Source organism: Agrobacterium sp. ICMP 6402 (assembly GCF_009498615.1).
GTDB classification, from domain to species: Bacteria; Pseudomonadota; Alphaproteobacteria; order Rhizobiales; family Rhizobiaceae; genus Agrobacterium; species Agrobacterium burrii.
This window is the reverse complement of record NZ_QSNV01000011.1, coordinates 1-190,482: the sequence shown is the minus strand read 5'-3', so window position 1 is coordinate 190,482 and position 190,482 is coordinate 1. Positions and strand designations below refer to the sequence as shown.

At 60.0% G+C, this 190,482-nt stretch carries 157 protein-coding genes and 1 riboswitch; of the genes, 79 read left to right on the top strand and 78 right to left on the bottom strand.

Features of this window, described 5'->3' with window-relative positions:
* Positions 1-393: 393 nt before the first annotated feature.
* The 5 genes from bcsN (at position 394) to DXT96_RS23260 (ending at position 9,568) form a co-directional block, all read left to right on the top strand.
* On the top strand, positions 394-1,389 hold the full coding sequence (bcsN, locus tag DXT96_RS23280) for a cellulose biosynthesis protein BcsN (RefSeq protein ID WP_371418980.1): 996 nt from the start codon (positions 394-396) through the stop codon (positions 1,387-1,389).
* Between the two features lie 97 nt (positions 1,390-1,486).
* A complete protein-coding gene (gene bcsA, locus DXT96_RS23275) occupies positions 1,487-3,676 on the top strand; it encodes a UDP-forming cellulose synthase catalytic subunit (RefSeq protein ID WP_153516664.1) in 2,190 nt (729 codons plus the stop codon).
* Positions 3,673-6,177: a cellulose biosynthesis cyclic di-GMP-binding regulatory protein BcsB gene (locus tag DXT96_RS23270; protein ID WP_153516663.1), complete on the top strand. Its 2,505-nt coding sequence runs from the start codon at positions 3,673-3,675 to the stop codon at positions 6,175-6,177. Before bcsA ends, DXT96_RS23270 begins: the two co-directional genes overlap by 4 nt.
* Positions 6,174-7,229 (top strand): glycosyl hydrolase family 8, encoded by a 1,056-nt coding sequence (locus DXT96_RS23265; protein ID WP_153516662.1) that lies wholly within the window; start codon positions 6,174-6,176, stop codon positions 7,227-7,229. The genes DXT96_RS23270 and DXT96_RS23265 overlap by 4 nt, the downstream gene beginning before the upstream one ends.
* Positions 7,220-9,568: a cellulose synthase gene (locus DXT96_RS23260; protein ID WP_194287720.1), complete on the top strand. Its 2,349-nt coding sequence runs from the start codon at positions 7,220-7,222 to the stop codon at positions 9,566-9,568. Before DXT96_RS23265 ends, DXT96_RS23260 begins: the two co-directional genes overlap by 10 nt.
* Before the next feature lie 27 nt (positions 9,569-9,595).
* Here the strand turns inward: DXT96_RS23260 and DXT96_RS23255 are convergent, their stop codons facing one another.
* Together DXT96_RS23255 and DXT96_RS23250 are read right to left on the bottom strand one after the other, a co-directional pair.
* Complete coding sequence (locus DXT96_RS23255; RefSeq protein ID WP_153516661.1) at positions 9,596-10,750, bottom strand: amidohydrolase; 1,155 nt, start codon at positions 10,748-10,750, stop codon at positions 9,596-9,598.
* Positions 10,751-10,807: 57 nt separating this feature from the next.
* Positions 10,808-12,454 carry a GNAT family N-acetyltransferase gene (locus tag DXT96_RS23250; RefSeq protein WP_153516660.1) on the bottom strand — a complete coding sequence of 549 codons (1,647 nt, stop codon included), beginning with the start codon at positions 12,452-12,454 and terminating at the stop codon, positions 10,808-10,810.
* A gap of 234 nt (positions 12,455-12,688) precedes the next feature.
* Here DXT96_RS23250 and DXT96_RS23245 point away from each other — a divergent pair, with 234 nt between their 5' ends.
* Both DXT96_RS23245 and DXT96_RS23240 read left to right on the top strand, forming a co-directional pair.
* Positions 12,689-13,423, top strand: a complete 735-nt coding sequence (locus tag DXT96_RS23245) for an SDR family NAD(P)-dependent oxidoreductase (RefSeq protein WP_194287719.1) — start codon at positions 12,689-12,691, stop codon at positions 13,421-13,423.
* A gap of 38 nt (positions 13,424-13,461) precedes the next feature.
* The gene (locus DXT96_RS23240; RefSeq protein WP_153516659.1) at positions 13,462-14,814 is read left to right on the top strand and encodes an aspartate aminotransferase family protein; all 1,353 of its coding nucleotides are present in this window, start codon (positions 13,462-13,464) and stop codon (positions 14,812-14,814) included.
* Between the two features lie 45 nt (positions 14,815-14,859).
* Here DXT96_RS23240 and DXT96_RS23235 read toward each other — a convergent pair whose 3' ends face one another.
* Together DXT96_RS23235 and DXT96_RS23230 are read right to left on the bottom strand one after the other, a co-directional pair.
* Positions 14,860-15,297 carry an EamA family transporter gene (locus DXT96_RS23235; RefSeq protein ID WP_153516658.1) on the bottom strand — a complete coding sequence of 146 codons (438 nt, stop codon included), beginning with the start codon at positions 15,295-15,297 and terminating at the stop codon, positions 14,860-14,862.
* Positions 15,298-15,479: 182 nt separating this feature from the next.
* Positions 15,480-16,829, bottom strand: coding sequence for a dicarboxylate/amino acid:cation symporter (locus DXT96_RS23230; protein WP_149899163.1), 1,350 nt, complete (start codon positions 16,827-16,829; stop codon positions 15,480-15,482).
* A 236-nt stretch (positions 16,830-17,065) separates the two neighbouring features.
* Here DXT96_RS23230 and DXT96_RS23225 point away from each other — a divergent pair, with 236 nt between their 5' ends.
* Positions 17,066-18,907 (top strand): sensor histidine kinase, encoded by a 1,842-nt coding sequence (locus tag DXT96_RS23225; protein ID WP_153516657.1) that lies wholly within the window; start codon positions 17,066-17,068, stop codon positions 18,905-18,907.
* A gap of 1 nt (position 18,908) precedes the next feature.
* A complete protein-coding gene (locus DXT96_RS23220; RefSeq protein ID WP_153516656.1) occupies positions 18,909-20,264 on the top strand; it encodes a sigma-54 dependent transcriptional regulator in 1,356 nt (451 codons plus the stop codon).
* Positions 20,265-20,467: 203 nt separating this feature from the next.
* Here the strand turns inward: DXT96_RS23220 and DXT96_RS23215 are convergent, their stop codons facing one another.
* The 3 genes from DXT96_RS23215 to alr all read right to left on the bottom strand — a co-directional run bounded on the left by DXT96_RS23215 (position 20,468) and on the right by alr (position 23,582).
* Positions 20,468-20,971: a BA14K family protein gene (locus tag DXT96_RS23215; RefSeq protein WP_153516655.1), complete on the bottom strand. Its 504-nt coding sequence runs from the start codon at positions 20,969-20,971 to the stop codon at positions 20,468-20,470.
* Positions 20,972-21,151: 180 nt separating this feature from the next.
* Positions 21,152-22,408 carry a D-amino acid dehydrogenase gene (locus DXT96_RS23210; protein ID WP_153516654.1) on the bottom strand — a complete coding sequence of 419 codons (1,257 nt, stop codon included), beginning with the start codon at positions 22,406-22,408 and terminating at the stop codon, positions 21,152-21,154.
* A gap of 7 nt (positions 22,409-22,415) precedes the next feature.
* Positions 22,416-23,582, bottom strand: coding sequence for an alanine racemase (gene alr / locus DXT96_RS23205; RefSeq protein WP_153516653.1), 1,167 nt, complete (start codon positions 23,580-23,582; stop codon positions 22,416-22,418).
* 127 nt (positions 23,583-23,709) lie between these two features.
* Here alr and DXT96_RS23200 point away from each other — a divergent pair, with 127 nt between their 5' ends.
* Entirely contained in the window at positions 23,710-24,168 is a 459-nt protein-coding gene (locus DXT96_RS23200; protein WP_003500727.1) for an Lrp/AsnC family transcriptional regulator, read from the top strand.
* Positions 24,169-24,356: 188 nt separating this feature from the next.
* Here DXT96_RS23200 and thiD read toward each other — a convergent pair whose 3' ends face one another.
* The 11 genes from thiD to DXT96_RS23145 all read right to left on the bottom strand — a co-directional run bounded on the left by thiD (position 24,357) and on the right by DXT96_RS23145 (position 35,891).
* Positions 24,357-25,154 carry a bifunctional hydroxymethylpyrimidine kinase/phosphomethylpyrimidine kinase gene (gene thiD, locus DXT96_RS23195; protein ID WP_153516652.1) on the bottom strand — a complete coding sequence of 266 codons (798 nt, stop codon included), beginning with the start codon at positions 25,152-25,154 and terminating at the stop codon, positions 24,357-24,359.
* A complete protein-coding gene (thiE, locus tag DXT96_RS23190) occupies positions 25,151-25,813 on the bottom strand; it encodes a thiamine phosphate synthase (protein ID WP_153516651.1) in 663 nt (220 codons plus the stop codon). The genes thiD and thiE overlap by 4 nt, the downstream gene beginning before the upstream one ends.
* Positions 25,800-26,540: a hydroxyethylthiazole kinase gene (locus DXT96_RS23185; RefSeq protein WP_153516650.1), complete on the bottom strand. Its 741-nt coding sequence runs from the start codon at positions 26,538-26,540 to the stop codon at positions 25,800-25,802. Before DXT96_RS23185 ends, thiE begins: the two co-directional genes overlap by 14 nt.
* Positions 26,537-27,487, bottom strand: coding sequence for an ABC transporter substrate-binding protein (locus tag DXT96_RS23180; RefSeq protein WP_194287718.1), 951 nt, complete (start codon positions 27,485-27,487; stop codon positions 26,537-26,539). The genes DXT96_RS23185 and DXT96_RS23180 overlap by 4 nt, the downstream gene beginning before the upstream one ends.
* Entirely contained in the window at positions 27,484-28,269 is a 786-nt protein-coding gene (locus DXT96_RS23175) for an ABC transporter permease (RefSeq protein ID WP_153516649.1), read from the bottom strand. Before DXT96_RS23175 ends, DXT96_RS23180 begins: the two co-directional genes overlap by 4 nt.
* A gap of 128 nt (positions 28,270-28,397) precedes the next feature.
* Positions 28,398-28,500, bottom strand: a riboswitch (TPP riboswitch).
* Between the two features lie 36 nt (positions 28,501-28,536).
* The gene (locus tag DXT96_RS23170) at positions 28,537-30,528 is read right to left on the bottom strand and encodes an alpha-glucosidase (protein WP_153516648.1); all 1,992 of its coding nucleotides are present in this window, start codon (positions 30,526-30,528) and stop codon (positions 28,537-28,539) included.
* A gap of 12 nt (positions 30,529-30,540) precedes the next feature.
* Positions 30,541-31,395, bottom strand: a complete 855-nt coding sequence (locus DXT96_RS23165; protein WP_035220846.1) for a carbohydrate ABC transporter permease — start codon at positions 31,393-31,395, stop codon at positions 30,541-30,543.
* Between the two features lie 4 nt (positions 31,396-31,399).
* Entirely contained in the window at positions 31,400-32,311 is a 912-nt protein-coding gene (locus tag DXT96_RS23160) for a carbohydrate ABC transporter permease (RefSeq protein ID WP_174374876.1), read from the bottom strand.
* Positions 32,312-32,486: 175 nt separating this feature from the next.
* Complete coding sequence (locus DXT96_RS23155; RefSeq protein ID WP_153516647.1) at positions 32,487-33,722, bottom strand: ABC transporter substrate-binding protein; 1,236 nt, start codon at positions 33,720-33,722, stop codon at positions 32,487-32,489.
* Between the two features lie 52 nt (positions 33,723-33,774).
* A complete protein-coding gene (locus DXT96_RS23150; protein ID WP_149899149.1) occupies positions 33,775-34,851 on the bottom strand; it encodes an ABC transporter ATP-binding protein in 1,077 nt (358 codons plus the stop codon).
* 335 nt (positions 34,852-35,186) lie between these two features.
* Positions 35,187-35,891 (bottom strand): GntR family transcriptional regulator, encoded by a 705-nt coding sequence (locus DXT96_RS23145; protein ID WP_153516646.1) that lies wholly within the window; start codon positions 35,889-35,891, stop codon positions 35,187-35,189.
* A gap of 100 nt (positions 35,892-35,991) precedes the next feature.
* Between DXT96_RS23145 and DXT96_RS23140 the strand changes: the two genes are divergently transcribed.
* From DXT96_RS23140 to DXT96_RS23120, 5 genes are all read left to right on the top strand, one after another.
* A complete protein-coding gene (locus DXT96_RS23140; RefSeq protein ID WP_153516645.1) occupies positions 35,992-37,149 on the top strand; it encodes an LLM class flavin-dependent oxidoreductase in 1,158 nt (385 codons plus the stop codon).
* The gene (locus DXT96_RS23135) at positions 37,149-38,042 is read left to right on the top strand and encodes an aldo/keto reductase family oxidoreductase (RefSeq protein WP_153516644.1); all 894 of its coding nucleotides are present in this window, start codon (positions 37,149-37,151) and stop codon (positions 38,040-38,042) included. The genes DXT96_RS23140 and DXT96_RS23135 overlap by 1 nt, the downstream gene beginning before the upstream one ends.
* Before the next feature lie 5 nt (positions 38,043-38,047).
* Complete coding sequence (locus DXT96_RS23130) at positions 38,048-38,572, top strand: flavin reductase family protein (protein WP_149899712.1); 525 nt, start codon at positions 38,048-38,050, stop codon at positions 38,570-38,572.
* 242 nt (positions 38,573-38,814) lie between these two features.
* Positions 38,815-42,762 (top strand): autotransporter domain-containing protein, encoded by a 3,948-nt coding sequence (locus DXT96_RS23125; protein WP_153516642.1) that lies wholly within the window; start codon positions 38,815-38,817, stop codon positions 42,760-42,762.
* Complete coding sequence (locus tag DXT96_RS23120) at positions 42,762-43,337, top strand: invasion associated locus B family protein (RefSeq protein ID WP_153516641.1); 576 nt, start codon at positions 42,762-42,764, stop codon at positions 43,335-43,337. Before DXT96_RS23125 ends, DXT96_RS23120 begins: the two co-directional genes overlap by 1 nt.
* A 98-nt stretch (positions 43,338-43,435) precedes the next feature.
* On the opposite strand, the gene DXT96_RS23115 is transcribed toward DXT96_RS23120, so the two are convergent.
* The 8 genes from DXT96_RS23115 to DXT96_RS23080 form a co-directional block, all read right to left on the bottom strand.
* The gene (locus DXT96_RS23115) at positions 43,436-46,576 is read right to left on the bottom strand and encodes an efflux RND transporter permease subunit (protein WP_153516640.1); all 3,141 of its coding nucleotides are present in this window, start codon (positions 46,574-46,576) and stop codon (positions 43,436-43,438) included.
* Positions 46,573-47,859 (bottom strand): efflux RND transporter periplasmic adaptor subunit, encoded by a 1,287-nt coding sequence (locus DXT96_RS23110; protein WP_153516639.1) that lies wholly within the window; start codon positions 47,857-47,859, stop codon positions 46,573-46,575. The genes DXT96_RS23115 and DXT96_RS23110 overlap by 4 nt, the downstream gene beginning before the upstream one ends.
* A 406-nt stretch (positions 47,860-48,265) precedes the next feature.
* Complete coding sequence (locus DXT96_RS23105) at positions 48,266-49,462, bottom strand: polysaccharide biosynthesis/export family protein (RefSeq protein ID WP_153516638.1); 1,197 nt, start codon at positions 49,460-49,462, stop codon at positions 48,266-48,268.
* Positions 49,463-49,846: 384 nt separating this feature from the next.
* A complete protein-coding gene (locus DXT96_RS23100; protein ID WP_153516637.1) occupies positions 49,847-50,896 on the bottom strand; it encodes an acyltransferase family protein in 1,050 nt (349 codons plus the stop codon).
* Between the two features lie 148 nt (positions 50,897-51,044).
* A complete protein-coding gene (locus DXT96_RS23095) occupies positions 51,045-52,007 on the bottom strand; it encodes a rhizobiocin (RefSeq protein ID WP_153516636.1) in 963 nt (320 codons plus the stop codon).
* Between the two features lie 191 nt (positions 52,008-52,198).
* Positions 52,199-53,512 carry an HlyD family type I secretion periplasmic adaptor subunit gene (locus DXT96_RS23090; RefSeq protein ID WP_153516635.1) on the bottom strand — a complete coding sequence of 438 codons (1,314 nt, stop codon included), beginning with the start codon at positions 53,510-53,512 and terminating at the stop codon, positions 52,199-52,201.
* Complete coding sequence (locus DXT96_RS23085) at positions 53,505-55,241, bottom strand: type I secretion system permease/ATPase (protein WP_153516634.1); 1,737 nt, start codon at positions 55,239-55,241, stop codon at positions 53,505-53,507. Before DXT96_RS23085 ends, DXT96_RS23090 begins: the two co-directional genes overlap by 8 nt.
* A 310-nt stretch (positions 55,242-55,551) precedes the next feature.
* Positions 55,552-56,676, bottom strand: a complete 1,125-nt coding sequence (locus DXT96_RS23080) for a glycosyltransferase family 4 protein (RefSeq protein ID WP_149899137.1) — start codon at positions 56,674-56,676, stop codon at positions 55,552-55,554.
* A 438-nt stretch (positions 56,677-57,114) separates the two neighbouring features.
* On the opposite strand from DXT96_RS23080, the gene DXT96_RS23075 reads away from it, so the two are divergent.
* The 5 genes from DXT96_RS23075 (at position 57,115) to DXT96_RS23055 (ending at position 62,364) form a co-directional block, all read left to right on the top strand.
* The gene (locus tag DXT96_RS23075) at positions 57,115-58,641 is read left to right on the top strand and encodes an ABC transporter substrate-binding protein (RefSeq protein WP_153516633.1); all 1,527 of its coding nucleotides are present in this window, start codon (positions 57,115-57,117) and stop codon (positions 58,639-58,641) included.
* Between the two features lie 105 nt (positions 58,642-58,746).
* Positions 58,747-59,688, top strand: a complete 942-nt coding sequence (locus DXT96_RS23070) for an ABC transporter permease (RefSeq protein WP_174009818.1) — start codon at positions 58,747-58,749, stop codon at positions 59,686-59,688.
* Positions 59,688-60,563 carry an ABC transporter permease gene (locus tag DXT96_RS23065; protein ID WP_149899135.1) on the top strand — a complete coding sequence of 292 codons (876 nt, stop codon included), beginning with the start codon at positions 59,688-59,690 and terminating at the stop codon, positions 60,561-60,563. Before DXT96_RS23070 ends, DXT96_RS23065 begins: the two co-directional genes overlap by 1 nt.
* 1 nt (position 60,564) lies before the next feature.
* Positions 60,565-61,788: an amidohydrolase/deacetylase family metallohydrolase gene (locus tag DXT96_RS23060; protein ID WP_153516632.1), complete on the top strand. Its 1,224-nt coding sequence runs from the start codon at positions 60,565-60,567 to the stop codon at positions 61,786-61,788.
* Between the two features lie 81 nt (positions 61,789-61,869).
* Entirely contained in the window at positions 61,870-62,364 is a 495-nt protein-coding gene (locus tag DXT96_RS23055; protein ID WP_020011822.1) for a RidA family protein, read from the top strand.
* A gap of 6 nt (positions 62,365-62,370) precedes the next feature.
* On the opposite strand, the gene DXT96_RS23050 is transcribed toward DXT96_RS23055, so the two are convergent.
* Positions 62,371-63,207 (bottom strand): IclR family transcriptional regulator, encoded by an 837-nt coding sequence (locus DXT96_RS23050; protein ID WP_194287717.1) that lies wholly within the window; start codon positions 63,205-63,207, stop codon positions 62,371-62,373.
* Positions 63,208-63,296: 89 nt separating this feature from the next.
* Between DXT96_RS23050 and DXT96_RS23045 the strand changes: the two genes are divergently transcribed.
* Both DXT96_RS23045 and DXT96_RS23040 read left to right on the top strand, forming a co-directional pair.
* Positions 63,297-64,493, top strand: a complete 1,197-nt coding sequence (locus DXT96_RS23045) for an aminotransferase class V-fold PLP-dependent enzyme (RefSeq protein WP_153516630.1) — start codon at positions 63,297-63,299, stop codon at positions 64,491-64,493.
* Between the two features lie 208 nt (positions 64,494-64,701).
* Positions 64,702-66,537: an ABC transporter ATP-binding protein gene (locus DXT96_RS23040; RefSeq protein ID WP_153516629.1), complete on the top strand. Its 1,836-nt coding sequence runs from the start codon at positions 64,702-64,704 to the stop codon at positions 66,535-66,537.
* Here the strand turns inward: DXT96_RS23040 and DXT96_RS23035 are convergent.
* Both DXT96_RS23035 and DXT96_RS23030 read right to left on the bottom strand, forming a co-directional pair.
* Complete coding sequence (locus DXT96_RS23035; protein WP_153516628.1) at positions 66,534-67,163, bottom strand: glutathione S-transferase family protein; 630 nt, start codon at positions 67,161-67,163, stop codon at positions 66,534-66,536. The two genes, DXT96_RS23040 and DXT96_RS23035, sit on opposite strands and share 4 nt — an antisense overlap.
* Position 67,164: 1 nt before the next feature.
* Complete coding sequence (locus tag DXT96_RS23030; protein ID WP_371418979.1) at positions 67,165-67,530, bottom strand: ArsR/SmtB family transcription factor; 366 nt, start codon at positions 67,528-67,530, stop codon at positions 67,165-67,167.
* Positions 67,531-67,740: 210 nt separating this feature from the next.
* Here DXT96_RS23030 and DXT96_RS23025 point away from each other — a divergent pair, with 210 nt between their 5' ends.
* Genes DXT96_RS23025 through DXT96_RS23010 form a run of 4 tightly spaced genes read left to right on the top strand, consistent with a single transcriptional unit; the run spans position 67,741 to position 72,607 of the window.
* The gene (locus tag DXT96_RS23025; protein ID WP_153516626.1) at positions 67,741-68,607 is read left to right on the top strand and encodes an ABC transporter substrate-binding protein; all 867 of its coding nucleotides are present in this window, start codon (positions 67,741-67,743) and stop codon (positions 68,605-68,607) included.
* The gene (locus DXT96_RS23020) at positions 68,604-69,731 is read left to right on the top strand and encodes an LLM class flavin-dependent oxidoreductase (protein WP_153516625.1); all 1,128 of its coding nucleotides are present in this window, start codon (positions 68,604-68,606) and stop codon (positions 69,729-69,731) included. Before DXT96_RS23025 ends, DXT96_RS23020 begins: the two co-directional genes overlap by 4 nt.
* A gap of 28 nt (positions 69,732-69,759) precedes the next feature.
* Positions 69,760-71,592 (top strand): TRAP transporter large permease subunit, encoded by a 1,833-nt coding sequence (locus tag DXT96_RS23015; protein ID WP_153516624.1) that lies wholly within the window; start codon positions 69,760-69,762, stop codon positions 71,590-71,592.
* Positions 71,593-71,608: 16 nt separating this feature from the next.
* Entirely contained in the window at positions 71,609-72,607 is a 999-nt protein-coding gene (locus DXT96_RS23010) for a TRAP transporter substrate-binding protein (protein ID WP_153516623.1), read from the top strand.
* Between the two features lie 69 nt (positions 72,608-72,676).
* On the opposite strand, the gene aztD is transcribed toward DXT96_RS23010, so the two are convergent.
* Together aztD and DXT96_RS23000 are read right to left on the bottom strand one after the other, a co-directional pair.
* Positions 72,677-73,927: a zinc metallochaperone AztD gene (aztD, locus tag DXT96_RS23005; protein WP_153516622.1), complete on the bottom strand. Its 1,251-nt coding sequence runs from the start codon at positions 73,925-73,927 to the stop codon at positions 72,677-72,679.
* 287 nt (positions 73,928-74,214) lie between these two features.
* On the bottom strand, positions 74,215-75,726 hold the full coding sequence (locus DXT96_RS23000) for an aldehyde dehydrogenase (NADP(+)) (protein ID WP_153516621.1): 1,512 nt from the start codon (positions 75,724-75,726) through the stop codon (positions 74,215-74,217).
* Between the two features lie 246 nt (positions 75,727-75,972).
* Here DXT96_RS23000 and DXT96_RS22995 point away from each other — a divergent pair, with 246 nt between their 5' ends.
* Positions 75,973-76,323 carry an antibiotic resistance protein VanZ gene (locus DXT96_RS22995; RefSeq protein WP_236776658.1) on the top strand — a complete coding sequence of 117 codons (351 nt, stop codon included), beginning with the start codon at positions 75,973-75,975 and terminating at the stop codon, positions 76,321-76,323.
* A 28-nt stretch (positions 76,324-76,351) separates the two neighbouring features.
* Here the strand turns inward: DXT96_RS22995 and uxuA are convergent, their stop codons facing one another.
* From uxuA to DXT96_RS22965, 6 genes are all read right to left on the bottom strand, one after another.
* A complete protein-coding gene (uxuA, locus tag DXT96_RS22990; RefSeq protein ID WP_153516620.1) occupies positions 76,352-77,560 on the bottom strand; it encodes a mannonate dehydratase in 1,209 nt (402 codons plus the stop codon).
* A gap of 16 nt (positions 77,561-77,576) precedes the next feature.
* The gene (locus DXT96_RS22985; protein WP_153516619.1) at positions 77,577-78,623 is read right to left on the bottom strand and encodes an L-idonate 5-dehydrogenase; all 1,047 of its coding nucleotides are present in this window, start codon (positions 78,621-78,623) and stop codon (positions 77,577-77,579) included.
* 70 nt (positions 78,624-78,693) lie between these two features.
* The gene (locus DXT96_RS22980; protein ID WP_149899119.1) at positions 78,694-80,100 is read right to left on the bottom strand and encodes a TRAP transporter large permease; all 1,407 of its coding nucleotides are present in this window, start codon (positions 80,098-80,100) and stop codon (positions 78,694-78,696) included.
* Positions 80,101-80,103: 3 nt separating this feature from the next.
* On the bottom strand, positions 80,104-80,679 hold the full coding sequence (locus DXT96_RS22975) for a TRAP transporter small permease (protein WP_153516618.1): 576 nt from the start codon (positions 80,677-80,679) through the stop codon (positions 80,104-80,106).
* A 74-nt stretch (positions 80,680-80,753) separates the two neighbouring features.
* Positions 80,754-81,728 (bottom strand): sialic acid TRAP transporter substrate-binding protein SiaP, encoded by a 975-nt coding sequence (locus DXT96_RS22970; protein ID WP_149899117.1) that lies wholly within the window; start codon positions 81,726-81,728, stop codon positions 80,754-80,756.
* 61 nt (positions 81,729-81,789) lie between these two features.
* Positions 81,790-82,506: a FadR/GntR family transcriptional regulator gene (locus tag DXT96_RS22965; RefSeq protein WP_149899116.1), complete on the bottom strand. Its 717-nt coding sequence runs from the start codon at positions 82,504-82,506 to the stop codon at positions 81,790-81,792.
* A 206-nt stretch (positions 82,507-82,712) separates the two neighbouring features.
* Between DXT96_RS22965 and DXT96_RS22960 the strand changes: the two genes are divergently transcribed.
* Together DXT96_RS22960 and DXT96_RS22955 are read left to right on the top strand one after the other, a co-directional pair.
* Positions 82,713-83,585 (top strand): bifunctional helix-turn-helix domain-containing protein/methylated-DNA--[protein]-cysteine S-methyltransferase, encoded by an 873-nt coding sequence (locus DXT96_RS22960; RefSeq protein ID WP_153516617.1) that lies wholly within the window; start codon positions 82,713-82,715, stop codon positions 83,583-83,585.
* 2 nt (positions 83,586-83,587) lie between these two features.
* Positions 83,588-83,773: a transcriptional regulator gene (locus tag DXT96_RS22955; RefSeq protein WP_194287716.1), complete on the top strand. Its 186-nt coding sequence runs from the start codon at positions 83,588-83,590 to the stop codon at positions 83,771-83,773.
* 92 nt (positions 83,774-83,865) lie between these two features.
* Here the strand turns inward: DXT96_RS22955 and DXT96_RS22950 are convergent, their stop codons facing one another.
* Positions 83,866-84,852 (bottom strand): sugar-binding transcriptional regulator, encoded by a 987-nt coding sequence (locus DXT96_RS22950; protein ID WP_309574329.1) that lies wholly within the window; start codon positions 84,850-84,852, stop codon positions 83,866-83,868.
* A 207-nt stretch (positions 84,853-85,059) separates the two neighbouring features.
* On the opposite strand from DXT96_RS22950, the gene tal reads away from it, so the two are divergent.
* On the top strand, positions 85,060-86,025 hold the full coding sequence (gene tal / locus DXT96_RS22945; RefSeq protein WP_149899111.1) for a transaldolase: 966 nt from the start codon (positions 85,060-85,062) through the stop codon (positions 86,023-86,025).
* A 106-nt stretch (positions 86,026-86,131) separates the two neighbouring features.
* Here tal and DXT96_RS22940 read toward each other — a convergent pair whose 3' ends face one another.
* Positions 86,132-86,905 (bottom strand): IclR family transcriptional regulator, encoded by a 774-nt coding sequence (locus DXT96_RS22940; RefSeq protein ID WP_153516616.1) that lies wholly within the window; start codon positions 86,903-86,905, stop codon positions 86,132-86,134.
* A gap of 155 nt (positions 86,906-87,060) precedes the next feature.
* On the opposite strand from DXT96_RS22940, the gene DXT96_RS22935 reads away from it, so the two are divergent.
* The gene (locus DXT96_RS22935) at positions 87,061-87,792 is read left to right on the top strand and encodes an SDR family oxidoreductase (protein ID WP_153516615.1); all 732 of its coding nucleotides are present in this window, start codon (positions 87,061-87,063) and stop codon (positions 87,790-87,792) included.
* Positions 87,793-87,850: 58 nt separating this feature from the next.
* Here the strand turns inward: DXT96_RS22935 and DXT96_RS22930 are convergent, their stop codons facing one another.
* From DXT96_RS22930 to DXT96_RS22910, 5 genes are all read right to left on the bottom strand, one after another.
* Positions 87,851-88,024 (bottom strand): DUF1328 domain-containing protein, encoded by a 174-nt coding sequence (locus tag DXT96_RS22930; RefSeq protein ID WP_003499086.1) that lies wholly within the window; start codon positions 88,022-88,024, stop codon positions 87,851-87,853.
* Between the two features lie 109 nt (positions 88,025-88,133).
* A complete protein-coding gene (locus DXT96_RS22925) occupies positions 88,134-88,988 on the bottom strand; it encodes a metal ABC transporter permease (protein ID WP_153516614.1) in 855 nt (284 codons plus the stop codon).
* Positions 88,985-89,848 carry a metal ABC transporter permease gene (locus DXT96_RS22920; RefSeq protein WP_153516613.1) on the bottom strand — a complete coding sequence of 288 codons (864 nt, stop codon included), beginning with the start codon at positions 89,846-89,848 and terminating at the stop codon, positions 88,985-88,987. The genes DXT96_RS22925 and DXT96_RS22920 overlap by 4 nt, the downstream gene beginning before the upstream one ends.
* Positions 89,829-90,728 carry a manganese/iron ABC transporter ATP-binding protein gene (locus tag DXT96_RS22915; protein ID WP_272872210.1) on the bottom strand — a complete coding sequence of 300 codons (900 nt, stop codon included), beginning with the start codon at positions 90,726-90,728 and terminating at the stop codon, positions 89,829-89,831. Before DXT96_RS22915 ends, DXT96_RS22920 begins: the two co-directional genes overlap by 20 nt.
* Positions 90,725-91,615 (bottom strand): metal ABC transporter substrate-binding protein, encoded by an 891-nt coding sequence (locus tag DXT96_RS22910; protein WP_188356011.1) that lies wholly within the window; start codon positions 91,613-91,615, stop codon positions 90,725-90,727. Before DXT96_RS22910 ends, DXT96_RS22915 begins: the two co-directional genes overlap by 4 nt.
* Before the next feature lie 287 nt (positions 91,616-91,902).
* On the opposite strand from DXT96_RS22910, the gene DXT96_RS22905 reads away from it, so the two are divergent.
* Positions 91,903-92,844 (top strand): hypothetical protein, encoded by a 942-nt coding sequence (locus tag DXT96_RS22905; protein ID WP_153516611.1) that lies wholly within the window; start codon positions 91,903-91,905, stop codon positions 92,842-92,844.
* A gap of 55 nt (positions 92,845-92,899) precedes the next feature.
* Here the strand turns inward: DXT96_RS22905 and DXT96_RS22900 are convergent, their stop codons facing one another.
* The 6 genes from DXT96_RS22900 to DXT96_RS22875 form a co-directional block, all read right to left on the bottom strand.
* Positions 92,900-94,636 (bottom strand): patatin-like phospholipase family protein, encoded by a 1,737-nt coding sequence (locus DXT96_RS22900; RefSeq protein WP_153516610.1) that lies wholly within the window; start codon positions 94,634-94,636, stop codon positions 92,900-92,902.
* Between the two features lie 363 nt (positions 94,637-94,999).
* Positions 95,000-96,499, bottom strand: a complete 1,500-nt coding sequence (gene lysS / locus DXT96_RS22895; protein ID WP_153516609.1) for a lysine--tRNA ligase — start codon at positions 96,497-96,499, stop codon at positions 95,000-95,002.
* A gap of 213 nt (positions 96,500-96,712) precedes the next feature.
* Positions 96,713-98,170 carry a glutamate--tRNA ligase gene (gltX, locus tag DXT96_RS22890; protein WP_153516608.1) on the bottom strand — a complete coding sequence of 486 codons (1,458 nt, stop codon included), beginning with the start codon at positions 98,168-98,170 and terminating at the stop codon, positions 96,713-96,715.
* Positions 98,171-98,379: 209 nt separating this feature from the next.
* Entirely contained in the window at positions 98,380-100,152 is a 1,773-nt protein-coding gene (locus DXT96_RS22885; protein WP_153516607.1) for an SLC13 family permease, read from the bottom strand.
* 165 nt (positions 100,153-100,317) lie between these two features.
* The gene (locus DXT96_RS22880; protein ID WP_153516606.1) at positions 100,318-101,085 is read right to left on the bottom strand and encodes a TerC family protein; all 768 of its coding nucleotides are present in this window, start codon (positions 101,083-101,085) and stop codon (positions 100,318-100,320) included.
* A gap of 181 nt (positions 101,086-101,266) precedes the next feature.
* Positions 101,267-101,953: a TetR/AcrR family transcriptional regulator gene (locus tag DXT96_RS22875; RefSeq protein WP_153516605.1), complete on the bottom strand. Its 687-nt coding sequence runs from the start codon at positions 101,951-101,953 to the stop codon at positions 101,267-101,269.
* Positions 101,954-102,111: 158 nt separating this feature from the next.
* On the opposite strand from DXT96_RS22875, the gene DXT96_RS22870 reads away from it, so the two are divergent.
* The 8 genes from DXT96_RS22870 (at position 102,112) to DXT96_RS22835 (ending at position 112,502) form a co-directional block, all read left to right on the top strand.
* Entirely contained in the window at positions 102,112-103,314 is a 1,203-nt protein-coding gene (locus DXT96_RS22870) for an HlyD family secretion protein (RefSeq protein ID WP_194287715.1), read from the top strand.
* A 21-nt stretch (positions 103,315-103,335) separates the two neighbouring features.
* Entirely contained in the window at positions 103,336-104,919 is a 1,584-nt protein-coding gene (locus DXT96_RS22865; RefSeq protein ID WP_149899097.1) for a DHA2 family efflux MFS transporter permease subunit, read from the top strand.
* Positions 104,920-105,273: 354 nt separating this feature from the next.
* The gene (locus DXT96_RS22860; protein WP_153516603.1) at positions 105,274-106,296 is read left to right on the top strand and encodes a LacI family DNA-binding transcriptional regulator; all 1,023 of its coding nucleotides are present in this window, start codon (positions 105,274-105,276) and stop codon (positions 106,294-106,296) included.
* A gap of 105 nt (positions 106,297-106,401) precedes the next feature.
* Complete coding sequence (xylB, locus tag DXT96_RS22855; protein ID WP_153516671.1) at positions 106,402-107,856, top strand: xylulokinase; 1,455 nt, start codon at positions 106,402-106,404, stop codon at positions 107,854-107,856.
* Between the two features lie 238 nt (positions 107,857-108,094).
* Positions 108,095-109,405 (top strand): xylose isomerase, encoded by a 1,311-nt coding sequence (gene xylA, locus DXT96_RS22850; RefSeq protein WP_153516602.1) that lies wholly within the window; start codon positions 108,095-108,097, stop codon positions 109,403-109,405.
* 373 nt (positions 109,406-109,778) lie between these two features.
* Positions 109,779-110,477, top strand: coding sequence for an OmpW family protein (locus tag DXT96_RS22845; RefSeq protein ID WP_149899094.1), 699 nt, complete (start codon positions 109,779-109,781; stop codon positions 110,475-110,477).
* A 210-nt stretch (positions 110,478-110,687) separates the two neighbouring features.
* Positions 110,688-111,131 carry a glyoxalase superfamily protein gene (locus DXT96_RS22840; protein ID WP_153516601.1) on the top strand — a complete coding sequence of 148 codons (444 nt, stop codon included), beginning with the start codon at positions 110,688-110,690 and terminating at the stop codon, positions 111,129-111,131.
* 264 nt (positions 111,132-111,395) lie between these two features.
* Positions 111,396-112,502: an acyltransferase gene (locus tag DXT96_RS22835; protein WP_153516600.1), complete on the top strand. Its 1,107-nt coding sequence runs from the start codon at positions 111,396-111,398 to the stop codon at positions 112,500-112,502.
* A gap of 59 nt (positions 112,503-112,561) precedes the next feature.
* On the opposite strand, the gene DXT96_RS22830 is transcribed toward DXT96_RS22835, so the two are convergent.
* From DXT96_RS22830 to ugpB, 4 genes are all read right to left on the bottom strand, one after another.
* Positions 112,562-113,623 carry a sn-glycerol-3-phosphate import ATP-binding protein UgpC gene (locus tag DXT96_RS22830; protein ID WP_153516599.1) on the bottom strand — a complete coding sequence of 354 codons (1,062 nt, stop codon included), beginning with the start codon at positions 113,621-113,623 and terminating at the stop codon, positions 112,562-112,564.
* Positions 113,623-114,471, bottom strand: coding sequence for a sn-glycerol-3-phosphate ABC transporter permease UgpE (gene ugpE, locus DXT96_RS22825; protein WP_149899091.1), 849 nt, complete (start codon positions 114,469-114,471; stop codon positions 113,623-113,625). The genes DXT96_RS22830 and ugpE overlap by 1 nt, the downstream gene beginning before the upstream one ends.
* Before the next feature lie 10 nt (positions 114,472-114,481).
* Complete coding sequence (ugpA, locus tag DXT96_RS22820; protein WP_371418976.1) at positions 114,482-115,363, bottom strand: sn-glycerol-3-phosphate ABC transporter permease UgpA; 882 nt, start codon at positions 115,361-115,363, stop codon at positions 114,482-114,484.
* Between the two features lie 69 nt (positions 115,364-115,432).
* On the bottom strand, positions 115,433-116,743 hold the full coding sequence (gene ugpB / locus DXT96_RS22815; RefSeq protein WP_371418981.1) for a sn-glycerol-3-phosphate ABC transporter substrate-binding protein UgpB: 1,311 nt from the start codon (positions 116,741-116,743) through the stop codon (positions 115,433-115,435).
* A 361-nt stretch (positions 116,744-117,104) separates the two neighbouring features.
* On the opposite strand from ugpB, the gene DXT96_RS22810 reads away from it, so the two are divergent.
* From DXT96_RS22810 to DXT96_RS22800, 3 genes are all read left to right on the top strand, one after another.
* The gene (locus tag DXT96_RS22810; RefSeq protein WP_153516597.1) at positions 117,105-118,211 is read left to right on the top strand and encodes a GTP-binding protein; all 1,107 of its coding nucleotides are present in this window, start codon (positions 117,105-117,107) and stop codon (positions 118,209-118,211) included.
* A complete protein-coding gene (locus DXT96_RS22805; protein WP_153516596.1) occupies positions 118,208-118,477 on the top strand; it encodes a hypothetical protein in 270 nt (89 codons plus the stop codon). The genes DXT96_RS22810 and DXT96_RS22805 overlap by 4 nt, the downstream gene beginning before the upstream one ends.
* Before the next feature lie 98 nt (positions 118,478-118,575).
* Entirely contained in the window at positions 118,576-119,013 is a 438-nt protein-coding gene (locus DXT96_RS22800; protein ID WP_153516669.1) for a YqaA family protein, read from the top strand.
* 62 nt (positions 119,014-119,075) lie between these two features.
* On the opposite strand, the gene DXT96_RS22795 is transcribed toward DXT96_RS22800, so the two are convergent.
* The 5 genes from DXT96_RS22795 to ytfQ form a co-directional block, all read right to left on the bottom strand.
* Positions 119,076-119,810, bottom strand: coding sequence for a FadR/GntR family transcriptional regulator (locus tag DXT96_RS22795; protein WP_149899087.1), 735 nt, complete (start codon positions 119,808-119,810; stop codon positions 119,076-119,078).
* Positions 119,811-119,828: 18 nt separating this feature from the next.
* Positions 119,829-120,809 carry a galactofuranose ABC transporter, permease protein YjfF gene (yjfF, locus tag DXT96_RS22790; protein ID WP_153516595.1) on the bottom strand — a complete coding sequence of 327 codons (981 nt, stop codon included), beginning with the start codon at positions 120,807-120,809 and terminating at the stop codon, positions 119,829-119,831.
* Positions 120,806-121,849, bottom strand: a complete 1,044-nt coding sequence (locus tag DXT96_RS22785) for an ABC transporter permease (protein ID WP_174374879.1) — start codon at positions 121,847-121,849, stop codon at positions 120,806-120,808. Before DXT96_RS22785 ends, yjfF begins: the two co-directional genes overlap by 4 nt.
* Entirely contained in the window at positions 121,849-123,375 is a 1,527-nt protein-coding gene (locus DXT96_RS22780) for a sugar ABC transporter ATP-binding protein (protein ID WP_153516593.1), read from the bottom strand. Before DXT96_RS22780 ends, DXT96_RS22785 begins: the two co-directional genes overlap by 1 nt.
* A gap of 293 nt (positions 123,376-123,668) precedes the next feature.
* Positions 123,669-124,628 carry a galactofuranose ABC transporter, galactofuranose-binding protein YtfQ gene (gene ytfQ / locus DXT96_RS22775; protein ID WP_149899083.1) on the bottom strand — a complete coding sequence of 320 codons (960 nt, stop codon included), beginning with the start codon at positions 124,626-124,628 and terminating at the stop codon, positions 123,669-123,671.
* Positions 124,629-125,149: 521 nt separating this feature from the next.
* On the opposite strand from ytfQ, the gene DXT96_RS22770 reads away from it, so the two are divergent.
* Positions 125,150-126,961, top strand: coding sequence for an IlvD/Edd family dehydratase (locus tag DXT96_RS22770; protein WP_149899082.1), 1,812 nt, complete (start codon positions 125,150-125,152; stop codon positions 126,959-126,961).
* Between the two features lie 115 nt (positions 126,962-127,076).
* Here DXT96_RS22770 and DXT96_RS22765 read toward each other — a convergent pair whose 3' ends face one another.
* The 10 genes from DXT96_RS22765 to DXT96_RS22720 all read right to left on the bottom strand — a co-directional run bounded on the left by DXT96_RS22765 (position 127,077) and on the right by DXT96_RS22720 (position 134,805).
* Complete coding sequence (locus DXT96_RS22765; protein ID WP_369809581.1) at positions 127,077-127,286, bottom strand: hypothetical protein; 210 nt, start codon at positions 127,284-127,286, stop codon at positions 127,077-127,079.
* Positions 127,287-127,342: 56 nt separating this feature from the next.
* The gene (locus DXT96_RS22760) at positions 127,343-127,747 is read right to left on the bottom strand and encodes a VOC family protein (RefSeq protein WP_153516591.1); all 405 of its coding nucleotides are present in this window, start codon (positions 127,745-127,747) and stop codon (positions 127,343-127,345) included.
* Positions 127,748-127,761: 14 nt separating this feature from the next.
* Positions 127,762-128,208, bottom strand: coding sequence for a helix-turn-helix domain-containing protein (locus tag DXT96_RS22755; protein WP_246670633.1), 447 nt, complete (start codon positions 128,206-128,208; stop codon positions 127,762-127,764).
* Positions 128,209-128,314: 106 nt separating this feature from the next.
* Entirely contained in the window at positions 128,315-128,503 is a 189-nt protein-coding gene (locus DXT96_RS26985) for a hypothetical protein (RefSeq protein WP_174374839.1), read from the bottom strand.
* Between the two features lie 164 nt (positions 128,504-128,667).
* A complete protein-coding gene (locus tag DXT96_RS22745) occupies positions 128,668-129,786 on the bottom strand; it encodes an alanine--glyoxylate aminotransferase family protein (protein ID WP_153516588.1) in 1,119 nt (372 codons plus the stop codon).
* A 3-nt stretch (positions 129,787-129,789) separates the two neighbouring features.
* A complete protein-coding gene (locus tag DXT96_RS22740; RefSeq protein WP_153516587.1) occupies positions 129,790-130,575 on the bottom strand; it encodes an ABC transporter ATP-binding protein in 786 nt (261 codons plus the stop codon).
* Positions 130,572-131,375 (bottom strand): ABC transporter ATP-binding protein, encoded by an 804-nt coding sequence (locus tag DXT96_RS22735; RefSeq protein ID WP_153516586.1) that lies wholly within the window; start codon positions 131,373-131,375, stop codon positions 130,572-130,574. Before DXT96_RS22735 ends, DXT96_RS22740 begins: the two co-directional genes overlap by 4 nt.
* Positions 131,372-132,202, bottom strand: a complete 831-nt coding sequence (locus DXT96_RS22730; RefSeq protein WP_153516585.1) for an ABC transporter permease — start codon at positions 132,200-132,202, stop codon at positions 131,372-131,374. Before DXT96_RS22730 ends, DXT96_RS22735 begins: the two co-directional genes overlap by 4 nt.
* A complete protein-coding gene (locus DXT96_RS22725) occupies positions 132,199-133,188 on the bottom strand; it encodes an ABC transporter permease (protein WP_371418975.1) in 990 nt (329 codons plus the stop codon). Before DXT96_RS22725 ends, DXT96_RS22730 begins: the two co-directional genes overlap by 4 nt.
* 9 nt (positions 133,189-133,197) lie before the next feature.
* Entirely contained in the window at positions 133,198-134,805 is a 1,608-nt protein-coding gene (locus tag DXT96_RS22720; protein WP_153516584.1) for an ABC transporter substrate-binding protein, read from the bottom strand.
* On the opposite strand from DXT96_RS22720, the gene DXT96_RS22715 reads away from it, so the two are divergent.
* The 3 genes from DXT96_RS22715 to DXT96_RS22705 all read left to right on the top strand — a co-directional run bounded on the left by DXT96_RS22715 (position 134,804) and on the right by DXT96_RS22705 (position 139,123).
* On the top strand, positions 134,804-135,049 hold the full coding sequence (locus tag DXT96_RS22715) for a hypothetical protein (RefSeq protein ID WP_153516583.1): 246 nt from the start codon (positions 134,804-134,806) through the stop codon (positions 135,047-135,049). The two genes, DXT96_RS22720 and DXT96_RS22715, sit on opposite strands and share 2 nt — an antisense overlap.
* A 131-nt stretch (positions 135,050-135,180) precedes the next feature.
* Positions 135,181-137,955: a DNA translocase FtsK gene (locus tag DXT96_RS22710; RefSeq protein WP_153516582.1), complete on the top strand. Its 2,775-nt coding sequence runs from the start codon at positions 135,181-135,183 to the stop codon at positions 137,953-137,955.
* Positions 137,956-138,046: 91 nt separating this feature from the next.
* The gene (locus DXT96_RS22705; protein ID WP_153516581.1) at positions 138,047-139,123 is read left to right on the top strand and encodes an Ldh family oxidoreductase; all 1,077 of its coding nucleotides are present in this window, start codon (positions 138,047-138,049) and stop codon (positions 139,121-139,123) included.
* 18 nt (positions 139,124-139,141) lie between these two features.
* Here the strand turns inward: DXT96_RS22705 and DXT96_RS22700 are convergent, their stop codons facing one another.
* Positions 139,142-141,136 carry a bifunctional diguanylate cyclase/phosphodiesterase gene (locus DXT96_RS22700; RefSeq protein WP_153516580.1) on the bottom strand — a complete coding sequence of 665 codons (1,995 nt, stop codon included), beginning with the start codon at positions 141,134-141,136 and terminating at the stop codon, positions 139,142-139,144.
* Positions 141,137-141,452: 316 nt separating this feature from the next.
* Here DXT96_RS22700 and DXT96_RS22695 point away from each other — a divergent pair, with 316 nt between their 5' ends.
* The 9 genes from DXT96_RS22695 to DXT96_RS22655 all read left to right on the top strand — a co-directional run bounded on the left by DXT96_RS22695 (position 141,453) and on the right by DXT96_RS22655 (position 154,704).
* Positions 141,453-142,499: a class I SAM-dependent methyltransferase gene (locus DXT96_RS22695; RefSeq protein ID WP_371418974.1), complete on the top strand. Its 1,047-nt coding sequence runs from the start codon at positions 141,453-141,455 to the stop codon at positions 142,497-142,499.
* Between the two features lie 283 nt (positions 142,500-142,782).
* Positions 142,783-143,607 (top strand): bifunctional allantoicase/(S)-ureidoglycine aminohydrolase, encoded by an 825-nt coding sequence (locus DXT96_RS22690; protein ID WP_153516579.1) that lies wholly within the window; start codon positions 142,783-142,785, stop codon positions 143,605-143,607.
* A 168-nt stretch (positions 143,608-143,775) separates the two neighbouring features.
* Complete coding sequence (locus DXT96_RS22685) at positions 143,776-145,278, top strand: sensor domain-containing diguanylate cyclase (RefSeq protein WP_153516578.1); 1,503 nt, start codon at positions 143,776-143,778, stop codon at positions 145,276-145,278.
* A gap of 554 nt (positions 145,279-145,832) precedes the next feature.
* The gene (locus DXT96_RS22680; protein WP_153516577.1) at positions 145,833-147,035 is read left to right on the top strand and encodes an efflux RND transporter periplasmic adaptor subunit; all 1,203 of its coding nucleotides are present in this window, start codon (positions 145,833-145,835) and stop codon (positions 147,033-147,035) included.
* 11 nt (positions 147,036-147,046) lie between these two features.
* Positions 147,047-150,181 carry an efflux RND transporter permease subunit gene (locus DXT96_RS22675; RefSeq protein ID WP_149899066.1) on the top strand — a complete coding sequence of 1,045 codons (3,135 nt, stop codon included), beginning with the start codon at positions 147,047-147,049 and terminating at the stop codon, positions 150,179-150,181.
* 102 nt (positions 150,182-150,283) lie between these two features.
* Complete coding sequence (locus DXT96_RS22670) at positions 150,284-150,907, top strand: TetR family transcriptional regulator (RefSeq protein ID WP_149899065.1); 624 nt, start codon at positions 150,284-150,286, stop codon at positions 150,905-150,907.
* A gap of 194 nt (positions 150,908-151,101) precedes the next feature.
* Positions 151,102-152,625 (top strand): sugar ABC transporter ATP-binding protein, encoded by a 1,524-nt coding sequence (locus tag DXT96_RS22665; protein ID WP_153516576.1) that lies wholly within the window; start codon positions 151,102-151,104, stop codon positions 152,623-152,625.
* Positions 152,626-152,677: 52 nt separating this feature from the next.
* Positions 152,678-153,679: an ABC transporter permease gene (locus DXT96_RS22660; protein WP_153516575.1), complete on the top strand. Its 1,002-nt coding sequence runs from the start codon at positions 152,678-152,680 to the stop codon at positions 153,677-153,679.
* Between the two features lie 71 nt (positions 153,680-153,750).
* Positions 153,751-154,704, top strand: coding sequence for a substrate-binding domain-containing protein (locus tag DXT96_RS22655; RefSeq protein ID WP_153516574.1), 954 nt, complete (start codon positions 153,751-153,753; stop codon positions 154,702-154,704).
* Positions 154,705-154,760: 56 nt separating this feature from the next.
* Here the strand turns inward: DXT96_RS22655 and DXT96_RS22650 are convergent, their stop codons facing one another.
* Positions 154,761-155,654 carry a LysR family transcriptional regulator gene (locus tag DXT96_RS22650; RefSeq protein WP_149899061.1) on the bottom strand — a complete coding sequence of 298 codons (894 nt, stop codon included), beginning with the start codon at positions 155,652-155,654 and terminating at the stop codon, positions 154,761-154,763.
* A 538-nt stretch (positions 155,655-156,192) separates the two neighbouring features.
* Here DXT96_RS22650 and odc2 point away from each other — a divergent pair.
* The 10 genes from odc2 to DXT96_RS22600 all read left to right on the top strand — a co-directional run bounded on the left by odc2 (position 156,193) and on the right by DXT96_RS22600 (position 168,635).
* On the top strand, positions 156,193-157,326 hold the full coding sequence (gene odc2 / locus DXT96_RS22645; protein WP_149899060.1) for an ornithine/lysine decarboxylase: 1,134 nt from the start codon (positions 156,193-156,195) through the stop codon (positions 157,324-157,326).
* A gap of 192 nt (positions 157,327-157,518) precedes the next feature.
* Positions 157,519-158,088 carry a GNAT family N-acetyltransferase gene (locus DXT96_RS22640; protein ID WP_149899059.1) on the top strand — a complete coding sequence of 190 codons (570 nt, stop codon included), beginning with the start codon at positions 157,519-157,521 and terminating at the stop codon, positions 158,086-158,088.
* 452 nt (positions 158,089-158,540) lie between these two features.
* Positions 158,541-158,942 (top strand): MarR family winged helix-turn-helix transcriptional regulator, encoded by a 402-nt coding sequence (locus tag DXT96_RS22635; protein ID WP_153516573.1) that lies wholly within the window; start codon positions 158,541-158,543, stop codon positions 158,940-158,942.
* Positions 158,943-159,032: 90 nt separating this feature from the next.
* Positions 159,033-160,328, top strand: a complete 1,296-nt coding sequence (locus DXT96_RS22630; protein WP_153516572.1) for an MFS transporter — start codon at positions 159,033-159,035, stop codon at positions 160,326-160,328.
* A gap of 562 nt (positions 160,329-160,890) precedes the next feature.
* Positions 160,891-162,270, top strand: coding sequence for a GH1 family beta-glucosidase (locus DXT96_RS22625; RefSeq protein ID WP_153516571.1), 1,380 nt, complete (start codon positions 160,891-160,893; stop codon positions 162,268-162,270).
* A 411-nt stretch (positions 162,271-162,681) separates the two neighbouring features.
* Positions 162,682-163,311 carry an NAD(P)H-dependent oxidoreductase gene (locus tag DXT96_RS22620; RefSeq protein ID WP_153516570.1) on the top strand — a complete coding sequence of 210 codons (630 nt, stop codon included), beginning with the start codon at positions 162,682-162,684 and terminating at the stop codon, positions 163,309-163,311.
* A gap of 370 nt (positions 163,312-163,681) precedes the next feature.
* Positions 163,682-164,722, top strand: coding sequence for a methionine ABC transporter ATP-binding protein (locus DXT96_RS22615; RefSeq protein ID WP_153516666.1), 1,041 nt, complete (start codon positions 163,682-163,684; stop codon positions 164,720-164,722).
* The gene (locus DXT96_RS22610) at positions 164,712-165,380 is read left to right on the top strand and encodes a methionine ABC transporter permease (RefSeq protein WP_149899054.1); all 669 of its coding nucleotides are present in this window, start codon (positions 164,712-164,714) and stop codon (positions 165,378-165,380) included. Before DXT96_RS22615 ends, DXT96_RS22610 begins: the two co-directional genes overlap by 11 nt.
* A 33-nt stretch (positions 165,381-165,413) precedes the next feature.
* Complete coding sequence (locus DXT96_RS22605) at positions 165,414-166,193, top strand: MetQ/NlpA family ABC transporter substrate-binding protein (RefSeq protein ID WP_149899053.1); 780 nt, start codon at positions 165,414-165,416, stop codon at positions 166,191-166,193.
* A 198-nt stretch (positions 166,194-166,391) separates the two neighbouring features.
* Positions 166,392-168,635 carry a bifunctional diguanylate cyclase/phosphodiesterase gene (locus DXT96_RS22600; RefSeq protein ID WP_194287713.1) on the top strand — a complete coding sequence of 748 codons (2,244 nt, stop codon included), beginning with the start codon at positions 166,392-166,394 and terminating at the stop codon, positions 168,633-168,635.
* A gap of 7 nt (positions 168,636-168,642) precedes the next feature.
* On the opposite strand, the gene DXT96_RS22595 is transcribed toward DXT96_RS22600, so the two are convergent.
* The 3 genes from DXT96_RS22595 to DXT96_RS22585 all read right to left on the bottom strand — a co-directional run bounded on the left by DXT96_RS22595 (position 168,643) and on the right by DXT96_RS22585 (position 170,641).
* Entirely contained in the window at positions 168,643-168,891 is a 249-nt protein-coding gene (locus tag DXT96_RS22595) for a hypothetical protein (RefSeq protein WP_153516568.1), read from the bottom strand.
* Positions 168,892-169,008: 117 nt separating this feature from the next.
* Positions 169,009-170,280, bottom strand: a complete 1,272-nt coding sequence (locus DXT96_RS22590; RefSeq protein ID WP_153516567.1) for a glycerate kinase — start codon at positions 170,278-170,280, stop codon at positions 169,009-169,011.
* A gap of 4 nt (positions 170,281-170,284) precedes the next feature.
* Positions 170,285-170,641: a DUF1304 domain-containing protein gene (locus DXT96_RS22585; RefSeq protein WP_153516566.1), complete on the bottom strand. Its 357-nt coding sequence runs from the start codon at positions 170,639-170,641 to the stop codon at positions 170,285-170,287.
* A 230-nt stretch (positions 170,642-170,871) separates the two neighbouring features.
* On the opposite strand from DXT96_RS22585, the gene DXT96_RS22580 reads away from it, so the two are divergent.
* The 3 genes from DXT96_RS22580 to DXT96_RS22570 are packed head-to-tail and all read left to right on the top strand — an operon-like array spanning position 170,872 to position 176,340.
* Positions 170,872-171,636 carry an ImuA family protein gene (locus tag DXT96_RS22580; protein WP_153516565.1) on the top strand — a complete coding sequence of 255 codons (765 nt, stop codon included), beginning with the start codon at positions 170,872-170,874 and terminating at the stop codon, positions 171,634-171,636.
* Positions 171,551-173,068: a DNA polymerase Y family protein gene (locus DXT96_RS22575; protein ID WP_194287712.1), complete on the top strand. Its 1,518-nt coding sequence runs from the start codon at positions 171,551-171,553 to the stop codon at positions 173,066-173,068. The genes DXT96_RS22580 and DXT96_RS22575 overlap by 86 nt, the downstream gene beginning before the upstream one ends.
* Positions 173,065-176,340 (top strand): error-prone DNA polymerase, encoded by a 3,276-nt coding sequence (locus tag DXT96_RS22570; RefSeq protein WP_153516564.1) that lies wholly within the window; start codon positions 173,065-173,067, stop codon positions 176,338-176,340. Before DXT96_RS22575 ends, DXT96_RS22570 begins: the two co-directional genes overlap by 4 nt.
* Here DXT96_RS22570 and DXT96_RS22565 read toward each other — a convergent pair.
* Both DXT96_RS22565 and DXT96_RS22560 read right to left on the bottom strand, forming a co-directional pair.
* Positions 176,334-176,993 (bottom strand): bifunctional 2-polyprenyl-6-hydroxyphenol methylase/3-demethylubiquinol 3-O-methyltransferase UbiG, encoded by a 660-nt coding sequence (locus DXT96_RS22565; protein ID WP_153516563.1) that lies wholly within the window; start codon positions 176,991-176,993, stop codon positions 176,334-176,336. The two genes, DXT96_RS22570 and DXT96_RS22565, sit on opposite strands and share 7 nt — an antisense overlap.
* 83 nt (positions 176,994-177,076) lie before the next feature.
* The gene (locus DXT96_RS22560; protein WP_149899045.1) at positions 177,077-178,015 is read right to left on the bottom strand and encodes an AraC family transcriptional regulator; all 939 of its coding nucleotides are present in this window, start codon (positions 178,013-178,015) and stop codon (positions 177,077-177,079) included.
* Positions 178,016-178,197: 182 nt separating this feature from the next.
* Between DXT96_RS22560 and DXT96_RS22555 the strand changes: the two genes are divergently transcribed.
* A complete protein-coding gene (locus DXT96_RS22555; RefSeq protein WP_153516562.1) occupies positions 178,198-179,415 on the top strand; it encodes an MFS transporter in 1,218 nt (405 codons plus the stop codon).
* A gap of 84 nt (positions 179,416-179,499) precedes the next feature.
* Here DXT96_RS22555 and zigA read toward each other — a convergent pair whose 3' ends face one another.
* Positions 179,500-180,702, bottom strand: a complete 1,203-nt coding sequence (zigA, locus tag DXT96_RS22550) for a zinc metallochaperone GTPase ZigA (protein ID WP_149899043.1) — start codon at positions 180,700-180,702, stop codon at positions 179,500-179,502.
* 299 nt (positions 180,703-181,001) lie between these two features.
* Here zigA and aztA point away from each other — a divergent pair, with 299 nt between their 5' ends.
* From aztA to DXT96_RS22505, 9 genes are all read left to right on the top strand, one after another.
* Positions 181,002-181,841, top strand: a complete 840-nt coding sequence (gene aztA / locus DXT96_RS22545) for a zinc ABC transporter ATP-binding protein AztA (protein ID WP_153516561.1) — start codon at positions 181,002-181,004, stop codon at positions 181,839-181,841.
* Positions 181,834-182,700 (top strand): zinc ABC transporter permease AztB, encoded by an 867-nt coding sequence (aztB, locus tag DXT96_RS22540; protein ID WP_153516560.1) that lies wholly within the window; start codon positions 181,834-181,836, stop codon positions 182,698-182,700. The genes aztA and aztB overlap by 8 nt, the downstream gene beginning before the upstream one ends.
* 29 nt (positions 182,701-182,729) lie before the next feature.
* On the top strand, positions 182,730-183,725 hold the full coding sequence (gene aztC, locus DXT96_RS22535; protein ID WP_153516559.1) for a zinc ABC transporter substrate-binding protein AztC: 996 nt from the start codon (positions 182,730-182,732) through the stop codon (positions 183,723-183,725).
* A 330-nt stretch (positions 183,726-184,055) separates the two neighbouring features.
* Positions 184,056-184,748, top strand: a complete 693-nt coding sequence (locus DXT96_RS22530; RefSeq protein ID WP_046800886.1) for a FadR/GntR family transcriptional regulator — start codon at positions 184,056-184,058, stop codon at positions 184,746-184,748.
* The gene (locus DXT96_RS22525; protein ID WP_153516558.1) at positions 184,745-185,917 is read left to right on the top strand and encodes a PLP-dependent transferase; all 1,173 of its coding nucleotides are present in this window, start codon (positions 184,745-184,747) and stop codon (positions 185,915-185,917) included. The genes DXT96_RS22530 and DXT96_RS22525 overlap by 4 nt, the downstream gene beginning before the upstream one ends.
* Before the next feature lie 38 nt (positions 185,918-185,955).
* The gene (locus DXT96_RS22520; RefSeq protein ID WP_149899038.1) at positions 185,956-187,215 is read left to right on the top strand and encodes a sugar ABC transporter substrate-binding protein; all 1,260 of its coding nucleotides are present in this window, start codon (positions 185,956-185,958) and stop codon (positions 187,213-187,215) included.
* Between the two features lie 148 nt (positions 187,216-187,363).
* Positions 187,364-188,308, top strand: a complete 945-nt coding sequence (locus DXT96_RS22515; protein WP_153516557.1) for a carbohydrate ABC transporter permease — start codon at positions 187,364-187,366, stop codon at positions 188,306-188,308.
* A gap of 3 nt (positions 188,309-188,311) precedes the next feature.
* The gene (locus DXT96_RS22510) at positions 188,312-189,142 is read left to right on the top strand and encodes a carbohydrate ABC transporter permease (RefSeq protein WP_003510396.1); all 831 of its coding nucleotides are present in this window, start codon (positions 188,312-188,314) and stop codon (positions 189,140-189,142) included.
* A 4-nt stretch (positions 189,143-189,146) separates the two neighbouring features.
* On the top strand, positions 189,147-190,223 hold the full coding sequence (locus tag DXT96_RS22505; protein ID WP_153516556.1) for an ABC transporter ATP-binding protein: 1,077 nt from the start codon (positions 189,147-189,149) through the stop codon (positions 190,221-190,223).
* Positions 190,224-190,232: 9 nt separating this feature from the next.
* Here DXT96_RS22505 and DXT96_RS22500 read toward each other — a convergent pair.
* On the bottom strand, positions 190,233-190,482 hold a 250-nt coding region (locus DXT96_RS22500; RefSeq protein ID WP_153516555.1), incomplete at its 5' end, for a TOBE domain-containing protein.

Genomic DNA, 190,482 nt, shown 5'->3' with positions numbered 1-190,482 from the left:
CGTAATGTTCCGACCTCTTCGGCAAGCGCCTGAGCGGCACTCGGAAATTGCACTGTCATACGTCAACTCTCTGTTTTTACAGGTTAATAAAAAATAGATCAATAAAATACGTGATTATAGAAGCAAGTAGACCATGGGACATATTGCGCTGCAACCGTAAAATCATCGACCTCACGGTGAGCCAACCCGTGCCAATGCGATTGGTTCCACCGTCTTGTATGGCAAATAACGCGTCCAAGGTGATTCGGAATCCATAAAGTGTCAGAAATTACAACGAAAATTTGAGATTGCTTATTCGTAGTCCTCACGTATTTCGTAGCAATGGTCTCGTCACTAGTGATTCGGCCTCTTTTTAATCTGGGCGGCGTTGGGGCAATAGAGGGGCACAAGGCAGTGAAATTTTCTGCCTATACTTCATTGCTGTTCTCGATTGCGGTTCTTTCGGGCTGCAATACTCCCGCGGGCGTTCGTTCGTTCGGGGGCGCGCAGATGTTGTCTCCGTCGCAGGCGCTGGTTTTCCCGCCACCCGGTGGTCCGGAAGTCGTCACCGTGGTCAATCACACCTATTCCAATGCGGTGGCGCAGCAGATCATATTGCGCTCCGAGGCCGCGACACCCGGACAGAATTATATCAAGGCAGAGTTTTTCGGCCCGCAGCAGGCCGGCGATACCGATCGTGATGCTCTTGGTTTCAGCGGTTTTAGGGCAGCCTCCGTCGCGCGGGAAATCCGCACGGAGTTTCCGGGTCAAAACATCGCCATGTCGGCAAATTACCTGCAGAACGGCTATGGCGCGTTTTCTTATGCCGCCGGCAGCGGCCGGGGCGACGATACCTGCCTTTATGGCTGGCAGGATATACGCTCGCCGGAAAGCATGCGGCAGGATTTCCGCAATCTCGGCCGCATCAAGGTGCGGCTGCGCCTTTGCCAATCCGGCGCGAGTGTCGAGCGGCTTCTGGCGGTCATGTATAATTACACGATCACCGGCACCTATGCCTCGGAAAGCTGGAACCCTTACGGCACGCCGCAGGGGGTGAACGCAAATCTCGGCCGCCCGGGTAATCCGGTCTATCCCCTGAAGACAAACGAGGTGCCGATGCGGCCCGGCGGCGAAGTGACCGGGAGCGTGCCGACAACGCCGCCGGTCCGTCGCGCTGTCGCCGTCGCACCGGCTCAGCCGGAACCGCAGCCGCTGCCTCCGGTCGCGACGGTCAGCATTCCGTCGCCCGCGTCAGTCGGATCACCCGTCCAGTCCGCAAGGCCGACGATGGCAGGCAGGCGGGCCGGAAACACACCGGTGGAGGGCGGTCAGCCGCCATCGCAGGTTCCGCAGGTCGCCATTCCGTCGCCTGCATGCCTGTCCGGTTCGGGAGGGGTTCAGGGATGCTGATGATCTGTGGAGCCGCAGCGAAAGAAGATGTCGAGGCGCAGGTCGCCCATATTCCGGGCGTTAATGCCGGGTGGGGAAGAGAACGGAAAGTTGTCGGATGAACAAGGCCATCACAGTTATTGTCTGGTTGCTTGTGTCGCTTTGCGTTCTGGCCATCGTCACGATGCCCGTCAGCCTGCAGACGCATCTGGTCGCCACCGCGATCTCGCTCGTTCTTCTGGCGACCATCAAAGGATTTAGCGGGCAGGGGGCCTGGCGTCTGGTGGCCCTGGGTTTCGGCACGGCCATCGTTCTGCGTTACGTCTACTGGCGCACCACCAGCACGCTGCCGCCCGTCAACCAGCTCGAAAACTTCATTCCCGGCTTTCTGCTTTATCTGGCGGAAATGTACAGCGTCGTCATGCTGGGCCTCAGTCTCGTCATCGTCTCCATGCCGCTGCCGTCGCGCAAGACGCGGCCCGGCTCGCCGGACTATCGGCCGACTGTCGACGTCTTCGTGCCGAGTTATAATGAAGATGCGGAGCTTCTGGCCAACACGCTGGCGGCAGCCAAGAACATGGATTATCCGGCCGACCGGTTCACGGTCTGGTTGCTGGATGATGGCGGCTCGGTGCAGAAGCGTAATGCCAGCAACATCGTCGAGGCGCAGGCGGCGCAGCGCCGCCACGAGGAGCTGAAGAAGCTTTGCGAGGATCTCGACGTGCGTTACCTGACGCGCGAGCGCAACGTCCACGCCAAGGCCGGCAATCTCAATAACGGTCTTGCCCATTCGACCGGCGAACTCGTCACGGTGTTTGACGCCGACCATGCGCCTGCCCGCGATTTCCTCCTGGAGACGGTTGGTTATTTCGAGGAAGACCCCCGGCTCTTTCTGGTGCAGACGCCGCATTTCTTCGTCAATCCCGATCCCATCGAGCGGAACCTGCGCACCTTCGAGACGATGCCGAGCGAAAACGAGATGTTTTACGGCATCATCCAGCGCGGTCTCGACAAGTGGAATGGGGCATTTTTCTGCGGTTCCGCCGCCGTGCTGCGGCGCGAGGCGCTGCAGGATTCCGATGGCTTCAGCGGCGTCAGCATCACCGAGGATTGCGAAACGGCGCTGGCGCTGCATTCGCGCGGCTGGAACAGCATTTATGTCGACAAGCCGCTGATCGCCGGTCTGCAGCCGGCCACCTTCGCGAGCTTCATTGGCCAGCGCAGCCGCTGGGCGCAGGGCATGATGCAAATCCTGATCTTTCGCCAGCCATTGTTCAAGCGCGGCCTCTCCTTCACGCAGCGCCTTTGTTACATGTCGTCGACGCTGTTCTGGCTTTTCCCGTTCCCGCGCACGATCTTCCTGTTCGCGCCGTTGTTCTACCTGTTCTTCGATCTTCAGATTTTCGTGGCCTCGGGCGGGGAGTTTCTCGCCTATACGGCCGCTTATATGCTCGTGAACCTGATGATGCAGAACTATCTCTATGGCAGCTTCCGCTGGCCGTGGATTTCCGAACTTTACGAATATGTGCAGACGGTTCACTTGCTGCCCGCCGTCGTTTCGGTGATCTTCAATCCCGGCAAACCGACCTTCAAGGTGACGGCGAAAGACGAATCCATTGCCGAGGCGCGGCTTTCCGAGATCAGCCGTCCGTTCTTCGTCATCTTCGCGCTTTTGCTGGTGGCAATGGCTTTTGCCATCTGGCGCATCTATAGCGAGCCGTACAAGGCCGATGTGACGCTCGTCGTCGGCGGCTGGAACCTGCTTAACCTCATCTTCGCAGGCTGCGCACTCGGTGTCGTCTCCGAGCGCGGCGACAAGTCGGCATCGCGGCGCATCACCGTCAAGCGGCGCTGCGAGGTGAAGCTCGAAGGCAGCGATGAATGGCTGCCGGCCTCCATCGATAACGTCTCGGTGCATGGCCTGCTGATCAATCTGTTCGATGGCGCAACCGCTGTTGCCAAGGACACGACGGCGATCGTCAGGGTCAAGCCGCATAGCGAAGGCGTGCCGGACACCATGCCCGTCAACGTGGTCCGGACGGTTCGCGGCGAAGGGTTGGTTTCCATCGGCTGCACCTTCTCGCCGCAGCGCGCCATTGATCACCGCCTGATTGCCGACCTGATCTTCGCCAATTCCGAACAATGGAGCGAGTTCCAGCGCGTGCGCCGCAAGAACCCCGGACTCATCCGCGGCACGGCGATCTTTCTGGCCATATCGCTGTTTCAGACGCAGCGCGGGCTCTTTTATCTGGCCAAGGCGCTGCGACCTGCCGCCAAAAGCGTCAAACCTGCCGGAGCTGTAAAATGACCGGCGGCAGAAAGATCAGGGGTTCGCTTATAGCATTGATGTGGAGCGCCGCCGCAACCGGTGCGATGGCGCAGTCCTCACCCTTCGATATGTCGCCGGAAAGGCCCGCGCAGACTGCGCCTGCGCCGGTGCCGCCGCCCGTTGTCGTTCCTCCCGCTGCGCCCAGCCAGCCGTCGCCGGTCCAGCCTCCGGCGATACCACCGGCGCAGCCGCCCTTTGTGGTTCAGCCGGCGCCAGTGCCGCAACCGCCGCAGCGGACCGCCGTTCCGCCTGCATCGGTTCCGCCCGTTCCCGTTCCTCCGCGTCAGGAGGGAGCAAGACCAGCCACGGCGCAGGCCCCCTTATCAGCTGCTGATAGCCGCCGACGTTATATATTGCCCTATGAGAAGCTCAGCCTTTCCGGCGAGATGGCCCGGCGGCAATGGGGTATCTATCTGACGCCCGAACAGGCCAATGCTGCCGTTTCGTTTAATATCGGTTATCAGAACGCCATTGTGGTCGCGCCTGAAAGCTCGAATTTTCAGGTCAGCCTGAACAATATTCCACTGGATGTGGCGCGCATTGAAGCGCCTGACGGTGAGGGCAATGTCTCCCTGAAAATCCCGCCCGGCGTGTTGCAGGTCGGCTCAAACGTCGTGACGCTCGGCGTGCAGCAGCGGCACAGGACGGATTGCACGATCCAGTCCACCTACGATCTGTGGACTGACATCAACCCGGCGAATACCTACATCGGCTTCAACGCCGATGTTGCCGGTGCTTTCGCCAATATAGACGACATTCAGGCGACTGGACCGGACGGCAAGGCCGCGACTTCGATTGAGATCGTCGCGCCGTCGCTCGGTAATCCGGCATTTGCGGATTCACTCCTGCGCCTTTCGCAGGCGCTGGCGCTCAGAACCCAGATGCCCAACCAGACGATCCGCTTCGTGACGGCCCCTTCCTCCGAGCGCAAGCCCGGAACACTGACGGTTCTGGCAGGTACCGCCCGTGAGATTGCGGGTATAGCCGGAACGTTGCCGCCGGAAGCATCGGCGGGCGCCTTTGCCGGTTTTGGCAGCGTCGCGCCAGGCGGCTTCTCGCCGCTTTTTGTCAGCGGCCCCACTCCGCAGGCGGTGCAGGCGGCCATAGAGACGCTGTTTTCGTCAATATCGCGCGCGCCCGGCGCCCAGAGAACGGCTTTTTCGACCCGCAGCTGGCATGCGCCGGATGTTCCGCTCATCACCTCGGACCGCCGTATCGCGCTTTCCGAACTCGGTCTCGAAAGCAGCGAATTTAGCGGACGCCGTTTCCGCAACGAGTTTTATATCGGCATGCCCGCCGATTTTTATGCCTCGGCCTATGGCGAGGCATCGCTGCTGCTCGACGCGGCTTATTCCTCGCAGGTCTTGCCTGGCAGCCATATCGACATTTACGTCAATGACGAGATCGCTTCGACGGTGCCGATCTCCAACAATGGCGGCGGTATTTTCCGGCATCTGCCCATCAACGTCACGATGCGCCATCTGAAGCCGGGACCGAACAAGATAACGATCGAGGCGGTGTTGATGACGGCGCAGGATCAGGCCTGCGCGCCGGGTGCGCCGGCCAGCACGACCCCGCGTTTTGCCCTGTTTGACACTACCGAAATCCATATTCCGGATTATGCCCGGATCGGTCGCAAGCCGGATCTCGCAGCGATGGCCGGCGCTGGCCAGCCCTACAGGGCTGCCGGAAGCCCGGTCGCGCTCTCGCTGGACCGGTTTGATACCGACACCATGTCGGCGGCGGCAACCCTCGTCAGCCGGCTTGCGAGTGTTGCCGGACATCCGATAAATGTCGAAACCGTCGCCTCGCCGCTGGTGATCGGTGATCGGGATGCGCTGTTTGTGGGAACGATTTCGCAATTCCCGCAGGCGCTGATCAGCCAGTTCAATCTCGTTCCCTCCAGCCAGATATCCTGGAAAGTCGGAACCGGTGTTCAGCCGCCCGCGCAGAGCAGCGAAACCTTGTTCAACGACTGGCGGGAGAGGGTCGATGGCGGCGTCTGGGAGGGGCAGGTCTCGTCCTTCGAGGATTGGATGAAGCGGAATTTCGACCTGAGTTCGGAGACGCTACGCTTCCTGCCGGCGGCCGAGCAACCGTATGCCCCGCCCGCCAATGTCTCCTTCATGCTGGCGCAGGGGCTTAGCCCTTCCGGCGAAGGCGTCTGGACGCTTGCCACCGCGCCGACGTCGGCCGAACTTCTCGACGGTATGTCGGCGATAACGCGCGAGAACCGCTGGGGCGACGTCACCGGACGGGTTGCCGCTTACGATGCGACTGCGGAAAAGGTCGAAACAGTCGAGGTGGAGCGGCCGTATTTTTATGTCACCGGAGCGTTTTCGCTCTCCAACTGGAGACTGATCGCTGCCAACTGGCTGTCCTCCAATGTGCTTTCCTATTCGCTGGCATTCATCGGTTTCGTGTCGCTTCTGGGTTTCGCCACCTTCGTGATGCTGCGGCTGATGGGACGACATCGATGACGGGCGGGATTTCGAAACTTGCCCGCATTATCTGCCTGTCCGTGATGGCATTGATCGCCGGCATCTCCGCCGGCCACGCCGCATCGGTGTCACCGGAAGCGTGGTCTGCGTATAAAAACGCCTTTCTCGATCCCGGCGGGCGCATCATCGATACCGGCAACGGCAATATCAGCCACAGCGAAGGGCAGGGTTACGGCATGTGGCTTGCCGTGCTCTCCGACAACCTTGCCGATTTCGAACTGATCTGGAGCTTCACCCGCACGGAGCTGCTGGTGCGCGACGACGGGCTTTCCGCCTGGAAATGGGATCCGCGCACCCGGCCGCACGTCACTGACATCAATAACGCGACCGATGGCGATATCCTGATCGCCTATGCGCTGGCGCTCGCCGCCGGCCAGTGGAACCGGCAGGATTATGCCGAAGCGTCCGCAGCCATCGCAAACGCCATCCTCAAAAAAACAGTGGTGCAGCGTGGTGGTAGAACGCTGCTTTTGCCGGCTGGCAGCGGGTTTGGTGAAAATGACAGGGCCGATGGCCCGGTGGTCAATCCATCCTATCTGATTTTCGAAGCCTTTCCGGTGCTCGACCTGGTTGCGCCATCACCGCTCTGGAAGGCGCTTGCCGATGATGGCGTGGCGCAGGTCGGCGCATTCACCTTCGGCGACAGAAAATTGCCGGCCGACTGGGTATCGGTGAAAACGAAGCCGCAGCCGGCGGCGGGTTTTCCTCCGGAATTCGGTTATAATGCGGTGCGCATACCGCTTTACCTCTCAAGGGCGAAAATGGGAGTACCGGAACTGCTGGCGCGGCTGAAAGACGGCATGGCGCTGGAAAGCGGTGCGGCCGGAACCTTCGATCTGAAGAGCGGAGCGGTCAAGGACGTCCTGTCGGACCCCGGCTACCGCATCATTCCGGCGCTGGCGGCCTGCGTTGCCGGCGGTCCGGCCATTCCCGCCGAACTTAAAAGCTTCCAGCCAACACTTTATTATCCTTCCACATTGCATCTTCTGGCATTGTCGTTTCTGGCGAGGAATAACGGGGAATGCCGATGAACAAGCCACTGTCGACCTCGGCTCTCATCCTGCTTCTGATTGCGCTTGCCGCCTTCCACTGGCGCGACAGCATTCTTGGACGAGTGTCTGATGTGCACACCTCGGCGGTGGGCGACAACCGCGCGGTGCCGCGTATGTCTCCGACAGCGGCCAATCCGGCGCAGATCAACGCCTTCGTCAAAAATCGCGAGATGGCGCAGGTGACGCCGCCTGTCACGGTGCCGGCCGCAACGCCGCCGGTAACGGTGCCGGCGATGGACCGCCCGCCGCAGGCCGGCTGGCAATCACCACAGCCGCAAATGGCGCAGGCTCCCACTCCCCGCGCGGCTGAGCCGGCTGCGGCCAATATGCCCGAGGTCGATCTCAGCGCGCTGCGTTATTTCGCTGCGAGGGGCGATACCCAGCGCCTTCAGGCCGAGATTGCCCGGCTACGCACGCTTTATCCGAACTGGACGCCACCGGCCGATCCGCTCGCCATTCCAGAAAATGGCGATCCCAAACTCGATGCCATGTGGCAGCTTTATACTGATGGCCGCTACGCCGAAGTGCGAAAGGCGATTGCCGACCGCCAGCAGGCGGAACCCGGCTGGCAGCCGCCAGACAATCTGACCGGCATGCTTTCCCTTGCCGAGGCCCGCCAGCGGCTCGTCAATGCGTCTGATCTCAAGCAATATGCGACGGTGGTTGATGCGGCGGCAAACAATCCCGGCCTGCTGACCTGCAGCGAAGTCGATGTTTTGTGGCGGGTGGCGGATGCCTTCGCCAATACCGACCGCATGGGGCGGGCGCGGGACGCCTATCTCTACATTCTCAACAATTGCACGATGCCAAGCGACAGGCTTGCCACGGTGCAGAAGGCATCGGCGCTTTTGCCGGCGGAGATGATGAGTGAGCTGCTGGCCAAGGAAAAGCCCAGCGCTGATGGCCAGCTGGAATTCGAACCGGTCAAGAACGATCTCGCCCGCCAGTTCGTGGCGAAGGCGGGGGAGAAGGAGGGCATTTCCGTCCCTTCCGCTTACCTGATGCGGCTTGAAAGACTTGCCGAGACCGACAAGCTGGCCAGCGACGCCCTGCTGCTCGGCTGGTACAATATTCGCCAGAAGAACATGGCGGAGGCGGAAAAATGGTTCCGCAAGGCGCGGGAAGAAGAAGACAGCGCTTCTGCTTCTCAAGGCTTGGCGCTGGCCTTGATCGACCGCAACGAGCCGCGTGAAGCCGAAGACGTCATGCATAAATGGCGCACCTCCTCCGATGACGCGCTCGCCACCTATCTTGCCGCAACTGCCAATCTTCTGGCGCTTGAACCGCCTGTCGTGCTGCCGCCGGATGTGCTGCAACGCATCGCTGCCGAAACGGTGGCGCGCAAGGATGCGGCGACGGCGCAGCAATTCGGCTGGTATTCGCTCGCTTTCCGGCAGACGCCGCTTGCCTTGCAATGGTTCAGTACCGCGCTTGGCTGGAAACCGGATGACGAACCTTCGGCCTATGGCGTGGCGCTCAGCTATCATGACCTGCGCAATCTGGCCGGTCTGCGTGGCATCCAGCAGCAATGGGCAAGCCGCTCGCAGCGCATTGCCGATGTGGGAACCGCACGCATGGTGGATCAGTCCGGGCAACCGCTGGCGCCGGTAACCGCACCGCCTGTTGCCGCAGCCTCTCCGACGACAGCACCGGCACCCTATGCGCCGCAGGCGGAGACAGCGGTGGTGTACAGTCAACCAACCGTTCAGCAATCGGCTCCGGAGCCTTCGCGCAAGCAGGCACGCCGCCCGACGCAAGCGCAACGGGAAGCCAGCGCCGCATCGCGCCCCCGTTCCTGCGCAGCCTATCCCGATCCGCAGCGACTGCCGCCGCAGCAGGCGCTCGATCTTGGCTGGTGCCTGATGGAGACCAACCGGCCGGCGGAGGCCCTGAAAGCCTTCGAATCCGCCATTGAAGGTGGCCAGTCGATGGTAAAAAGCGATGCGGCCTATGGCCAGAGCCTTGCCTATCTGCGCATGGGGCTGACGGACCATGCGGCCGTTTCGGCGACGAAATCGGGCATGGATCGCCCGCGCGCGACCGAGTTGCAGGTCTCGATCCTGGCGGACAGGGCGGTTTCCGCCTTCCAGTCGAAACGCTATGCGGAAACGCTGCTGCTGCTCGATCAGCGTTCACGGCTTGCTGATGAGCGTGCCGATCTGATGGTGCTGCGCGGTTATTCCTATCTTGCCATGCGCCGTTACGGTGACGCCGCGCAGATTTTCGAAAGCCTGACGTCGATCGGCAATAAGGACGGCATCCGCGGACTGGCCGCGGTGCGCGCCGCCCGGCCGAGCAACGGTCCGCAAGGGGGCTAAGTTACGGCGGCCAGAGAATGGCCGCTTCTATCCCGCATCCGTCAAGTTGCGGATGATGCGCATGAAGATGCCAGCGCCGATGCCGATCAACGCGTCCGGAAAATCATAGTCGGGATTGTGCAGGTTGGGGTAGTCCTTGCCCGCGCCCAAAAAGAACATGGCCGATGACGAGACGGCACGGAAGCGGCCGAAATCTTCGGAAGCGCGCATGGGCAGCCCTTCCGAATTGTGGGAAATTTTCTCCTCATCCAGCGCCCGCAGGATGTGATCGACTGCGTCAGGCGCATTTTCGCAATGCAGGAAGATATCGTCGTAAGTGATATCGAGCGCCAGTTTCTGTTCGTCCGCCAGCTTTTTCGCGAGCGCTTCCGCAGCCGTGCAGAGCTTTTCCATCCGGTCGTCGGTGAGCGTGCGGAGCGTCGCCCAGACTTCCGCGTCGGCCGGGGAAATGCCGAAGGCCGCTTCGCCCATCACCGCATGGGTGATCGTCACCATCGAAAAATCGGGTTCTGGCGGAAAGCCGGAGCCAAGATCGGTCAAGGCCGGCATCAACTGCGATATCGCCCGCATCGGCGAAACGCCGTGTTCCGGCGAAGAAGCATGCGCCGTCTTGCCGGAAAGGCGAATCTTGATACCGCGTGAGGCGCAATTGACCGGGCCTTCCACCACGCTGACATGGCCGAATGGCAGGCCGGGAAGATTGTGGAGGGAAAAAGAGTAATCCGGCTTTATCTCGCCAAAGCGCGGATCGGCGATGACGGCCGCAGCCCCTGCGCCGGTTTCTTCCGCCGGCTGGTAAAGGAGGATGACGCTGCCGGTTTGCGGTCGGTTGCGGGAAAGGCCAAGCGCCAGCGCCGTCAGAATGGTCGAGTGGCCGTCATGGCCGCAAAGATGGCCCTTGCCGTCGGAGCCGGAGCGGTGTTCGGCCTCGCTTTTTTCGTGAATGGGCAGGGCATCGAGTTCGGACCGGATCAGGATCGCCGGGCCGCTTTTGCCGCTGTCATAGACCGCTGCGACGCCATGGCCACCCAGATCGGCAAGAAGCTTGTCAGGTTTTGCCTGTTCGAGGAAAACGCGGATGCGTCGGGCTGTTTCCTTTTCTTCGCCGGAGATTTCCGGATGGCGGTGCAGATCATGGCGAAGCTCGACGAGGTCTAGCATGTCCTTATTGGTCAGAAACATAAAAATCCCTGCAGGTTGCGGCCGGTTTTTCCTGCCGCAACTTACAGATCATTGCCTTCAATGCAAAACCTTTGGCGGGTGCCAGCGTTTGCCCGTTGTCTTGGTTTTGGTGGCAAGCGTGATGACATCGGCAGGCAAAGCGACCTTTGGTTTGGCCAGTTCCAGCCGTGCAAGGGCCGCGCGCGCTTTCTCGGCATATTCCAGATGCGCGGCGTCGTCCGAATGATAGTGCTGCAGCCTGTCGAGAATTTCGGCGCCTTCCACCGCCCTTTCGGCGGCGATGAGGGCGACGGCGCATTTATAAAGCGCCTCGCGGTGGAAAGGCGCGCGATTGGTCACCTGTCGGAAAGCCTCTGATGCCTCGTGATAATGTTGTTGCGCCAGCCGCGCCTCGCCGATGCGCATCCACAGCAGAACCGGGTCCTGACCGCTGGCGAGAAGTGCCAGAAAGGCGATTTCCGCCTCCCGGAACTCACCCCGGTCGAAAGACAGGTTGGCGAGACCAAATTGCGCGCCGGAATGGTCGGGTGCTGCCGCCAGCACCTGGGCAAAGGCAATGTTGGCGGCGGGTTTCTTGCCGGTCTTGTAAAATTTGAGGCCCTGTTCATAGACAAAACGGATACTGCGTGGATGCAGCGTGCCGCCGAGATTTTCGCCCGAGCGGGTGCGGAACAGCGTGCAACTGAGCTTCTGCTCTTCCGGTCCGAAGAAATATTTATAGGGCTCGTTGCCGCGCAGGAAGTCATAGGTTTTGAAACCCTGCTCGATGGCCCTGCGGATGCAGTGCCCGTGCAGCACGAGGCCGGGCGAAGGGGTCTTCCAGTTTTCGTCGCGGCCGGTGATGTAGAACAGCACAGACTTTTTCTGCCGGTCGATGATGTTGGCGAGCGCGCCGAGCGGCTGGTCGCCGAACCACAGGACAGGCACTTCCAGATCGCCTCGGATATAGACATCCATCAGCATCTGCCGTGTTGCGCCGATCAGCAGTTCCGTGCGTTCCTTGCCCTTGTGTGGCGCCCAGCGGATGCGCCAGAAGTCGAACAGGATATCCATGTCCCGTTTGATCGTTTCTTTCGTTGCGAAGGTGATGCGATATTCATCGCCGCCCTCCACTTTTCGCAGGAAGCGCCTGAGCTTCTGGCGGGTCTGGCTGCTCATATGGCTGTCGAGATAGCCGTCGAAAGTGTCGGGCAGGGCGACCACCGGGCAGATGCAATTGTTGATGTTATAGGGGTTGGTCGGCATGTTGTCGCGAAACATGACGAGCGGACCCTGCAGCGCACGGACCATCGCACTGTGCCGTTCCGGCGGGCCGGAGAGGTAGTCGAGTTTCAGTTCGGTCCAGTTCTGCTGGCGAATGTAGGAACAGAAACCGGCGACGGCGTGATTTTCATAGTCCGGCAGGGTGATGAAGCCGGTGTAATCCGCCGCTGCATTGCCGGCCATGACGATGCTGTCGTGGAAGCGGCCGGTTTTCTTGTCCGGCTCGGTGACGAGGCGCAGCGGGAAAAACGCCACATAGGGCGAGCCTTCCGGGCGTTCACGCAGGGCCAGAATGAACCAGCGCTTGCGGCGTGGCATATAATCCCTGAGCCAGCCCCAGGAGAGGAAATGCCGTGCATGGGGATCGGCCATGAACACCGCGTCCCAGTTTTGCCGGATCGCCTCGAAACCGGCGTCGGTGTCGATGATGTCGATACGCATTTTTGCCCCCTCCCAATACAGATCACAAATTCGGGAGACTTCATTTTATGGGCAAACGGCCGGCTTCAAATATTCCCTTCGGGTGAAAGGCGCCCATCAAATGGGATTAACCCGTGGCGGTTTTCCCGCCGGTGCGCCGCGACAAAAAAGCCCTTGTCCACCGGTTGTAACTCTCTAACATGCGGGCTGAATGTTCGATCGGCTCAACGGTCCGCATGGCACGGGAGTTCTCATATGGCAGTTCCTTTTATGCTTCTGACCGGCGCCAGCCGTGGAATAGGACATGCCACCGTCAAGCTGTTTCAGGAGAAGGGCTGGAGGATCCTCACCGTATCGCGGCAACCATTCTCGGAGGAGTGCCGCTGGCCATCGGCGCGGGAGAGCCATATCCAGGCAGATCTCGAGGACTTATCCGGCATTGAAGATCTGGCGGCCGAGGTGCGTTCCCGCCTCCCAGAAGGAAAACTTGCGGCTCTCGTCAACAATGCCGGGATTTCACCGAAGGGCGAAGGCGGCAGCCGACTTGGTGTGGCGGATACCACGGCAGACATCTGGACGCGGGTGCTCAACGTCAACCTCGTTTCCACGGCATTGCTCGCCCGCGCGCTTTTGCCGGAACTGGAGGCTGCGAAAGGCTCCATCGTCAATGTCACCTCGATTGTCGGCTCGCGGGTGCATCCTTTTGCCGGCGTGGCCTATGCCACCTCGAAGGCAGCGCTTGCGGCGCTGACGCGGGAACTGGCGCATGAATTCGGCCCGCGCGGCGTGCGCGCCAATGCCATTGCCCCGGGCGAAATCAACACCGCCATCCTCTCTCCCGGAACGGCGGAGCTGGTTGAAGCCCAGGTGCCGCTCGGCCGGCTGGGCACCACGGCGGAGGTGGCGCAGACCATCTATTTCCTCTGCTCGGACCAGTCGCGCTACATCAACGGCGCGGAAATTCACATCAATGGCGGCCAGCACGTCTGACGCCTCAGCCCAATCCAACCGAAACGGAGCCCTTACCGATGACCATCCTGCCGAATTCCGTCGAGGCACGCGACATCGCCTATCAGATGCACCCGAATGTCAACCTGCGCAAATTCGAAAAGACCGGCGGTCTGGTGATCGAAAGCGGTGAGGGCATCTATGTCACCGACAGCAGCGGCAAGCGTTATATCGAGGCGATGGCGGGGCTGTGGTCGGTGGCGCTTGGTTTTGGCGAACAGCGGTTGGTGGATGCTGCAACGAAGCAGATGCAGAAGCTGCCCTATTACCACACCTTCTCCTACAAGACGCATGGCCCATCCGTTGATCTCGCCGAATTGCTGATCGAGCTTTCGCCGGTGTCGATGTCGAAGGTGCACTTCACCTCGTCCGGTTCCGAGGCGAATGATCTTGCCGCCAAGATGGTGTGGTATCGCTCCAATGCGCTCGGCAACAAGGACAAGAAAAAGATCATCGGCCGCATCAAGGGTTACCATGGCGTGACCATCGCATCAGCCTCGATCACCGGCCTGCCGCGCAACCATGAAAGCTTCGACCTGCCGCTGGACCGTATGCTGCATACCGCTTGCCCCTCCTATGTGCATTTCGGCAAGGATGGGGAAAGCGAGGCGGATTTCACCGCGCGTATCCTGAAGGAGCTGGAGGACCTGATCCTTCGCGAAGGCCCCGAAACCGTCGCCGCCTTCTGGGGCGAGCCGGTGATGGGCGCCGGCGGGGTTCTCCTGCCGCCGGAAGGATATTGGGAAGGCGTGCAGGCGATCCTGAAGAAATACGACATTCTGCTTGTCGTGGATGAGGTGATCTGCGGTTTTGGCCGCACCGGCAAGATGTTTGCCTGCGAGACCTATGGCATCAAGCCGGATGTGCTGGTCGTTTCCAAGCAGATTTCATCGTCCTACATGCCGCTTTCAGCGATCATCATGAATGACAGTTTCTACCAGCCGATTGCCGATGAGTCCGACCGGATCGGCTCCTTCGGCCATGGCTACACCGCCTCCGGTCACCCGGTCGCGACGGCGGTGGGGCTGGAAAACCTGAAGATCATTCAGGAGCGTGATCTGGTCGGCAATGTCGCCCGGCTGGAGGGCAAATTTCTCGATCATCTGAAGGCGCTTGCCGATCACCCGCTCATTCATTCCTCGCGCGGCGTCGGTCTTCTTGGCGCGCTGGAAGTGAAGCCATGGGAAGGCCTGAAGGCTGGCGATACGACGCTCGCCATTGCCGCCGCTATCGAGGAAGAGGGTGTCATCACCCGGCCGATCGGCGAATCCATCTGCTTCTGCCCGCCGCTGATCATCACGGCCGAGCAGCTGGATGAGCTGTTTGCCGGCGTGAAACGTGGCCTCGACAAGGTCGCGGCCGCTCGCGGTTGAAGGTTTTATAGTTAGTGTCGGCCGGTTTATCCGGCCGGCCTCATCTTATCCCCTGTAGGCCACAAATACGGCGCCGCAGGCGATCAGCACCACGCCGAGCCAATTGGGCAACGACAGCCTTTCCCCCAGAAACAGCACCGCAAAGACGGCGACGAAGACGACGCTGAGCTTGTCGATGGGGGCGACGCGGGCGGCATCACCGATTTTCAGCGCCCGGAAATAACATATCCACGATGCGCCGGTCGCCAGACCCGAAAGCACGAGGAACAGCCAGGTGCGCCCCGAGACGGTGGAGGGCTGCTGCCAGTTGCCGGTGACATAAACCATCAGGCCCGCGGCGGCGAGAATGACGATGGTGCGGATGAAGGTGGCAAAATCGGAATTGACGTTTTCGATGCCGACTTTCGCAAAAATCGCGGTCAATGCCGCGAAAGCCGCCGATAGCAGCGCCCAGAATTGCCAGGCCAGAAACAGGTTCTTCATGTGGGGCCTACTCCGTTCTTCGCATTCGCTCTGTCTGGCTTTACAGCATCGGCTTTGCGATAAGAACCGTTTTCGCAGATGTGCTTGAACGAAGAAAGCCGGCGCATCGAGCGAATGCGCCGGCCTTCATGTGAGAGCCTGTCCGGACGGAGCCGGGACAGGCCGGACCTTGGGAGGTCGTATTATTCGGCGGGCTGAACCGATGCGGGCAGTGCCGTGTCCACATCGGCGATGCCGGAGATTTCTTCCTGGCCGCTCAGCACGCGGGCAAGCTGTTCCTCATCCAGTTCGCCTTCCCAGCGGGCGACGACGATGGTGGCGACCGCGTTGCCGACGAAGTTGGTGAGCGCGCGGCATTCCGACATGAAACGGTCGATACCGAGGATCAGCGCCATGCCGGCAACAGGAACCGAAGGCACGACCGAGAGCGTGGCTGCGAGCGTGATGAAGCCTGCGCCGGTGATGCCGGCCGCACCCTTGGACGACAGCATCGCCACCAGCAGCAGCAGGATCTGTTCACCGAAGGACAGGTGGATGCCCGTCGCCTGCGCGATGAAGAGAGCCGCCAGCGTCATGTAGATGTTGGTGCCGTCAAGGTTGAAGGAATAGCCGGTCGGGATGACGAGGCCGACGACGGAGCGCTTGCAGCCTGCCTTTTCCATCTTGCTCATCAGGCCCGGCAGCGCTGCTTCCGAAGACGAGGTGCCGAGAACGAGCAGCAGTTCTTCCTTGATATAGCGGATAAGCGCCACGATGGAGAAGCCGTTATAGCGGCAGACGGCGCCCAGAACCACGAACACGAACAACGCCGACGTGATGTAGAAAGTGCCGATCAGCATGGCGAGGTTGGTGACGGACGATATGCCGTATTTGCCGATGGTGAACGCCATGGCACCGAAAGCGCCGATCGGTGCGGCCTTCATCAGGATCGCGACCAGCTTGAAGATCGGATACATCATGGCATGCATGAAATCGGTGACGGGCTTGCCCTTTTCGCCGACGATGCCGAGCGCGATGCCGAACAGCACGGAGAAGAACAGCACCTGCAGAATGTCACCGCTGGCAAATGCACCGACGATGGTGGTCGGGATGATGTTCATCAGGAAGCCGGTGATGGTCTGCTCATGGGCCTTGTCGGCGTAGGTCGCGACGGCCTTGGCATCCAGCGTGGAAGGATCGATGTTCATGCCGGCGCCCGGCTGTATGGTATTGGCGACGATGAGGCCGACAACGAGCGCGAGGGTGGAGAACACCAGGAAGTAGATCATGGCCTTGCCGGCCACGCGTCCAACCTTCTTCATGTCGTTCATGCCGGCGATGCCGGTTGCGACGGTGAGGAAGATGACGGGAGCGATGATCATCTTGACGAGGCGGATGAAGCCATCGCCGAGCGGCTTCAGCTGCTCACCGAAGGTCGGGTAAAAATGGCCAAGCGCGATACCGGCGATGATGGCGACCAGAACCTGGAAATACAGGTGTTTGTAAAATGGCTGCTTGGCGTGGCCTGCGGCCACGGCTGTGCTATCGATCATGTTTTTTCCTCCTCGGCCTCACCCTGCCTTTATTGGCCTCCCGGGATCGCCGTGACGTTGACGGCTTCGCGCCGATTGAGGAGTCATGTGCAATACGCATGCCAGACTTGCTTATTTGGTGTAACTGACTGATTTAAAAAGTACTTTTTATTGACGCTTTGCCGGCTCACAGGCATTTGTGTGGAATTCCGGACAAATTCTCTTGCGATCTGTGTGTAAATCCGCACAATTAACGCATGCCCTATCAGGATCAGGCACCTCATTCTCAGGCGAAACGTCGCGCGCAATGGCTGGCGCTGGCCGGCCTGTGGCTGCTCGTCAGTCTCGGTGCCCTGCTGGTGGCCGATGAATTCGCCCGTCATCAGGCACTGCGAACGGCCGGTTTCGAGGCTTCCACCGATGCCGAACTGAAGATTGCGTTGCTGAATGTCGCGCTGGAGCGGCCGCGCGCCATTCCGCTGGTTCTGTCAGGCGATCCCGATCTTGCCACCGCGCTGGATGGCGGCGACGCCGTTGCCGTCGACCGGCTGAACCGCAAGCTGGAGGGGCTGATCGAAGGCACGCAGTCGTCGGTCATCTATGTGACCGGGCCGACCGGTCTGACCATCGCCTCCAGCAACTGGCGACAGGACGACAGCTTCGTCGGCTCCAACTACGCGTTCCGCGAATATTTTCAGGCGGCGATGAAGACCGGCATGTCCGAACATTATGCGCTCGGCAATGTCAGCCGCCGGCCGGGTCTTTACATTTCCCGCCGCATCGATGCCGCGGACGGAAGGCCGCTCGGCGTTGTCATCGCCAAGGTGGAATTTAATCGTCTGGAATCGGACTGGAACATTGGCGGCAAGCCGGTTTATGTGGTCGACAGAAACGGCGTCGTGCTGATGACGAGCGTGCCGGAATGGCGCTTCAAGACCATTGCACCGATTGACGAGGCGCGGCGAAAGGTCATTTCCGAAAGCCTGCAATTCGGCAATGAGACGCTGGCGATACTGCCGTTCCGGCCGGCCCGCTCATCAGGCGATGATGTTCCGCTCATCCATGTCGATGAGCCGGGGCGGGAGCGCGGCGATTATCTGCGGCTGGAAACGCCGGTGCCGACGACCACATGGACCCTGCATTACCTGCAACCCGTAGCACCGGCGCTGAACACCGCGATCCGCGAGGGCAGGGTGGTGGCGCTGGCGACGCTGATGCCGCTGATGGGTCTTTCGGCCCTGTGGCTGTGGCGTCGGCACAAGACGCTCAAGGAAAAGGAAGAGGAGCAGCGCGCCCGCGCTGAGCTGGAAACAAAGGTGCAGGAGCGGACCCGCGACCTGACGAAGACCCGCGACCATCTGCAGGCGGAAATCGCCCTGCATGAAAAGACGACGGGCGAGTTGCGCAATGTGCAGCATGAACTGGTGCAGGCCAACCGCCTTTCGATTCTCGGCCAGGTGGCGGCGGGTGTGGCGCATGAAATCAACCAGCCGGTGGCGACGATCCGCGCCTTTGCCGACAATGCCCGCACCCTGCTGAAACGCGACCGCCTGCCGGAGGCCGCCGAAAATCTCGAAAACATCGCCGCGCTGACCGAACGCATCGGCACCATTACCGGCGACCTGAAGATTTTGGCTCGCAAGGGCCGCACCGCCGCCGAGCCGGTGAGCCTCAAACTGGTCATCGAAGGCGCGGTCATGCTGTTGCGCAGCCGTTTTTCCGGGCAGATGGACGCGCTGGATATCGCATTACCGGATCAGGATTTGAAGGTGCTGGGCAGCCGCATCCGGCTGGAGCAGATCCTCATCAACCTTCTGCAAAACGCGCTGGAAGCCACGGAAGAGATTGGCGCTGCCCGCGTGGAAGTCCGTGTGCGCGAAGAGGGCGACATGGTCGTGCTTTCGGTCAGCGACAATGGCGGGGGCATTCCCGAGGCCATCCGCGCCCAGCTGTTTTCGCCCTTCAACACCTCAAAGGAAAGCGGCCTCGGTCTCGGCCTCGTCATCTCCAACGATATTGCTTCCGATTATGGCGGGCGTATCGCGGTAACGAGCAGCGGGGCGGGCACGGCTTTTTCCGTATATCTGAAGCGAGCATGACATGACGGTGGATGGAACCATATTCCTGGTGGACGATGATTCACAGCTGCGCAAGGCGATGGTGCAGACGCTGGAACTCGACGGATTGTCGGTCACCTCCTTTTCCCGCGCCGAGCAGGCGCTTGCGGCGCTGAACGAGGATTTTGACGGCATCATCATCACGGATGTGCGCATGCCGGGCATGACGGGGCTGGAATTCTTCGACCATGTCCGCAAGATCGATGCCGATCTGCCGGTTATCCTCATCACCGGCCATGGCGATGTGCCGATGGCGGTCGATGCGCTTCACAACGGAGCCTATGATTTCATCGCCAAGCCCTTTCCGGCCGAGCGTATGGTGGAAAGTGCGCGCCGGGCGCTGGAAAAACGCCGTCTCGTACTGGAAAACCGTGCACTTCGCCGCGCTGCCGGGCAGGCGGAAGACGATCTGCCGCTGATCGGACAGACGCCTGCCATGGAGCGGCTGCGCACCACGCTCAGGCACATTGCCGATACGGATGTGGATGTGCTGGTGGCGGGAGAGACGGGCAGCGGCAAGGAAGTGGTGGCGACAGCGCTGCACCGCTGGAGCAAGAAGCGCTCGCGGGGCAATTTCGTGGCGCTGAATTGCGGTGCGCTGCCGGAAACGGTGATCGAAAGCGAGCTTTTCGGCCATGAGCCGGGCGCTTTTACCGGCGCGCAGAAGAAACGTGTCGGCCGCATCGAACATTCGAGCGGCGGCACGCTGTTTCTGGACGAGATCGAAAGCATGCCGCTTGCCGTGCAGGTGAAGATGCTGCGCGTGCTGGAAATGCGCGAGGTCTCGCCGCTGGGTTCAAACGAGGAGCGGCCGGTCGATATCCGCGTGGTGGCGGCGGCCAAGGTCGATCTCGGCGATCCCGCCGAGCGCGGCACCTTTCGCGAGGATCTTTATTACCGGCTGAATGTGGTGACGCTGTCGATACCGCCGCTGCGGGAACGCAAGGCGGATATTCCGCTGCTGTTTTCCCACTTCGTCACCAAGGCTGCCAACCGCTTCAACATGGCCGTGCCGCAGATCAGCGCCGGCATTTCCCGTCGGCTTCAGGAGCATGACTGGCCAGGCAATGTGCGCGAGCTCGGACATTTTGCTGAAAGGGTGGTTCTGGGGCTGGAAACGGACGCGGCTGCCCTACCTGTCGTGCAGGCTGCCATTCCCGCATCCGGCACCTTGCCCGAACGCATGGATGCGATCGAGGCGCGGATCATTCGCGAAACGCTGGAGCAGTCGAATGGTGATGTGGCGGAGACAATCGCCACGCTCGGCATTGCCCGCAAGACGTTTTACGACAAGCTGCAACGCCACGGTATCAACCGGGCGGATTATGTGAAGAACTGAGGGGGCGTGAAAGAGCCGCAACGCTTTTGACGGCTTTCCCACACTCGGTGTCATCCTCGCCCTTGAGGCGAGGATCCATCGGCGCTCGAAAGTGTGGATCCTCGCCTCAAGGGCGAGGATGACGGAGGAGGCATTGGCGCGCATCGCCAGTATGACGCGCTCAGCTACTCTGCTATCGCTCCTGCTGGAAGCCGCTGCCGCGATTAGCCCGCAACGCAGAAATGACGCTGGCCGTCATAATCCGTGTAGGTGCCGGTGCGGGTGTTGAAGCTGCGGTAACGCTGCGAGCAATAGTCGTACCAGGCGTTGGTCCACGGCTCGATGGTGCGATAGGTAGCGCGCTGACCATAGACCGGGCGGCTGTCATAAACCGGCTGCGGGCGATAGACCGGTGCAGGACGATAGACGGGAGCCGGGCGGTAGACCGGCTGTGGACGGTATTCCTGGTATTCCGGCTCGTCATAGACATAGTTCGGTTCGTAACGGCGCGGCGGGTCGATATAGACGCGCTCATCGTCAACAGGCGCCGGGCGGGAAAGGGCGGAGCCGACGGCGACACCGGCAGCAAGGCCGAGTACGCCACCCAGAATGGCGGCATCACGGCGGTCACGGCGGCCCCAGTCGTCGGCAGACGCGGTGTTGAAAGGAACGATGGTCGCGGCGGCAACGGCGACGGCCAGAACGGTTTTAGCTGCAAAGGACGACATGGTCTTTTTCCATCCAGAACGGCAGGGGCGCTGCCAGTTGCAAATTCGATGGTTAAAGAAATATAGCGCTGCTGCTGAACGGGCGCTGAATGAATTGTGGCGTGTTGACGGCCGAAATTCGAGCGGGCCGGCCCGATTTTCGCAAGCCGCGCCGCCGGGTGGCGGCGCGGCTTGCGTTGATCATGCGGCGTAACGGCTGATCGCCAGATCGTGCGTGTCGATCTGCGGCTTGGTCCCGCTGATGAGATCGGCAAGCACGCGGGCGGAACCGCAGGACATGGTCCAGCCGAGCGTGCCGTGGCCGGTGTTGAGGTAAAGATTGCTGTAGCGGGTAGCGCCGATGACCGGCGTGCCGTCAGGCGTCATCGGGCGCAGGCCGCACCAGAATTTCGCCTGGCTCTGGTCCCCCGCGCCGCCGAACAGGTCTTCCACCGAATGGGTCAGCGTTCCCTGTCGTGCGGCCGGCAAATCCTTGCTGAAACCGGCGATCTCCGCCATACCGCCGACGCGGATACGCGAGCCCAGCCGGGTGATCGCCACCTTGTAGGCCTCGTCCATCACCGTGGAAACGGGCGCGCGCTCCTCATTCACCACCGGAACTGTGATGGAATAACCCTTGACCGGGTAAACCGGCAGATTAAGTCCGAGCTGGCGCACGAATTGCGGAGAGTAGCTGCCAAGTGCAGCCACGAAAATATCGGCCTCCACCAGCCCTTTGGTGGTTTCCACGGCCTTGATGCGACCGGCCTCGACGATGGGACGCATGATGCCGGTATCGTAAATGAAGGTAACACCGGCTTCTTCCGCCATGCGGGCAAGCTCGGTGGTGAACATGAAGCAGTCGCCGGTCTCGTCGCCGGGCAGACGCAGGCCGCCGACGATTTTTTCTTTGGCCGGTGCGAGACCGGGTTCGATGGCAGCGCAGCCGTCGCGGTCGAGAATTTCGAAGGGCACACCGCCCGCCGTCAGCACGTCGACATCCTTGCCGATGCCATCGAACTGCTTCTGGGTGCGGAAGACCTCCAGTGTGCCCTGCATGCGCTGGTCATATTGAATGCCGGTTTCGTCGCGCAGCGCCATCAGGCAATCGCGGCTATATTCGGCGATGCGAACCATGCGGCTTTTGTTGATGGCGTAACGCGCCGAGGTGCAGTTGCGCAGCATCTGGCTCATCCAGCGCCACGCCGCCGGATCGGCCGTCGGGCGGATGATCAGCGGCGCATGTTTCATGAACAGCCATTTCATCGCCTTCATTGGAATGCCGGGTGCTGCCCATGGCGAGGAGTAACCGGGCGAAACCTCACCGGCATTGGCAAAGCTGGTTTCGAGCGCTGCGGCCGGCTGGCGGTCGATCACCGTCACCTTGTGTCCGGCTTTGGCCAGATACCAGGCGGAGGTCACGCCGACAACGCCGGCTCCGAGGATAGTGACGTTCATGATCGTCTCACTTGTGATTGACTGATGTTGAGGCGGTTGCCGGGGTTTCTCCCGGCTGAATATAGCTGCGGCGGTAACGGCGTCCGAGGCCGGTCAGGATTTCATAGGCGATCGTGCCCGCATCCTCGGCAATGTCTTCCAAAGTCTGGTCAGGCCCGATCATCTGCACGAGACTGCCCTGCGTCAACGTTCCCTCGGGCAGGGCGGATATGTCGAGAATGATGCTGTCCATCGAAACGCGGCCCGCAATCGGCAGGCGAATTCCATTATACCACGCCGCCCCGCGATTGCTGAGCGAGCGTGGCAGACCATCGGCATAACCCGCGGCGATTGTCGCAAGACGTGTGGGGCCTGCGGCTTCGAAAGAGCCGCCATAACCGACCAGCGAGCCTGTCGGCACGGTGCGGGTCTGGACGACGGCGAGATCGAGACGCACGACCGGTTTCATCGGGTTGGGCCGGGCAACGGAGGGCGCGCCGCCATAAAGCGCGATGCCGGGGCGCAGCAGGTGGTTATGGTAGTCATTGCCGAGAAAGATGCCGCCGGAATTGGAAAAGCAGACGGGCGCATCGGGGAAAGCGTTGGCGGCCTTTCGCATCACCGCAAGCTGGGCGGCATTGGAGAGGTGTTCCGGCTCGTCGGCGCAGGCGAGGTGGCTCATCACGAAGGCGATGTCGAGACCTTCGAGCAATTGCGGCTGAGAGGCGATGATTTCAAGCTCCGCCGGGGAAAGGCCAAGGCGGCACATGCCGCTATCGATCTGCACCGCCGCCGGTAGCGTCTTGCCCAGATGGCGCGCATGGGCCGACCACTGCGCGATCTGCTCCAGCGAGTTCAGAACCGGGGTGATGGCCATGGCGGCGCAGGAGATCTCGTTACCGGGCTGAAGGCCGTTCAGCACGAAAATCCGCGCCTGTGCCGACAGACGAAGCCGAAGCGCCAGCGCCTCATCGATATGGGCGACGAAGAAGTTGCGACAGCCTGCGTCGAACAGGGTTTGCGAGACGATATCCGCGCCGAGGCCATAAGCGTCTGCCTTGACGACCGCTGCCGTCTGCGAAGCCGGCGCCATGGCCGCAAGCGTCAGGTAATTGTCGCGCAATGCGCCGAGATCGATGCTCAGATGGCCGCTTGCACCACCGGCTGCCTGCTGGCGGCTGATCTGCATGTCCATGGTCGTTCACCCTCATTTTTATCCCATGAGAGTATTGCAACGATTATCGAATTTCTTGGCGATTGTTCGAAGAAAATGCAATAGAATTGAAAATGACGCAATTTTCTTTGTCTGATTGGAATTTTCTATGTCGTCACTCGATGCGACCGACCGCCACATCATCCGCCTGCTTCGGCTCAATGCCCGTATCAGCAATGCAAAACTGGCAGCGGAAGTCGGGCTTTCGGCTTCGGCCTGCCTGCGCCGGGTCGATATTCTCGAACGGGAAGGCATTATCCGCGGATATACGGCGCTGACCAGCGGTCTCGCCGGCGGGGAAGTGATCTCGGTCATCGTGCAGATCACGCTCGACCGCCAGACCGAGGATTTTCTCAACCGGTTCGAAAATGCCGTGCGGCGGTATCCGGAAATCCGCGAGTGTTACCTGATGACGGGCGGATCGGATTATTTCCTGCGCTGTGAGGCGGAAAGTGCGGGAGATTTCGAGCGGATTCACAAGGAGATTCTGTCGAAGCTGCCGGGGGTTTCGCGGATTCATTCGAGTTTTGCGATCAGGAATGTGTTGGCGACGCCGAAGGCTCGGTGAGGGTGGGCGTTGAGTGTGCCACCACCCCCCTCTGTCCTGCCGGACATCTCCCCCTCAAGGGGGGAGATCGACAAGCTGCGGACACCCTGCCTATGGAACGAGCGAGTGCGGCATCTGATCTCCCCCCTTGAGGGGGAGATGCCCGGCAGGGCAGAGGGGGGTAAGCCACACGCTCCACCCTCGCGTTGCTATCCCCACCACCGATAAAAATGATGCACCGGCCCCCGCCCATTCCCAACGGCAAGCCCGCGCCCAGCCTCAAGCGCCCCATTCAGATACTCCTTCGAGAGCCCAACCGCCTCCCGCAGCTCACACCCCTTGGCAAGATGGGCCGTAATCGCCGCCGCCAATGTACAGCCGGTGCCGTGGTCGTTCTTAGTGTCCACCCGCGGTGCGGCAAGCGCCAGCATGGTGCCATCAGCAAACAGATAATCCGTGCTCTCAGGCCCATTGCCATGTCCACCCTTGATGAGCACGGCTTTTGCGCCGGCCTTGAGGATTGCCTCGGCCTGACGGGTGATTTCCTTGTCGGTGGTGGCGATCGGCATGCCAGTCAGCAGCGCCGCTTCGGGCAGGTTCGGCGTGACGATGGCGGCGAGTGGCAAAAGCTCCCGCCGCAAGGTCTCGATGGCGTCCTCATGCAGCAGCCGGTCGCCTGATGTCGCCACCATGACCGGGTCGAGAACCACCGGCTGTGGCTGCCGACGAAGCCGCTCCGCGATGGCGGCGATGGTTTCGATGCGCGAGACCATGCCGATCTTCACCGCATTGACGGCAAGATCGGAAAAAACCGCATCCATCTGTGCGACGATGGTGGCCACGGAAATATCCTCAACCGCGGTGACACCTCTGGTGTTCTGGGCGGTGATGGCGGTGATGACGCTGGCGGCATAGGCGCCGAGTGCCGAAAAGGTCTTGATGTCGGCCTGAATGCCCGCGCCGCCGCCGCTGTCGGAGCCGGCAATGGTCAATGCAATTGATGTCATGGTTGTCTCGCTTTCAGCGCCGCGTCAATTGCGGAGCGGAAGTCCCTGGTTGCGCTGGCAATATCGCCTGCCCGGAAGATGGCGGAAATGACTGCGACGCCATCCGCGCCGGCCTCGATGACAGAAGGCACGCGGGCAAGGTCGATACCGGCGATGGCGCCAACAGGCATATCCGGCCGCCATTCGCGCAGCAGGGCGCGAAGCGTCGCAAAACCATCGATACCGACGGGTTTGTCTGGGTTCACCTTGGAAACCGTTTCGAACACGCCGCCAATGCAAGCGTAATCGGCAGGCTTGGAGGCCGCCCGTTCGGCATCGGCGCGGTTCTTGACGGTGAGACCGATGATCGCCTTTTCGCCGAGAATGCGCCTGGCGGTCTTCGCATCCATGTCATCGGCACCGAGATGCACGCCATCAGCGCCGGAGGCGAGCGCCACATCCACACGGTCGTTGATAACAAGCGGCACACCGGTGCCGGCGATGGCCTCGTGAATGGCGCGGGCGTCGTCGATCATTTCGCGCGTCGAACCATGCTTGTCGCGATATTGCAGAATGGTCGCACCGTTGAGTGCGGCCGCCAAAGCAAGCTCGGGTAAGGGTGCGACATCGGCAAGACTGGCATCGACCAATGCGTTGAGACGGTAATCAACCTTGTTCATGCTCTATCCTCGCGTGATTGATGATGTCTTCGTCCGAGATTTCGGAAAGCGCATCCAGAAACACCGGTTCGAAGGTGCCGGGGCCTTTGGCCTGTTTCGCAGCCAATTCGGCGGAAACGCCTGTGACGGCAAGGGCTGCGGCTGCCGCCGTCAGGGCATCTTTCTCCACGGCCATGAACGCGGCGATGATGCCACCCGAGAGACAACCGGTGCCGGTGACCTTCGCCATCCATGGATGACCGTTGACGATCCTGACGCCACGGGTCGTGTCGCGGAGATGATCGACCGGTCCGGTTTCGATCCGCACCGCATCAGGCACATCGCCGATCAGGCTCATCTCGGCGCGGTTACCGCGCACGATGGTCGGGGAGAGGGCGATGAGTTCGCGGGCAAATTCCAGCCGGGATGGCGAATAGTCGCAATGTACGGGATCGACGATCCACGGCTTGCCGGATGCATTGGCGATCTCGATTGCCAGCCGGATGACCTTGCGCCGCTCGGCATCCAGCGTGCCAAGATTGACGGTCAATGCGTCCGCCTTGGTGACAAAGCTCTCTATTTCTTCCAGAGAAGTGGTCATCGAGGGAATGCCGCCGATGACGGTGATGCCGTCGGCGGTGAATTTCTGCACCACGGTGTTCATCAGGCAATGCACGCGCGGGCGGGTTTTGCGCACCCGCTCCAGAATGTCGGCGGCTTTCGCCGCTGTCGGAAAAGTGCCGGTCATGGCTGCTGCAGCTCCACGGCGATATCGTCTGCCTTCGGTGCCTGCTTGATCAGCTGCATCTCCTGCATGAACGCACCGAAACGATCATAGCGGGTGCGATCAAGTGCGGCGGGGCGCTTGGCGAAGCGTGGCAGCGTGTCGAAGAAGGCCTGTTTGTTCAGCGCATCGTCAAGGTTCGGATAGGCCTTGATGAAAAGCTGCCAGGATTCCTGCGGGTGGTTGGTGATGAAGATCGCGGCCTGCTCGACGGCGGAGAGGAAACGCGGCAGGCGGCTGTCTTTCGTAAGATCGCGATGGGTGACGAAGATCAGCTCGTCATAGGCCGGCACACCATGCTCCTCCGGGAAGAACGAGCGGCCTTCATGGCCTTCGAGCTTCATCTGCGTCAGTTCGAAATTGCGAAAACCGCCGAGTGTTGCATCCACCTTGCCGGCAATCAGCGATGGCGAGAGCGAGAAGTTGACGTTGATGAGTTCGACATCATCCTTCGTCAGCCCGTCCTTTTCCAGCATGCGCTTCAGCATCGCATCTTCAAAACCGGAAACGGAAAAACCGACCTTCTTGCCCTTCAGGTCCTTCAGGCTTTTGATCGGCCCATCCGCGAGAACCGTGACGGTGTTGAGCGGGGTTTCGACCAGCGTGCCGAAACGCACCAGCGGCAAGCCGGCATCGTGATCGAGATAGAGGTTCGGCTGGTAATGCACGCCGATATCGGCCTGTTTTACCGAGACGAGACGCGGCACGGCGGAGGGGTCCGCGGGCGGAACCAGTTCAACCTCAAGCCCCGCATCGGCAAACAGGCCACGTTCTTTCGCGATCACCATCGGCGCGTGATCCGGGTTCACGAACCATTCCAGTAACACGGTCAGCTTGTCGGCCGCCTGAGATTGCATGGGTGCAAGCACGCTTGCTGCCGCGACGAGGAGTGAAAGAAGAGTTCGTTTCATGGTGCCGAAAGTCTCCGTAAATATCTGAAAGGAATGGCGTGTTCTGTTTCTCTGGCCCAGGGGGCCAGATTGGCGGTCGCCCGGTCGACGATGAGCCGCAGCAACACCGCCATGACGGCGAGAATGGCCATGGCGGCAAACATGGTGTCGGTCTGCATGCGGGCATTGGACTGGATCATGACGAAACCCAGCCCGGCTGAAGCACCCACCCATTCGCCGATGACGGCGCCAAGCGGGGCGAGTGGCGCGGCCACCCTCAGCCCGGAAATGAGCGATGGCAACGCCAGCGGCACGCGCAGCCGGGTGAGGGTCTGCCAGTGGCTTGCCTCCGTCAGCGAGGCGGCGTCGAGAATGGCGCGATCCGTGCGATTGAGGCCATCGGTGAAAGAGGAGGCGACCGGGAAGAAGATGATGATCGCGGTCATCACCACTTTCGAGGCCATGCCGAAACCGAACCAGAGCACGAGAATGGGGGCGAGCACGAAGACCGGGAAGGCCTGCAATACAAGAACCATGGGCCAGACGAGGCGGCCAAGACGCGGGATGGCGGCGATCGTGAAGGCGACGAGGATGCCGGCGGCGATGCCTGCCGCTAGCCCGAGCGCCATTTCGCCGGATGTCACCATGGCCTGGCCGAACAGGAAGCCGGGCTGACGCCAGAAGGCGGCGGCGACATCGGCGGGCGACGGCACGATGTAGCGCGGCGGCGCAAACAGCCATGTGCCCGCCTGCCACAGAAGCAGCAGAAGGCCGATACCGTTCAATGCATGGGTGGCACGCATGAGCCGGACCTCAGGCGCAAACGCACCATGTGCGAAGGACAGAAGGTTTCAGCATCATCATTCGGTCTCCAGATGTGACAATCACGGAGATCATGGCCAAGCGGAGAAGAGAAAGGGCAGCGCCTGAAGGGTGCGACAGTTTCCGTTCCTACGCCGGCATGACCCGGATCAGGTTCAAGGGTCCGGCTCATCGCCATCTCAGCACCGTTCGGTGCTCCCCTCGGAATGCGTCGGAAACTGTCGCTTTTTTAGCTGGCTGTCAACGGCTCAGATGCTGCGAAGCTGTTCAAACAGGGCGATATGGCTGCTATCGGCACGATAGAAAACCGCGGGCTGGCCGAGCGGCGCTTCGATGGTGACTTCGCGTCCGCCGGGATGGCGCGCGCCGCTCCACAGATGCACCCATTCGCCATTGCCCGGAAGATAGAGTGTGCGCTGCGTTTCGCCCGCTTTCCAGACCGGCGCAACCAGCATGTCGGCTCCATAGAGATAGCTGTCCTGAATGGCGTAGGTCTGCCGGTCGTCCTCATAATGCAGGAAAAGCGGACGTTGCACCGGCAGGCCAGTCTCAGCCGCCTCTGCGGAAAGCGATTTCAGATAGGGGGCGAGCGCGACATAGATCGCCGTCATGCGGGCGAAATGGGCAAGAACCGTGTCGTCCTGATCGATCTGGAGATTATCGCGCGGGCGATTGCCCTCATGGGTGCGCATCACAGGCGTGAAGGCGGCCATTTCCGTCCAGCGCATGATGAGTTCCGCCGTCCTGACATTGCCGAACAGGCTGGTGTAACCGCCGATATCGGAATGGTGGTAGGCGTTACCCATGAGGCCGGAGGACAGCGCGCCGCAGATGACGGTGACGAGGCCGTCATGGCGGGAGAAATCCACCGACTGGTCGCCGCCCCAGATCAGCGGGCAATGGGCTTGCACGCCGGTGAAGCCTGCGCGCATGAAGAACAGTGCTTCACCCGTCTTGCCCCGGCTTTCGACGGCTTTCGCGTTAACCTCGGCCCAGAGGGTGGGCCAGGCATTGTGCATCAGCTTGGCATCGACACCGTTGGAAAGGTTGATATCGATCGGCAGATATTCGCCAAAATCGGCCATCCAGCCGGAAAGGCCGAAATCCAGCATGTTTTTGCCGATGATCTGTTCGGCAAACCAGTCGGCCGCGGCCGGATTGGTGAAATCCACCACGCCGCAGTCGAATTCGCCGAAATCCACCAGCGCCGTCTTGCCATCTGCGCCGGTGGCGAAATAACCGGCGTCTTCGGCCACGGGGAAAAGCGGGCCGTCAACGCAGAGATAGGGGTTCACGTAACCAAGAAAGCGGATGTCCTGATCGGCAAGCTCGGCAATTTTCTGGCGCAGATGCGGATAGCGCGTGTCATTGGCCTGCCAGTCCCAGAACAGCCGCGCACCAAAGGAGGTCTGGCGAAGTCCGACCCAGTCCTCGCACCAGAGGCCGGAAACCTTCGTTCCGGCGGCACGAATTTTCTCCAGCCGGGCAAAGGAGTTGACGCCGTCCTTTAACCCGATGATCGCGCCGTTATAGACCCATTCCGGCAGCTCCGGCTGGCGTCCGAACCGCAGCGAGAGGGCGGAGACGATATCGGTGAAGGTATCGCCGGCGAAGAATTCGATACGCTCGGGGATCGCCCAGATTTCGATTTCGTGGAAATCGCCGTTGCGAAAATCGAACACCGAATAGGCGCTGGTTTCCACATGCAGGGCGTATTTGCGCGACGAGAGGTAAGTCGGCTGCGGGTAGTTTGTGTTGTAATAATCGCCGCCCGCCTTGCCGCTGACATCGGCCTTGAAGGTAAGCTCCGAGGTCTTGTCGCGGCCGACGCCGGGTTCAGAAGTCCAGAGCGGGAAACGCCGTCCGCGCATGTCGAAATAGGACATCTGCTCGCCGCCGCCCCAGACGTGCTCGTCCGTTTCCGCGACGACGCGCAGCCACAGGCGGTTGATGGTTTCATCCAGCGCCGCCAGTCTGATAGCGTTGCCGTCCAGCGTCAGGCGAAGGCGCGGTGCCTGTCCGGGTGCGGAGGAAAGCGTGACGCTGTCGCCGTCGATCTCGGCATGGCGCAGGGCAGTTCGCTCGATGACATAGTCCTCGATGTCGAAATTGCCGCGATACATATCCATTCGTTCGCGGCCAGAACCCGCGAAGAAGGCGGGGTTGTCAGGCGAATGGGCAAGGATGGTGCGGCCGTCGATTTCGAGCGTGAAGCCGTCTTTGGTCTTTTCGAAATGCATGACTGTACCTGTTTAGCCCTTGAGACCGCCGGCGGTGAGGCCGGAGACAACCCGTTCCTGAAAAATGACGATCAGGATCGCGACCGGCACGATGCCAACCACCAGCGCCGCCGAAATGACTGGCCAGGGGAAAGCGAATTCACCCTGATAAAGCTGGATGCCGACGGGCAGGGTGCGAAGGGCCGGATTGGAATTGAAGGAAAGCGCCAGCAGGAACTCATCCCACGCATTGACGAAGGCGAGAATGCCGGCGGTAAAAACGCCCGGTGCGCAGAGCGGCACCACCACCTTGAACAGCGCCCCGATGCGGGTGCAGCCATCGATCATGGCGGCATTTTCGAGATCGCGCGGGATGCTTTCGAAGAAGGAGACCAGCATCAGGGTGCAGACCGGCAGCGACAGCACGGTGTAGGGCAGGATCAGCGCCGTCCAGCTGTTGAGCAGGTTGAGCGCCCGCATGATCTCGAACAGCGGCACCAGCAGCGTCACCAGCGGAAAGGTGGAAACGGCGATGATGAGCGAGAGGATCAGCGCCCGGTATTTGAGATTGAGCCGCGCCAGCGCATAAGCCGCCAGCACCGAAATCAGAATGGTGAGCGCGGTCGAAAGCAGCGCCACCATGAAGCTGTTGAACAGGAACAGGTGCAGCGGCTGGTCGGAAAAGGCCTGCATGTAGTTTGCAAGCGTCGGTGCATGCGGAAACCAGGTGATCGGCTTGGCCGTCAGTTCCGCTTCGGTCTTCAGCGAGGTGAAGAGGATCCAGATCGCCGGAAACAGACCGTTGACCAGAAGGATGGAGGCCGCGATGAAGCGCAGCGGCTTGCCGGAGAAGAACGAGGACAGACCGGAATTTGCAACGGTGCTCATGGGATCAGTCCTTCGTCCTGATGATGCGGAGATAAACGGCGGTAACGCACATGGAGAGCGCAAACATCATGACCGCTAAGGCCGAACCGTAACCGAGATCGAGGAAGGAAACGGTGTTCTGGTGAATGTACATGGCAAGCGTCGTGGTGGATGTGCCGGGGCCGCCGCCGGTCATCATGTAAGGAATATCAAAGGTCTGCAGCGCCGTGATCGTGCGGAAGATGAGGGCGACGACGATCGAGGGCTTGAGAAGCGGCAGGGTGATCTCGAAGAACTGCCGGATTTTGCCGGCGCCATCCACATCCGCCGCCTCGTAGAGCGAGCGCGGAATGGTCTGCAGGCCGGCAAGGATCATCAGCGCCATGAAGGAGGAGGTCTTCCAGATGATCGTCAGGCAGATGGCCGCAAAGGCCCAGTTGGGAGAATTGAACCAGATGATGCCTTCGAAACCCAGACGGTTGAGCACATCATTGACCACGCCATATTCATAATGGAAGAACCACGCAAAGATCAGGCCGGCAAAGGACAGCGGCAGCGCCCAGGGAATGAGCAGCGATAGGCGCATCGGCCATTGCATGGAAAAGGGCAGGTTGGCGAGGAGCGCGAGGCCGAGGCCCATAAACAGCGCGCCGGGCACGGTAATCAGCGTTATCAGAACCGTGTTCCAGGTCGTTTCCCAGAAGATCGGATCGTCGAACATCGCCGTATAGTTTTCAAAGCCGATGAATTCCGCCGGCAGGCCCGATGTCAGCGACAGGCTGAAGAAACTGGTATAGACGAGCCGCGCCACCGGATAGACGATGATGAGTGACAGAAGAATGGCGGCAGGCGCCAGCAAAAGCACGGCAAGCGAGCGGTCGCCGAGATCGAGCCACCGCGTCCAGCGCGGCAGCTTCTGTTCGTCCACCCGAACCATGGTTCTTTCCGGCATTGTCACACCTGCCACTCCCGCAACTGGATTCACGTCATCGTCTCCCGATCGGACCGGTTCATATCCGGCCCGTTTATCGCGCCGCCCGGGCGCGTTTATTCTTATTCAGTCGAAGCAGCCGGAAAGGGCATGAAACCACGCCGCTTTCCGGCCTTGAAGCTTAGCGCAGAACGCGCCGCAGACGGCTTTCCATCTGCTTTGCGCCGTCTTCCGGCGTCATGACGCCGGCAAGTACGCCGTTGACGGTGGTGCGGATCGTCTCGCTGACCTCGTTGTAACGCGGCGTCACGGGACGGGCCTTGGCGGTTTCAACCACGGGCAGCGCATCGGCGAACCACGGGATTGCCTTGGTCACGTCGGCATCCTTGTAAAGCGCGGCATAGGTCGGCAGCAGCGTGGCGTTGATGGCCATGAACTTCGACACATCCTGACCGGAGAGATATTCCACCAGCTTCTTGGCTTCATCCTGCTGCTTGGAATAGGCGGAAACGCCGAATTCCCAGCCACCGAGGCAGGTTGTCTGCTCGCCGCCCTTGACGGCCGGTAGGCGGGCGACGCCGACCTTGTCGTTCACCTGCGATTCCTTGCCCTGAAAATGGGTCCAGGCGTAGGACCAGTTGACGGCGAAGAGAACCTTGCCGGCCTGGAATTCCTTGCGGGTGTCGTCGGTCGCCACTTCGGAGATGTTCTTCTTGGAAATGCCCTCGTCAACGAAGCTCTTCCAGAGCTTCAGCGAATCCACGGCCGCCTGATTGTCGAAGTTCAGCTTGCCGTTTTCGACCAGCGACTTGCCTTCGCTCCAATAGGGCAAGAGGAAGGTGCAGACCGCGCCTTCGATCGCCTTGCCCTGGAAGGACAGGCCCTGAAGATCAGGGTTCTTTTCACCCTCCATCACCTTCCTGGACGCTTCCTTCAGCTCGTCCCAGGTGGTCGGCGGCTTGATGCCGTATTTGTCCAGCAGATCCTTGCGGTAATAAAGGAACATGGAATCGGCGAAGGCGGGCAGCGCCACGACCTTGCCGTTCACGGTGTTCGCTTCAGCATAGGTGGGCAGATAGCCCGACAAATCCTTGCCGGAGAAATCGCTGGTCCAGCCGGCGGTGGCGAATTGCGCCGGACGGATGACGTCGAGCATCAGCACGTCGAGGCTGGAATCCTTGGCCGACATCACGGTGTTGAGATATTGCGCCTGCATTTCCGAGGTGTTGCCGCCGGTCTCGATGACGACTTTCACGCCGGGCGTCTTCGCCTCATATTGATCGAGCGCCTTGCGCCAGACATCCGGCTGATGCTGGCTGGAAACGAAGATTTTCAGTTCGGCATCGGCAAAGGCCTGTCCCGAAAAGGTGAGCATGGTTGCGCAGAGCGCTGCCCCGGTTATGGCTTTGAATTTCATGTGTTCCTCCCGTTATTAAACCCGTTGGCCGCAGCGTTTCCACGCCCGGCAATCAGTGGATAGAGCGCTCCGTCGCGGCGTCGAAAAGATGGACTTTGGACGGATCGAGCCCGATTCTCAGCTCCTCGTTCGGCGCCGGGCGAAGCTGCGGCGGCATTCTGGCGGTCAGCGCCGCATCGCCGAGGCTGAAATGCACCAGCGTATCGGAGCCCAGCGGTTCCACCACCTGCACCTTGACCGCAAGCTGGCTGTCGAAGCCCTCGGCCGGGCCGAAATGTTCCGGGCGAATGCCGACAATGACTTCGCGCCCTTCGAGGCCCGTTTCGCGGGCAGGCCGGATGGTCGCCATCGGCAGGGAATTGCCGTCGGAAAATGTCAGCCGGTCGCCGTTTACCCTGGCGCGGGCGAAATTCATGGCGGGAGCACCGACGAAACCGCCGACGAAGACGCTTTCCGGACGGTTATAGACCTCGTCCGGCGTGCCGACCTGCTCGATATCGCCACCACGCAGGATGACGATGCGGTCAGCCAGCGTCATGGCCTCCACCTGATCATGAGTGACGTAGATGATTGTCGTGCCGAGCTGCTGGTGTAGGCGCTTGATTTCCGTGCGCACCTGTCCGCGGAGTTTAGCGTCGAGGTTGGACAGCGGCTCGTCGAACAGAAACACCTGTGGACGGCGCACGATGGCGCGGCCCATGGCCACACGCTGGCGCTGGCCGCCGGAAAGCTGGCCGGGCCGGCGGTCGAGCAGATGCTCGATGCCGAGCATCTTTGCCGCCTCATCGATGCTGGCATTGGCCTGCGACGCGCTCACGCCGCGTACTTTGAGGCTGAAACCCATGTTTTCACGCACGGTCTTGTGCGGATAAAGCGCATAGTCCTGAAACACCATGGCGATGTCGCGTTCGCGCGGCGGCAGCCGGTTGACGACGCGGTCGCCGATCATGACCTCACCGCCGGTAATGCTTTCCAGACCCGCGACCATGCGCAGCGTCGTGGATTTGCCGCAGCCGGAAGGGCCGACGAAAACCACGAATTCGCCATCGTTGATTTCAAGGTCGATGCCCTTGACGATGCGCAGGGCACCGTAACTCTTATCCAGCTTGCGCAGGCTGACTGAAGCCATATTTTCCTCCTCACAACCGACGCGTCCAAAATCCCGATGGACGCAAAAGCCGGTATCAACCTTCAAGTTCCACGTATCGCTCTGTCGAAAATCTGTCCCGATTATCCGGCGATAACGTGGGATGGCGAAACGCCTGTCTCCCTAATTCCGTGATATTACCTTTCACAAAAAGGAAATCAATAGTGTATCAATTTTATTTCTGACAGAAATCAAAAACTATTAAGTTGTTGATTTAAAGAAATATAGTGGCGAAAGTTGCCGCAAGGCAGGTCGCCGCTTCCTTGCCTCCCGTCAAATTCTTATCCTCATGTGGATCACGCGAATATGCGGTGATCTCAACGTATGCGAGAAACATAGCGGGCGACCGTATGGTCGAACCATGTCCATGAGACTTCGGCCACCGCGCCATCCTGCGCCTGGCTGAGACGCAGCACGCGCGGCACCGGCGCGCCCGGCTTCTGACCGAAGGCCTCGGGTGCCCATTCGGGCACATCGCCCAGATCGATGCGGTCTTCCGCCTTCGATATCCAGAGATTGAGGCGGGTGCGGTAATAGAGATAGAGAGATTCCGACATGTTCTCGATGGAGATCGTGTCGACATAAGATCCATCCAGCCAGATCTCCTCGATGGCAGCCGGTTTGCCGGCAATGCGCCGGAGGCGGCGGATGCGATGTCCTTCCATCGATGTGCCGAAAGCGGGCAGGGCGGCGGGTTTGGCAAGCCGCGCCACATCCAGAACCTCCGCCGTCGGCAGGCCGCCACCCTCGATCATCTCAAGGCGGAAAAAGGCGTAAACGCTTTGCGGATCGCTGACGGCGCGAATGTAATTGCCCGATCCCTGCACGCGCTCCAGCAGGCCACGCTCCTGCAATTCGGCGAGTGACTTGCGAAGTGTGCCGACGGCAATGCCGAGATCGGCCGCCATGTCGCGCTCCGGCGCCAGCTTTTCGCCGTCGATCAACCGGCCCGCCGCCACCTCGCGCACCAGCATTTCGGCGATCTGCAGATACATGGGCAGGCTGCCGCCAGTGTGTTTCATGATGCCGTTTCCTCCCCGAAACAAAAATTGATACATCATTGATTTACATATTTCTTGATGTTATGCAAGAAAAACAAGAGCGGCCCTGAGGAGGAATTGCATGACCGTCGTACCCGTTACATCCGCTGATCTCGATGCTGCCGAGGTCTCCTGGTTTTCCGCTTTGTGTTCCGATGATTACGCCTATCTGGGCGTGCCTGACGGTAGCCTGCGTTCCAGCTTTGAACATTGCTCGGATATCGTCAAAAAGGCCGAAGAACTCGGTTTTCGCAACATCCTCTGCCCTTCGTCCTATCAGGTCGGGCAGGATACGCTGAGCTTTGTCGCCGGCTGCGCGCCGATCAGCGACCGCATCAATTTCCTTGCCGCCATTCGCTGCGGCGAGATGCAGCCGATCATGCTGGCGCGCACGGTGGCGACGCTCGACCACATGCTGAAAGGCCGCCTGACGCTCAACGTCATCAGTTCCGATTTTCCGGGTGAAGTGGCCGACAGCGCCTTCCGTTACAAGCGCAGCCATGAGGTCGTAGAAATCCTGCGGCAGGCCTGGACGCGCGACACTATCGATCACGATGGTGAAATCTACCAGTTCAAGGGCGTCTCGACCGAACCGGCACGTCCCTACCAGCAGAATGGTGGGCCGCTGCTTTATTTCGGCGGTTATTCGCCGGATGCGCTCGAACTCTGTGGCGCGCAGTGTGACGTCTATCTGATGTGGCCTGAGACGAAGGACCAGCTGGCAGACCGCATGCGCGCCGCCCATGAGCGCGCCGCAGCCCACGGCCGCACTCTGGATTACGGTCTGCGTGTCCATATGGTGGTGCGCGATACCGAGCAGGAAGCCCGCGAATATGCCGAGCATCTTGTCTCGAAGCTCGATGACGAATACGGCCAGTTGATCCGCAACCGCGCCCATGACAGCGGCTCGCTCGGCGTGTCGCATCAGGCGCGCGCCCGCGAACTGGCCGACAAATTCGGTTATGTCGAACCCAATCTGTGGACAGGCATCGGCAGGGCGCGCTCCGGTTGTGGTGCGGCACTTGTCGGTTCGACGGATCAGGTTCTGTCGACGCTGGAAGAATACCAGAAGATGGGCATTCGCGCCTTCATCCTTTCCGGTTATCCGCATATTGATGAGGCGGAACACTTCGGCACCAAGGTTCTGCCGCAGATGAAAACCTGCTCCCTGCCGCATGCCTACGGCCGGGTACCTTCTGAAACGCCTGCCACGCCGCTCGGCAACGGGGAACGCCACTGATGGAACGCATCGCTCTTTCTGAAACATTGCAACTCAGCCGCATCGTTTATGGCATGTGGCGCATCGGTGACGATAAGGACACTTCGCCCGCCCATGTGCAGGCCAAGATCGAAGCCTGCCTGGCGCAGGGCATCACCACCATGGATCAGGCCGATATTTACGGCGGATACACGGCGGAAGCCATTCTGGGTAACGGCCTCAAGGCTGCTCCGGGACTGCGCGACAAAATAGAGATCGTTACCAAATGCGGCATCGTCGCGCCGGCCGGACGTCACTCCGCCGCCCGCGTCAAGCATTACGATACGACGGCTGGCCATATCAATGCCTCGGTCGAGGCATCGCTGCGCGACATGGGAACCGATTATGTCGATCTCCTGCTCATTCATCGCCCTGATCCGCTTGTTGATGCGGAGGAAACCGGCAAGGCGCTCGACGCACTGGTGGCGTCGGGCAAGGTGAAGGCCGTTGGTGTCTCCAACTTCCGGCCATGGGATTTCTCGCTGCTGCAATCGGCCATGAAAAACCGGCTGGTCACGAACCAGATCGAAATGAGCCTGCTTGCCACGGATAGCTTCACCAATGGTGATCTCGCCTTCCTGCAGGAAAAGCGCGTTTCGCCGATGGCCTGGTCGCCGCTCGGTGGCGGCTCGCTGTTTTCCGGCGCTCATGGCGCAACAATGGCGGCGCTGCAGCGCATCGGCAAGGAGCAGGGCGTCGATGCCACCGCCGTTGCCATCGCCTGGCTTTTGCGCCACCCGGCAAAGATCGTGCCGGTGCTCGGCACCAACAATATCGAGCGCATCAAAACGGCGGCTGACGCGTTGAGCGTCACGATCGACCGCCAGACATGGTTTGAGCTTTATACACTCGCAATCGGAAACGAGGTGCCGTGATGACAGTGGCAATGGCAGAGGCGATCAAAATGCCCAATGAGCATGTATTTGTTCCCGGCGGCGAAAACAGTCGCAGCTTTCGCAATGCGCTTGGCGCTTTCACGACAGGGGTTACGGTGGTGACGGCAACGACGCCAGACGGACCTATCGGCATGACGGTCAACAGCTTCGCGTCGGTATCGCTCGATCCGCCGCTGGTGCTGTGGTCGCCGGCCAAGAACTCGTCGCGTTATCCGGCCTTCAGTGGCGCCACCCATTTCGCCATTCATGTGCTGAGTGCCGATCAGGATGTGCTGAGCGCCCGTTTTACCCGCAACGGTCGCGCCTTCGATGATCTGGACTGGGAAATGAACGATGAGGGTGTGCCGGTCATTCCCGGAACGCTCGCCCGGTTTGAATGCCGGCAGGCCGCGGCGCACGATGCGGGCGACCACACCATCATCGTCGGCGAGGTTTTGCGCGCCGCCCATCGTGATGGTGACCCCCTGTGCTTTTCAGGCGGAGCCTTTGGCCGGTTCTCCCGGCAGTAGTAGAAGCTGCCCGGGTTCCCCTTCGGCCCCCTGCAAAAATCCTATTATTCAAACAATCTTTTTATTTGTTTCGCGGAGCGCGCCCGTCGCGCTCCGTTTTTATATTTGCGCAGGCGTCCAGAGCATTTTTTTATGCTCTTTATACTACCAATTATCCTTCGGAGTGAGCTAATTGATTTGTCTGGAAGAGTGATTCGCCGGATCAGGGCAGAGCGGCGCAATGCGCCGGTAAGGGAGCTTGGATGTCCGGTTGGTTCTGTGGTGTTTCTGAAGGGAAAGATCCGCAGAAAACCCGCTTGAGGGTGGCGTCCCTATCCCGGCATTTTCTGCGCGGCTCAACGGGCCTTTTCGCCGTGATGTTTTCCGCCGCACTCTCGCCATCTGCTCTGGCGGACACGATCGTCTGGGTTGGATCATCCACGGATGACTGGTTTTTAGCCTCCAGTTGGTACGGCTATACGCGTGTTCCCGGCGCAAACGACACCGCCAGCTTCAATTCCGAGGGACCGACGATTGCAGCCGGAACACATGCCAACGTCTCTGGCCTGGCTATCGGGCTAGACACTGATGCCTCGCTTTCGGTCAATGGCGGTCTGTCGACAACTTACAGCGAAATTGGCGCCAATGCTGGTATTGCCGGAAAATTGAATTTTTCCGGAGGAAACTGGTCGAATGGCGGCAATATATTCGTGGCCAGAAACGGCGTTGGAGACCTTGATGTCAGTGGAAGTTCGATCACTTCTCTTGGACATATCTATATAGGCGAGGATGGGCTCGGATACGGTACGGTTAAACTGGACAATTCATCCAGCCTTGAAAATTCCGATACGGTTTTCGTGGGCTATGGCGGTTTCGGTTCGCTGGAGGTGCTGGGCGCAAGTGAGCTTAAAACCGGTCGATTGGTTGTCGCCGGCGGGGTTGGTTCTATGGGGACCGTGACCGTCGAGGGTGCCGGCAGCACACTGACAAGTTCCGGCGATATGGTCATCGGCGGCGATGGTTCAGGCTCTTTCGTCATCGCTGGCGGCGGCGTGGTGATCAGCCAGGGCAACATGGTTATCGGCGACTTGGCGTCATCGGGTGGAAGTGCGCTCAAAATAGATGGCGCTGGCTCCATGTTGGAAACTCAGGGCACGCTGATTGTCGGCAATGAAGGTGCGGTGACCATGTCTGTTGGTACAGCCGCGACGGTAACCAGCGGTGCCGTCACGATTGGCCGCAATTCGGCTGGCGTGGTCAATGTGACCGGTGGCGGCACGAATTGGACCACAGGCGACCTGCGGATCGGCGGCGATGCGCTGGCGGCGGTTGGAACACCCGGTTACGGCATGCTGAATGTCGATACGGGCGGCAGGGTTGAAAGCGTGTCTGCACGTCTCGGCAACGTCGCGGGTGCGACGGGCAGCACGATCGTGGATGGCAGCGGCTCCGTATGGACGGTCGGTAGCGGTAGTCTCGGCGTGGGCGTGGATGGTGCTGGCTCATTGGTGGTGACCGGCAGCGGCGTCGTTGAAACGGCGGACACGGTTCTCGGCGTAAATGCCGATGGCGTCGGCTCTCTCCGGGTCTCCGGTTCCGGAAGTGCCCTGCGCAATTCCGCAAACCTCTATGTCGGTAATGCCGGCAAGGGCTCGCTGCAGATCGATGCAGGCGGTGCAGTCACCAGCGGTGCCGGATATGTCGCAACGCTCGGCGGTTCGCGATCTTCCGTGACCATCGCCGGTGGTGGGTCAAGCTGGACGGTGGCCAGGGCCCTTGTCGTCGGATATCAGAATGGCGCCGTTGGAGAGGTCTCGGTCGACACCGGCGCCGGCATTCAGGCGGGGCAGGTAACGCTGGGCGAGCTTGCCGGCTCCTCCGGGATATTGATGATCGAAGGGACCGGTTCGAATGTCACGGCTGAGGTCGACAATAATCTTGCTGATTCCGGCTCCATGAATATCGGCCGCTCCGGCACCGGCCAGGTGACGGTACTCAATGGCGCTTCCCTAAATGCCAATCAGCTTTCTCTCGGCACGGAGGCCGGTTCGGACGGTGCATTGCGGATCGTCGGGGTGGGGTCGCACGCGGAGATCGGCAACACCCTGGTTATCGGGAGAAGCGGCGGCGGCACGGTGGAGGTGACGGGTGGTGGTTCTGTTGCCGCAACGACCATCGTGATCGCATCGGCTGCGGGTTCCACCGGTGTCTTGAACATTGGCGCCGCTGCCGGGCAGACGGCGCATTCGGCAGGCGAGGTGGAGGCGGAGGCGATTGCTTTCGGTGCCGGCAATGGCAGCATCGTCCTGAACCACTCGGAAAACGATTACGAACTTTCCGCGGATATCTCCGGTGCTGGCCGGATCGATGCCGAAAACGGTGTGACGACGCTTGGCGGCAACAACAGCTATTCCGGCGGGACGACAATTTCGGCCGGTACGCTGAAGGGAACCGCCACCAGTTTTGGTTCGGGCGAGATCGCCAATAATGCGGCGCTGGTGGTGGATGGGGCCGGCAGGCTTTCCAATGTCATCAGCGGTTCCGGTTCGTTTGAAAAGACTGGTAGCGGTAATCTGATCCTGACCGGAAACAGCACCCATAGCGGAACCACCGAAGTTTCCTCCGGCAAGCTCAGCGTCAATGGCTCGCTTGCAAGCGTGATTTCAGTCGCCAACGGCGCGGCGCTTGGCGGCTCCGGCACCATAGGCGGCGTAACGGTTCAGTCCGGCGGCACACTTGCGCCCGGCAATTCCATTGGCACATTGACGTCCACCGGCAACGCGACATTTGCCAGCGGCTCCGCCTATGCGGTCGAAATCGACAGCTACGGCAATTCCGACAGGCTTGCTGTCACCGGCACTGTCACCATAGCCAATAATGTCAATCTCATCGTCACACCCGTGACGGACAGTCTGACCTTTGCTTTCGGTGCGAAATACGTGCTTCTGACGGCAACGGGGGGGGTGAGCGGGGCATTTGCCGATGTGGTTGGAAATCTTGATTATCTGAAGACCGCTGTCACGAAGAGTGGCGACAACAATACGGTCTACCTTCTGCTGAAACGCGAATCTTTCGGGCCGGGATCTTTTGCCGCCTCGACCTCGACGGGCAATGCGCGTTCCGCTGCCAACGCGGTCGAGGCGTTGGGGGAAGGATCGGCACTTTACGATGCGGCTTATTATCTTCAGCAGGCAGAGACCCAGACAGCGTTTTCACAGCTTGCCGGCGAACTGCATCCCTCGCTTGCCATGGCGTTGATAAACCGCAGTCAACTGACCCGTGATGTTATTCTCAGCCGGCTGCGCAGCGCCTTCAAGGGTATCGATGCGCGCTCGATCCTGCCTGCCGTCGGCGGGATGGGCGCACCGGACCCGATGAATATCGATGAAGGCTCCCTCACTTTATGGTCCAATGGTTTCGGGTCGCGCGGACACATCGATGGCGATGGCAGCGGCTCGTCGGTCAATATGAAAGGCGGCGGCGTCTTTTTTGGTCTCGATGGTGATTGGGGTGACGGCTGGCGCGCCGGTGTTGCTGCCGGCTATGGTCGTGATGTCATCAGCCAGAAGTCCCTGTCGGCAGCGGATGTGGACAGTTATTATCTGGCCGCCTATGGCGGAGGCATAATCGGCCCGGCCTCGCTGCGTTTTGGAGCAGTCCATGCTTTTCAGGATGTCGTAACCCGCCGGACGGTATCTTTTTCGACATTGCATGAAAATCTGACTGCCGGCTATGACGCCTCCACCACGCAAGTCTTTGCCGAGGCCGCCTGGCGTTTCGATTTTGATCTGACACAGTTCGAACCCTATGCCAATATCAGCTATGTGAATACGAAGACGGATGCTTTCGGCGAGAAGGGCGGTATCGCCACCGTTTCTTCCGGCTCTGCCAACCATGATCAGCTCTATTCAACGCTTGGTGCGCGTTTCAGCCGTGACATTGCATTTGAGAGCCTGGCTGGGCAGGCGATGTTCGATATCGGCTGGCGTCATGCCTACGGCGATCCGGTAGTGGGGAGCACCTTGTTCTACACGGGCGGCAGTGGTTTTTCCGTCGCAAGTGCGGCGATGGCGCAGGATGTGGCGCTGCTCAATCTGGGACTGAGCTACGATATCAACCCTTCCGCCACCTTGACATTCCGTTATGGCGCGGTTTTCGGGGCGGGCGTCTTGGATCAATCCGCATCAGCCGAACTGGGAGTCCGTTTCTGATGAGGCGCGGTCAAAACATGCTGTGGAACGCGACCCTTGCTGTTTCTCTCTTCGTCGGTGTGGCGACAAACGCGCTTGCGCAGGAGGCAGCCAAGATTGCTGCGCCCTTGCACGAGGTTTATGGAAGCTGGCAGCTCGCCTGCGCGGCGTCCGCGAAAAAGGACGAGGCCGATCCGAACGTCTCAGTAGTGGCGGAAAAGCCGGTCTGCGCCATAGCACAGGTGCAGCTTGAGGAGAAAACCCGCAAGCTTGTCGTCTCGGTCGAATTCCGGATTGATGATCCCAAAATGCCGGACAGGCTCTCCGGCACCTTCGTCATGCCTTTCGGCCTTGCTGTCACAAAGCTATTTTCAGTGAAATCCGGAAATGTTCGGCTGCAGGAAGTGCAGGTCAGCACTTGCCTGCCCGTCGGCTGCATCGTGTCCTTCACACCCTTTGTCGAGCTTGTCTCTGCGCTTGAGGCGGGAAAGACGTTGACGATCGAAGCCCCCGATCTGCAGGGCCGCACGGTGTCGTTCCAGTTGCAGGCGGCGGGTTTTTCTGAGGCGCTGAAGCGCCTCGGAAACCTGCGTTAGAGCGTTTCCAGTAAAAGCGGAAACGCTTTTACGTCCGGACAACGCGTAAAATCAAAAAGATAGATCGTTATGGCGATTCGAAGAAAAGCCAAAACGATCTAGGCCGCGACGGAATCGGGCTGATCTTCGCCCTCCGGCTTTTGCGGCTCGGTGTGCTTCCCGGCTGATTTTTTGCGGGAAAACAGACCGGCGAGGAAATTGCCGAACCGGTCCATTTCCACGAAGATAACAGGGGTGATAAACAGGGTCAGCAATTGCGAGACGATAAGACCGCCGACCACCGCGACGCCGAGCGGCTGGCGCAGTTCCGAACTGGCACCTGAGCCAAGCGCGATTGGGAGCGCGCCCAAGAGCGCGCAAAAGGTCGTCATCATGATCGGCCGGAACCGGCGAACGCAGGCTTCGTGGATGGCGGTGACGGCCGGTTCGGCCTTTTCGCGCATCAACTCCACCGCCACGTCGATCATCATGATCGCGTTTTTCTTGACGATGCCGATCAGCATCAACAGGCCGATAAGCGCGATGATCGAAAAATCCATGCCCATCACCTTCAACGCCACCAGCGCTCCGAAGGCGGCCGCTGGCAGGCCGGAAAGAATGGTCAGCGGGTGAATGAAGCTCTCATAGAGAACGCCGAGAACCACATAGATGGTCAGCACCGCCGCCAGAATGAGGATGCCGGTATTGCCCTGGCTCTGCTGGAAGATTGCCGCCGTGCCGCCATAGCTGGTGAAAACATCCTGCGGCAGGCCGATTGTGCTCTTGAGCTGATCGATCCGGCTCGTGGCATCGGAAAGCGCCACCCCATCCGGCAGGTTGAAGGAAATCGTCGTGGAGACGAGCTGGCCCGTCTGGTTGATGGTGACCGGCGCTTGGGTCCGGGTGAGGCTGGCGAAATTGGACAGCGGAACCAGAACGCCAGACTTGGCCGAGAGAATGTTGATATCGCTCAGAAAATCATCATTCCACTGTTTGGAGCTGTCAAATTCCACGATCACGTCATAGCTGTCGCCGGTGGACTGGATTTGCGCGGCCGTATAACCGCCGAAGGACATTTCCAGCGTCTTGCGCAATTGGTCATTGGTGATGCCGAAGGCGGCCGCCTTTTCCGGATCAACGGAGATCGTTGCCGCGATGGCGCCGTTCTGGGCATCGGAGGTGACGGCGGTGAATGTATGGTCGCGGCGCATCGCCTCCATCAGTTTGTTCGACCATTCATTCGTGGTGTCGGCATTCAGGCCCTGAACGACGAGCTGGTACTGGCTGGCGGAGCTGCGCCCGCCAAAACGCAGGCTCTGCTGCGGATTGATATAGGTGCGGATGCCGGCCACTTTCGATGTGGCCTGCCCGAGTTCCGCCAGTACCTGGCTGAGCGGCGCGCGTTCTTCCTTGGACTTCAGTTCAACGAACATCGAGCCGTTGTTCAGCGGATTGCGGGAATTGCCGCCGACAATGGAGGTGACATGCACAACGGCCGGGTTCTTGCGAATCTGATCGGCAACCTGGGCCTGAAGGTCGCGCATCGCAGTATAGGAAATATCCTCGCGCGCCTGTGTCGACACGGAAAGACGGCCAATATCCTCCTGCGGGAAGAAGCTGGAGGGCAGTGTCTCGAACAGATAGAGCGAGGCGGCAATCGAAGCCAGAAATGAGGCCAGAACCACACGGCGGTGGGAAAGGCACCAGCCGACTGCACGGCCATACCCACGCAGCGTGCGCTCGAAACCGGCATCGAACCACCGGACGATGGCTGGCGGTCTGGACGAATTGCCGGAAAGGCGCGAGGCGAGCATCGGCGTCACCGTCAGCGACACCAGCGCCGAGGCCATGATCGCGAGCGTGACGACCATGCCGAATTCGTTGAAGAGCCTGCCGATCACCCCACCCATCAACAGGATGGGAATAAACACGGCAACCAGCGAGATGGACATGGACAGGATGGTATTGCTGACTTCCGCCGCCCCCTGAAGGGCCGCTTCCCGCATCGTCAGCCCCTTTTCATGCAGGCGTAATATGTTTTCCAGCATGACGATGGCGTCGTCCACCACAAGCCCCACGGACAATGTCAGCCCCAGCAGTGAGATATTGTCGATGCTGTAACCCAGCACATACATCGCGCCGAAGGCGGTGATCAGCGATAGAGGTACGGCAAGCCCTGGAATGATGGTCGCCGTCAGGTGGCCGGTGAAAAGATAGATGACCGCGACCACCAGCCCGATGGTGAGGAAAAGCGTGAACTGGACATCGGAGATCGCGTCCGTAATGGCCGTCGAGGCATCATTCATGACGTTGATGTTCACCGAGGGCGGCAATTGCTGGCGAAGTGCCGGCAGCTTGGCCTTGATGGCATCGACCACATCGACGGTATTGGCGTCCGGCTGTCGCTGTACGGCAAGGATGATCGCCTGTTCGCCGTCAAACCAACTGCCGGCATTGGTGTTGTCGATGCTGTCGGTGACGTTGGCGATATCGCCGAGATGAATGGCTGCGCCGTTATTCGTCGCCACGACCAGGGTACGGAAGGCCGCGGCATCCGTGCGCTGGGTATCGGCCTCGATTGTCAGGCGCTGGTTATCGTTCTGCAATGCGCCAACGGGCACCTGATTATTCGCCTGCGCTATCGCATTGGTAACGGTATCGACGCCGAGCCCGCGCGCCTGAAGCTGCGCCGGATCGAGGCCGATGCGCACGGCATAGGTTTGCGCACCATAGACACTGACCTGGGCGACGCCGGAAATGGTGGAAAGCAGCGGCGAGATGATATCTTCCGCGATCTCATCCACCTTGCTGGTCGGCAGTTCCTTGCTGTTGATGGCCAGCAACAGCACCGGTGCATCGGCCGGGTTGGTCTTACGGTAGCTCGGCGTCGTCGTCATGTTGCTTGGCAATTGCCGCTGCGCGCGCGAAATCGCGGCCTGAACATCGGCAGCCGCCGCATCGATATCGCGGTTGAGGTCGAATTGCAGCACGATCGAGCTGTTGCCCAACGTATTGGTGGCGCTGATCTCGCTGACGCCCGGAATGGTCTCGAACTGCTTGACCAACGGGGTGGTGACCGATGTAGCCATGGTCTGCGGCGAAGCGCCTGATAGCGACGACGAGACGCTGATCGTCGGAAAGTCGACCTTCGGCAGTGCGGCGACGGGCAGCAGGCGGAAACCGGCAAGCCCGGCCAGCACGAGGCCTATGGCGAGAAGAGTGGTTGCGACGGGCCGGTTGATGCAGAAATTCGAGATCATGGGGTGCCAGCCTTTTCCTGCGGAACATTGGCGGCCAGATTGCCGTCTGCGCCACCCTTGTCGGAAAACTGCTCGACAACCTGCTGGCCATCGGCGAGTTCCGACTGGCCTTCGATGATCACGTGTTCTCCACCGGACAGGCCGCTGGCGATGGCGGTGAGATCGCCGTTCGAACGAGCGACTTCGACCGCCGTCATATGAACACGGTGGTTCTCATCGACGGTATAGACGAAACTTCCCTTCGGCCCCGGTCGAACCGCGACCGTCGGCACGACGATCATCTCCTCATCCGAGACGAAGTGGGCTGTGACGTTGACGGACTGGCCGGGCCATAAAAGGCCGCGGTCGTTCTTGAATTCCGCTTTCACCAGCACGGTACCGGAGGTCTGGTCCACCGTATTGTCGTAAAAGCGCAGCACGCCCTGCATGGCTTCGCCGCCGGTTGCCGCCGGGTCCACATCCACAGTTGCGCCCTTCTCGAGGCCTTCGCGCAATTGCGGCAGGTAACGTTGGGACAGGCGGAAACTGACGTCGATAGGATCATATTTCGTGATCGTCACGATATTGACGCCGGCGCTGAGATAAGCGCCGGGGCTGACGCTGATATCGCCCAGCCGACCGTCAAAGGGCGCACGGATCTCCATATTCTCGAGCGCCACCTGGTCGGCGGCCAGTGCAGCGCGGTCAGCGCCGATCTTGGCGCTGGCCGAATCCCGCGCCGCCTTGGCCAGATCCAGCACCTGCTGGGCTTCGGCATTCTGCTTGACCAGATTGGCGGCGCGCTGGAAAGCGGCCTCGGCCTGATCCAGCGTCGCCTGATCGGCGGCAATATTGGCCTTGTCCTTGTCGACGGCGGCGCGGGCAATGCGGTCATCCATTTTCAGGATCAGATCGCCGGCCTTGATATGCTGGCCGTCCTTTGCCGCGATTTCGGTGACGAGACCGGCCTGAAGCGGGGCGATATTGGTAATATCGGCCGCAACCGCCCAACCTGTCGCCATGGCATCCATCGGCAGCGTCGCCTTGTCGACGGCGATGGTGCTAACGGTCGGCGGTCCGCCATTGCGCCGCCCGCCGCCCTGTCTTTGGCCCTGTTGTGGGGCGGGCTGGCCGTTTTGTGCGTGCTGTGCCCTGGTGTCAGTCGTGGCAGGTTCCGCCTGTTGCGAGACGCTGGCGAATTGCTTGAGATAGGGAATTTGATCGAGCGGCAGGCGATCCCTAAAATACCACGCGCCGATGGCTGCGATGGCAAGAACGCTGAGAGCGGTCCAGAAACGTTTCATCTGACGGTTCCGCATAATGAGAGCGAATACATGTTTCCCGAACATGTGCGGCAAGCCTTGGGAGCAGCTTGCCCCCAGAAGATACCCATTGCGCTGCGAAATCACCTTAAACTTTTGTAATGGCGGCGACAATGTCTGCGGCAGTGTTGCCTTGCGGACCAGGGGATGCAGCGGCTTTCGGCCTATGCCGATCACTGAGCTTACCGCACGACAGCCGCCGGCCGCGCTTCGGGCTGCGCCGCAAAGATCGGCTTCTGTTTCCGCCGGGCGCTACGAGTTGATGGAAAAGCGGGCTGTCGCCGATAGGCATCTTGGCGGGCATGCCATGCCCCCTGTTGGTTTCAGCCAAAGAAAAAGCCGCCTCGTTTCCGGGGCGGCTTTGGCGTTAGCGCGGCGATGCCATGGGTCAGAAGGCCCGGATGGCGTTGCGCGTCGCAAGTACATCCTCGGCCACATTGCCCGTCGTCGCGGGAACGGAGCCGACGAGATCGAGGAACTTGTAAAGTTCGGTTGCCTGCGAATTCGTGACGTAGATGATGTCGCGATCCTGCATCGGGAATTTCGTGCTGGCGAAGAAGGTGGACGGATCGCGCAGATTGGCGCGGAAGATGACAGGAACGTCCTGCCCTGCGAATTTGGACGTATTGATGCCGAGTTTGACGAGAAGCTCGCGCTTGACGGTACGATAGACATAGACTTGGGCCGGGTCGGCGCGCGAATCGAGCAATCCGCCCGCCTTGCCAAGCGCATCCGAAAGCTTGAGATCGGCGTCCTCGAACTCGAAACGACCGTTGAGGCCGGAGGCGCCGAAGGCCAGATAGGTACGGCGCTCCCGCTCCACCATGATCGTGTCGCCCGGAACCACATAGATGTTCTCGGTCGGCGTGCTGACGAGGTGATTATAATTGACGCGCGCAGTCTTGCCGCGGCGGATCAGCGTCACATAGGATTCGATATTCGGGGCGCTGAGGCCCTTGGCATAGGAGATCACGTCAAGAACGCGATCGCCAGCTTCCGACAACTGGACCTTCGTCGGCTCCTTGACGTCGCCAAGCACGGAGGCCTGCGCCGAACGGCTGGAAATCTTGGTGATGAGAACCTGCGGTTCGATAGCGCGGTTGGCAAGCCGCTCCTCGATTTCGCTCTGCACATCCTCGACATTGCGGCCGGTCGCGCGGATCTTGCCGGCATAGGGCACGCTGATATTGCCTTCCCGATCCACCGTCTGGTTTGGCAGGCTGATAAAGTTACCTGGGCGGCTGCCCGCATCGCTCGGAATAAACAGACCACCCGCCTGGCTTTCGAAGATCGCCACCTGCACCACGTCGCCGACACCCATCGGCAGCGCAGGCACACCGCCCTTGCCACCGCCGAAGCTGCCGAGCAGGGTGGTCGTCGTGGTGTCGCCGACATAATTCAGAACGGAACTGTTTATATCGATCAGCGCGTAGTCAACGCCCGCGGTTTTTTGTTTGTCCCTGGAACCGAATTTGACCGAAGCGTTGGATTCGATTGACGCCGCATCAGGCCCGGATGCCGCTGTGACCGTACAGCCCGCGAGTGCTGCGGAGGCAAGCAGAATCGAAACATTCAATAAACGCATTTGGTCCTCAAAATGAATTTCGTCCGAAAAGTAAAACAGTCCGGACATCGTATAATTTTTAAAAAATAGACACGTCGTAAACAGAGCCGGTAAAGAAACCTCAACCGGTATTACATTCCTTAAGCAGAATCGTATTTAGAAACTGCTTCTGCCCGCATCAGGCATATGCCCAATTCCAAGCGATGCTTCAAGTTTATTCACCGATCATCTGTGCCAGAAAGCTGCAATCGCGCACATTCGTGGTTCAGAGGAGCGTTGATGTCTTTGCTTTTAATATTCAGTCAGAGCCATAATCTCTTCGATTGCTGCATTGCGCTAGTGCAGTTTTGTCACGCTTGCGAAGTTTCTTTATGTCTTGATGTCACGAATTGGTAATTATTTGTTTTACGAATGTTTTTTCAGCTTTTTACGGATGCGTCCGAAAGACGGTGTGATGTCGTTTGATCTTCTATGGGCCGAGGCGGGCAATGCCAGCCACTCATGGATGCCAAGGCGGATGGTGGCCAATTGAACGATTGCCGGCAGCGCAACGCCGATGATTGTCGTGATTGCCAGAAGGCTTGCCATATCTGTCACCTGAAACAGTTTGACTGCGACAGCCCGGCCAAAGCCGATGGCGATGATGTGCATGACATAAATGCCGACGGACAGTCTTCCAAGCGTTTCAAATAAGGACGATATCGCGTTTTCGGTCCTCGCGAGAATTTGCGACAGTGCGATCACCAGAAAGATGCCGAGAACGGCGGAGATAAAAGGGAGCCTCTCGGGAATCTCGGCTTGCCATGACAAATAGGCTGAAATGGCAAAGGCGACGAGAAGTGCGAGAAATGAGCGCGCATCGTATTGTCTCTGCTGAAAACCATATTGTTTTGCGACGATGCCGAGTGTGAAATACAGGAAGCCGTAGGCGATATCCCACAGGACGGAATGGCCGAGTGAATAAAGCAGTGTGAAAACAACGAGTGCGAATGCCAGCCGGATAAGCGCGGACACCTGCTTTAACGCAAAGGATGCGAGCTGGCAGAAAAACAGCGCATAGAGAAACCAGAAGGGACTGATCGGATTCCACAGGATTTCGAGAATTCTGGTAAAATCAATGACCGTATTCGTGAGGCCGAGACGACCCATGGCGACCATGAGGCCGCCGTGCACGAGTGACCAGAACAGATAGGGATAAGCGATATTTTTTCCCAGCTTGCCGAGGAAATCCCTGGGGTCTGTTGTTTTGCCGGATGAGAAAAAAAGCCCCGAAACGAAGAAAAAAAACGGCATGTGAAAAGTATAGATCGTGTAATCGACAAATCCCAGAAGGCTGAATTGCGGTGGTGTGCCGGAAGCGCTTAATCCCCTTTCCGCGTGACCGAAGACCACGAGGATCATGCACAGGCCTTTGGCGACATCATAACTATTGTCGCGTGACTTTTTCTGTTCCATGCCGGTGCTCTAAAAAGTTTTTGATAAAATTTAAAAGTTCAAAAGAGAATGAAAAATTCAGGACGAAAAAAATCGTGGTCCGGATATACGGTCCGGACCACGATCATTTTAGGCAATGGCGCTGCTAATGCAATTCTCTTTGAGAGAATTATGCGGTGAACCAGTCGCTGCCGGTAAGGTGAACACCAGAAACGATGATCTTCTCACCCTTGTACGCGCCGTCCACATTGTAGTCGAGGACGGTGTCGTCACCGTAGTTCGACAACGTCCAGTTCGAGATTGTCGTGCCAACCAGCTTGAGCTTGTCCATGCTGGCGTTGAAACCAGTGATGGAGTCGGTGACAAGGCTCTTGGCCATGTCGCCGAGATTGAACACGAAAGTATCTGCACCGCCGCTGGCGATGATGTGATCGATGCCCTTGCCGCCAGTTACCAGCGACGAAGCAAGCTTGACGCCGCTCAGGTCGATAGAGTCGTTGCCGTCGCCAGCGTTGATCGTGACTGTGGTTGCGCTACCGTCGGTGATGCCCTTGCCGCCGTTTACGACATTGGTACCGGCAGCAACGCCGCCTGCGCCCGCGACAGACAGATCATTAAGTGCAGAGCCCGCCTTGATGGTGATGGTGTCGTTGCCGGCACCGGTATCGATGTTGAAGGCGTTTACCCAGGATTTGTCGTTCGAAAGAAGAGAGACAGTCACCGTGTCGTTACCCGAGCCGGTAGAGATATTACCACGCTTGGCATTGAGAACTTCAACGTTGGAAGCGGTGGTGCCGCCAAGATGAACGTCAACCTGCACGAAATCCTTGAACGAAAGGTTTTCTGCGGAGTCGGACTTCGCGAGAACGTTTTTCACCGAGTTCCATGCCGACGTCACGTCGAAATTGAAGCTGTTGGTGCTGGCGTCGTATCCGACATCGACCTTGCCGCCCGCACCGCTGCCGGGAACCGACACGGCGCCGACATCAACGACGCCGGAATTGAGCGAGGAGCCGTTCTTGGTCTGCGTCGTCGATTCCGTGAGGAGCTTGTAAGCTTCCTGATCAACGAGATTGGTGAGCGACGAAACCGTCGAAGCGCCGCCATTACCGAAAGTGACAGTTAATGCCATGTTACTCTCCCATAAATTTTTGAGACTGAAATGAATTGAAATTTAATCTAAGCTTAGCAATGCGTACGATATTTAATCCATAAAAAATAATAAAACAAGAGACTAATTTACGCTTATTTTTAAGTATATTGAGTGTCGATCCGCATATTTTATGAATGTTTTCATTTGGATAATTTGCGGGCTAAAGACGCTCATTCCTGTATGAAGGTTTTATTAATCCTGTCCTGAAACGGTTTCACAAAATAGGATAGAACGCTTCTCTCGCTCGTCTGTATGAAAACTTCCGCCGGCATTCCAGGGTATAGTTTTCCGCCCGGAAGATGCTGCATCCCGATTTTATCCGGTTTGATTCGCAGAGTATAAAAGGATGCCCCGGTGCGGGAATCCATCTGCAGATCAGGAGCGACGACGGCGACTTCGGCAACGACATCGGGCGTCGTGCTTTGATTGAAAGCGGTGAACCGGATGGTGACCGGCTGGCCGACGTAAATCTGGTCAATGTCTCGCGGAAGTATGTCGGCTTCGATTGCAAGGTCGTCCTTCTCCGGCACCACCAGCATCAGCACTTCACCCGGCTGAATAACGCCGTTTATATTGTGCACTGAAAGCTGATAGACGCGCCCGGCAATCGGTGAACGAATATCAAGGCGATCCAGCTGATCGCGGGTTGCGGCAAGCCGTTCTTCGTATTCGGCGACCGTTGCCTCGACCGATGTCAGGTCTTTGGTCACTTCGGACTTGCGGTCTTCATCTAGCTGAAGCAGCTGCAGGTCCATTTCACTCATCTTGCCCACCGTCTGGGCGCGGGCCGCCATATATTGGCCCTGCTGGCCTTCGAGGTTGGAAAGCTGTCGCTTCAAAAGATTGAGCCGCTGAAGCGTGACTAGTCCCTTGCTGTAAAGCTCCTGCGTCTTGGAAACATCTTCCTTGACGATGGTAAGCTCGTTTTCGGTTGCCGCAACCTGAACGCCCATGCCTCGCGCCTCATCAAGAAGTTGATCCTTGCGCGTTGCCAGCTGTTTTTTCATGCCGGTCAGCGCACTGAGGCGGCTTTTGAAAAGCCCCTGTTCGCTGTCGATGAATGTCCTGGCGGCCTTCGGATTGGTCAATTCCACCAGATCTTCCGGCACGGTGAAAGACGCGGCCTCGGTAATTTCGGCGCGCAGGCGGGCGCGGCGCGAATAAAGTTGCGCAAGCGTGTTCTCAACGATGGATAAATTGGCCTGAACGATCGTGTCGCTCAGCCGCAGCAAAATCTGCCCTGCATCGACCCTGTCGCCTTCGGCGACCTCGATCTCACTGACGATGCCGCCGGAAAGGTGCTGGATTTTCTTGGAGTTGCCTTCGACGACGACCCGTCCCGTGGCGACGACTGCGCCGGCAAGCTTTGCCATGGCCGCCCAGCCACCCAATCCGACGAGCAGGCCGATGGCGAGAACCATCACTGCCGCGGAATGCTTTACGAGAGACGCATTGGTGACACCGGCTTTTTCCTGCTCAACCATTTTCGCCCACCCGGTTTTCGATCCTGCGCGTTTCTTCCTCTGCGGCCGGCACCTGATGCAGGTTTTGTCGCAGGATTTGCGCCAGCACTTCTTCCTTCGTGCCAAAGCGCAGCATCCGGCCGCCGCTCATGACCATCACGAGATTGACGCTTTCGATGGCGCTGGGACGATGGGCGATGACGACAGCGATGCCACCCCGCGCCCTGATGTCGCCGATTGCATTGCGCAGCGCCATCTCGCCTTCGCTGTCCAGATTGGAGTTAGGCTCATCGAGAAGCACAAAAAACGGCTCGCCGAAAAGCGCGCGCGCAAGGCCGATGCGCTGCTTCTGCCCGCCCGACAAGGCCTCGCCGCGATCGCCGATATAGGTGTCGTAACCGCTGGGCAGGCTCAGGATCAGGTCATGAACTTGAGCGGCCTTGGCCGCGGCAACGATTGCTTCCGCTGTCGCATCACGGTCAAATCGCGCGATATTCTGCGCCACGGTTCCCGCCATCAGCTCCACCTGCTGGGGCATGTAACCGATGGATTTGCCGAGAACCTCAAAATCCCATTGGTTCAACGCTGCGCCATCGAAGCGCACGGAACCGCGGTCATAGGGCCAGATCCCCGTCATCAGGCGCGCCAGCGTTGATTTTCCAGAGGCGCTTGGGCCAATGATGCCAAGCCCATCGCCAGCATTCAGCGTAAAGGAAATATCGGCAACCGTGTCGCGCGCGGCACTCGGCGGCCCACCCGTCACGCGGTCGACGGCAACGGTATATTGCGGCCGCGGCAGAGAAAGCGGTGGCTGTGGCTCCGGCACCAGTTCAAGAAATTCGTTGATGCGTTTCCAGCCCTGTCGCGCCGTCATGAAACTGCGCCAGTTGGCTATTGCATGTTCGACCGGGCCGAGCGCCTTTGCGGAGAGAATTGAACCTGCGATGATGCTGCCCGTGGAGGCATTGCCCTCGATGACCAGCACGGCGCCGATTGCCATGACGCCGGATTGCAGCAGCAGGCGGAATGTGCGCGATATCGCGCCAAGCATGCCCGCCGTATCGGAGGTCGAGAGGGTGACGGCACGATATTGGGAATGCAGATCGCTCCACATCGAGGTCACCGCGCCCATCATCCCCATGGTTCTAATGGATTCAATATTACGCTGACTGTTGCCCACGAGCGTGTTTCTCTGTCCACGTGCGGCATAAGCCTGTTTGGTCGCTTTTTCGGTGAGCCAATTGGTCAAAAGCGTCAAAACGACAAGAATGACGGCGCCGCCAAGCACGGCAAAGCCGATCCACGGATGCAGGGCAAAACAGATCAGCAGATAGATGGGGAGCCAGGGAATGTCGAAAAATGCGCCCGGCCCCGGACCGGACAGAAACTGACGTATCTGGTCGAGATCGCCGACGATCTGCAATCCGTCGATCTTTGCAGAGGCAAGGAGAGGAGCACCGATCGATGCCCTGAAAAGCTTCTGATTGAGCGCGTCGTCGATATTGTCGGCGATACGGGCCAATATCCGGCTGCGCAAAACATCAAAGCCCATCAGAAAGGCATAAAGGATGATGAGGAGAACGACCAGCGCCACAAGCGAAGGGATGCTCTTGCTGGGCAAAATGCGGTCGTAAACCTCCAGCATGAAAAGCGAGCCGGAAAGATTAAGGATGTTCATCAGCGCACTGGCGAGGCCGACAGCGAAAAAAGCACGCTTATTTTTTGTTAAAAAAGAATTAAATATAAACATATCAACACCTAAAACTGCACGAAAATCGCACAATAAATAAGATTAGGCAATGCTATTTGAGAATGAAATGTAGGAATTGATTAACACGTCTTATGGGTAGTGCCATTGGCGGCAATCTCTAGTAATAAAGCCGGCTAATAATTCAGGTTGGCCTTTGTGTATTCATCCTCAATATTTTAATGCAGGCGAGATCACTGATACGGATCTGCCTCGGCGTAGTCGTTAATGCGTGCCGCTGGCCGAATACTTTGCATTGTCGATCCGCAGGGCTTACGGACAGGTTTTCAGCCGCGCAACGGGTCGTTGACGCTCAGGCTCGTTCCGCCAGAGCAAAGTTCACGGTATCGGCAAATTCCCGCAGGAAACGTTCGCGTGAGAAGCGGGCGGCATTGTTGATGCAGGCATTCTTGTCGAAGCGCTCGGAATTATCGACGAATTCCTGCACGGCCGCACAGATTGCTTCCGGGGTCTGCTCGCCGAAATAGAGGCCCGTCGGCTGGTTTGAAGCGCCGAGCGGTATGACGGTCTCAAGCACTCCGCCTTTGCCATAGGCTATGACCGGCGTTCCGAGCGCCTGCGATTCGACCGGCACAATGCCGAAATCATCTTCTGCCGCAAAAACGAAGGCCCTGGCTTCCGCCATGTATTTGTGAAGCTCCTCATTGCCGACGAAGCCGAGGATTTCAACGTTGGGCGTGGCGATGTCGCGAATACGTTTCATGTCGGGTCCGTCGCCGATGACGACGAGGCGTTTCTCGGGCATCTTCGCAAAGGCTTCGACGATCAGGTGCACCTTTTTGTAGGGCACCAGCCGCGACGCGGTGACGAAATAGTCGCCTTTCCGGTCGGAGGGGGAGAGGTGTGTGGTATCGACCGGCGGATAGATCACGGTGGAATCGCGTCCGTAACACTTGCGCACACGGCTGCGGATGAATTTGGAGTTGACCGTCATCAGGTCGACGCCATTGGCGGTGCGGATGTCCCACATGCGGATATAGTGGAGAATAGCGCGCGCGATCCAGGAGGTGAAGCCGCGATTGAGCTTGGTTTCCTTGAGATACTGGTGCTGGAGATCCCAGGCATAGCGGATGGGGCTGTGGATGTAGGAGACATGGAACTGGTTGGGACCGGTGATGACGCCCTTGGCGACGGCGTAGCTTGAGGAAATCACCAGATCGTAACCGCTGAGATCGAATTGCTCGATGGCGAGCGGCATCAGCGGCAGATAGGAACGGTATTTCTTTCGGGCGAAGGGCAGTTTCTGGATGAAAGAGGTGTTGACCGGACGCCCGCCGAGAAAACCCCGGTCGCGCTCGCTCATGAAATCGACAAGGCAATAAAGATCCGCGTGAGGATAGATTTCGAGAAGGTTGTGAAGCACCTTTTCAGCCCCACCTCTGTCGGTGAGCCAGTCATGGACGATTGCCGTCTTCATAATTTCCTCAATAATTTCAACGTAATAAAAATTTATAATCCGCCCTGGGAAAACTTGGCGGTGTAGAATGTCCGGCGTGTCTCCAGTCCTTAAAAAAAGCGGCTACCGGAGACGGAATGATATAAAAATAATAGGGATGCTAAGCGATTCAGGTCGAAATCTGGTCTTGTTACGATCTCTAATAGCAGTTTGTTCGCAGATGCGAAATATCCCGGCCTCTTAATTCTCCTCCTCCGTCTCCCGGAAGGGGTGGCCGCCATTCCCTAAAGCTCAGTTTTAACGCCCGACAGAGATTTCCTGCCGGTTCATTGATCCATGAATCCCGAGATCTCGCCCTGAGGTCATTGACAAGGCGTCTTATCGAGATATTCTGTTATAAAGATGCATATAACATAATAATGGAACATCGAGTTGGAACAAAAAGCTGGGAGCTTGACCATGAGACGTAAAATTGCATTTCTTGCCACCGCCGCGCTGTTGCTGGCGCCGGGTGTGATGATGGCCGCGGAGAAGGGTGGCGTCATCAATGTCGCGACGATCGGCGAGCCGCCGACACTCGACCCCATGGCCTCGACCGCCGATCTGGTCGGCATCGTCACGCAGCATATTTTTGAAACGCTTTACACCTTCGACAAGGGCTGGAAGGTGACGCCGCTTCTGGCTGAAAGCCTGCCCGAAATCAGCGCGGATGGCAAAACCTACACGATCAAGCTGCGCAAGGACATCAAGTTCCATGACGGCAGCGACATGACCTCGGAAGATGTCGTCGCCTCGCTCGGCCGCTGGATGAAAATCGCCTCGCGTGGCAAGCAGGCCGCCGGTTTCATCGGCAATATCTCCGCGCCTGATGCCGGAACGGTGACGATCACTCTCAAGCAGCCCTATGCGCCGCTGACCTCGCTGCTGGCTTTCAACAATTCGGCAGCCATCATTCTGCCGGCTGAAAAGCAGGCGGAGCCGATGGTCGAATTTGTCGGCACCGGCCCCTATATGCTGAAGGAACGCAAGGCGGACCAATATATCCAGCTCGTGCGTTTTGATGGTTACAAATCCCGTGATGGCGAGAGCGACGGTTACGGCGGTGCACGCCATCAATATCTCGATGAAATCCGCTTCGTTCCGGTGCCTGATCCGAATACCCGCGTCGAAGCTGCTGTTTCCGGACAATATGACTATGTCGATTCCATTCCGGTGGAGTCCTTCGACAAGGTGAAGTCTTCGTCAGCCTCTCAGCCGATGATGCTGAAGCCTTTCGGTTTCCCGGTCTTCGTGTTCAATACCAAGGAGGGGCTTGCTTCCAAGCTCGAGGTTCGCAAGGCCGTGACCGAAGCGCTGAACATGGAAGACATGCTGGCGGCCGCTTTCGGCAGCACGGATTTCTACGCGCTTGACGGCGCCTATTACCCCGACAATTTCTCATGGCACACGGAAGAGGGTGTCGAGGGCAATTATAATGTCGGCAACCCGGAAGCCGCTGCCGAAAAGCTGAAGGCGGCCGGTTATAATGGTGAGCCGCTGCGCATCCTCACCAGTCGCCAATACGAGTTCCATTACAAGATGGCACAGGTGGCGGCGGAATATCTGAAACTTGCCGGCTTCAAGGTGGATATGCAGGTGGTGGACTGGGCGACGCTGACGCAGCGCCGCGCCGATCCGAAGCTCTGGGACATCTATATCAGCCACAGCCCCTTCCTGCCGGAACCGGCGCTGATGGGAGCGCTGTCCACCAGCTCGCCTGGCTGGTGGGATACGCCGGCACGCAAGGCGGCAGTTGACGCCTTCACCTCGGAAGCCGATCCGGAAAAGCGCCTCGCGCTTTGGGCCAATGTGCAAAAGACGATCTATGCCGAGCTGCCGCTCATCAAGATCGGCGACTTCAACGCAGCAGCAGCCAGGTCCAACAAGCTGGAAGGTGTCGATCCGGCTCCGTGGCCCTATTTCTGGAATGCCTCGGTCACGAAGTAAGACCGCTTGGTTGCCGGGTGCCGGTATTGCCGGCACCCATCGCAGTTTCGCTTCAACTGTCGCGCAGGCGTGGTCCGCCACGTCTGTCACCGGGAGCCTCTATTCGTGATACGGTATATTTTCCAAAGACTTGCAGGAATGATCGTGGTGATGTTCCTCGTCGTCACCATCGTTTTCGTCATCCTGCGCGTCACCCCCGGCGATCCGGCCGCCGTGATGCTCGGGCCGGATGCCACGGCGCAGGATATTGCGGAGCTGCGCACACGGCTCGGTCTCGATCAGTCGCTCGGGGTGCAATATGTCTATTATATCGGCCAATTGCTGAAGGGCGATCTCGGCCAGTCGATCTTTCTCAACATGCCTGTTGGCTCAGCCCTGCTGGACCGCGCGGAACCGACCTTCTTCCTCACGATCTTTTCGCTGTTGATCGCCAGCGTCATCGCGCTTCCCATCGGCATCTACGCCGCTTACCGGCGCGGTTCCTTTGTGGATCAGGCCGCGACCACCATTGCGATGCTGGCGGCGAGCATTCCGAGCTTCTGGCTCGGCCTCATCCTCATGCAGGTTTTTGCGGTGCGGCTGGATATGTTCCCGGTGTCGGGTTACGGCGGGCCGGGCGCGAGCTTCCTTGAGCGCATGTATCACCTGACCTTGCCGGCCATTGCGCTCGGCCTCGTTTCCTCAGCCCTTATTCTCCGCTTCACCCGCGCCTCGATGCTGGACGTTCTCGGCGACGATTATGTCCGCACCGCCAGAGCCAAGGGCGTCAAGGAACGCCGGGTGGTGATGAAACATGCGCTGAAGAATGCGCTCATCCCCATTCTCACAGTGCTTGGTCTGACCGCCGCCGTGCTGATTTCAGGAGCGGTCGTCACGGAAACCGTCTTCGGCCTGCCGGGCGTCGGCAATCTCGTCGTGTCGGCCGTGCTCCGGCGTGATTATCCGGTCATTCAGGGCGCGCTTCTCATCATCGCCGGGCTTTACGTGCTCATCAATTTTGCAATCGACATGCTTTACCTGCTGGTCGATCCGAGGGTTCGTTACTGATGGCCGATATCGTTTCCACCACCCCGCCGGCGCGCAACCCGACCATCCTGTTTATTCGGCGTCTGCTGAAGCGCAAGACGGTCGCCGCCGGTCTCATCGTGCTTCTCATCTTCGTGCTGCTTGCGGTTTTCGCGCCGATGATCGCGCCCTATTCGCCGTCGAAGCTGTCGATCGTCAACCGCCTGAAACCGCCGAGCGAACTCTACTGGTTCGGCACCGATGAATTTGGCCGCGATGTCTTTTCCCGCACCATCTATGCCGGAAGACTGTCGCTTCTGGTTGGCGCGGCCGTTGTTTTCCTCTCGTCGGTCATCGGCATCACGCTCGGGCTGCTTGCCGGTTTCTTCCAGAAACTGGATACGCCGATTGCGCGGTTGATCGACGCGATGATGGCGTTTCCGGATATTCTTCTGGCGATTGCGCTGGTCGCCGCACTCGGTCCGTCGCTGACGACGGTCATCATCGCGCTTGCCGTGGTTTATTCGCCGCGCCTTGCCCGCATCGTGCGTGCCTCGACGCTGGTAATCCGTGAGTTGCCCTATGTGGAGGCGGCCAAAGCGCTCGGCATCTCCACCTTCCACATCATGACGCGGCATGTGCTGCGCAATCTGGTTTCGCCGATCCTCGTGCAATGCACCTTCCTTTTTGCCAGCGCCATGCTGGCCGAGGCTGGTCTTTCGTTTCTGGGGCTCGGTGTCAGCCCCGAAATTCCCACCTGGGGAACCATGATCTCCGCCGGCCGCCAATATATCGGCCAGGCTGACTGGATGACCTATTTCCCCGGCTTTGCCATCATTCTTTCCGTGCTGTCGCTGCAAATGGTCGGCGACGGGCTGCGGGACATGCTCGATCCAAGACTGCGAAGGGATTTGTAATATGACGTCCGGCGAACAGGCGAAAGCGCCTCTTCAAGCTCCCATTCTTCTCACCAATGTCAAACCCGTCGGTTTCGGCAAAGGTGCGCCACAGGCCTCGACTGATATTCTGATCGGCGGCGACGGCAAGATCGCTGCGGTAGGCTCTGCCCTGCAGGCGCCTGCGGATGCGCAACGCATTGATGCCAAGGGCGCCTTCATCTCGCCCGGCTGGGTGGATCTGCATGTGCATATCTGGCATGGCGGCACCGATATCTCCATTCGCCCTTCCGAATGCGGGGCCGAACGCGGCGTGACGACGCTGGTGGATGCCGGTTCGGCGGGTGAGGCGAATTTCCACGGTTTCCGCGAATATATCATCGAGCCTTCAAGGGAACGCATCAAGGCCTTCCTCAATCTCGGTTCCATCGGCCTTGTGGCCTGCAACCGCGTGCCGGAACTGCGCGACATCAAGGATATCGACCTTGATCGTATCCTCGAATGTTACGCCGAAAACAGCGAGCATATTGTCGGCCTGAAGGTGCGGGCGAGCCATGTCATCACCGGTTCCTGGGGTGTGACACCGGTCAAGCTTGGCAAGAAGATCGCCAAGATCCTCAAAGTGCCGATGATGGTGCATGTGGGCGAACCGCCTGCACTTTATGACGAGGTGCTGGAAATCCTCGGCCCCGGTGATGTCGTGACCCATTGCTTCAACGGCAAGTCGGGTTCCAGCATCTTGGAAGACCAAGACCTGTTCAACCTTGCCGAACGCTGTGCCGGTGAAGGCATCCGGCTGGATATCGGCCATGGCGGCGCCTCCTTCTCCTTCAAGGTGGCGGAGGCGGCGATTGCACGCGGCCTGTTGCCCTTCTCGATTTCGACGGACCTGCACGGCCACTCGATGAATTTTCCGGTCTGGGACCTGGCGACGACCATGTCGAAGCTGCTGTCTGTCGACATGCCCTTCGAAAATGTGGTCGAGGCGGTCACCCGCAATCCGGCCTCCGTCATCCGGCTCGATATGGAAAACCGTCTCGATGTTGGCCAGCGCGCCGATTTCACCATTTTCGATCTGGTGAATGCCGATCTGGAGGCGACCGATTCCAATGGCGATGTGGCGCGTCTGGCGCGTCTGTTCGAGCCGCGTTACGCGGTCATCGGCACGGAAGCGATTGCCGCCAGCCGTTATATTCCAAGGGCGCGCAAGCTGGTGCGCCACAGCCATGGTTATTCCTGGCGCTGAACCCGAATGGAATGGCGGGGCATGCCCTCCGCCTTCCGCAGACACGACGGGATACCCGTCCCGGCATTATGAGGAATTCGCGTGAAACAGTCTTCGCTTGATGCAGAAGGGCACCTTTCGCCCTATGACCGGCTCGCTGCGCTCGGCATCTCCCTGCCGCCGCCGCCGCCGCCAATTGCCAATTTCGTCACCCACGTGGTGGAAGGCAACATGCTTTATCTCTCGGGCCAGGGGCCGCGGGAGGAAAACGGCCATCTTTATGCCGGCAAGGTCGGCGCGGAAATCGGGCTGGAAGAGGCTTATAATCATGCGCGCCTCACCGGCATCAATCTGCTTGCCGTCATGCATGAGGCGCTGGGCGATCTGTCGCGGGTGAAAAAAGTGGTCAAGCTGCTTGGCATGGTCAATGCCGTCAGCGATTTCCGCGATCATCCGAGCGTTATCAATGGCTGCTCCGATCTCTTCATCGATGTATTCGGCGATGCGGGACAACATGCCCGCTCCGCCGTCGGTTTCGGCTCATTGCCCGGCAACATCACCGTTGAGATCGAAGCCATCGTCGCGCTCAAAGGGTGAGGCCGTTTAATGGTTGCGCCAGCCCATCAGCTTTTCGATCCGTTCTGCCGAGACCCTGACCTGTTCGGTGTAATGGTTTTCGTCCGCCAGCACCTTCTGTTCCGGCAGCACGATGGAAATCGTCGCAACGCATTCGCCCCTGTTGTCGCAGATCGGCGAGGCGATGCAGGCGACGGCGTAATCGGATTCGGCGACCTGTATCGACAGCCGGTCATGGAAGGCGGCGCCTGCCGATTGCGACAGGGTCTCCGGGTTGATTTCCGCACGACCCGTGGGCGAGGTGCGGGCGCAGCGCTTGAACAGTTCGACACGCTCCGCCTCCGGCAGATGGCCGACGAGCAGGCGGCCGGAGGCCGTCCAGTTCAGGGGAACACGGGTGCCGACGCGCGACGCGACCTGAAAATGGCTTGGACCATCGGCCATGGCCAGAACAAGCATATGGTCGCCATCGCGGCCGCAAAGCTGCACGGTCTCGCCCGCATGGCGGCACAGATCATGCATTTCGTGGGTGGCGACGCCCATGAAATCCAGCGAGCGGGCATAGGCGAGGCCATAATGGTAAAGTCGTGCGCCGAGCCAGATGTTGCCATCGGCATTGCGTGCCAGCATGTTCTTTTCGACGAGATCGTCGATGATCACATAGACGGTGGAAAGCGGCGCCTTGATCGCCTTGGCGATGGCGTAAGCGCCGGCCGGCGATCCGGTTTCGTAAAGGTAATCAATAACCTGAAGCGCACGGTCGATGCCGCTGACGCGCGAGCGCTTGGCGGCCTTCGCATCCGGATTCTCCTCCGTGGGAGACACGGCGGTTGAAGATATCTCGTCCAGTCTCTGGGCGTCCAATTTTTGGCTCCTCATGAATTTCGAGAAGCTATTACATTATTATGGCATATATGTCGATGCCCATCGCATCGCAAAGACAGGAGAAAGATATGACCGAGGATATCAGAAGCAGGATCGGCCTTCGCCCGGTCATCAACGTCTCGGGCACCATGACCTCGCTCGGCGCGTCGATTGTCGTTCCCGAGGCCGTGCAGGCCATGGCGGCTATCCTGCCGCAATTCGTCGAGATCAATGATCTGCAACGCAAGGCGAGCGCGATCATTGCAAGGCTGACAGGCGGCGAGGCCGGTTTCGTCACGGCGTCCTGCTCCTCCGGCATCAGCCTTGCTGTGGCGGGCGCGATTACCGGCAATAATCTGCTGGCCATCGAAAAGCTGCCCGATGTCGCGCCTGAGAAGAACGAAGTGCTGGTGCAGATGGGGCATGTGGTGAGCTACGGCGCGCCGGTGGATCAGGCAGTTCGGCTTGCCGGCGGCAAGGTGGTGCTGGTGGGGCAGGCGACATCGACCCACCGCTTCCACATGGAAAAAGCCATCACCGAAAAGACGGCGGCGGCGGTCTATGTCGTCTCGCATCATGTCGTGAATTACGGCCTGCTGCACCTTTCCGAATTCGTCGAGATTGCCCATGCCAGGGGCGTGCCTGTCATCGTCGATGCGGCTTCCGAATATGATCTGGAGCTGTTTCTGGCCACGGGCGCGGATGTGGTGATCTATTCCGGTCACAAGTTCTTGGGCGGCCCCACATCAGGCATCGTCGCCGGAAGTAAGGAACTGGTGCGTCATGCCTTCCTGCAAAATATGGGCATTGGCCGCGGCATGAAGGTCGGCAAGGAAAGCATCTATGGCGTCATGGCGGCGCTGGAAGCCTGGGAAAAGCGCGACCATGCCGGCATCCGCGAGCGCGAAACCGGCTATCTCAACCTCTGGAAAAAGACGCTGGACGGACGCCCCGGCGTGACGGCGCTGATCGAGCCCGACCCGACCAACAACCCGCTCGACCGGCTGCGCGTCATCATCAACGCCGAAGAAGCCCATATCACCGCATGGGACCTGACGACGGCGCTGGCCAGAGGCAATCCGCCGATCATTGCCCGCGATCATGAGGTGGAACACCGTTATTTCTATCTCGACCCCTGCAACCTGCATCCCGGCCAGGAAACCGTCGTGGCTTCCCGTCTGGCGGAAGAATTGGACAAGGCGCGCGCTTCCAACGAGGTGATTGCCACACCGTTCGAAGACCGCAGCCGCCACCGTTTCGATGGCATGCTGCGCTGGCCTGACTAATAACGACTGCACGAGCGGGTGCCGCGAGTTTCTTCTCCCCGAGGGGGAGAAGTCCGCGGCAGCGGGATGAGGGGGCACCCTCACCGGATTTCGGAAACGGTGCCCCCTCATCCGACCCTTCGGGCCACCTTCTCCCCCTCGGGGAGAAGAAACTCGCGGCAACTGCCCGCCCAAGCATTGCAACCAGAATAAAGAAAAGGGAACGATCATGACCATGCCGCAGGCAGCACCGCTTGGTGCCGAAGATGCCGTGCTTTCCGTCCGCAATCTTACCACGTCCTTTCACGTGGATGGCGGCTGGAAACCGGTGGTGCGTGATATTTCCTTTGATGTCGGGCCGGGCGAGACGGTCGCGATCGTCGGCGAAAGCGGGTCGGGCAAAAGCGTCACATCGCTTTCCATCATGCGGCTGCTGGATCGGGAAAGCAGCAGGGTGCAGGGTGAAATCCTGCTCGGAGGCCGTAACCTGCTCTCGCTTTCCGAAGACGCCATGCGGCGGGTGCGGGGCAATGAGGTCGCGATGATCTTTCAGGAGCCGATGACCAGCCTCAACCCGCTATTCACCATCGGTGACCAGATTTCCGAGGCTCTGCTGTGCCACCAGCCGATGTCAAAAGCCGATGCGCGGGCCGAGACGATCCGCCTGCTGGAAAAGGTCCGCATCCCCTCGGCCGCCTCACGTTTCGATGAATATCCGCACCGCTTTTCCGGCGGCATGCGCCAGCGCGTGATGATCGCCATGGCGCTTGCTTCCCGGCCAAAGCTCCTGATCGCCGACGAGCCGACGACGGCGCTCGATGTGACCATTCAGGGCCAGATCCTCGATCTCATCAAGACGCTTCAGGAAGAGGAGGGCACCTCCGTCCTGTTCATCACCCATGACATGGGCGTGGTGGCGGAAATTGCTGACCGTACAGTCGTCATGTATCGCGGAGAGCAGGTGGAAGTCGGCGCGACGGCGGATATCTTCCATCGCGGCAAACATCCCTATACCCGCGCGCTTTTATCCGCCGTCCCCGTTCTCGGTTCCATGACTGGTGAGGAAAGACCGCTCCGGTTTCCCATCGTCAACACCACCACGGGAGAAACGCAGGAACCGGCGCGTCCGGCCGATACCGTCGATCCCGCCGCACAACCGGTGCTGAAGGTGGAGGGGCTGACCAAGCGCTTCGACATTCACTCCGGCCTGCTGGGACGGCTCAGCGGCCGCGTTCATGCGGTGGAGAATGTGTCCTTCGATCTAAGGGCTGGTGAAACATTGTCGCTGGTCGGCGAAAGCGGCTGCGGCAAGTCCACCACCGGTCGCGCCATCATGCGGCTGATCGAGCCGGATGCCGGTTCGGTGGTGGTCAACGGCGAGAATATTCTTGCCCTCGACAAATCAGGCATGCGTGAAATGCGCAAGACGGTGCAGATGATCTTTCAGGACCCCTTCGCCTCGCTCAACCCGCGCATGACGGTGGGTGCGGCGATTGCCGAACCTTTTCTGGAGCATCGCATGGGCAGCGCCCGCGAAGCGAAGGATGTGGTGGCCGACATGCTGGAAAAGGTCGGCCTCTCGCCGGATATGGCGGCGCGTTACCCGCACGAGTTTTCCGGCGGCCAGCGCCAGCGCATCTGCATCGCCCGCGCGCTGGCGCTGCAACCGAAAGTGATTGTCGCCGATGAAAGCGTCTCGGCGCTTGATGTATCGATCAAGGCGCAGGTCATCAACCTGATGCTGGATCTGCAGCAAAGCCTCGATCTCGCCTTCCTGTTCATCAGCCATGACATGGCGGTGGTGGAGCGCGTCAGCCACCGGGTGGCGGTGATGTATCTGGGCGAGATCGTCGAAATCGGCCCGCGTGCTGATGTCTTCGACAATCCGCAGCATGACTATACCCGCAAGCTGATGGCCGCCGTGCCGGTGCCGGACCCGGACCGCCGCAACACGAGGCGCGGTGCGGCGAATGACGAGCTGAAAAGCCCCATCCGCGCCGTCGATTACGTCGTGAAGCCGCGTGAATATCGCGAGGTTTCTCCCGGCCATCTCGTCGCCTGTTAAAGGCCCGGTACGTCCGAGGTTGCAAAGGGGACGCGATAACCGCGCTTAAAACTTTCCCGCTGTCCAAGCTGGCGATACCACCGCTGTACCGCCGGAAAATCATCGAGATTGATTTTGTGGCGCGCGAAACGCGAGACCCATGGCCAGATGGCGATATCGGCGATGGAAAAATCGCTGGCCACATATTCCCGCCCCGTTAAACGGTCGTTCAATGTCCGATAGAGGCGCTCCACATCAGCGGCAAAACGCGTTTCGGCAAAGGGGGCCTCTCCGGCATGGTAAGTCAGGAAATAATGGGCATAACCGAGTGTCGGACCGAAATTGGCGGCCTGCCACATCAGCCATTCGGTGACTGTCAGTCGCTCAGCGGGAGAGGTGGGCAGAAGCCGGTCGGCCTTTTCGGCGAGATAGAGGAGGATTGCATTCGATTCCGTCAGGACGGTGCCGTTGTCATTGTCGATGATTGCCGGAATTTTCGAGCCGGGATTGATACGGATATAATCGGCTGCGAATTGCTCGCCCTTTTCGATGTCGATGGCGTGGCTGCGATACGACAGGCCGAGTTCTTCCAGCGCAACCGAGATTTTGAGGCCGTTCGGCGTGATCCAGGTGTAAAGGTCGATCATGTCAGTCGAACATCGCCTCATCCAGCGGCAAGGCGCGACGGCCTTTCTTGCCCGTCACATCGGAAAGGTCCTTGTAAAGACCACGCAGGGTCAGAACCAGCTGGATAATGCGCGGATCGGTGACACGATAGATCACCGCCTTGCCCTCCCGCGAACCTTCGATCACACCGGCGTCGCGCAGTTCGGCAAGCTGCTGCGAAAGTGTCGGCTGTTGAATGCCGAGTTCGTATTCAAGGGCTGAAACGGAGGCCTCCGTTTCCATGAGATAACAGACGATGGCCAGACGGTTGGCGTTGGCGACAAGCTTCAAAAGCTCGCTCGCTTCCACCACGCTGCGGCAGATGAGATTGGAAACCGGTTTCGTCACAACTACTGGTCCATGTTTCAGACTATAAAAAAGTAAATTGTATGGCGATAAATTTCAATGGCTTGATGCGGTCGTTTTTAGTCGGCTGCAGAATTTTTAAAATCTACAGGATTAGTAGATTTCTCTTTCGCTTTCCGACCGAGGATCGCCAAAACGTTCCTCGAAAACACTCTATAAAAAAGTAGATTGATTGCGAAATGAGGTGTCGACATGAAAATCGGGGTCCATCCCAACAATCTGCATTTACGGCTCGCCCGACTCTGGCCCGGCGCTTTTGAGGCATTCGAGCCGGAATTCGTGACCTATCGCGAAGGGCGCGATACGGCGGCTCTCCTCGAAAAGGGCGACATCCATTTCGGTGGCACCGGCTCGACGCCGCCCATTGAAGCGGATGCGCGCGGGCTTTCGGCGGTCTATATCGCCGCTTCCGCGCCGAGGCCCGCCAATGGCGCAATCCTCATGCGGCGCGACAGTCCGATCCGTTCAGCCGCTGATCTCCAGGGAAAGCGCATATCGCTGATCGATGGATCGTTTCACACCTATCTTCTGGCCCGCAGCCTGGAAGGGGCGGGACTTGGCCTTGCGGACGTGACGCGGATTGAAAGCGGTGATAGTGACAGCCTGCTTGACCTCGTGGAAGGCCGTGTCGATGCCTGGGTGACGATGTCGCCACGGCTGGAAAAGGCTCTGACCCATGAGGAGATCAGCCTTCTGGTCCGCTGCGGTTCAACCATTCCCAACCGCTCGCTGTTCTGGACGCTGGCGCGTCACAATATAGCGCAGGAGACACGACAGGCGATTGCGGCCGAACTGGACCGCGTCGGCCGCGCCGTCATGGCGGATATCGACAGGGCCGCAGCCCTTCTCGCCGCCGAACCGGGCAGCGAGGGTGATGCGGCATCCTGGGGGAAGGTGCTGCGCTCACGCGATCTTTCCGTGGTGCCCGCCGCTGAAAATATCCTTGCCGAACAGCAGGAGGAGGCCGATACGCTTTACAGGCACGGCCATTTCTCTTTACCGGTTCAGACCGGGCAAAGCCCGGCCCCGCAATCAGCCAGCGTCGGAGGCGACAGATGAATGTTTTCTGGTACATGTGCGCACCCGATGGCGCTTATCCCTGGCAGCCGGAAGGCTCCCGCAAGGTTGATCTCGGTTATTACAAGCAGCTGGCGCTGGCTTACGATCAGCTGGGTTATACCGGCGCGCTGTTTGCCACCGGCGCGCATGACGTCTGGGTTCTGGCGGGCGCACTGCTCTCCCATACCGAGCGGCTTAAACTGCTGGTCGCCATCCATCCGGGCCTGATCGCGCCGACGTTGCTTGCCAAGATGGCGGCGACGCTTCAGGAATTTTCTCGCGGCCGCCTGCTGATCAATGTCGTTTCGGGCGATGCGAAGATGCTCGGCGCTTACGGCATGACCATGCCGCATGACGAGCGTTACGATATGGCGGATGAATATCTGCAAATCTGGCACCGGCTTTTCGCCGGCGAGACGGTGGATTTCATGGGGCGGCATTTCCAGACCGAGGGTGCGAAGCTCGCGCTGCCGGTGGGGCAGGGCATAGAGCCGCCGCCCTTGTGGTTCGGCGGTTCGTCGGAGAAGGCCATCGACGTTGCCGCCAAACATGTCGAGACCTATCTCTCGTGGGGTGAAACGCCCGATCAGATCGGCGCGAAGGTCGATCTCGTCAAGGCGCGGGCGGAACAGCTTGGCCGCGAACTGGAATATGGCATTCGGCTCTATGTCATCGTGCGTGATACCGATGAAGAGGCATGGGCAGCGGCGGCCGACCTTTACGGGCGCATGGATGAGCGCGCGATTGCCGCCAACCAGCGTTTCGTCGGCAAGACCGATTCCGTCGGCCAGCAGCGCATGACGGCGATGCATGGCGGGCAGAAACCGGAAAACCTGCGCGATCTGGAAATCGCGCCCAACCTATGGGCCGGCATCGGGCTTGTCCGTCCGGGCCCGGGAACCGCGATTGTCGGTTCGCCGGATACTGTCATCCGCACGCTGGAGGCCTATAAGAAGGCGGGCGTGAACACCTTTATCCTTTCCGGCATGCCATTGCTGGAGGAAGCCTTCCGCTTTGGCGAAAAGGTCCTGCCACGTCTCGATGTATCGCGGGAAGTGTCAGCGGCGAAACAATTCACCTGGTCGACCCTGTTCGACCGTGACCTCTCGGCCAAGGCCTCCTGAGCATGGTGCGGGAGTGGAGAAGAACAACATGACGGCAAGTCCGGCAACAACAATCGCGCAACGGCGCTTCGGTCCAAAACATGCGGCCGAGCGGGCGCTTGCCGTTCTGGACAAGGCGTTGGGCGCGGTTGCCGCCGCCATCCTTGCGACGCTTCTTGTGGTGGTGCTGGTCAATGTCACCCTGCGATACCTGTTCCATACCGGTTTCATCGGCGCGGAAGATCTGGGCATCTGGCTCAATGTGGCGATGATCGCGGTCGGCGCGCCGCTCAGCCTCAAGAGCGCTCTGGCCATGCGGCTGGATGTATTCGTGCGCTTCCTGCCGGAACGCTTTCATGCCGCAACCGAAGTTCTGGCTGATGCCTTTTCCTTTGTCGCAGCCCTCATCCTCGCTTTCGGCGGAGTGGAAATTGCGGCCATGCTGGGCGGCACGTCGCCAACGCTCGGTCTGCCGGAATGGGTGCGCTTCGGTTTTCTCGGTGCAGGCGGCGCGCTGATCTTTGTTTATCTTGCGCTTCAACGGGTTGGTGAAGGCAAGGCGCTTGCCGTTCTGCTCTCCGTCGCCATCGCGGTCGTTTCTTATGTCGGCCTGCCGGAACTGTTTATCGATACGACCCTGCCGCCAAGCCTGTTTCTGGCATTCACGGCGGCCGTGGGGCTGGTTCTGGCCGCACCGCTTGCCCATGCCTTCCTTGCCGCCGCCTATGTGGCGATCGCCTTCGGCAGCACCTTGCCGGAGCCGGCCATCGTGTCCTCGACGGTGACGGGCATGTCGAAATTCCTGCTGCTTGCCATTCCCTTCTTCCTGCTGGCCGGCAGCCTGCTGACGGAATCGGGCGTCGCCAACCAGCTCGTCCGTTTTGCCGCCTCCATGGTCGGCCACCGGAGGGCGGGGCTGGCGCAGACGACGCTGTTGACCAGCGTGCTGTTTTCCGGCGCATCCGGCTCCTCGGTCGCCAACGCCGCCTTCGGTGCTTCCACCTTCCAGCCGGAACTGGTGAAGCACGGTTATCCGCCGGCGCAGGCGGGCGCGATCATTGCCGCCACCTCGGTGCTGGACAATGTCATCCCGCCTTCCATCGCCTTTCTCATCCTCGCAACGGCCACCAATCTGTCGGTGGGCTCGTTGCTGGTCGGCGGCTTCTTCGCCGGCGGGCTGATGGCAATCTGCCTTGCGGTGGCGATCCATCTCAGCGTGCGCAGTGTCGATACCTTGCCGCGCGCGACAGGCAGCGAACGCTGGCGCTCGGCCGTGGCCGCCATACCCGCCTTCGGGCTTGGCGTCATCGTAGTAGTCGGCATCCGCATCGGCGTCGTCACCACCACGGAGGCTGCGGCCCTTGCCGCTCTCTACACGCTGTTTCTCGGCTTCGGTTACCGGCTGGGCGCGGGCCGCATTTTCGCGACTTTCCGCCAGTCGGCGGGTGAAGCGGCGGCCATCGGTCTCCTGATCGGCACGGCTGGCCCCTTCGCCTTCCTGCTGGCAGTGGACAATGTCTCCGGCCTCGTCACCGACTTTGTCACGCTTCTGGGCGGCAGCAAGATCGCGGTGCTTCTGCTCTCCAATCTCATCCTGCTCGCGGTCGGGCTGGTGCTGGATATTGGTGCTGCCATCCTGCTGTTCGGGCCGATCCTGTTGCCCGCTGCCGTGGCGGCCGGCATCGATCCCATCCATTTCGGCGTCATTCTTGTGGTCAACCTGATGATCCATGGCCTGACACCGCCGCTCGGCATGCTGATCTTCGTGGTCAGCGGCGTCACCCGCATTCCGGCGACAGCACTTTTCCGGGCCGTCGTTCCCTATCTCGTCTCGCTTCTCGTTTCCCTCGCCATTTTGTGCGCCTGGGCCATTTTCTTCTAAATTTGGGGTTTCAATCATGATTATTATCGATCGCCGCAATCTCCTCAAACTCTCCGCCATCGGCGCCGCAACGCTCGCCGCCCCCGCCTTTGTGCGCACGGCAAATGCCAGAACCCGCAGCCTCACCGTTGCCTCGCTGTTTGCCGATGACAAGCCCGAGACGAAAATCTGGGTGAAGATCAGCGAACTGGTGGAGGCGAAGCTGCCCGGCCGTTTCCGTTTCAACATCGTCAAGAGCGGTGCGCTGGGCGGTGAAAAGGAAGTGGCGGAAAATATCCGGCTGGGCTCGGTGCAGGCGAGCCTTTCGACAGTCTCCTCGCTTTCGGGCTGGGTGCCGGAACTGCAAATCCTCGATCTGCCTTTCCTGTTCCGCGATGCCGACCATGTGCGCAAGGTGGTGACGGGCGAGACTGGCACTGATCTGAAGACCAAGCTCGCCGCCCAGCAATTCATCGCCGCCGATTTCATCAACTACGGCGCGCGCCATCTTCTGACCAAGGAACCGGTAACCCGGCCGGAGCAGCTGGAAGGCAAGAAAATCCGCGTCATCCAGAGCCCGCTGCACACCAAACTGTGGAGCGCCTTCGGCACCACGCCGGTCGGCATCCCGATCACCGAGACCTATAATGCGCTGGCAACCGGCGTGGCTGATGCCATGGATCTCACCAAGTCCGCCTATGCCGGCTTCAAGCTTTACGAGGTCGTGCCGTATCTGACGGAAACCGGCCACATCTGGGCTTCAGGCGTGGTCTATTACGGTGCGACCTTCTGGAACCAGCTGGATGACGAAGAGAAGAAGGTTCTCCTGGAAGCATCGAGCGAAGGCGCGCAATATTTCAACCAGCTGATCGTCGAGGACGAAGTGAAGTCCGTCGAGCTTGCGCTTTCCAAGGGCGGCAAGGTGCTGCAGCCGGAAGCGCTGGACGAATGGCGCAAGGGCGCGCAGGGCGTCTGGCAGGATTTCGCCGGCATTGTCGGCGGCATCGAGAAGATACAGGCTGTGCAGTCGGCCTGATAATACGGGCCTTCAAAATCAGGAAACCCCGTGTGCTCTTCGGGCGCACGGGGTTTCTTTTGTTCGGTATCAGTGCGAAGCGCCGGAGCCGCCAACGGCAACGATGGAGTAGGGCTGGCCTTCCACCGCAAGCGTGCGGGTTTCCTTCAGGCTTTCCGCATCCACCACGCGCACCAGCGAATGGCGCGGATCGGAAATTGCGATCTGACCGTCGGCAACGGCGAGACGCGGACGCGGATCGCGCCAATGGCCATCCTTGCTGTAGGGTTCGGTGACCTTCGCCTTGCGGGTGATGGCGCCTTCCAGCACGTCAAGCACATGCAGGTCGCCATCTTCCGTCAGGATATAGGCATTGCGCGGATTGGCGGGGTCGAGGATGAAATCGACGCGCCGGGTCGGCAACTCCACCAGACGGAAGGCGTCCTTGCTGTCAGGATCGATCAGGACGACCTTGTCCTCACCGTAGTTTCCAAGGAAAAACTGCATGGATTTGCCGCCGAGCAGCGTGCCGGTATAGGCTTTCGGGAAATCTTCCGGATAGGCCAGCATTTCGAGCTTCGGACCATCCGTGCCGCCCGGCCGGGCAACGAGAATGCCTTCCTTGCAGCCAAAGGCCGCAAGCCGTGCGGATGTCGCCTCACCGTGCAGATCGGTGCATGTCGCCTGTTCACCAACCTGCTTGCCTTCCCTGTCAAGAACGCGCAGCCCGATGCGGGGCGGCAGCGTGTCGGGTTTGGTTTCGATCTGCGTGTTGGGTACGGACACCAGAACGTAACGGCCCATGGTCACCGCCACGCCATGATGTGGGGCGGTCGTATCGACGGTGCGGACCTTTGCCTTGCCGTCCAGCAGGGTGGCCTCATCGATGATCTCAGCCTTGCCGCCACGGTCGTAGAAGAGGATCGCATGGTCATCGTGGGGCACGACGTGGAACGGCCGTTTGCCTTCGAAGGTAACGGGCAGCAGCGCCGTATCTTCCACATCCAGATCGCGATGCTCGCCGTGGTCGGAAAAGACGATGCCGGTCTTGATCACATGCACGATATCCGAATCTGACTGTGTGGCGAAAACAGTCTTGCCGGAGGCGCTGGCGGTCAGTGCCGCATAGCCCTTGAGGTCGTAGTGTCCGAGTTCCTTGCCGGTTTCGAAATTGATGGCGCGCACCACCGGCTGGGTGTGATCGGCGATGAAGAGACGCCATTCCTTGACGCTGTCGCCGCTTTCTTCCGCCTGCGCCACGCCAGAGGCCAGCGGCAGGGTGAGGGCAAGGCACGTGGCAAGCGCGCTCATGCCAAGGTGCTGTTGAAGGGAAAATCTCATGGTGTTCCTTCCAGACGTTATCATCCCTGTGCGGATACGAACCGGTGTCGGCTCTGAAGGATGACTGTAATGTTATTACGTTACGAGATTGCGTATTAGCATTACGTGCGGGGTCGATGTCAACCGATGCGGACGTCTTGGTGCGGAAAAATCTGGATGGAGACAGTGAGGCGAGAAAAAGGGAGGCGGGAGGAGGCAAGTGACGCTTCAGCGTCAGGCCGTATTTCCCGAAGGGCTGTAAAGCCGGAAAAAAAGCAGGCGCATCGCTGCGCCTGCCTCCATCAGTTTTAGCGGATATCCGCAGGCAGAACGTCCGAAGGGATGTTCTGGTAGGAAACCGGACGCGTGAAGCGGCGGATCGACATGGTGCCAACCGAGGTTGCGCCGAAGTTCGTCGAAGCCGGGTAAGGGCCGCCGTGAACCATGGCTTCGGACACTTCCACGCCGGTCGGGAAACCGTTGGCGAGAACGCGGCCTGCCTTGCGCTCCAGGATCGGCAGCAGCTTGCGGCCGAGTTCGGCGTCGCCACCGTCAAGATGCAGGGTTGCGGTCAGCTGGCCTTCGAAGCTCTTTGCGACTTCCAGCATTTCTTCCGGGCTATCGACCGTGACGATCAGGCCGAGCGGTCCGAAAACCTCTTCGGCAAGCGCGTGGTTGGCAACCCAGTCCTTGCCCGAAACGCGGAACAGGTAGGGCGTTGCATTGCGCAGATCGCAGGTGGTGGTCAGCACGTCACGCACGCCGTTGCCGGCGGCGATACGATCGCGGCCGTCACGATAGGCAGCGGCAATGCCGTCGGTCAGCATGACCTGCGGGCCGACTTCGGAAAGAGCTGCACGTGCGGTTTCGGCAACCGCATCCGCCTGCGAGGCGAGAACGACGGCGATGCCGGGATTGGTGCAGAACTGGCCGGCACCCATGGTCAGCGAACCGGCCCAGCCCTTGGCGATGGCTTCACCGCGAGCGGAAACAGCTTCCGGCAGCAGGAACATCGGGTTCACGGAACCGAGTTCGCCGAAGAAGGGGATCGGCTCGGGGCGCTGGGCGCAGAGATCGAACAACGCGCGGCCGCCGGCGAGCGAGCCGGTAAAGCCGACCGCCTTGATGCGCGGATGCTGCACGAGCGCGGAACCGACATCGCGGCGGCCGCCCTGGATCAGCGAGAAGACGCCGGGATGCAGATTGTGCTTCTTGACGGCGGCCAAAACGGCTTCGGCAACGATTTCACCGGTGCCGGGATGGGCGGAATGGCCCTTGACGACAACCGGGCAGCCGGCAGCCAGAGCGGCGGCGGTGTCACCGCCGGCCGTGGAGAAGGCGAGCGGGAAGTTCGACGCGCCAAAGACGGCGACAGGGCCAATCGGGCGCTGCATCAGGCGGATATCCGGGCGCGGCAGCGGCTGGCGATCCGGCAGCGCTTCGTCGTGGCGGCGGTCGAGATAATCACCCTTGCGGATATGCGAGGCGAACAGGCGGAGCTGGCCAACGGTGCGGCCACGTTCGCCCTGCAGGCGTCCTGCGGGCAGGCCGGTCTCGGACGAGCCGATTTCGGTGATGGCGTCGGCGCGTGCTTCAATCTCATCGGCGATGGTGTCGAGGAATGCGGCGCGCTCTTCGCGGGTGGTGTAGCCATAGCTCCAGAAGGCTTCTTCAGCGGCTTCCGCAGCCTTGTTCACCAGATCGACCGTGCCGACCGAAAAATCGAAAGCCTCGCCATGTGCAGGCTCGCTGCGGAATTTTGCATCCGTTGCGACCCATTCTCCTGCAACCAGATGTTTGCCGTGCGGCTTGAAACTCATTGTGCTCATCCCTGAAAATCTGATCCTGTGTGGAAAATCCACCCGATACCGTGACATGGGACCGAAAGGCGATAGCGTCAACGCCATCAGCCGCGATCCTCGCCCGGTCGCCTTCTGCATTAGCCCGTGTGGGGCCGCAACGAAAGGCGGTTTCGCAACTATTTGATCAAAAAGTGTGATTAATTGGGCGAGACGTGAAAAAGACCCGCTTCCGTTTACGCGCACGGCGTTTTATATGACGTCATGATGACAAATAGACTTCCGAAATACATCGCCTGGTCGGTTCTTCTGCTGATCGTGATCGTTACAATCTGCCCGATCGGCTTTCGGCCTCACACGCTGACGACGGTGGGGATAGACCGTGCCGCCGCCTTCGCTTTCTGCTCGGCGGCTTTCGTGTTTGCCTATCCGCGCCACTGGCTCGCCGTCATCGTTGCGGGTGTCACAGCAGCTTTTGGTATCGAAGCGCTGCAGTTTCTGTCGCCCACACGTCATCCGCATCTGATGGATGCTGCCGTGAAAGCCGCCGGCGCCATAGCCGGCGGGCTTTTCACCATTACCTGTCTGCTGTTCAGGGGACGACTGACCGCCGGCTGACTGGGAAGCCTGCGGTCAATTATCTTGCTCAGCCTTTCCCGTTCGCCAGCCCGAAACGGCCATGCGACAGGGTGCGCTCGATACCGCGCAGCTCCGCCAGCCCTTTCAACCGGCCTATGGCGGGATAACCGGGCTGCGCCCCGCGCGTCAGGTCGTCGAGGATTTCCTGCCCGTGATCGGGCCGCATCGGGATGGTGTGATCTTCACGGCCTTCGGCGCGACGACGGGTTTCCTCCGACAGAAGTGCGGCGATGACGGCGACCATGTCGGTGCCGCCCTCCAGATGTTCATCCTCGAAGAAGGAGCAGGGCACGGTATCGGTGTCACGCGTCACATTGCGCAGATGCACGAAATGGATGCGATCGGCAAAACGGCTGGCGATGAAGGGCAGGTCGTTATCCGCCCGCGCCCCGAGAGAGCCGGTGCAGAGCGTAACGCCATTGGCGCGGCTATCGACCTTTGAGAGCATATGGGCGTAGTCGGCTTCCGTTGAGAGAATGCGCGGCAGGCCGAGCAGGGGCCATGGCGGATCATCGCCGTGAGCGCAGATATTGATGCCGACCTCTTCGGCAACCGGCGTCACCTCCGAGAGAAAGTCGATCAGGTTCTGTTGCAGCCTTTCACGGTTGATACCGTGATAGGAGCGCAGTTTTTCGAGAAGCTGGGCGAGCGTATAACCATCCGCCGAGCCGGGCAGGCCCGCGCCGATATTGCGACCGAGGGCTGCGATTTTCGTGTCGGGCATGTCGGCGAAGCGTTTTGCCGCTTCCTCTACCAGCCACTCCGGATAATCGGCCTTCGCGTCGGGGCGCTTCAGAATATGAATGTCGAAGGCTGCGAAATCGGGAAGATCGAAACGCATCGCCTTTGCGCCGTGTCTGGTTTCCCAGCGCAGGTCGGTGCGGGTCCAGTCCAGCACGGGCATGAAGTTGTAGCAGACGGTGCGGATGCCGGAGGCGGAGAGGCGGCGAAGCGTTTCCTGCCAGTTGGCGATGTGGTTTTTCCAGTCGCCGGTCTGCGTCTTGATCTCTTCGGAAACCGGCACGCTTTCTACCACGTCCCAATAAAGCCCGCCGGTCTTGATCGCCTCATGCCGCTTGGCGATCTCGTCCACCGGCCAGACATCGCCGGTGGCGATATGATGCAGCGCGCTGACGATGCCTTCCGCGCCCGCCTGAGCCGCATCCTGAACCGTGACCTTGTCGACCGGGCCGAACCAGCGCCATGTATGTCTCATCTTTAATCCTCAAATATCAGTCTGCGGAAAATGTCAGTTGCACCTTGCAGGCGGCGGAGCGGTCTCCGGCCTGTTCGAATGCGACTTTCGCGTCTTCCAGCGGGAAGCTGTGGGAAATGATCGGTCGCACATCGATCGCGCGCGAGGAGATCAGGCCGGCGGCGATGGTGAACTCCTCATGGAAACGCTGCGAGCCGCGCCAGAGGATTTCCTTGCCCACCAGCGCATTGAGCGGAATGGTGATATCGCCGGTGACGCCCACCTGCACGATGGTGCCGCGGGGGCGCACGCAGGCAAAGGCCGTGCGAAGCGCGGGGCCGGCAGCGGAGCAATCGAAAATAACGTCGAAATAACCCTTGTTTTCCTGATAGGGCAAAAGCGCTTCTGCGTCCTTCGCGACATTGATGGTGCGGTCCGCACCCATGGCGGGTGCGCGTTCCAGCGCCGCATCGCTCAAGTCGGTGGCGACGATGACGCTCGCGCCGGCATGGCGGGCGGCGGCGATGGTAAGAAGGCCGATGGGGCCAGCGCCGGTTACCAAAACCTTGGCCCCGGTCAGATCGCCTGCCTGGGCGACGGCATGCAGGCAGACGGCGAGCGGTTCGGTACAGGCGGCCTCGGCGGGCGAGGTGGCGTCTGAAAATGCCGCGCATTGTTTGGCCGGAACCACCAGCCGGTCGCGGAACATGCCCTGCTCATGCGGCAGACGCATGGCGCTGCCCATGAAGCGCATCTCGAGGCAATGGATCGGCTGGCCCTTCAGGCAGAAGTGGCAATGACCACAGGGCTGCGAAGGGTTGACGGCGACGAGCTGGCCGATGGCAAGCCCGCTGACGCCCGCCCCCAAAGCCGCCACATGGCCGGATGCCTCGTGGCCGCAGATGATCGGCTCGCGCACCCTGACCGGGCCGAAACCGCCATCCTGATAATAATGAAGATCGGAGCCGCAGATGCCGCCGGCCGCCATGGTCAGCAGCACTTCACCGGGGCCGGGGCCATCGGTATCCTGTGTTTCGACGCGGATGTCCTTCGCGCCGTGTAGACGTGCCACGCGTGTCTGCATGACGGGGTCCTTTCGAATGCATTCATATCGGAAAAGCTGCGCGACGCCGGGCCGCGCAGGTCTGGTTCGATCAGCGGATGAGGCCGAGCTGGGTCGGTAGCCACAGCGTTACCGATGGTATGAAGGTGATCAGCGCCAGTGCCACAAAAAGCGGGATCATCCAGGGCAGGATGGCGAGCGTGGTCCGCTCCACCGACATTTTCGAAATACGAGACAGGACGAAGAGCACCATGCCAACAGGCGGGGTCAAAAGACCGATCATCAGGTTCAGCGTGACGATCAGGCCGAGATGCACCGGATCGATGCCGTAGCGCGCGGCGACCGGCATCAGGATCGGCACCAGAATGCTGATGGCGGCGATGGTGTCGAGAAACGCGCCGACCACCAGAAGCAGAATGTTGACGATGATGAGGAAGGTCCACCAGTTGTCCGTCATCGCGAACATGAAGTCGGAGAACAGCTGGGCCGCCTGGCTCACCGTCAGCAGCCATGCGAAGATCGATGCCGCCGTGACGATGAAAAGAACCGAGGCGGTCGTCTCGATCGTATCGAAACTGGCCTTGGCCAATGTCTTGAATGTCATGGTACGGTAACGCACCAGCCCGAGGAAGAGCGACCAGAGGACCGCAGCGACCGCCGCTTCGGTCGGGGTGAACCAGCCCATCGTCATGCCGCCGATCAAAAGCACCGGCGTCATCAGCGCCATCACGGCTGAGAAGTCGTAATACCAGTCCAGCGCGACAAGCAGGGCGAGGCCGATAAGGACCGCGACATTGAGCGACAGGCCGGCAAGGATCATCAGATAGACTGCAACCGGAAAGCTCAGAACGATCACGATTTCCAGCGACGCAGAAAGAAGTTTTTTCAGTTCGAAGGGCGTGTCGGAACCCCAGCCCTTGCGTTTTGCGAAAATATAGACCGTCAACATCATCAGCACGGTCATGACGACGCCGGGAATGATGCCCGCCATGAACAGCGCGCCGATAGAGGCGTTGGCCATCATGCCGTAGATCACGAAGGGCAAGGATGGCGGAAAAATCGGCCCGAGCGTGGCCGAGGCGGCGGTGACGCCGACGGCCGCTTCGACCGGATAGCCGTGATCCTTCATGGCCTTGATCTCGATGGTGCCGATGCCTGCGGCATCCGCAAGCGCTGTGCCCGACATGCCGGAAAAAACCACCGAACCGATGATGTTGACCTGCGCCAGTCCACCCTTCATCCAGCCGACGAGCGCCAGTGCGAAGCGGTAGATGCGGCTTGTGACCCCTGCGATGTTCATCAGATTGCCGGCGAGGATGAAGAACGGCACGGCAATGAGCGGGAAGCTTTCGACGCCGGCGATCATGCGCTGGGCCGCGATGATATCGGGCGCCACGTCGTAGAGGATGAGATAAAGAAGCGAGCTGACGGCCATGGAAACGGCCACCGGCGTGCCGATGATGAGAAGCAGAAGAAATGAGCCGATGAGCAAAAGCATGGTCTAGATTCCCTGTGTGCTTACGGCTTCCTGAGCCTTTTCACGCACGGTTTGCTTGCCGGTGATGTCCTTGATGAAATTGTGCAGGGCACGCAGGAACATCAGCGCGAAAGCGGCGAAAACGGTGTAGAAGACAATGCCGCGCGGCAGGTCGACGGTGACCATTCGCTCATCACCCACGATTTCGAGATAACGCCACATCAGCCAGGTGATGTAGGCGAAGAAACCGATGGCGATGAGATCGACGATCAATTCCAGAAAACGCCCGACGGGCTTCGGCACGAAGCGGTAGATCAGGTCGACGTGAATGTGCCGAAACATACGCACGCACATGACCGAACCCAGAAAAACGACGACGACGAGGCAATTGGCGGCAATTTCTTCCGTCCATGCGAAGCTGTCGTTCAACACGTAACGGGTGAAGAATTGCAGGAAGACGGAAAGGCCCATGCCCCAGAAAACGGCAAGGGTTATCCAGTCTTCCACGGCATAGGGCGAAAGATCGACGGGGCCGGTATCTTCTTCGAAGGCATGCGCCATTTCTTCCACACTGATGGGTGTGTTTTGATGGTCGGTCATTGGCGGGAACTCCAGTCCGAATGTCTCGGTTGAGGATATCCCGGCGCCTGACGACGCCGGGACAGGCTCACGCATTACTTGATGGCGCGGATGGCGTCCCAATCGGCCTTTTCGTAGCCGAAGTCTTCAAGCTTTACCTTTTCGATGACGTTTTTCTCGAAGTCGGCCTTGTCCACCTCGGCGACAGTGATGCCCTTGGATTTGAACTCGTCGACCAGCGCCTTTTCACGGGCTTCGATCGTCTTCGTCGTGCGGGCCGCCGCTTCCTGCATCACCTCGGTGAAGATTTTCTTGTCTTCATCCGAAAGGCTCGCCCAGCGGGTTTTCGAGACGAGGGTGTTGAGGTGATCGACGATATGGCCCGTCAGAACGATGTTCTTCTGGACTTCGTAGAATTTCTTCGCCTCGATCGTCGTCAACGGGTTTTCCTGGGCCTCGACGGTGCCGTTCTGAAGAGCCAGATAGACTTCAGCAAAGGCGATCGGCGTCGTGTTGGCGCCGCAGGCGCGCGGCATGGCCAGATAAGCCGGGACGTCGGGAACGCGCATTTTCAGGCCGGCCATGTCACCGCATTTTTCAATCGGCCGGTTGGATGTGGTGTGGCGCGTCCCATAATAGCTGACGGCGACGATGTGGTTGCCGGTCTTGTCCTCGTAGCCCTTGGCGAGCTTCTTGAAGACATCGCTTTTGGTATAGGAGATCAGATGACCGGGATCGCGGAAGATATAGGGAAAATAGGTGACGCCGATGGGCTTGTGATCGCGTGCGGCGAAGCTTGAACCCGAAATGATGATGTCAACCGTGCCGAGCTTCAGGCCCTGGTTGATATCGGCTTCCTTGCCCAGCTGAGACGCCGGGAAAACGTCGATCTTGTAGCGGCCGTCTGTCCGCTTGGCGATTTCTTCCGCCGCCCACACCGAATCCGTATGGAACGGCTCCGAGGTCTCATAGACATGCGCCCATTTGAGCGCGGTTTGCGCCTGCGCCGCCATGGCCGAAAGCAGGATGGCAGCGGTTGCACCCATTAAAGTCGACAATCTGATTTTCATTCTTAACTCCTCCCGAATTAAAGCCAGATTTCTGTTTGTCCGTCACCGGTTGCGGCAACGGTCACTCTTCTCCGATCGTTTCCTCCCCGAAACTCTCGGAAAATCTCTTTTGCGACAGCGTCAGATGCTGTCGCATAGCCTCGCGTGCGCCTTCCGGGTCATTTGCCGCGATCGCGTCGCGGATCACCCGATGTTCCTGCACGGCGAGGATCCAGGTATGCGGTCCCTCGAAATAGCTGGCGAGCTTTTCGAAATAGGGTGAAAGGCTGCGCTCGTCATAGATCAGGCCGGTAAAGCGATTGAGCGCCGAATTGCCGATGATATCGGCGATAGCGGTGTGAAAGGCGCGGTCGAGATTGAGGGCCTGCGGCGAATTATCGAGCGCGCCGGCCATGCGTTCGATGATGTCGTCGAGCTTGACGATGAATTCCGGTGTGGCGAGCCTTGCGGCCTCTTCCGCAATAGCGCTTTCGATGATGCAGCGCGCCTGCAGGATTTCGAACGGACCATGCGCATCCGGCAGAGGCGGCTTTTGCGTGTCCGGTTTGCGCGATGCGTTTACATAGACGCCCGAACCCATGCGGATGTGGATATGGCCTTCCACTTCCAGCACGATCAGCGCTTCCCGCACTGTCGGGCGGGATACGCCGAAGCGTTCGGCAAGGTCGCGTTCCGCCGGGAGGCGCTGACCATCAGTCAGTTCCCCGCTCTCGATGAGCAAGCGAATTTGTTCCGCGACCAGCCGGTAAAGGCGGCGCGGCTCCAGAGCCACAAACATGATACCCTCCCAGCGCGAAGGTCTCCCTCCATCGCGCAAGCGGTAAGATTGTCTTACCAATTTCATTAGGGAACATTTATGCGGTGCTGTCAATCGGACCGTGAGTGGAAAATTGCGTTGCTCCAGGTCGAAGGATGTAGGAAGCAAGAAACGGGTGGAGACGAACGCGCTTTAGTGGTTTTCTGTGAGGCGTTAGGAGAAATGCAATGAACGCCAACATCATGCTGAATGAAGACATCACCCCCATTGGAACCGATTACGAGACGGTGCGCGGGGTTATCGAGCTTTTGACGCTGGATTATCGCGAGCAACCCTCCCTCGAAGCCATTGCCGCAAGGCTCGGCCAGTCGCCGACGCAATTGCAGAAAACCTTCACCCGTTGGGCGGGACTTTCGCCCAAGGCTTTCCTGCAGGCAGTGACGCTCGATCATGCCAAGAGGTTGCTGCGCGAGGAAGATCTGCCGCTGCTCGAAACCTCGATCGAGGTTGGCATGTCGGGGCCGGGCCGCCTGCACGATCTGTTCGTTACCCATGAGGCCATGTCACCCGGCGAATGGAAGGCCAAAGGCGGCGGGCTGACGATCCGTTACGGTTTCCACGCCTCGCCCTTCGGCCTTGCATTGGTCATGGTGACGGATCGCGGCCTTGCCGGCTGCGCTTTTGCCGATCCGGGCGAAGAAAGAGCCTGTTTCGAAGATATGGCCGGCCGCTGGCCGAATGCCGATTATGTCGAAGATCGCGAGGCGACCGCACCTTACGCCGCCCGCATTTTCGAGCCGTCTTTATGGCAGGCGGACAGGCCGCTGCGTGTCGTGTTGCTCGGCACGGATTTTCAGGTGCGGGTGTGGGAAAGCCTGCTGAAAATCCCGATGGGCCGCGCCGTCACCTATTCCCATATCGCCTGCGATATCGGCCAGCCCACCGCATCCCGCGCCGTGGGTGCAGCAGTCGGCGCCAACCCGGTCTCCTTCGTCGTCCCCTGCCACCGCGCCGTTGGCAAAAGCGGGGCGCTGACGGGTTATCACTGGGGGTTGACCCGCAAGCGGGCGATGCTTGGTTGGGAGACGGGGAAGGTGTGACGTTGGCCGACCGTTCGAAGCTGAACCCCGATAACAACAGTGAAGATGTACCATCTCATGGCCGTTCTTTCGATGGGCGGGAGAAATGGACAAGTGGTGTGAGGGCAGGATTGACCGAGGCTGAAGCTGGAGCCTTCGTTTCTGAAGAAGAAATTGACGCCGTTCTCGACAAATACGCCAAGTCCTGAAAAGCGTAGCTACCGCTCCACGTCGTGCCGAGGGCAGGTCAGAGGCTGACGTCGGAGTTTGTGACGAACGCCCGGGAATGGCACGACGAAATCTAAACCAACTCCATCAACGCCCTTGCCGCCGCCTCGTCGGTGATCAGCGTGTTGCAGCCGGTGCGTTTGATGGTGGCGCGAATGGCGATGGCGCGGTGGGCGCCGCCGGAGGCGAGGACGATGTGTTTGGCCTTGCGCAGCGTATCGAGATCGATCGCCATGGCGCGCTGGTTGATCGGGTGATCGACCGAGCGGCCTTCCGCATCGATGAAATTAAACATCGTATCGCAGACGCAGCCGGCATCGATGAGCTCGCGCAGCGTCTCCTTCGAAATGAAACCCTCCGACAGCGATGTGGAATGCGGGCCGATATCACCGCAGGAGACGATGGCGATATCCAGTGTCTCGGCCAGATCGTAGAGCGTGGCAAGCCCGCATTTTTCGATCAGCGCCCGTTTGGTCTCGACGGAATCCACCAGCAGCGGGGCGAGAAACATGTAACATTCTGCGCCGAGCGCGCTTGCCAGCCGCCAGGTGTAATCGAGCGGGTTCGTCTGGTGCACGGCGACGATACCGCCGAGCAGCGAGACGACCTTGCAGTTTTCCCGGCGTGGCGGGCGAAAGCTGGAAAGCGACGCGGTCATGGTGCGGCCCCAGCCGACACCGATGGTGGCGCCGTTCGGCACCGCTTCGGAGAGGAATTGCCCAAGCGCCAGACCCACGGCCTTGGCCGTGCCTTCGGCGCTGGTCTTGCCAGAAGATTGGCCGGGGGAGGGAATGATCACCGCCTCATCCAGCCCGTAAGCCGCCTCCAGCTGGCCGGCCAGTGCAACGAAATCCTCGATCCCCTCGTTGATCCAGATCTGCACTTCCGAGCGCTTCATCGCTTCGTCCAGAAGCCGGATGACGGTGGAGCGGCTGATGCCGAGTTTCTCGGCAACATCTTTCTGGGTCATGCCCTGATTATAATAGAGCCATGCGGCGCGCAGCCGCAGAGACGCCGCTTCCGAATAGGCCGTATGGGTTTCTCTTCTCAGTTTCGCCACGGTTTCCGCCATTCCTTATGTGCGGCCGAGTATCGCAGGCGTGAAACTTATGTCAATTGCGATGCGCAAATGTCTTGACTTTTGGCCTTGTCGCTTGCGATAGTCGGAGCCGGACAGAACCGCGATTTCGGCCTTGGGCGCACCCATGGTGCGGGAACGAAAAGACGGCTTGGCAAGTTTTGAAGAGATCATGAAGGATCATTCGGTATGACGTCTAAACTCGAACAACTTCGCGCCATCACAACAGTTGTTGCCGATACCGGCGATATCGAGGCGGTTGCGCGCCTGAAGCCGGTGGATTGCACCACCAACCCCACCATCGTTCTCAAAGCACTCGGCACACCGGCCTTTGCGGATGCGGTGAAAGAAGCCGTCGCATGGGGCAAGAAGCAGGGCGGCCAGTCCGACGCCGTTGTCGCAGCCGTTGCTGACCGTCTCGCCATTTCCGTGGGTGCGGCTCTCGCCGGTCTCGTTCCCGGCCGCGTCTCCACCGAAGTGGATGCCGACCTTTCTTTCGATACGCAGGCCTCCATCGCCAAGGCGCATCAGATCATCGCGTCCTATAAGGAGCGCGGCATCGAGCGTGAACGCATCCTCATCAAACTCGCCTCCACTTGGGAAGGCATCAAGGCGGCTGAGGTTCTGCAGTCCGAAGGCATCGACTGCAACCTGACGCTGCTGTTCTCGCAGGCTCAGGCAATTGCCTGCGCGGAGGCCAAGGCCTTCCTCATCTCGCCCTTCGTTGGCCGTATCCTCGACTGGTACAAGAAGTCGACCGGCGAGACCTACACTGCCGAAACCGATCCGGGCGTCGTGTCGGTGCGCAGCATCTATAATTATTACAAGGCCAACGGCATCAACACCGTCGTCATGGGCGCGTCCTTCCGCAACGTCGGCGAAATCGAAGCGCTGGCCGGTTGTGACCGGTTGACGATCAGCCCGGCGCTGCTGGAAGAGCTGGACAAGGACACCGGCACGCTGGTGCGCCAGCTTTCGCCTGATAATGCCAAGCCGGCGCCGCTGGAATCGCTCGACGAAAAGGCGTTCCGCTGGGCGATGAACGAGGATGCGATGGCCACCGAGAAGCTGTCGGAAGGCATCCGCCTGTTCGCCAAGGATCTGGTGTCGCTGCGTGAGATGGTTCGCAAGGAACTGACGCTGGCTGCCGCCTGATAAAAAAAAGGGGAACAATCCACGTTCCCCTTGCGTTTACACAGCATAAATCTCCAGTCACTCAAAACGCGATCGGGCCCCTGCCGGTCGCGTTTTTTTGTCCGTTTCAGTCGTGTCCGTTTCCCGTCGCCACTTCGGAGATGCGCTTTGCCGCATCGCGGATCAGCGCCTCGCAGGCTTCGCGGGTCGGGGCCTTGCCGCCGAGCGGTGTGATATAGGGGCAGGTAATGACGGCAAGGGCGGTGCCGTCCAGCGTCAGCACCGGGGCGGAAATATTGCGCACGCCGGCGGTCTGAAGACTGTCCATGGATTCGAAACCGTTGCTGCGCACTTGCCGCAGCCGTTCGTCAAGGTCTTGAGGCACGGTTTCGCCGCTGCCGCGCACCTGCTCGGTGATCATGATCTGGCGTTGCGCTTCTGTCTGGAAGGCCAGCAGCACATGGCCGGAACCGGTGTGGAACAGGCTCATCTGCGCGCCCACGCGCAGGGACATGGCCCAATAGGTGGAGGATTCCTGCTGGGCGATGACGACGACGCTGCCGCGATCATAAACGGCCAGATGGCAGGCCTGCTGGGCGCTGGCGGAAAAATCGCGCATCACGGGTGCGGCAAACGAGACAAGGCGGCGGATCGGTGCGTGAAAATGCGCCAGCCCGAACATTTTCAGCGTCAGTGAAAACCGGTCGCCCTCAAGCCGCTGCACATAACCCCGGCGCACCAGCCGGTCCAGCATGCGGTAAAGTTCGTTCGGGCTTTTGCCGACGGCCTTGGCGATCTCGATCTGTGTGAGCCCGCCATCGGTGCGGGCGAGAAGCTCGAGAATGTCCAGGCCCTTGTCGAGGGCGGGAGCGCGATATCGTTCGCTGTCGTCGTCGGTCATGGAGCCTCGATGCGTTTTGCGCGGTTACGGCGCAAGTTTGCTTGACGTTATATGAATACCGCGTTTACATATGAATTGTCGATCCATATTTGAGATCATCGAAATTCGGCGGCCTGAACCACGAAGGACGGGCGCGCTATAGCGGGAGGCTATTCATGGTGCAGGATTTTAACGGCCGGACAGTGGTGATCACCGCCGCCGGTCAGGGTATCGGTCGGGCGACCGCCGAGCGGTTCATATCGCTCGGCGCGCGCGTCATTGCCACCGATATCAATGAACAGGCCCTTTCCACCCTGAAGGGTGCGGAAACCCGCGTGCTGAACGTGCTTGATGGCGAAGGCGTCAAGGATTTCGCCGCCGATATCGGCCATGCGGATGTGCTGTTCAATTGCGCCGGTTTCGTGCATTCCGGCACCATTCTCGACTGTGAGGAAAAGGACTGGGATTTCTCCTTCGATCTCAATGCCAAGGCCATGTACCGCACCTGCCGCGCCTTCCTGCCCGGCATGCTGGAAAAGGGCAAGGGCGCGATCGTTAACATGTCCTCGGTTGCATCAAGCGTGAAGGGCGTGCCGAACCGTTTCGCTTATACCGCCTCCAAAGCGGCCGTCGTGGGTTTGACGAAGGCCATCGCCGCCGATTTCGTTACCAAGGGTATTCGCTGCAACGCCATCTGCCCCGGCACGGTCGATAGCCCGTCCCTGCATGACCGCCTGCGCGCCACCGGCAATTATGAGCAGGCGCTCGCGGATTTCATTGCCCGCCAGCCGATGGGCCGCATCGCGACACCGGAAGAAATCGCCGCGCTCGTCACTTATCTTGCTTCGGATGAAGCAGGGTTCACCACCGGCCAGATCCATGTGATCGATGGCGGCTGGACGGGCTGAGCTTTTTCAAGGGAAAGAGGAGAGGCGACCGGCGTAAAAGCTGGTCGCCTTTTTTCATTCAGACGACGGCGCTTCCGGCCATCAGTGCAAGCACGAGGAAGACCAGGAAGATCACCACGGCGATGAAGAACAGGATTCGGGCCACGCCCGCCGCCGCTGCCGAAATACCGGTAAAGCCGAATACGCCCGCGATCAAAGAAATAACAAAGAAAATAAGAGCCCATTTCAGCATGGAGCTTCCCCTTCTGCTTAATTTTCAAGAGTCTGCCACCTAGCAGCGGACTCTCGAAAATGACGCGCAAAAGGCGAAAATGTTCCATGCGCCCGCAAAAATCGTTGTTTTAAATCCCTTTTTCAGCCGCCGCGTCGATCCGGCGGGCTTTCCAGGTGGTGCGGATGAAGGTGGCGACGAAAGCAAGGCTCATGAACAGCACGATGGTGGGGGCCGGCGCACTGTCGATCAGGAAGCTCAGCCATATGCCTGACAGTGATGAGACGACCGCCACCATGATGGCCACGACAAGCATGGCGGAAAAGCGCCGTGTCAGCAGGAAGGCGATGGCGCCCGGGGTAACCAGCATGGCGACCGAGAGGATGATGCCCACCGCCTTCAGCGCGCCGACCACGGTAAGCGATAGAACCATCAGCAGACCATAATGCAGGATACGCACCGGCAGGCCGATCGCCTTGGCATGTTGCGGATCGAAAGCATTCACCAGCAGATCCTTGCGCAACAATCCGAGGAACAGCGTGGCGAAAAGCGCGATCAGGCCGGTCTCCAGCATGTCCGAGGGCGCAATGCCCAGCATGTCGCCGAAGAGGATGTGGTCCAGGTGCATATCGCTCTGCACCTTCACGTAAAGCACCAGCCCTAGCCCGAACATGCCGGAAAAGACGATGCCAAGCACGGTATCTTCCTTGATGCGGCTGTTTTCCTTAATGAAACCGGTGCCGAGTGCGCAGATCATGCCGGCGATGAAAGCGCCAATGGACAGCGGAATTCCAACGATATAGGCAACCACCACGCCGGGCAGCACGGCATGAGACACCGCATCCCCCATCAGCGACCAGCCCTTCAGCACCAGAAAACAGGACAGCATCGCCATGGGCACCGCGATCATCAGGGTGATCACGAAGGCATATTGCATGAAGGGCAGCTGAAACGGCAGGATGGCGAGTTCGAGATATTCGCTCATGGTGTTTCCTCCCCCAATGCCTTGCGGGCCTTGGCTCTGGAGGCGAGCAGGCCGTGTTTGGGCGCAAATACAAAGGCGGTGAGGAAGATTGCCGTCTGTAGCACAACGATGACACCGCCGGTCGCGCCATCGAGGAAATAGCTGAGATAAGCGCCGAAGAAGCTGGTGGCCGCACCGATGATGAGGCTCATCAGGATCAGCCGCTCGAAACGGTCGGTCAGGAGATAGGCGGTGGCACCCGGAGTCACCACCATGGCGACCACGAGAAAAGCGCCGACCGTCTGCAAAGCCGCAACCGTGGAGGCGGCGAGCAGGGTGAAGAAGACCACTTTCAGCACTTCCGGTTTCAGCCCCACGGTTCGGGCGTGGTTCTCATCGAAGAACACCACCATGAAGTCGCGCCATTTCAGCGAGAGCACCAGCAGGCTGATGCCACCGATCAGCGCCAGCTGGATGGTGTCTTCGGTGGTGATTGCCAGAATATTGCCGAGAACGATGGTCTGGATATTGATCGAGGTGGGCGATAGCGAGACCATGAACAGCCCCAGCCCGAAAAATGAGGTGAAGATCAGCCCGATGATCGCGTCTTCCTTCAGCCGTGTCTTCTGGTTGAGGAAGAGCATGGAACCGGCCGCCAACCCGCCGGAAAGAAAAGCCCCAAGCGAAAACGGCAGGCCGAGCATATAGGCACCGGCGACACCCGGAACGATGGCATGGGACAGCGCATCGCCGATCAGCGACCAGCCCTTCAGCATCAGATAGGCCGACAGAAAACCGCAGACGCCGCCGACCAGCGCGCTGACCCAGATGGCGTTCAGCATGTAGCCATAGGTGAAGGGCTCAAGAAGGCTGTTTATCATCGGCTTTTTCCTTCGGAGCGCTGGGATCCTGCCCGTTCTTTCCGTAGATCACGAAGGGCCGCTCGTCATCGGTGATCACCTTCACCCGCCGCGGATCGGCATCGTTGTGCAGTTCGGCCCCGCCCAGAACGAAGTGGCGCAGGCTGCCGCCGAAGGCCTTCTGCAGGTTTTCTTCGTTAAAGGTGTCCTCTGTCTTGCCTGACGCCAGCACCGTGCCCTTGACGAAGACCGCGCGATCACAGAATTCCGGCACGCTGCCGAGATTGTGGGTGGAAACCAGCATGACACGGCCCTCGTCACGCAACGCCTTCAAAAGCGCGACAATCTGCTCTTCCGTCGTCACATCGACACCGGTAAAGGGTTCGTCGAGCAGGATCACCTGACCTTCCTGCGCCAGCGCGCGGGCCAGAAACACCCGCTTCTTCTGCCCGCCGGAAAGCTCGCCGATCTGGCGCTTGCGATAATCGAGCATGTTGACGCGTTTCAGTGCCTCCTCGACCATCTGGTGATCGCGTTTCGACGGGATGCGCAGGAAATTCATGTGGCCATACCGGCCCATCATCACCACGTCCTCCACCAGCACCGGAAAACTCCAGTCCACCTCTTCGGCCTGCGGCACGTAAGCAACGAGGTTTTTCTTCAGCGCCTCCTTCACCGGCAGGTCGAAGATCGAGACGGAACCGGCGGCCAGCGGCACGAAACCCATGATCGCCTTGAAAATCGTCGACTTGCCGGCGCCATTGACGCCGACAAGTGCAGTGATCGTTCCGCGGGGGATGGAAAAGCTGGCATTTCTTAATGCTGTGTGGCCGTTACGATAGGTCACTGTCGCATTTTGAACCGTCAGGCCACCTGCAATTTTTTTACCGCCCATTCTCATGAGGACAGACCCTTGGCAATGGTCTCGCTGGTGACGCGCAGCAGATCGAGGTAGGTCGGAACCGGGCCGTCTGCCTCGCTCAGCGAATCCACATAGAGTATGCCGCCATAGGCGGCGCCGGTTTCCTTGGCCACCTGTTCGGCGGGATCGGCGGACACTGTGCTTTCGCTGAAGATGACCTGGATATTGTGTTCGCGCATCGCGTCGATCACGCCGCGCACCTGCTGCGGCGTTCCCTGGCTGTCGGCATTGACGGGCCACAGAAACAGTTCCTTCAGCCCGAAATCGCGGGCGAGATAAGAAAACGCGCCTTCGCTCGTTACCAACCAGCGCTTGTCTTCGGGAAGGCTGGAAAGCTCATCGCGGATCGGTTGCACGGTGGCTCTGATCTTGTCCGAATAGGCCTTGGCATTGGCGGTATAGACATCGGCATGGGCAGGGTCGATTTCGGCCAGGCCCTTGCGAATATTCTCCACATAGATCAAGGCGTTATCGGGTGACATCCAGGCGTGCGGATTGGGCTTGCCTTCATAGGCGCCGCCGTTGATCGCCATCGGCGTCACGCCGTCGCTCACCGTGACGTTCGGCACGCCGGAAAGGTTGGCCAGGAACTTTTCGAACCACAATTCCAGATTGAGACCGTTGCGCAGCACCAGATCGGCCTTGCGGGCTTTGAGGATGTCGCGCGGGGTCGGTTGGTAGTTGTGAATTTCAGCGCCCGGCTTGGTAATGCTCTCCACTTCGGCCGCATCGCCCGCCACGTTGCGGGCCATGTCGGCGATGATGGTGAAGGTCGTCACCACCTTTGGTTTTTCCTGCGCGACGGCGGCTGCAGGAAGAAAAAGCGAGAAAGCAAAAACAGCATGCCGGATTTTCTGGAAGTTCACGTCTGTCACCGAATGTTTGTTGCGATTAATTCGCAATACCATCTGTTATAAAATCACACTTGTCAACGCTATTGCAAATCATTCGCAATTTAGCAGCATTTGAAAATGTCTGAAAATGGTGCGTTTTTGCCCGCGTTGCGCCGGGCTGGTTAAACTTTTTTCAATGAGAAAGCGGCACTATCGCAAGGCTCGGACAGCGAGGTTGCGAGCTTTATCCCGCGTGTGTTCCTCATCATCAGAGCCACGTTTCGGGGTGAGGGCGATAAGGCGGGGTAGTTGATGTCAGGATGTTGCGGGTGAAGGCTGTATTCGGACGAATGCGGTTTTCGCGCAAACTCGTTGTGATCATAGGCGGGATCCTGCTTTTGGCGGGTGCGACCGGTTCTGCTGCCGTGTTCATCGGCAGCGATCGGCTGCTTGGCCCATCCTATGCCTCCGCCAACGGGTTATCCTGCGACGCGGTCCAGACAGTCAACATCCGCAAGAACGGCTCCTTATGGGTGCGCAAATTTATTCGCACGGAGGGTGGCGACGGCACGGAGCGGCTGAAAACCGCGCTGCGTGTTGCCAAGGCAGTTTACGACAAACAAAAGCCCGATCTGGTGCAGGTCTCCGTACTCGACAAAAACGGTCCGCAACTGCGCTCGGAAATGCGCGGCCGCGCCATCGCCGCACAGGTGGTCTTCATCGCTGATCCGGCCAAGATTCCGCAGGGCGCCGATGCCCAGCGTTATTCGGCCTTTTATTACGATGGCGCTGCCAATGGCAGCGGCCAGTTTTATGGGCTGCGGATCGATCTGCCGCTGGAGGACGCCGAAACCATGGCGGCGAGCCTCAGCGATACCGCCGATTGCGTCACGCCGGCTTCGGATGCCGGTGCTGAAGGCCACGGTGGCAAGGCTGCAAAAGGCGCGGCTGGACACGGCGAAACCAAGGACGAGGGCACAGGCGGACATGGCGCAGCGCCGGCGGAAACGGATGAGGGCGGGGCCGGTGCGGAAGCGCATGGCGGAACCGCGTCTCCCGAAGCGCACGGCGAACCCGGCGCCGATGAACTGCTGACTTCGACACCGGAAGCCGATGGCGGCAGCATTTTCAGCCTGACCTATCTGAAATCGCTGATCTTTGGAAAGGGCTCAACGACCGCCCAGGCGGCGGAGGAAAAATCAGCCGATGAGATCGCACCGGCTGAAGAGCCGGTTGTGAAGAAAAAGGTCACAGGCCACTAAGAGAGAACAAGTTGCTCTCCCTTGAGACCTTCTCGACGCTTATTCGCTCAGCCGGTCAGGTATCCGGCCCGATACGCAAGCGGCCAGCCGGATTTGGAAATTTCTTGCGCTTGTTGACGATCGCTGGAGAGAAACTCTGGGAAAGGGCGGCAAAGGCGGCAATTCGGGCGATCAGTTTTTCGCGCTCACCCTTTGTCACGTCTTTGTAGCTTTCGATCCTGTCGATGTAACTTACCAGCCAGTCTTCATATTTGCCCTCATTCCAGAGGTGTTCGGTCGCAAATACCGTGTCTTCCAACCGATCATAGGCAACGAGCGTGCGTCGCCAGCGATGTTCGTCAAAATTCAGCGCGCCATTGGCGAAGAGTGACCCGACTTCGAGGCCGTAGCTCATCAGTTTCGCAGAGCGTTCCGGCGGCATGGTGAGATTAAGCCCGCCTTCCTCTTGGCTGAGGAAGACGCGGGCGATGCGCTCTCTTTGGCCCGGCATGGTGGCGAGGGATTGATCCTGCCAGTCCTTCGCTGAACTGAGGATGCTGCTTACAAAGCCACCCATCTTTTCCAACTTGTGAACGGGCACACCAATCCCTTCGCCTGCCCCTTGCGGGATAGTCACGCGCTTGCTGCTGCTGGCGACGGATTTCGGCAGCTCGTCAAGGCTGAGCGCGAAGGTGGGACGGGAGGGAAGCAGGGCATCAAAGAGGTGGATCGGAAAATTGCTGCTGATCCCGCCATCCGAGAACCAGATTTTCGCCTTCATGACTGGCGGCGCTTTATTGCCCGTCCGTCGCAGAATATCGAGCGTGCCGTGATCATTGGTAAAAGCCGGAATGGCCTTGAACAGGACCGGAAAACTCAGGCTCATGCGTGTTGCGATGATGATCGGCAACCTGGCGGGTTCCGGAAAAGCCTTGAGTTCCGGAAAGGGGCCGCCCGGCGTGGCGATCTGTTTCAGCCAGGCCATGACGGGGGCGGGAAAGAGACGGCTCCATTCTTTCGGGTCATAGGCCGCCATGAGATTGAGGCTTGGCAGCGTATGCGGCCGCCGCATTGACAGATTTGTCGTCACCATCTTCAGGTTTATGGATTTTTCCGGATCGTCGCCGAGGAGATCGCCAAAGGTCAGCGGCGGTGCTGTCGCGGCGTCGCTACCAAAAGCGATATCCTGGATCGATGCATGTAGCCATTCCGTCAGGCCGGGAGCATGGGCACCGGGAACCGTCAATCCCGAGCAAAAACCGAACCCTTCCTGTGGCAACCGATGGAAGACCAACCACAGGATTTGACTGAGGATACCGACGAGCAGCCCCACCAGCCCGCCAAGAATTGACCCGAAAATACCTCCACTCAGAGCCCATAACGCGCCGGCGCCAATGGCGATACCGGCTATCGAGGCCAGCGGAAAAGCCATGGGCACTCCCAGAATCTTGCCCGGCCAGCCGCCGGCCTGCGCCCATAACAGGTAACGCATCAGCGGCCGAAAACGGTGCTCCGGCTGGAAAAGCGTGCCGAGAATATCAGGTATCTTATCGCAATGGGCCTGCAGGCGGATGAACCCATCCGGATCGCCCCGGACGGTGCGGGAATATTCCGCCGCAGCGGCAAAAGCCGCGGCAATTGCCCCCGCCGATGTGCCGCCTATCGAACGGAACCGATATCGGCGGGCCAGTTCCAGAACCGCATAGGGATAAACGACGCCGGAGGTGATGCCGCCCTTCATGACGACGTCGCATTCCTTGTCCGGCGTTGCAAACATATCGGGCTGATATTTGGGAAGCTCATTCTCGGGCATGCGTATCTCCCCCAACGGCCTCGTTAATCGAAAGCCGTCAAACACAATGCGAATGATGGAAAATGAGTATCACAAGTTGAGGCGATATCGCCAGTATATTCTACTAAAAGTTATATGAATTTAATCGATCTGTTCACCGGAGGCCGGATAATTACTTGCGCGTGTCTTTATGTTGAGCGGAAAACCGACAGACAGACGGGGCGAAATCTCGCGACGCACTCCGGCGTCATCTTCGGGCTTGTCCCGATGGTCTGTTACGGATTGATTTTGCTGGATGTGACTGCATGCCTGGGGCAAGCCCGGGCATGACGGGAAAATCGGGATGCTGCAGGCGGCCGCGAAGCCGCCTGCGGTTTTACCAGTTCAATCCGCCTTGTTGCGGCGGGCCGGGAAGAGGATAACGTCGCGGATCGACGGGGCGTTGGTGAGCAGCATGATCAGGCGATCGACGCCGATGCCAAGGCCACCGGCGGGCGGCATGCCCTGGTCGATGGCGTCGAGGAATTCCTCGTCCAGCTGCTTGTCCTTTTCGCCGCGGGCATGGGCCTGTTCCAGCTGCTCCACCATGCGGCGGCGCTGCTCTTCCGGATCGTTGAGTTCGGAAAAGGCGTTGCCCACTTCCCAGGCGTTGCAATAGCTTTCGAAACGCTCGACGAGGCGCGGCTCACCCGGCACTTCCTTGGCGAAGGGCGAGATGTCCTTGGGGAAATGCGTGACGTGGCTCGGCTGGATCAGCGTGCTTTCCACCTTTTCTTCAAAGATGAAGGCAAGGCATTCGCCCCAGGTCCAGTCCTTCTCGACGGCAAAGCCGGCAGCCTTGGCAGCAGCGCGTGCTTCTTCGTCGGTCTTGATGGCGAGGAAGTCGATACCGGTTGCTTCCTTCACCGCATCAGGCATCGGCACGCGCTTGAACGGACCCTTGAAGGAGATCGTCTGGCCCTGGAACTCAACCTCGGTGGTGCCGTGCAGGGCAATTGCCAGCGTCTCGAACAGCCGCTCCACGAGACCCATGATGTCTTCGTAGTCGGCATAGGCCCAATAGCACTCCATCATCGTGAATTCAGGATTGTGCCTTGTGGAAACGCCTTCGTTGCGGAAGTTGCGGTTGATTTCGAAGACCTTGTCAGAAAGGCCCGACACCAGCGTGCGCTTCAGGAACAGTTCCGGCGCGATGCGCAGATACATGTCCATCTTCAGCGTGTTGTGGAAGGTCTTGAACGGATCAGCCGTCGCACCGCCATAGATGGTCTGCAGCATCGGCGTTTCCACTTCGAGGAAGCCTTCGGCCTCCATGAAGCGGCGGATGCCGGAGAGAATCTTCGAGCGTTGCAGGAAACGCAGCTTGGAGTCTTCGTTGGCGAGGATGTCGAGGTGGCGCTTGCGGTAGCGCAACTCGATGTCGGAAACGCCATGCCACTTTTCCGGCATCGGCAGCAGCGACTTGGTGAGCATGGTGATTTCTTCGGCGTTGATCGTCAGCTCGCCACGCTTGGTGCGGCGCACCTTGCCCGTCACGCCGATGATATCGCCAATGTCGATCATCGGTAGCAGGTTGCGGGCTGCTTCCGGCGTGGTGTCTTTGTGGGAGAAGATCTGCACCTTGCCCGATGCGTCATGGATGTCCATGAACATGCCGGAATTGCGCGAAGAATAAACGCGACCCGCCACCGTCACCGTATCGCCGGTTTCGACGTCGGCTTCGATATCGGCGTATTTTTCCGAAAGTTCCGCATTGGTCAGCGTGCGGTGGAAATGCGCCGGATAGACGTCGCCGATCTGTTCGCGCAGCAGCGCGAGTTTCTGGCGGCGCACTTCTGTCGCGTCGGAGGAGAGGGCGGTGGTTTCGGTCTTGGTGTCGGTCATTGTTTTTTGCCTTAAGCGGGCTTGTTCGTTGCGGTTACCCCCCTCTGTCCTGCCGGACATCTCCCCCACAAGGGGGGAGATCGACAAGCGGCTGGCACCTTGCTCGTGGAACGAGCGAGTGCGGCATCTTATCTCCCCCCTTGTGGGGGAGATGCCCGGCAGGGCAGAGGGGGGTATTCTAGGATGCTGCCGTCACCGCCAGCATTTTAAATGTTAATTTCCACTGCCAACCAGCGTCGCCACAACGGCAATCGCCACCTTCAGGCGCTGGCGCACCACGGAGCGACCAAGCAGCGCCATACTGTCAAACAGCGGCAGCGAGCGCGAGGAGCCGGAGACGGCGACGAAGAGCGGCGGTGTCACCACGCGCAGCTTCTTGCCCGTGCGTTCGGCAACATCGCGCAACTCGGCCTCGATGGCTTCCACGGTCCAGTCAGGCATTTTTTCAAGGTCGGCGGCAACCGTGGTGAGGATCTCGTGGATTTCCTCCGGTTTGCTTTTCAGGCCCGCAAATGAGGCAGGCGTCAGGCCGACATCGCTCGAAACCAGGAAGCCGGCAAGGTTCGGTAATTCGCCGAGCTTGGAAATGCGGCTCTGGGAAAGCTTCAGGCCTTCTGTCAGGCGCGAATTTTCCATCGCCCAGTCCAGCGTGCGGGCAATGAATTCTTCCGGGGTGAGCTTTTCGCGCAGCCAGCGGCCGTTCAGCCAGTCCAGCTTCTGGATATCGAAGATGGCGCCGGCCTTGGACAGCGCTTCCGGGTCGAACTTCGCCGCCAGCTCTTCCATGGTCAGCAGTTCTTCGCCATCGCCGATCTGGATGAAGAACAGGCCAAGGAAGTTCATCAGCGCTTCCGGCAGATAGCCGAGCGCGGAATAATAGGAAATCGACGTCGGGTTCTTGCGCTTGGAAAGCTTCGACTTGTCGGCGTTGCGCATCAAGGAGAGATGCATGAACGTCGGCTGGTCCCAGCCGAAATAACGGTAAAGCAGAATGTGCTTCGGCACAGATGCCAGCCATTCCTCGCCGCGCGCCACATGGGTGATCTTCATCAGATGGTCGTCGATGACGTTGGCCATATGATAGGTCGGCATGCCGTCTGCCTTGACCAGCACCTGCATGTCGACCGAGTCCCACGGGATCGACACATCGCCGTAAACGCCGTCATGGAAATCGCACGACCCTTCGGTCGGGATTTTCATGCGCACGACATTGGCCTCGCCGGCGGCGACGCGGGCGGTGACTTCTTCGGCCTTGAGGGTAAGGCAATGGCCGTCATATTTCGGCGGCTTGCCGCTAGCGCGCTGCGCCTCGCGCATTTCTTCCAGCCGCTGCGGCGTGCAGAAACAGCGGAAGGCGTGGCCCTTCTCCAGCAGCTCTTCGGCATAAGGCCAGTACATCGGCTTGCGCTCGGACTGGCGGTAGGGACCGTAAGGGCCGCCGACATCGGGGCCTTCCGACCAGGTGAGGCCGGTCCAGCGGAGTGCTTCCAGAACCTTCTGCTCATATTCGAGGGTCGAGCGGGTAGCGTCGGTATCCTCGATACGCAGGATGAACTCGCCGCCATGTTTCTGGGCGAAGAGATAGTTGAACAGGGCGATATAGGCGGTGCCAACATGCGGCTCGCCGGTGGGGGAAGGTGCGATGCGGACGCGAACGCCGGAAGTGGTCATGAAATTCACTCGTCGTGACGGGTCAGTGACATGGGTGGCTTCACCCGTATATCACGAAGTTTTCGTTTGGATGCGGCAGGAAATCATGTCGAAAGGCACAAATAAAGCGCCTTTTGCACATTCCCGTTCGGCATCGGCTTAGGCCATATTATGCCGCAGGCGTCAAGGAAATAAGGAGCTTGTGCCATCTTCCCCGAGGCGAGCCGCGCCTAGTTGACTGGCCAGACGTAAAGCAGCATCGGAATGCTGGCAATGACGATCATGATCGACAGCGGCAGGCCAAGTCGCGGATAATCGCTGAAACGGTAACCGCCCGGACCCATGACCAGCGTATTGCATTGGTGGCCGATGGGGGTGAGGAAATCGCAGCCGGCGCCGATCGCCACCGCCATCAGAAAAGCCTCCGGCCGGAAGCCGAGCGTGGTGGCGAAACCGGCGGCGATGGGGGCCATGACCAGCACGGTGGCGGCATTATTGAGGAAGGGCGTCACCGCCATGGCGGTCAAGAGGATCATGCCGAGTGCGGCAAACGGCGGCAAGCCCTGCGCCGCATGGCCGAGCCAGGCGGCGATCAATTCGCTGGCGCCGCTGGTGCGAAGGCTATCGCTGACGGGAATGAGGGCGGCGAGCATGACGAGGATTGGCCCGTCGATCGATTTATAGACTTCGGCAAGCGGGATCGCGCCGACGACGATCATCAGGAAGGCGGCGGCGAAAAAGGCGACGGAGACCGGCACCAGCCCGCTGCCGGCGGCAAGCATGGCGCCAGCAAGCACGATGACCGGCAAAAGCGCGCGGCGCTGTACACCAAGCAGAATTTCCCGCTGCGCCAGGGGCAGCAGGGAGAATTCCTGCAACACCTGCGGCAGGTTCTTGCGGCTTCCCTGCAACAGAATGACGTCACCCGCCTGCAAGGTCAGGTCGGAGAGCCGCTGGCTGACCCGCTGGCCACGGCGGCTGACCGCTATCAGATTGACGCCGCGCGTATAGGACAGCGAAAGCTCGCGCGCGGAAATGCCTGTTAGCACCGATTCATTGCTGATCACCGCTTCCATGGAGATGAGATCGGCAGATTTCTGGCCGTTTTCCATCAGCGGTTTGCCTGATAGCAGCAACTTCGCCTGCGAGACGATACGGTCCAGCCCCTCCGGGCTGCCTTCGAGCAGAACGGTGTCGCCGGCCTTCAGCTTGACGTCGGGGAAGGGGGCGATGCGCCTCGGTCCGCGCAGGATTGTGCTGGCGATCACATCGCCATCGGCCTGTTTCAAAAGTTCGCGCAGCGGCCTGTCGGCAAAGGTGCTGTCGGCCGGCAGCGTTGCCTCCGCCGTATAGGCCGCCTGGTCGAGAGCATCTTCCACCGATGCCTGCTGACGGTTGCGCACTGGCAGCAGCCGGTAACCAAAGGTCAGGAAGATGATGCCGATCACCGTCAGCCCGGCGCCAACGGGGGTGAAATCGAACATCGAAAAACTCTGCCCGGTCATTTCCTCGCGCAGCCTCGAAACGACGATGTTGGGCGAGGTACCGATCTGCGTCATCAGCCCGCCCAGAAGCGCGGCAAAGGCCATCGGCATCAGGTAATAGGAGACCGGGCTGCCGGATTTGCGGGCGAACTGGAAAGCGACCGGCATCATGATGGCGAGCGCGCCGATATTCTTGATGAAGGCCGACATGATGGCGACGACGACCATCAGAAAGGCCAGTTGCAGGCTCTTGGAATGCATTTCCGGGAAATATTTCTTGATCGTCATATCGACGACGCCCGAACGGGCCACGGCCGAACTGACGATCAGCGCACTTGCGACAATGATGACGATATCGTCGGAAAAACCGGAGAAAGCCTTGTTGAACGGCACGACGCCAACCGCCACCGCCGCCAGTAAAGCGCTGCAGGCGATGACGTCGTAACGGAACCTGTCCCAGATGAACGCGACCATCATGCCGGCGATCACGGTGAAGGCGAGGATCTGGTCGGTCGTCATGCTTGCTCATGCTTTCGAAGGAGAGAAATGCGCTGTCTCCGCCTCATTCGGCGGGGATGCATTGAAACGCAAGCCCGGGTCATACGGTTCCGGGGAAGAGCCAGTCCATGAAAAAGGCCCGCCTTGCGGCGGGCCTCGATCAACGGTGTGACAGTTACGGCAACATCAATGTCTGGTGCCCGCTGCAGCGGAAGCTGCCTTCTTGCGCTGCCTGGCGTTGCGCGCAAACATGTTGAGCACTTCCACCAGCGCTGAAAACGCCATGGCGGCATAGACGTAACCCTTGGGAACATGGAAGCCCATGCCTTCGGCGATCAGCGTCGTGCCGATCATCATCAGGAAGGCGAGCGCCAGCATGACGACGGTGGGGTTGCGCTCGATGAAGTTGGCAAGCGGGGTCGCGGCCAGAAGCATCACGGCGACGGCGAAGACGACGGCGACGATCATGATCGGCAGATGCGGCGTCATGCCGACGGCGGTGATGATGCTGTCCACCGAGAAGACGAGGTCGAGCAGCAGGATCTGGCCGATGGCCGCGCCGAAATTCATCGCCACAGGGCCGCCAACCATGTCTTCCTTGTGATCTTCGGGGTCGACGCTGTGGTGAATTTCCTTGGTGGCTTTCCACATCAGGAAGAGACCACCGGCGATCAGGATCATGTCCTTCCACGAGAAGGGATGGCCAAAGACTTCAAACACCGGCGTGGTGAGCTGCACAATCCAGGCGACGGTGCCAAGCAGGCCGAGGCGCATGACGAGCGCAAGGCCGATGCCGATCTTGCGGGCTTTTTCGCGCTGTTCGGGGGGAAGCTTGTTGGTCAGGATCGAGATGAAGATCAGGTTGTCGATACCGAGCACGACCTCCATGACGATCAGCGTAACGAGCGCCACCCAGGCGGCGGGATCGGACAGAAGCGGGAGAACGGACTCCATCAGGCAAATTTTCCTTTCAGCAACAAGGCCACCCGAACATTCGGTGGATGAGATTTATAGCGCATGACGCGAGAAACAAGCGGCTAATGGCTGTGATGAGCCGGATTTCACCGAAATTTCACGCAAAAGGCGCATTGGCGCCGTGCCGTTGCCGGTCCGCTCACCTCGTTGCTGAATGAACTCAGGCCTTGTCGGTTCCGTAAGCCGCCATGAATACGTTGATGGCGCTGGCGATCACCCGGTCCAGTTCTTCTTCCGGCACCGGGCCGTCCAGTTCCCCAAACAGGCGCAGTTTGAAGAAGGTGCCGGTGGCGAGTTCGATATATTGCCGGGCAGCCAGTTCGGGGTCATCCACCTTCAGATGGCCGATTTCGACCTGATGTTCGATGAAATCCAGAAGCACCGTGCGCACATTGTTGGGCGCGGAGAGGAAAAAGCGCTGCGCCAGCTTCGGCATGCGGTCGAGAACGCCGATCACCGAACGCATGGCGGGGATCATGTCGGAACAGATCATCTTGTTGGCAAAGGCCTTGCCGAATTGTTCCAGCCCCTCGCGCACCTCTTCGGTGCCCTCAAGAATATGGCGCATGGAGATGGCAAATTCGTTGCGGTGATGGTCGACAAGCGCAACGAACAAATCTTCCTTGTTGGAAAAATAGACGTAGATGGTCCCCTTGGAGACACCCGCTTCCCGAGTGATGTCGTTCATGCTGGCGGCGTCGAAACCCTTGCGTTTGAACACGCGCCAGGCTCCCGCGAGAATTTGTTCGCGTTTGGCCGGGTCTTCCCCTGCCGCAAACCGACCCGCCGCATTCCCCGCGCAGCACGTTTCCAACTCCAGTTCCGTATCCATGTCTTCCCCTGCCATCGCTCCCGCCTCCTAGTACCACAATGGCGTAAAAAAATTAACCAGACGTCGAACCAATCGGTTCGATAGCACTTGATATGTGTCAGGAAAGAGATTATGTCAATCGAACCGAACGGTTCAGTTCGAAAATTTTTCTTCAATTATCACGGTATACTCTCATGTCGGCCCAGAAGAATAGCGCGGTTCGCGCCGTCAACGATGCGGAAGAGGCGGACATCTCCGCCAAGGCCGAGACCTCTCCGGCAAAGCCGGCAGACGCCCCACCGCAACAGCCGCCCCAGGTAACCGCCGCACCGAAGCAGAAGAAGCGTTCGAAGCTTCTTCCTGTCATCGCCATCGCTGCTCTCGCCGGTGCCGGCTGGTACGGTTACAACTGGTGGATCGATGGCCGTTTCATGGTCTCGACTGATGATGCCTATATAGAAGGTGACATCGCCGTCATCGCGCCCAAGGTGTCGGGTTACATCGCCAAGGTCAATGTGGTCGAAAACCAGGAAGTCAAGGCGGGCGATCCGCTTGTGACACTCGACGATGGCGACTACCGCATCGCGCTCGATCAGGCCGAGGCGCAGATCCGCACCGAGGAACTGTCGCTGAAGCGCATCGATGCGCAGATCATCGGCGGCGAAGCCTCGCAGGAACAGGCCGTTGCCCAGAAGGGTGCGCTGGATGCCGCCCTTCGCGGTGCCGAAATCACCCAGAAGCGCGCCACCGAGTTGCAGGCAAAGGATGTCGGCACCGTTGCCGCTTCCGACAGCGCCCAGGTCGCGCTCGATCAGGCCAAGGCGAACGTTGTGGCCGGCGATGCGGCCATCTCCTCGGCAAAAGCCAATGTCGAACTTCTGCGCGCCCAGCGCGAGGAAGCCGAGAGCACCATCCGCTCGCTGCAGCTCTCCCGTGACAAGGCCGCCCGCGACCTGTCCTTCACCGTGCTGAAAGCGCCTTATGACGGCGTCATTGGCAATCTGGCGGTGCAGACCGGCGATCTCGTCTCGGTCGGCAAGCGTCTGGCGTCGCTGGTGCCGATGAACGAGCTTTATATCGACGCCAATTTCAAGGAAACGCAGCTGGCCCGCGTGGTGCCGGGTTCGAAGGTTCGCGTCCACGTCGATGCCTTCGATGATGCGACCATCGAAGGCACGGTGCAGTCGATCTCGCCCGGCTCCGGTTCGGTCTTCTCCATGCTGCCGCCGGAAAACGCCACGGGCAATTTCACCAAGGTCATCCAGCGCGTGCCTGTTCGTATCGTCTTTTCGAAGGACGATCTTGCAAAGCACAATCTGCGTGCGGGCCTGAGCGTCGTCGTTGATGTCGACACGCGCACGGCGCCTGAAAATACGAAAACGGCGCAAGCCAAGTAAAGCGTCGTCGAGGGCAAGATCATGGCGGCTACGGTTGTCGGTACGGGCGGGGCATCTGTCCCCGTCGATCCTCCGATGGACAGGCGCAGGCTCATCGCGTTTTTCGCGATGGTCTTCGGCATGTTCATGTCCATTCTCGATATTCAGATCGTTTCCGCCTCGCTTGCGGAAATTCAGGCCGGCCTCGGTGCGGGCTCAGATGAGATCGCCTGGGTGCAGACCTCCTATCTGATCGCCGAAGTCATCATGATTCCGCTGTCGGGCACGCTGGCGCGCATCCTGTCCACGCGCGTGCTCTTCGCCACCTGTGCGGCGGGCTTTACGATTTCGAGCGCGCTCTGCGCCACCGCCACCAATATCGACCAGATGATCGTCTATCGCGCGATACAGGGCTTTATCGGCGGCGGCATGATCCCCTCCGTCTTCGCGGCCGCCTTCACCATCTTCCCGCCGTCGAAGCGCTCCGTCGTCTCGCCGATCATCGGTCTGGTCGCCACGCTTGCGCCGACCATCGGCCCGACGGTCGGCGGTTATCTCTCCAACGCCTTTTCCTGGCACTGGCTGTTCCTCGTCAACATCATTCCCGGCATCATCGTCACCATCCTGACCTGGAGCCTGATCGATTTCGACAAGCCGGAACACTCGCTCTGGAAGAAGTTCGACTGGTGGGGGCTGATCTCCATGGGGGTTTTCCTCGGCTCGCTGGAATATGTGCTGGAAGAGGGCAACAACAAGGACTGGTTCAACGACGAACGTATCGTCATTGGATCCGTCGCCATGGTCATCGGCGCGGTGGTGTTCTTCTGGCGCGCCTTCAAGGTGGAATTCCCGGTCGTCGATATCCGCGCCTTCGCCGATCGAAACTTCTCCATCGGCTCGCTGTTTTCCTTCGTCATGGGCATCGGGCTTTACGGGCTGACCTATCTCTACCCGCTCTATCTCGGTCGGGTGAGGGGATATGATGCGCTGATGATCGGCGAGACCATGTTCGTCTCCGGCCTTGCCATGTTCTTCACCGCGCCGATCGCCGGCAAGGTCTCCACCAAGCTCGACCCGCGGGCGATGATGGCCATCGGCTTCATCAGCTTCGGCTGCGGCACGTGGATCATGACCTATGTGACGACCGACTGGGACTTCTATGAATTGCTGATCCCGCAGATCCTGCGCGGTTTTGGCCTGATGATGTGCATGGTGCCGATCAACAACATCGCGCTTGGAACACTGCCGCCCGCCCGCATCCGCAATGCGTCGGGCCTGTTCAACCTCACCCGTAACCTTGGCGGTGCGGTTGGCCTTGCCGTCATCAACACCATGCTGTCGCAGCGCACCGACGATCATTATGTGCGGCTGGCGGAACATATCAGCTACTCCAATCCGCAGGCGCTGGAATGGCTGAACAATGTCGGTGCGAACTATGATTCCTACGGGCTGGACGGCGCATCCGTCGCGATCAAGAAACTGGTCGGCATGGTCTCGCAGCAGGCATGGATATTGGCCTTCGCGGATGTGTTTTTCGCGCTGACGCTTTTGTTCGGCAGCCTGATCTTCATGACGATCCTGATCCAGAAACCCAAGGCAGCGCCGCCGCCAGACGCGGCGCACTAAAAAAATCCCCTCCCATCCACCGCAGAGCTGGGGCCGTCGAAAATGACGGCCCCTTTTTTTGCCTGCCTGCCCGATGAATATGGAGCAAGCGGGTGCGGCATATTTCTTCTCCCTGCCGGGGAGAAGTCCGCGGCAGCGGGATGAGGGGGCAAGGGTAGAGATATTCGGAGAGCTTGCCCCCTCATCCGACCCTTCGGGCCACCTTCTCCCCCTCGGGGAGAAGAAATGCGCGGCACCGTTTTGCGAAGAGCCACTCAACCCGATACCGCCTTTCGACGAAATATGAGGTACGTACATCATTTTTCGGTTTACCTCGACCCCAAAGCTGGATATTCAAAGGCGAGGGGAGGAGCCATGAAGCCGACAGTTCATGATATTGCCGAGCGCGCGGGCGTCAGTCTCGCCACCATCGACCGGGTGCTGAACATGCGTCCGGGCGTTCATGCCGCCACCCGCGCCCGCGTGGAGGCGGCGATTGCCGAGCTTGGTTATGTGCGCGATATCGCCGCCGCCAATCTGGCCAAGGGCCGTAATTATTCGCTGGTCTTCATCCTGCCGGGCAACGACAATTCCTTCATGGCGACGCTCAGGGCCGAGGTGCGGGCTGCCGCCTCCCGCTCCCATCTGGAGCGCACGGCGATCCGCATCATCGAGGTGCCGCCTTTTAATGCCGCGGCGCTGACAGAAGCCCTGGAAGTGGCGCGCCGGGAAAAGCCGTCGGGTGTGGCTTTCGTCGCCACCGATTCGCAAGATGTGGCGGAAGCCGCCGACCGGCTGGCGGAAGACGGCATCGCCACGGTGACGCTGGTTTCCGATCTTTCCGGCTCGCGCCGCGACCACTATGCCGGCGTCGACAATGCCGCGGCGGGACGCACGGCGGCGAGCCTGATGGGACGTTTCCTCTCCAGCCGTGGCGGCGATATCGCTGTTGTCGCCGGCTCCATGCTGGTGCGCGACCATCGCGAACGTCTGGAAGGTTTTCGCGCCGTCATCGAAGCCGAATTTCCGCAATTGCGGCTTCTGCCGGTGCTGGAGGGCAAGGATGATCCGGCAACCGTCGAGGCGCTGGTCGCCGGAGCGCTCGGCAATGCTGCGCTGTCAGGCATCTACAGTCTCGGCGCCGGCAATCGCGGCCTCATCCGGGCGCTCAGAGCTTTGGATGGCGAAAGGCCGCTGTCTGTCATCGCCCACGAACTGACGGAAAACACCGCCAATGCGCTGCGGGAAGGCGTGCTCGACGCCGTGCTCAACCAGGATGCCGGTCATGAGGTGCGCAGCGCGATGCGCGTATTGAAGGCCCGCGCCGATGGCCAGCCGGTCATCGCCGCGCAGGAACGTATCCGTATCGACATATTCCTCAGGGACAATCTGCCCTGACGAGAGCATTTCCAGGAAAAGTGGCCGCCGGTTTTCCGTCCGGAAATGCGGTAACTTTTAAAAAACGCTGAAAGTGGCGCATGGAGCGCCGGAATGGAGAAATACATGTATCTCGGTCTCGATCTTGGCACTTCAGGCATCAAAGCCCTGCTGATGGATGGCGATCAGAAGATTGTCGGTTCGGCCAATGGTTCGCTGGAGGTTTCGCGTCCGCATCATGGCTGGTCGGAACAGGATCCGGCCGACTGGATCGCCGCCGCGAAAACCGCCGTCGCCGGCCTGAAGCAGAAATTCCCGAAGGAGCTTGCCGCGGTGAAGGGCATCGGCCTTTCCGGCCAGATGCACGGCGCGACGCTTGTGGATGCGGCCGGCAAGGTGCTGCGCCCCTGCATTCTGTGGAACGACACGCGTTCCCATGCCGAGGCTGCCGCACTGGACGCCGATCCACGTTTCCGCAAGATAACAGGCAATATCGTCTTCCCTGGCTTCACCGCGCCAAAGCTTGCGTGGGTGGCGAAGAACGAGCCTGAAATCTTCGCGAAAGTGGCGAAGGTGCTGCTGCCGAAGGATTATCTCCGTCTGTGGCTGACGGGCGAATATATCTCGGAAATGTCCGACTCCGCCGGCACCTCGTGGCTGGATACCGGTGCACGTAAATGGTCTTCCGAACTTCTCGCCGCCACCGGCCTTGATGAAAAACACATGCCGTCGCTGGTGGAAGGTACGGATGAGGCGGGCGTGCTTCGCTCTGAACTTGCTGCTGAATGGGGCATTTCCGGCCGCACCGTGGTAGCCGGTGGCGCGGGTGACAATGCCGCTTCCGCCTGCGGCATGGGCACGGTGAAGGAAGGCCATGCTTTCGTCTCGCTCGGCACATCAGGCGTGCTCTTCGCCGCCAACGCCTCCTATCTGCCGAAGCCGGAAAGCGCCGTGCATGCCTTCTGCCATGCGCTGCCCAACACCTGGCACCAGATGGGCGTCATCCTCTCCGCCACCGATGCGCTGAACTGGTATTCGCGCCTCACCGGGCAATCCGCCGCCGATCTGACCAGCGAACTGGGAGAGGCGCTGCTTGCGCCGACCGGCGTTACCTTCGCGCCTTATCTCTCCGGCGAGCGCACGCCGCATAATGACGCGGCCATTCGCGGCTCCTTCATAGGTCTTTCGCATGAAAGCGACCGTAAGGCGCTGACTCAAGGTGTGCTGGAAGGCGTGACCTTTGCCATCCGCGACAACCTCGAAGCGCTGAAATCTGCCGGCACCTCGATTTCGCGGGTTACCGCCATCGGCGGCGGTTCGCGTTCGGCCTATTGGCTGGCGTCGATCGCTACCTCGCTCGGTGTGCCGGTGGATATTCCGGCGGAAGGTGATTTCGGTGCGGCCTTCGGTGCTGCCCGTCTTGGTCTCATTGCTGCGACCGGGGCCGACCCGGTTGCCGTTTGCTCACAGCCGGAGACGGCGCGGACGATTGAGCCGGTGGCTGATCTGGCTGGGGCCTATGAGGAGGCTTATCGGCGGTATCACGCGCTTTATCCGGCTATTCGGGCGCTTTCGCATTGAGGCTTCGAGTTCGCCGCTCACCCCCCTCTGTCCTGCCGGACATCTCCCCCTCAAGGGGGGAGATCAGCAGGACGCGATCTCTCGCTCCATCTTCAACCTCGCGTGAGGACAAGACGTAACCACGAGTCGATCTCCCCCCTTGAGGGGGAGATGTCCGGCAGGACAGAGGGGGGTGAGCGGCGCACGCCAACCCTGAAATTTCAGAACACCATCTAAACCCACCACAGGAGGACCCACCATGAGCACAGGTTTTTTCGGCGATATCGCCAAAATCAAATATGAAGGCCCCGACAGCACCAACCCACTGGCCTTCCGCCATTATAACCCCGATGAAATCGTCGCCGGCAAGCGCATGGAAGACCACCTGCGTTTCGCGGTGGCCTACTGGCACACCTTCACCTGGCCGGGCGGCGACCCCTTCGGCGGCCAGACGTTTGAGCGTCCGTGGTTCGAAGACACCATGCAGGCTGCGAAGCTGAAGGCCGATGTGGCTTTCGAATTCTTCTCGCTGCTCGGTTCGCCATTTTATTGCTTCCATGACGCCGATGTGCGCCCGGAAGGCAAAAACTTTGCTGAGAACACGAAGAACCTCAACGAAATCGTTGATTATTTTGCCGAAAAGCAGGCCCAGACTGGCGTGAAGCTCCTGTGGGGCACGGCGAACCTGTTCTCCAACCGGCGTTTCATGTCCGGTGCGGCAACCAATCCGGACCCGGATGTCTTCGCTTTCTCCGCCGCCACGGTGAAGACCTGCATGGATGCCACCAAGAAGCTCGGCGGCGCGAACTACGTTCTGTGGGGCGGCCGCGAAGGTTACGAGACCCTGCTCAACACCGATCTGTCGCGTGAACTCGACCAGCTGGGCCGATTCCTCAATCTGGTAGTGGAATATAAATACAAGATCGGCTTTGAGGGCACGATCCTGATCGAGCCGAAACCGCAGGAGCCGACCAAGCACCAATACGACTATGACGTCGCCACCGTTTATGCCTTCCTGCAGAAAAACGGGCTGGAAAAGGAAGTGAAGGTCAATATCGAGCAGGGCCATGCCATCCTTGCCGGCCATTCCTTCGAGCATGAGCTGGCCATGGCCAATGCCTTCGGCATTTTCGGTTCCATCGACATGAACCGCAACGATTACCAGTCCGGCTGGGATACCGACCAGTTCCCCAACAACGTGCCGGAAATGGCGCTCGCCTATTACCACGTTCTTGCCGGTGGCGGCTTCAAGAATGGCGGCACCAATTTCGATTCCAAGCTGCGTCGTCAGTCTCTCGATCCGCAGGACCTGCTGATCGGTCATATCGGTGGTATGGATTGCTGCGCCCGCGGCCTGAAGGCGGCGGCGAAGATGGTCGAGGACGGCGCGCTGTCGAAGCCGCTGAACGAGCGCTACGCCAAGTGGGATTCCCCCGAGGCCCAGAAGATGCTGCGCGGCGAGTTGAAGCTCGACGAGATTACCGCGCTGGTGGAGCGGGAGGATATCAATCCCGAGCCGAAATCCGGTCGTCAGGAATATCTGGAAAACGTCGTCAATCGTTACGTCTGACGCGCAAGTCCGTTGCTGAAAAAGCGGGGCGGGGGATCATCTCCCGCCTTTTTTGTGCGCTGTCCCATGGCGATTTTGCGCCGGTCTCCCGCCTCCTGCTGTTGCGTAATTGTCACAATCCTCGCCCGTCAGCCGTCTGCACGCCTCAATGCTGCAACGGTTTGATCCATCTCAATCGGTGTCTCCTGCCCTTCGCCATAGTGGCCGTGACGGTCGTGGCAGCGCCAGATTCGCAGCCCACCCTCACCAGCCGTTTTCGGGGTTCCCGGTGACGGCTGTGGCATCGGCAAGCACCGATGCGCCGGTTCGAGAAGGTGAGACGCGCCCTGGGGAATGTCCGAACGGATACAGGCTGCGCTAAAGGAGAGATGGAATGACGAACAGGAACAAAAGAACCGCCTTGCTTGCCAGCGTCGCGGTTAGTGTTGCGGCAATGCTGGTGTCGGCCAATGCCATGGCCGCCGATCTGGCCCCGGCAGCACCGGCGCCCACCGCCGAAGAGGCGATTGCGGCGGCAAGCCCGTGGATGCTGCGCGTGCGCGGTCTCGGCGTCATCACCAATGACAGCGGCAGCGTCGACGGTGTGCCGGGTGCCGGCCTCTCCTATTCCGATACGGTGATCCCGGAACTCGACATCACCTATTTCTTCACGCCGAATTTTGCCGCTGAACTCATTCTCGGCACCACCTATGCCAAGATCAATGGCGAGGGTGTGCTGGCCGGCACGCCGGTCGGCAAGACATGGCTGCTGCCGCCAACGCTGACGCTGCAATATCACTTCACCGATTTCGGCGCCTTCAAGCCCTATATCGGTGCCGGCGTGAACTATTCGCTGTTCTACAACCAGTCCGAACAGCCCGGTTTCAGCAATCTCGATGTCAAGAACAAGCTAGGTGCTGCCGTGCAGGTCGGTTTCGACTATATGCTCGACGAGCATTGGGGCGTGAACTTCGATGTGAAGAAGATCTTCCTGAAGACCGACTGGACCGCCGAACTGGGCGGCACGCCGATCAGCGGCAAGGCGAAGCTCGATCCCTGGCTGATCGGCGCCGGTATCACCTATCGCTTCTGATCCCGGTACGGATTTCAGCGCCGCCTTTGACGGGCGGCGCGTTCTGAGTTATACGGACGCCACGGGCAGAGAGCCCCGGCCGTCCGCAGGCATTTATGCCCCTGGTGAAGCTCTTATCCCTGATAACGGTCATCCCCATGTTTTGCATGTCGTCGATGGCAACGCGGACCCCCTTCGGAAAATTCGGCATGTCAATGTTGGAGAACCGTTATGAACGTGTCCAAACCGCTTCCCGCGCTTGAGGGGCTGAAGGAACAGGCAAAACGCCTGCGCGCCGCCCTTGAGGAACAGGGGCAGGCAATCACCCACTCAAAGGCGCTGGAACTCATCGCCGCGCAATATGGCTTCCGCGACTGGAACACCCTGCACGCAGCAGCCGGCAACCGCCCCGCCTTCAATCCTTATCTCTTGGGTTCCAGGGTGGAAGGCCTTTATCTCGGCCAGCCTTTCGTCGCCTCCGTGCTCGGCGTCCAGGCGCTTGGCGGTGACCCGGAACGCTATCGGCTCACTCTGCATCTCGACGACCCCGTCGACGTCGTGACCTTCGAAAGCTTCTCCGCCTTCCGGCAGCGCGTCCACTGCAATATCGATGCCTCCGGCCGCACGGTGGAGAAAACCTCCAACGGCCGGCCGCAGGTGGAGCTGGTGTGGTAGAGGGACGGCGAGACGTACGTTGCCGTCACCTGTCAGGGTAGTTTCCAGATACTACTAAAATTCTTCGCACTAATTTGTCGAACCGTGTTCCGGCCCGTGGCCGGGACACGGTTTTTCACATCGACGTTAGCCAGTTTCACTGATGTTGCCGTTTTGCAGCTTTATGTTGTTGTTTGTTGATTGCAATTTGTACTTAGTCGACAGTATAGTCCACATAAAATTATGAATATGACATTTTTATAAATAATTTTGAATGAGGTATTGATGAGCGCGGATAGCAATCCCGGACGTTGGGTTTACGTCGATTCCATTCGAGGAATAGCAGCTCTGGCGGTAGTTTACATTCATATTGCCGAAATCGCCTACAAGAATAAATTTACCACAAATGATTTTGAGTATTATTTATTTTATTTTTTCACGGAATACTTTGACCTCGGAAAAATAGCAGTCGTTATGTTCTTCGCTGTTTCCGGCTTTGTTATCCCGTTCTCTCTTCTGAAAGCGAGTAGCGCACCTTTGCGCGGTTTCGCAATTTCGCGGTTTTTCAGGCTGTATCCCGCTTATTGGATGTCTATGGTTCTGGCTCTGGCGATCATCCCGATCGTGCGGGGCGACGTCTTCACGCTTGGCCAGATATATGCCAATGTGACGATGCTGCAGCAGTTTCTGGGCCAGCAGAATATTCTCGGTGTCTATTGGACGCTGCAGATAGAAATCGTTTTTTATGTCGTCAGCGCGATGATGTTTTATGCCAGGCTCCTGCACAAGCCGGAAGGTGCCGCTGGTGCGGTGGTATTTTTCCTTATGTGCGCGGTCGTTATGGGCGCGGTGCGTTATGGTATGGGCATCAAATTACCGGTGGCCATGCCGCTGGGGCTGACTGTGATGTTTTGGGGCTTGTTATGGCGTCACGGCGCCAGCGAAGAGGCCGGGCCGCGGCTGCGACGGCTTATCCTGTTCACATCGCTCCTCGTTGTCTTTGCCGTGCCGTTCATCAGCCTTCTAAGCTATAATGTGGACATGGGCTTCGGCGAGACCTGGTATCGCTATACGATTGCCTACTATGCGGGAATGGCGCTGTTTGCGCTGTTCACGACCAAACTGCGCATCACCCACCCGCTCTTTGTCTGGCTCGGCGCGATAAGCTATTCCGTCTATCTGCTTGGGCCGGTCGCCCAACCGATCGTGGAATATGTGCTTCCCTATCGCCAGCTGGCTCCCTATCCGGTTCACGTGACTATCATAGCGGTCTTCGCCTTAACCGTGGCCATGGCCTATTTGAGCTACCGGTTAATTGAGTTGCCATTCCAGAAGTTTGGGAAGAAGCTAGCCTCTCGTCGGCCTGCTCATGTGGGGGTCTCATCGGCATGAGATAAGGTATATGACATGTCGGCATTGCCGCAGAGAGCGACAATGCCGACATGTTCATCTCAAATCCGCTTTCCCGACGCGTCGAACAGATGGAAATCCTTGGCCTGCGCGGCGATCTTCAGCGTTTCGCCGATGCGCAGCTGCGAGCGGCCGGGAACGCGGAAGACGATGGTGGTGCCATCGGCGAAGGAGCCGTGCACATAGCTTTCCGCCCCCACCAGTTCCACGGCGTCCACCTGCACGTTGGCGGTGAAGGCGGCATCGGCGGGTTCTGCTTCCGCCAGCGTGATGTCTTCCGGGCGGATGCCAAGCGTGGCGGCGTTTTGCGGTAGTGCTGCGGCGCCATTCACCGACCAGCCGGTCGAGCCATTGGACGAGGCCGCGGCATGGGCCAGAAGGTTCATGGAGGGTGAGCCGATGAAGGTAGCGACGAAGGTGGTCGCCGGCTTTTCGTAAAGCTCGATCGGCGTGCCCATTTGCTCGATGCGGCCGGCATTCAGCACCACCAACCGGTCGGCCAGCGTCATGGCTTCCATCTGGTCATGGGTGACATAAACGCTTGTCGTGGCGAGCGAGCGTTGCAGGCGGCGGATTTCTACGCGCATCTGCACGCGCAGCTTGGCGTCGAGGTTGGAGAGCGGCTCGTCGAACAAGAAGGCGGCCGGCTTGCGCACGATGGCGCGGCCCATGGCCACGCGCTGGCGCTGGCCGCCGGAAAGCTGGCGCGGTTTGCGCTCCAGGAATTGCTCGATTTCCAGCGCCTTGGCTGCCTCGGTGATGCGCCGTTCGATTTCCTCTTTCGGCGTGTTGCGGTTCTTCAGGCCATAGGCAAGGTTCTGGCGCACCGTCATATGCGGATAAAGCGCATAGTTCTGGAACACCATGGCGATGTCGCGGTCGGAGGGTTCGAGATCATTGACGACGCGGTCGCCGATGGAGATTTCACCGCCCGATATGCTTTCCAGCCCGGCGATCATGCGCAGCAGCGTGGATTTGCCGCAGCCGGAGGGGCCGACCAGCACGATCATTTCACCATCGGCGATGTCCATCGATACGCCTTTGATCGCATCGACATTGCCGCCGTAAACCTTGCGGACGTCTTTCAGCGCAATTTTTGCCATTACTTCTCGGTCTCCACCAAACCTTTGACGAACCAGCGCTGCATCAGCACCACAACCATAACAGGGGGGATGATGGCGAGGATCGCTGTCACCATCACATAATTCCAGGGCGTCGAAGCGTCGGTGAAGTCCACCATGCGCTTGAGGCCGATGATGATCGTGTTCATCTTGGCGTCGTTGGTGACGAGCAGCGGCCAGAGATATTGGGTCCAGCCATAGATGAACAGAATCACGAAAAGTGCTGCGATATTGGTTCTCGACAGCGGCAGCAGAATATCGCGCATGAAGCGGAACGGGCCGGCATTGTCGATACGCGCCGCCTCGACCAGTTCACCGGGAATGGTCAGGAAGAACTGCCGGAACAGGAAGGTCGCCGTCGCCGACGCCATCAATGGCAGTGTCAGCCCCGCATAGGTGTCGATCAGCCCAAGATCGACGATGACCTTGTAGGTGGGCAGGATACGCACCTCCACCGGCAGCATGAGCGTGATGAAGATCATCCAGAAAAAACCCATGCGGAAAGGAAAGCGGAAAAACACGATGGCGAAGGCCGACAGGAACGAAATGACGATCTTGCCGATGGCGATGGCGAGCGCCACGACGAAGCTGTTGAACAGCAGCCGTTCGAGGCTGACGCCGACCACTCTCTCGACACCGCCGACCATGGCCTCGGTGTAGTTCTCGGTCAGATGGTCGCCGGGCAGCAGCGACATCGGCGGGCGGATAATGTCGTTCGACGTCATGGAAGAGGCGACGAAGGTGTAGTAGATCGGGAAGGCCACAACGATGATGCCGAGAATGAGCATCAGATGGGCGACCATGCGGGCGACCGGGCGATTTTCAATCATTGTGAAATCCTCAGCCGTAGTGCACGCGCTTCTCGACGAAGCGGAACTGGAAGGCGGTGAGCGCAATGACGATCACCATCAGGATGACCGATTGCGCGGCGGAAGAGCCGAGGTTCAGGTTCACGAAGCCATCATTATAGACCTTGTAGACCAGCGTTTCCGTCGCCTTGGCGGGGCCGCCGCCGGTGACGGCATGGATGATGCCGAAGGTGTCGAAGAAGGCGTAAACCGTGTTGACGACCAGAAGGAAGAAGGTGGTCGGCGCCAGCAGCGGGAAAACGATGGTCCAGAAACGCCGCGCGCCGCGCGCACCGTCAATGGAGGCCGCTTCCAGCAATGATTTCGGAATTGCCTGCAAGCCTGCGACAAAGAACAGAAAATTATAGCTGATCTGTTTCCACGCAGCGGCGGCGACCACCAGCAGCATGGCCTGATTGCCGTCGAGCAGCGGGTCCCACATGATGCCGTTGCGGCGCAGGATATAAGAGAAAGTTCCCATGGCCGGGTTGAACATGAACAGCCAAAGCATACCTGCCACGGCAGGCGCCACGGCATAGGGCATGATCATCATCGTGCGGTAAAACCCCTTGCCGCGCACCACCCGGTCGGCGGCGGTCGCCAGAAGCAGCGCCAGCCCCATGGAGACAAGCGCGGTCAGCACGCTGAAAATCACCGTGACGTGCAGCGAATTGAGGTAGCTTTCATCCGAAAGTACCGCAGAGAAATTGGCCAGACCGACGAAATTGCTGCTCAGCCCGAAGGCGTCCTCGCGCATGGTCGACTGGTAGAGTGCCTGACTTGCCGGCCAGAAAAAGAAGACCACCGTGAGGATGATCTGCGGTGCGACCAGCAGATAGGGCAGGATCTTGTTGGGGAATACGACGCTTTGCACGGCGATCTCCTGATGAAATGGAAACGCCGCCCGCACCTTGTTGGGATGCGGGCGGTGGCAGGGATCGTATTAGTTGCCGGTGGCCTGCTTGATGGCCGCATCACCGCGCTGCACGATCTTGTCGAGGGCGGCCTTCGCGTCCTGCTTGCCGGCCAGCATCGCCTCGAACTCTTCGTTCATGATGTCGCGGACCTGCGGCAGGTTCACGAGGCGAACGCCCTTGGAGTTTTCCGTCGGCGGCTTGCCCATCATCTGCAGCAGCGGCGTTTCGCGGGCAGGGTTCTTGTCGTAGAAGCCGGATTTCTTGGTTTCCTCATAGGCCGCGATCGTTACCGGCATGTAGCCGGAGACCTGATGCAGGCGAGACTGGATCTTGGTCTGCGAGAGGAAATGGAAGAATTCGGCAACGCCCTTATATTCGGCGTCGCTCTTGCCGCCGAACACCCAGAGGCTGGCGCCGCCGGGAATGGTGTTCTGCGGGCCGTGACCCTCGTAATAGGGCAGCTGGCCAATGCCGTAATTCATGCCGGTCTTGACGATGTCGCCGAGACCACCGGAAGATTCGGTCAGGATACCGCATTCGCCGGACATGAACAGCTGCTTGGCTTCCGAGGTGCGGCCGCCATAACGGAAGGTGCCGTCCTTGGCGAGATCGGCAATCGCCTGGAAATGCTCGACGAAGAGCGGCGCATTCACCGCAAGCTTCACATCCGTGCCACCAAGCCCGTTTTCATTGCTGCCATAGGACACGTTGTTCCAGGCGGCGAAGTTTTCGGTCTGGATCCAGGTGAGCCATGTGGAGGTGAAACCGCATTGCGATGCACCGCTGGACTTGATCTTCCTGGCGGCTTCGAAAACTTCGGGCCAGGTCTTCGGCGGGTTGGCCGGGTCAAGGCCTGCCTTCTGGAAGGTGTCCTTGTTGTAATAGAGGATCGGCGAGGACGAATTGTAGGGGAAGGACAGCATGGTGCCGTCGGGCTTGGAATAATAGGCGACGATGCCGGCCAGATATTCATCCTTGTTGAAGGTGTAGCCACCTTCCTTCAGCACATCCGCTACCGGCTTGATGGCGCCGGCGGCGCCCATCATCACGCCGGAACCGGCGTCGAAGACCTGAATGATCGCGGGCGGCTGCTTGGCGCGGAAGGCGGCAATGCCGGCATTCAGGGTTTCCGGATAGGTGCCCTTGAACACGGGCGTGATCTTGTAGTCTTTCTGGCTGTCGTTGAACTCTTTCGCAAGCGCGTCCACGACCTCGTTATTGGCGCCGGTCATGGCGTGCCACCACTGGATTTCCGTCGCAGCGAAAGCATTCGATGTGACAAAAAACGAAAGCGCGGATGCCGCAGCGAGGCGGTAGCTGAGTTTTTTCAAGGTGATTCCTCCCATTTTAAAAACAGTAAAAGATACAGCCCCTTATTGCAGCCTATCCTCCTCGATCAAGCTGCGGGCCATCTTTTCTGTATTAGCAGTTGGAATTAAAAACGAACTTTAACGAAAATGCAATAGCGCGTGGAACGAATAAAACGAAAGTGAAAGAAACGATTTTATTATTCCATTTCCTCTCTCTTATGGTTTTTTCATGCGTCCGAAAGCAGGTGCTCCGGGCTAGATGATTTTCGCAGCCGGGTAACGACAATTGCGTCGAACCGAAAACTCTCGAAACACTATTGATATGTTATTACATAACATAATAAGTTACCGCTGATTTTATGAGTTCAAAGGTGCGGATGTGTTCGGAATGAAGCGGAAGCAGGCGGTGGTGCAAGGAGACGATTCGGCTGTCTCGCCATCTGTCAGGACAGTGCCGGTTACCCTGCTCACCGGCTTTCTGGGGGCGGGAAAGACCACTTTGCTGAACGAGCTTCTGAACGAACCGGCCATGCATGACGCCGCCGTCATCGTCAATGAATTCGGATCTGTGCCCATCGATCACGATCTGGTGCGCACCGGCTCGGAGCGGTATTTCAGAACCACGACCGGTTGCATCTGCTGCAACGCGACCAGCGATATCCGTACCTCGCTTTACGAATTGCATCAGACCTTTCTGGAGGGGGTGATGCCGGAAATATCGCGTGTCGTTATCGAAACGACGGGACTTGCCGATCCTGCGCCGATCATCAACAGCCTGATTGCCGGCGGCACACCGGCGCTCGGCCTGCGCGACCACATCGTCGCCCGGCACTTTCATCTTTCGGGCGTGGTCACTGTCTTCGATGTCACGTCCGGCCGGGCGATGCTCGACAGCTTCATCGAAGGCTGGAAACAGCTTGCCTTTGCCGACCACATTGTCCTGACGAAAACCGACCTTGCCGATGCGATCGCGATGGACCGTGAAGGCCTTACAGACCTCAACCCCGCCGCCCTGTTGCATGACCGCAATGCGGCCGGCTTCGATCTCATGTCGCTTTTTGCAACGAAGAGTTACTCGCTGCGCGGCAAGCCGGAGGATGTGCCGGGATGGCTGGCGGCCGACAGGCTGAGCCTGCATGCTGACCATGTCCATGACATCGACCGCCATGGTGCCGGCGTCGAGGCTTTTGATCTCACTTTCGACGGCGCCCTTGATCCGCAGATGATCGTTACCTTTCTCGAGCTCGTCACCAGCAACGTGCATTCCGGCCTGCTGCGGCTGAAAGGTATTTTCCAGGCGACGGACGATCCGGATCGGCCGGTGGTTGCCCACGCCGTGCAGCACCGGCTTTATCCGCTGACAAGGCTCGAAAGCTGGCCGGATGGCAACCGTGCAACCCGTCTCGTGCTGATCGGCATGGATATGCCGCAACAGCCGATCCGCGATCTTTTCGATACATTGGCCTCGCAGGCGAGGCGAAAGGGTGCTTCATGACCAACCCCCTTGCGCGCAGCGGCTCGGCGATCGTCTCGCAGGCCCGGCGTCTGAAGCAATGGGCGCACAACCTGCTAAATCTGCATGCCGATGACATTGTCACCGTCAGCGAGCTGTCATGTGCCCTGCCGGATTGCCCTCCACGCGAAAAGGTGATCGTCATCCTGCTTGCGTCCGGTGATATCAGGCAATTGTCCATTCACAAGGCGCTGCTGGAGGTGGATCATGACGACATTGTGCGCGCCATTGCGGCGCATTCGGCCTGATATCCCCTCAGTGATGTCAGGGGGTGCTTGACGGTGCGCGCCATCATCCGGCACTTCAGGGGCCGCGGCGGGATTCGCTGGTGATGAAGGGCGGGGCAATGGCCGATCTGGCGGTATATGCGGGTTTGTTTCTGACGGCCTTTGTGGCGGCGACTATTCTGCCCATGCAGTCGGAGGCGGCGCTGGCGGGTCTCATCCTCTTGAAATCGCAACCGGTCTGGTTGCTGGTGGCCGTTGCCAGTGTCGGTAATGTGGCCGGTTCCTTCGTCAACTGGCTGCTTGGCCGCGGCATCGAACGGTTCCGGCACAGGCGCTGGTTTCCCGTTGGCGAGGCGGCGCTGCAACGTTCCCAGAACTGGTATCGGCGTTATGGTCGCTGGTCGCTGCTTTTATGCTGGGCGCCATTGATCGGCGATCCGCTGACGGTTGCGGCCGGCATCATGAAAGAGCCGCTGCCGATCTTCCTGCTGCTGGTCACGGTAGCCAAGGTGGCTCGTTACCTTGTGCTGGCGCTGGTGACGCTGAATTTTCTCTGATTCTTTTCAGGGCGTTAAGGCCCGTTCGTCGCTTCAGAAGACAGGGAAGGCGCAAGCCCTCTTCAGGGCGTCTTGATCGCCTTCTGCGTCCGGTCCTTGCCCACCTCGATCACGTGGCGCATGGCTTTCACGGCGGCATCGGTATCACGCGCGGCGATGGCGTGAACGATGCGCAGATGATTGGACGCAATCTCGGCGATGGTGCCGGGCGAGGCGGCCGGTGACGAAAGCTGGAAGGAAATGGCGAGGGCTGCTTCGATCAGCCCGCTTGCCGACCGCATGAAGGGATTGCCGGACATGTGCGCCACGGCAAGGTGGAATTCGAGATCGACCTTGGCGATGCTTTCCGGCGTATGCTTGGGATTGTCGAATTTGGCGGCGATGACGTAAAGGGAAACGATATCGTCATTGGAGGCCTGCAGGGCCGCCGCAGCTGCTGCCGCCGGCTCCAGCGCGAGACGGATTTGCGCCAGATGCGTGACGAATTCCTCGTCTATGCCTGCCTCGCAGCGCCAGCCCAGCACATCAGGATCGAAGAAATTCCAGCTTGAGCGGTCAAGAACGCGGGTGCCGACCTTGGCTTTCGGTTCCACCAGCCGTTTGGCCGCCAGCGTCTTCATGGTTTCGCGCAGCACGGTGCGCGAGACGCCGAAGCGCAGGGAGAGTTCGGCGTCATTGGGCAGCAGCGAGCCTTCCGCAATTCTGCCCGAGACGATGGCGCTGCCGAGTTCGGAGACCACATGGGCGTGGCTGTTCCGGCGTTTTCGCCCGCTTATCGTCGTTTCGAGCAGCCCCAAGCAAGCCTCCGTTTGTGGTTATGCCGGGTGTGGCCCGGCCAGTCTCCTGTTTGAATACCAGATGATTGCGCGCTGCAACACGATGAAGACGAAAAGCAGCACGCCAATGACGATTTTCGTCCACCAGGACGACAGCGTTCCGTCAAAAACGATATAGGTCTGGATCAGCCCCTGGATCAGAATGCCGATGAAGGTGCCCGCCACCAGCCCCGTGCCGCCCGTCAGCAGCGTGCCGCCGATGACGACGGCGGCAATGGCGTCCAGCTCCACGCCCACCGTCGCCAGCGAATAACCTGACGAGGTGTAGAGTGTATAGACGATGCCGGCGAGGCCTGACAGGAAACCGGACAGCGCATAGATGCCGATGGTCGTCGCGCCGATCGGCACGCCCATCAGCTCGGCCGATTGCGGGTTGCCGCCCAGCGCATAAACATTGGCGCCAAAGCGGGTGCGGCTGGCGAGCAGCATGCCGGCGGCAAAGACGATGAGCATCAGTATGGCGAGCGCCGTCAGCCTGCCACCTCCGGGAAAGCGGAAATAAAAGCCCTGTATAGCATCGATGAACGGGTGCGATATCGGCACCGACTGCGTCGAGATAAGATAGGCAGCACCACGCGCCAGAAACATGCCCGCCAGTGTCACCACGAAAGGCGGGATCGACAGGAAACGGATCATCGCCCCCATCAGGCAGCCGAACAGCGTCGAGACCACAAGCACGATGGCGAAGGCCAGCAGCGGATGGATATTATAGGTGCCCACCATCACCGCCACGAAGACGCTGGTAAAGGCGATGACCGAACCGATGGAGAGATCGATGCCGCCCGAAAGGATCACGAAGGTCATGCCGACGGCAGCGATGCCGAGAAAGGTGTTGTCGGTCAGAAGATTGCCGATTACCCGCGTCGACAGGATCGCCGGATATTGCAGCACGCAGAGAAGATAGGCGACCACGAAGATCGTCAATGTGGTGAGGAAGGGAAGATTGCGGCTATGGATCATCGCGCGGTTCCTTCCTTGGTCATGCCGTTGGTGGCTGCCGGTTTGGCGTGTGGTTTGGGTGGTCTGACGAAGCCCAGCACCGCCATGATCGCCGGCGATTGCAGCGTCAGCACCACCATGATGATGCCGGCCTTGATGATGAGGTTGAATTCCGGCGGAAAGCCCGAAACCAGAATGCCGGTATTGATGGTCTGGATGATGAGCGCGCCGATCAGCGAGGCGGTGATGGAGAAGCGCCCGCCATTCAGGGAGGTGCCGCCGATCACGACAGCCAATATGGCGTCCAGCTCTAGCCACAGCCCGGCATTGTTGGCATCCGCGCCGCGAATATCGGCGGTCACGATCATGCCGGCGATGGCGGCGCAGAGGCCGGAAACGGCATAGACGAAAAACAGCAGGAAGCGCGCCCGCACACCGGCCAGCGCTGCCGCGCGGCGGTTGATGCCGGTTGCCTCGATCAGAAATCCCAGCGCGCTCTTGCGCACCAGAAGACCGATCAGAAGTGCGGCCGCCAGCCAGATGATGACGGGCAGGGGAATGCCGGCGAAGGAGCCGGAACCGATGGCGGAGAATGTGTCATCGTTGAAGGTGAGAATGACACCTTCAGTGATGAGCTGGGCGATGCCGCGCCCCGCCACCATCAGGATGAGGGTGGCGATGATCGGCTGTATGTCGAGAAGGGCGACCAGCACGCCATTCCACAGGCCGCAGGCAATGCCGACCGCAAGCGAGATGGCGATGACGGAGGGGATGGAGTGGCCGTTGCTGATGAGCGTGGCGGCCACCGCGCCGCAAATTGCGATGACAGCGCCGATCGACAGATCGATGCCCTTGGTGGCGATGACCAGCGTCATGCCGATGGTCAGGAGCGCCACCGGCGCGGCGCGCACCAGAATATCCACCAGGCTGCCGTAGAGCCGACCGTTCTGGAACGAAACATTGAGAAAGCCCGGCGAAACGATTGTAATCGCGGCCAGAATGACGAAAAGCGCGGCAAGCTGGGGGGCAAGCCTTTTCAGGCGTCGGGTCACAGCCACCATCATGCCGCCTCCGTTTTGGCTGCCGCATCCGCAATTGCCCGCATGATGTTGTCGGCGGTCACGTCGCCGCCCTTCAACTCGCTGACATGGCGACGATCCGAAAGCACGACGACGCGATGCGCCACGGCGGTCAGTTCTTCCAGTTCCGAGGAAATGACGACGAGCGACATGCCTTCGGTACAGAGTTTTTCGATCATTTTCAGAATTTCCGCATGCGCGCCGATATCGATGCCGCGTGTCGGCTCGTCGAGGATCAGCAACCGGGGATGGGTGGCGAGCCAGCGGGCCAGAATGGCCTTCTGCTGGTTGCCGCCGGACAGGAATTTTATCGGCCGGTCGGGATCAGCGGGGCGAATGTCGAGCGACTTGATGAAGCTTTCGGCAAGCTCCACCTTCTGCCTTCTGGAAATGGGCCGCGCCCAGCCCTGTCGGGCTTGAAGGGCGAGCGCGATATTATCGGTGACGGAAAAATCGCCGATGATGCCATCCGTCTTGCGCTCCTCCGGACAGAAGCCGAAACCGGCGGTAATGGCGGCTTCCGGCGAAGAAATCGCCACCGTTTGGCCATCGATGACAGCTTTTCCGGTATCCGGCCTGTCGATGCCAAACAGCAGGAATGCCGTTTCCGTTCGACCAGAACCCAGCAGTCCGGCAACGCCGACGATCTCACCGGGGCGAATGCCGAGATCGAAGGGAGCGATGCTGCCGCGTTTGCCGTAACCTTCGAAACGGATCGGCGGTTCGCCCTCGACAACCGTCTCGTCGGTCGCCTGGTGTTCGTGGGTGATGTGCTGAAGCTCACGCCCGAGCATCATCGAAATCAGCTCGGAGCGGGGCAGGCTGCCGATATCGCGCGTGCCGACGAGGCGGCCGTTGCGCAGCACCGTCACCCGGTCGGCGATATCATAGACCTGATTGAGGAAGTGGGTGATGATGACGATACCGATGCCGCGGGCGCGCAGGTTTCTCAAAACCCCGAACAGCATCTCGACCTCATGGGCATCGAGGCTCGCGGTCGGTTCGTCCAGCACCAGCACCTTGCCGGAAAGATCGACGGCGCGGGCAATGGCGATGATCTGGCGGATGGCGACGGAATAGCTGGAGAGAAGCGCGTTGACGTCGATGGACAGCCCGTATTGGGCCAGCAGCGCCTGCGATTGCTTTTGCATCGTGCTGCGGTCGATCAGTCCGAAGCGGCGCGGCTGGCGTCCGAGAAACAGGTTTTCGGCAACCGTCAGGTTTTCGAGAAGGTTCACCTCCTGATAGACCGTGCCGATGCCCAGCGCCTGCGCTTCGCCGACATTGGCGGGTGAAATCTCGCTACCTTCCAGAAAGATCGAGCCGCTGTCGCGGTGGTAAACTCCGGTCAGGATTTTGATCAACGTCGATTTGCCCGCGCCGTTTTCACCGAGCAGCGCGTGGATTTCACCGCGCCCGAGCGAAAAATCGACGCTATCCAGCGCCGTGATCCCGAGAAAGGATTTGCCGATGGCGCGTGCTTCCAGAAGGGGTGCCGTTTCGGACATTGAGCAGGTTCCGTATCGAAATGGGTCTCGGTGAAGTGATCGCGTCGGGAGCGGCTGGTTTTCTTCTCCCCGCCGGGGAGAAGGTGGCCCGAAGGGTCGGATGAGGGGGCAACGCCAGCGATTGACCGCACCCTCGCCCCCTCATCCCGCTGCCGCGACCTTCTCCCCCTCGGGGAGAAGAAGCAGGCGGTACACGCTCGCCCCATAAGCGATCATTCGGTGTCGGGCTTGCGCCCCTCGTTTAACCGAAAGAAACGGCGCAACTTTTCGCGCCGTTCCTCAAAAGACAGGCCTTAGTAACCCAGGCCCTTCTTCGCTTCGTAAACCTTCATCGGATCATCGGACGCCGTATAAAGCTTGGATTCCGTCTGGATCCACTTTGCCGGCGCCTTCTTGTCCTTCAGATAGGCTTCGAGCGCATCGAAGGCCGGGCCGGCCATGTCAGGCGTCAGTTCCACGGTGGCGTTGGCTTCACCGGCGGCCATGGCCTTGAAGATATCAGGCACGGCATCGATGGAGACAACCTTGACGTCGGTACCGGGCTTCAGGCCCGCTTCCTTGATCGCCTGGATCGCGCCGACGGCCATGTCGTCATTATGGGCGTAGACGGCACAGATATCCTTGCCGCCGCCTTCGGCCTTGATGAAGCTTTCCATCACTTCCTTGCCCTTGGTGCGGGTGAAGTCACCCGTCTGCGAGCGCACGATCTTGATGTTCTTGTGGGATTCGATGGCCTGCTCGAAACCCTTCTTGCGGTTGATGGCGGGCGAGGAGCCGGTCGTGCCCTGCAATTCCACGACCTTGCAGTCCTTGGAGCCGACATCCTTGACCAGCCAGTCGCCGGCCACCTTGCCTTCGTGCACCTGATCCGACGTAACGGCGGTCAGGTAAAGATCATCCGGCGCCTCGATCTGGCGGTCGAGCAGGATGACAGGGATTTTCTCTTCCTTGGCTTCCTTCAAAACGGCGTCCCAGCCGGTGGCGACCACAGGGGCGATCAAGATCGCATCGACGCCCTGCGCGATGAAGCCGCGAACGGCCTTGATCTGGTTTTCCTGCTTCTGCTGCGCGTCGGCGAATTTGAGCGTGACGCCGCGCTTTTCAGCCTGCTGTTTGGTGACGGTGGTTTCAGCCGCGCGCCAGCCGGATTCCGAACCGATTTGCGAGAAACCGACGGTAAGCGATTGTGCGGAAACACTGGATGCAAGGCACAGCGAAACGGCGACAGTAACTGTCGCGAGAGCTTTTCTCATCTTATTCCTCCCAGAGATGATGTCAGCGTGACGGCAACACTATGAGCATATAGTAATACTCTTGGAAAGTGGTTTTTTGGCGTTTCCGCAATTTGCCAGATGTCGGTTTGACTTGAATTTTGCCATAAAATGCAATGAATCAATAGGTTATATGCACATAAATCGATTTTTCTGTTGTTGAAAGCATACCGGAAATGGGGTTTGATCCAGCTTGACAGGCGATGTCTGCATCTAATAGTAATACAAATAAAGACATCAGGTCGTGACGGGCATGAGGCCATGAGGCCGTTGTTTTCCGGAAAGACAGGGAGGGAGAGACCGTTGCGCTATGCCGCCATCGTCGTAAGCACCGAAAAATATTCGGTTAAAGCCGAAGAACAGCCCCAATTCGCTCGTCTGGGCCTGCTCTGTCGGTTATGCGTGATCCCGAAAAGCTGATTCCATTTTCCTTGCGCACAACATAAGCTTGTCGCATTTCGTAATATTTTACCGTTGGCCACTTCCGGCTGGAGACCTGCATCATGACAAAATCCGACAATCTGCCCGCCACAAAAGGCAAGTTTCGTTCGCGCGCGTGGTTCGACAACCCCGCCAACGCGGATATGACGGCGCTTTATCTCGAGCGTTACATGAACTTCGGTCTCAGCCAGGCCGAGCTTCAGTCCGACCGCCCGATCATCGGCATTGCGCAGACCGGCTCGGATCTTTCCCCCTGCAACCGGCACCATCTGGAACTGGCCAACCGCCTGCGTGAAGGCATCCGTGAAGCCGGTGGCATCGCCATCGAATTCCCGGTCCATCCGATCCAGGAAACCGGCAAGCGCCCGACGGCGGGCCTTGACCGCAACCTTGCCTATCTCGGCCTCGTGGAAGTGCTTTATGGCTATCCGCTCGATGGCGTCGTGCTGACCATCGGTTGTGACAAGACCACGCCTGCCTGTCTTATGGCGGCGGCCACCGTCAACATTCCGGCCATCGCCCTGTCCGTCGGCCCCATGCTGAACGGTTGGTTCCGTGGTGAACGCACCGGTTCCGGCACCATCGTCTGGAAGGCGCGCGAACTACTGGCCAAGGGCGAGATCGACTATCAGGGCTTCGTCAAACTGGTCGCCTCGTCGGCGCCCTCCACCGGTTATTGCAACACCATGGGCACGGCGACGACCATGAACTCGCTTGCCGAAGCGCTCGGCATGCAGCTTCCCGGCTCCGCCGCCATTCCGGCGCCTTACCGCGACCGTCAGGAAGTTTCCTACCTCACCGGCCTGCGGATCGTCGAAATGGTCAAGGAAGACCTGAAGCCTTCCGATATCATGACCAAGGACGCCTTCATCAACGCCATCCGCGTCAACTCGGCCATTGGCGGCTCCACCAATGCGCCGATCCACCTCAACGGCCTTGCCCGCCATGTCGGCGTGGAGCTGACCGTGGATGACTGGCAGACCTATGGTGAAGACGTGCCGCTGCTCGTCAACCTGCAGCCGGCTGGCGAATATCTCGGCGAGGATTATTACCATGCCGGCGGTGTTCCCGCTGTCGTCAACCAGCTGATGACCCAGGGACTGATCATGGAAGATGCCATGACCGTCAACGGCAAGACCATCGGCGACAATTGTCGCGGTGCGATCATCGAGGACGAGAAGGTCATCCGCCCCTACGAACAGCCGCTCAAGGAGCGCGCCGGTTTCCGCGTTCTGCGCGGCAATCTTTTCTCCTCAGCCATCATGAAGACCAGCGTGATCTCGGAAGAGTTCCGTGGCCGCTACCTCTCCAACCCAAATGACCCGGAAGCCTTCGAAGGCCGCGCCGTGGTGTTTGACGGTCCGGAAGATTACCACCACCGCATCGACGATCCGTCGCTGAAGATCGACGCGAACACCATCCTGTTCATGCGCGGCGCCGGCCCGATCGGTTATCCGGGTGCGGCAGAAGTGGTGAACATGCGTGCGCCGGATTATCTTTTGAAGGAAGGCGTCAATTCGCTTCCCTGCATCGGTGATGGCCGTCAGTCCGGCACGTCGGGCAGCCCGTCCATCCTCAACGCTTCCCCGGAAGCAGCGGCCGGTGGTGGTCTGGCAATCCTGCAGACAGGTGACCGCGTTCGCATCGATGTGGGCCGCGGCACGGCCGATATCCTGATTTCCGGCGAGGAACTGGCCAAGCGCTACGAGGTGCTTTCTGCCGAGGGTGGCTTCAAGTTCCCCGACCACCAGACGCCATGGCAGGAAATCCAGCGCGGCATCGTCAGCCAGATGGAAACCGGCGCGGTTCTGGAGCCGGCGGTCAAGTACCAGCGCATCGCCCAGACCAAGGGCCTGCCGCGCGACAACCACTAAAGGCGGGACCGTTCCGGCTGGCCGCTTTTAAAAATCAGCTAAAAATCAGCCCCGGGGTGTACCGCCCCGGGGCTGAAATATTTTCGGACATCCGAGCGCCTCGTCGCCCTCCTGCTTACTCCTTCGATGGGGAGAGCGGCTTTCCCAGATAAGGCAGGAAGAACATGTACAGCCCGCTGACGATAAGCAAAGTCAGCGGAAGAAGCGGGGCATAAACGATCACCGGTGGTGTCGGGCCGAAAGCCATCGAAGCGAAGTTCGCCAGAATGGTGACGGTCAGCAGAATGCCCAGCCACCGATGGCTCTGCCTTATCCATTTTTGCAAGATCAAAGTCGCCCCCAAGAAAAAGCATCCATGATGGAATGTGACACACGGTTGCCTCAACGGGCCTGAACGAGCTTCCAGCCATTGCCGGAAGGATCGCGGAAACTCGCATCCACCGAGCCGTAACGCGTGATCGGTTCCTGGGTGAATTCGACGCCGCGTTTGTGCATGGCGTCAAAGGCCTTCTGGCAATCCTCGACCACCAGAACCAAAGGCGGCATGGCGCCTTTGGCCACGGCTTCGTTCAGATCCTGCGCCGTCGCCTCGTCAACGGCCGGGGCCTGCGGCCGAAATAGGCCGAGCTGGAAATCCGGCTGGTCCGGATGCTGCACGGTCAACCAGCGATAATCGCCGTTGCGTGCGTCCGTATGCACACGAAATCCAAGTTTTTCGACATAAAATTGCAGCGCCTCGTCCTGGTCATGAACGTAAAGCCCGACAACTTGAACACCATTTTTCATCAGCTATCTCCCTTTCACTCACCGTGCCTACCGCCTTTCGCCTGTCGGCGCTTCTCCGAAACTGCGATTGTGAGATGGGGGCGATGGGCGGCGCTGACGAAGCAATGGGGAACCTGCTCGAGATCGGCAGGGGAAAGCCGCATTTGTCGCCGCACTTCGCTCGGGCTCTCCCCGGTTACATCGCGGAAAACGCGGCCAAATGTGCCGATGCTGTTCCAGCCGGTCTGCAAAGCGATGTCGATGATTGGAAGATCGGTGTCGCGCAAAAGCGCCACGGCGCGCTCCACCCGGCGGGTCAGCAAATAGCGGTGAGGGGGTATGCCGAAGGCATCGCGAAACGATCTTGCGAAATGCGCCTGCGAGGCGCCGCTGACTTTTGCAAGGCGTGAAACGGGCCACGCCTCATGTGGTGCCGCGTCCATATGATCCCTGGCGCGCAGCAGGCGGCGCAACAGCTTCAAGTCTCTGTTTGCAGAGTTCTTTTCATTTCCAGACCGCATGCGGCAATCATTGAATGAACCTGCCGTCCTTGGCAAGGTTCATGCCCGGCTAGCCACTGCGGGTGATTTAGATCACCGGATAAAGCGACCAGAAGAACAGCTCATATTCCTGGTCACGGTCGTCATCATGCGGTTCGTCGTCCGGTCTGCGCGGCGTCTTGTCCTGAAATTCGAGCTCGACCCGCTCATTGACGACGGGCATTCTTCGGCCGATGCCAAAGAGGTCAAAGGAGAGCATATTGAACCCTGCTACCATGGCCAGTTCCCTTCTTCACGCGAGTTAACGGTATGTTAAGTTTCGCGCGTTGCCATGATTTCGTCAAGATTGGCCGCGGAATTTGTCTACTATTTTTAACAACAATGTCGTGATTGACGTTTCACCGGTGCCGGATTTCACGCAATGAATGTTTGTCGGTCCCGTCAAACCTCTTTCGAAGTGGCCTCCGAATAGCTCTTTGCGGCCGCTTCCAGCGCGGAATCGGTATCGGTGGCATGGCCGAAGTTTTTCAGGGCGCTTGAGACGGCTGCGATATTGGCTTTCACCGCCTGCGGATGCGCGCGCCGGCCGGTGTGGTTGAACCGTATCAGCCGTTCCGCGCCGGGCCCGACGCCGGCGGAAATATCCGCGCCATGCTCTCTGGATATAGCGGCGAGAAACGCTCCGGCTTCGATAGTATCCGGCAGGATTGCCGTGGAAACGAGAGCTGAGGCATGCGCGTCTTCCACCCAGTTGGTGATGCCGAGCGCCCTGATGCCATGACGGGTGGCCGCTGCTGCCCGCTCGTGGCGCGCATTGGCGGCTGTCAGACCCTCCGCCTCGATCCTGTCGAGTGCGGCCTCCAGCGCATAAAATTCCAGCGGCGCAGGCGTTCCGGGCAGCGCGCCACGGCCGGCATCCAGCCAGAGCTGTTTCTGGTCGAGAAGCGAGAGCATGGAGTTGGTGGGCGCCCTGTCGTGCGAAAGCAGCTGCCATGCTTCTGGGCTGACCGAAATGGCCGATATGCCGGCCGGGCCGGCCAGCGCCTTCTGAGGCCCGATGACGGCGATATCGATGCTCAGTCTGTCAACCTCGAAGGCATGGCCGCCAATCGAGGCGACGGCATCAACCAGCGTAACGACGCCTTTAGTTTTCGCCAGCGCGGCAATGGCGGGCAGGGGGTTGAGAATGCCGCTTGCCGATTCCGCATGCACGATGGCGAGAAGATCGAAACCCGGCCCGTCATCCAGCGCCCGTTCCACCTCGGTGAGCGTCACCGGCTTTGCCGGGCTGGCTGTCAGATTGCGCACCGTCGCCCCGCCGCGTTCCAGCCAGCCGCCGAACCATGCGCCATAGGGGCTGGTGACGATGTTGAGCGCCTTCAGCCCCGGCCGCGCAAGGCTTGTCGCCGCCGCCTCCAGCGCCAGCACGGCTTCCGCCTGTATCAGCAGCACGTCGTTTTTCGTGCCCATCAGGGCCGCCAGCCGGTCGGCTAGCATGGCGTAGCGCTCAGCAGGGAAAGCGGGCGGGTCGAGAAGCAATGCATAATCCGGGGCGGGCATGTTTTATCCTTGCATGGTGGTGGTGAGCCGCGGGGCAGCGGCGATCAGGCCTCTGGCGGTCGAGGATTGCGGCGCGGAAATGATCGCTCCGGTTCCGCCGATTTCGACGATCTGACCCGCCTCCATGATCGCGACACGGTGGCAGACGGCGCGGATGACGGCGAGATCGTGGGACACGAAAATACAGGAAATCGCCGTTTCCCGCTGTATTTCCACCAAAAGTTCGAGAATCTGCCGGCGAACCGAAACGTCAAGCGCCGAGACCGCTTCGTCCAGAATGAGAAGCGACGGTTTGAGCGCAATGGCTCTGGCAATCGCCACACGCTGCCTCTGTCCGCCCGAAAGTTCGAAGACGGAGCGACCGGCATAGGCGGCGGGCAGGCCGACACGGTCGAGAAGGCGGCGGATTTCCGCCGGCCGGTCGCGTCTTTGAACGACGCGGTGAATACGCAACGGCTCGCCTATGGCATCTTCGACGGTGGCGCGTGGGTTGAAGGCGCTATGCGTATCCTGAAACACCATCTGCATCTGTTGCCGGGCGGCGCGCAACGTGCTGCCGCCAAGTGCAAGCCAGTTGCGGTTTTCGAAACGAACAGTGCCTTCGTCGGCGGGGATCAGCCGCATGAGGATGCGCGCCAGCGTCGATTTCCCGCAGCCGGAAGGGCCGGCAAGCCCCAGCGTCTCGCCGCGCTTGAGCGAAAACGAGATATCGGAGAGTGCCGTCACCGTTCTTGCGCCGGTGCGATAGGTCTTGGAAAGGCCATCCACGCTCAGAAGGGTTTCATTCATGGCACGGCCTCGCTGACGAGCGGCGGGGTGGTAAGATCGAGGTAATCGGCAAGCAGCGTTCGGGTGTAGGCATGGGCGGGCGTGGAAAGCACTCGCCGAGCCGGGCCGTGTTCCACCAGTTCACCGGCGCTTAAAACCGCGATGTCGTCGGCAAGGCTGGAGGCAAGACCGATATCATGGGTGATGAATACAAGCGTTCTTTCTTCCTCGCGCACGAGATCATCGAGAAGGGTGGCGATGGCCGCCTGGGTCACCGTGTCGAGCGCGCTCGTCGCCTCGTCGGCAATCAGGATCGAAGGACGCGCTGCAATGGCGGCGGCAATCGCTACACGTTGCCTCTGCCCGCCGGAAAGCTGGTGCGGATAGGCGGTGAGCAGATGGGAGGGATGCGGCAGCCGCACTTTTTCCAGAAGATCGCGGGCAAGATCGCGCGCCGCCTTCCATGAGAGGCCGAGATGCCGCACCGCGCCTTCCGCCACCTGTTCGCCGATGGTCAGAACCGGGTTCAGCGTCGCGCCGGTATCCTGAAAAATTGTGCCGATATCGCGCCCCGGCAGCGGCCTGCCGGTGAAAAGGCCGCTGTCGCGGCTCCAGGATATATCGCCCGAGACCCGCGCCGTCTGCGGCAGAAGCCCGGCGATCGCCTTGCCGAGCGTCGATTTGCCCGAGCCGCTTTCGCCGATGATCGCCAGCCGCTGCCCCTGCCGTATCGTCAGGGAAACCTTGCGCAGCGCCGGTGCATCGGCCGCGGCATAACGGACGTTGAGATCGTCTATCCGACAAAGGGCGTTGCCGCTCATGGCGCCTGCCTCCTCGTCGCCATTGCCCGGTTGATGCCTTCTCCGAAAAGATAGACGCCGAGCACGGTGACCAGCAGGCCTATGCCGGGGATGACGGACAGGAACGCGGCCGAGCGGAGCACGTTGCGTCCTTCCGCGATCATCGAGCCCCAGGTGACGATATTGGGATCGCCAAGCCCGAGGAAGGAGAGTGCCGCCTCGGTGAGGATGGCCGCGGCAACGATGATGGCGGCCAGCGCCAGAACCGGCGGCAGGGCATTGGGCAATATTTGCCGGAAGGCGATTTCCAGCGGATGCATGCCGATGGCGCGGGCAGATTGCACATAATCAAGCTCGCGGATGCTCAACACCTGCGCCCGCATCAACCGCGCCGGATCCGCCCAAGCGCCGAGTGCAATGGCCAGAATGACTGTCGGCATCGAGGGGCCGATGGTGCTGACAAAGGCAAGCGCCAGCAGGAAATTCGGCACGATCTGAAAGGCATCGGTGACGCGCATCAGCGCCTCATCCACGAGGCCGCCGGCAAAACCGGCAATCGTGCCGATGACGGTGCCGATAACAAGTGCTGCTGCGGCAGCACCCATGCCGACGAGCAGGGAGGCCTGCGCGCCATGGGCAAGTTCGGCCAGCACATTGCGGCCCAGCCGGTCGGTGCCGAGCGGCAGGGCGGCATCCCTAAAGGGCGCTATCAGCGGCTCGCCGACGATCGCCAGCGGATCGCCGGGGAACATTAGGGGAGCGGAGAGTGCCGTCATCGCCAGCAATGTGAGGATGACGGTGCCTGTCACACCTTCGAAACTGCGCAGGAGCCGGAGAACGAAACTCATGCAGCACTCTCCCCACTGCCAATCCGAGGATCAAGCACGGAATAGAGAATGTCGACGGCAAGATTGACGAGGATGACGAAGACGGCGCTGGTGAGGATGATACCCATCAGAAGCGGCGTATCGCGACCGCTGACGGCCTCCTGCGCCAGCCGGCCGAAACCCGGAATGGCAAAGACGCTTTCAATCACCACGCTGCCGCCCAGCATGGTTGCGGCCTGCAGGCCAAGCACAGTGATGAGCGGCAGCGCCGCGTTGCGGGCAATATGGCGCAGCACGATGCGCCGTCTGGAAAGCCCCTTTGAGGCGGCAAACAGCACGAAATCCAGCGGCCAGACCGCCGCCATGGCGGTGCGCATGACGCGCAGGAACAGCGCCAGATAGATGAGGCCAAGGCTGGCGACCGGCAGTACGAGATGGCGGGCAATATCCAGCGCCTGTGCAAAGCCCTGTTTGCCCGATGCGATGGTTTCTATGCCTGACGTGGGCAGCCAGCGAAGCTGCACGGCAAAGACGATGGCGAGAACGAGGCCGAGCCAGAAACCGGGCGTGGCATAAAGCGTGAGTGACAGCGTTGAAAGCACCCGGTCGGTCAGTCCGCCGGGGCGCGCGCCGGCGATGATGCCGAGCGCGGTGCCGGCGATGAAGGCAAGAGCGGTGGCGCTGCCCATCAACAAAAGCGTGTTCGGCAGCCGCTCGAGGATCAACCCCAGCACCGGCCGGTCAAAGGCAAGCGACCAGCCGAGATCGAGCCGCAGCACCGAGCTTGCATAGAGCCAGAAACGGGCGAGCATCGAGCCGTTGAGACCATATTGCTCGCGCAGCGCATCCCGCAGCCCGGCATCGCCGCCGCCAATGGAAACGAGATAGGCATCCACCGCATCACCGGAGGCATTTTCAAGCAGGACGAAGGTGAAGATGAGAACGATCAGCAGCACCGGAATGGCGCTGATCGCCCTTCGCCGCAGCAATGTCGCCGCACGTTTCACGGCGCGGCCTCAGCTATCGACCGCGGTATCCGCCCAGTTGGAAACCGCCCACCGCGGATTGCTGGCGACATGTTTGACGGTGTCGCGCGCCACCGTGATGAAACCCCATTCGGCGACGTTGATGAGCGGCAGATCGGCTGTAACCTGTTTCTGGAAATCCTTGTAAAGTGCTGTGCGGGCAGTCGTATCCACGGTTTCCGCCGCCTTGTCGATCAGCGTATCGAGCGCCTTGCTCTCATATCCGCCCTGATTGGAGAAGCCGACGCCAGCGGGAATGCCGGAGCGCACGAGAATGGTGGTGGAGATTGCCGGATCGCCACGGAACACCGGGGGAGCAACGGCCAGATCGAAGGCGTGGTCGGTATAGACGGCCTTCTGGTGTGCGGCGGCATCATTATTGACCAGCTCGGCATCGATGCCGATTTCCTGAAGCGCCTGACGAAGATAGGAACCGAATTGTTTGGTTTCGTTGAAATAGGGCGCGGGCAGAAGTTTTAGCGCAAAACGCTTTCCGTCGGGTCCCCGGGCATAACCGGCTTCATCCAGCAGGGCATTGGCCTTGGCCACGTCGAAATCATAGGTCTCGACGTCGTCGGTGTAAAACTGCGGGGCGTTCTTCGGCACCGGGCCGGTGGATGCCGTAGCATAACCGAGGAACACCTTGTCGATGACGAATTTCTTGTCGATGGCATGGGCGATGGCCTTTCTGACCTTGAGGTCGGCCAGTTCCTTGCGGCGGTGGTTGATTTCCACCACGAGCTGATAGGTCAGCGCCTCGTAACCATCGGCGATCACCTTGATGCCCGGCACCTTGGCGATGCGGGCAAGATCGGCGAGCGGCACGGCGGAGAAGGCGGCGAGCTGGATTTCTTCCGCTTCCAGCGCCGAGGCTGCTCCCGCACGATCGGGCAAGACGCGATAGATGATTTCTTCGAGCTGCGGCTGGTCTTTGCCCCAGTAATTCGGGTTGCGGGTCAGGCGGTAATATTCGCCGGGTTTATATTCGGCAAAAACGAAAGGCCCGGTGCCGACCGGTTTGGTATTGGCCGGATTGGTGGCGACATCGGTGCCTTCATAGAGATGTTTCGGCACGACGCTGGTGACGACAGGCAGCGCATTGCGGATGAGCTGGAACGGCGTGGGCTTTGAGAAACGGAAGACGGCCGTGTGGTCGTCAGGCGTTTCCACCTTTTCGAGATTGGCAAAGACCAGCCGGCCGAGGTTCTGTAACGGTTTCCAGACGGAAAGCGCTGAAAAGGCCACGTCCGCCGAGGTGAAGGGCTTGCCGTCATGCCAGGTCACGCCTTCGCGCAGCTTGAAGGTGGCGCTCAAGCCATCATCCGATCCCTGCCATTCGGTTGCAAGCCGCGGCTCCAGCCCGTCCTTGCCATCAAAAGAGGCTTCCGCCAGCGGCTCGACGATCTTGCTGGCGATATAAAACACGCCATTGGAGGCGACGATGGCCGGATTGAGGTTTTTCGGCTCCGAATCGGCCGCGACGATCAGCCGCCCGCCGGATTTTTCCTGCGCTGCGGCAATTCCCGCCAGTCCCGTGGTTGCGGCAAGAGCAAGCGAGGTCTTGAGAAGCGAGCGGCGGGAAAGCTGGACAGGCGACATGAATTTCACTCCGGAAATGAGGGCGAGACGGGCCTTTCCGCTTGGCCCGCGGCACGCCGATCTTAAGACTGCAACCTCGGCAGTGTCCACGTTAATTCGCGCCCTTTACAGCAATGATTTTACGTTGCGGACGAGTTTGAAGAAACAATATGCCTTACCCACGCCAATCTCGTTTTCTCCGGTTGCCGCAGAAGGTGCCCATTCCATAGAAAATCGATTTAATAAAACAAAAACAAAATGTTGATCTTCATTTTTGCTGCGGGCGCATACTGAAACGTGACTGTGGGTGACGTGAAATCTGTCGCCGAGGCCCCGTTTGGAAAGGGGTAATTAACCTTTATTTTCTATTTCAGGGAGACCGAAATATGTACGTTTATGATGAGTGTGCACGCTGCCATGAGCTTCTCCCGATCCAGATTCCAGAATTCGTCCAATAACGCCGCGGAGGGGAGCGAAAACGCCCGTCATGCCGGCGGCAAGGCGGTTGCCGGGCAGCAGACGGCGATGAAGGCAAGTGCTGCGCCCCGGCCAAATGCCGATGTCAGCGCAGCAGACGCTATCGAAGGCCGTGCCGAAATGCCCGGCTGGCAGAATGCTTTTGTGCTTGGCCCCAATGTGCGCTTTACCCGCACGCCGGAAAGCGCCTTTAGCCGGCGCATGCCGGTAGAGACGCCGAATATTCCGGAAGAAATCCATATTCCCGAAGAGGAAGTCGTGGCTGTCGCTGCGCCGGAACCGGTGGAGCCGGAGCCGACGGCGCAGCAGGCTGTCGCATATGAGGATGCTGCTGTCCTATCCCAGCCGGTTGTAAAACCGGCGGAGCAGCGCGTGCCGCCACAGCGCATGCCGTTCCTGCCGCAGCCGCCCGATGCGCGCGGTGCCAGGGCGCTGACCTATAAATTGCGTCTCGAGCTTGCCCGCAAGCAGGCGGAAGAAGCCGCTGCCGCCGCACTGGCGCCGCCCCAGGCTGTAACGGCCACGCCTATCGTGGAAGTGCCGGTACAGCGGGTATTTGCCTCCGTTCAGCCGCAGCCTGCCGTCCAGCAAGTCGCTGTGGCGCAGGCCGCCATGCCGGCTGCGTCCGTTCCCGCCTTTGCCGCGCACCTGCCGGATGAGCTGTTCTGGGAAGTTATGACGCTTGATCTTCCGGGGACAGCGGTCGAAGCCATTCCCACCTATCTGCGCGCCAATTTTGCCGATCCGGCCCTTGCAAATTCCGCTCTGGCAAACCCGGCTCTGACGAACCCGGCTTTGACGGCGTCCATCCCTGCCGTTTCCGCATCGACAGTCGCTGCCGTCGTGCTTTCAGCCGAGCCTCCGGTCGTCACCGTGCCGGGCGGCTCCGCGATCCGGCTTTACCGGGAAATCGGCGTGCGTCAGGCTGTCGTTCCGGTCGCCACACCGGCCGCCGAACAGGAAATCGCGCCGCAGCCGGTGGCGGAGGCACCCGTCTTCGTCGAACCGCAGCGGCCGATCGAGCAGGCCCAGCCGCTTGAAAGCCAGCCGGCAGCACGAGTAGCGGCGGAGCCGCGTTTCACACCGCGCGCACCTATTCAGGCTTCGCAGCCGATGTTCCGCGAAGCGCCGGTCTTCGCCGAGGGAGAATATCAATATCCCTCCATCGATCTTTTGCAGCAGGCACGCGTCCAGCAGACCACGACCATGACGCCCGAAGCGCTGGAACAGAGCGCCGGGCTTCTCGAAAGCGTGCTTGAGGATTTCGGCATCAAGGGTGAGATCATCGATGTCCGCCCCGGCCCGGTTGTGACGCTTTACGAGTTCGAACCCGCCCCCGGTGTGAAGTCGTCGCGCGTCATCGGTCTCTCGGATGATATCGCCCGCTCCATGTCGGCGCTGTCTGCCCGTGTCGCCGTGGTGCCCGGCCGTAATGTCATCGGCATTGAACTGCCGAACCCGGTGCGCGAGACCGTCTATCTGCGCGAGTTGATCGAAGCGACTGACTACGCCGAGACCCGCCAGAAGCTCGCGCTTTGCCTCGGCAAGACCATCGGCGGCGAACCCGTCATCGCCGAACTGGCGAAGATGCCGCACCTGCTGGTCGCCGGCACCACAGGCTCGGGCAAGTCGGTCGCCATCAACACCATGATCCTGTCTTTGCTCTACCGTATGAAGCCGGAAGAATGCCGCCTGATCATGGTCGATCCGAAGATGCTTGAACTGTCGGTGTATGACGGCATTCCGCATCTCCTGACGCCTGTGGTCACCGATCCGAAAAAGGCGGTCATGGCGTTGAAATGGGCCGTGCGCGAAATGGAAGACCGTTATCGCAAGATGTCGCGTCTCGGCGTGCGCAATATTGACGGTTATAATGCAAGGGCCGCTGCCGCCCGCACCAAGGGTGAGACGGTGCTCTGCAACGTGCAGACCGGGTTCGACCGCGCCACGGGCGAGGCTGTCTACGAGCAGGAGGAAATGGACCTCACGGCCATGCCCTATATCGTCGTCATCATCGACGAAATGGCTGATCTGATGATGGTCGCCGGCAAGGAAATTGAAGGCGCCGTGCAGCGTCTGGCGCAGATGGCCCGTGCCGCCGGTATCCACCTCATCATGGCCACGCAGCGTCCGTCTGTCGATGTCATCACCGGCACCATCAAGGCCAATTTCCCGACCCGCATCTCCTTCCAGGTGACCTCGAAGATCGACAGCCGCACCATCCTTGGCGAACAGGGCGCGGAGCATCTGCTCGGTCAGGGCGACATGCTGCACATGATGGGCGGCGGCCGCATCGCCCGTGTCCACGGCCCGTTCGTGTCGGATGAGGAAGTGGAAAAGGTCGTTGCGCATCTAAAGACGCAGGGGCGTCCGGAATATCTGGGTACCGTCACGGAAGACGCCGAAGAGGCCGATGACGAGGTGGAAGAGGATGCGGCCGTTTTCGACAAGACCTCGATGGGCGATGACGATAGCGACGATCTCTATGAGAAGGCCGTCAAGGTGGTGATGCGCGACAAGAAATGCTCGACCTCCTATATCCAGCGCCGTCTGTCAGTTGGTTATAACCGCGCCGCTTCGCTGGTCGAGCGCATGGAGCAGGAAGGCATTGTCGGACCTGCCAACCATGTCGGCAAACGCGCGATTATCGCCGGCGAGCGCGATCCTTACGACGCCATGGGCGCGGACGACTGATTGATCATTCGGGGCGCGATATTCGGTTGCAAAAACGCGCCCCGTGAATAGCCTGTGCGGCATGGATTCTGGTACCGGGAGGGTTCCCCGCATGTCGCACAGCAATGAAAACGTCACCGTTCTCGCAAGGCTGGATGAGCTGGAGCGGTTTTGCCGCAGTGTTTTCCTCGCCGCCGGCACGGATGATGAGACGGCCGATGCCGCAACTCGCGCCATGATGCATGGCACAAGGCTCGGCGTTGACAGCCACGGCGTGCGTCTGCTTGCCCACTATATCACTGCCCTTGAAGGCGGACGTCTCAATCGGCGGCCGCAGATCCGCCGCGTCTCCGGTTTCGGCGCGGTGGAGACCATCGATGCCGACCATGCCCATGGCGCGCGCGCCACCTATGCGGCCATGGACAATGCCATGGCGCTGGCCGAAAAATTCGGTATCGGGGCGGTGGCGATCCGCAATTCCTCGCATTTCGGCCCGGCCGGCGCCTATGCGCTGGAAGCGGCGCGGCAGGGTTATATCGGCCTTGCCTTCTGCAATTCCGACAGTTTCGTGCGCCTGCATGATGGCGCGATGCGGTTCCACGGTACCAATCCCATCGCCGTCGGCGTGCCGGCGGCTGATGACATGCCGTGGCTTCTGGATATGGCCACCAGTGCTGTGCCCTATAATCGCGTTCTGCTTTATCGCAGCCTTGAACAGCAATTGCCTGATGGTGTGGCGTCGGACAGTGACGGTGTCGATACCCAGGATCCCCATGCGGTGGAGATGCTGGCGCCACTCGGCGGCGCATTCGGCTTCAAGGGCGCGGCGCTGGCTGGCATGGTCGAGATTTTCAGCGCCGTTCTCAGCGGCATGAAGCTCAGTTTCGATATAGATCCGATGGGCGGGCCGGATTTTTCCACGCCGCGTGGCCTTGGAGCCTTCGTTCTGGCGCTGAAGCCGGAAGCCTTCCTTGAACGGGAAGTGTTCGACGAGGGCATGAAACGTTATCTTGAAGTGCTGCGCGGCTCGCCCGTACGCGAAGATTGCAAGGTCATGGCGCCGGGCGACCGGGAATGGGCGGTGGCGGCAAGACGCGAAAGGGAAGGTGCACCCGTCGATCCCGTTACCCGCACGGCCTTTGCAGAACTGGCGTCGAAATTCTCGATCACCCCGCCTGCTTATCATTAAGGCTGGTTCTGCGCTCCGTCAGGCGGGGCGCAGCAGCATGTTGGGACGCGGATAGGGGGCCTTCGCCGCGCCAAGTCTTTCAGCAACGACCGGGCGTCCGAGATAATAGCCCTGCGCATAATCGATCTCCAGCTGGCGCACCAGCCGCAGTTGTTCTTCCGTCTCCACGCCTTCGATCAGGATCTTGTGGCCGCGGTTGCGGATGAGGCGGATCATGTCCTGCAACATTGCCCGGCCGCGCGGAGTGTTGCTGTCATGCAGGAAGGAGCGGTCGATCTTGACGGTGTCGAAATCGGTCATGCGCAGCCAGGAAAGGCCGGCAAAACCCGTTCCGAAATCATCGAGCCAGATGTTGATGCCGAGCGTTTTCAGGTCGTTCAGGCAGCGCAGCAAATCCGAATGTATTTCCATATCCAGACCTTCGGTGATCTCGAAGGCGAGCCTGTTGCCGGCGATGCCGGCCTCGACGAGGATCGCTGCAACCGAAGTGGCAAAGCCGGGATTTTTCAGCTGCATGGGGGATACGTTAACACTGACAACGCCCACCCGGTCATCGGCAAGAATCTGCTTGCAGACGGTCTTGATGGTCCACAGGCCAAGTTCCATGATCGTGCCGGTCCGCTCGGCGATCGGAATGAAGATGCCGGGCGAAACGGCGCTGCCATCGAGCAGGCGAAGCCGCATCAGGGCTTCTGCTCCCGGTGTTTCATTGGTCGAGACGTTCAGGATCGGTTGATAGACGAGCGAAACGAGGTTTTCCGCGACGGCGATTTTCAAAAGTGCTGCGATGTTTTCCGTCTCGTCGCTGGTCTGCGGATCGTCCGGGTCGAACAGTTTCATGCAATTGCGGCCGTTGGCCTTGGCGATATAGAGCGCCCGGTCGGCCTCGTTGATGATTTTCTCCAGCTTGCCGTCCGGATTGGCGCGGGTGAAGGACGCGCCGATGCTGACGGTGACGACGAAGGTGCCGTCGCGGCGCTGGTCGTGGGCCAGCGACAGGTCTTCGACGGTGTGGCGGATCGTCTCCGCCAGCTCGCCCACCTGCTGCCTGGATTTGAACGGCACGAGAACGATGAATTCCTCACCGCCATAACGACCGATGGAAGCGCCATGCCCGGCGATCGCATCCTGCAGCGCATTGCCCACCGTCACCAGGCACTTGTCGCCTTCCTGGTGGCCATAGCGGTCATTGTATTTCTTGAAGAAGTCGACATCGATGAGGAGAACGGCAAAACCCTCCTCCTTCTTGCTCCAATTGTCCCACAGCAGACGCAGCTGATGGTCGATGGCGCGGCGGTTCTGAAGGCCCGTGAGCGAATCCGTATTCGAAAGCCGCAGCAGCGCCTGGCCGCGCTCGTCCGCCGCCTTCTGCTGGGCCTTGGCCTCCAGCGCGTTGAGAAAGACGTGATAACGTTCCCGGTTCAGGTTCCAGTTCACATAGGAGGTGAAGACGAAGCAGGAAATGTAGAAGGTGCCGAACGCCACCTTGTAGAACACATCTTCGGGAAACTGCGTCAACGCCAGAAAATAGGTGACGAGAATGATACCTGATGACACGAGCGACAGGTGGAAGCGGAAGGTGAAGAACAGGTTGGCGCCCATCATGAAGATCGCCCCGAAAACCATGTAATAGGACATGTTTTCGAGGTTGTCGGTCAAAAGCGAAGGCAGCAGCCAGCCAATATAGCCCATGACAAGCGCAGTGGCGCAGGTGAGGTCGAGCGCTGCGGTGCTGGCGCCCCTGCGCAGCTGGATCTCCAGCGTCAGCAGCGATGAGACGACCACGAGCAGGCGGGCGATGATGGCGTAAAACGCGACGTCGGGGATTAGAATAATGTCGGTGACGGCAAATAGCAGATAGATGAAAACGGCCGTCCACAGGCCCTGTCTGATCGAGCCACGGCGGCTGCGCTCACCTTCCTGCTGGTAAAGGGCAAGAAGTTCATCAGAAAACCGGGAGTCCGGCCGCCGATAGTCTTGCTGTCCATTCACCTCTCCCAACGTGTGCCTCATGCACTTTCCCATAGTGTTGCGTATACTTTTTTAAGTAACTGCTTATTCCACTTTTCCGTGTGCTCACGCACCCGGTGCGGGTTCCTGCCGATCTCTGCCGATATGTGTGCAGAACCGGGAAAGGAAGAACGCATCATACGTTCGCAACATTAAGTTTCACTAAATCGCGTATCCGCTTTCTCCTCCGCCCACGAGTGTGACCAAAAAAATACGCTAATGTAGAAATCTATCCCTACACCGCTCAAAAATTGAAAGCGAGTGGCGTTCCGTCTTCCAGAAACGTATAGTTAACAATGTGTTAATACTGGAGGCTGAAGTGGTGCGGGTAAAGAAGAAAAATCTGGACGGGGCAAGTCTGATCACCCCTGATACTGTTGCAAAAGAGATTTTTGCACGCAGAACCGAAACATTCGATGAGCAGTTCGCAGTTGCGAAAGCAGAGATCGCCATCATTCTCGAATTGGCACAGCAGCAATTCGACAATGGTGTTTTAGCGCATGAGATAATACATCGGACGGCGGGTGCGCTGCATGGATTGCGGGATAAACTCCACTCCAGCGTGTGGGCAGAACTGATCCCCCTGGTACAGAATCACTCGGTATCGGAGCATTTTCTAGAAGATCCCTTCACCCGGTGGTCGTTCGAAAAGCCGAGGGGCTATTCCGGCGACGCCCAGTTGCTCGATTTCATCTACGGTCACGACAGCGTTGCCGGGCTGGTGAAAAACGCCTCACCGCTGGGTGCTGCCCTTTACGATTACACAAAGGATGCCAGTTCTTCGGTTGCCGTGCGCGAGCGGCGGGACCTGCTGACGCGGTTCGTTGATGATGCCGCCGCCCGGCACGGCGAGGAGACGGAAATCCTCACCATTGCCTCCGGCCACCTGCGTGAGGCCGATGCTTCGGTGGCGCTGAAGGAGGGCAGGATCAAGCGCTGGGTGGCGCTCGATCAGGATCCCTTGAGCGTCGGCGCGGTCGCCCGTGATTTCGGCGGCCGCGGCGTGGAGGCAATTGACGGTTCGGTGCGCGATATCGTCCTGCGTACGCAGGAACTCGGCAGCTTCGATCTGATCTATGCGGCAGGCCTTTATGATTATCTGAACGACCGCGTGGCGATCAAGCTGACACGGCGCTGCATGGAGATGCTGAAGCCCGGCGGCATGTTCCTCTTCGCCAATTTCTCCGAAGATATCGTCGTCGACGGCTATATGGAGACCTTCATGAACTGGGCGCTGCTGCTGCGCTCGAAGGCGGATATGTGGCGGATCGTCAATGCCAGCGCCGATCCTGCAAGTATCGAGGCGGAGGTGTTCTTCGGCGAGAACCACAATATCGTCTATGCGACGATGCGTAAGAAGGGCTGAGATAGAAAGCCGCGCTCGTTATTCCTTCGTGGGAGGCGAGCGGATGCCACTTGTCTCTTCTCCCCGCCGGGGAGAAGGTCGCGGCAGCGGGATGAGGGGGCAAGGGTGCGGTTTATCGCTGGTGTTGCCCCCTCATCCGACCCTTCGGGCCACCTTCTCCCCGGCGGGGAGAAGAAATGCGCGGCGACTCGTCCCCATTTCGTCACCCGTCCCTCGCCAATAACCATTTGATTAAACCATATCGCAGGCCTAAGAATCCGCGCCGAATGGATTGCAGAATGGAATGGCTGAAATGAAGAGATATTATTCGGATATGGGCGGTCTGCCGGGGCAGACGGAACTGCTGTCGAGCAAGGCTGTTTTCAAGACCGCCTATGCGGTCATCCCCAAGACCGTGATGTCCGATATCGTGACAAGCGTGCTGCCGCACTGGACCGGCACGCGGGCCTGGATCATCGCCCGGCCGATGACGGGTTTTTCCGAGACTTTCGCGCAATATATCGTCGAAGTGCAGCCGGGTGGCGGCAGTGAGCGGCCGGAGCCGGATGAGCGGGCGCAGGCGGCGATCTTCGTTGTCGAAGGCGAAATGACCGTGACGTTCGAAGGCGCGCAGCATGCGCTGCGGGAGGGCTCGTTTGCCTACCTGCCGGCCGGTGCGCGCTGGCAGGTCCAGAACTCCGGCAATGCGCCCGTCAAGTTCCATTGGGTTCGCAAGGTGTTTCAGGCGGTTGACGGGCTGGAAGCCCCGCCGGCGATCTTTTCGCATGAAGACCAGATCGCCATGTCGGCCATGCCCGATACCGAAGGCAAATGGGCGACGACCCGCTTCATCGATCCCGAAGACGTGCGTTACGACATGCACCTCAACATCGTCACCTTCCAGCCGGGTGCGACCATTCCCTTCATGGAAACGCATGTGATGGAACATGGTCTTTACGTGCTGGAGGGCAAGGCGGTCTACCGGCTGAACGAGGACTGGGTGGAAGTTGAGGCCGGTGACTTCATGTGGCTGCGCGCCTATTGCCCGCAGGCCTGTTATGCGGGCGGCCCCGGCCGGTTCCGTTACCTGCTCTACAAGGATGTGAACCGTCACGTGAAGCTCTGGTAAAGGGCATTCCGGCGGCGAAATCCGTGAATTATCGCGCAATCCGGCGGGTTGCGCGATAAATGCTTGCGTTAAATCGAATATCCCTAATAAATCCCGATATGCGGACGGTCGTCGCCGTGCCGCACCGTTTGGCATCCGCCTGCATCTACCCTTGAGAAGACTGCCCGTATGAGTGAGACGATCGATACCAATATCTTCAATCTCGCGCCCGTGGCGATGTGGATCGAGGATTTCAGCGCAGTTAAGAACCAGTTCGATATCTGGCGGGCTGAGGGTGTCGAGGATTTCAGGGCGTTTCTTCTCGAAGATTTATCGCGGGTGGCGGCCTGTTCGCAGAAAATTCGCGTTATCAAGGTCAACGCCAGGACGCTGGAACTGTTCGAGGCGCGCGATCAGGCACATCTCGTCGACAATCTGCACCGGATTTTTCGCGACGACATGCTGGAAAGCCATGTGAATGAGCTTTCCGAACTCTGGGCCGGCAAGACGGAATTCACCAGCAATGCCGTCAACTATTCGATCGGCGGCAAACGGCTGGATATCCAGCTGCGCGGCGCGGTCATTCCCGGCCACGAAGCGACGCTCGGGCGGCTGCTTTTGACCACCGAGGATGTGACGGAACGGGAGGAGGCTCGCCGCAAGGAGCTTTTCAATCGCCGTTATGCCGAGGGCATGTTCAAACATTCACCGGTTTCGCTCTGGGTAGAAGATTTCAGCCGCGTCCGTCGATTGATCGAGGAGGTCAGGGATCGCGGCATTGTCGATTTCCGGGTGTTCACGGATGTGCATCCGGAATTCGTGCGGCAATGCATGAGCGAAATCCGTGTCATCGACGTCAATCGAGCCACGCTCGACCTGTTCTGCGCGCCGGACCGGCAGGTGCTGCTGCAACGGCTCGGCGATATTTTCCGCGGCGAGATGGAAAAGCCGTTCCGTGAACAGCTGATGGAGCTCTGGAACGGCAATCTCAACCACCATCGCGAGGTGGTGAATTATGCGCTTGACGGTTCGGAGCGGCATGTTCTCCTGCATTTTTCCGTCTTCCCCGGCCATGAGCAGGACTGGTCGCTGGTGCAGGTGGCGCTGACGGACATCACCGCGCGCAAGAAAGCGGAAGCCTATCTCGAATATCTCGGCAAGCACGATGTGCTGACCAAGCTGCACAACCGTGCCTTTTATTCGGACGAGTTGAACCGGCTGGAGCGCAACGCGCTCAGGCCCGTTTCCGCCATCGTCATCGATCTCAACGGCCTGAAGGAGGCCAATGACAAGCTCGGCCATGATGCCGGCGACGCCCTGCTGCGGCGGGTGGGAGAGGTGCTGAATGGCGTGGTCACTGCGCCGAACCATGCGGCGCGCATCGGCGGTGACGAATTCGCCATCCTTCTTCCCGGCGCCGACAAACAGATTGCCGCTGCCATGGTCGAAACCGTCTATGAGCTGCTGAAGATCAACAACCAGTTTTATTCAAGTGCGCCGCTCAGCCTGTCGCTGGGAGTGGCGACCAGCGAAGTCGGCGAGACGATGGAATCGCTGGTGCGCCGGGCCGATATGAATATGTACGAACATAAGAACGCCTACTATGCGGCCCTGCGCAACAGACCTGCCGATAATGGCGAGACGACGAAGAACAACCCGTCCGAGGCCGCCCCGCTTAAGCGTCTGTTCTGAGGAAAGGCGCGGGCGCTTCAAGGTGCGGGGGGCGTTCTAGCCTTCTGCGACGATTTACATCATCTCGACGTCATCCCTCGGCTTGTCCCACTCCTGTCCGGTTTAAATTTCCGGACAGGCCGCAGTCCCTTTGAAGTCGGTGATGAAGGGTGAACATTCTCACGGCGTCATCCTCGGCCTTGTGCCGAGGATCTAACCACGTCGAATAAAATCAATACGTTGGCAGATCCTCGGGACAGGCCCGAGGATGACGTCGGCGCAATTGGCATGACTTTCCTTCCCGTCGGACGCCGCCGCTCTTGAGAGCCTTGTGCCTTGTCCAGAAATTTAAACGGGACAGGAGTGGGACAAGCCCGGGGAGGACGTTGGTGCGATTGGCCCGACGCTCCCTCCCGTTTCACGATTCCATTCCTCCTTGGTGTTCTGTCGGGGCCGTACGCATCTTCACAAGCGCGTGAGACAGCTGTTGCGCTGCAACATTTCCATTGCCCGAATTTTACATACGTCTTAGTATGTATGTAAATATGACCTTTTTTGTGGATTCGGAGCGCAGTATGGCGAAGAAATTGGGGCAGATCGTGGCGGTGTTGTTGACGGGCATCGTTCTGGTCGGATGTAGCGACGAGCAGGCCTCTGCGCCCGCTGCGCCGCCGCCCGGCGCGGTGAAAGTCGTGACCGTGAAACAGGAAGAGCTGCCCATCACCAACGAATTGCCGGGACGCATCGCGCCGACACGGCTTGCCGAAGTGCGCCCGCGCGTTTCCGGCATCATCGTCGAGCGGGTGTTTGAACAGGGCTCGCTGGTGAAGGCGGGCGACGTTCTCTACCGGATCGATCCTGCGCCGTTCCAGGTGCGCGTCGACAGCGCCGAGGGAACATTGCGTCGGGCGCAGGCTGCACAGCTACAGGCGCGGCAGACGGCCGACAGGCAGCAGCAGCTGCGTCGCTCCAATGTCGGCTCGCAGCAGGAATTCGACAATGCCATCGCCCTGCTGGCGCAGGCTGACGCCGAGGTGGCCGTTGCCGAAGCTGGCGTCGCGGAAGCCAGGCTCAATCTGCAATATGCCAATGTGACCGCACCCATCAGCGGCATGATCGGCCGTGCGCGCATCACCGAAGGCGCGCTCGTCAGCGCCACCGGCTCGGAAAATCTCGCGACAATCCAGCAGCTCGATCCGATTTATGCCGACTTCACCCAGCCGGCCGCCGATCTCATTCGCCTGCGCAAGGCCTTGCAGGAAGGCCAGCTGATGACCGGCCCGAACGAGGCCGAAGTCAACCTGCTGTTCGATGACGGCAGCCGTTATCCGCTTTCCGGCCGCCTGCTGTTTTCAGAGGCGGCGGTGGACGAAACCACCGGTCAGGTGACGCTGCGCGGCGAATTCCCCAACCCGAACGGCGATCTGCTGCCGGGCATGTATGTCCGTGTCCAGATCCAGCAGGGCATCCAGAAGGCGGCCTTTGCCGTGCCGCAGCAGGCGGTGCAGCGCGATGCGGGCGGACAGGCGAGCGTGCTTGTGGTGAACGCTGAAGACACCGTCGAGCAGCGGCGCGTCAGCGTCGGTCGCTCGATCGGCGATCGCTGGGTGATTTCGGAAGGCCTTGACGATGGCGACCGCGTCGTTGCCGAAGGTTTCCAGAAAACTGCGCCCGGCGCCAAGGTGAAGCCCGAGCCGTGGTCTGACGAGTCGGATGTCGCTGCCGCCGCCGGCAGTGACGGCGCTACCGCTACCGAGACCCCGGCCGCGAAGCAATAAGGACCGATTTCATGGCACGTTTTTTCATCGATCGGCCCATTTTTGCCTGGGTCGTCGCCATCTTCATCATGCTGGCGGGCCTGCTTGCCCTTCCCATGTTGCCGATTGCGCAATATCCGAATGTGGCCCCGCCGCAGATTTCGATTGCGACCACCTATCCCGGTGCTGCGCCCGAAGACATCTATCAGAGCGTCACGCGGCCCATCGAGGAGGAGCTGAACGGGGTTCCGGGTCTTCTCTATTTCGAATCGACTTCCGAATCGTCAGGCAGCATCTCCATCAACGTCACCTTCGCGCCGGGCACCAATATCGGTGAAGCGCAGGTCGAGGTGCAGAACCGCATCGCCCGCGTTCAGCCGCGTCTGCCGCAGGCGGTCACGCAGCAGGGGCTGCGCGTCGAACAGGCCGGCACCTCGTTCCTGATGATGGTGGCGCTCACCTCCGTCGACGGCAATACCGACGCCATCGGCCTCGGCGATTATCTCAGCCGCAACGTGCTCGGCGAGTTGCGCCGCGTGCCGGGCGTCGGCAGCGCGCAATTATTCGCCACCCAGCGCTCGATGCGCATCTGGATGGACCCGGACAAGATGCTGGGCCTCAGCCTCACGTCGTCCGACGTCATCTCGGCGATTCAGGCGCAGAACTCGCAGGTTGCGGCGGGCCGCATCGGCGCGTCGCCGAACCCCATCGGTCAGCAGATTTCGGCCACCGTCAACGTGCAGGGCCAGCTGACTTCGCCGGAAGAGTTCGGCTCCATCGTGCTGCGCGCCAATCCGGACGGCTCGTCCGTGCGGTTGCGCGATGTGGCGCGGGTGGAAGTGGGCGGCGAAAGCTACGCGTTTTCCAGCCGCCTGAACGGCAAGCCGACTGCGGCCATCGGCGTGCAGCTGTCGCCCACCGGCAATGCGTTGCAAACCTCGGACGGCGTGCGCGCCACCATGGAGGAGCTGTCGCGGTATTTCCCGCCGGGTCTGGAATATGAAATTCCCTACGACACCAGCCCCTTCGTGAAAATCTCCATCCAGAAGGTGATCAACACGCTGGTCGAGGCGATCATCCTCGTCTTCGTGGTGATGTTCGTCTTCCTTCAGAACATCCGTTACACGATCATTCCGACCCTCGTGGTGCCGGTGGCGCTGCTCGGCACCTGCGCCATCATGTATGTCTCGGGGTTCTCGATCAACGTTCTGACCATGTTCGCCATGGTTCTCGCCATCGGCATTCTGGTGGATGACGCGATCGTCGTCGTCGAGAATGTCGAGCGCATCATGGCGGAAGAGCATCTGTCGCCCAAGGAAGCGACCCGCAAGGCGATGGGCCAGATTTCCGGCGCCATCATCGGCATCACGCTGGTGCTGACGGCGGTGTTCGTGCCCATGGCCTTCTTCCCCGGCGCGGTCGGTATTATCTACCAGCAGTTCAGCCTGACCATGGTGGTGTCCATCCTGTTTTCGGGCTTCCTTGCGCTGTCGCTGACACCGGCGCTCTGCGCGACGTTCCTGAAGCCGATCAAAGCCGGGCACCATGAGAAGAAAGGATTCTTCGGCTGGTTCAACCGCGGCTTCGACAAGGCCTCGCATAAATATTCCTCGTCGGTCGGCAGCATCATCAAGCGTTCCGGCCGCTTCATGGTCATCTATGCGGCGCTGCTTGCCGGTCTCGGCTGGGCCTATATGCAATTGCCAAGCTCCTTCCTGCCCAATGAGGATCAGGGTTACCTGATCGTCGATATTCAGGCGCCGGCGGAAGCCAGCAGCGAACGCACGCTTCAGTCCATCCAGCAGATCGAAAAGATCTTTCTGGCGGAACCGGCGGTCGATCGCGTCATCGCAATTTCGGGCTTCTCCTTCTCCGGTTCCGGCCAGAATGCCGGTCTCGCCTTCGCGACGCTGAAGGACTGGAGCGAGCGCGGGCCGGAAGATTCCGCATCCGCCATTGCACAACGCATCAACGGCCAGCTGTGGGGCCTGCCGGGCTCCATGTCCTTCACGCTGTCGCCGCCGCCCATTCAGGGCCTTGGCAACTCCAGCGGCTTCACCTTCCGCCTGCAGGACCGCGCGGGTGCCGGTCAGACCGCACTCAGCGCAGCCGGTGCGCAACTGATGGCGGCGGCGCAGAAAAGCCCCGTTCTGGCCGGTCTGCGCGTCGAAGGCATGCCGGATTCACCGCAGGTCAATCTCATCATCGACCGTGAAAAGGCCAACACCTTCGGTGTGACCTTCAGCGATATCAACGCCACCATCTCGGCCAATATGGGTTCGTCCTACGTCAACGACTTCCCCAATGCCGGCCGCATGCAGCGCGTGACGGTGCAGGCAGAGCAGGGGCAGCGCATGAAGACGGAGGACCTGCTGCACCTCAACGTCCGTAACGCCAATGGCGGCATGGTGCCGGTCAGCTCCTTCGCCACGGTGGAATGGGTGCGCGGTCCCTCACAGGTGGTAGGTTACAACGGCTATCCGGCGATCCGTATCGGCGGCCAGTCGGCACCCGGCTACTCCTCCGGTGACGCGATTGCGGAAATGGAGCGTCTGGCCGGTGAGTTGCCGAATGGTTTCGGTTTCGAATGGACAGGCCAGTCATTGCAGGAAATCCAGTCCGGCTCGCAGGCGCCGGCCCTCATCGGCCTCAGCATCCTGTTCGTCTTCCTGCTTCTGGCGGCGCTTTACGAAAGCTGGTCCATTCCGCTCTCCGTCATGCTGGTGGTGCCGCTCGGCGTCATCGGCTCGGTGGCGGCGGTGATGATGCGCGGCATGCCGAACGACGTCTACTTCCTCGTCGGCCTCGTCGCCATCATCGGGCTTTCGGCGAAAAACGCGATCCTGATCATCGAATTCGCCAAGGATCTGCGGGCGGAGGGCAAATCCACCTATGATGCGACGGTGGAGGCGGCCCACCTGCGCTTCCGGCCGATCCTGATGACCTCGCTCGCCTTCTCGCTCGGCGTGCTGCCGATGGCGATTGCCTCGGGTGCGAGTGCTGCCAGCCAGAACGCCATCGGCACCGGCGTTCTCGGAGGCATGATCTCGGCGACGATCCTTGCGATCTTCTTCGTTCCCGTCTTCTTCGTCTTTGTCATGAAGTTTTTCGGGGATCGGAAGAAGGACGACAAGATTGCTGCTGACGCCGTGTCGCCGGCGGAATAAAACGGATGTGAAAGCCGGATCATGTTCATGTGACTGACAGTCCGGCAATGCAGAAAGGCACGGTGCGAAAGCGCCGTGCCGCGATTGGAAGGAGACATCAGCATGCGCCGTACCAAGGCCGAGGCAGAAGAGACGCGTCAGGCGATCCTTGCCGCTGCCGAGCGTGTGTTCTTCAAAAAGGGTGTGGCCAATGCCTCGCTGGACGAGGTAGCGGTTGCGGCCGGCGTCACGCGCGGGGCGATATACTGGCATTTTTCCAGCAAGACCGACCTTTTTATCGGCCTTTACAAATCGGTGGCGTTGCCCGAATCGGATCTGCTCGATTTCGGTGATCCTGATCTGAAGGGGTTGACCTTGCTGGCCAAGATCGAGGAGGCGGCCTGCAAGTGGCTGGCGCTTCTGGCGCAGGACGAACAACGCCAGCGCATCATGACCATCAGCCTGCGTACCAGCTATTCAGACGAATTCGCGCCTGTCCTGCATGCGCAGGAGGAACTGGACCGCTACCACAAGGATCGGCTGGAAGCGGCTTTCGAGCGGGCGCAGGCGGAAGGTGCGTTCAACGACAACTGGACAGCGGAATCGGCGCTCGGGGCGCTCTACTGGCTGCTGAAAGGCATCTGTTCCGACTGGCTGCTGTTCGGCAAGCGCTTCGACCTTGCAAAAGAGGGCGGCGAGGCCGTGCATAGCCTGATGAAAGGTTTCAGGCGCGCCGCAAATCCCTGATCCGATCCGCCATCAGGCCAGGAAGCCCCCTTCAAATTTCAGTGTATTCTAAAAGACGAGCGAAATTTGCTTTACGTACCTCAAAACGGACGTTAGCTTCTTCTCAGAGCTTTGGGAGGAGTTCGCTTATGGTCAAATCAGGAAAAATCGAGGGGCAAAAACCGTTCGTTCTCACCGGCTGTCGGTGACGGCGCATGGCTTCTGCTGACGAAACTTCAGACCCCGTTCTTATCCGGACGGTTAGGCTGTCCAAATCCTTCGGGCCGGTTCAGGTTCTGAAGGATATCGAGATAGCGGTGCGCGCCGGCGAGGTGCACGCCATCATCGGCGAAAACGGCGCCGGCAAATCGACGCTGATGAAGCTGCTGGCCGGCAATGAGAAGCCGACGGGTGGTGAAATTCTGATCGATGGTGCGGCGGTTACGCTTGGCGGACCGGTGGATGCCGAACATCGCGGCATCGTTCTCGTGCATCAGGAAATATTGCTGGCGCCTGATCTGACGGTGGCGCAGAACATCTATCTCGGCCGCGAATTGCATAAAGGTCCTGTTATGGACGACCGCGCAATGCGCGATGGTGCGCGCAGGGCCGTCGGCGATCTCGGCGGCACGATCGATCCCGACGCCATCGTCGGCAGCCTGTCGATTGCCCAGCGGCAGCTGGTGCAGATCGCCCGCGTTCTGCTGGTGCCGCATCGTGTGGTGATTTTCGACGAGCCGACCGCGAGCCTCACACCCATCGAGACCGATGCGCTGCTGAACGTCATCCGCGATATCAGGGCGAAGGGCGTGGCCGTGCTTTATATTTCGCACCGCCTGCCTGAAGTGAAGGAGATCGCCGACCGTGTGACAGTGCTGCGCGACGGCAGGCTGGTCGCCTCGCATCCGGCCTCAGAGCTGGAGCCGGCTGATATGGCGCGGCTGATGGTGGGGCGCGATGTGGCGAAGCTCTATCCCGACCGCAATGCCGGCGGTGAGCGCGAGCCGGTTCTTGAGGTGGAGCACTTTAACGTTCCCGGTTATGCGCAGGATGCCGGTTTCCGCCTGCGCAAGGGCGAAATCCTCGGTTTCGCCGGTCTGGTCGGGGCGGGCCGGACGGAACTGATGGAGGGCGTTCTGGGCCTGCGGGCCGGGCGGGGAACGGTGCGCCATCTCGGGCGTGCGGTGCATTTTGCCAAGGCCGAAGACAGCCTGAAGGCGGGCATCGTTTATTTAAGCGAAGATCGCAAGGGCAAGGGACTGCTGCTCACCAAGGATTTGCGGGTCAATCTGACGCTTGCTTCGCTGAAGAAATTCAGCCGGCTGTTCCAGATCGACACCCGTCGGGAGACCTCGGCGCTGGACGATGCAGTGCGCGATTTCGATATCCGCACTGGCCGCAAGGATCTGCTGGCGGGCCAGCTTTCCGGCGGCAACCAGCAGAAACTGTTGCTCGCCAAGATGATGCTGCTCGATCCTTCCATCGTCATCATCGATGAGCCGACGCGTGGCATCGATATCGGCACCAAGCAGCAGATTTACCGCTTCATCGCCGGGCTTGCGGAGGAGGGACGCTCGATCATCGTCGTTTCCTCGGAAATGCCCGAGCTGATTGGCATTTGCGACCGCATTCTGGTGATGCGTTCCGGCCGGATCGTCGGTGAGGTGACGGGTGAGCGTATGACTGAAAACGATATCGTGGCGCTGGCGACCGGCGTTCACACGCAGGAACCCGCCTGAGGCTGCACGTTCCGAAAGAGTTGGCCTGAAGAAAAGACAATTGAGGGGAAATATGACCGAGGCCGCAACTGACACCGGCAAGACGCCGAAGACCTCGAAGGACTGGGACCTGCGCGCCGTGGCGCCGTTCGTGGCGCTGGCCCTGCTGCTGGTTCTCGGCACCATCGCCAATCCCAATTTCATCGGCATCGACAATCTGCTGAATGTCGTCACCCGCAGCGCCTTCATCGCCATCATCGCGCTTGGCGCAACCTATGTCATCACGTCAGGCGGGCTCGATCTTTCGGTCGGGGCCATGGTGGCATTCGTCGCCAGCCTGATGATCCTGTTCATGAACAGCGGCGTCATCGCCAGCCCGCTTCTGATGCTGCTTGCCGCCATGGCGCTGGCGCTCGCCATCGGTGCGGCCTGCGGGCTGGCCAACGGCCTTATCACCACCATCGGCCGCATCGAGCCCTTCATCGCCACGCTCGGCACCATGGGCATCTATCGCGGGCTGACCACCTGGCTGTCGCAGGGCGGCGCGATCACGCTGCGCAACCCGGAAATCCAGACGCTCTATCGCCCGGTCTATTTCGGTAATGTCTTGGGCGTGCCGGTGCCGATCGTCGTCATCTTCGTCACCGCTGCCATCGCCGCCTTCGTACTTTATCGCACCCGATATGGCCGGCATCTGACAGCGGTGGGGTCCAGCGAGGATGTGGCGCGTTATTCCGGTATTTCGGTCGCCCGGGTCCGTACCATCGCCTATGTGGTGCAGGGGCTCTGTGTCGCCGTCGCCGTTCTGCTTTACGTACCGCGTCTTGCCTCCACCTCGGCCACCACGGGCATGTTGTGGGAATTGCAGGCCATCACCGCCGTCGTTGTCGGCGGCACCGCGTTGCGCGGCGGGGTGGGGCGCATCTGGGGCACGATCTGCGGCGCGTTCATTCTGGAGATCGTTGGCAACATCATGATCCTGTCGAACTTCGTCAGCGAATATCTGATCGGCGCCATTCAGGGGGCCATCATCATCATCGCCATGCTGGTGCAGCGCTCGCTCAGCCGCAGGTGACGTATCACGCCGCGCCAGTGGGGCAGGTGCGGTTGAAGGAGGAACGCCCCGGTCTTGGGAGGAAAGAGACTATGCGTAGAAAATTCATCGGCGTGGCATTGGTCGCGCTGGCTGCGGTGATTGCCGGTTCTGCGAATGCGCAGGACAAGAAGGTCACCATCGGCGTATCCATTCCGGCAGCCGACCATGGCTGGACGGCGGGCGTCGTTTATCACGCCGAACGCGTGGCCAAGCTCTTGATGAAGGAGCATCCGGGCCTGAACGTAATCGTCAAGACCTCGCCAGATGCTGCCAATCAGGCCAACGCGCTTCAGGACCTTGCCGTGCAGGGGCTGGACGCATTGGTGGTGCTGCCGTCGGATCCCGATCCGCTGGTCAACGCCATCAAGGAGATCAAGGATAAGGGCACCTTCGTCGCGCTGGTGGACCGTGCGCCGAGCGTCAACGACAATTCGATCCGCGATCTCTATGTTGCCGGCAACAACCCGGCGCTTGGCCAGGTGGCGGGCGAATATATCAAGAAGACCACGCCTGACGCGGAAGTGGTGGTCATTCGCGGCCTGCCGATCCCCATCGATCAGCAGCGCCAGGATGGCTTCGACAAGGGCATCGCCGGCTCCAACGTCAAGGTTCTCGACCGTCAATACGGCAACTGGAACCGCGACGACGCCTTCCGCGTGATGCAGGACTATCTGACCAAATACAAGAAGATCGACGTGGTCTGGTGCCAGGATGACGACATGGCGATCGGCGTGCTGGAGGCGATCCAGCAGGCGAAACGTACCGATATCCAGTATATCGTTGCGGGCGCCGGTTCCAAGGACATGATCAAGAAGGTCATGGACGGCGACAAGCTGGTGCCGGTTGACGTGCTTTACCCGCCGGCAATGGTGGCGACCGCCATGCAACTGACGGCCGGGCATTTCTACGATCAGGTGCCGGTTGCCGGCAATTATATTCTCGACGCGACCCTGATCACCAAGGACAATGCCGAGCAGTTCTACTTCCCGGATTCGCCGTTCTGATCTGATCTTCAGCTAAAACCGACGCCCGCCGCAAGGCGGGCGTTTCATTTGGCGGCTCACCCGTTCTTCTTGAACCACGCCGAAAGATAATCCACGAAGCTGCGCACCTTGGCCGGCAGGTAACGGCGATGCGGATAGACCGCGTAGATGCCCCTGTCCTTGGAAATATAATCGTCAAAGAGCGTTACCAGTTCGCCGGACTGGATATAGGGCCGGGCGATGAAGTCAGGCACCATGGCGATGCCAAGCCCGGCGCGGGCGGCGCGCAGCGTCGCCTGCGGGCTGTTGACCTCGATTGGCCCGCTGATAGTCACCGAATTAGAGCCGCCATCCGGCTCCAGATACCGCACCGTATTGTGAAAACGCGTATTGGTGTCGATGATGAAGGGAACACGGGAGAAATCCTGCGGCCCGTCGAGCGGCCCGTGCTGCGCCACGAAATCCGCCGTCGCCACCGCATAGACCCGGAAATCGGAAAGCTTGCGGGCGATGAGGCCCGAATCTTCCAGCCGGGTGATCCGGACCGCAAGGTCGAAACCTTCCTCGATCAGATCGACAAACCGGTCCTCGGCAACGATTTCCAGCGACAGTTCGGGATTTTCCTTGGCGAAATCGATCAGGCTCTGGCCGACATCGGCGTCGATGAAGGTACGCGGAACCGAAATCCTGAGCTTGCCTTTCAGATCGGCATTTTTCTCGCGCACCAGATCGGCGAGGTTGTCGATCTCCTTCAAAATGTCGGAAGCGGTGCGATAATACGTGTGTCCCGCCTCGGTCATCGAGAATTGCCGGGTGGTGCGGTTGAGGAGCAGCGCGCCGAGATCATCTTCCAGTTCCCGGACATATTTGGACAGAAGCGCCTTGGAACGCCCGGTCTTGCGCGCGGCGGCGGAAAAACCCTCCGCCTCGACAACATCGATAAAGGCGCGGATGCGGGTCAGGGTGTCCATGAAAATCCTCCGGTTCGTTCCATATAATTGAACGCTGGAGGGTGACTGTTCAACCCGTAAAATGACTGCTGAAAAAATCCGCTAAATGGTGAAAAAAACCTCTTGATTATGACTGCGAATATTCTTATCTCCCGTGCTGCCCAAAGTCGCACGTGCCCATGTGTGTCCGCCGAGTCCTCGATGTGGTGAGGATTTAGGTAAGGTACCTGGAACTAACCCCTCCAGTCGCTATTCCGGCCAACCGGGAAATGCGAGGACATATGAAGCAACGACGGTGCGGGCCTTTCTGGTTCTCTGCCGGCTTTCCATCAGCCGGGGTACTGAAGAGGCACACCATCATTGCCTGAAGTGCGGTCGGGTCAATCCCTCCAATCGATGGCAGACAAAGCCGAATGATGCTCTGGCAGGGCATCGTTCATATTCACGCCTTGAGCGTATGCTATCGATTCTGCGCCTCCACCGGCTGATTCGAATGCATATCTCGAGCGTCCTTTGTCCTCCGGATTTTTCCGGAGTCGGTTTTATAGGGAATATATCGATGACGACTGCACGCATTCTCGACTTCATCAAAACCCGACGTCCCGAAGGCCCTTGCCTTGTGGTTGATCTCGACGTCGTGCGCGACAATTTCAACGCGTTTCGGCATTCCCTGCCGAACAGCGCGATCTATTATGCCGTCAAGGCAAACCCGGCTCCGGAAATCCTGAAGCTGCTTGCTGGCCTCGGCTCCAACTTCGATTGCGCCTCCGTGGCTGAAATCCAGATGGCGCTCGATGCCGGTGCGACTTCCGACCGCATCTCCTACGGCAATACCATCAAGAAGGAACGCGATGTCGCCCGCGCTTACGCGCTCGGCATTGATCTCTTCGCCGTGGACAGCCATGAGGAAGTCGAGAAGGTTGCCCGTGCCGCTCCTGGCGCGCGCGTGTTCTGCCGCGTGCTGACGGATGGCGAAGGCGCCGAATGGCCGCTGTCGCGCAAGTTCGGCTGCGTGCCGCAGATGGCTGTCGACGTTCTGGTCTATGCCCATCAGCTGGGTCTGGAATCCTACGGCGTTTCCTTCCATGTCGGTTCGCAGATGATGAATCTCGACGCATGGGATGCAGCACTTGCCGATGCCAAGCGCGTCTTTGCGTCGCTTGCCAAGCAGGGCATCCACCTGCAGATGGTCAATATGGGCGGTGGTTTCCCGACCAAGTACCTGCGCGACGTTCCTGCTGCCGAAGAATACGGCCAGGCGATCGACTCGGCGCTGCGCAAGCACTTCGGCAACCAGATCCCGAAGACGATCATCGAGCCGGGCCGCGGCATGGTGGGCAATGCGGGCGTCATCAAGGCGGAAGTCGTTCTTGTCTCGAAGAAGTCCGACAACGACAACCACCGCTGGGTGTTCCTCGACATCGGCAAGTTCGGCGGTCTCGCCGAGACGATGGACGAGGCTATCCGTTACCCGATCCGCACGACACGCGATCAGGACGAGATGTTGCCCTGCGTTCTGGCCGGCCCGACCTGCGACAGCGCCGACGTGCTGTATGAAAAGAACATGTACCCGCTGCCGGTCTCGCTGACCATCGGCGACGAAGTTCTGATCGAAGGCACAGGCGCTTACACGACCACCTATTCGGCGGTCGCCTTTAACGGCTTCGAGCCGCTGAAGTCCTACGTCATCTGATCCGAACGCCGCCCGCTGAACAGGGCGGCGTCTCGACCAAGCTTCCGTTCCGGCCCTGCCGATTGTGCTGTTGCGCAAATCCCTGCTTGCTGCTCCTCTTCCAGCCGAGGAAAGCGTGTCGGCGGGCCGGAACGGTTTCACCATTTTTCATCAAGGGCCGCGTGTGGGCGGTTGTGTGACGGGAGGCCAAGGATGGCCGCTCTTTTGAATTCGGTACGGGCATTTTTCACGCCGCAGACATTTCATGTCGATCAGGAAAATCCGGGCGATGTCGTCGCCCGTGAGAACCTGCTGGACCGCGCCATGGGCGCTGGCCGCCGCCGCAAATCTTCCGAAAAGCTGCGCGCCGGCCGCGTTCCGGCCGAAGGCCTGGCGCTGGTTGCCCGCGACGAGGACGGCCATGTCATCGCCACGGTGCGCCTGTGGAATGTCGAAGCCGGCATTTCGCGCGAAGGCCGCCCCGTCGAAGCGCTGCTGCTCGGCCCGCTGGCCGTCGATGCCGCCCATGAGGGCAAGGGCATCGGTTCGGCGCTGATGCGTGCGGCAATCGCCGAAGCCACCAGACGCGGCCACGGCGCCATCCTTCTGGTCGGTGACGCGCCCTATTATGAGCGTTTCGGTTTCTTCGCCAACAAGGCGCAGCACCTGATCATGCCCGGCCCGTTCGAGCGCAGCCGTTTCCTGGCGCTGGAGCTGAAAGCCGGCTGGCTGGAAGGCGTCGCGGGTCTCTTGGTCGCAAACGGCCGCAGGCTCTCGGCCTGAGCGAATAGCCGTTGATGGCATTCCCCGGCTGAAAGGCCGGGGTCTTGCCTGCTGACACCTCTGGCCATTCGTGCCGCGTCATCCGATGAATGGCACACCTCGCCAAACACTCCGACGTCATCCTCGGGCCTGTCCCGAGGATCTGCAACGGTTTGATTTTGTTGACGTGTTTAGATCCTTGGGACAAGCCCAAGGATGACGTCGAGAAAAATGCGCAACGTTCGCCACTAACTTCCATGCCATAGAAAGCGTCCAGAAATTTAAACCGGACATCAATGGGACAAGTTCGGCATGTCGCAGGAGAGCTGCTACGGCTTCGCCCGCCGTCGCTCGCTCGGAAACCGGTCCTCGCCGTTTCCACCACACGGGTCATGCGGCGCAACTATCTCCCCGCCGACATTTTTCCGAACATCTCTTGCCTGTGACGATTTGCGGGTATATACCCGAGACAAATGTCAAACGATAGCTGCCACTGCATTCTGTTGCGCAAAGCAACCCGCAAGGTCTCGTCCTATTATGACGAGGCGCTGGCGCCGCTTGGCGTCAATATTGGCCAGTTCAGCCTGTTGCGGAATATCAACCGTACTGCGCCAGTGTCGCTGACGGATCTCGCCGCGCGGGTGGAGCTGGATCGCTCTACCGTCGGCCGCAATACCAAGGTGCTGGCGCGCATGGGCCTTGTGGCGATCGGCCATGGCGAAGACCAGCGGGAGGCGATGCTGACCGTGACCGACGAGGGGCAGATGATCCTGCAGACGGGCGCGCCGCTCTGGGACGGGGTGCAGGACGAGATCGAGGCCCGGCTGGGGCCGGAAAAGACCGCGCAATTGCAGGAACTGCTCGCAGCCCTGTAATTTTTTCACCATGAAACGGGTATCTACCCACAAAATCGGGCATATACCCGAAAAATCCGGCCGCCGGCCGCTGGAAAGGGACTTTTGAACATGCTCTCCACACGCCTTGCCGGATGGATGGCCGGCAGAAACCTGCATTATGGCTGGGTTGTCGCCGCCACCACCTTTCTGACCATGCTGGCCACCGCCGGCGCCATGGGGTCTGCGGGGGTGATGATCCAGCCGCTGCATCAGGAATTCGGCTGGGATATCGCCGATATTTCCACCGCCATGGCCGTGCGGCTGGTGCTTTTTGGCCTGCTCGGACCTTTCGCCGCCGCCTTCATGAACCATTTCGGCATCCGGCAGGTGGTTTCAACGGCGCTCGCGCTGATCATGGGTGGCATCGTTGCCTCGTTCTTCATGACCGAGGTCTGGCAATTGCTGCTGCTGTGGGGCGTGGTGATCGGCGTCGGCACCGGCATGACGGCGCTGGTGCTGGGCGCGACGGTGGCGTCGCGCTGGTTTTCCAAACGTCGCGGACTGGTGATCGGCCTGATGACGGCAAGCAACGCTACCGGTCAGCTGGTTTTTCTGCCGCTTTTGGCGGCCCTGACGGAGGCCTATGGCTGGCGAACCGCCCTGACGCTGACCGTTGCGGTGATCGCGGCGGCCATGGTCCTCGTGCTTTTGCTGATGCGTGACCATCCCGCCGATGTCGGCCTGCCGGCCTATGGCGAGACCGCGGTGGCGCACCCGCCGAAACAGGACCACAAGTTCCTTGCAACACTGGTTTCGCCGATTTTGACCCTGAAAAGCGTCTCCGGCAACCCGGTTTTCTGGGTGCTGTTCGGCACCTTCTTCGTATGCGGGCTTTCCACCAACGGCCTGATCCAGACCCACTGGATTTCGATCTGCGGCGATTTCGGCATGGCCGCCGTCACGGCGGCGGGTACGCTGGCGGTGATCGGTATTTTCGATTTCTTCGGCACGATCTTTGCCGGCTGGCTTTCCGACCGTTTCGACAATCGTTTCCTGCTGTTCTGGTTTTACGGTCTGCGCGGCCTGTCCCTGCTTTATCTCTCGTTTTCCGGGTTCAGCGTCGTGGAGCTTTCGGTCTTTGCCGTATTCTACGGGCTGGACTGGGTGGCGACTGTGCCGCCGACAGTGAAACTGGCCGCCGAGAATTTCGGCCGCGAAAAGGCCGGGCTGGTGTTCGGCTGGGTGTTTGCCGGCCATCAGCTGGGGGCCGCCACTGCCGCCTTCGGTGCCGGGTTCCTCAAGAGCGACTTCGACACCTATATGCCGGCGCTGCAGATCGCCGGGCTGATGTGCATGATTGCAGCTGTCTCGGTGCTGTTGCTCAGAAAGCCGGGCGCTGCCAACCTTGCGCCGCAGGCGGCATAATCGATACCCATCAACAAAGTTCACATTGAACGGGCGGCGGATGATTTTCCGCCGCCACCTCTTTTCGCCCAATCACTTGCGGCAAAATTGCTCCCCGCTTTTCCCCGCCGCCGCTTTCGGCCGCATCATGGTGCCTGCAACCGGAACGGAAGGATGATACGCGCGGCGTCCTTCGCGAACCGGTGGCCGGCATCGACAAGCATGGTTCTGGCAGACCATGTTTCGGAAAGGGCGCCCCGCAATGCCAGAAGCGGGGAGGGGCTGATCCGATAGGTGCCGTGAAAATGCCTTCAGCGACACGGGCCGGCATTACGGTCGGCAAGACGCGGTCCGGCAAATGCAATACTTCCCCACACTCCCATCCCATCCGCATTTGCCGGACTGACGCTTCGCCCCGCTGCCTTGCCGCTGCGGCGAACTTCTGTGGGCAAAGCGCTTTGGACTTGTTAACTGCGCAGCCTGAAACGTTGTAGATTCCTCTGGCCCCGCTGTACCTCTTCGCCGACATGGTCTAAACCGCTGTCATCTTTTCACGCTCGATGGATATGAGAAGGCCTCTCCGATGATCGATCCCAAAGCGCTTGCAGCCCGTTTTCCCGGTGATTTCCTGTTCGGCGTCGCAACCGCCTCCTTCCAGATCGAAGGCTCCACCAAGGTGGATGGCCGCAAGCCCTCCATCTGGGATGCCTTCTGCAACATGCCGGGTCATGTCTTTGGGCGGCACAATGGCGACGTCGCCTGCGATCACTATAATCGCTGGGAAGACGATCTCGATCTCATCAAGGAGATGGGTGTCGAGGCCTATCGTTTCTCCATCGCCTGGCCACGCATCATCCCTGATGGTTTCGGGCCGATCAACGAAAAGGGGCTGGATTTTTACGATCGCCTCGTCGATGGCTGCAAGGCGCGCGGCATCAAGACCTATGCGACGCTTTACCATTGGGATCTGCCGCTGACACTGATGGGCGACGGCGGCTGGGCATCGCGCTCCACCGCCCATGCCTTCCAGCGTTACGCCAAGACCGTCATGGCCCGCCTCGGCGACCGGCTGGATGCGGTGGCGACCTTCAACGAACCCTGGTGCGCGGTCTGGCTCAGCCATCTTTACGGCATCCATGCGCCGGGCGAGCGCAACATGGAGGCAGCCCTTGCCGCCATGCACCACATCAATCTCGCCCATGGTTTCGGCGTCGAGGCATCCCGCCATGTCGCGCCGAAGGTGCCGGTAGGGCTGGTGCTGAACGCCCATTCCGTCATCCCGGCATCCGACAGCGAGGCCGATCTGAAAGCCGCCGAGCGGGCATTCCAGTTCCACAATGGCGCGTTTTTCGATCCGGTCTTCAAGGGTGAATACCCCGCTGAAATGATGGAAGCGCTGGGCGACCGCATGCCTGTCGTGGAGGCGGAAGACCTCGCCATCATCAGCCAGAAGCTCGACTGGTGGGGCCTGAATTATTATACGCCGATGCGCGTCGCCGCCGATGTGACGCCGGGCGCGGAATTCCCGGCCACCACACCGGCCCCGGCGGTCAGCGACGTCAAGACCGATATCGGCTGGGAGGTTTATGCGCCGGCGCTGCACGCGCTGGTGGAGGTGCTCTACAAGCGTTACGACCTGCCGGATTGCTACATCACCGAAAACGGCGCCTGCTATAATATCGGCATCGAAAATGGCGAAGTGAACGACCAGCCGCGTCTCGATTATTACGCCGAACATCTCGGCATCGTCGCCGATCTCATCAAGGACGGCTATCCGATGCGCGGTTATTTCGCCTGGAGCCTGATGGACAATTTCGAATGGGCAGAGGGTTATCGTATGCGCTTCGGCCTCGTGCATGTGGATTACGACACACAGGTGCGGACGCTGAAGAACAGCGGGAAGTGGTACAGCGCGCTGGCGTCGGGGTTTCCGAAGGGAAACCATGGTGTGGCGAAGGGGTGAGGCTACGCTTAGGGCGCTGGCCTTGCGCCATCGTCAGCCTTCGAACAATGCGCGCTCCTCATCCCTGTGCTTGTCACAGGGATCCAGCCAGCCCAAGTCCTTGGGCTGAAAGGAGTCTTTCCGCCACGCGGACGCGTGTCGGCTGGATTCCTGTGACAAGCACAGGAATGAGGGTGGGAGACCGGCTGATGCGTGAATTCACCCTCGGCTCCTGACGGGCGAGGGCACGAAGCCTATCCGCAATAAAGTCTGTCTCCTTATTATCAGTTTTCCAAACTTTCTTATCGGTTACCTGGCGGTGCCTGCTTGTGCCCGCCATCCCGTCCCTTATGTCAGGCAAGCTACGAAGCGTAGCGCCCGTTCTGTCGCCCAAGGGGCAGGGCGGGCTGGTCCTCCCAAGGGAAAACGAACATGCTTATCGAAAAACTCAACTGGCGTTATGCCACCAAGAAAATGGACCCTTCCAGGACGGTGTCCGAAGACAAGGTCGAGCGCATCCTCGAGGCGGCGCGGCTGGCGCCAACCTCCAGCGGCCTGCAGCCTTTCGAGGTGATCGTCGTTACCGATCCTGAAGTCCGTGCGAAAATCCGTGAGATCGCCTGGAACCAGGCGCAGGTCACCGATGGCTCGCATCTGCTGGTGTTTGCGGCGTGGGACAACTACACCGAAGAGCGGATCAACCATATGTTCGATCTGGTCAATGAAGAACGCGGCATCAAGAATGAAGGCTGGGAAGCCTATCGCCAGATGCTGCTTACCACCTATCCGCAGCGCGACGAGCAGGTGAATTTCGAACATGCCGCCCGTCAGGCCTATATCGGTTTCGGCATGGCGGTGGCGCAGGCCGCTTTCGAGGGCGTTGATTCCACCCCGATGGAAGGTTTCGACCCGGCCAAGCTGGACGAGATTCTCGGCCTTCGTGAAAAGGGCCTGCGCTCCGTCACCATGCTGCCGCTCGGCTACCGCCAGCCCGATGGCGACTGGCTGGTGAACCTGAAAAAGGTGCGCCGCCCGCTCGAGGAATTCACCAGCCGCGTGTGATTTTCATATCGTTACGAAATCTTGACTGCCGCAGGGCCGCCGAGGTGGCTTTGCGGTAGATTTTTTCTCTCTTTTCAGATAATTGAAAAAACATCCCTGTTAAAAGATGGCGCCTGCGGGCAAGTATGCGCCATCGAATTGCCGATCCCCGGCATTTCTGAGTGAAAGCCTGACGAAATGACCCGGAAAATCAGCTGTCATCGAATGTGCCCCTAGGCTGCATGAAGAGAGCGGTTTCGTGCCGCAGCAGGATTTTTTGAGACCCGATCCGTCACGCGTTTTCCCAGAGTTTACAATGAATTTTCCATCATCCGCGGCACCGCCCGCGACCCGGCCACAGGCGGCCCCGGAGCGGGCGGTCAACGACCCGATGGTCACGTTTGAAGGCGTGACCAAGACATTCGGCGGCACGGATGGCAAGCCCGGCTTCGCAGCCCTTGCCGGTGTCGATTACGTCGTGCCGAAAGGCTCGATCACCGGCATCATCGGCCGCTCCGGTGCCGGCAAGTCGACGCTCATCCGTCTGGCCAACGGTCTTGAAAAACCCTCGTCCGGCCGTGTGGTCGTCGATGGCGTCGATGTCGCGGCACTCGATGAGAAGAACCTGCGCACGCTGCGCCGTTCCGTCGGTATGATCTTCCAGCACTTCAATCTCCTGTCGTCGCGCACCGCTTTCGACAATGTGGCGCTGCCGCTCGAAATTGCCGGTCTGGGCAAGAAGGAGATCGAGACCCGCGTTGCACCGCTGCTCGATCTCGTCGGGCTTTCGGACAAGGCGAGGCGTTATCCGGCCGAACTTTCCGGCGGCCAGAAGCAGCGTGTCGGCATTGCCCGCGCGCTTGCCACCCAGCCTAAGCTGCTTTTGTCCGACGAGGCGACCTCGGCGCTCGATCCCGAGACGACCCAGTCCATTCTCGAACTCCTCAAGCGCATCAACGCCGAACTGGGCCTCACGGTGCTGCTCATCACCCACGAAATGGAAGTGGTGAAGACCATCGCCTCACAGGTAGCTGTTATTGACAGGGGCCTGATCGTTGAAGAAGGCACGACCTTCGATATCTTCACTGCGCCGAAACACGAGACGACCCGCAGCCTGCTGTCGTCCTCGGTCGGCGTGAAGCTGCCGCACTGGGTCACTTCGGGTCTCAAGCCGCAGGCGGCGGAAGGCGACCGCGTTCTGGTGCGGCTGGTGTTCTTCGGTGAGACGGCGTTTCAGCCGCTGACCGCCCGTCTGGTCGCTGAAATCGGCCCTGACGTGAACATTCTCGCCGGCACCATCGAGGAAATTTCCGGCGAACCCTTCGGCTCGCTGGTGGTCTCTTATCCGGCCACGGCTGAAATCACGGCCCGCGCCGGCCGCTTTTATGCGGAAACCGGTCTTCACACGGAGGTGCTCGGTTATGTCGCCTGATATGCTGTTCAACCTTCTCTTGAAGGGCCTGTTGCAGACACTGCATATGGTCGCGGTCGCCGGCATCGTCGGCTCCATCATCGGCGTGCCGATGGGCGTTTTCCTCGCTACCAGCGGCAAGGGTGAACTGTTTCCAGCACCTATGACCAACCGCATCCTCGGCCTCATCGTCAATGCGGCGCGCTCCACACCCTTCATCATTCTTGTCGTGGCGATCATTCCCTTCACCCGGCTGGTGGCAGGCACGTCGATTGGCACCAGTGCAGCCATCGTGCCGCTGACGGTTGCGACCGTGCCCTTCATTGCAAGGCTGGTGGAAGCGGCAATCCGCGAGGTGGACAAGGGTCTCATCGAGGCTGCACGCGCCATGGGCGCCACCCCGCTGCAAATCGTCACCAAGGTGCTGCTGGCGGAAGCAAAACCCGGCATCACGCTGGCGCTCACGCTCACGCTGGTCAGCCTCATCGGTTATTCGGCCATGGTCGGCGCGGTCGGCGGCGGCGGGCTGGGTGATCTCGGCATTCGTTATGGTTACCAGCGCTTCATGCCTGACGTGATGCTGGTGGTGGTTCTGGTGCTCATTGTGCTGGTGCAACTGGTGCAGAGCGCCGGCGACCGGCTGGCGCGCAGCTTCGACAAGCGGACCCGCAAGAATTAACTGCGTTTATAATAACAACCCAAGGAGACACCCATGAAGAAACTCATCCTCGCGGCTTCGCTCGCCGCCCTCTTCACCGCCGGTCAGGCGCTGGCCGAGACCATCAAGATCGGCGTCACCCCCGCCGAGCACGCGCAGATCATGGAACAGGTGAAGAAGATCGCAGCCGCCAAGGGGCTGGATATCGATATCATCGAATTCTCCGACTATGTCGTGCCGAACCAGGCGCTGAATGATGGCGAGTTGCAGGCCAATTCCTTCCAGCACCAGCCTTACCTCGACAACCAGATCGCTGACCGCAAGTTCGATCTCGTCAGCGTCGGCACCACCATCACCACCCCGATGGGCGTTTATTCGAAGAAGGTGAAGAACCTTGAAGAGCTGAAGGACGGCGCGACTATCGGCATTCCGAACGACCCGACCAATGGCGGCCGTGCGCTTCTGGTTCTCGCCTCCAAGGGTGTTCTGAAGGTGAAGGAAGAAGCCGGCCTGAAGGTAACGCCGGCCGACATCACCGAAAACCCGAAGAACATCCAGATCGTCGAACTTGACGCCGCCCAGCTGCCGCGTTCGCTTGACGACACCGACGCTTCGGTCATCAACACCAACTATGCGACGGCAGCAGGCCTGAACCCGAAGAAGGACGCCATCGCTGTCGAAAGCGAAAAGTCCCCTTACGCGAACATCATCGCCGTTCGCACGCAGGACAAGGACAAGCCCTGGGTGAAGACGCTGGTGGAATCCTACCACAGCCCGGAAGTGAAGGCCTTCATTCTGGAAAAGTATAACGGCACGGTCATTCCGTCCTGGTAACCCCTGTTCGCTCTGGCGAAAGTTTTAGCCTCTCCCGTTCGCGGGGGAGGTTTTTTCTTTGCGGCGTGGGTTTAAATCCGTCTTTTATGAAAAACCCCCGGTATTTTATGGAAGGATTTTTCAGGTTCACCGCCAGACTGTCGTTTTATACCCGTATCTTTTTGGGGCGGCGTCACAATGCCGTTTAACGGCTTTTGAATGTTTCCTTCGCAAGATGATGCTTTCGAAGGGGAATTTATGCGGATTGCGCCGCGAAACATTGGGGAATATTTGCCGGTCGGGCGCAGAACCGCCGTCGGCATCGTATTGTCCACCTTTGCGCTGGTGCTTCTCATCGTTACCGCGCTGGTGCTGTCCGCCCTCAGCCAGGTCCGGGAAAAGGCGAACCTGCTTGACAATGCCCGCTCACGCGAGACCACGGCGGGCGCTCTGGTCACCTTCCGCGAGCAGCTTGGCGCTACGCTGAATGACTACGCCGCCTGGGACGATGCCGCCGAATATGTCTATGCGCCTGACAGGTTCGACTGGATAGCCAGCAATTACGGCGACATGACGGTCAACAACGATCTCTTCGATACCGCTGTCGTTCTCGACGAAGATGGCAGAGTTCGCATGGCCTACCAGAACGGCAAGCCCGTCACATGGGCGCCTGACGCCTATTTTGCCGCAGGTCTGGAGGAGATGATCGAACGCGTGCAGGCCATGCGTCCGGACATCACCTCGCAGGTCACCGGTTTTGTCAAAACCGACGATGGCGTTGCTGCCGCAGGCGTCGCGCTGGTGCGGCTGAAGTCCGGCGCTCTGCCGCCAGTCGGCGCGGAGCGGCGTTATCTGATTTTCGCCCGCCATCTCAAACAGGCGACGGTGGACAAGCTTGCCCGCAACTACGTCATCGACGGTCTGGAGCTGCAATATGGCGACGCGCCTTCAGTCAACCATGTGGATATAGTCAATCCGCTCGGCGATGTGCTGGCGCGGCTTGTCTGGCGCTCGCATTTGCCGGGAGATGTCAGCTTCCACGAGGCGCGGCCGGTCGTCTTCACCGCGCTCGGCATTGCCGGCACGTTCTTTCTGGTGCTTCTCATCATCGGCTCGGCCACGCTTGACCGGCTGAAGGCAGATGAGGCGGCGGCAAGGGAGGAGGCGCTGCGCGACCGTCTGAGCGGGCTCAGCAACCGCGCCGGTCTGTTTGCCAGGCTGAACCGCATGGTGGGCAAGGCCCGTCACGACAGAACCGATATCAAGCTGCTCTACCTCGATCTCGACGGTTTCAAGGAAATCAACGATTCTTACGGCCATGCCGCCGGTGACCGGCTGATCAAGGGTGTGGCGGCAGCACTTCGGGTGCTGGTGCCGGAAGGCGCGGTGCTGGCGCGGCTCGGCGGCGATGAATTCGCCATCGCCATTCAGGGCAATGATGTCTGGGCGGAAGGCCGCAAGCTGTGTCTGGCGCTGCTCGAACTTTTCACCGAACCGTTCAGCATCGGTGAAAGGGTGGCGAGCATCGGCTGCAGCATCGGTACCTCGGTTTCCCGTGCCGGCGATATCAATGGCGAGGAACTGCTGCGTCGCGCCGATATGGCCATGTATCAGGCCAAGGAGAACGGGCGCGGGCGTTACGTTTCCTATGAGTTGAAGATGGATGCGCTGCGCGAGGAAAAGCTGCAGCTCGAGGCCGATCTTCGCTGCGCCATCCTCAACGACGAGATTACGGTGGTCTATCAGCCGGTCGTCAGCGCCGCAACGCGCTGCATTACCGGGGTGGAAGCGCTGGCGCGCTGGCAAAGGCCGGGACATGGCTTCGTGCCGCCGGATATATTCATCGCGGCTGCCGAAACCAGCGGTCTCATCGACCGGCTTGGCCTTATGGTTCTGCGCAAGGCTTGCGAGACGGCGCGGCAATGGCCCTCCATCAAGTTGTCAGTCAATATTTCGCCCGTGCAATTCCGCAATCCCGCCTTTTCCGGTTATGTGGCGGATATTCTCGCGGCCACACAGACGCCATCCGAGCGGTTGCGGCTGGAAATGACAGAAGGCTATTTCATCCAGCATCCCGAGCGGGCAGGTGCTGCGATCGACAAGCTGAAACAGCTTGGCCTGCATATTGCGCTTGATGATTTCGGCGCCGGATTTGCAAGCGTCGGATATCTGCGCCGCTTCGGTTTCGACCGGATGAAGATCGACCGGTCACTGGTCGTGGCGCTGGAACATGGCGGGCGCTCTCTGGAAATGCTGCAGGCCACCGTGGCGCTGGCGAAATCGCTCGATATTCCGGTGACGGCGGAAGGCATCGAGACCGAGGAACAGGCCGCCATCCTGCATCTGTGCGGCTGCGACGAGTTGCAGGGTTACCTGTTTTCGAAACCGGTTGCCGCTGAAGACATCACCATTATGGTGGAAGCGCAGAATGCACCGCTATTTGCACTTCGGGCAGGGGCGTAAAACGACATCAATTGATGCGTATCGACTGCTGCGGCATCCGTTGTGTTATGGGGCAACCGTCCTGAACCTTGGTCCAGGACGAGACGTTGAGCTTCATCTCGCAACGCGCGAGATAGGAGCCGCCATCGACCTTCAGACAGGATGTCTGGCCGAGTTCGAACATGGTGCCGCGATTTCGGCATTTGCAATTGTGAGCATCCGCCAAGGTGGGTATGAGGGCCATGATCAGGCCAAGTATGAGCACTCCAGAACGCATGGCTGAAGCTCCAAAGGATACACCTCCAGATTATACCTGTCCGATACTATAGTCAAAATGGCCTTGCCTGAGGATGTGCGCACCGGGCGGCAATGGCCAGCCGGAACGCCGCCGTTTTCAGCCGATCAAAATCGCCCTGATATCATTGACATTGGTCAGCGTCGGCCCCGTCACCACGAGATCACCGACCCCTTTGAAAGCGGTATAGCTGTCATGGCCCACGAGCGACTGGCGCGGATCGACACCGGCAGCGCGCATGCGGGCAAGCGTATCCGGTGTCACCACGGCACCCGCCGCATCCTCCACGCCGTCTATGCCGTCGCTGTCGCCGGCAATGGCCCAGATGCCGTCTGCGCCCTTCAGCGTCAGCGCAAGGCTCAGCAGGAACTCCGTGTTGCGGCCGCCCTTGCCGGCCGGGCCTTTGCCGATCGTGACCGTGGTTTCACCGCCGGAAAGCAAAACGGCCGGGCCTTTGACCGGCAGGCCCTTGCGGCTGGCGGAAAGGGCGATACCGGCCATGACCGCGCCGACATCCCTGGATTCGCCTTCAAGGGAATCGCCGAGGATGAGCGGCGTAAGGCCGAGCTTCACCGCCTCTTCCGCCGCCGCCTGCAGGGCAAGCGAGGGTGCCGCGATCATCCTGACATCCTCGTCGATATCGCCGGCCTTCGGTGTTTCCTCGCCCTTTTCCAATACCCTGCGCACGGTTTCGGGAAGATCGAGCTCATAACGCGAGACGATTTCCCGCACGGTTTCAATGTCGCTTGGATCGGCAACCGTCGGGCCGGAGGCGATCTCGGAGGGGTCGTCTCCGGGCACGTCGGAAATCAGCAGCGACACCACCCTGGCCGGTCTGGCGGCCAGCGCCAGCCGCCCGCCCTTGATGCGGGAGAGGTGCTTGCGCACGGCGTTCATTTCCGAAATCGTCGCACCGCTGGCCAAAAGGGCACGATTGACGGCCATCTTGTCCGCAAGCGTCATGCCTTCGGCGGGGGCGACCATCAGCGCCGAACCGCCGCCGGAAATCAGCGCGATCACCATGTCGTCGGCGGTCAGGCCCTCGACGGCGGCGAGAATGCGTTTGGCCGCTTCAGCACTTTTGTCATCAGGCACGGGATGCGAGGCCTCGATGATCTCGATGCGGCCGGCCGGAACGGCATGGCCATAACGCGTCACCACCACACCGGAGAGATCGACATCCGCCCAGGCGTTGTCGAGCGCTGCGGCCATGGCGGCCGAGGCTTTGCCCGCCCCCACCACCACGCAGCGGCCTTTGGGCGGGGAGGGAAGGTGGTGTTGCAGTACTTTTGCGGGATCGGCGCTTGCGACTGCCGCCATGAAAATCCGGTTGAGGGCGTCTTTGGCGCGGCTGTCATTCCATGCGGTCATCGGTTCATACTCCAATCCAGAGCGCGCCAAGCGCCAAAATGGCGGGCAGCGCCTGAATGAACAGGATCTTCATGGTATTGGCGGTAACGGCGCCGAAAATACCAGCCACCAGAACGCAGATAAGGAAAAACACCTTGAAGCTCAGCCCGGCATCGCCCTGCATAAGCCCATAGATCAGCCCGGCTGCCAGAAACCCGTTATAAAGCCCCTGATTGGCGGCGAGCACTTTCGTCTGCCGGGCGAAATCCGCCGAGAGACCGAAAGCCTTGCGGCCGGCCGGCTTTTCCCACAGCAGCATTTCCAGAATGACGATGTAAATGTGGATGGCCGCAACCACGGCAATCAGAATGCTGGCGATCATCGGCGGTCTCCTCCAAAACCCTGATGTCCGTGGCTCATCGGTTCTCGTGAGAAGAACGGCAGCGAGCGGACAATTCCGTTTTAACGGCGGGACGAAGCGCTGCAAGGGCTTAATCCTCTCTTCCCGTGCAAACTGTTGATGAGCGACAGCCTGTTGCTTGACTCTTTGCTGAAATAGGAACAAAACAAGAACAGTAAGATTGAAAATCCGGAATTGAAAACCGTCATGCCATGCAAAAGCGCGCGGACCAGTTGCTCGTTGTCGAAGAGCTGCGTGAAAGGCTGGAAAGGATCGGTAACGGCCCTGAACGGCTGCACGAGACCTTGCCTTTCGGCGTGGATGCCATCGACCATCACCTGCCGGGAGGCGGGCTGAAGCTCGGTTGCCTGCATGAGCTGAGCGGCGGCGGCAATGGCGCTGCCGATGGTGCAGCCGCAGCCCTGTTTGCTGCCGGTGTGGCGGCACGGCTTTCCGGCAAGGTTTTATGGTGTGTCACCCGGCGGGATCTGTTCATGCCGGGTCTGACACAGGCCGGCCTGTCGCAGAACCGGCTTATCATCGTTGAATGCCGCGATGAGAAAGGCGTGCTCGACTGTTTCGAGGAGGGCTTGCGCTGCAACGGCTTCGGCGCGGTGATGGGCGAAGTGGCGAAACTGCCGATGACCGCCTCGCGGCGGCTGCAACTGGCGGCGGAAACCTCGGGGGTTACCGGCATCGCCATCCGCCGCTTCCGGCGTCAAGCCGATGCGGCGCTGTTCGGTGAGCCGACGGCGGCGGTGACCCGCTGGCGCATTTCCGTGCGGCCTTCATCCCCCCTGCCGGTGCCGGGGGTGGGCAGACCGCGCTGGTTGCTGGAGCTTTTGCGATGTCGCGGCGGCGAAAGTGCCGAATTTGAAGTGGAAGCCTGTGATGCAAAGGGTCGTCTCGCTCTACCTGCCGACATGGCCGACGGATCGTTTCCGGCGTCTTTCGGGAGAGAACGCGCCGCCGGTTGAAAAGCCGCTGGTCATGATCGGCCGACAGGGCAGCCGCCGGCTGGTGCTGGCGCTCGACAAGGCGGCAAAGGCGGCGGGCATCCGGCCCGGCACGCCGGTCAGCAAGGCGCAGGCGCTGGTGCCGGGTCTTCTCGTTGAAAATCTGGATGCGGCGGCCGATGCCCGCGCCCTGCAGCAGCTGGCCTTTCATTTCCTGCGCATCTATGCTCCGATCGTCGCCGCCGACCCACCGGACGGGCTGGTGCTGGACACATCAGGCGCGGACCATCTGCATGGCAATGAGACGCTGATGTTGAGCGGCATGGTCAACCGCCTGCATGCCGCCGGTTTCTCTGCCCGCGCCGCCATTGCCGATAGCTGGGGTGCGGCCCATGCGCTGGCGCGTTTTGGCCGTGAGGCGATCAGCATCGTGCCGCCGGGCGGGCAGCGGACGGCGATCGGTCCGTTGCCGCTTGCTGCGTTGAGGCTGGAGGAGCGTATCGTTTCCGGGTTGAAGGTGCTTGGGTTTCGCAGCATTGGTGAGCTTGCCGAAGCCCCGCGCGCGCCGCTGACCCTGCGTTTCGGCCCCGAACTCGTCCGCCGCCTTTCCCAGGCTTTCGGCGAGATCGGCGAACCCATCGAACCGGTGCGCGTGGCCGAACTGGTGGAGGTGCGGCGCGCTTTTCCCGAACCCATCGCAGCGGCGGAAACGATTGCCCGTTATAGCCAAAAGCTGGTTGCCGAACTTTGCGTCGCGCTGGAAAAGCGCGGCCTCGGCGCGCGCCGGGTCGATCTGGTGCTGCACCGGGTGGATAGCGGCCTGCAGGCCATACGGGCGGGTACGTCCAGACCGGTACGCGATGTCAAACAGCTTGTCCGGCTTTTGACCGACCGTATCGACACCATCGATCCCGGCTTCGGCATCGAGATGATGGTGCTGACCGCCACCCATGCCGAGCCGCTTGTCGCCGCGCAGGCCCGTTCCTCGCTTCTGGAGGAAGGCCGTGCGGACATCGCCGATACGGTCGATGTCATCCTCAATCGCGGCCACCGGGTCTATCGTTATGTGGCGGTGGCAAGTGACGTGCCGGAACGCTCCCTTACTTCAGTTGCGGCGCTGGCGCCTGATGATACGCTCGGCTGGCCCGGCCACTGGCCGCGTCCGGTCAGGCTTTTTGCAAGGCCGGAACCCATCGAGACTTTGGCGCTGCTGCCCGACCATCCGCCGCGTTATTTCCTCTGGAAAGGCGTGCGCCATAATGTCAGGCGCGCCGACGGGCCGGAACGGGTGTTCGGTGAATGGTGGAAACGCGACCGGGAAAAGGCCGCCGTGCGCGATTATTTCATGGTGGAAAACGAAGGCGGCGAGCGCTTCTGGATTTTCCGCTCCGGTGATGGTGAACATGCCGAAACGGGCTCGCAGGGCTGGTTCATTCACGGGGTCTTCGCATGAATACGCCGCGTTATGCCGAGCTGCAGGTGACGACGCATTTTTCCTTCCTGCGGGGTGCCAGCTCCTGCGAGGAGCTTTTCGAACAGGCAAAAAGCCTCGGCATCGAGGCGCTGGGCATTGTCGACCGCAACAGTCTTGCGGGCATTCCCCGCGCTTATGAAGCCGCCAATAATCATGGCATCCGTCTCATCATCGGCTGCCGGCTCGATCTGGACGATGATCTTTCCGTGCTCGCCTATCCCATGGATCGCCCGGCTTACGGGCGGCTTTGCCGGCTGCTTTCCGTCGGCAAGAAACGGGGCGGCAAGGGCAAATGCCGGCTGGCTTGGGACGATCTCGTTGCCTATGGCGAAGGCCTGATCGTCGTGTTGCTCGCTGACCTCGCGGATGATCTTTGCGCACTGCGGCTGCGACGTCTCAAAGCTGCTTTTGCCGACAGGGCCTATATGGCGCTGAGCCTCCGAAGACGTCCCAACGACCAGATGCGGCTTTTCGAACTGTCAACTATGGCCGAAGCGGCTGGTGTGCCGACCGTGGTGACCAATGACGTGCTGTTTCATGTGCCGGAGCGGCGCATGCTGCAGGATGTCGTCACCTGTATCCGGCACAATTGCACCATCGACGAGGCGGGTTTTCGCCGCGAGCGCCATGCCGACCGCTATATGAAACCGCCGCAAGAGATGCACCGGCTGTTTGCCCGTTATCCCGAAGCGCTTTCCCGCAGCCTTGAAATTGCGAAACGCTGTAAATTTTCGCTGAAGGAACTGGTCTATCAATATCCAGAGGAGCGCACCCTGCCGGGACTGACGGCGCAACAGGCGCTTGAAAAGCTGGTCTGGGATGCGGTGTCGGATCGTTATCCGCATGGCGCGCCGGAAAAGGTGGAAAAGGCGCTGCACCACGAACTTGGCCTGATCGGAAGGCTGGAATATGCACCCTATTTCCTGACGGTGAATGCCATTGTTCGCCATGCGCGCTCATTGGATATTCTCTGCCAGGGGCGCGGCTCGGCGGCCAATTCGGTGGTTTGCTACGTGCTTGGCATCACCGCCATTGATCCCCTCAAGGTCGATCTTCTGTTTGAACGTTTCGTTTCGGAAGAACGGCGGGAACCGCCTGACATCGACGTGGATTTCGAACATCAGCGGCGCGAGGAAGTCATTCAGTGGGTTTATGATACCTATGGTCGCGACAAGGCCGCACTGTGTTCGGTTGTCACCCGTTATCGCGGGCGTGGGGCGTTGCGCGATGTCGGCAAGGTTCTGGGTCTGCCGGAAGATTTGACGAAACTCCTTTCGTCGCAGGTCTGGCGCTGGAGCGAGGGAGTGGGTGAAAAGCAGGTGAAGGAACTGAACCTCAATATGGAGGATCGCCGCCTGAAGCTTGCCTTTGAACTGGCCAACCAGCTTGTTGGCACACCGCGCCATCACAGCCAGCATCCGGGCGGCTTTGTTCTGACCCATGACCGGCTGGATGAGCTGGTGCCAATCGAACCCGCCGCCATGGATGATCGCCAGATCATCGAATGGGACAAGGACGATATTGATGTTGTGAAGTTCATGAAAATGGATTGCCTGGCGCTTGGCATGCTTTCCTGCATGAAGCGCGGCTTCAACATGCTGGAAGAACGTACTGGTGATAAGTACGATCTCGCTACTGTGCCGCAGGATGATGATCCCACCTATGAGATGATCCAGAAGGCCGATACGCTTGGCACCTTCCAGATCGAAAGCCGGGCACAGATGTCGATGCTGCCACGGTTGAAGCCAAAGATATTTTACGATCTCGTCATACAGGTCGCCATTGTTCGTCCCGGCCCCATTCAGGGAGATATGGTGCACCCATATTTGCGACGCCGTGACAAAAAAGAGGATGAGCATTATCCGAAAGAGGAACTGAGAGGAGTGCTCGGTAAAACGCTCGGCGTGCCCCTTTTCCAGGAACAGGCCATGCGCGTCGCTATCGAATGCGCCGGGTTTTCACCCGGCAAGGCGGATCAGTTGCGCCGCGCCATGGCCACCTTCAAGAATGTCGGCACCATCTCCAAATTCAGGCAGGATCTGATCGATGGCATGGTGGAGCGCGGTTATGAGCAGGAATTCGCCGAACGCATCTTCAAGCAGCTGGAAGGCTTCGGCAGTTATGGCTTCCCTGAAAGCCATGCGGCCTCCTTCGCGCTGATCGCTTATGCCTCCTCATGGCTGAAATGTCATCATCCCGATATTTTCTGTACGGCCATTCTCAACTCGCAACCCATGGGTTTTTATGCCCCGGCGCAGATCGTACGTGATGCGCGTGATCATGGCGTCGAGGTGCGTCCGGTCTGCGTTAATAGCAGCCGTTTCGATTGCACGCTGGAGCCTACGGGCAAGAAGAATGACAAGGGTGAGGAGCGCTATGCCGTGCGGCTTGGCCTGCGCATGGTGAAGGGGCTTTCCAACGATCACGCCGCGAAAATCGTCTCGGGCCGGCAGGATCGGGCGTTTGCTTCCGTCGATGATCTGTGGCGAAGGGCGGGTGTTCCGGCCGCTGCCCTCGTCTGTCTCGCCGAAGCCGATGCCTTTCTGCCGTCGCTTTCGCTTGCCAGGCGCGAGGCGCTCTGGGCCATCAAGGCCTTGCGGGATGAGCCGTTGCCGCTTTTCGCCGCCGCGGCCATCAGGGAAAATGCCGTTATCGAAGAGCTTCAGGAACCCTCCGTTGCGCTCAGGCCCATGACTGACGGTGGCGAGGTGGTGCAGGATTATGGCCATGTTGGGCTGACGCTGCGCGAACATCCCATGACCTTCCTGCGGCACGATCTTTCCCGCCGCCGCATCGTCACCTGTGCGGAGGCGGTGCGCGTTCGGGATGGCACATGGCTGGAAACGGCGGGGCTGGTGCTGGTGCGCCAGCGCCCCGGTTCGGCAAAGGGCGTGATCTTCATGACGCTGGAGGACGAGACGGGCATCGCCAATGCTGTACTGTGGGTCAAAACCTTCGAAAAATACCGCCGTGTGGTGTTATCCGCCGGCATGGTCGGCATTTACGGCAAGATCCAGCGGGAAGGTGAGGTGGTGCATCTTGTCGCCCACCGGCTGACCGATCTGTCGCAGGCCCTGGCAAGCGTGGGCGAGCGCAACCACGCCTTTCCTCTGCCGCATGGGCGTGGTGACGAATTTCATCACGGTATGCCGCCGGATGATCATCGCGTCATCAGGAAACGCCCGCCGCCCGCCGACCATGATGACGATGTGGTCGAGCGGATAAAGGTCATTTCCCGCAATTTTCACTGAGAAGGCGGCTCAGTCCACCTCTTGCGCGCCACGATGTAAGGGCGGTTATCATTGCCCTTCGTTGCGTGGATTTCCGTCGCCAGAATGTCGAAACCACCGGCATTCATATGCCGGCCAAGCGCGGCCGCGTTGAACACGCCGGCATAGGGCGCCTTGCCGATTGCCCGCATCGCCGGCAGGACAAGGCGGATAAGCGGGTTCATATCGCCGACACAGGGGGTCTTGGTAATGAACAGGCCGTGCGGGGCAAGCAGGGCGTGAATGTGCCGCAGGGTGCCGGGCAGGTCGCGGACCAGATGAAGATAGTTGAAACCCAGCACCGCGTTAAACTGCATGTCGCCGGGCACAAGCGCTTCCGCAGTCGTCACGCTGAAGGTGAGGTTGTGGAGAGGGCCGGCGGCTTGTTTTCTCTCCTCGGCGATTGCGATCATGTCGGCGGAAATATCCGTCGCAAGATAGTCTTTGACACTACCCGCCAGCCGGATCGCCGTCGTTCCGGTGCCGCAGCCCAGTTCCAGTATGTTGTCGTCGGGTTTCAGCAGGGCGCGGGTCCGCTCCAGCGTGCGCTCATATCCGGCCTCGTCTGAAATCCTGCCTTTCGCATATTTCCGTGCTGCCCGGTTCCAGAAACGGGCGTCGTCGGCCATGCTCATGGTGGATGCTCCCCGGACGATGCCCTTCCGCTTCAGGCGGATATGTTCTCACACAGTATCTTTACCCGTTTTGTTTGAAGCTTTTAAGCCGCATCCTCCAGCCCGGCCGTGTCCTTCCGGCGGAACTGGCTGGGTGGCGCGCCGAGCACCCGTTTGAAGGCGCGGCTGAAGGAGGCTTCGGAATCGTAACCGAGCTTTTCCGCAGCCAGCGTCACGCGCATGCCTTCGCGCAGCCACAGACGTGCCTGATGCATGCGCACGCGCACCACATAACGTGCCGGGCTTTCACCCACCACGCGGGTGAAACGTTCCGCGAAACTGGAGCGGGATGCGCCCATCAAGGAGGCAAGCTCTTCCACGCTCCAGTCTTTTTCCGGGCTGAGGTGGATGGCGGCCAGCACCCGCCCGAGTTCGGGATTGCGCACGGCGGCCAGCCAGCCGCTGGAATCGCCGCAGCCATATTCCACCCAGGTGCGGATCAGGGTCGCGGTCAGCACATCGGCAAGCCTTGCCAGAATGCCGCCCGCGCCGACGCGGTTCAGTTCCACTTCGCGCGCCATGGCTTCCAGCAGGTGCGGAATAGCCGGGTCGCTTTTGGCCAGATCGCTGGTCAGCATCACATCCGGCATCAGCTGCAACAGCGGGTGCAGATTATCCATGTTGAAGCGCATGGAGGCGGTAAAGGCCACGGTATCGCCGCCGGCGCTGGCGCATTGTATGTCGAAAATACCCTGACAGACTTCCTTTTTGCCGAAACGGTCAAAGGGTGAGGGCGTCACATTCTCGCCGCTGGCAAGCACATGGGCGTGCCCCCGCGGCAGAAGCACGGCATCGCCGCATTTAAGCATCAGCCATTCGCCGGAAGGCTTGCGCAGTTTCGCCTGGCCGACGCCGATGAAATGAAACCGCGCCGCTTCCTGTTCGGGAAAGGCGGTCGCCCAGGGTGTTGCCATGCGGCAGCGGCCATATTCCACGCCGTCAAGCCTCAGACCTCGCAGCATTTCCGTCAGGGCATCATTCATGACATCTCGCAAATTCGGACGATTAGTTAAGGAATACGGATTTTCTAGCATGGAAACGCCGGGCTGTCACGCATAGGTTACGATGATTGATTTGCGGGTGCTGAACCGGCCTCCCAGCGGTTTCGTCGCCGTCGCCCTTCCATTTCAGGGCGCATTCAGGCAATGCGCATCAGGAGATTTTCATGAATAACCGGACCATAAACGAACTCGAATATGTGCCGCGCAGAAAAGAGCCGGATGCGAAGTGGGCCGCCGTGGTTTCGCTTTCGCTCGGTGTCTTCGGGCTGGTGACGGCGGAATTTCTGCCGGTCAGCCTTTTGACGCCGCTCTCGGAAGATCTTGACATCAGCTCCGGCATTGCCGGGCAATCCATCACCGTCACCGCGCTGGTTGCCGCGGTTGCCGGCCCCGGCGTCGTCATCGGCACACGCAGCATCGACCGCCGCTGGACGCTCCTCGGGCTGACCCTGCTGCTGATCATTTCCAGCACGCTTGCCGCCTTTGCCAACGGGCTTTTCATGCTGTTTGCATCGCGCGTCCTGCTCGGCATCGGCCTTGGCGGTTTCTGGGCCATGTCGGCGGCGCTGGCGCTGCGGCTCGTGCCGCTCGACAAGATGCCGCGTGCCATGGCCATCATCCTCACAGGCGTTTCAGTCGCCACCGTCTGTGCCGCACCGGTGGGCGCATGGATCGGCGCGACGCTCGGCTGGCGCGCGGCCTTCGTGGTTGCGGGTGTGCTCGGTGTCATCGCACTTGCCGTGCAGCTGCTGACCATTCCGTCTCTGCCGCCGGCCGGCGCACCCGGTCTTTCCACCATGTTCCGGCTGCTGCAGCGGCCGCAGGTCCGGATCGGCCTTCTGACAACGCTGTTCATCGTTGCGGGTCACTTCGCCGGCTTCACCTATGTTCGCCCGTTCCTGGAAGACGTGCCACAGCTTGGCGTTGAAGCGATTTCCCTCGTTCTTCTGGTTTATGGCATCGGCGGTTTCTTCGGTAATCTCTTCGGCGGTTTCCTTGCCGAGAAGAACACGGCATGGGCCGTGACCTTTGCCGCGACGCTGATTGCCGCTTCGGCCTCCATTCTGGTGATTGCCGGCGCATCTCCCGTCGTTGCGGGTGTCGCCATCGCTTCCTGGGGTTTTGCCTTCGGTGCGCTTCCGGTCAGTGTGCAGAGCTTCATCACCCGCGTGGCTTCGGATGAGGCCGAAAGCGCCGGCGCGCTGCTGCTCACCACCTTCCAGATCGCCATTTCCAGCGGCGCGGTTCTCGGCGGCCTGCTGATCGATCTGCAGGGGGCAACGATGGTTTTCGTCTTCGTGGCAATTGCAGCGCTTCTCGGCGCCTCGCTCATGGCGTCGCGCCGCGGTGTGGTGCCACAGGTTGAGGCATCGCAGGGATAAGAACCCCGCTAAAACAAAAAAAAGGCCCGCATTTGTGCGGGTCTTTTTTAATTTGAGTCTGCCTGTTGTGCCGTCCAGTCCCGGTCAGGCGGCCTGTCTGTCCCAATTGACGAAGGGGTCCGGCAGGTGCCGCCATGCGTCGGGCGTGAAGGCTTCGGTGTCGATCAGGCAGGCGTCGAGCTGGGCGCGGATGCGGGCCTCACTCATCGGATCGGAGCCGATGAAGACAATTTCCTGCCGCCGGTCGCCGAAGACCGGATCGAGATAGGGCTTCATCATGTCGAGAAACTGTTTTTCACGCGGCCATTGCTCTTTCGGCACGGCGGACCACCAGAGACCCATCTTGCCGGTGCGCACCAATGCGCCCGCCTGGCTGATCTCGCCGACATAACGCGGCCGTGTCGCCAGCCAGAAGAAGCCCTTGGCGCGCACCACCCCCGGCCAGGCACGATCGATAAAGCGCTGGAACAGCACGGGGTCGAAGGGTTTTTTGGCGCGGTAAACGAAAGAACGAATGCCATATTCCTCGGTTTCGGGAATGTGGTCCTTAAAGCCGTGCAGTTCCTTGAACCACAGGGGATGTTCTTCGGCCCTGGCGAAATCGAAGCGACCGGTGCCGAGCACTTCTTTCAGTTCCACCCTGCCGAAATCCGCCTCGATGAGTTTCGCATCCGGGTTCAGCCCGACGATGATCTTGCGGGCCGCATCCCGCTCCTGTGGCGTCGCAGTGCCGATCTTGTTGAGGACGACCACATCGGCAAATTCGATCTGCTCGACCAGAAGGTCGACGATGGTGCGGTTGTCGCCATCACCCGCCGTTTCGCCCCGGTCGGCCAGAAAATCGGATGAACCGTAATCATTGAGAAGATTGGCGGCATCCACCACCGTCACCATCGTATCCAGCTGCGCGACATCAGACAGGCTGCGGCCGTTCTCGTCACGGAAATCGAAGGTGGCGGCCACGGGAAGCGGCTCGGCGATGCCGGTGGATTCAATCAGCAGATAGTCGAAGCGACCCTGTTCGGCGAGCGCGCGGACCTCGGTCAAGAGGTCGTCGCGCAGCGTGCAACAGATGCAGCCATTGGTCATTTCCACCAGCTGTTCCTCGGTGCGCGAGAGATTGGCGCCGCCATCCCGCACCAGCGCCGCATCGATATTGATTTCGCTCATATCGTTGACGATCAACGCCACCCGCAGGCCATCACGATTGGCGAGGATGTGGTTGAGAAGGGTGGTTTTGCCAGCGCCTAAAAAGCCGGAGAGGACGGTGACGGGGAGTTTTTTCATGGGGACCTCGTTCTGTGGCAACAGTCGCGTGGGCGTCATGACGACCACGGCAGGCGATCTGGAAACGGAGGATTTTTGAAGTGCCGGTTCCAGTTATGTAACGTAATAACATTACATATGTGTGGCATGTCAACGGGCTTTGGAAAAAAAGCATCCGCGGAGAAGCAGGGGTCTCTGCCCAACAGCGTGCCGCTCTGACTTTCCAATAGTTAATGTTATTTCATTACATATTCGTTTGACGAATGTAATAACATTACATATCAAGGGTCCTCGAATGAAACCCCGCCCAGGAGGGATCGATGAGCGATCCGTGCCTCACCTTTACAAATCTGACGCTTGGATATGCCGGCCGTGCGGCCGTGCATCATCTGGATGGCGATATCACCAAGGGATCGCTCACCGCGGTTGTCGGCGCCAATGGCTCGGGCAAATCGACGCTGATGAAGGGTATCGCCGGCATCTTGAAACCGCTTAGCGGTGAGTGCCGGATCAGCGCAGGCATTTCCGTCGCCTATCTGCCGCAGCAGTCGGAACTCGACCGGTCGTTCCCGGCTCAGGTGCGCGATCTCGTTGAGCTGGGTCTCTGGCCCAGGCGTGGCCTGCTTGGCCGCCACCGTTCTGAGGACAAAGCGGCGATGGGCCGGGCGATGGAAGCGGTCGGGCTTTCCGGCTTTGAAAAGCGCAATATAGATTCGCTCTCCGGTGGCCAGATGCAGCGTGCCCTGTTTGCCCGCGCCATGTTGCAGGACGCGCAGTTGATCCTGCTGGATGAACCCTTCAATGCCGTTGATGAGCGCACCGTCACCGATCTTCTGGTGCTGATCAAGGCATGGGTTGCGGAAGGGCGCACGGTGCTGGCCGTCCTGCATGACCATCAACTGGTGCGACAGCATTTTCCGCAGACGATATTCCTCGCGCGGCGTCTCGTCGGTCTCGGCCCGACAGCCGATGTCCTGAAGCCGGAAAACATGCGGCAGGCGCGGCATTTCCACGAGGCATGGGAGGAGAATGCACCGTGGTGTGCGCCGGGCGATGCGCCGGTGACCAATGCGCTCGATGCAGGCCCACGGGCGACGTCGTCACATTCTCACACTCATCCCCAAGCCAACTCCCACGCGAATTCGAATGCCCATGGCTGATTTCTTCATCGAACCCTTCGTCCAATATGTCTTCATGCAGCGGGCGCTTGCCGGCGCCTTGATCCTTGCCATCAGCTGCGGGCCGGTCGGGGTGTTCCTGATGCTGCGGCGCATGAGTCTCACAGGCGATGCCATGTCGCACGCCATCCTGCCGGGGGCGGCTGTCGGCTTTCTGTTTTACGGGCTGGAAATCCTGCCGATGACGATCGGTGGGCTGGTGGTCGGCCTCGTGGTGGCGCTGGGTGCCGGTGCGGTGTCGCGTTTCACCGTCCAGAAGGAAGATGCGTCGCTTGCCGCCTTTTATCTGATTTCACTGGCGCTCGGCGTGCTGCTCGTTTCATGGCGTGGCTCCAGCGTCGATCTCATGCATGTGCTGTTCGGCACCGTGCTGGCGCTGAACAACGAGGCGCTCGGCCTCATCAGCGGCATCTGCATCGTGACGCTGGTGGTGATGATCACTTTCTGGCGGGCGCTTCTGGCGGAATGCCTCGATCCCCTGTTCCTGCGCTCGGTCAGCAACTGGGGCAGCCCGGTGCATTTTCTCTTCCTCGCCATCGTCGTGCTCAATCTGGTTGGTGGCTTTCAGGCGCTCGGAACGCTGCTTTCGGTCGGCCTGATGATGTTGCCCGCCGCCGCCAGCCGGTTCTGGTCCAACCGCGTGGCGCCCATGTGCTTCATCTCGATCGGCATCGGCATGGTTTCCTGCTTTGCCGGCCTCATCCTGTCCTATCACGCGTCGCTGCCCTCAGGCCCGGCGATCATCCTTTCGGCGGGCGTCATCTACGCGCTCTCCATTCTCGTCGGCACGCGCGGCTTGCTCGGCGATCTTCTCGGTTCCGGCCGCCACAGAACGGCCTGAAAACAGCGTTCGAAAAAAGGAGAACCTTCATGTTCAAAACCTTCCGTCTTGCCACCTGCGCAAGCCTTCTTACCCTTTCCCCGGTCCTGATGGCGCAGGCTTCGGCTGCCGAACTCAAGGTCGTGGCCAGTTTCTCGATCATCGCCGATTTCGCCAAAAATGTCGGCGGTGACCGCGTCGAGATTACCACGCTCGTCGGTCCGGATGGCGACGCGCATGTCTATGAACCGCGTCCGGCCGATGCGGTTGCCGTCAGCAAGGCGAATGTGGTGCTGGTCAATGGCCTGGAATTCGAAGGCTTCCTGAAGCGGCTGATCGACACCAGTGGCACCAAGGCGCCGGTCGTTGAACTGACCAAGGGCGTCGAGCCGCTGAAACTTTCCGAAGAACCGGCCGGCCATGCCCATCCGGAAGCGGAAGAAGAGGAAGGCCACGACCACAAGGCGGAAGAAGCCGGCCACGACCACGACCATGAAGGTCACCACCATCACGGTGAATTCGACCCGCATGCCTGGCAGTCGATCAAGAACGCGGAAATCTATGTGAAGAACATTGCCGGCGCATTTTGCGAAGTCGACAAGGCTGGTTGCGCCACATACACCGCCAATTCGGATGCCTATATCGCCAAGCTTGCCGCTCTGAACGAGAAGGTGAAGACTGAAGTTGCCGCCATCCCGCCGGAAAAGCGCGTTATCATCACCTCGCATGATGCCTTCGGTTATTTCGAGCACGCTTATGGACTGAATTTCCTCGCGCCCGAGGGCATCTCGACGGAATCAGAAGCCTCTGCCGCCGATGTCGCCAAGCTCGTGGATCAGGTCAAACACGACAAGGCCTCGGCGATCTTCGTCGAAAACATCACCGACAAGCGGCTGATCGACCAGATCGCCAGCGAAACCGGCCTGAAGGTTGGCGGCACGCTCTATTCCGACGCGCTTTCCGCCGCCGATGGCCCGGCTGCCACCTATATCGACATGGTCAACCACAATATCCAGACCATCAAGGCGGCGGTTCTGACGCAGTAAGTTTCGTGAGTTCAGTGTGAATCAAAGGAGGGTGGCTCAAGGCCACCCTCTGCCATTTTGCTGAACCTTTCCCTGCACGCGACGTGATTGGATCCTCGGGACAGGCCCGAGCATGACGAAAGAGAGGCTTTCGGCCTTTGCGTGGTGACTACCTTCGCCTTTTTCGATCCGCTGAAATTTCCCCCGGTACTTCCAATACGAACGAGCATGGGCAGCGATCTTCCCGGTGCACGTCTCGCGTTGCCCGTTGACAATCAATCGCCTCTTTGAAATGGTAAGATGTCAGACCAATTTAGAGGGTGCGTCTTGGACAGGTCCAGCCGGGAACTCATGCAGCCGATTCCGCCGAGCGACCGTGTGCGCCAGGTCGAGGCGGCGCTTTCCGACTATGTCGAGCGGGCGGGGCTGAAGGCCGGGGAGCGGCTGCCGGCCGAGCGCGAGCTGATGGCGGCGCTGGGTGTCGGACGGTCCACCATCCGCGAAGTCATTCGCAAGTTTCAGGCGCTCGGTGTCATCGACAGCCGCAAGGGCAGCGGCAATTACCTCTTGAAGCCGATTTCCGCCGCCACCGTGCATATGCCGATTTCCATCGATGCCGAAAGCCTGCGCGATGCGCTGTTGATGACGCTGGAAGTGCGGCGCGGCATCGAGGTGGAGGCCTCCATGGCGGCTGCGCGTCGGCGCACGGCGGACGATATCGCCACGATGGAAGCACGGCTCGACGAGATGGAGCGGGTGCATCTGGCCGAAGGCACCTCCGGCAAGGCTGACCTTGCCTTCCATCTGTCGATCTACGACGCCACCCATAATACGCTTTTCAAACAGCTTCTGGAGCAGATGCGCGAAGGTTTCGAACGTTTCTGGTCGAAGCCGTTCGACCGCCCGGATTTCGCCGGCCGCTCCTTTCCCTTTCACCGCACGCTGTTCAACGCCATCGCCGCCGGCGACGCCGAGACCGCCCGTGAAGAAACACTGAAAATCCTCGCCGTCGTCGAGGAGGATATCAAGGACATGTCGAAATGAACCAAGGCAACGATCTCTTCGATCCCGCCTCCCTGATCGTCGCCCATGACGAGACCCACGCTTTCGAAGCCGTGGTGCCGCCGCTGGTGCAGACCTCGCTTTTCACCTTTTCCAGCTACGACGAAATGGTCTCCACCTATCGCGGCGAGAAGGTACGGCCGGTCTATACACGCGGGCTGAACCCGACGGTGCGCATGTTCGAGGAGATGCTGGCCAAGCTCGAAGGCGCCGAAGATGGGCTCGGTTTTGCCAGCGGCATGTCCGCTATTTCCTCCACCGTGTTGTCCTTCGTGTCTCCGGGCGACCGCATCGTCGCGGTGCGCCATGTCTATCCCGATGCGTTTCGCCTGTTCGGCACCTTCATGCAGCGCATGAATATCGAGGTCGTTTATGTCGATGGCCGCGACGAGGCGGCGGTTGAAAAGGCGATGCCGGGCGCGAAGCTGTTTTATATGGAAAGCCCGACGAGCTGGGTGATGGAAGCCCATGATGTCGCAGCGCTGGCCGCCATCGGCAAGCGTCATGGTGCCGTCACCGTCATCGACAACTCCTGGGCAAGCCCGGTCTTCCAGCAGCCGATTTCCCTCGGTGTTGATCTGGTCGTGCATTCGGCATCGAAATATCTCGGCGGCCACAGCGACGTGGTCTCCGGCGTGGTGGCCGGTTCCAAGGCGATGATCGACCGCATCCGGGCGGAAACCTATCCCTATCTCGGCGGCAAGATGTCGCCTTTTGATGCCTGGCTGCTCATCCGCGGGCTTCGCACCCTGCCGCTGCGCATGAAGGCGCATCAGGCATCGGCGCTTGATATCGCAACCCGCCTGCAGGCGCTGGATGTGGTGGAAAAGGTCTGCCATCCGGGGCTGGCGAACCGCCTGCCGCCCGGCCTTCACGGCACCTCTGGCCTGTTTTCCTTCATCTTTAAGGACGGCGTGGATGTGCGCGCTTTTGCCGACCGCCTCAAGCTTTTCAAACTGGGTGTTTCCTGGGGCGGGCATGAAAGCCTGATCGTTCCCGGAGAAGTGGTGCTCGAACAGAAGGCGCAGCCAAACTCCGCCCACACCTTCGGCATCAGCGCGCGTTCGGTGCGCCTGCATGTCGGGCTGGAGGGCACGGAAGCGCTCTGGAACGATCTCGAACCCGCGATCAAGGCGGCCTCCGCCGCCTGACGTGTTTTTAAACTGACGACAAAAAAGGGGAGAACGACATGAAAAAACTGGTAACAGCAGCAATCTTCACCGCCCTGATGACCGGAACGGCGCTGGCGGACACGACCTTGAAACTGGTCGAGGTCATCACCAGCCCGGAGCGGACGGAAACACTGAAAGGCATCGTCTCGAAATTCGAGGCCGCCAATCCCGGCACCAAGGTGGAAATCATCTCTTTGCCGTGGAGCGAGGCTTTCCAGAAATTCGCCACGATGGTTTCGGCCGGCGATGTGCCTGACGTGATGGAAATGCCCGACACCTGGCTGTCGCTCTACGCCAATAACGGCATGCTGGAGAGCCTCGAGCCCTATCTTGCCAAATGGGAATACACCAAGGGCCTGAGCGAGCGCACGCTGGAACTTGGCCGCGATGTGAAGAACACCGCCTATATGCTGCCCTACGGCTTCTACCTGCGCGCCATGTTCTACAACAAGAAGCTGCTGGCCGAAGCCGGCGTGAAGGAACCGCCGAAGACACTCGAGGAATTTGCCGATGCGTCCAAGAAGGTCGCAGCCCTTCCCGGCAAATCTGGTTACTGCCTGCGCGGCGGCCCGGGCGGCCTCAACGGCTGGGTCATGTTCGGCGCATCCATGGCCGGTTCGAACGAGTTCTTCACCAAGGACGGAACCTCCACCTTCGACAGCCCCGGCTGGGTGAAGGGCCTGACCTATGTGATCGATCTCTACAAGAACGGTTACGCGCCGAAGGACAGCGTCAACTGGGGTTTCAACGAGATCGTCGCCGGCTTTTATTCCGGTACCTGCGCCTTCCTCGATCAGGACCCGGATGCGCTGATCGCCATCGCCCAGCGCATGAAGCCGGAAGATTTCGGCGTCATGACCATGCCGAAGGGACCTGACGGCAAGACCTTCCCAACGATTGGTTTCGCCGGCTGGTCGATCATGTCCGCATCCGCCAACAAGGATCTCTCCTGGAAACTGGTCGAGACGCTCGAAGGGCCGGAAGGCAATATCGAGTGGAACAAGAAGACGGGCGCGCTGCCGGTGCACAAGTCGGCGGAAAAAGACCCCTTCTATGCCAGCGAGCAGTTCAAGGGCTGGTTCGACGAGCTCGCGGACAAGAACGCCGTGCCGACGAAAATGCCGACCTATCTTGAGGAATTCGCCTTCTTCAAGGATTCGCTTGTGATCAAGACATCGCAGGAAGCGCTGCTCGGCGATATCACGCCGGAAGATCTGGCAAAGCAATGGGCTGATTACATGACGAAGGCGCAGCAGAAGTTCCTCGCTTCGAAATAACGACACGGACAGGCCGTGCGGGCGAAAATGCCCGTGCGGCGGTCTTGCCGGCCTTCGCTGCGACAGGCCTTTTCTTGAAATTTTCGGATCGGTGAGCCGAGAGGCTGGAGAACCCGTCCGTTCCGTCGTCCGATCAGGGAGCGATACAATGTCCTATGCCCATGGCGCCGGGCCGGTGGCCGCGCGCAAACCGGCTGGCAAACCGGCGATGCGACGGTTTGCCGACTGGGCCGAACCCTGGCTCTACAGCGCGCCCGTGCTGATGCTCATCGTCGCTGTCATGCTGGTGCCGCTGGTGCTTGGCCTGTCCTATGCGTTTCGCGACGTGCAGCTGCTCAATCCGTTTTCCGGTGGTTTCGTCGGCCTGAAACATCTGGAGGCGCTGTCGCAGGATGCGGCCTTTTACCGGGCGTTGAAAAATACGCTGTGGTGGACCGGAGCCTCGGTTTTCCTGCAATTCTTCTTCGGCCTCATTCTGGCTTTGCTGCTGGACAAGCCGTTTGCGGGCAGGGGGCTGGCGCAGGCGCTGGTGTTCCTGCCATGGGCCGTGCCGACCTTCCTTGCCGGCCTCAACTGGGCTTGGCTGTTCAATCCGGTCATTGGGCCGCTGCCGCACTGGATGGTGTCGCTCGGGCTGTTATCCGCACCCAATAATATCCTCGCCGATCCGCAGCTTGCCATGTGGGGGCCGATCATCGCCAATGTCTGGTGGGGCATTCCCTTCTTCGCCATCACCTTGCTTGCGGCATTGCAGGCCATTCCGCGCGATCTTTACGAGGCGGCGGAGATCGACGGGGCCAACCCGTTGCAGCGTTTCACCTCGATCACGCTGCCGTTTCTGGCGCCCACCATCGCCATCACCATCCTGCTGCGCACCGTCTGGATCGCCAACTTCGCCGATCTCATCATCGTCATGACCAATGGCGGACCGGCGGACCGCACGCAGATCGTCGCCAGCTACATCTTCACCCAGGCCTTCCGGCGTCTCGATTTCGGTTATGCCTCGGCCATCGCGCTGGTGCTGCTGGTCCTGCTGCTTGCCTATTCCATGCTGATCGTGCTGCTGCGCCAGCGCCTGATCGAGAAGGACTGACCGATGACATCAAGGATATTTCTCACCCTTGCCCATCGTCTGGCGATCCTTGCCTATATCGTCTTTGCGCTCTTCCCGCTGTTCTGGCTGCTCAAGGTTTCCGTCACGCCGAACGACCTGCTTTATAGCGAAGGTGTCCGGATGTGGCCGTCGCATGCGACGCTCGATCATTATCGTTATGTCATAGAAAACAGTGCCTTCCCGACGTTTTTTAAGAACAGCGTCATCGTTGCCGGCTCCACGGCACTTGCCGTAACGGTACTTTCCTCGCTGTCGGGTTACGCGCTGTCACGCTTCCGTTTCAAGGGTAAATACTGGATTGTCGCGCTAATGCTGATCACCCAGATGTTCCCGCTGGTCATGCTGGTCGCGCCGATCTTCAAGATGCTCTCGCCGCTCGGCCTCACCAACAGCCTGACGGGCCTCGTCATCGTCTACACCGCCTTCAACGTTCCCTTCGCCACCTTCCTCATGCAGTCCTTCTTCGATGGCATTCCGAAGGATCTGGAAGAGGCGGCGATGATTGACGGGGCAAGCCGGTTTACGGCGTTTCGCCAGATCATCCTGCCGCTGACTTTGCCAGGCATTGCCGCCACGCTCGGCTTCGTCTTCACCGCCGCGTGGAGCGAGCTTCTCTTTGCGTTGATGCTGATTTCCGGCAACCAGAGCGCCACCTTCCCGGTTGGCCTTCTGACCTTCGTTTCGAAATTCTCCGTCGATTTCGGGCAGATGATGGCGGCGGGCGTTCTGGCGCTCATTCCGGCCTGCCTCTTCTTCCTGCTCATTCAACGTTATCTCGTGCAGGGCCTGACGGCCGGCGCGGTGAAAGGATAATCCCATGGCTTCCATCGAGCTGAAGAATGTCGGCAAGACCTATGGCGACCTCGCCGTGCTGCATGGCGTCGATCTTGATATCAGGGATGGCGAGTTCATCGTCCTCGTCGGCCCATCCGGCTGCGGAAAATCGACGCTGCTGCGCATGATCGCCGGGCTTGAAGAGATAACATCCGGCGACCTGTCCATCGACGGTGAACGCGTCAATGATCGCCGGCCGAAGGATCGCGATATCGCGATGGTCTTCCAGTCCTATGCGCTCTATCCGCATATGAGCGTCGCCGACAATATGAGCTACAGCCTGCGCCTGCGCCGCAGCCCGAAAGAAACCATCGCGGCGGCGGTGGCCGGTGCTTCCGCCAAGCTCGGCCTCGATCCCTATCTCGCCCGCCGCCCGAAGGCGCTGTCCGGTGGCCAGCGCCAGCGTGTCGCCATGGGCCGCGCCATCGTGCGCCAGCCAAAGGCCTTCCTGTTCGATGAGCCGCTCTCCAACCTCGATGCCCGTCTGCGCGAGCAGATGCGCGCCGAAATCAAGCGCATGCATGCCGATCTCGGGGCCACCTCGGTTTATGTCACCCATGACCAGATCGAGGCGATGACGCTTGCCTCGCGCATCGTCGCGATGAATGCCGGCCATGTGCAGCAGATCGGCGCGCCGCTCGATCTTTACGACCGCCCCGCCAATCTGTTTGTGGCCGGTTTCATCGGCTCGCCGGGCATGAATTTCCTCGAAGGGCGGCTTCACCACGAGAATGGCGGCAGTTTCGTCGTGCTCGGCGATGGCACGCGTCTGGCACTCGGCCGGGATGTGAAGCTTGCCGATGGCGAGCAAGTCACGCTCGGCATCCGGCCGGAACATGTCACCGTTTCGCCCGCTGAAGGCGGTGTCGAAGCGGCAGTCGATCTGGTCGAGCCGACCGGTCTCGGCATCATCCTGCATCTGACCGTGCACGGATTGCCCTTCAAGCTGTTTTCGTCGGACCGGGCGCTGTTGCAGCCGGGCAAGTCCCTGCGGGTCGGTTTCCCGCAGGAGCGGCTGCATGTCTTTGACCGTGATGGCGTCAGGGTTGGCGAGGACTGACGCGCAAGGTCACATCGCCAGCCCCCTGTCATCGAACCTGTGGATTTTGGCATCATCTGGCGTGATGAAGACGGTATCGCCATGCCTGCATTCGAACTCGCCATCGGTTCTGGCAGTGATCGGCCCGATGCCTGATACCTCGAGATGCAGGAAGGTATCCGATCCGAGATGTTCGGCCACCATCACCTTGCCCTGCCACAGCCCGCTTTCCTTCGACAGCAGCAGATGTTCGGGCCGCACACCGGCGGTGGCGGCGTTC

Coding starts and splice junctions, on each gene's coding strand:
- DXT96_RS23230 (WP_149899163.1), bottom strand. CDS start 16,829: ATGATCGATAGCACAGCCGTGGCCGCAGGCCACGCCAAGCAGCCATTT.
- DXT96_RS22530 (WP_046800886.1), top strand. CDS start 184,056: ATGCAGCCGATTCCGCCGAGCGACCGTGTGCGCCAGGTCGAGGCGGCG.
- DXT96_RS23165 (WP_035220846.1), bottom strand. CDS start 31,395: ATGAGCACCGTTGCAAATTCCGGTCTGTCCTCGTTCTTCTCCGGCAAG.
- DXT96_RS23040 (WP_153516629.1), top strand. CDS start 64,702: ATGACCATGCCGCAGGCAGCACCGCTTGGTGCCGAAGATGCCGTGCTT.
- DXT96_RS23095 (WP_153516636.1), bottom strand. CDS start 52,007: ATGGCATTAACTGTCACTTTCGGTAATGGCGGCGCTTCGACGGTTTCG.
- DXT96_RS23200 (WP_003500727.1), top strand. CDS start 23,710: ATGTCGTCACTCGATGCGACCGACCGCCACATCATCCGCCTGCTTCGG.
- aztA (WP_153516561.1), top strand. CDS start 181,002: ATGAGCGATCCGTGCCTCACCTTTACAAATCTGACGCTTGGATATGCC.
- DXT96_RS22700 (WP_153516580.1), bottom strand. CDS start 141,136: ATGAGGCACACGTTGGGAGAGGTGAATGGACAGCAAGACTATCGGCGG.
- DXT96_RS23115 (WP_153516640.1), bottom strand. CDS start 46,576: ATGATCTCGAATTTCTGCATCAACCGGCCCGTCGCAACCACTCTTCTC.
- DXT96_RS22995 (WP_236776658.1), top strand. CDS start 75,973: ATGACAAATAGACTTCCGAAATACATCGCCTGGTCGGTTCTTCTGCTG.
- DXT96_RS22625 (WP_153516571.1), top strand. CDS start 160,891: ATGATCGATCCCAAAGCGCTTGCAGCCCGTTTTCCCGGTGATTTCCTG.
- DXT96_RS22675 (WP_149899066.1), top strand. CDS start 147,047: ATGGCACGTTTTTTCATCGATCGGCCCATTTTTGCCTGGGTCGTCGCC.
- DXT96_RS22915 (WP_272872210.1), bottom strand. CDS start 90,728: ATGAGAATGGGCGGTAAAAAAATTGCAGGTGGCCTGACGGTTCAAAAT.
- DXT96_RS22670 (WP_149899065.1), top strand. CDS start 150,284: ATGCGCCGTACCAAGGCCGAGGCAGAAGAGACGCGTCAGGCGATCCTT.
- DXT96_RS22730 (WP_153516585.1), bottom strand. CDS start 132,202: ATGAGTTTCGTTCTCCGGCTCCTGCGCAGTTTCGAAGGTGTGACAGGC.
- DXT96_RS23245 (WP_194287719.1), top strand. CDS start 12,689: ATGGCAGTTCCTTTTATGCTTCTGACCGGCGCCAGCCGTGGAATAGGA.
- gltX (WP_153516608.1), bottom strand. CDS start 98,170: ATGACCACTTCCGGCGTTCGCGTCCGCATCGCACCTTCCCCCACCGGC.
- DXT96_RS23010 (WP_153516623.1), top strand. CDS start 71,609: ATGATTATTATCGATCGCCGCAATCTCCTCAAACTCTCCGCCATCGGC.
- DXT96_RS23140 (WP_153516645.1), top strand. CDS start 35,992: ATGACCGTCGTACCCGTTACATCCGCTGATCTCGATGCTGCCGAGGTC.
- DXT96_RS23265 (WP_153516662.1), top strand. CDS start 6,174: ATGACGGGCGGGATTTCGAAACTTGCCCGCATTATCTGCCTGTCCGTG.
- DXT96_RS22690 (WP_153516579.1), top strand. CDS start 142,783: ATGGCTGAAATGAAGAGATATTATTCGGATATGGGCGGTCTGCCGGGG.
- DXT96_RS23085 (WP_153516634.1), bottom strand. CDS start 55,241: ATGTTTATATTTAATTCTTTTTTAACAAAAAATAAGCGTGCTTTTTTC.
- DXT96_RS22620 (WP_153516570.1), top strand. CDS start 162,682: ATGCTTATCGAAAAACTCAACTGGCGTTATGCCACCAAGAAAATGGAC.
- DXT96_RS22975 (WP_153516618.1), bottom strand. CDS start 80,679: ATGACCGACCATCAAAACACACCCATCAGTGTGGAAGAAATGGCGCAT.
- DXT96_RS22610 (WP_149899054.1), top strand. CDS start 164,712: ATGTCGCCTGATATGCTGTTCAACCTTCTCTTGAAGGGCCTGTTGCAG.
- DXT96_RS22865 (WP_149899097.1), top strand. CDS start 103,336: ATGGCGGCTACGGTTGTCGGTACGGGCGGGGCATCTGTCCCCGTCGAT.
- DXT96_RS22600 (WP_194287713.1), top strand. CDS start 166,392: ATGTTTCCTTCGCAAGATGATGCTTTCGAAGGGGAATTTATGCGGATT.
- ugpE (WP_149899091.1), bottom strand. CDS start 114,471: ATGATTGAAAATCGCCCGGTCGCCCGCATGGTCGCCCATCTGATGCTC.
- DXT96_RS22560 (WP_149899045.1), bottom strand. CDS start 178,015: ATGAATGATGCCCTGACGGAAATGCTGCGAGGTCTGAGGCTTGACGGC.
- DXT96_RS23060 (WP_153516632.1), top strand. CDS start 60,565: ATGACGTCCGGCGAACAGGCGAAAGCGCCTCTTCAAGCTCCCATTCTT.
- DXT96_RS23135 (WP_153516644.1), top strand. CDS start 37,149: ATGGAACGCATCGCTCTTTCTGAAACATTGCAACTCAGCCGCATCGTT.
- DXT96_RS23155 (WP_153516647.1), bottom strand. CDS start 33,722: ATGAAATTCAAAGCCATAACCGGGGCAGCGCTCTGCGCAACCATGCTC.
- ytfQ (WP_149899083.1), bottom strand. CDS start 124,628: ATGAGAAAAGCTCTCGCGACAGTTACTGTCGCCGTTTCGCTGTGCCTT.
- DXT96_RS22860 (WP_153516603.1), top strand. CDS start 105,274: ATGAAGCCGACAGTTCATGATATTGCCGAGCGCGCGGGCGTCAGTCTC.
- DXT96_RS22565 (WP_153516563.1), bottom strand. CDS start 176,993: ATGAGCATGGCCGACGACGCCCGTTTCTGGAACCGGGCAGCACGGAAA.
- bcsA (WP_153516664.1), top strand. CDS start 1,487: ATGAACAAGGCCATCACAGTTATTGTCTGGTTGCTTGTGTCGCTTTGC.
- DXT96_RS22870 (WP_194287715.1), top strand. CDS start 102,112: ATGTCGGCCCAGAAGAATAGCGCGGTTCGCGCCGTCAACGATGCGGAA.
- DXT96_RS22875 (WP_153516605.1), bottom strand. CDS start 101,953: ATGGCAGGGGAAGACATGGATACGGAACTGGAGTTGGAAACGTGCTGC.
- DXT96_RS22935 (WP_153516615.1), top strand. CDS start 87,061: ATGGTGCAGGATTTTAACGGCCGGACAGTGGTGATCACCGCCGCCGGT.
- DXT96_RS23025 (WP_153516626.1), top strand. CDS start 67,741: ATGAAAATCGGGGTCCATCCCAACAATCTGCATTTACGGCTCGCCCGA.
- DXT96_RS22970 (WP_149899117.1), bottom strand. CDS start 81,728: ATGAAAATCAGATTGTCGACTTTAATGGGTGCAACCGCTGCCATCCTG.
- DXT96_RS22665 (WP_153516576.1), top strand. CDS start 151,102: ATGGCTTCTGCTGACGAAACTTCAGACCCCGTTCTTATCCGGACGGTT.
- DXT96_RS23160 (WP_174374876.1), bottom strand. CDS start 32,311: ATGGTTCGGGTGGACGAACAGAAGCTGCCGCGCTGGACGCGGTGGCTC.
- thiD (WP_153516652.1), bottom strand. CDS start 25,154: ATGACATCAATTGCATTGACCATTGCCGGCTCCGACAGCGGCGGCGGC.
- thiE (WP_153516651.1), bottom strand. CDS start 25,813: ATGAACAAGGTTGATTACCGTCTCAACGCATTGGTCGATGCCAGTCTT.
- DXT96_RS22555 (WP_153516562.1), top strand. CDS start 178,198: ATGAATAACCGGACCATAAACGAACTCGAATATGTGCCGCGCAGAAAA.
- DXT96_RS22905 (WP_153516611.1), top strand. CDS start 91,903: ATGTTGCGGGTGAAGGCTGTATTCGGACGAATGCGGTTTTCGCGCAAA.
- odc2 (WP_149899060.1), top strand. CDS start 156,193: ATGACGACTGCACGCATTCTCGACTTCATCAAAACCCGACGTCCCGAA.
- DXT96_RS22655 (WP_153516574.1), top strand. CDS start 153,751: ATGCGTAGAAAATTCATCGGCGTGGCATTGGTCGCGCTGGCTGCGGTG.
- DXT96_RS22590 (WP_153516567.1), bottom strand. CDS start 170,280: ATGACCGCATGGAATGACAGCCGCGCCAAAGACGCCCTCAACCGGATT.
- DXT96_RS23100 (WP_153516637.1), bottom strand. CDS start 50,896: ATGGAACAGAAAAAGTCACGCGACAATAGTTATGATGTCGCCAAAGGC.
- DXT96_RS22685 (WP_153516578.1), top strand. CDS start 143,776: ATGAGTGAGACGATCGATACCAATATCTTCAATCTCGCGCCCGTGGCG.
- DXT96_RS22630 (WP_153516572.1), top strand. CDS start 159,033: ATGCTCTCCACACGCCTTGCCGGATGGATGGCCGGCAGAAACCTGCAT.
- DXT96_RS22780 (WP_153516593.1), bottom strand. CDS start 123,375: ATGTCCGAAACGGCACCCCTTCTGGAAGCACGCGCCATCGGCAAATCC.
- DXT96_RS26985 (WP_174374839.1), bottom strand. CDS start 128,503: ATGGTAGCAGGGTTCAATATGCTCTCCTTTGACCTCTTTGGCATCGGC.
- DXT96_RS22900 (WP_153516610.1), bottom strand. CDS start 94,636: ATGCCCGAGAATGAGCTTCCCAAATATCAGCCCGATATGTTTGCAACG.
- DXT96_RS23240 (WP_153516659.1), top strand. CDS start 13,462: ATGACCATCCTGCCGAATTCCGTCGAGGCACGCGACATCGCCTATCAG.
- DXT96_RS22640 (WP_149899059.1), top strand. CDS start 157,519: ATGGCCGCTCTTTTGAATTCGGTACGGGCATTTTTCACGCCGCAGACA.
- DXT96_RS23000 (WP_153516621.1), bottom strand. CDS start 75,726: ATGAGTTTCAAGCCGCACGGCAAACATCTGGTTGCAGGAGAATGGGTC.
- DXT96_RS23145 (WP_153516646.1), bottom strand. CDS start 35,891: ATGAAACACACTGGCGGCAGCCTGCCCATGTATCTGCAGATCGCCGAA.
- DXT96_RS22660 (WP_153516575.1), top strand. CDS start 152,678: ATGACCGAGGCCGCAACTGACACCGGCAAGACGCCGAAGACCTCGAAG.
- DXT96_RS22650 (WP_149899061.1), bottom strand. CDS start 155,654: ATGGACACCCTGACCCGCATCCGCGCCTTTATCGATGTTGTCGAGGCG.
- DXT96_RS23020 (WP_153516625.1), top strand. CDS start 68,604: ATGAATGTTTTCTGGTACATGTGCGCACCCGATGGCGCTTATCCCTGG.
- DXT96_RS22575 (WP_194287712.1), top strand. CDS start 171,551: ATGCAAAGGGTCGTCTCGCTCTACCTGCCGACATGGCCGACGGATCGT.
- DXT96_RS23035 (WP_153516628.1), bottom strand. CDS start 67,163: ATGATCGACCTTTACACCTGGATCACGCCGAACGGCCTCAAAATCTCG.
- DXT96_RS22880 (WP_153516606.1), bottom strand. CDS start 101,085: ATGGAGTCCGTTCTCCCGCTTCTGTCCGATCCCGCCGCCTGGGTGGCG.
- DXT96_RS22740 (WP_153516587.1), bottom strand. CDS start 130,575: ATGAATGAAACCCTTCTGAGCGTGGATGGCCTTTCCAAGACCTATCGC.
- DXT96_RS22510 (WP_003510396.1), top strand. CDS start 188,312: ATGACATCAAGGATATTTCTCACCCTTGCCCATCGTCTGGCGATCCTT.
- DXT96_RS23075 (WP_153516633.1), top strand. CDS start 57,115: ATGAGACGTAAAATTGCATTTCTTGCCACCGCCGCGCTGTTGCTGGCG.
- DXT96_RS23185 (WP_153516650.1), bottom strand. CDS start 26,540: ATGACCGGCACTTTTCCGACAGCGGCGAAAGCCGCCGACATTCTGGAG.
- DXT96_RS23090 (WP_153516635.1), bottom strand. CDS start 53,512: ATGGTTGAGCAGGAAAAAGCCGGTGTCACCAATGCGTCTCTCGTAAAG.
- DXT96_RS23175 (WP_153516649.1), bottom strand. CDS start 28,269: ATGCGTGCCACCCATGCATTGAACGGTATCGGCCTTCTGCTGCTTCTG.
- aztB (WP_153516560.1), top strand. CDS start 181,834: ATGGCTGATTTCTTCATCGAACCCTTCGTCCAATATGTCTTCATGCAG.
- DXT96_RS22785 (WP_174374879.1), bottom strand. CDS start 121,849: ATGGTGGCTGTGACCCGACGCCTGAAAAGGCTTGCCCCCCAGCTTGCC.
- lysS (WP_153516609.1), bottom strand. CDS start 96,499: ATGACCGACACCAAGACCGAAACCACCGCCCTCTCCTCCGACGCGACA.
- DXT96_RS22615 (WP_153516666.1), top strand. CDS start 163,682: ATGGTCACGTTTGAAGGCGTGACCAAGACATTCGGCGGCACGGATGGC.
- DXT96_RS22515 (WP_153516557.1), top strand. CDS start 187,364: ATGTCCTATGCCCATGGCGCCGGGCCGGTGGCCGCGCGCAAACCGGCT.
- DXT96_RS23170 (WP_153516648.1), bottom strand. CDS start 30,528: ATGCATTTCGAAAAGACCAAAGACGGCTTCACGCTCGAAATCGACGGC.
- zigA (WP_149899043.1), bottom strand. CDS start 180,702: ATGAAAAAACTCCCCGTCACCGTCCTCTCCGGCTTTTTAGGCGCTGGC.
- DXT96_RS22845 (WP_149899094.1), top strand. CDS start 109,779: ATGACGAACAGGAACAAAAGAACCGCCTTGCTTGCCAGCGTCGCGGTT.
- DXT96_RS23125 (WP_153516642.1), top strand. CDS start 38,815: ATGTCCGGTTGGTTCTGTGGTGTTTCTGAAGGGAAAGATCCGCAGAAA.
- DXT96_RS22770 (WP_149899082.1), top strand. CDS start 125,150: ATGACAAAATCCGACAATCTGCCCGCCACAAAAGGCAAGTTTCGTTCG.
- DXT96_RS22985 (WP_153516619.1), bottom strand. CDS start 78,623: ATGCAGACACGCGTGGCACGTCTACACGGCGCGAAGGACATCCGCGTC.
- DXT96_RS22570 (WP_153516564.1), top strand. CDS start 173,065: ATGAATACGCCGCGTTATGCCGAGCTGCAGGTGACGACGCATTTTTCC.
- DXT96_RS22810 (WP_153516597.1), top strand. CDS start 117,105: ATGAAGCGGAAGCAGGCGGTGGTGCAAGGAGACGATTCGGCTGTCTCG.
- aztD (WP_153516622.1), bottom strand. CDS start 73,927: ATGAGATTTTCCCTTCAACAGCACCTTGGCATGAGCGCGCTTGCCACG.
- DXT96_RS23120 (WP_153516641.1), top strand. CDS start 42,762: ATGAGGCGCGGTCAAAACATGCTGTGGAACGCGACCCTTGCTGTTTCT.
- DXT96_RS23105 (WP_153516638.1), bottom strand. CDS start 49,462: ATGCGTTTATTGAATGTTTCGATTCTGCTTGCCTCCGCAGCACTCGCG.
- DXT96_RS23220 (WP_153516656.1), top strand. CDS start 18,909: ATGACGGTGGATGGAACCATATTCCTGGTGGACGATGATTCACAGCTG.
- DXT96_RS23255 (WP_153516661.1), bottom strand. CDS start 10,750: ATGTTTCTGACCAATAAGGACATGCTAGACCTCGTCGAGCTTCGCCAT.
- DXT96_RS22940 (WP_153516616.1), bottom strand. CDS start 86,905: ATGACCGACGACGACAGCGAACGATATCGCGCTCCCGCCCTCGACAAG.
- DXT96_RS23210 (WP_153516654.1), bottom strand. CDS start 22,408: ATGAACGTCACTATCCTCGGAGCCGGCGTTGTCGGCGTGACCTCCGCC.
- DXT96_RS22965 (WP_149899116.1), bottom strand. CDS start 82,506: ATGTTTGTGGCTCTGGAGCCGCGCCGCCTTTACCGGCTGGTCGCGGAA.
- DXT96_RS22925 (WP_153516614.1), bottom strand. CDS start 88,988: ATGAGCGAATATCTCGAACTCGCCATCCTGCCGTTTCAGCTGCCCTTC.
- DXT96_RS22715 (WP_153516583.1), top strand. CDS start 134,804: ATGAATTTCACTCCGGAAATGAGGGCGAGACGGGCCTTTCCGCTTGGC.
- DXT96_RS22885 (WP_153516607.1), bottom strand. CDS start 100,152: ATGACGACCGACCAGATCCTCGCCTTCACCGTGATCGCCGGCATGATG.
- DXT96_RS23080 (WP_149899137.1), bottom strand. CDS start 56,676: ATGAAGACGGCAATCGTCCATGACTGGCTCACCGACAGAGGTGGGGCT.
- DXT96_RS23250 (WP_153516660.1), bottom strand. CDS start 12,454: ATGCGTATCGACATCATCGACACCGACGCCGGTTTCGAGGCGATCCGG.
- DXT96_RS22735 (WP_153516586.1), bottom strand. CDS start 131,375: ATGAGCGGCAACGCCCTTTGTCGGATAGACGATCTCAACGTCCGTTAT.
- DXT96_RS22745 (WP_153516588.1), bottom strand. CDS start 129,786: ATGCCCGCCCCGGATTATGCATTGCTTCTCGACCCGCCCGCTTTCCCT.
- uxuA (WP_153516620.1), bottom strand. CDS start 77,560: ATGAGACATACATGGCGCTGGTTCGGCCCGGTCGACAAGGTCACGGTT.
- DXT96_RS22595 (WP_153516568.1), bottom strand. CDS start 168,891: ATGCGTTCTGGAGTGCTCATACTTGGCCTGATCATGGCCCTCATACCC.
- DXT96_RS22635 (WP_153516573.1), top strand. CDS start 158,541: ATGTCAAACGATAGCTGCCACTGCATTCTGTTGCGCAAAGCAACCCGC.
- DXT96_RS22680 (WP_153516577.1), top strand. CDS start 145,833: ATGGCGAAGAAATTGGGGCAGATCGTGGCGGTGTTGTTGACGGGCATC.
- DXT96_RS23180 (WP_194287718.1), bottom strand. CDS start 27,487: ATGAAACGAACTCTTCTTTCACTCCTCGTCGCGGCAGCAAGCGTGCTT.
- DXT96_RS22800 (WP_153516669.1), top strand. CDS start 118,576: ATGGCCGATCTGGCGGTATATGCGGGTTTGTTTCTGACGGCCTTTGTG.
- alr (WP_153516653.1), bottom strand. CDS start 23,582: ATGGACATGCAGATCAGCCGCCAGCAGGCAGCCGGTGGTGCAAGCGGC.
- DXT96_RS22710 (WP_153516582.1), top strand. CDS start 135,181: ATGATGAGTGTGCACGCTGCCATGAGCTTCTCCCGATCCAGATTCCAG.
- DXT96_RS22920 (WP_153516613.1), bottom strand. CDS start 89,848: ATGATAAACAGCCTTCTTGAGCCCTTCACCTATGGCTACATGCTGAAC.
- DXT96_RS22520 (WP_149899038.1), top strand. CDS start 185,956: ATGAAAAAACTGGTAACAGCAGCAATCTTCACCGCCCTGATGACCGGA.
- tal (WP_149899111.1), top strand. CDS start 85,060: ATGACGTCTAAACTCGAACAACTTCGCGCCATCACAACAGTTGTTGCC.
- DXT96_RS22980 (WP_149899119.1), bottom strand. CDS start 80,100: ATGCTTTTGCTCATCGGCTCATTTCTTCTGCTTCTCATCATCGGCACG.
- DXT96_RS23225 (WP_153516657.1), top strand. CDS start 17,066: ATGCCCTATCAGGATCAGGCACCTCATTCTCAGGCGAAACGTCGCGCG.
- DXT96_RS23260 (WP_194287720.1), top strand. CDS start 7,220: ATGCCGATGAACAAGCCACTGTCGACCTCGGCTCTCATCCTGCTTCTG.
- DXT96_RS23110 (WP_153516639.1), bottom strand. CDS start 47,859: ATGAAACGTTTCTGGACCGCTCTCAGCGTTCTTGCCATCGCAGCCATC.
- DXT96_RS22585 (WP_153516566.1), bottom strand. CDS start 170,641: ATGATCGCCAGCATTCTGATTGCCGTGGTTGCGGCCATCCACATTTAC.
- DXT96_RS22830 (WP_153516599.1), bottom strand. CDS start 113,623: ATGGCAAAAATTGCGCTGAAAGACGTCCGCAAGGTTTACGGCGGCAAT.
- aztC (WP_153516559.1), top strand. CDS start 182,730: ATGTTCAAAACCTTCCGTCTTGCCACCTGCGCAAGCCTTCTTACCCTT.
- DXT96_RS23150 (WP_149899149.1), bottom strand. CDS start 34,851: ATGGCTTCAGTCAGCCTGCGCAAGCTGGATAAGAGTTACGGTGCCCTG.
- DXT96_RS22760 (WP_153516591.1), bottom strand. CDS start 127,747: ATGAAAAATGGTGTTCAAGTTGTCGGGCTTTACGTTCATGACCAGGAC.
- DXT96_RS22525 (WP_153516558.1), top strand. CDS start 184,745: ATGAACCAAGGCAACGATCTCTTCGATCCCGCCTCCCTGATCGTCGCC.
- DXT96_RS22605 (WP_149899053.1), top strand. CDS start 165,414: ATGAAGAAACTCATCCTCGCGGCTTCGCTCGCCGCCCTCTTCACCGCC.
- DXT96_RS22835 (WP_153516600.1), top strand. CDS start 111,396: ATGAGCGCGGATAGCAATCCCGGACGTTGGGTTTACGTCGATTCCATT.
- DXT96_RS22720 (WP_153516584.1), bottom strand. CDS start 134,805: ATGTCGCCTGTCCAGCTTTCCCGCCGCTCGCTTCTCAAGACCTCGCTT.
- DXT96_RS22840 (WP_153516601.1), top strand. CDS start 110,688: ATGAACGTGTCCAAACCGCTTCCCGCGCTTGAGGGGCTGAAGGAACAG.
- DXT96_RS23015 (WP_153516624.1), top strand. CDS start 69,760: ATGACGGCAAGTCCGGCAACAACAATCGCGCAACGGCGCTTCGGTCCA.
- xylA (WP_153516602.1), top strand. CDS start 108,095: ATGAGCACAGGTTTTTTCGGCGATATCGCCAAAATCAAATATGAAGGC.
- DXT96_RS23045 (WP_153516630.1), top strand. CDS start 63,297: ATGACCGAGGATATCAGAAGCAGGATCGGCCTTCGCCCGGTCATCAAC.
- DXT96_RS22705 (WP_153516581.1), top strand. CDS start 138,047: ATGTCGCACAGCAATGAAAACGTCACCGTTCTCGCAAGGCTGGATGAG.
- DXT96_RS22805 (WP_153516596.1), top strand. CDS start 118,208: ATGACCAACCCCCTTGCGCGCAGCGGCTCGGCGATCGTCTCGCAGGCC.
- DXT96_RS22505 (WP_153516556.1), top strand. CDS start 189,147: ATGGCTTCCATCGAGCTGAAGAATGTCGGCAAGACCTATGGCGACCTC.
- DXT96_RS22960 (WP_153516617.1), top strand. CDS start 82,713: ATGAACGCCAACATCATGCTGAATGAAGACATCACCCCCATTGGAACC.
- yjfF (WP_153516595.1), bottom strand. CDS start 120,809: ATGATCCATAGCCGCAATCTTCCCTTCCTCACCACATTGACGATCTTC.
- DXT96_RS22580 (WP_153516565.1), top strand. CDS start 170,872: ATGCAAAAGCGCGCGGACCAGTTGCTCGTTGTCGAAGAGCTGCGTGAA.
- DXT96_RS23235 (WP_153516658.1), bottom strand. CDS start 15,297: ATGAAGAACCTGTTTCTGGCCTGGCAATTCTGGGCGCTGCTATCGGCG.
- DXT96_RS23215 (WP_153516655.1), bottom strand. CDS start 20,971: ATGTCGTCCTTTGCAGCTAAAACCGTTCTGGCCGTCGCCGTTGCCGCC.
- DXT96_RS23065 (WP_149899135.1), top strand. CDS start 59,688: ATGGCCGATATCGTTTCCACCACCCCGCCGGCGCGCAACCCGACCATC.
- xylB (WP_153516671.1), top strand. CDS start 106,402: ATGTATCTCGGTCTCGATCTTGGCACTTCAGGCATCAAAGCCCTGCTG.
- DXT96_RS23270 (WP_153516663.1), top strand. CDS start 3,673: ATGACCGGCGGCAGAAAGATCAGGGGTTCGCTTATAGCATTGATGTGG.
- DXT96_RS22930 (WP_003499086.1), bottom strand. CDS start 88,024: ATGCTGAAATGGGCTCTTATTTTCTTTGTTATTTCTTTGATCGCGGGC.